General features: G+C 63.6%; 201 protein-coding genes, 6 tRNA genes, 1 other RNA gene and 1 riboswitch (1 of these 209 running past the window's edge). Of the genes, 123 read left to right on the top strand and 85 right to left on the bottom strand.

From position 1 onward, the window contains the following. Positions 1–94: 94 nt before the first annotated feature. The 10 genes from BLT65_RS03895 (at position 95) to BLT65_RS03850 (ending at position 9,674) form a co-directional block, all read left to right on the top strand. Entirely contained in the window at positions 95–1,576 is a 1,482-nt protein-coding gene (locus BLT65_RS03895) for an efflux transporter outer membrane subunit (RefSeq protein ID WP_091774814.1), read from the top strand. Further along, positions 1,573–2,919 carry a paraquat-inducible protein A gene (locus BLT65_RS03890; protein ID WP_091774811.1) on the top strand — a complete coding sequence of 449 codons (1,347 nt, stop codon included), beginning with the start codon at positions 1,573–1,575 and terminating at the stop codon, positions 2,917–2,919. The genes BLT65_RS03895 and BLT65_RS03890 overlap by 4 nt, the downstream gene beginning before the upstream one ends. Continuing rightward, on the top strand, positions 2,916–4,517 hold the full coding sequence (locus tag BLT65_RS03885) for a PqiB family protein (protein WP_091774808.1): 1,602 nt from the start codon (positions 2,916–2,918) through the stop codon (positions 4,515–4,517). Before BLT65_RS03890 ends, BLT65_RS03885 begins: the two co-directional genes overlap by 4 nt. After that, positions 4,514–5,113 (top strand): PqiC family protein, encoded by a 600-nt coding sequence (locus tag BLT65_RS03880; protein ID WP_042313308.1) that lies wholly within the window; start codon positions 4,514–4,516, stop codon positions 5,111–5,113. Before BLT65_RS03885 ends, BLT65_RS03880 begins: the two co-directional genes overlap by 4 nt. A gap of 217 nt (positions 5,114–5,330) precedes the next feature. After that, positions 5,331–6,116 (top strand): type I methionyl aminopeptidase, encoded by a 786-nt coding sequence (gene map, locus BLT65_RS03875; protein WP_042313305.1) that lies wholly within the window; start codon positions 5,331–5,333, stop codon positions 6,114–6,116. Between the two features lie 264 nt (positions 6,117–6,380). Beyond that, entirely contained in the window at positions 6,381–6,932 is a 552-nt protein-coding gene (locus tag BLT65_RS03870; protein ID WP_091774805.1) for a GNAT family N-acetyltransferase, read from the top strand. Positions 6,933–7,132: 200 nt separating this feature from the next. Then, positions 7,133–7,942: a septum site-determining protein MinC gene (gene minC, locus BLT65_RS03865; protein WP_091774802.1), complete on the top strand. Its 810-nt coding sequence runs from the start codon at positions 7,133–7,135 to the stop codon at positions 7,940–7,942. A 90-nt stretch (positions 7,943–8,032) separates the two neighbouring features. Then, positions 8,033–8,848: a septum site-determining protein MinD gene (gene minD, locus BLT65_RS03860; RefSeq protein WP_007583340.1), complete on the top strand. Its 816-nt coding sequence runs from the start codon at positions 8,033–8,035 to the stop codon at positions 8,846–8,848. Between the two features lie 14 nt (positions 8,849–8,862). Then, a complete protein-coding gene (gene minE, locus BLT65_RS03855) occupies positions 8,863–9,117 on the top strand; it encodes a cell division topological specificity factor MinE (RefSeq protein WP_007583338.1) in 255 nt (84 codons plus the stop codon). A 245-nt stretch (positions 9,118–9,362) separates the two neighbouring features. Continuing rightward, entirely contained in the window at positions 9,363–9,674 is a 312-nt protein-coding gene (locus BLT65_RS03850; RefSeq protein ID WP_091774799.1) for a YXWGXW repeat-containing protein, read from the top strand. 317 nt (positions 9,675–9,991) lie between these two features. On the opposite strand, the gene BLT65_RS03845 is transcribed toward BLT65_RS03850, so the two are convergent. Next, the gene (locus BLT65_RS03845) at positions 9,992–11,368 is read right to left on the bottom strand and encodes a chloride channel protein (protein WP_091774796.1); all 1,377 of its coding nucleotides are present in this window, start codon (positions 11,366–11,368) and stop codon (positions 9,992–9,994) included. 249 nt (positions 11,369–11,617) lie between these two features. On the opposite strand from BLT65_RS03845, the gene waaC reads away from it, so the two are divergent. Beyond that, positions 11,618–12,625 carry a lipopolysaccharide heptosyltransferase I gene (gene waaC, locus BLT65_RS03840; protein ID WP_091774793.1) on the top strand — a complete coding sequence of 336 codons (1,008 nt, stop codon included), beginning with the start codon at positions 11,618–11,620 and terminating at the stop codon, positions 12,623–12,625. A 780-nt stretch (positions 12,626–13,405) separates the two neighbouring features. On the opposite strand, the gene BLT65_RS03830 is transcribed toward waaC, so the two are convergent. Together BLT65_RS03830 and BLT65_RS03825 are read right to left on the bottom strand one after the other, a co-directional pair. Further along, entirely contained in the window at positions 13,406–13,585 is a 180-nt protein-coding gene (locus tag BLT65_RS03830; RefSeq protein ID WP_091774790.1) for a hypothetical protein, read from the bottom strand. A 208-nt stretch (positions 13,586–13,793) separates the two neighbouring features. Beyond that, positions 13,794–15,101, bottom strand: a complete 1,308-nt coding sequence (locus tag BLT65_RS03825) for an MFS transporter (RefSeq protein ID WP_042313292.1) — start codon at positions 15,099–15,101, stop codon at positions 13,794–13,796. A gap of 177 nt (positions 15,102–15,278) precedes the next feature. Here BLT65_RS03825 and BLT65_RS47140 point away from each other — a divergent pair, with 177 nt between their 5' ends. Then, on the top strand, positions 15,279–15,425 hold the full coding sequence (locus tag BLT65_RS47140; RefSeq protein ID WP_167306446.1) for a hypothetical protein: 147 nt from the start codon (positions 15,279–15,281) through the stop codon (positions 15,423–15,425). A 256-nt stretch (positions 15,426–15,681) separates the two neighbouring features. Here BLT65_RS47140 and BLT65_RS03815 read toward each other — a convergent pair whose 3' ends face one another. Continuing rightward, on the bottom strand, positions 15,682–16,188 hold the full coding sequence (locus BLT65_RS03815) for an energy transducer TonB (RefSeq protein ID WP_042313287.1): 507 nt from the start codon (positions 16,186–16,188) through the stop codon (positions 15,682–15,684). A 238-nt stretch (positions 16,189–16,426) separates the two neighbouring features. Between BLT65_RS03815 and BLT65_RS03810 the strand changes: the two genes are divergently transcribed. Then, a complete protein-coding gene (locus tag BLT65_RS03810) occupies positions 16,427–16,741 on the top strand; it encodes a hypothetical protein (protein ID WP_244186404.1) in 315 nt (104 codons plus the stop codon). Positions 16,742–16,751: 10 nt separating this feature from the next. Here BLT65_RS03810 and BLT65_RS03805 read toward each other — a convergent pair. From BLT65_RS03805 to rph, 4 genes are all read right to left on the bottom strand, one after another. Next, a tRNA-Ser gene (locus BLT65_RS03805) sits at positions 16,752–16,841 on the bottom strand. Positions 16,842–16,898: 57 nt separating this feature from the next. Next, positions 16,899–18,113, bottom strand: a complete 1,215-nt coding sequence (gene hemW, locus BLT65_RS03800) for a radical SAM family heme chaperone HemW (RefSeq protein WP_042313283.1) — start codon at positions 18,111–18,113, stop codon at positions 16,899–16,901. After that, a complete protein-coding gene (gene rdgB / locus BLT65_RS03795) occupies positions 18,110–18,733 on the bottom strand; it encodes an RdgB/HAM1 family non-canonical purine NTP pyrophosphatase (protein ID WP_091774782.1) in 624 nt (207 codons plus the stop codon). The genes hemW and rdgB overlap by 4 nt, the downstream gene beginning before the upstream one ends. Beyond that, positions 18,726–19,466: a ribonuclease PH gene (rph, locus tag BLT65_RS03790; protein ID WP_042313277.1), complete on the bottom strand. Its 741-nt coding sequence runs from the start codon at positions 19,464–19,466 to the stop codon at positions 18,726–18,728. The genes rdgB and rph overlap by 8 nt, the downstream gene beginning before the upstream one ends. A 308-nt stretch (positions 19,467–19,774) precedes the next feature. On the opposite strand from rph, the gene BLT65_RS03780 reads away from it, so the two are divergent. The 5 genes from BLT65_RS03780 to BLT65_RS03760 all read left to right on the top strand — a co-directional run bounded on the left by BLT65_RS03780 (position 19,775) and on the right by BLT65_RS03760 (position 24,693). After that, positions 19,775–20,698, top strand: coding sequence for a YicC/YloC family endoribonuclease (locus BLT65_RS03780; protein WP_042313274.1), 924 nt, complete (start codon positions 19,775–19,777; stop codon positions 20,696–20,698). A 16-nt stretch (positions 20,699–20,714) separates the two neighbouring features. Continuing rightward, complete coding sequence (gene gmk, locus BLT65_RS03775) at positions 20,715–21,395, top strand: guanylate kinase (RefSeq protein ID WP_091774776.1); 681 nt, start codon at positions 20,715–20,717, stop codon at positions 21,393–21,395. A gap of 62 nt (positions 21,396–21,457) precedes the next feature. Next, complete coding sequence (gene rpoZ / locus BLT65_RS03770; protein WP_006025620.1) at positions 21,458–21,661, top strand: DNA-directed RNA polymerase subunit omega; 204 nt, start codon at positions 21,458–21,460, stop codon at positions 21,659–21,661. Between the two features lie 74 nt (positions 21,662–21,735). Next, the gene (locus tag BLT65_RS03765; RefSeq protein WP_042313329.1) at positions 21,736–24,117 is read left to right on the top strand and encodes a RelA/SpoT family protein; all 2,382 of its coding nucleotides are present in this window, start codon (positions 21,736–21,738) and stop codon (positions 24,115–24,117) included. A gap of 84 nt (positions 24,118–24,201) precedes the next feature. Next, positions 24,202–24,693, top strand: a complete 492-nt coding sequence (locus BLT65_RS03760) for a phage protein NinX family protein (RefSeq protein WP_091774773.1) — start codon at positions 24,202–24,204, stop codon at positions 24,691–24,693. A gap of 100 nt (positions 24,694–24,793) precedes the next feature. On the opposite strand, the gene BLT65_RS03755 is transcribed toward BLT65_RS03760, so the two are convergent. Then, positions 24,794–24,870 (bottom strand) — tRNA-Arg (locus tag BLT65_RS03755). A 95-nt stretch (positions 24,871–24,965) separates the two neighbouring features. Then, positions 24,966–25,042, bottom strand: a tRNA-Arg gene (locus BLT65_RS03750). Positions 25,043–25,162: 120 nt separating this feature from the next. On the opposite strand from BLT65_RS03750, the gene greB reads away from it, so the two are divergent. Continuing rightward, a complete protein-coding gene (gene greB / locus BLT65_RS03745) occupies positions 25,163–25,735 on the top strand; it encodes a transcription elongation factor GreB (protein WP_042313268.1) in 573 nt (190 codons plus the stop codon). Positions 25,736–25,861: 126 nt separating this feature from the next. Here greB and BLT65_RS03740 read toward each other — a convergent pair whose 3' ends face one another. Together BLT65_RS03740 and BLT65_RS03735 are read right to left on the bottom strand one after the other, a co-directional pair. Further along, positions 25,862–27,025 carry a porin gene (locus tag BLT65_RS03740; RefSeq protein WP_091774770.1) on the bottom strand — a complete coding sequence of 388 codons (1,164 nt, stop codon included), beginning with the start codon at positions 27,023–27,025 and terminating at the stop codon, positions 25,862–25,864. Between the two features lie 534 nt (positions 27,026–27,559). Then, positions 27,560–27,802 carry a hypothetical protein gene (locus BLT65_RS03735; RefSeq protein WP_090838070.1) on the bottom strand — a complete coding sequence of 81 codons (243 nt, stop codon included), beginning with the start codon at positions 27,800–27,802 and terminating at the stop codon, positions 27,560–27,562. Between the two features lie 407 nt (positions 27,803–28,209). Between BLT65_RS03735 and BLT65_RS03730 the strand changes: the two genes are divergently transcribed. After that, positions 28,210–28,413 carry a cold-shock protein gene (locus BLT65_RS03730; RefSeq protein WP_007578158.1) on the top strand — a complete coding sequence of 68 codons (204 nt, stop codon included), beginning with the start codon at positions 28,210–28,212 and terminating at the stop codon, positions 28,411–28,413. 326 nt (positions 28,414–28,739) lie between these two features. Then, the gene (locus BLT65_RS03725; protein WP_091774767.1) at positions 28,740–29,918 is read left to right on the top strand and encodes an exonuclease domain-containing protein; all 1,179 of its coding nucleotides are present in this window, start codon (positions 28,740–28,742) and stop codon (positions 29,916–29,918) included. On the opposite strand, the gene BLT65_RS03720 is transcribed toward BLT65_RS03725, so the two are convergent. Both BLT65_RS03720 and BLT65_RS47135 read right to left on the bottom strand, forming a co-directional pair. After that, positions 29,915–30,511 carry a chorismate mutase gene (locus tag BLT65_RS03720; protein WP_091774954.1) on the bottom strand — a complete coding sequence of 199 codons (597 nt, stop codon included), beginning with the start codon at positions 30,509–30,511 and terminating at the stop codon, positions 29,915–29,917. The two genes, BLT65_RS03725 and BLT65_RS03720, sit on opposite strands and share 4 nt — an antisense overlap. Before the next feature lie 330 nt (positions 30,512–30,841). Then, entirely contained in the window at positions 30,842–30,991 is a 150-nt protein-coding gene (locus BLT65_RS47135; RefSeq protein ID WP_042313253.1) for a hypothetical protein, read from the bottom strand. A gap of 226 nt (positions 30,992–31,217) precedes the next feature. Between BLT65_RS47135 and BLT65_RS03715 the strand changes: the two genes are divergently transcribed. The 4 genes from BLT65_RS03715 to BLT65_RS03700 all read left to right on the top strand — a co-directional run bounded on the left by BLT65_RS03715 (position 31,218) and on the right by BLT65_RS03700 (position 35,922). Beyond that, complete coding sequence (locus tag BLT65_RS03715; protein WP_091774765.1) at positions 31,218–31,598, top strand: DUF2946 domain-containing protein; 381 nt, start codon at positions 31,218–31,220, stop codon at positions 31,596–31,598. Between the two features lie 179 nt (positions 31,599–31,777). Next, positions 31,778–34,159, top strand: a complete 2,382-nt coding sequence (locus BLT65_RS03710; RefSeq protein WP_091774763.1) for a TonB-dependent receptor — start codon at positions 31,778–31,780, stop codon at positions 34,157–34,159. A gap of 50 nt (positions 34,160–34,209) precedes the next feature. Then, positions 34,210–35,454, top strand: a complete 1,245-nt coding sequence (locus BLT65_RS03705) for a sialidase family protein (protein ID WP_425273099.1) — start codon at positions 34,210–34,212, stop codon at positions 35,452–35,454. Beyond that, positions 35,455–35,922 carry a thioredoxin domain-containing protein gene (locus tag BLT65_RS03700; RefSeq protein ID WP_091774759.1) on the top strand — a complete coding sequence of 156 codons (468 nt, stop codon included), beginning with the start codon at positions 35,455–35,457 and terminating at the stop codon, positions 35,920–35,922. Positions 35,923–35,935: 13 nt separating this feature from the next. Here the strand turns inward: BLT65_RS03700 and BLT65_RS03695 are convergent, their stop codons facing one another. Continuing rightward, complete coding sequence (locus BLT65_RS03695) at positions 35,936–36,889, bottom strand: LysR family transcriptional regulator (protein WP_091774757.1); 954 nt, start codon at positions 36,887–36,889, stop codon at positions 35,936–35,938. A 93-nt stretch (positions 36,890–36,982) separates the two neighbouring features. Between BLT65_RS03695 and BLT65_RS03690 the strand changes: the two genes are divergently transcribed. Both BLT65_RS03690 and BLT65_RS03685 read left to right on the top strand, forming a co-directional pair. Continuing rightward, positions 36,983–38,236, top strand: a complete 1,254-nt coding sequence (locus BLT65_RS03690) for a CaiB/BaiF CoA transferase family protein (RefSeq protein ID WP_091774755.1) — start codon at positions 36,983–36,985, stop codon at positions 38,234–38,236. Further along, the gene (locus tag BLT65_RS03685; protein WP_091774753.1) at positions 38,229–39,368 is read left to right on the top strand and encodes an acyl-CoA dehydrogenase family protein; all 1,140 of its coding nucleotides are present in this window, start codon (positions 38,229–38,231) and stop codon (positions 39,366–39,368) included. Before BLT65_RS03690 ends, BLT65_RS03685 begins: the two co-directional genes overlap by 8 nt. Before the next feature lie 84 nt (positions 39,369–39,452). Here BLT65_RS03685 and BLT65_RS03680 read toward each other — a convergent pair. From BLT65_RS03680 to pepN, 5 genes are all read right to left on the bottom strand, one after another. Next, a tRNA-Thr gene (locus BLT65_RS03680) sits at positions 39,453–39,528 on the bottom strand. A gap of 82 nt (positions 39,529–39,610) precedes the next feature. Then, a complete protein-coding gene (locus BLT65_RS03675; RefSeq protein ID WP_091774751.1) occupies positions 39,611–40,627 on the bottom strand; it encodes a class 1 fructose-bisphosphatase in 1,017 nt (338 codons plus the stop codon). 124 nt (positions 40,628–40,751) lie between these two features. Then, complete coding sequence (locus tag BLT65_RS03670; protein ID WP_091774749.1) at positions 40,752–41,192, bottom strand: HigA family addiction module antitoxin; 441 nt, start codon at positions 41,190–41,192, stop codon at positions 40,752–40,754. A gap of 16 nt (positions 41,193–41,208) precedes the next feature. Then, positions 41,209–41,511: a type II toxin-antitoxin system RelE/ParE family toxin gene (locus tag BLT65_RS03665; protein WP_042313229.1), complete on the bottom strand. Its 303-nt coding sequence runs from the start codon at positions 41,509–41,511 to the stop codon at positions 41,209–41,211. A 158-nt stretch (positions 41,512–41,669) separates the two neighbouring features. After that, complete coding sequence (gene pepN / locus BLT65_RS03660) at positions 41,670–44,372, bottom strand: aminopeptidase N (RefSeq protein WP_091774746.1); 2,703 nt, start codon at positions 44,370–44,372, stop codon at positions 41,670–41,672. Between the two features lie 191 nt (positions 44,373–44,563). Between pepN and BLT65_RS03655 the strand changes: the two genes are divergently transcribed. Beyond that, positions 44,564–45,268 (top strand): DUF4136 domain-containing protein, encoded by a 705-nt coding sequence (locus BLT65_RS03655; protein WP_091774744.1) that lies wholly within the window; start codon positions 44,564–44,566, stop codon positions 45,266–45,268. 117 nt (positions 45,269–45,385) lie between these two features. On the opposite strand, the gene BLT65_RS03650 is transcribed toward BLT65_RS03655, so the two are convergent. Continuing rightward, complete coding sequence (locus tag BLT65_RS03650) at positions 45,386–45,958, bottom strand: TMEM165/GDT1 family protein (RefSeq protein ID WP_042313223.1); 573 nt, start codon at positions 45,956–45,958, stop codon at positions 45,386–45,388. Between the two features lie 8 nt (positions 45,959–45,966). After that, positions 45,967–46,201: riboswitch (yybP-ykoY riboswitch) on the bottom strand. Positions 46,202–46,719: 518 nt separating this feature from the next. On the opposite strand from BLT65_RS03650, the gene BLT65_RS03645 reads away from it, so the two are divergent. The 18 genes from BLT65_RS03645 to BLT65_RS03560 all read left to right on the top strand — a co-directional run bounded on the left by BLT65_RS03645 (position 46,720) and on the right by BLT65_RS03560 (position 63,814). Continuing rightward, positions 46,720–47,424 carry a beta-ketoacyl synthase chain length factor gene (locus BLT65_RS03645; RefSeq protein WP_042313220.1) on the top strand — a complete coding sequence of 235 codons (705 nt, stop codon included), beginning with the start codon at positions 46,720–46,722 and terminating at the stop codon, positions 47,422–47,424. Next, entirely contained in the window at positions 47,408–48,202 is a 795-nt protein-coding gene (locus BLT65_RS03640; RefSeq protein ID WP_042313218.1) for a lysophospholipid acyltransferase family protein, read from the top strand. Before BLT65_RS03645 ends, BLT65_RS03640 begins: the two co-directional genes overlap by 17 nt. Then, positions 48,183–48,482 (top strand): phosphopantetheine-binding protein, encoded by a 300-nt coding sequence (locus BLT65_RS03635; RefSeq protein ID WP_007744145.1) that lies wholly within the window; start codon positions 48,183–48,185, stop codon positions 48,480–48,482. The genes BLT65_RS03640 and BLT65_RS03635 overlap by 20 nt, the downstream gene beginning before the upstream one ends. Positions 48,483–48,484: 2 nt before the next feature. Next, positions 48,485–48,736 (top strand): acyl carrier protein, encoded by a 252-nt coding sequence (locus BLT65_RS03630; RefSeq protein ID WP_007578129.1) that lies wholly within the window; start codon positions 48,485–48,487, stop codon positions 48,734–48,736. After that, a complete protein-coding gene (locus BLT65_RS03625; protein WP_091774742.1) occupies positions 48,736–49,443 on the top strand; it encodes a COG4648 family protein in 708 nt (235 codons plus the stop codon). Before BLT65_RS03630 ends, BLT65_RS03625 begins: the two co-directional genes overlap by 1 nt. Beyond that, positions 49,440–51,128 carry an ApeI family dehydratase gene (locus tag BLT65_RS03620; protein ID WP_091774740.1) on the top strand — a complete coding sequence of 563 codons (1,689 nt, stop codon included), beginning with the start codon at positions 49,440–49,442 and terminating at the stop codon, positions 51,126–51,128. The genes BLT65_RS03625 and BLT65_RS03620 overlap by 4 nt, the downstream gene beginning before the upstream one ends. Beyond that, positions 51,125–52,894 (top strand): glycosyltransferase family 2 protein, encoded by a 1,770-nt coding sequence (locus BLT65_RS03615; protein ID WP_091774738.1) that lies wholly within the window; start codon positions 51,125–51,127, stop codon positions 52,892–52,894. The genes BLT65_RS03620 and BLT65_RS03615 overlap by 4 nt, the downstream gene beginning before the upstream one ends. Then, positions 52,881–54,476: an HAL/PAL/TAL family ammonia-lyase gene (locus BLT65_RS03610; RefSeq protein ID WP_091774735.1), complete on the top strand. Its 1,596-nt coding sequence runs from the start codon at positions 52,881–52,883 to the stop codon at positions 54,474–54,476. Before BLT65_RS03615 ends, BLT65_RS03610 begins: the two co-directional genes overlap by 14 nt. Beyond that, positions 54,469–54,906: an acyl-CoA thioesterase gene (locus tag BLT65_RS03605; protein ID WP_035989949.1), complete on the top strand. Its 438-nt coding sequence runs from the start codon at positions 54,469–54,471 to the stop codon at positions 54,904–54,906. Before BLT65_RS03610 ends, BLT65_RS03605 begins: the two co-directional genes overlap by 8 nt. Further along, positions 54,894–55,559 (top strand): LolA family protein, encoded by a 666-nt coding sequence (locus tag BLT65_RS03600; RefSeq protein WP_091774733.1) that lies wholly within the window; start codon positions 54,894–54,896, stop codon positions 55,557–55,559. Before BLT65_RS03605 ends, BLT65_RS03600 begins: the two co-directional genes overlap by 13 nt. After that, on the top strand, positions 55,559–57,964 hold the full coding sequence (locus BLT65_RS03595) for an MMPL family transporter (RefSeq protein ID WP_091774731.1): 2,406 nt from the start codon (positions 55,559–55,561) through the stop codon (positions 57,962–57,964). Before BLT65_RS03600 ends, BLT65_RS03595 begins: the two co-directional genes overlap by 1 nt. Next, positions 57,961–59,142 (top strand): beta-ketoacyl-[acyl-carrier-protein] synthase family protein, encoded by a 1,182-nt coding sequence (locus tag BLT65_RS03590; protein WP_091774728.1) that lies wholly within the window; start codon positions 57,961–57,963, stop codon positions 59,140–59,142. Before BLT65_RS03595 ends, BLT65_RS03590 begins: the two co-directional genes overlap by 4 nt. A gap of 35 nt (positions 59,143–59,177) precedes the next feature. Beyond that, on the top strand, positions 59,178–59,660 hold the full coding sequence (locus BLT65_RS03585; protein ID WP_091774726.1) for a hotdog family protein: 483 nt from the start codon (positions 59,178–59,180) through the stop codon (positions 59,658–59,660). Beyond that, the gene (locus tag BLT65_RS03580) at positions 59,657–60,382 is read left to right on the top strand and encodes a 3-ketoacyl-ACP reductase FabG2 (protein ID WP_091774724.1); all 726 of its coding nucleotides are present in this window, start codon (positions 59,657–59,659) and stop codon (positions 60,380–60,382) included. Before BLT65_RS03585 ends, BLT65_RS03580 begins: the two co-directional genes overlap by 4 nt. Then, positions 60,382–61,608, top strand: a complete 1,227-nt coding sequence (locus BLT65_RS03575; RefSeq protein ID WP_091774722.1) for a beta-ketoacyl-ACP synthase — start codon at positions 60,382–60,384, stop codon at positions 61,606–61,608. The genes BLT65_RS03580 and BLT65_RS03575 overlap by 1 nt, the downstream gene beginning before the upstream one ends. After that, positions 61,605–62,837, top strand: a complete 1,233-nt coding sequence (locus tag BLT65_RS03570) for a beta-ketoacyl-[acyl-carrier-protein] synthase family protein (protein ID WP_091774720.1) — start codon at positions 61,605–61,607, stop codon at positions 62,835–62,837. Before BLT65_RS03575 ends, BLT65_RS03570 begins: the two co-directional genes overlap by 4 nt. Before the next feature lie 90 nt (positions 62,838–62,927). After that, entirely contained in the window at positions 62,928–63,356 is a 429-nt protein-coding gene (locus tag BLT65_RS03565) for a hypothetical protein (protein ID WP_091774718.1), read from the top strand. 26 nt (positions 63,357–63,382) lie between these two features. Then, entirely contained in the window at positions 63,383–63,814 is a 432-nt protein-coding gene (locus BLT65_RS03560) for an excinuclease ABC subunit A (protein ID WP_091774716.1), read from the top strand. 60 nt (positions 63,815–63,874) lie between these two features. Here the strand turns inward: BLT65_RS03560 and BLT65_RS03555 are convergent, their stop codons facing one another. Continuing rightward, entirely contained in the window at positions 63,875–64,627 is a 753-nt protein-coding gene (locus tag BLT65_RS03555; RefSeq protein WP_091774714.1) for a class I SAM-dependent methyltransferase, read from the bottom strand. A 145-nt stretch (positions 64,628–64,772) separates the two neighbouring features. Between BLT65_RS03555 and BLT65_RS03550 the strand changes: the two genes are divergently transcribed. Then, complete coding sequence (locus BLT65_RS03550; RefSeq protein ID WP_091774712.1) at positions 64,773–66,014, top strand: NAD(P)/FAD-dependent oxidoreductase; 1,242 nt, start codon at positions 64,773–64,775, stop codon at positions 66,012–66,014. An 819-nt stretch (positions 66,015–66,833) separates the two neighbouring features. Here the strand turns inward: BLT65_RS03550 and guaD are convergent. The 7 genes from guaD to BLT65_RS03510 all read right to left on the bottom strand — a co-directional run bounded on the left by guaD (position 66,834) and on the right by BLT65_RS03510 (position 77,718). Next, positions 66,834–68,171, bottom strand: a complete 1,338-nt coding sequence (guaD, locus tag BLT65_RS03540) for a guanine deaminase (RefSeq protein ID WP_091774708.1) — start codon at positions 68,169–68,171, stop codon at positions 66,834–66,836. 37 nt (positions 68,172–68,208) lie between these two features. Continuing rightward, positions 68,209–69,249: an adenosine deaminase gene (locus tag BLT65_RS03535; RefSeq protein ID WP_091774706.1), complete on the bottom strand. Its 1,041-nt coding sequence runs from the start codon at positions 69,247–69,249 to the stop codon at positions 68,209–68,211. Positions 69,250–69,340: 91 nt separating this feature from the next. Beyond that, entirely contained in the window at positions 69,341–70,351 is a 1,011-nt protein-coding gene (gene xdhC / locus BLT65_RS03530) for a xanthine dehydrogenase accessory protein XdhC (RefSeq protein WP_042317200.1), read from the bottom strand. A gap of 100 nt (positions 70,352–70,451) precedes the next feature. Further along, the gene (gene xdhB, locus BLT65_RS03525; RefSeq protein WP_091774704.1) at positions 70,452–72,881 is read right to left on the bottom strand and encodes a xanthine dehydrogenase molybdopterin binding subunit; all 2,430 of its coding nucleotides are present in this window, start codon (positions 72,879–72,881) and stop codon (positions 70,452–70,454) included. Then, positions 72,878–74,413, bottom strand: coding sequence for a xanthine dehydrogenase small subunit (xdhA, locus tag BLT65_RS03520; RefSeq protein ID WP_091774951.1), 1,536 nt, complete (start codon positions 74,411–74,413; stop codon positions 72,878–72,880). The genes xdhB and xdhA overlap by 4 nt, the downstream gene beginning before the upstream one ends. A 1,304-nt stretch (positions 74,414–75,717) precedes the next feature. Further along, positions 75,718–76,224 carry a disulfide bond formation protein B gene (locus BLT65_RS03515; protein WP_042316358.1) on the bottom strand — a complete coding sequence of 169 codons (507 nt, stop codon included), beginning with the start codon at positions 76,222–76,224 and terminating at the stop codon, positions 75,718–75,720. Positions 76,225–76,329: 105 nt separating this feature from the next. Further along, positions 76,330–77,718 carry an amidase gene (locus tag BLT65_RS03510; protein ID WP_091774702.1) on the bottom strand — a complete coding sequence of 463 codons (1,389 nt, stop codon included), beginning with the start codon at positions 77,716–77,718 and terminating at the stop codon, positions 76,330–76,332. A gap of 204 nt (positions 77,719–77,922) precedes the next feature. Here BLT65_RS03510 and BLT65_RS03505 point away from each other — a divergent pair, with 204 nt between their 5' ends. The 3 genes from BLT65_RS03505 (at position 77,923) to BLT65_RS03495 (ending at position 82,301) form a co-directional block, all read left to right on the top strand. Next, a complete protein-coding gene (locus BLT65_RS03505) occupies positions 77,923–79,680 on the top strand; it encodes a cation:proton antiporter (protein ID WP_091774700.1) in 1,758 nt (585 codons plus the stop codon). A 161-nt stretch (positions 79,681–79,841) separates the two neighbouring features. Next, on the top strand, positions 79,842–81,266 hold the full coding sequence (locus tag BLT65_RS03500; protein WP_091774698.1) for a gamma-glutamyl-gamma-aminobutyrate hydrolase family protein: 1,425 nt from the start codon (positions 79,842–79,844) through the stop codon (positions 81,264–81,266). Between the two features lie 276 nt (positions 81,267–81,542). After that, positions 81,543–82,301, top strand: coding sequence for a DUF2968 domain-containing protein (locus BLT65_RS03495; protein WP_091774696.1), 759 nt, complete (start codon positions 81,543–81,545; stop codon positions 82,299–82,301). Between the two features lie 160 nt (positions 82,302–82,461). Here BLT65_RS03495 and BLT65_RS03490 read toward each other — a convergent pair whose 3' ends face one another. Together BLT65_RS03490 and BLT65_RS03485 are read right to left on the bottom strand one after the other, a co-directional pair. Continuing rightward, positions 82,462–83,640 (bottom strand): hypothetical protein, encoded by a 1,179-nt coding sequence (locus tag BLT65_RS03490; protein ID WP_244186403.1) that lies wholly within the window; start codon positions 83,638–83,640, stop codon positions 82,462–82,464. A gap of 162 nt (positions 83,641–83,802) precedes the next feature. After that, complete coding sequence (locus BLT65_RS03485; protein ID WP_091774692.1) at positions 83,803–84,360, bottom strand: GNAT family N-acetyltransferase; 558 nt, start codon at positions 84,358–84,360, stop codon at positions 83,803–83,805. Between the two features lie 424 nt (positions 84,361–84,784). Here BLT65_RS03485 and tcuC point away from each other — a divergent pair, with 424 nt between their 5' ends. Then, on the top strand, positions 84,785–86,086 hold the full coding sequence (gene tcuC, locus BLT65_RS03480; protein WP_091774690.1) for an MFS transporter: 1,302 nt from the start codon (positions 84,785–84,787) through the stop codon (positions 86,084–86,086). A 110-nt stretch (positions 86,087–86,196) separates the two neighbouring features. Here the strand turns inward: tcuC and BLT65_RS03475 are convergent, their stop codons facing one another. After that, positions 86,197–88,044 carry a tetratricopeptide repeat protein gene (locus tag BLT65_RS03475; protein WP_091774688.1) on the bottom strand — a complete coding sequence of 616 codons (1,848 nt, stop codon included), beginning with the start codon at positions 88,042–88,044 and terminating at the stop codon, positions 86,197–86,199. Between the two features lie 147 nt (positions 88,045–88,191). Here BLT65_RS03475 and BLT65_RS03470 point away from each other — a divergent pair, with 147 nt between their 5' ends. The 3 genes from BLT65_RS03470 to BLT65_RS03460 all read left to right on the top strand — a co-directional run bounded on the left by BLT65_RS03470 (position 88,192) and on the right by BLT65_RS03460 (position 91,448). Continuing rightward, the gene (locus BLT65_RS03470; RefSeq protein WP_007576505.1) at positions 88,192–88,536 is read left to right on the top strand and encodes an ArsR/SmtB family transcription factor; all 345 of its coding nucleotides are present in this window, start codon (positions 88,192–88,194) and stop codon (positions 88,534–88,536) included. Then, positions 88,533–89,609: a cation diffusion facilitator family transporter gene (locus BLT65_RS03465; RefSeq protein WP_091774686.1), complete on the top strand. Its 1,077-nt coding sequence runs from the start codon at positions 88,533–88,535 to the stop codon at positions 89,607–89,609. Before BLT65_RS03470 ends, BLT65_RS03465 begins: the two co-directional genes overlap by 4 nt. A 111-nt stretch (positions 89,610–89,720) precedes the next feature. Beyond that, a complete protein-coding gene (locus BLT65_RS03460; protein WP_091774684.1) occupies positions 89,721–91,448 on the top strand; it encodes an FAD-dependent monooxygenase in 1,728 nt (575 codons plus the stop codon). A gap of 802 nt (positions 91,449–92,250) precedes the next feature. On the opposite strand, the gene BLT65_RS03455 is transcribed toward BLT65_RS03460, so the two are convergent. Genes BLT65_RS03455 through BLT65_RS03440 form a run of 4 tightly spaced genes read right to left on the bottom strand, consistent with a single transcriptional unit; the run spans position 92,251 to position 97,582 of the window. Further along, on the bottom strand, positions 92,251–92,505 hold the full coding sequence (locus tag BLT65_RS03455; RefSeq protein WP_042314494.1) for a formate dehydrogenase subunit delta: 255 nt from the start codon (positions 92,503–92,505) through the stop codon (positions 92,251–92,253). Positions 92,506–92,514: 9 nt separating this feature from the next. Beyond that, positions 92,515–95,454: a formate dehydrogenase subunit alpha gene (fdhF, locus tag BLT65_RS03450; RefSeq protein WP_042314495.1), complete on the bottom strand. Its 2,940-nt coding sequence runs from the start codon at positions 95,452–95,454 to the stop codon at positions 92,515–92,517. Between the two features lie 14 nt (positions 95,455–95,468). Further along, positions 95,469–97,028 (bottom strand): formate dehydrogenase beta subunit, encoded by a 1,560-nt coding sequence (locus tag BLT65_RS03445; protein WP_091774682.1) that lies wholly within the window; start codon positions 97,026–97,028, stop codon positions 95,469–95,471. Then, positions 97,025–97,582, bottom strand: a complete 558-nt coding sequence (locus BLT65_RS03440; protein ID WP_425273093.1) for an NAD(P)H-dependent oxidoreductase subunit E — start codon at positions 97,580–97,582, stop codon at positions 97,025–97,027. Before BLT65_RS03440 ends, BLT65_RS03445 begins: the two co-directional genes overlap by 4 nt. 92 nt (positions 97,583–97,674) lie before the next feature. On the opposite strand from BLT65_RS03440, the gene BLT65_RS03435 reads away from it, so the two are divergent. Together BLT65_RS03435 and BLT65_RS03430 are read left to right on the top strand one after the other, a co-directional pair. Next, on the top strand, positions 97,675–98,754 hold the full coding sequence (locus BLT65_RS03435) for a substrate-binding domain-containing protein (RefSeq protein ID WP_007745725.1): 1,080 nt from the start codon (positions 97,675–97,677) through the stop codon (positions 98,752–98,754). Between the two features lie 157 nt (positions 98,755–98,911). Beyond that, positions 98,912–99,178, top strand: a complete 267-nt coding sequence (locus tag BLT65_RS03430; protein ID WP_091774677.1) for a hypothetical protein — start codon at positions 98,912–98,914, stop codon at positions 99,176–99,178. A gap of 60 nt (positions 99,179–99,238) precedes the next feature. Here the strand turns inward: BLT65_RS03430 and BLT65_RS03425 are convergent, their stop codons facing one another. Further along, positions 99,239–99,598, bottom strand: a complete 360-nt coding sequence (locus tag BLT65_RS03425; protein WP_091774675.1) for a COG4315 family predicted lipoprotein — start codon at positions 99,596–99,598, stop codon at positions 99,239–99,241. Between the two features lie 374 nt (positions 99,599–99,972). On the opposite strand from BLT65_RS03425, the gene BLT65_RS03420 reads away from it, so the two are divergent. Next, positions 99,973–101,100, top strand: a complete 1,128-nt coding sequence (locus BLT65_RS03420; protein WP_091774673.1) for a glycosyltransferase family 4 protein — start codon at positions 99,973–99,975, stop codon at positions 101,098–101,100. A 101-nt stretch (positions 101,101–101,201) separates the two neighbouring features. Here the strand turns inward: BLT65_RS03420 and BLT65_RS03415 are convergent, their stop codons facing one another. The 5 genes from BLT65_RS03415 to ompA form a co-directional block, all read right to left on the bottom strand. Beyond that, entirely contained in the window at positions 101,202–101,453 is a 252-nt protein-coding gene (locus BLT65_RS03415; RefSeq protein WP_091774671.1) for a PAAR domain-containing protein, read from the bottom strand. Between the two features lie 289 nt (positions 101,454–101,742). Continuing rightward, positions 101,743–102,112: a transfer-messenger RNA gene (gene ssrA, locus BLT65_RS03410) on the bottom strand. 108 nt (positions 102,113–102,220) lie between these two features. Beyond that, positions 102,221–102,934: an HAD family hydrolase gene (locus BLT65_RS03405; protein WP_042314500.1), complete on the bottom strand. Its 714-nt coding sequence runs from the start codon at positions 102,932–102,934 to the stop codon at positions 102,221–102,223. A 16-nt stretch (positions 102,935–102,950) separates the two neighbouring features. Continuing rightward, a complete protein-coding gene (ubiG, locus tag BLT65_RS03400; protein ID WP_091774669.1) occupies positions 102,951–103,649 on the bottom strand; it encodes a bifunctional 2-polyprenyl-6-hydroxyphenol methylase/3-demethylubiquinol 3-O-methyltransferase UbiG in 699 nt (232 codons plus the stop codon). A 195-nt stretch (positions 103,650–103,844) separates the two neighbouring features. Next, positions 103,845–104,495 carry an outer membrane protein OmpA gene (gene ompA / locus BLT65_RS03395; RefSeq protein WP_007576432.1) on the bottom strand — a complete coding sequence of 217 codons (651 nt, stop codon included), beginning with the start codon at positions 104,493–104,495 and terminating at the stop codon, positions 103,845–103,847. A gap of 502 nt (positions 104,496–104,997) precedes the next feature. On the opposite strand from ompA, the gene gyrA reads away from it, so the two are divergent. The 10 genes from gyrA to BLT65_RS03350 all read left to right on the top strand — a co-directional run bounded on the left by gyrA (position 104,998) and on the right by BLT65_RS03350 (position 117,279). Then, complete coding sequence (gene gyrA, locus BLT65_RS03390; protein WP_081921369.1) at positions 104,998–107,625, top strand: DNA gyrase subunit A; 2,628 nt, start codon at positions 104,998–105,000, stop codon at positions 107,623–107,625. A gap of 116 nt (positions 107,626–107,741) precedes the next feature. Continuing rightward, on the top strand, positions 107,742–108,347 hold the full coding sequence (locus BLT65_RS03385; RefSeq protein ID WP_007576434.1) for a DUF2059 domain-containing protein: 606 nt from the start codon (positions 107,742–107,744) through the stop codon (positions 108,345–108,347). A gap of 212 nt (positions 108,348–108,559) precedes the next feature. Further along, the gene (gene serC, locus BLT65_RS03380; protein ID WP_091774948.1) at positions 108,560–109,642 is read left to right on the top strand and encodes a 3-phosphoserine/phosphohydroxythreonine transaminase; all 1,083 of its coding nucleotides are present in this window, start codon (positions 108,560–108,562) and stop codon (positions 109,640–109,642) included. 72 nt (positions 109,643–109,714) lie between these two features. After that, entirely contained in the window at positions 109,715–110,797 is a 1,083-nt protein-coding gene (pheA, locus tag BLT65_RS03375; RefSeq protein WP_007576436.1) for a prephenate dehydratase, read from the top strand. Positions 110,798–110,868: 71 nt separating this feature from the next. Next, entirely contained in the window at positions 110,869–111,981 is a 1,113-nt protein-coding gene (hisC, locus tag BLT65_RS03370) for a histidinol-phosphate transaminase (RefSeq protein ID WP_091774667.1), read from the top strand. 51 nt (positions 111,982–112,032) lie between these two features. Next, a complete protein-coding gene (locus BLT65_RS47780; RefSeq protein WP_167306445.1) occupies positions 112,033–112,995 on the top strand; it encodes a prephenate dehydrogenase in 963 nt (320 codons plus the stop codon). 18 nt (positions 112,996–113,013) lie between these two features. Continuing rightward, positions 113,014–114,318 (top strand): 3-phosphoshikimate 1-carboxyvinyltransferase, encoded by a 1,305-nt coding sequence (aroA, locus tag BLT65_RS47775; RefSeq protein ID WP_167306444.1) that lies wholly within the window; start codon positions 113,014–113,016, stop codon positions 114,316–114,318. A 47-nt stretch (positions 114,319–114,365) separates the two neighbouring features. Next, complete coding sequence (gene cmk, locus BLT65_RS03360; protein ID WP_091774665.1) at positions 114,366–115,052, top strand: (d)CMP kinase; 687 nt, start codon at positions 114,366–114,368, stop codon at positions 115,050–115,052. A gap of 150 nt (positions 115,053–115,202) precedes the next feature. Then, positions 115,203–116,933 carry a 30S ribosomal protein S1 gene (gene rpsA, locus BLT65_RS03355; RefSeq protein ID WP_035990054.1) on the top strand — a complete coding sequence of 577 codons (1,731 nt, stop codon included), beginning with the start codon at positions 115,203–115,205 and terminating at the stop codon, positions 116,931–116,933. 22 nt (positions 116,934–116,955) lie between these two features. Continuing rightward, positions 116,956–117,279, top strand: a complete 324-nt coding sequence (locus tag BLT65_RS03350; protein ID WP_042314507.1) for an integration host factor subunit beta — start codon at positions 116,956–116,958, stop codon at positions 117,277–117,279. A 195-nt stretch (positions 117,280–117,474) separates the two neighbouring features. Here BLT65_RS03350 and BLT65_RS47120 read toward each other — a convergent pair whose 3' ends face one another. After that, positions 117,475–117,642 carry a hypothetical protein gene (locus tag BLT65_RS47120; RefSeq protein WP_167306443.1) on the bottom strand — a complete coding sequence of 56 codons (168 nt, stop codon included), beginning with the start codon at positions 117,640–117,642 and terminating at the stop codon, positions 117,475–117,477. Between the two features lie 39 nt (positions 117,643–117,681). Between BLT65_RS47120 and BLT65_RS03345 the strand changes: the two genes are divergently transcribed. The 7 genes from BLT65_RS03345 (at position 117,682) to cysM (ending at position 124,391) form a co-directional block, all read left to right on the top strand. Further along, positions 117,682–117,975, top strand: coding sequence for a LapA family protein (locus tag BLT65_RS03345; protein ID WP_007576449.1), 294 nt, complete (start codon positions 117,682–117,684; stop codon positions 117,973–117,975). Between the two features lie 54 nt (positions 117,976–118,029). After that, positions 118,030–119,205 (top strand): lipopolysaccharide assembly protein LapB, encoded by a 1,176-nt coding sequence (lapB, locus tag BLT65_RS03340; protein ID WP_042314508.1) that lies wholly within the window; start codon positions 118,030–118,032, stop codon positions 119,203–119,205. 90 nt (positions 119,206–119,295) lie between these two features. Further along, entirely contained in the window at positions 119,296–120,708 is a 1,413-nt protein-coding gene (locus BLT65_RS03335) for a UDP-glucose dehydrogenase family protein (protein WP_091774663.1), read from the top strand. After that, positions 120,665–121,666, top strand: a complete 1,002-nt coding sequence (gene rfaE1, locus BLT65_RS03330) for a D-glycero-beta-D-manno-heptose-7-phosphate kinase (protein WP_091774662.1) — start codon at positions 120,665–120,667, stop codon at positions 121,664–121,666. Before BLT65_RS03335 ends, rfaE1 begins: the two co-directional genes overlap by 44 nt. 77 nt (positions 121,667–121,743) lie before the next feature. Then, on the top strand, positions 121,744–122,736 hold the full coding sequence (gene rfaD / locus BLT65_RS03325; protein ID WP_090838114.1) for an ADP-glyceromanno-heptose 6-epimerase: 993 nt from the start codon (positions 121,744–121,746) through the stop codon (positions 122,734–122,736). Between the two features lie 76 nt (positions 122,737–122,812). After that, a complete protein-coding gene (locus tag BLT65_RS03320; RefSeq protein ID WP_091774659.1) occupies positions 122,813–123,181 on the top strand; it encodes a ComEA family DNA-binding protein in 369 nt (122 codons plus the stop codon). A 307-nt stretch (positions 123,182–123,488) separates the two neighbouring features. Further along, entirely contained in the window at positions 123,489–124,391 is a 903-nt protein-coding gene (gene cysM / locus BLT65_RS03315) for a cysteine synthase CysM (RefSeq protein WP_042314511.1), read from the top strand. Positions 124,392–124,475: 84 nt separating this feature from the next. On the opposite strand, the gene mltB is transcribed toward cysM, so the two are convergent. Beyond that, on the bottom strand, positions 124,476–125,684 hold the full coding sequence (gene mltB, locus BLT65_RS03310; RefSeq protein ID WP_091774657.1) for a lytic murein transglycosylase B: 1,209 nt from the start codon (positions 125,682–125,684) through the stop codon (positions 124,476–124,478). Between the two features lie 206 nt (positions 125,685–125,890). Between mltB and BLT65_RS03305 the strand changes: the two genes are divergently transcribed. Together BLT65_RS03305 and BLT65_RS03300 are read left to right on the top strand one after the other, a co-directional pair. Then, a complete protein-coding gene (locus BLT65_RS03305; RefSeq protein ID WP_091774655.1) occupies positions 125,891–126,814 on the top strand; it encodes a histone deacetylase family protein in 924 nt (307 codons plus the stop codon). A 38-nt stretch (positions 126,815–126,852) separates the two neighbouring features. Beyond that, complete coding sequence (locus tag BLT65_RS03300) at positions 126,853–127,662, top strand: enoyl-CoA hydratase (protein WP_091774653.1); 810 nt, start codon at positions 126,853–126,855, stop codon at positions 127,660–127,662. Between the two features lie 6 nt (positions 127,663–127,668). Here the strand turns inward: BLT65_RS03300 and BLT65_RS03295 are convergent, their stop codons facing one another. Continuing rightward, complete coding sequence (locus BLT65_RS03295) at positions 127,669–128,544, bottom strand: alpha/beta hydrolase (RefSeq protein ID WP_091774651.1); 876 nt, start codon at positions 128,542–128,544, stop codon at positions 127,669–127,671. Positions 128,545–128,781: 237 nt separating this feature from the next. Here BLT65_RS03295 and BLT65_RS03290 point away from each other — a divergent pair, with 237 nt between their 5' ends. From BLT65_RS03290 to BLT65_RS03265, 6 genes are all read left to right on the top strand, one after another. Next, entirely contained in the window at positions 128,782–129,816 is a 1,035-nt protein-coding gene (locus BLT65_RS03290; protein WP_042314534.1) for a methionine ABC transporter ATP-binding protein, read from the top strand. Next, positions 129,806–130,459 carry a methionine ABC transporter permease gene (locus tag BLT65_RS03285; protein ID WP_042314535.1) on the top strand — a complete coding sequence of 218 codons (654 nt, stop codon included), beginning with the start codon at positions 129,806–129,808 and terminating at the stop codon, positions 130,457–130,459. The genes BLT65_RS03290 and BLT65_RS03285 overlap by 11 nt, the downstream gene beginning before the upstream one ends. A gap of 28 nt (positions 130,460–130,487) precedes the next feature. Continuing rightward, positions 130,488–131,288 (top strand): MetQ/NlpA family ABC transporter substrate-binding protein, encoded by an 801-nt coding sequence (locus BLT65_RS03280; protein WP_091774944.1) that lies wholly within the window; start codon positions 130,488–130,490, stop codon positions 131,286–131,288. 244 nt (positions 131,289–131,532) lie between these two features. Beyond that, positions 131,533–132,282: an electron transfer flavoprotein subunit beta/FixA family protein gene (locus BLT65_RS03275; RefSeq protein ID WP_042314517.1), complete on the top strand. Its 750-nt coding sequence runs from the start codon at positions 131,533–131,535 to the stop codon at positions 132,280–132,282. 26 nt (positions 132,283–132,308) lie between these two features. After that, on the top strand, positions 132,309–133,244 hold the full coding sequence (locus BLT65_RS03270; protein WP_042314518.1) for an electron transfer flavoprotein subunit alpha/FixB family protein: 936 nt from the start codon (positions 132,309–132,311) through the stop codon (positions 133,242–133,244). 103 nt (positions 133,245–133,347) lie between these two features. Beyond that, positions 133,348–135,138 (top strand): acyl-CoA dehydrogenase, encoded by a 1,791-nt coding sequence (locus BLT65_RS03265; protein WP_091774649.1) that lies wholly within the window; start codon positions 133,348–133,350, stop codon positions 135,136–135,138. A gap of 87 nt (positions 135,139–135,225) precedes the next feature. Here the strand turns inward: BLT65_RS03265 and BLT65_RS03260 are convergent, their stop codons facing one another. After that, the gene (locus BLT65_RS03260) at positions 135,226–136,548 is read right to left on the bottom strand and encodes a D-amino acid dehydrogenase (RefSeq protein WP_341865822.1); all 1,323 of its coding nucleotides are present in this window, start codon (positions 136,546–136,548) and stop codon (positions 135,226–135,228) included. Between the two features lie 130 nt (positions 136,549–136,678). On the opposite strand from BLT65_RS03260, the gene BLT65_RS03255 reads away from it, so the two are divergent. Both BLT65_RS03255 and BLT65_RS03250 read left to right on the top strand, forming a co-directional pair. Then, positions 136,679–137,167 carry an Lrp/AsnC ligand binding domain-containing protein gene (locus BLT65_RS03255; RefSeq protein WP_042314521.1) on the top strand — a complete coding sequence of 163 codons (489 nt, stop codon included), beginning with the start codon at positions 136,679–136,681 and terminating at the stop codon, positions 137,165–137,167. 99 nt (positions 137,168–137,266) lie between these two features. Then, positions 137,267–138,412, top strand: coding sequence for a PA0069 family radical SAM protein (locus BLT65_RS03250; RefSeq protein WP_091774941.1), 1,146 nt, complete (start codon positions 137,267–137,269; stop codon positions 138,410–138,412). Between the two features lie 8 nt (positions 138,413–138,420). Here the strand turns inward: BLT65_RS03250 and BLT65_RS03245 are convergent, their stop codons facing one another. Then, positions 138,421–138,888 carry an NINE protein gene (locus tag BLT65_RS03245; RefSeq protein WP_091774938.1) on the bottom strand — a complete coding sequence of 156 codons (468 nt, stop codon included), beginning with the start codon at positions 138,886–138,888 and terminating at the stop codon, positions 138,421–138,423. Between the two features lie 400 nt (positions 138,889–139,288). Between BLT65_RS03245 and rpsP the strand changes: the two genes are divergently transcribed. The 6 genes from rpsP to BLT65_RS03215 all read left to right on the top strand — a co-directional run bounded on the left by rpsP (position 139,289) and on the right by BLT65_RS03215 (position 143,566). After that, positions 139,289–139,543: a 30S ribosomal protein S16 gene (rpsP, locus tag BLT65_RS03240; protein WP_006476550.1), complete on the top strand. Its 255-nt coding sequence runs from the start codon at positions 139,289–139,291 to the stop codon at positions 139,541–139,543. Positions 139,544–139,638: 95 nt separating this feature from the next. After that, a complete protein-coding gene (rimM, locus tag BLT65_RS03235) occupies positions 139,639–140,343 on the top strand; it encodes a ribosome maturation factor RimM (RefSeq protein ID WP_091774645.1) in 705 nt (234 codons plus the stop codon). Between the two features lie 25 nt (positions 140,344–140,368). Further along, the gene (trmD, locus tag BLT65_RS03230; RefSeq protein WP_091774643.1) at positions 140,369–141,136 is read left to right on the top strand and encodes a tRNA (guanosine(37)-N1)-methyltransferase TrmD; all 768 of its coding nucleotides are present in this window, start codon (positions 140,369–140,371) and stop codon (positions 141,134–141,136) included. A 146-nt stretch (positions 141,137–141,282) separates the two neighbouring features. Next, positions 141,283–141,672 carry a 50S ribosomal protein L19 gene (gene rplS / locus BLT65_RS03225; RefSeq protein WP_035990096.1) on the top strand — a complete coding sequence of 130 codons (390 nt, stop codon included), beginning with the start codon at positions 141,283–141,285 and terminating at the stop codon, positions 141,670–141,672. 93 nt (positions 141,673–141,765) lie between these two features. Next, complete coding sequence (locus tag BLT65_RS03220) at positions 141,766–142,464, top strand: CoA pyrophosphatase (protein ID WP_007748311.1); 699 nt, start codon at positions 141,766–141,768, stop codon at positions 142,462–142,464. A gap of 163 nt (positions 142,465–142,627) precedes the next feature. After that, the gene (locus BLT65_RS03215; RefSeq protein ID WP_042314525.1) at positions 142,628–143,566 is read left to right on the top strand and encodes a CobD/CbiB family protein; all 939 of its coding nucleotides are present in this window, start codon (positions 142,628–142,630) and stop codon (positions 143,564–143,566) included. A gap of 27 nt (positions 143,567–143,593) precedes the next feature. Here the strand turns inward: BLT65_RS03215 and BLT65_RS03210 are convergent, their stop codons facing one another. From BLT65_RS03210 to BLT65_RS03200, 3 genes are read right to left on the bottom strand one after another with little or no spacing between them, the layout of a single operon-like run. Further along, entirely contained in the window at positions 143,594–143,914 is a 321-nt protein-coding gene (locus tag BLT65_RS03210) for a putative signal transducing protein (protein ID WP_091774640.1), read from the bottom strand. 12 nt (positions 143,915–143,926) lie between these two features. Further along, positions 143,927–144,880, bottom strand: coding sequence for a ribosome small subunit-dependent GTPase A (gene rsgA / locus BLT65_RS03205; protein WP_091774638.1), 954 nt, complete (start codon positions 144,878–144,880; stop codon positions 143,927–143,929). Beyond that, positions 144,877–146,136 (bottom strand): M48 family metallopeptidase, encoded by a 1,260-nt coding sequence (locus BLT65_RS03200; protein WP_042314528.1) that lies wholly within the window; start codon positions 146,134–146,136, stop codon positions 144,877–144,879. The genes rsgA and BLT65_RS03200 overlap by 4 nt, the downstream gene beginning before the upstream one ends. A gap of 130 nt (positions 146,137–146,266) precedes the next feature. Between BLT65_RS03200 and orn the strand changes: the two genes are divergently transcribed. Beyond that, positions 146,267–146,893 carry an oligoribonuclease gene (gene orn / locus BLT65_RS03195; protein WP_091774636.1) on the top strand — a complete coding sequence of 209 codons (627 nt, stop codon included), beginning with the start codon at positions 146,267–146,269 and terminating at the stop codon, positions 146,891–146,893. A 3-nt stretch (positions 146,894–146,896) separates the two neighbouring features. Here orn and mog read toward each other — a convergent pair whose 3' ends face one another. Together mog and yjgA are read right to left on the bottom strand one after the other, a co-directional pair. After that, positions 146,897–147,523 (bottom strand): molybdopterin adenylyltransferase, encoded by a 627-nt coding sequence (mog, locus tag BLT65_RS03190; RefSeq protein ID WP_091774935.1) that lies wholly within the window; start codon positions 147,521–147,523, stop codon positions 146,897–146,899. After that, positions 147,504–148,115 (bottom strand): ribosome biogenesis factor YjgA, encoded by a 612-nt coding sequence (yjgA, locus tag BLT65_RS03185; protein ID WP_042314530.1) that lies wholly within the window; start codon positions 148,113–148,115, stop codon positions 147,504–147,506. The genes mog and yjgA overlap by 20 nt, the downstream gene beginning before the upstream one ends. A gap of 219 nt (positions 148,116–148,334) precedes the next feature. Between yjgA and pmbA the strand changes: the two genes are divergently transcribed. Beyond that, positions 148,335–149,705 carry a metalloprotease PmbA gene (gene pmbA, locus BLT65_RS03180; RefSeq protein ID WP_007580226.1) on the top strand — a complete coding sequence of 457 codons (1,371 nt, stop codon included), beginning with the start codon at positions 148,335–148,337 and terminating at the stop codon, positions 149,703–149,705. Positions 149,706–150,561: 856 nt separating this feature from the next. Here pmbA and BLT65_RS03175 read toward each other — a convergent pair. The 9 genes from BLT65_RS03175 to BLT65_RS03135 form a co-directional block, all read right to left on the bottom strand. After that, positions 150,562–151,062, bottom strand: coding sequence for a dihydrofolate reductase (locus tag BLT65_RS03175; protein ID WP_091774634.1), 501 nt, complete (start codon positions 151,060–151,062; stop codon positions 150,562–150,564). A 137-nt stretch (positions 151,063–151,199) separates the two neighbouring features. Beyond that, complete coding sequence (locus tag BLT65_RS03170; protein ID WP_091774632.1) at positions 151,200–152,750, bottom strand: sigma-54 dependent transcriptional regulator; 1,551 nt, start codon at positions 152,748–152,750, stop codon at positions 151,200–151,202. A gap of 24 nt (positions 152,751–152,774) precedes the next feature. Continuing rightward, positions 152,775–154,241 (bottom strand): hypothetical protein, encoded by a 1,467-nt coding sequence (locus BLT65_RS03165; protein WP_042306807.1) that lies wholly within the window; start codon positions 154,239–154,241, stop codon positions 152,775–152,777. 113 nt (positions 154,242–154,354) lie between these two features. Next, complete coding sequence (locus BLT65_RS03160; protein ID WP_091774630.1) at positions 154,355–155,161, bottom strand: peptidase C39; 807 nt, start codon at positions 155,159–155,161, stop codon at positions 154,355–154,357. A gap of 7 nt (positions 155,162–155,168) precedes the next feature. After that, complete coding sequence (locus BLT65_RS03155) at positions 155,169–155,888, bottom strand: C39 family peptidase (RefSeq protein ID WP_042306811.1); 720 nt, start codon at positions 155,886–155,888, stop codon at positions 155,169–155,171. Positions 155,889–155,981: 93 nt separating this feature from the next. Then, positions 155,982–157,379 carry a hypothetical protein gene (locus BLT65_RS03150; protein WP_091774628.1) on the bottom strand — a complete coding sequence of 466 codons (1,398 nt, stop codon included), beginning with the start codon at positions 157,377–157,379 and terminating at the stop codon, positions 155,982–155,984. 29 nt (positions 157,380–157,408) lie between these two features. Then, positions 157,409–158,026: a hypothetical protein gene (locus tag BLT65_RS03145; protein WP_091774626.1), complete on the bottom strand. Its 618-nt coding sequence runs from the start codon at positions 158,024–158,026 to the stop codon at positions 157,409–157,411. Beyond that, positions 158,023–158,556 (bottom strand): hypothetical protein, encoded by a 534-nt coding sequence (locus tag BLT65_RS03140; RefSeq protein WP_091774623.1) that lies wholly within the window; start codon positions 158,554–158,556, stop codon positions 158,023–158,025. Before BLT65_RS03140 ends, BLT65_RS03145 begins: the two co-directional genes overlap by 4 nt. Positions 158,557–158,637: 81 nt before the next feature. Beyond that, a complete protein-coding gene (locus BLT65_RS03135; protein ID WP_042306819.1) occupies positions 158,638–159,141 on the bottom strand; it encodes a hypothetical protein in 504 nt (167 codons plus the stop codon). 549 nt (positions 159,142–159,690) lie between these two features. Between BLT65_RS03135 and BLT65_RS03130 the strand changes: the two genes are divergently transcribed. Together BLT65_RS03130 and BLT65_RS03125 are read left to right on the top strand one after the other, a co-directional pair. After that, positions 159,691–161,085, top strand: a complete 1,395-nt coding sequence (locus BLT65_RS03130; RefSeq protein WP_007585822.1) for a sigma-54 dependent transcriptional regulator — start codon at positions 159,691–159,693, stop codon at positions 161,083–161,085. Positions 161,086–161,340: 255 nt separating this feature from the next. Further along, entirely contained in the window at positions 161,341–162,312 is a 972-nt protein-coding gene (locus tag BLT65_RS03125; protein ID WP_091774621.1) for a thymidylate synthase, read from the top strand. An 86-nt stretch (positions 162,313–162,398) separates the two neighbouring features. On the opposite strand, the gene BLT65_RS03120 is transcribed toward BLT65_RS03125, so the two are convergent. Beyond that, positions 162,399–165,119: a DUF6600 domain-containing protein gene (locus BLT65_RS03120; RefSeq protein WP_091774619.1), complete on the bottom strand. Its 2,721-nt coding sequence runs from the start codon at positions 165,117–165,119 to the stop codon at positions 162,399–162,401. A gap of 153 nt (positions 165,120–165,272) precedes the next feature. Continuing rightward, positions 165,273–165,986: an ArsR/SmtB family transcription factor gene (locus tag BLT65_RS03115; protein WP_091774616.1), complete on the bottom strand. Its 714-nt coding sequence runs from the start codon at positions 165,984–165,986 to the stop codon at positions 165,273–165,275. A gap of 189 nt (positions 165,987–166,175) precedes the next feature. Here BLT65_RS03115 and BLT65_RS47115 point away from each other — a divergent pair, with 189 nt between their 5' ends. From BLT65_RS47115 to BLT65_RS03100, 4 genes are all read left to right on the top strand, one after another. After that, a complete protein-coding gene (locus tag BLT65_RS47115) occupies positions 166,176–166,316 on the top strand; it encodes a hypothetical protein (RefSeq protein ID WP_007588226.1) in 141 nt (46 codons plus the stop codon). A gap of 133 nt (positions 166,317–166,449) precedes the next feature. Continuing rightward, positions 166,450–167,706, top strand: coding sequence for an MFS transporter (locus BLT65_RS03110; protein WP_091774614.1), 1,257 nt, complete (start codon positions 166,450–166,452; stop codon positions 167,704–167,706). Positions 167,707–167,738: 32 nt separating this feature from the next. Further along, positions 167,739–168,821, top strand: coding sequence for a GlxA family transcriptional regulator (locus tag BLT65_RS03105; protein WP_091774932.1), 1,083 nt, complete (start codon positions 167,739–167,741; stop codon positions 168,819–168,821). Between the two features lie 132 nt (positions 168,822–168,953). Then, on the top strand, positions 168,954–169,460 hold the full coding sequence (locus tag BLT65_RS03100) for an acyl-CoA thioesterase (protein ID WP_042306829.1): 507 nt from the start codon (positions 168,954–168,956) through the stop codon (positions 169,458–169,460). A 64-nt stretch (positions 169,461–169,524) separates the two neighbouring features. On the opposite strand, the gene fumC is transcribed toward BLT65_RS03100, so the two are convergent. The 4 genes from fumC to BLT65_RS03080 form a co-directional block, all read right to left on the bottom strand. After that, positions 169,525–170,925, bottom strand: coding sequence for a class II fumarate hydratase (gene fumC / locus BLT65_RS03095; protein WP_042306831.1), 1,401 nt, complete (start codon positions 170,923–170,925; stop codon positions 169,525–169,527). A gap of 95 nt (positions 170,926–171,020) precedes the next feature. Then, entirely contained in the window at positions 171,021–172,709 is a 1,689-nt protein-coding gene (locus BLT65_RS03090; RefSeq protein ID WP_091774612.1) for a phospholipase D family protein, read from the bottom strand. 242 nt (positions 172,710–172,951) lie between these two features. Then, positions 172,952–173,911, bottom strand: a complete 960-nt coding sequence (gene panS / locus BLT65_RS03085; RefSeq protein ID WP_091774609.1) for a ketopantoate/pantoate/pantothenate transporter PanS — start codon at positions 173,909–173,911, stop codon at positions 172,952–172,954. A gap of 798 nt (positions 173,912–174,709) precedes the next feature. Then, on the bottom strand, positions 174,710–176,113 hold the full coding sequence (locus BLT65_RS03080; protein ID WP_091774928.1) for an MATE family efflux transporter: 1,404 nt from the start codon (positions 176,111–176,113) through the stop codon (positions 174,710–174,712). On the opposite strand from BLT65_RS03080, the gene BLT65_RS47110 reads away from it, so the two are divergent. After that, positions 176,112–176,270 carry a hypothetical protein gene (locus BLT65_RS47110; RefSeq protein ID WP_167306442.1) on the top strand — a complete coding sequence of 53 codons (159 nt, stop codon included), beginning with the start codon at positions 176,112–176,114 and terminating at the stop codon, positions 176,268–176,270. The genes BLT65_RS03080 and BLT65_RS47110 overlap by 2 nt on opposite strands. A 59-nt stretch (positions 176,271–176,329) precedes the next feature. Here the strand turns inward: BLT65_RS47110 and BLT65_RS03075 are convergent, their stop codons facing one another. Both BLT65_RS03075 and BLT65_RS46310 read right to left on the bottom strand, forming a co-directional pair. Beyond that, positions 176,330–176,548 (bottom strand): RNA-binding S4 domain-containing protein, encoded by a 219-nt coding sequence (locus BLT65_RS03075; RefSeq protein ID WP_054934124.1) that lies wholly within the window; start codon positions 176,546–176,548, stop codon positions 176,330–176,332. A gap of 126 nt (positions 176,549–176,674) precedes the next feature. Beyond that, entirely contained in the window at positions 176,675–176,869 is a 195-nt protein-coding gene (locus tag BLT65_RS46310; protein ID WP_143036476.1) for a hypothetical protein, read from the bottom strand. Between BLT65_RS46310 and BLT65_RS03070 the strand changes: the two genes are divergently transcribed. The 3 genes from BLT65_RS03070 to BLT65_RS03060 all read left to right on the top strand — a co-directional run bounded on the left by BLT65_RS03070 (position 176,868) and on the right by BLT65_RS03060 (position 180,030). Continuing rightward, on the top strand, positions 176,868–177,314 hold the full coding sequence (locus tag BLT65_RS03070; RefSeq protein WP_042306842.1) for a hypothetical protein: 447 nt from the start codon (positions 176,868–176,870) through the stop codon (positions 177,312–177,314). The genes BLT65_RS46310 and BLT65_RS03070 overlap by 2 nt on opposite strands. A 79-nt stretch (positions 177,315–177,393) precedes the next feature. Next, positions 177,394–177,660, top strand: coding sequence for a hypothetical protein (locus BLT65_RS03065; protein ID WP_091774607.1), 267 nt, complete (start codon positions 177,394–177,396; stop codon positions 177,658–177,660). A gap of 123 nt (positions 177,661–177,783) precedes the next feature. Next, positions 177,784–180,030: an ATP-dependent helicase gene (locus BLT65_RS03060; protein ID WP_091774605.1), complete on the top strand. Its 2,247-nt coding sequence runs from the start codon at positions 177,784–177,786 to the stop codon at positions 180,028–180,030. Between the two features lie 54 nt (positions 180,031–180,084). Here the strand turns inward: BLT65_RS03060 and BLT65_RS03055 are convergent, their stop codons facing one another. From BLT65_RS03055 to fdxA, 8 genes are all read right to left on the bottom strand, one after another. Next, positions 180,085–180,849, bottom strand: coding sequence for a DUF4088 family protein (locus tag BLT65_RS03055; protein WP_035990141.1), 765 nt, complete (start codon positions 180,847–180,849; stop codon positions 180,085–180,087). 231 nt (positions 180,850–181,080) lie between these two features. Then, positions 181,081–181,404, bottom strand: a complete 324-nt coding sequence (locus tag BLT65_RS03050) for an AzlD domain-containing protein (RefSeq protein WP_007741806.1) — start codon at positions 181,402–181,404, stop codon at positions 181,081–181,083. Continuing rightward, positions 181,401–182,156, bottom strand: a complete 756-nt coding sequence (locus BLT65_RS03045; RefSeq protein ID WP_425273098.1) for an AzlC family ABC transporter permease — start codon at positions 182,154–182,156, stop codon at positions 181,401–181,403. Before BLT65_RS03045 ends, BLT65_RS03050 begins: the two co-directional genes overlap by 4 nt. Before the next feature lie 122 nt (positions 182,157–182,278). Next, positions 182,279–183,106 (bottom strand): AraC family transcriptional regulator, encoded by an 828-nt coding sequence (locus BLT65_RS03040; RefSeq protein ID WP_091774599.1) that lies wholly within the window; start codon positions 183,104–183,106, stop codon positions 182,279–182,281. Positions 183,107–183,182: 76 nt separating this feature from the next. Continuing rightward, positions 183,183–183,683, bottom strand: a complete 501-nt coding sequence (locus BLT65_RS03035; protein WP_091774598.1) for a CreA family protein — start codon at positions 183,681–183,683, stop codon at positions 183,183–183,185. A 206-nt stretch (positions 183,684–183,889) separates the two neighbouring features. Then, a tRNA-Asn gene (locus tag BLT65_RS03030) sits at positions 183,890–183,965 on the bottom strand. 64 nt (positions 183,966–184,029) lie between these two features. Then, positions 184,030–184,105: transfer RNA gene (locus BLT65_RS03025), tRNA-Asn, on the bottom strand. Positions 184,106–184,217: 112 nt separating this feature from the next. After that, positions 184,218–184,541 carry a ferredoxin FdxA gene (gene fdxA / locus BLT65_RS03020; RefSeq protein WP_007741795.1) on the bottom strand — a complete coding sequence of 108 codons (324 nt, stop codon included), beginning with the start codon at positions 184,539–184,541 and terminating at the stop codon, positions 184,218–184,220. A gap of 361 nt (positions 184,542–184,902) precedes the next feature. Between fdxA and pncB the strand changes: the two genes are divergently transcribed. The 5 genes from pncB (at position 184,903) to BLT65_RS02990 (ending at position 190,952) form a co-directional block, all read left to right on the top strand. Continuing rightward, positions 184,903–186,102, top strand: coding sequence for a nicotinate phosphoribosyltransferase (pncB, locus tag BLT65_RS03010; RefSeq protein ID WP_091774596.1), 1,200 nt, complete (start codon positions 184,903–184,905; stop codon positions 186,100–186,102). A 206-nt stretch (positions 186,103–186,308) separates the two neighbouring features. After that, complete coding sequence (locus BLT65_RS03005; protein ID WP_091774925.1) at positions 186,309–186,971, top strand: LutC/YkgG family protein; 663 nt, start codon at positions 186,309–186,311, stop codon at positions 186,969–186,971. 55 nt (positions 186,972–187,026) lie between these two features. Continuing rightward, complete coding sequence (locus tag BLT65_RS03000) at positions 187,027–188,427, top strand: sodium:proton antiporter (protein ID WP_091774594.1); 1,401 nt, start codon at positions 187,027–187,029, stop codon at positions 188,425–188,427. Positions 188,428–188,481: 54 nt separating this feature from the next. Continuing rightward, on the top strand, positions 188,482–189,471 hold the full coding sequence (locus BLT65_RS02995; protein ID WP_091774592.1) for a 2-hydroxyacid dehydrogenase: 990 nt from the start codon (positions 188,482–188,484) through the stop codon (positions 189,469–189,471). Continuing rightward, positions 189,468–190,952, top strand: coding sequence for a DNA recombination protein RmuC (locus BLT65_RS02990; RefSeq protein WP_091774590.1), 1,485 nt, complete (start codon positions 189,468–189,470; stop codon positions 190,950–190,952). The genes BLT65_RS02995 and BLT65_RS02990 overlap by 4 nt, the downstream gene beginning before the upstream one ends. Before the next feature lie 113 nt (positions 190,953–191,065). Here BLT65_RS02990 and BLT65_RS02985 read toward each other — a convergent pair whose 3' ends face one another. The 6 genes from BLT65_RS02985 to BLT65_RS02960 form a co-directional block, all read right to left on the bottom strand. Then, a complete protein-coding gene (locus BLT65_RS02985) occupies positions 191,066–191,551 on the bottom strand; it encodes a GNAT family N-acetyltransferase (protein WP_091774587.1) in 486 nt (161 codons plus the stop codon). After that, positions 191,551–191,826 (bottom strand): hypothetical protein, encoded by a 276-nt coding sequence (locus BLT65_RS02980; RefSeq protein ID WP_007741774.1) that lies wholly within the window; start codon positions 191,824–191,826, stop codon positions 191,551–191,553. Before BLT65_RS02980 ends, BLT65_RS02985 begins: the two co-directional genes overlap by 1 nt. 57 nt (positions 191,827–191,883) lie before the next feature. After that, the gene (gene moeA, locus BLT65_RS02975) at positions 191,884–193,197 is read right to left on the bottom strand and encodes a molybdopterin molybdotransferase MoeA (RefSeq protein ID WP_091774585.1); all 1,314 of its coding nucleotides are present in this window, start codon (positions 193,195–193,197) and stop codon (positions 191,884–191,886) included. 84 nt (positions 193,198–193,281) lie between these two features. Continuing rightward, complete coding sequence (gene mobA, locus BLT65_RS02970) at positions 193,282–193,896, bottom strand: molybdenum cofactor guanylyltransferase MobA (protein WP_091774583.1); 615 nt, start codon at positions 193,894–193,896, stop codon at positions 193,282–193,284. Positions 193,897–193,909: 13 nt separating this feature from the next. After that, positions 193,910–195,022, bottom strand: coding sequence for a GTP 3',8-cyclase MoaA (moaA, locus tag BLT65_RS02965; RefSeq protein WP_091774581.1), 1,113 nt, complete (start codon positions 195,020–195,022; stop codon positions 193,910–193,912). Between the two features lie 162 nt (positions 195,023–195,184). After that, positions 195,185–198,499, bottom strand: a complete 3,315-nt coding sequence (locus BLT65_RS02960) for an Rne/Rng family ribonuclease (RefSeq protein WP_091774579.1) — start codon at positions 198,497–198,499, stop codon at positions 195,185–195,187. Between the two features lie 753 nt (positions 198,500–199,252). Between BLT65_RS02960 and BLT65_RS02955 the strand changes: the two genes are divergently transcribed. Genes BLT65_RS02955 through BLT65_RS02940 form a run of 4 tightly spaced genes read left to right on the top strand, consistent with a single transcriptional unit; the run spans position 199,253 to position 202,404 of the window. Next, complete coding sequence (locus tag BLT65_RS02955) at positions 199,253–200,302, top strand: RluA family pseudouridine synthase (RefSeq protein WP_091774577.1); 1,050 nt, start codon at positions 199,253–199,255, stop codon at positions 200,300–200,302. Continuing rightward, the gene (locus tag BLT65_RS02950; protein WP_091774575.1) at positions 200,295–200,954 is read left to right on the top strand and encodes an HAD-IA family hydrolase; all 660 of its coding nucleotides are present in this window, start codon (positions 200,295–200,297) and stop codon (positions 200,952–200,954) included. The genes BLT65_RS02955 and BLT65_RS02950 overlap by 8 nt, the downstream gene beginning before the upstream one ends. After that, positions 200,951–201,343 carry a Rieske (2Fe-2S) protein gene (locus BLT65_RS02945; RefSeq protein ID WP_091774573.1) on the top strand — a complete coding sequence of 131 codons (393 nt, stop codon included), beginning with the start codon at positions 200,951–200,953 and terminating at the stop codon, positions 201,341–201,343. The genes BLT65_RS02950 and BLT65_RS02945 overlap by 4 nt, the downstream gene beginning before the upstream one ends. A 47-nt stretch (positions 201,344–201,390) precedes the next feature. Continuing rightward, a complete protein-coding gene (locus BLT65_RS02940; RefSeq protein WP_042306873.1) occupies positions 201,391–202,404 on the top strand; it encodes a S49 family peptidase in 1,014 nt (337 codons plus the stop codon). Positions 202,405–202,454: 50 nt separating this feature from the next. Here the strand turns inward: BLT65_RS02940 and BLT65_RS02935 are convergent, their stop codons facing one another. Both BLT65_RS02935 and BLT65_RS02930 read right to left on the bottom strand, forming a co-directional pair. Then, a complete protein-coding gene (locus BLT65_RS02935) occupies positions 202,455–203,174 on the bottom strand; it encodes an SAM-dependent methyltransferase (protein WP_042306874.1) in 720 nt (239 codons plus the stop codon). Next, complete coding sequence (locus BLT65_RS02930; RefSeq protein WP_091774571.1) at positions 203,171–203,788, bottom strand: Maf-like protein; 618 nt, start codon at positions 203,786–203,788, stop codon at positions 203,171–203,173. Before BLT65_RS02930 ends, BLT65_RS02935 begins: the two co-directional genes overlap by 4 nt. A gap of 240 nt (positions 203,789–204,028) precedes the next feature. Here BLT65_RS02930 and BLT65_RS02925 point away from each other — a divergent pair, with 240 nt between their 5' ends. The 12 genes from BLT65_RS02925 to BLT65_RS02870 form a co-directional block, all read left to right on the top strand. Further along, a complete protein-coding gene (locus tag BLT65_RS02925; protein WP_091774569.1) occupies positions 204,029–204,667 on the top strand; it encodes a DUF177 domain-containing protein in 639 nt (212 codons plus the stop codon). A gap of 113 nt (positions 204,668–204,780) precedes the next feature. Next, the gene (rpmF, locus tag BLT65_RS02920; RefSeq protein WP_007741736.1) at positions 204,781–204,960 is read left to right on the top strand and encodes a 50S ribosomal protein L32; all 180 of its coding nucleotides are present in this window, start codon (positions 204,781–204,783) and stop codon (positions 204,958–204,960) included. A gap of 136 nt (positions 204,961–205,096) precedes the next feature. After that, entirely contained in the window at positions 205,097–206,227 is a 1,131-nt protein-coding gene (gene plsX / locus BLT65_RS02915; RefSeq protein ID WP_079484735.1) for a phosphate acyltransferase PlsX, read from the top strand. Further along, entirely contained in the window at positions 206,227–207,216 is a 990-nt protein-coding gene (locus tag BLT65_RS02910; protein ID WP_007741733.1) for a beta-ketoacyl-ACP synthase III, read from the top strand. The genes plsX and BLT65_RS02910 overlap by 1 nt, the downstream gene beginning before the upstream one ends. Before the next feature lie 95 nt (positions 207,217–207,311). Then, positions 207,312–208,244: an ACP S-malonyltransferase gene (gene fabD, locus BLT65_RS02905; RefSeq protein WP_042306880.1), complete on the top strand. Its 933-nt coding sequence runs from the start codon at positions 207,312–207,314 to the stop codon at positions 208,242–208,244. A 66-nt stretch (positions 208,245–208,310) separates the two neighbouring features. Continuing rightward, positions 208,311–209,060 (top strand): 3-oxoacyl-ACP reductase FabG, encoded by a 750-nt coding sequence (gene fabG / locus BLT65_RS02900; protein WP_009770780.1) that lies wholly within the window; start codon positions 208,311–208,313, stop codon positions 209,058–209,060. 149 nt (positions 209,061–209,209) lie between these two features. Beyond that, positions 209,210–209,449 (top strand): acyl carrier protein, encoded by a 240-nt coding sequence (gene acpP, locus BLT65_RS02895; RefSeq protein ID WP_004197638.1) that lies wholly within the window; start codon positions 209,210–209,212, stop codon positions 209,447–209,449. A 304-nt stretch (positions 209,450–209,753) separates the two neighbouring features. Next, complete coding sequence (gene fabF / locus BLT65_RS02890) at positions 209,754–210,992, top strand: beta-ketoacyl-ACP synthase II (protein ID WP_042306883.1); 1,239 nt, start codon at positions 209,754–209,756, stop codon at positions 210,990–210,992. Between the two features lie 58 nt (positions 210,993–211,050). Further along, positions 211,051–211,482, top strand: a complete 432-nt coding sequence (locus BLT65_RS02885) for a protein YgfX (RefSeq protein WP_248555545.1) — start codon at positions 211,051–211,053, stop codon at positions 211,480–211,482. Positions 211,483–211,615: 133 nt separating this feature from the next. Continuing rightward, positions 211,616–212,215: an RNA polymerase sigma factor RpoE gene (rpoE, locus tag BLT65_RS02880; protein ID WP_007734577.1), complete on the top strand. Its 600-nt coding sequence runs from the start codon at positions 211,616–211,618 to the stop codon at positions 212,213–212,215. Between the two features lie 100 nt (positions 212,216–212,315). After that, a complete protein-coding gene (locus tag BLT65_RS02875) occupies positions 212,316–212,957 on the top strand; it encodes a sigma-E factor negative regulatory protein (protein WP_042306885.1) in 642 nt (213 codons plus the stop codon). Positions 212,958–212,961: 4 nt separating this feature from the next. Next, positions 212,962–213,464: the 5' portion of a MucB/RseB C-terminal domain-containing protein gene (locus BLT65_RS02870; protein WP_091774567.1), read on the top strand. It continues 538 nt past the right edge of the window; 503 of the gene's 1,041 nt are visible here — the first part of the coding sequence; its start codon is at positions 212,962–212,964; the stop codon falls past the right edge of the window.

The following is a 213,464-nucleotide window of genomic DNA, read 5'->3' as shown; positions in this document are numbered from 1 at the left end:
GGGTCGGGATCAGCGCCAGGCGAGCCGCCAAGGGTGCCGCCGTCAGCGGGTGGACCGACGACCAATCCGTCCGCACCGCGCGAGGGTGACTGACATGCGCCGCGCTCCGCTGACCACTCCGCTCGCCACCGGCCTTGTGTCCGCGCTATGCGTCCTCGCCCTGAGCGGCTGCCTGCTCGGGCCGAACTACTCACGTCCTCCGCTCGACGTGCCCGCGACGTACCGCTTCCCCGACAACTACGCGGCGGACATCGCGAACACCGAATGGTGGAAGCAGTTCGACGACCCGGTGCTCGATGAACTGATCACGACCGCGCTCGCGAACAACAACGACGTGAAGATCGCCGCCGCGCGCGTCGACCAGTTCCTCGGCCAGTTCGTGACGACGCGCGCGGCGCTGTTTCCGCAGGTCGGCGCGGGTTTCGATGCCGAACGCCAGCGTATCTCGACGTCTTCGTCGCCGCTGCTCGCGAACGTGCAGAACCCCGTGTTCAACACCTACCAGCTAGCGCTCTCGGCATCGTGGGAAATCGACCTGTTCGGCCACAACCGGCGTCTGACGGAATCGGCGCGTGCGAGCCTGCTGTCGACGGAAGAAGCGAAGCGCGGCACGGTGCTGACGCTGGTGTCGTCGGTGGCAGCGTCGTATATCAACCTGCGCAGTCTCGACCGGCAACTGGAGATCGCGAAGGCCACCACGGCGAGCCGCGCCGAATCCGTACACGTGTTCGATCTGCGCTTCAAGGGCGGCGAAGTCTCGCAGATGGAACTCGCGCAGAGCCAGTCGGAATACGAGGCGTCGCGCGCGGTGATTCCGCAGATCGAGGCGCAGATCGCGCAGCAGGAAGACGCGCTGTCGGTGCTGCTCGGGCGCAATCCGGGCGATATCCTGCGCGGGCGCGCGCTGGCCGACCTCGCGGCGCCCGCCGTGCCGGCCGGGCTGCCGTCGGATCTGCTGGAACGCCGTCCCGATCTGCGTCAGGCTGAGCAGGACCTCGTCGCGGCGAATGCGCAGATCGGTGCGGCCAAAGCGCTGTATTTCCCGCAGATTTCGCTGACGGGGCTGCTGGGCACGCAAAGCGGGCAGTTCTCGAAGCTCTTTACGGGGCCGGCGCGCGTGTGGTCGTTTGCGGGTTCGATCGCGCAGCCGATCTTCGAAGGCGGCGCGATCGTCGGTCAGGTCAAGCAGGCCGAGGCGGTGCAGCAGCAGGCGCTGTACTCGTACCGCAAGGCGATCCAGGTCGCGTTCCAGGAAGTCGACGATGCACTGATCTCGTCGCAGAAGGTGCGCGAACAGTTCGACGTGCAGGTACGGCAGGTCGAGGCGCTGGCGACCTATGCGCATCTGGCGCGGCTGCGGTACGAAGGCGGCTACACCAGCTATATCGAGGTGCTCGATGCCGAGCGCAGTCTCTTCAACGCGCAGTTGAACCAGACGCAGACCCAGGCGGGCGTGCTGGTGTCGTATGTGAACCTGTACAAGGCGATGGGCGGCGGCTGGGTCATCACGGCCGAAGGGCTGACGACCCAGGCAGCGCAGCACAGCGGCGATGCGGCCGCGCAGAGCGCGAAATGAGCGAGACGTCGTCCGCGTATCTAGGCCACGCGACGCGCACGCCGGTGATCGCCTGTCACGAATGCGATCTGCTCCAGCGCGAAAGCGCCGTGCCGACCGAAGGCGCGCTGCGTTGCTGCCGCTGCCGCGCGACGCTGTACCGGCGTCATGCGAACAGCCTCGATCGCACGCTCGCCTATGCGCTTGCCGCCTGCGTGCTGTGGATCGTGTCGAACGCGTTTCCGATCGTCGGTCTGTCGGTGAACGGCGATGTCGTCGAAACGACGATGTTCGGCGCGGTGCGCGTGCTATACCGGGATGGCATGTGGCCGCTGTCGGCGCTGATCTTCATCACGACGATGCTGATGCCCGCGTGCCAGGCACTCGGCCTCGTGTGGCTGCTGTTGCCGTTGCGGCTCGGGCGCACGCCGTATCGTGCGGATGCCGTGTTCCGCTCGCTGCGTGTCGCGCAGGAGTGGGGCATGACGGAGGTGCTGATCCTCGGTCTGCTGGTCGCGCTGGTGAAGCTCGCGCATATCGCGGCGGTGGTGACGGGGCCTGCGTTGTGGTCGTTCGGCGCGCTGATGTTGTTGCTCGCGGCAGCCGCCTCCGCGTTCGATGCGCGCGACCTGTGGTCGCGGCTCCAGGGCGTGCCCGATGCCGGCCCCGCGTTCGACAGCGACACGCCGTTTGCCGGCGAAACAGCCGCAGCGTGTGGCCTGTGCGTGTGTCACGACTGCGGCTTGCTGACTCGCGCCGCGCCCGCGCAAGCGCGTGACGAAGGCGACTACGCGAACGTGCATGCCGCCGTCCACGTGCCGGCGCATGCCGCGCATTGCCCGCGCTGCGGCGCGCATCTGCATCCGCGCAAGCCCGACAGCCTCGCGCGAACCTGGGCCTGTCTGATCGCGGCCGTCATCCTCTACATCCCGGCGAACGTGCTGCCCGTGATGGACACGAGCTCGCTGTTCGGCGCGCAGAAGGACACGATCATGAGCGGCGTCGTGTATCTGTGGACCTCGGGTTCGTGGCCGCTTGCGGTGCTGGTCTTCATCGCGAGCATCGCGGTGCCGATGCTGAAGATTCTCGCGATCGGCTTTCTCGCGACCTCGGCCAATTTACGCTCCACCTGGCAGCCGGACCAGCGCGCGCGCATCTACCGGCTCGTCGAACTGGTCGGGCGCTGGTCGATGCTCGATATCTACGTGATCGCCGTGCTCACGGCGCTCGTGCAGTTCAACGCGCTCGCCACCGTGCGCGCCGGTCCTGCCGCGATCGCGTTCGGCGCGGTCGTCGTGCTGACGATGTTCGCCGCGATGTCGTTCGATCCGCGGCTCATCTGGGATGCGAGGAAAACGGAATGAGCCGGCCGCCCGACCTGCCCGACGCCGTCGCCGTGCCGCGCAAGCGCTGGCGCATCCAGTGGATCTGGCTGGTGCCCGTCGTCGCCGTGCTGGTCGGCGTCTGGCTCGCGGTGCAGGCCGTGCTCTCGCAAGGGCCGACCATCACGATCAGCTTCAAGACAGGCGAAGGGCTCGAAGCGGGCAAGACCAAGATCAAGTTCAAGGACGTCGACATCGGCGTCGTGAAGAAAGTCGCGCTGTCGAAGGACTATAAAAACGTCATCGCGACTGCCGAACTCACGCGCGACGCCACCGACATGCTCGTCGACGACACCCGCTTCTGGGTCGTGCGGCCGCGCGTGACGGGCGGCAACGTGTCGGGTATCAGCACATTGTTGTCAGGCGCGTTCATCGGGATGGACATTGGCCGTGCAAAGAATGAGCGGCGCGACTACACCGGGCTGGAAGTGCCGCCCGTGTTCGCGAGCGACGTGCCGGGCCGCGAGTTCGTGCTGAACGCGTCGAACCTGGCTTCGCTCGATGTCGGCTCGCCTGTCTATTTCCGCCGCCTGCGCGTCGGGCAGGTGACGTCGTACGAACTCGACAAGAACGGCGGCGGCATCACCATGCATATCTTCGTGAACGCACCGTACGACCGCTACGTGAAGAGTGATTCGCGCTTCTGGGAAGCCGGCGGCATCGATGTCACGCTCGGCACGGAAGGCGTGAAGATCAACACGCAGTCGCTGGTGTCGATCCTGATCGGCGGTCTGGCCTTCGAAACGCCCGCAGAGTCGCTGGCGCAGCCCGAAGCGCCGGCGCGCACGCCGTTCACGCTGTTCGCGACGCGCGTCGACGCAATGAAGGTGCAGGACCGCATCGTCGATACCTATGTGCTCAATTTCAAGGAATCGGTGCGCGGCCTGACGGTGGGCGCGCCCGTCGATTTTCGCGGCATCGTGCTCGGCGAAGTGGCGGCAATCTATACGCGCTTCGATCCCGTCACGAAACAGATCAGCATTCCTGTCGAGATCAAGTTCTATCCGGAGCGATTCACCTCGCGCTACGCGGGCGAACCCGGAGAAGGGCGCGTGGTGCGCGATCCAAAGGAGATCGCCAATTTCCTCGTGTCGCGCGGCTTCCGTGGGCAGCTGAAAACGGGCAGCCTGCTGACAGGCCAGCTGTACGTCTCATTCGATTTCTTCCCGCATGCGCAGAAGGCGAGCATCGACTGGAGCCGCACGCCCGCCGAGCTGCCGACCGAGCCGAGCGGCCTGCAATCGCTGCAGGAGTCGATCAACCGGATCGTCGCGCGCATCGACAAACTGCCGATCGAGGAGATCGGCAAGAACACCCAGCAGGCGCTCGCCGATGCGGGTACGCTGATGCAGAGCCTCAATACCCAGGTGGTGCCGCAGGCGAAGAGCACGCTGTCGGCGGCGCAGGCCACGCTCAATTCGGCGAATAGCGCGCTTGCGCCCGATTCGACGCTGCAGCAGGACACGAGCGACGCGATCCGCGAGCTCGCGCGTACGGCGGCGTCGTTCCGCGCGCTCTCGGATTATCTGCAACGCCATCCCGAAGCGCTGCTGCGAGGCAAACAGGAGGACGCAAAGTGAAGCGATCGATGCTCCCGCCCGGCGCATGCGTTTGCGTCGCCGCCGCCATTACCTTGCTGGCAGCGTGCAGCTCGCCGCGCTCGAACTTCTATACGCTGAGTCCCGACACGACGCTCGAAAGCGCGGGCGCGCCGCTGTCGGTGTCGGTCGTGGTCGGGCCCGTGACGGTGCCCGATCTGGTCGACCGGCCGCAGCTCGTGACACGCGTGTCGGGCAACGAAGTGAAGCTCAATGAGTTCGCGCGCTGGGGCGAGCCGCTCAAGAGCGGCGTTGCCGATGTGATCGCCGCCGACCTGACGCGGCTGCTCGGCTCGCAGCGCGTGTCGGTGTCGTCGCAGATGGTGGCGGGCACGGAAGCGTGCCGCGTGCGCGTCGATATCCTGCAATTCGATTCGATGCCCGGCGAGGCGGTCGCCGTCGACGCGCTGTGGACCGTGCGCGTGACGGGTCGCACGGCCTTGCTGACGGGCCGCTCGACGATACGCGAGCCGGTGCAGGGCGCGGACGACGCCGCGCTCGTCGCCGCGCACAGCCGGGCGCTTGCCGCCGTGAGCCGCGACATCGCCGCGGCGATCCGGAGCGCGCCGCCGGGTTGAGTTGCGGATGCGCTCCGGGCGGGGTCTGAAGCGGCCGCGCGGGCAGACTCTGTACAATGGCCTGATCGACAACCGCACACATGGCTGCATGGCTTGCGTTGCGGGTCATCCCGTGCCAGGCGAACTGCGCCAGATGCGCGCGATGCCCGCCTGACCGCCCGTCGCACGATGACGCTGAACGCGCCGTGCCATGCATGCCGCCAACGCTTTACACGACATGGCCATCACCTACAAGACTCCCGAAGACATCGCGCGCTTGCGCATCTCAGGCCGGCTCGCCGCCGACGTGCTCGCCATGATCGGCGAGCATGTGAAGCCCGGCATCTCCACGGGCGAACTCGACGCGATCTGCCACGACTACATCGTCGACACGCAGAAGGCGATTGCCGCCAACGTCGGCTACATGGGTTTTCCGAAGACGGTATGTACGTCGGTGAATTCCGTCGTCTGTCACGGCATTCCTGACCGCGCCGAGATTCTCAAGGACGGCGACATCATCAACATCGACGTGGCTGTCATCAAGGACGGCTATTTCGGCGACACGAGCCGCATGTACACGGTCGGCGAGCCGAGCACGGTCGCACAGCAGCTGATCGACACGACGTATGAGGCGATGCTCGCGGGCATCCGCCAGGTCAAGCCGGGCGCGACGCTCGGCGACGTCGGTCATGCGATCCAGCAGATCGCGCAGCGCGAGGGCTTTTCGATCGTGCGCGACTACTGCGGGCACGGCATCGGCAAGGTGTATCACGAGGACCCGCAGGTGCTGCACTACGGCCAGCCGGGGCAGGGCGTGCGCCTGAAGCCGGGCATGGTGTTCACGATCGAGCCGATGATCAACGCGGGCCGCGCCGGCACGTCGGTGATGCGCGACGGCTGGACGGTCGTCACCAAAGACCGCTCGCTGTCCGCGCAATGGGAGCACATGGTCGCCGTCACCGACGACGGCTACGAGTTGCTCACGCCGTGGCCCGACGGCACGGGGCGCTACGAGGCGCCCTGATGCGCCCTGATGCGCCACGAAGCGCGGCGGCGTGCCCGAGCGGCCTGCAAGCTGACGACGCTGAAAGCGTTCGTGGCCGCTCCCGCACGATGCGACGCAAAACGCCTGGCCTCGCGTGTGCCGGTTTTGTAGCCGCGTGTCAACCCATGCGCGCTGGGTCGCACTGCGCCGAATTAAAGATTTGACTCACGCGTCGGTTCGGTTAAAGCTACGCGCTAGCGCTTTACCCGGATGACACAAGGGATTTAAGGGATTTTCGAACGCATGAGTCCTTCACTGACCGTTCGCCGTATCGCAGCCAATCAGGGCGTCGTCTTCCGCGAGCTTCGTACCGCTTCGCTGCGCGAAGCGCCTTACGCATTTGGCGAGACGCTGGAAGAAGCGCTGTCGGCCGATGCGTCCACGTTCGAAGAAACGGCCGCGCGGCACGCTGCGTCGGCCACGTCGACATCGTTCATCCTGTACACGGAAGGGCATCCAGCCGGTCTGATCGGCGCCTGCTTCGAGGACGCGCCATCGCATCGCGCGTTCGTCAGCGAGTTGTGGGTCGCGCCCGCCGTGCGGCATCTGCGCGGTGGCGAACTGCTCGTCAACACGGCAAGCGGGTGGCTAGCGGGGGCGGGCGCCACCGAAATCTACGCATGGATCGCCGACGAGAACCGCAACGCCATGCGCTTCTACGAGCGCCTCGGCTTCGGCCCGACGGGCGAACACGAGCGTATTGCGCGTGCGCCGGACCAGTTCCAGACGCTGCTCGTGCGGCACGTGCCGCAAGAAACGGCATCCGACGATCCCGCGCACGGGCACGCAGGTTAAGCGCTTCCCAGCCCCTTTCGCCGCTTTCGATCGTTTCCCCGCGCGCGTGTTTCGCGCGCTTTCTTCCCAGTTTTTGTCGATCCGTCCGTCCCGGACCAGCACGCACGCGGCATTTTCCTGTCGCGTGAAGACTTATTGGCAAAAATGCTCACCGTTCGCCAGGACGCCTGTAAAATACGCAAAATTTTTTGCCGAACGCTATGTCGCCGAAGAAATCGCCATTTTTTGAACTGCGCAGTGGCGCGGTCGACACATTGCTGTTTGTCGTCAAGACGACCAACCTCGATGAGATGCGTGCCGAGCTGACCCGGCGCTTCGAGGCGACACCCGAATTCTTCGCGAACGACACCGTCGCGATCGACGTGCGCCGTCTTGCGGAAAACGAGCGCGTGCCGCTTGCGGACATCGCGAAGCTGCTGGACAGCGTACGCATGCGTCCCATCGGCGTCGTAGCCGACAGCACGCAGCACGTGTGGGCGAACGAGGCAGGTCTGCCGCTGCTCGATGCGCGCGACGCTCGGGACGCTCGCGTCAGCAAGAGCAATACGGATGCAGGCGGCGACGAAGCAAAGGCTGCAGCGAAAACAGACACGCCGCCCGCTGCGGACGCCGCCGCGCGCGAGCCGGAGCAGGCCGAGTCGGCTGCCGCGGAACCCGTGCGCATCGGCACCTCGTCGCAGACGATGGTGGTCGACAAGCCGCTGCGTTCAGGCCAGCGCATCTACGCGAAGGGCGATCTCGTCGTGCTCGGCATGGTGAGCAACGGCGCCGAAGTGATCGCGGAAGGCAACATCCATATTTACGCGCCGTTGCGCGGCCGTGCTTTGGCGGGCGTGCATGGCAATCACGACGCGCGCATTTTCTGCACGTGTCTCGAACCGGAATTGATCTCGATCGCGGGCATCTACCGGACGACCGAGAACCCGCTGCCTGCCGACGTGCATGGCAAGCCGGTGCAGATCTGGCTCGAAGATGAAAAGCTGATGATCGAACCGCTGCGGCTCACCTGACGCGTGCGCCGCGCATGCAGTTGCGCGCGCTGCGCGATGGAACTCCCGCCGGACTCAATAGACGAATAGACGAACACAAGGTAAAGGGTAATGGCAAAAATCATTGTGGTGACTTCGGGCAAGGGTGGCGTAGGCAAGACGACCACGAGCGCGAGTTTCGCATCCGCGCTTGCATTGCGTGGCGCGAAAACGGCAGTGATCGATTTCGACGTGGGCCTGCGCAATCTCGATCTCATCATGGGTTGCGAACGTCGCGTGGTGTACGACCTGATCAACGTGATCCAGGGCGAAGCCAACCTGAACCAGGCGATGATCAAGGACAAGAAGTGCGAGAACCTGTTCATCCTGCCCGCGTCGCAGACGCGCGATAAAGATGCGCTGACGATGGAAGGTGTCGAGAAGGTCATCAACGACCTGATCGCGATGGACTTCGAATACATCGTGTGCGATTCGCCGGCGGGTATCGAGTCGGGCGCGTTGCTCGCCATGCACTTCGCCGACGAAGCACTGATCGTGACGAACCCGGAAGTGTCGTCGGTGCGCGATTCGGACCGCATTCTCGGCATCCTGTCGTCGAAGACCAAGCGCGCGATCGACGGCAAGGAGCCCATCAAGGAGCATCTGCTGATCACGCGCTACAACCCGAAGCGCGTGAGCGAAGGCGAAATGCTGTCGCTCACGGATATTCAGGAAATCCTGCGCATCGACCTGATCGGCGTGATTCCGGAATCGGAAGCCGTGCTGCATGCGTCGAACCAGGGCTTGCCTGCTGTACACCTCGACGGCACCGATGTCGCCGAAGCGTACAAGGATGTCGTGTCGCGTTTCCTCGGCGAGCAGAAGTCGCTTCGCTTTACCGATTACCAGAAGCCGGGCCTGCTGCAGCGCCTCTTCGGCACCAAGTAAGGGGAGCGCACGTGATGTCCATTCTTTCGTTTTTGCTGGGCGAGAAGAAGAAGTCTGCGTCGATAGCGAAGGAACGCCTGCAGCTGATCATCGCGCATGAGCGCGTAGGCGGCAAAGCGCCCGCCGATTATCTGCCCGCGTTGCAACGTGAACTCGTCGCCGTGATCTCGAAGTACGTGAAGATTTCGGACGACGATATCCGCGTCAATCTCGAACGACACGACGACCTCGAAGTGCTCGAAGTCAAGATCGAGATTCCGCAGGCTTGAGCCGTCTGTAGCTTCTTTATCGCTTGATGCGCGTCACCGTCATTGGGTGGCGCGCTTTGCTGTGCCAGCGTTTTTCGTGCGCACATTCGCTGCGCACGCTCTCCCGTCGATTCCCCCAAACACTCCCCCGAAATAATCCGTTGCACTTCAGGGCACGCGGTAACACGTCCGCTGTCAGCCCTTTCGTCACCTCGCGCATTGAACGGACAACGCCGTCATTCGGTGCTGACACAAGAGGTGAAAACATGAAAAAGTCGATTCGTCTGCTCGCAGTTTCCGCTGTGCTCGTGATGTCCGGTTTGTCTGCCGCTGCGTCGGCGTCGGCTGCGGAAGTGATCGTCGTGGCACCGTCCGCGCCGCCCGTCGAGCGCTTCGAAGCCGTGCCCGCGCCGCGCACGGGCTATGTGTGGGACAAGGGCCACTGGCGCTGGGACCACGGCCGCTACGTGTGGGTGGGGGGTCACTGGCAGGCCGAGCGCGTCGGCTATCACTGGGTGCCGGGCCACTGGGTCGCGCATGGTCCGAACTGGCACTGGGTGCAAGGCCACTGGGCGTGATGCCCGGGTGAATCCAACGGGCTCCGATGGCGCGTGTTGACGGCATCGCGCGTGGCCATCCGCCCGTTCTCCGAACGCGCCCGAGAGCGCGCTTAATCGCAACCATCAAGGGAGTCGTCAAATGAGAAAAAGGACCTTGCTCGCGATCGCCGTGCTGGCGGTCACGTTGGCCGGTTGCGTCGTCGTGCCGGCACGCCCGGTGTATTACCATCCGGTCGGCATCGTCGTGTACTGACGATTGTGGGGAGGTCGGGCGCATCTCTGCGGGATGCGCCCGATTTTTTAGCGGCAATGGCGAAAGCCAAACTGCCGCAAGCTCATTCTTTTGCTTCGCTGCGTGTTGTCGGTTGCGCTTCGCTACGGCTTTCTTCTTCGACTGGAGGCGCCGCAGCAGAAGCGGCAGGCGTCATATACCGGTTCGCCAGCGCCTCGTACAACGGCGGCGCAAACACGCTCGAAATCCGGCTCGACACGAGTGCCGTCGCCATCAGCGAAATGACGAGCGCGTGGCCGTTGATCATCTCCATCACGATCACGAACGACGTGATCGGCGACTGCGTAACAGCCGCGAGATAGCCGACCATGGCGAGTGCGATCAGCATCGGCAACTGCATGTCGCTGAAGGCCATGTGCAGCACGTTGCCGAAGCCCGCGCCGATCGACAGCGACGGCGCGAAGATGCCGCCCGGAATCCCCGGCAGATACGAGCCAATCATCGACGCCATCTTCAGCAGCGGATAGAACACCGACAGATGCTCGGTGCCATACAGCAGTCCGCGCGCTTCCGCGTAGCCGCTGCCGAAGGTCGTACCGCCCGACACGAGACCGATCACCGCAATGGCCAGACCGCACAGAGCGGCGAACGCGACGGGCCGCTCGTTGTTCAGGCTGAGCAACGGCGCGGGCATCCAGCGCCTGGTGTTCAGCAGCAGCCAGCCGAACACGCCGCCCGCGATGCCCGTCACGATGCCCGTGATGATGACGGCCACCGCAAGCGAATCGGGGAAATGCGTGCCGATGTCGATCGTGCCGAAGTACGTGTAATTGCCGTTCACGCCGAGCGCGATGATCCCGGCGATGATGATGGCCGTGATCAGCACGCCGCTGGCGCGCGCCTCGAAGCTGCGCGTGAGTTCCTCGATGGCGAAGACGATGCCCGCGAGCGGTGTGTTGAAGGCCGCCGACAGGCCGGCCGCCGCGCCCGCCAGCACCAGTTGCCGTTCGATCAGCGCGTTCGAGCGCGGGTAGAGGCGGCGCAGGTTGAACATCAGCGCCGCGCCGACCTGCACGGTCGGCCCTTCGCGCCCGATCGTGAAGCCGCCGAGTATCGCGAGAAACGACACGAGAATCTTGCCGAGCAGAATCGGGAATGTGAGTAGCCGCATGCCGGCGGCGCTGGTGTTCGAATGCAGCGTCGCGATGACCTGTGGGATGCCGCTGCCTTCGGCGCCGCGAAAGAAGCGTCGCGTGAGCCAGACCGATGCCGCCGCGACGGCGGGCGTCAAAAACAGCGTGAGCCAGCGATGCTCGTTCTGCAGATGGAGAAAAGCGTTGTAACCGAAGTCGATCAGCCGCGCATAGAAAACGGCCGTGAGACCGACGGCGATCGCGCCCAGCCAGAAAATGCCGTACTGACGCCACAGACGCCGTAGGCGCCGGCCGATGTTCGAGGACAGCAGGGGTGTCCGTGACATGGGGAGTCGGGCTGGGAAATGGGAAAATTATAGTCGCCTCGCGGGCGGCGGCGCGGCGAAAGCGGGCCGGATGGTTGCCCGAATGACCCGGCAGCGGGCGGCGGCCTGTCAAGGAAAGTAACGTCTGGTAACGACGCGGCAGATCCGGCAAGATTCGCTGCTGCCCATTTTGCGGGCAATTGTCGGGATGGTCAGCTAAAATTGCAGATTGCTAGCGAGCATCTAAAGCAGCCACAACACGGGCCATCAATGAAGCGAATTCTCATCGTCAAAGTCACCTCCATGGGCGACGTGATACAGGCTCAGCCGATCGTATCGGATCTGAAGCGCGCGTTTCCCGGCGTCGAGGTCGACTGGGCAGTCGACGAATCGTTCGCCGAGATTGCCCGCTGGAATCCCGGCACCGATCGTGTGCTGGCCGCACCGCTGCGCCGCTTCAAGAAGGCGCGCCGCTGGTCGGATTTCAGGGCGATCTGGCAGTCCATCGCCGAACTGCGCGCGTATCGCTACGACGTCGCGCTGGATATTCACGGCGTCTACAAGAGCGCGATCATCTCGTTCCTGTCGCGTTCGCGAAAGCGCCTCGGTTATGGCAACGAGCATCTCGGCGAGCGCGGCGCCGCATTCGCCTATACGGGGCGGTTCGTGCCGCCGCGCGATCGCAATGCCTGGAGCGGCATGCGCGAGACCGTCAGCACGGCGCTCGGCTATCCGCTCGACAATCCCCCTGACTACAACCTGCATATTCCCGCGCCGGCCAAGCCGCTCGTCGATACGGGCGGGCGCCCGCTGGCGATGCTGTTCCACGCGGCATCCAAAGACGACAAGAAGTGGCCGGCGGCACACTGGATCGCGATCGCGCGGGACCTCGTGCGGCGGGGCTTCCATGTAGTGGTGCCGTGGGGGTCGCAGGCTGAGCGCAGCGAGGGGCTCGCGATCGTCGATCAGGTGGAAGGCGCGGAACTGCTGCCGCAACTGAGCGTGACCGAAATCGCCCAGGTGCTCGCGGCGTCGGACTTCGTGATCGGCGTGGATACGGGCTTCGTCCATCTGGCGCACGCGCTCGGCAAGCGCACCGTGATGATCTTCATCGCGACGTCGCGGGAAACGTTTGAGAATAACGTGCCGTTCCGGTCGGTTTCGATTGGGGATGGCAATTCGGTGCCGCCCGTCGCCGAGGCGCTGGCCGCCATCGATCACGTGCATGCCGACCCGCTCGGTCTCGGCGGACAGGGCAAATCGGTCGCCGCGGCCTGAGGTCGACTGGGGAAGCGGGCGGGGCGCGAGAAAAAAGAAAAGAGGCGCACGCGCAATCGCCCAATTTCGGACGCCGTCGCGAGGCGCCTCTGAAAAGCCCGCGCCTGAAGCGCGCGGACCGAGAGGAAACCTGCAGAACAAACCTGTACAACATCCGTAATGACCACGCGGATGTGAACAAGTTCAACCATTTTTGATTTTTTTCGATTTTTGCGGCGACGCTTCGTGCGGGGCTGGCGGCTATCGTTTCCTTTTGGCATGTGGCGATAGATTCGCTTGATGCGCTCGCAATCGTCATTGCATCCATTACACGTCTGTTAAAACTGTCGCTTTTCTTTTGGCTTTCGGCGGCGCGTTCCGCGCGTTTCGTCGACGCTCGCGACGCATCCTGCTCCCATTCTCACGACGCCGCGCCCGCAAAGGCTTTCCAGACGGCCTTCATGCGCTTTGATTAATGTCCTGCTGTGCCGAGCGCCTTTCATCGCGATGGTTTGCCACGCCGCGCGGCGCTCGCCGTCTGTAACACAAGCTCAGTCGATGCTTACAAATTGCAACGGTCGCCCCTGTCAGGTTCGTGTTCAATCGAGGTCATTCGGGGTTCGCTCGAATAAAACGATACTGACTCGAAAGGGAGAAAAAACGTGAAACGCTTGATCCTGGCTTTGGTGACGGGCGCGCTGCTGGCGGCATCGCTGAGCGGCTGTATCGTGGTGCCGGACGGTGGCTACCATCATCACGGCTACTACTACCGCTGATCGGGCAATGGATGCTGATGGCCGCTCAGGCCATCAGCATTTCGAAAGCGACGACGGCGGCGATCGCGGCCAGATTGGCGGCGACGGCTTCGACGACGATCCCTTTCCAGCTCGCCGGTTTGAAGCGCAGCGCGAGCAGCAGCGAGCCAAGCAGCGCCAGCGCGATGATGACGACGATATCCGCGTTGCTTAAATGAAAGTTCATCGATTCCTCCCCGTTCAGAATGACGACATAACCGCTTGCTTTGATTCGAGTATAGGCACGTCAAAAGCGGCGGCGAGCAGGGGAGTTTCCCGGTTCTCGTTCGTACGGACTCAAGCTTCTTTGACAGGCTTACAAAACAAAAACGGCCCCGGCGCAATGCATCGCGCCGGGGCCGCTTCGCTTTCGACTTACGCCGATAGCCGATGAGTTACATCAACCGCGTATCGCGTGTTTCGCGCATGCACAGGACGCCGACCAGGCTCACCACGGCTGCCGTCGACACGTACAGTCCCACCCACGACAGCCCGCCCTTCGCCGCCAGCATCTGCGCGATGTACGGCGCCACCGATGCGCCCAGAATCCCGCCCAGGTTGTACGCGACGCCTGCGCCCGTGTAACGCACGTTGGTCGGGAACAGCTCGGGCAGCAGCGCGCCCATCGGCGCGAACGTGACGCCCATCAGGAACAGCTCGATGATGAGGAACAGCTGCACGAGCGTCATCGAGCCGCTGCCGAGCAACGGCGCCATCGTGAAGCCCGACAGGATCGCGGCGATGCAGCCGACGATCAGCACCGGCCTGCGGCCGAAGCGGTCGCTGGCCCATGCGGACAGCGGCGTCGCGAGCGCCATGAAGACGACGGCGACGCACAGCATGCCGAGGAAGCTCTGACGCGAGATGTGCAGCGCGGACACGCCGTACGACAGCGAGAACACCGTCGAGATATAGAACAGCGTGTAGCAGACGACCATCGCGAACGCGCCGAGCAGCACCGGCCCCAGATGGCGGCTGAGCAGCGTCGCGACGGGCACGCGCACGCGCTCCTGGCGGTCGATCGCGGCCTGGAACGCCGGCGTTTCCGCAATCTTCAGGCGCACGTAGAGGCCGAGCGCGACCAGCACAGCGCTGACGATGAACGGCACGCGCCAGCCCCAACTACGGAACTGCTCATCGGACAGCGACAGCGCGAGGCCGAAGAACAGCCCGTTGGAGGCGAGAAAGCCGATCGACGGTCCGAGTTGCGGGAACATGCCGAACCAGCCGCGCTTGCCGGCGGGCGCGTTCTCGGTTGCGAGCAGGGCGGCGCCGCCCCATTCGCCGCCGAGGCCGATGCCCTGGCCGAAGCGCAACACGCACAGCAGGATCGGCGCGAGGCTGCCGATCGAGTCGTAGCCGGGGACGAAGCCGATCAGCGTCGTCGACAGACCCATAACCAGCAGCGACGCGACGAGCGTCGACTTGCGGCCGATGCGGTCGCCGAAGTGGCCGAACAGGAACGAGCCGATCGGCCGCGCGATGAACGCGATGCCGAACGTGACGAACGCCGACAGCGCCTGCGCGGTCGCCGAGCCGTGCGGGAAGAACACCGGGCCGATGACGAGCGCGGCGGCCGTCGCGTAGACGTAGAAGTCGTAGAACTCGATCGCGGTGCCGATGAAACTCGCGAAGATCACGCGCGAAGCGCTGCTCTTTCGGTCTGCGCCGGGCTGGGCGCTAGAAAGGGGCGATGTGGACATGCAGGGTCTCCAAATGTCGTGACGCAGCCGCGGGGCGAGCGGCGCGCGATTTGTGTATCTGTGTGCGGCTAAGTGTGGAGCGTAGCGAGTGCGCGCGCAATTGTGCCCACATCGTGGCGAACAGCGGTGCGGGCGAACCTGCTACGCGAGACGTCGCATGTGCAACGAGTCGACAGCTTGCAACGTGCTGACGGGATTGCGCGCGTTGCGTTGCCGTGGGAACGGCTGAAGCGGCGCGAAAGCGAAGCACGATGCAAACCGGGCGGACGCGCGCGCGGGTGGCGCGGCAACGTGACGGTCGCGCTGCGTGCGGCGGGCGGGTGAGCTTGCGGCACGCAACGATGGCCGGAGATTCCGGCAGATGTTTAAAAAATTATAGCGAGGGCGGGCGGGGCGCAGCAAGGCGGGCGCTGTGGGCCGTTGTTTGAGGCTTCGTTGGAGCGGCCTGGCTTGCGGTCGTGTCCGCTTCGCTTTCGTTTCGATGCGCTTCGGTTCGCTTCGATGCGCGTTCGCTGCAGGCAGCCGAACGACGGCGTCGAGCCGCTGTGTTCGCGGAAACCTCAGCGCATCGAGGGCGGTTTCAATCGATCGTTTGTGCCTGCGGCGACGCGAACGTGCGCAACTGGAACTTGCCGTTGTCGTTGAAGAGCCAGTCTTCGAACATTTCCACCTGGCCTTTCGCGTTCAGCAGTTTCGGCGGCGGCAGAGGTAAGGGCGCCGAGCGTCGCAAGGTCGCGAGCGCCGTGCTCTCCGCTTCGTCATCGCCGTTCGTGCGAAATACGCTCGATGCGACGATCTGTCCATTTCGATCCACGACGAACGACACGACGACGAGCGAGCGCAGCATCGCCTGCGGAGTGCCGCGCAGTACGTAAGACGGGTTGCGTTCGAGGATGCGTTGCGCAACGACCGAACGGTACTGATCGAGTGTCAGGCTGTTGATCGCCGCGGGTGGTGGCGTGACGACCGCGGGTCGCTGCGGCGGCGTGACGGTGAAGTTGCAGCCTGCGCAGAGCAGCGTGAAGGCGAGTGCCGCTGTTCGCCTGAATGTCGGGTTGATGCGGCCGGGAAGCGAGAGGGTAGACATCGCAATAACTCGCATGCGAGATGTATCTTCATCGTAGACGATGCGTGTTGCGATTCAATGAGCGTTGGTACGGATGTGAGGGGTGGCGCGCATGCGCGTGGCATAGGGTGGCGGTTGGCTTGGCTTGACGATGTTTTGCAAAAGGGGCTGTGGTAATGCGCGATCCTGTTTCGATTCTCGCTTCGTAAATCTCCACATGGACGACCTGAGTGCCTTCAACCATTTTCACGATTGGTACATGGACACAATCCAAGTATCGAAAGAGCGAGAGACGCTGACGCTAGGCCTGTACCTGCAAGATCAACGAGCATCCGTGTCGTTCGTTGGGATGAATCGATGCGTGCTCGAAAATCTAGGGCTTCAGAATATCGTCTATGCGATCGAGATCGTTGAGCCAGGAACGTCGCGATTTGGGAAAGCGCAGCAGATAGTCGCGAAGGCTGAACGATGGACCGATAACCAGCTGGGAACGGTGGCTTACGCTTTCTCAACGTGCGGGGCAGAACTTGTCGTTGAGGTTGACTCTTTGGAGATCGAGTCGCAGGCAAGCTGAAGAAAGAAACTGGCGGAGGGTGTGGGATTCGAACCCACGGAGGCCGTAAAGCCTCGCCGGTTTTCAAGACCGGTGCATTCAACCGCTCTGCCAACCCTCCGAGCCCGAAATTGTAACCTGGAACGCCACGCCCTCGGGCAACAAACCACGACCGCGCTCACGAATCCTTCAAAAACAGCCCTTGAAGATCGTTGAGGAATGCCTGGCCGAGCGGCGTCGGCGCGATCTTTTCGTAGTCGCGCGTGATCAGCCCGCGACGCTCCGCTTCCTGCAAAGCTGGCTCGATCGATGTCATCGGCAGACCTGTGCGCTCAATGAACCGATGCACCGGAAACCCTTCCACCAGCCGCAGCGCGTTCAGCATGAATTCGAACGGCAGATCGCGCGCGCCGACTTCATGTTCTTCCTGCACGGCATTGCCCGAACGCGCCTCTTCGATGAACGTCGCGGGATGCTTGTAGCGCATCTGCCGCAGGATGCGGTTCGGAAACGACAGCTTCGTATGCGCGCCCGCGCCGATGCCGAGATAGTCGCCGAAGCGCCAATAATTCAGGTTGTGCTTGCTCTGCCGATGCGGCTTCGCATACGCCGACACCTCATACCGCTCATAGCCCGCTTCGCGCGTGCGTTCGTGAATCCAGTCCTGCATGTCGGCGGACGAATCGTCGTCGGGCAGCGGCGGCGGAAACTTCGCGAACAGCGTGTTCGGTTCAAGCGTCAGGTGATACAGCGACAGATGTGGCGGCGCGAACGACAACGCCGTTTCGATATCGGCCTGACACTCCGCCAAAGTCTGCTTCGGCAGCGCGAACATCAGGTCGAGATTGAAGTTATCGAACGTCGTCGCGGCGACCTCGACGGCATGGCGCGCCTGCGTTGCATCGTGAATGCGGCCGAGCGCCTTCAGATGCGTCTCGTTGAAGCTCTGGATGCCGACCGACAACCGGTTCACACCGCTCGCGCGAAACTGCGCGAACTTGTCGGCTTCGAACGTGCCGGGATTCGCTTCGAGCGTGATTTCGGCATCGGCATCGAGCGGCAGCAGCGCGCGCACGTCGGACAAGAGGCGATCGAGCCCCTTCGCCGACATCAGACTCGGCGTCCCGCCGCCGATGAACACCGTATGCACCTGCCGTCCCCACACCAGCGGCAGCGCCTGTTCGAGATCGCTGCGCAGCGCGTCGAGATAATCGTCCTCGGGAAACGCGCCGCCTTTCGATTCGTGCGAGTTGAAGTCGCAGTACGGACACTTGCGTACGCACCACGGAAAATGCACATAGAGCGCCAGCGGCGGCAGCGATGTCAAACGGATGCTGCCGGGCGACGTGAACGCCTTGATCACGCCGGCTCCCGTCGTCGATGCGTGGCTCACGCTTCCTCCTTCAGCCGCGCGAACAGCTGTTGCAACGCAATCGCGCGATGGCTGCTCGCGTTCTTCACGGCAGGCTCCAGTTCGGCCGCCGTCGCATTCAGCGCGGGCAAAAAGAAGAACGGATCGTAGCCGAAGCCGTTCGCGCCGCGCGGCGCATCGAGCATCTCGCCGTGCCAGCGGCCTTCCGCGATTAGCGGTTCCGGGTCGTCGGCATGGCGCACGAGCGCGAGCACGCAGAAGTAGTACGCGCGCCGGTCGCTTACGTACTTCAGCTGCTCGACGAGGCGCGCGTTGTTCGCCGCGTCGCTTTTCTCGCCGCCCGCGAGTTGCGCGTAACGCGCCGAATAAACGCCAGGCGCGCCGCGCAATGCGCGCACGCACAGGCCGGAATCGTCGGCGATGGCGGGCAGGCCTGTCAGCTTCGATGCATGACGCGCCTTCGTCAGCGCGTTCTCGACGAAGGTCGGATGCGGCTCTTCCGCCTCCGGCACGTTCAGCGCGCCTTGCGGAATCAGCTCGATGCCCGCCGTGCCGAACAGCGCCGCAAACTCGCGCAGCTTGCCCGCGTTGTTCGACGCGAGCACGATCCTGCCCAGCGCGTTGTCCTGTCGATCACTCACCCTTCAACTCCAATGCTTCCTTTTGCTTCTCGATCAGCGTCCTGATGCCGCTTTGCGCGAGATCGAGCAGCTTGTTCATTTCGTCGCGCGAAAACGGCACGCCTTCCGCCGTGCCCTGGATTTCGACGAAGCCGCCGTCGCCCGTCATCACGACGTTCATGTCGGTGTCGCACTGGGAGTCTTCGTCGTAGTCGAGATCGAGCACGGGCAGGCCGTCGAACACGCCGACGGAAATCGCTGCGACGTAATCGTTGATCGGCGACGCTTCGATGCGGCCCGTCGCGAGCAGCTTCGCGACGGCGTCGTGCGCGGCGACGAACGCGCCCGTGATGCTAGCCGTGCGTGTGCCGCCGTCGGCCTGGATCACGTCGCAATCGATATTGATCGTGCGCGCGCCGAGCCGTTCGAGATCGAACACCGAGCGCAGCGCGCGGCCAATCAGGCGCTGGATTTCCTGCGTGCGGCCCGTCTGCTTGCCGCGCGCGGCTTCGCGGTCGCTGCGCGTGTGCGTCGCGCGCGGCAGCATGCCGTATTCGGCCGTCAGCCATCCCTGGCCGCGGTCGCGCAGAAACGCGGGCACGCTTTCAGCGACGCTCGCCGTGCAGATCACCTTGGTGTCGCCGAATTCGACCAGCACGGAGCCTTCCGCGTGCTTCGTGTAGTGGCGCGTGATGCGCACGTCGCGCAGCTGATCGGCGGCGCGGCCGCTGGGGCGTTTCGTGATGTCGTTCATCGTCGGAATTGAAGGGAATGAAGGGGAAGAGAGGGCGGAAGGAAACCGCAATTTTACCGCCGATCGCGTCGCCGCCGCCCGCGCGCTTCAACCCGATGCGCCGCGCCGGGAGCGCTGCCTGGCAGCGCGCCGGCCAACGCGTCGTGAAAGCCGTCTGCCCGGGGTTACCCGAAGGCCGCTTCCGGCGGGTGTCGCCGGCAAAAATGGGATAATGCGCGTTCCCCGCCCCGCGTCTCGTAAACGCCGGGCGACTCGAATCCCTGGTCGTGCGATGTGATGTTCGCGCGACCACAATCGCGAGACCCATCATGATCTACAGTATGACTGGCTATGCGAGCGCCACGCGCGAACTCGCAGCGGCAACGGGCAACGGCGGCATCAGCGTGTCCGTCGAATTGCGCACGGTGAACTCGCGCTTTCTCGATCTCAACTTCCGGATGCCGGAAGACGTGCGCGTCTGCGAGCCGACGCTGCGCGAAATGCTGATGAACAAGCTGTCGCGCGGCAAGGTCGATATCCGTATCAACCTGCAGCGCAGCGAGCAGTCGGCGAACGCAGGCGCGGTCAATCGCGACGCGCTGCAACAGCTTGCCTTGCTCGAGCGGTCGGTGCTCGCAGCGTTTCCTGAAGCGGGCCGTCTGCGCACGGGCGAAATCCTGCGCTGGCCGGGCGTGCTGGCCGAGAGCGGCGTGTCGCCCGAAGTGCTGCGCGATGCCGTGCTCGAATGCGGCAAGCAGGCAATCGGCGATCTGATCGACGTGCGCGGCCGCGAAGGCGCGCAACTCGCGACGATGCTACTGAACAACGTCAGCGAGATGGAAGCCATCGTCACGAAGATCACGCCGCTCGTGCCGGAGTTGATCGCAAAGCATCAGCAGAAGATCGTCGAGCGTTTGCAGGAAGCGCTTGGCATCGCGGCGCCGGACCAGTCGGCGACGATCGTGTCGCGCGAAGAGATCGCCGAGCGCATCCGTCAGGAAGTGACGATGTACGGCATTCGCATCGACATCGCGGAAGAACTGTCGCGCCTCACCGCGCATCTGAACGAAACGCGCCACGTGATTCAAAAGGGCGGCAAGGTCGGCAAGCGTCTGGACTTCATGATGCAGGAGCTGAACCGCGAAGCGAACACGCTGGGCTCGAAGGCGGCCGCGAAGGAACTCGCGGATTCGTCGATGACGCTCAAGCTGCTCATCGAACAGATGCGCGAACAAGTACAAAACCTGGAGTAACGGGAGTCTGACCAGCATGACCGAAACCAAACGCGAAAGCAGCGCGCCGCGCAATCCGTACGCAGGCGTCTATCCCGGCAACCTGTTCATGGTTGTCGCGCCGTCGGGCGCCGGCAAGTCGACGCTCGTCAACGCGCTGCTCGCGCGCGATGCGGCGATCCGTCTGTCGATTTCGTACACTACGCGCCCGCCGCGTCCGAAGGAGCAGGACGGCGAGCACTATCACTTCACGACGGTCGAAGACTTCCTGCTGCGTCACGACGCGGGCGAGTTTCTCGAAAGCGCGGAAGTGCATGGCAACTACTACGCGACGTCGCGCGTGTGGATCGAGGAGCAGATGAAAAGCGGCCATGACGTGCTGCTCGAAATCGACTGGCAGGGCGCGCAGCAGGTGAAGAAGCAGTTTCGTAATGCCGTCGAGATTTTCATTTTGCCGCCGTCGCTCGAAGCGCTCGAAGAGCGCCTTAAGAAGCGCGGCCAGGACGAGCCGAACGTGATCACGCGACGTCTTCTCGCAGCGGGCAGCGAGATGGCGCACGCGGCGGAAGCGGAGTATGTCGTGATCAACGAAAACTTCGATCGCGCGCTGGCTGAACTGCAATGCCTCGTGTCGGCGACGCGCTCGCGCTTCGCATCGCAATACGCGCGCCACACGGACCTCTTCATGCAGCTCGGCATTCACTTGCCGCACGCGTGATACGGGCGAGGTCGGAAGGACATAAGGTAGAATAACCAACATACAGAGAAGGAATTTTCAACATGGCCCGCATTACCGTCGAAGACTGTCTGAAACAGATCCCGAATCGCTTCGAACTGGCGCTTGCCGCGACCTATCGCGCACGTCAGCTCGCTCAAGGCCACACGCCGAAAATCGAAAGCCGCGACAAGCCCACCGTGGTCGCGTTGCGTGAGATTGCGGCCGGCCAGGTTGGCGTCGAAATGCTGAAGAAGGTGCCCGTCTAAGGCACGCTTCAACGTTTGACGTCATGTAACTCAACCCAATGCGTGCAGACGGCACTATCGACACGGAGGCGACCATGAGCACCGACCCCTCGCCATCCGCAACGGAAGTGGACCACGCTGCCCACGAACACGATAGCGACTCGCCATCGTCTGCACGCAAGTACATCGACGCGGTCCTCGAACAATCGTTTCGCCATCTGTTCGGACCGACCGCCACGCCGGAGCAGCCGCGCCGGCATGACGTCGTCTCCATCGCCAAGCTGACCACTGCGCTTTCGGACTACCTGAGCCCGGAAGAGATCAAAGAGGTCAAGGCGGCATTCCACTTCAGCGACGAAGCCCACCTCGGGCAATATCGTCAAAGCGGCGAACCCTACATCACGCACCCTGTTGCCGTCGCGGAAACGTGCGCGGCCTGGAAGCTCGACGCGCAGTCGATCATGGCTGCGCTGCTGCACGACGTGATGGAAGATCAGGGTGTGACCAAGACCGAACTCGCGGAGCGGTTCGGCCCGAAGGTCGCGGAACTGGTCGACGGGTTGTCGAAGCTGGACAAGATGGAGTTTCGCAGCCGCGAGGAAGCGCAGGCGGAAAACTTCCGCAAGATGCTGCTCGCGATGGCGCGCGACGTGCGCGTGATTCTCGTGAAGCTCGCGGACCGGCTTCACAACATGCGTACGCTCGGCGCCGTGCCGCCGGAAAAGCGCCGCCGCGTTGCGCGCGAAACGCTCGATATCTACGCGCCGATCGCGCACCGGCTCGGCCTGAACAATACCTATCGCGAGCTGCAGGACCTGAGCTTCGCGAACTTCAATCCGCACCGCTACGCGACGCTGGAAAAAGCGGTGAAGGCTGCGCGCGGTAATCGCCGCGAAGTGGTCGGCAAGATTCTCGAATCCGTCCAGCGTGCCATCTCGGACGCGAAGCTCGACGCCGAAGTGACGGGCCGCGAGAAAACCATCTTCAGCATCTACAAGAAGATGCGCGACAAGCAGTTGTCGTTCTCGCAGGTGCTCGACGTGTACGGCTTCCGTGTGGTCGTCGAGAACCCGCTCGAATGCTATACGTGCCTCGGCGCGCTGCATGCGCTCTACAAGCCGGTGCCGGGCAAGTTCAAGGACTACATCGCGATTCCGAAGGTCAACGGCTATCAGTCGCTGCACACCACCTTGGTTGGCCCGTTCGGCGCGCCAATCGAGTTCCAGGTGCGCACGCGCAAGATGCACGAGATCGCCGAAGCGGGCGTCGCTGCGCACTGGCTGTACAAGAACGGCGGCGCCGATCTGAACGACGTGCAGAAGCGCGCGCATCAGTGGCTCAAGTCGCTGCTCGACATTCAGAGCGAAGTCGGCGATTCGAGCGAATTCCTCGAACACGTGAAGATCGACCTGTTCCCGGATGCCGTCTACGTGTTTACGCCGAAGTCGAAGATCATGGCGCTGCCGCGCGGCGCCACGGCGCTCGACTTCGCGTATTCGATCCACAGCGACCTGGGGAACCAGTGCGTCGCCGTGAAGATCAACAATGAACTGCTGCCGCTGCGCACCGAGTTGAAGAGCGGCGATATCGTCGAAGTGATCACGGCGCCGTATTCGAAGCCGAACCCCGCGTGGCTCGGCTTCGTTCGCACCGGCAAGGCGCGCACCGCGATCCGCCACTATCTGAAGACGATGCGCCTGAACGAGTCGGTGCAGCTGGGCGAACGTCTCGTCGATCAGTCGCTCAAGGGCTATGGGCTCGCGCTCTCCGACGTGACGCCGGAAGTGTGGGACAAGCTCGTGCTCTGGACAGGCAACAAGAATCGCCAGGAAATCTTCGCGGATATCGGTCTTGGCAGGCGTGTGGCGGCCGTGATGGCCAAGCGAATCGAAGTCCTGATGAACGGCCGCGAAGGCCACGACGGCGACGACGATCACCCGCGCGAGCATGGCACGTCGACTGCGCCGCCCGTGGTCATCACGGGCACGGAGGGGATGTCGGTGCAACTGTCCGCGTGCTGCCGCCCGATTCCCGGCGACGACATCATGGGCTACATCGGCATCGGCCTTGGCATGGCGATCCACACCACCGATTGCCGCGTCGCGCAGCGCATTCACCGGCGTGATCCGGGCCGCTGGATCGACGTCGCATGGGCGCCGCAGCCGGGCCGCCTGTTCGATGTCGCGATCAAGGTGCTGGTCAAGAATACGAAGGGCGTGTTCGCACGCGTTGCCGCGGATATCACGTCCGCCGACGCAAACATCGTTCACATTGCGATGGACGAAGATCAGTCGCAGGAATCGACGGTGTTGCGCTTCGTCATCCAGGTCAGCGACCGCGTACACCTGGCCAACGTGATGCGCCGCGTGCGGACCAATCTCGACGTGATGCGCATCGCGCGCGAACGGCCGAGCGAAGAAGGGCATCGTCATCACGACGGCGGCATGCGGATCGACCGCGAGCGCGCCGATTACTGAAATCGAAGTTGGGAGGCGGGCGCGTCGCTTGCACTTGTTTTGCACGATGACGCTCCGCCTTTGCCTGTCCACAGGAACAACGCGATGAACGTAGCTGATCTCTCCGATCTGGCGCTCGACTACTGGGTCGCCCGCAGCCTGCACGACTTCGTGCGCGAAATCTACTTTACCGACAGCGGGCGTGTGGTCTCGATACGCGGCAACGATCGCGGCCGTCCGTGGGATGGGCGCTTTACGCCGTCGACGTCATGGGAAGCGGCGGCCGTCGTGCTCGAGCGCGCGCAGCGGCTCGAAGTGCGCGAGCGCACGCGCGATGGCGCGGCACATTGCGTCGCGGACTTCGAGGGTGGCCACCGCACGGTGTCCGCGCATGGCGAATCGCTGCGTATCGCGCTTCTGAGGGCGTTCGTGAGCAGCCAGTTCGGCGATACCGTCGACGACGTTCTCCGCCAGCCGCAGTCGCTGTTTGGCACGCGGGCGACGCCGATCGGCGAGCAGACGGCGGCGCTGGGCATCGAGAACGAGCTGCCGAAACCGGATGGCGAGATCGGCGATATCAAGTCGGCGCCGCGCTGAAGCAACGGACCGTTCGTGGTTGCCAGGAAAGTTGCCGCGGAGAGAGAAAAGCAGGAAGGGAAAAGACAAAGGGCCTTCCGGATGGAAGGCCCTTCATGGGTGGCGCGGCTGGCAGGATTCGAACCCACGACCCCTTGGTTCGTAGCCAAGTACTCTATCCAACTGAGCTACAGCCGCACGCTAAACTTGAACTGCTTGGGCAACGCATGCTGCTTTGCGTACACCCCGGTGAAACGAAAGGGCCTTCCCGGAGGAAGGCCCTCGTAAAAAAGTGGCGCGGCTGGCAGGATTCGAACCCACGACCCCTTGGTTCGTAGCCAAGTACTCTATCCAACTGAGCTACAGCCGCACGCAGAAATGAGATTATAGCAAGGTATCGGAAAAAGGGAAGGGGCGCCCGGGAAATTTGTGACAGCAGCCGTATCATGTAGGCTAGAGATGCGGATGTCCGCTTCAATGCTGAACCACCATGAATAAAGCCTTTGTCAAAGAATCGACTGACGAGAACGACGACGATCTCGAAGCCGCGCAACCCGAGATGCCCGCGGGCGCGAAGAACTACATCACGCCCGCCGGCTACCGGCGTTTGCGCGACGAGTTGCTGCACCTGATCGACGAGGCGCGGCCGGAAGTGGTGAAGCTGGTGTCGTGGGCGGCGTCGAACGGCGACCGCTCGGAAAATGGCGATTACATCTACGGCAAGCGGAGGCTGCGCGAAATCGACCGGCGTATCCGCTTTCTCACCAAGCGTATCGATCTGGCCGAAGTCGTGAATAGCAGCCGCCAGGAAAACACGGATCAGGTGTTTTTCGGCGCGACCGTCGAATACGCGACGGAAGACGGCGAGACGCATACGGTGAGGATCGTGGGCATCGACGAGGTGAATCTGGATGAAGGGCACGTCAGCTGGATTTCGCCCATCGCGCGGGCGCTGCTGAAGGCGAAGGTCGGCGATCAGGTGACGCTGCATACGCCTGCCGGGCCGCAGCCGATCGACGTGCTCGACGTGGCGTATCCGACGCGTGAAGAAGAGGAGGCTTGAGTCCTCGCCCGTCTGAGAACGCGTAGGCCAATGCCGCGGGAAGCGGGTTCGACCGAGCGCCGAAGCCCGGACGAAAAAAAGGCGCCGCAAGCGGCGCCTTTTTCATGCTGCAAGTACTGCTGATGCTTAGAAGCGGTGACGCAGACCAGCCGTCACAGCAACTTGCTTCTCGTTCGCCGAAGCGTTCAGGCCATTGATGTTGGCGTTGACGAGCGTGTTTTCGCTGACTTGCTGGTATTCGCCCTGCAGGTACACGTCGGTACGCTTCGACAGCGCGTAAGCCGTTTGCAGGTTGAACTGGTTCCAGTGCGGGTGCTCGCCAGCCAGGCTTGCCTTCGTGTACGTGTACGAGCCAGCGATGCTGATTGCCGGCGTCAGAGCGTAGCGTGCGTTCGCTTCGAAGTTCTGGAAGTGACCGCTGTCGCCGCCGAAGCGGTTCTGCAGACCCTGGTTGCCCGATGCGCCCTGGTTGATGCCAGCCATCTTCGACAGGTTCGTCTGCGAGTACACGAGGCCGACCGTTGCCGGGCCGAACGTGTAGTTGCCGCCTGCGCCCCACGTTTGCTGACGGCCAGCGAAGAACGTGTTGTCGCCGTTGACTGCGCCGCCGGTGTTGAACGCAGCAGCCGAGCCCGTCGAGCCGTTGCTGTTCAGTTGCAGGTAAGCAGCAGCGAAGTTGAAGCCGGCGAAGCTGTACGACGCACCCGCGCTGTATGCACGGTTGTTCGAGAAGCCGTCAGCCTGGTTCGAGAAGCCGTACAACGCGCCGAACTTGAAGCCCGCGTAGTTCGCGCTCTGGTATTTGACCGAGTTGTTGACGCGGAACGAGTTGTTCAGGTTGTCGTTGTCGAACGGGTGGGCGAACTGCGTGCCACCGTATTGCGTGCCCGTCAGCGACAGCGGACCAACGTAGTCGACCATGCTGTCATATTGACGGCCGAGGGTCACAGCGCCGAACTGGTCGCTTGCCAGACCAACGAACGCCTGACGGCCGAACAGACGGCTTTGCTGCTTGAGCGTGCCGTCATTGATGCCGAAGCCGTTTTCCAACGTGAAGATAGCCTTCAGGCCGCCGCCGAGGTCTTCAGCGCCACGCAGGCCGAAACGGCTGCCGTTCACCGAGCCGCTCGTCATCTGGACGTTGCTGTGACCTTGGCCCGGAGCGGTTGCCTGGTTGTTGGTATACGTGATGCCGGCGTCGATCAGGCCGTACAGCGTGACGCTGCTTTGAGCGTGCGCAGCGGTTGCGAAAACGCCCGAGAGGGCCGCGACCATGAGAGTCTTTTTCATCTTTGTAACTCCGAGAACAGGATGGGTTTTGGAAACCCAGGCTTGAAGGAAACTTCACGCGAATGCTGCGAGAGGCAAGGTCGCGTGAACAACGCACGGTGACCGGCGTGCGTTCGTTTCCGGGTAGGCAAAGTGTAGAGACGTGACCCGCCCGATGGCCGTTCCGAAATCAGCAATAAAGTATTACGTGATAGGAAATTATCGAGATGGAGGCTTAAAGCCTTATTGATAAAGGCTTTGCGGCCGATTGGCTCGTGCCAGCCCCAGGTGTCAACCTTTGCGCGTTGTTCAATTACGACATGAAATGACGTGCAAAAACAACGCAAAAATCGCTGAATAGCGATTGTTGTCAGCTCTGCAATAGTTGATTGCGAGAGTCGAAGCTAATCAAATCCACCACGAGCGCTATACTGAAATCTCTGCTTTTCGAAGCAGACTTTTTCGTTGACGAAAAAGATCTCCAAACCTTTGTCGGCGCGACTTCTCAAGAGTCGCGCTTTTTTTTGCTTTTTTGCCTCCGGCGATTGCGTTGACTTATTGACGCTTTCCATCCGGGCTAACCGGGGCGAATTCGAGTCCCGGCGTCAGCGTCCAATCTTCGATCACGTAATGACGCGCGTCCATTGGGGATGACAGCAGGTTCTGCCAGTGGTCGCCGTGCCACATCGGGTCGAACTCCAGCAGGGACGGGCGTTGCGAAGCTGTTTCGGAGAGCGGTGCGCCCTTCGTGGATGGCAACAGTTGTGCGGCGATGCGGCGAAGGGTATCGAACAACATGGCATTTCTCCGATTGCAAACTGCTGGCTGAAATCTTGCGTTTGACAGTTCACCTTAACAAGTCGTGAAAACACTTACGAATGACACGTTTTGTTACATACCGGAAAAGTTTTCTGACATCTAATTGTTAGACAAGTCAGATCGGCAATTCAGACCGGTTGGAATTATGAGCCAGCTGAATAATTCCTGACTTTATGTTCGCTTTAACAGCGTATTTGACGTGCATCCAGTTTTCGATTTGAAACCGCTTGACGCTCATATCCGCTTCGCCTTATAAATGCTTTGCTGGATTTCCGATGGCGAAACCTTGATTGTGCATCGCGCATATATTCACGGTTTACGGAATCGTGAATCGTAATCGGCATTAACGGCATTGCCTGTCTTATCAAATTGAGGAAAAGTGGAACATGGAAACGGGTATCGTCAAATGGTTCAACGATGCTAAGGGCTTCGGCTTCATCACGTCCGATGCGGGCGGCGAGGACCTCTTCGCGCACTTCTCGGAAATCCGCGCGGACGGCTTCAAGTCGCTGAAGGAGAACCAGCGCGTGTCGTTCGAGGTGAAGGCTGGACCCAAGGGCAAGCAGGCTGCGAACATCCAGCCGCTGTAATACACGGCTGAGCCGCTGGCTCTCAGGATAAACCCTCGCTTGCGAGGGTTTTTTATTGGCTGCAATCCAGAATTAATCCTCTCAGGTCAGTCCGAAGGAGAATGCTTCGAAAACTTCCGACAGGTTCTTTCGACTGCACATCAATATGTCATATTCGTGTAATCCCTGATTGATGATTTATTTATGGTCAATCAGCCGAATAAATATATTCCCGCCGACCTCTTTGCCGATCGTGCCTTGTTTCCCGCTGTTCGAGATTGCCCGCGCAACGGCCGCCGCCGATAGGGCATACTTGTGCAAAGTTATGCATTGCACAGTTTCCTCACATGTCTGAATTGCTTCTGTCTGAACCGGCCCTCGATGTGCCGATTGTTTTTGTCGACCTGGAAACGACGGGCGGTTCCGTCGGCGATCACCGGATCACTGAAATCGGCGTTGTCGAACTGGGGCCGGATGGTGCGTCCACCTGGACCACGCTCGTCGACCCCGGCCAGCCGATCCCGCCTTTCATCCAGCAGTTGACGGGCATCACCAACGCCATGGTGCGCGGCGCGCCCACCTTCGAGTCGATTGCAGCGGATCTTTTCGCGCGGCTCGACGGCAAGCTTTTCATCGCGCACAACGCGAATTTCGACCGCGGATTTTTGCGCAGCGAGTTCCAGCGCGTGGGCTTCACGTTCAATCCCGACATGTTGTGTACCGTGCGGCTGTCGCGCGCGCTTTTTCCTGCTGAAAAGCGTCATGGCCTCGACGCGCTCGTGGAACGGCATGCGCTCGTGCCATCGGACCGGCACCGCGCACTCGCCGATGCCGATCTGCTCTGGCAGTTCTGGCAGCGGTTGCACGGCCTCGTTCCCGTCGAGGTGCTACGTGCGCAAATCGACAAGACCATGCGCCGGTTCCGGATCGCGGGCGATATCACGGAAGATCTGCTCGATACCGCGCCCGCCGGCTGCGGCGTCTATGCGTTCTATGGCGAGAACGACGCGCCGCTATACGTCGGACGAAGCGTGCGCGTGCGTCAGCGTCTGCGCACGCACCTGACGGGCGAGCGCCGTTCGTCGAAAGAATTGAAGCTCGCGCAGCAGGTGCGCCGCGTCGAGTGGCGCGGCACAGGCGGAGAAATCGGCGCGCTGCTCGCCGAAGCGCAAATGATCGCCGCGCTTCGCCCGCCGCATAACCGCGTGCCGCGTGTGAGCCGCGCCGATCCCGTCGACGCCCCCTGGCCTTACGACGGCGCGATCGCATTCGAGGAGCGGGACGCGGCCGAGGGCTCGCGTGTTTTCCATGTCGTGGATCAGTGGCGCTATCTCGGACACGCGCCGTCGCTGGCCGAGGCATCGACGCTGCTCGCCGGGAGCGTGCTTGGCGCGTTCGAACTGTCGACGTGGCGCGTTCTGCAGTCGCATCTCACGCGCGGCCTGAGTGTGCTGCCGCTCAGCCGTCCGGCCGTGGAGCCCGCCGCAGGCGCCATCCTCGCAGCGGCGCCCGCCGACGCAGCCTAACCCGTCGCTCCGACGCCGCCCGATTCGCACACGTGCCCGAGCGCGCGCGTCAGCGCTGCGTTGCGGGTGTTGTCGTAGCGAGTGAGCGACTTCCAGTTGTCGATGCCGCGCGCGACGCGCGTCGGGCAATCGTCCTGCGCGTGCAGTGTCTGAACGCGCGCGAGCGCGGTGATCAGCGATTGCGTCAATTTATCCAGCTGTGGCCTGAGGCTCGTCGCGAGATCCGGTGCCGCGCCTTCGGGCGGGCGGCTTGCACGCCACGTGTCGAAGAGCGCGTTCTGCACTTCCTTGCTCGCATCGATCTGATCCTGGAAGAACTCATGCGCAAACGCTGGGTCGACGCCCGCGCGCGCTGCACGCTTTTCGACGTCGGCGAGCAAGGCCTGCTCGCGCGGCGTATCGGTGATCGGCTGATGATGCGCCCACTTGTAACGCGCGACAGGCTCGGCAAGCGACAGTCGCTGCGACACGAGTGCAATCAGATTCGTCAGCGCGGTGTCGTCGCCGTCGGCGCGGGCGGACACCGGCGTGAAGGCGAGGGCGGAAGCGAACAGGATCGCGCCAAGCGCGCCGATGAGATTCGGACGGGTCATGAGCTTGATGCAGCACGCGGCCGCAGAAGAGATAAAGGAAAAGACAGAAGAATAGACGAAGCGCGGGAAGATGCGCCATGCATGCGCAACACGCGAAGGCAAAGCGAAGGAGAGTGAGAGGTGAGTGTCGAACTCGAACGGGCGTGCGCACCCGCGACACAATGACGCGTCGTCAGCGGCGCTCAGCAGAACGAAATCAGCGTTGAGCCAGGCCGGAACATCGGCGCGCGCCAACGCCACGCCTCAATCGATGAAGCGTATATACGCGCATCAGCACTACGCGCATGCATCAGCTGCGCGACCCCGATGCTGCAATGCACAGGTCGACCGTTACTTCGACTCGCACAACTTGCGTTGTTCGTCAAAGAACGCGCGAACATGCTCGGGCAGTTCGGCGACCAGAAACTCAACGCCTGCAGGTTCCGGATCCGGGCTGAGCACCTTGTCGGGGGTCGGAATCTTTGGCGGTCTGCTATCCATGATGGTTCTCCTTTACGAATTCATTATGTCCCTCAGCGCGTATGGCGTACCAGCGCTGCCGCATACAGCCGATGTTTTGGCGCGCTCTTTGTTGCTTTAACGGCACACGCTCCCAGGGATTGAAGCGCCTTGTTTAAAATTTGACGATTGTCGGTATTGCAGTACGTCTAAAGACTGTCTCGCGGCCGCTTGCTATACTGCGCGCGCTCACTTTTTCCAAGTCGCGATGACACGTTCGACACGCTGGATCGGCCTCGTATGGCTGGCGCTGGTACTCAATGTACTGTCGCCTGTCATCGGCTATGCGCGTGCTCCGGGCGCTCAAGGCCCGCTGTCTGTCGAGCTTTGTCACGCAGCCGGTGCGCAGAACGTCGTCATCGATCTCGATGGTTCGCACGACAACACGTCGAAGACGCACCTCGTCGTTCCCCACTGTGTCTACTGTCCGGGCTTTGCCGCCAACTTCGCGCTTGGCGGCAGCGTCCCGTTCGTTGTGCCTTCCGTTCGCGCGCTTGCTTACTCGCAAGCCATCGAGCCGGAGGCCATTTTTGTGCGCCGCAGCGTACGCGTCGCACAGCCTCGCGCACCACCTGTCCCGTCGATCTGAAGCTAGCTGTCTCAGCCAGTCCGCTTGCCCGCGCCTGACGTCGTTATGACGTAGCGGGCGGCGGGCCGCCATGCGCGCCTCTTTGTCCCGAGTGCTCCGTCCGCCCGTGTTCTTCACACGGCGCAGCGCGGCGACATCCGGGTCGGCATGGCGCCTTCGATCACGTCCACAGGACTCATATGCGCATCGTTTCCGCTGCGCTGTCCGCACGCACGCGGCTATCGCTCGCGTGCGCGGCAGTGTTCGCCGTTCAACCCGCCTGGGCCGACGAAAGTACGACCGATCGTGCCGTCATCGACCGTTCCGCGTCCGATACTTCGGTCTCCCATCCTTCTGTAACGAACAGCTCCGCGAATTCGTTGACGGAACCCGCCAACACATTGCAGGCCGTCAGCGTGACAGCCGCGCGCGCCGCGCCGGCGTTCGCGCCCGATACGCCCGGCGTCGTCGAGACCGTCACGCGCGAGCAGATCGACGCGCGCAACATCGTCAACACGGAAGACGCGCTCAAGTACGCGCCGAACGTGATGGTGCGCAAGCGCTTCACGGGCGATCGCAACTCGGTATTCGCCGGGCGCGACTTCAACGAGTTGCAGAGCGCGCGGGGTCTCGTCTATGCCGACGGGTTGCTGCTGTCGAATCTACTGGGCTCGAGCTACGCCTATCCGCCGCGCTGGTCGTTGATCGCGCCCGACGACATCGCGCAGGTCGAAGTGCTGTACGGCCCGTTCTCGGCGCTGTATCCGGGCAACTCGATCGGCTCGACGGTGCAGATCACGACGCGCAAGCCGGAGAAGCTGGAGGCGTCGCTGGATACGCAGCTTTTCACCCAGCATTACGACGACGCGTACGGTTTCTCGAAGAACTTCGGCGGCAATCACGAGACGGCGCATATCGCCGATCGCGTCGGCCGTTTCTGGTATTCCCTGACGCTCGACCGTCTCGAGAACAACAGCCAGCCGCTGCAGTATGCGAGTCCGAGCAGCACGTACAACGCGAAGCTCGGCACGCCCGTCGCGGTGACGGGCGCGGCCACCGACATCGGCCCGAACGGCCAGCCGCGGGTGATCGTCGGTCCGCAGATGATGGAGCGCACCGAGCAGATCAACGAAAGCGTGCGCATGGGCTACGCGATCACCGATCACGTCGACGCGACGCTCACGCTCGGCCATTGGGAAAACCACTATAAGGACCGCGCGCAGACGTTTCTGACGGACGCCGCCGGCAACCCCGTCTATGCGGGCAACGTGACGATCGGCGGGAAGAACTACACGATCTCGCCGACGGCGTTTTCGCCCGCGAACGGCGACCAGGAGAACTGGCTCTACGCGTTCGGCCTGAACGGACGGCTCGATTCGGGCTGGAAGCTGTCGGGCATCGTGTCTGCGTACGACGTGTCACGCGACACGCTGCGCTCGTCGACGACGGCGCCGCCCGCCGCATATGGCGGCGGCCCCGGCACGATTTTCTACGGCGACGGCACCGGCTGGCGCACCTTCGACCTGAAAGCGGAATCGCCATCGTACGCGGGCCATGCGCTGACGGTCGGCTATCACTTCGACAACTACTTCCTGCGCAACAAGACGTACAACACGCCCGACTGGCTGAACGGCTCGCCGTCGACGCTCGCCAGCACCTATCGCGGCGACACGCGCACCCAGGGGCTGTACGGCCAGGATGCCTGGCGTTTCGCGCCCGGCTGGCTCGCCACGCTTGGCCTGCGCTACGAGCGCTGGGACGCGTACGACGGCGCGCTCGGCAACGGCTCGTCGACCTTCGGCTACGCGGACCGCAGCGCGAACGCGCTGTCGCCGAAAGCGTCGGTGCAATGGCAGGCGACACAGGACTGGCTGTTTCGTCTGTCGTTTGCGACGGGCACGCGCTTTCCGAGCGTCGCCGAGCTGTTCCAGGGGACGATCTCGAACAACGCGATCGTCAACAACAATCCTGGGCTGAAGCCGGAAAAGGCGATCGACTGGGACTTCACGGCGGAACGCGACGTCGGCGTGGGTGTCGTGCGGGCGAGCGTGTTCCAGAGCGACTTGCGCGACTCGATCTACAGCCAGACGACCGTCAGCGGTTCGACGACCGTCACGAACATCTCGAACGTCGACCGCGTGCGTGTGCGCGGCGTAGAACTCGCCTTCTCAGGACAAAACGTGCTGCTGCACGGGCTCGATCTCGACGCGAACGTGACGGCGACCCACTCGAAGATTCTCGCCGACGCGGCGAACCCATCCTATGTCGGCAAGCGCTTTCCGCGCATTCCCGTGGTGCGGGCCAACCTGCTCGCGAACTACCACTTCACGCAGCAGTGGCAGGGCAGCGTGGGGCTCCGCTACTCGGGCCGCCAGTACAACACGCTCGACAACAGCGACATCAATTCCGACGTCTACGGCGGCACCAGTTCGTTCTTCGTGATCGATCTGAAGGCGCGCTATCAGGTTGGCAAGCACTGGCTCGCGTCGGTTGGCATCGACAACCTGACCGACCGCCGCTACTACGTCTTTCACCCGTATCCGGGCCGCACGTTCTACGGAGAACTCAAATGGATGCTTTAAGAAAATGGGCGGCCGTGTGGGCCGTTGGCTTCTCATTGACGCAGCCGCTGATGGCGCATGACGCATCGGGCGACCCGCACGCCGCGCATGGCATGCAGATGGACATGGCGGGCAGTAAGGGCGGTAAGGACGGCATGGGCGGCATGAACATGGGCGCCGCCGCCGCGAAGCCCGCGAAAACGCCGCTTGCGACTGGCGCCGCGTTTGATGCGAAGCATCGTCTGTGGGTTGCGTGGGTCGAGGGACAACACGTCGTGGTTGCGCATTCGGACGATCGGGGCCACACGCTGTCGCCGCCCGTCACGGTCAACGCGATGCCGGAGCCGATCTACACGAGCGCCGAGAATCGTCCGAAGATCGCCGCGAGCCCCGACGCGAAGACGATCTACGTGACCTGGTCGATGCCGCTCGACGCGCCGTACACGGGCATGGTCCGCTTCTCGCGCTCGACGGACGGTGGCGCGACGTGGAGCGTGCCCGCCACCGTGCATGGCGACCGGCAGCCGATCACCCATCGCTTCGATTCGCTGATCGTCGACGGGCAAGGGCGCGTCTTCGTTACGTGGATCGACAAGCGCGATCTGACGCTGGCGAAAAAGGCGGGCAAACCGTACGACGGCGCGGCCGTCTACTTCGCGGTATCGACGGACGGCGGGCAGACGTTCCAGCCCGAACGCAAGGTCGCCGACCATACGTGCGAGTGCTGCCGCATTGCTCTCGCGCTCGACAGCGAAGGCCGCGTGCAGGCCATGTGGCGCAACGTGTTCGAAGGCCAGATCCGCGATCACGCGCTCGCCGTGCTGCCCGTCGACGCGCAGCAGCCCGTTGTGCCAGTGCGCGCGACGTTCTCCGGCTGGCATATGGAGGCGTGCCCCGAGCACGGTCCGGCGCTCGCGATTACGCCGGACGGCGTGCGCCACATGGCGTGGTTCAGCGTCGTCAATGGACGCGCCGATGTCTACTATTCGCGCCTTTCCGCCGACGGCAAGCCGATTGGCGAGCCGTGGGCGTTCGGCGATACGGGCAAGCCGGACGAGCAGGCATCGCACGCGGCGTTGATCGGTCAAGGCAAGACGCTGTGGCTTGCGTGGAAGGATTTCGACGGCGACACGGTGCGCCTGATGCTGCGCCGCTCCGACGACGAAGGCTCGCACTGGAGCGCGCCGCGCACGCTCGCGCAGACGGCGGGCGGCAGCGACAACCCGCAGTTGCTCGACGACGCAGGCCGCGTCTATCTGTCGTGGCGTACGCAGAACGACGGCTACATGCTCGTGCCTGTCGAGGAGGCGAAGTAAATGAAGCGCATCTTGCTGTCGCTCGCGGCGTTCGTTGTCGCCCTGAATGCGCAGGCCGTCGATCTCAAGCCGCTGCGCGCGCCCGACGTCGACGTGGTGCTCGCCGCTTCACAAGGCAGGCCGCAGATCGTCGAAATCTGGTCGCTCGATTGCAGCTATTGCCGCGAGAACACGGCGCGCATCGTCGAATGGCAGAAGAAGCATCGCGACGTGCGCCTGACGATGATCGCGATGGATTCCATCGACGACAACGCGGCGGCGCTGTCGCAAGTGCTCGCGACACTGCCGCTGCCGCCGCGGACCGCGCTCTACGCGAATGCCGAGGCGATTCCCGAGAAGCTGCGCCGTGCGCTCGATCCGAATTGGCGGGGAGAGATGCCGCGCACGCTGCTGATCGACATGCACGGCGGGCGGCAGGCGTCGAGCGGGTTGTTACAGCCCGCGACGCTCGACGCGTGGCATCGCTAGCGTGCTATGTACGCTATGTGGATGGCGCAGTGCGGCGGCGCGTGTCCACCGCCTTGTTCGTTTGTCCCGTGCGTTTTGCCAACGCCTGGTTGACCGCGTCGCGCATGCATTGCGCGACGAGTTCGGATGCTTTCGTGCGCGACGCGCGAGCGGGCCGCGCAATCACGAGCGGCTGGCGAATCGTCTCTTCGCGGATGGGCCGCTCGATCGCGCCTGACGTTGCGGCCTGATCGCCTTGCGTAATCAGCAGCGACACGCCGAGCCCGTTCGCGACCATCCCGCGCACGAGTGCCAGCGATGTCGCCCGATAACGCACTTCGGGCGCCAGCCCGCACTGCCAGAACGGCGCCATCAGAAACTCGCGGCTGTGCGGCAGATCGATCAGGATCAGTGGCTCTTTCGCGAGGTCGTGCAGCGACAGCCTGCCCGCTTTCTTCGCGAGCTTCGAGTCCACCGGCACGAGCGCGTAGGGACGAAGTTCCGCGAGACATTCGCGTTCGATATCGGCGGGCAAGCCGACGTCGTACATCAGCGCAAGTTCGATACGGCTGCTGCGCAACGCATCTTCGAGTTGCATGAGATCGCCTTCGATAAAGCGTATCGACAGATCCGGGAAGCGTGCGCGCGCGATGCGCAGCAATTCGGGTAGGTAAACAGGCGCGATCGTGCTGAATACGCCAATCTGCACTTCGCCCGCTGCGGCGTCGCCGCTGTCATCGGCTTCGAACGACGCAGCGGCGTTCAGCAGTTGATGCGCCTCCGCCAGCTTGCGCACGCCGAAGCGCGTCAACGTCATCTTCGCGCCCGACTCGCGGGTGAACAGCGTGTCGTCGAACAGCGCTTCGAGTTCGCGAATGGCCACAGAAATGGACGGCTGCGACACGTTCAGCAGTTTTGCGGCCGCTGTCGTGCTGCCCGTTTCGGCCGCCGCCGTGAAATAACGAAGAAGCCGCAACGAGACACGCATCAGAAAATCCTATAGGTGCTAGTTTGATTCCATATTTTACTTGATAGCCTGTGCGGCCGAGAATCATTGCATCCCTGCTGAAAGGAGCATTCGATGCAACGTTCGAATCTGCCGCTGGAAGGCCTGCGCGTGATCGATTTCTCGCGCGTGCTGGCCGGCCCGTATTGCGCCGCGCTGCTCGGCGATCTGGGCGCCGATGTGATCAAGATCGAGCCGCCTTCGGGCGACGACTATCGCGCCGTCGGCCCGTTTGCGGCAGACGGCGAGAGCGGTCTGTTCTCCGCGATGAACCGCAACAAGCGCAGCATCGTGCTCGATCTGAAAACGCAAGCGGGCCGTGAACTCGCGCGCGCGTTGTGCGCTGATGCCGATGTCGTCGTCGAGAATTTCCGGCCGGGCGTCGCGGACAGGCTGGGCATCGGCTACGCGGATTTGAGCGCCGCGAATCCGTCGCTCGTGTATGCGAGCGTGTCGGGCTTCGGGCAGACGGGTCCCGAATCGCGTCGCCCTGCGTACGACATCATCTTGCAGGCGATGTGCGGCCTGATGGACGCAACCGGTTCGCCCGACGGGCCACCGACGATGATCGGCGAGTCGGTGTCGGACGTCGTCAGCGGGCTGTTCGCGTCGTGGGGCGTGCTTGCCGCGTTGCTGGGCTGCGAGAAGAACGGCAAGGGCACGCATGTCGATGTGTCGATGTTCGACGCGACGCTCGGCCTGAGTGCGACGCTCGTCGCACGCTACGCCGCGACGGGGATTGCGCCGCGCCGCGTGGGCAACCGGCATCCGTCGTCGGCGCCGTTCGGCGCGTATCGCGCAGCCGACGGCTTCTATGTCGTCGCGGTGCTGAATAACAAGCTATTCACGGCATTCGCGCATGCGATCGGCGCGTCGCATCTCGCCGACGATCCGCATTTTGCCAGCGATGCATCGCGCTGCCGTCACGAAGCCGATTTGCGCGCGACGATCGAGACGTGGTCGTCGGCGCTGACCGTTGATGAGGTCAATCGCATTCTCGGCGCAGCGGGCATTCCCGTCGCGCCGATTCGCAATCTTCAGGAGGCGCTGGAAAGCGATCACGCTGCGCATCGTGCTTTACTGACCGAGGTGCAGCGAGACGGAGGACATACCAAGCGCGTGCCGTCGCAGCCGGTGAAGTTCTCCGCGTACGGGGCCAATTGCGTGTCGCCTGCGCCGGCGCTCGGCGAACACGCCGACGCGCTGTTGCAGCAACTCGGCTATGACCCCGACGACATCGCGTCGTTGCGCGAGCGCGGTGCGTTTGGCGTTCCCGCAGCAGCCCACGCGAGTGATGTGAATCGCAACGAGGAGAGAGATCATGCATAAGCGGCTGGGCATCGAAGACAGTGACCTGGAGATCGCCGATGCGATTTCGCGTTTCGCACAAAGCGAACTTGCGCCGCGCGCCGCGCAAGTCGATCGAGAGGAGCTTTCGACGACGCGTTACGTCGCGCAACTCGCCGAACTGGGTGTAATGGGCATGAACCTGCCGGAGCGATGGGGCGGGGTGGAGGCATCGCCGGTGGCGCTCGTGCTCTCGCTGGTGGAGATCGCGAAGGCATGCGCGTCGACTTCGTCGATGATCGGCGCGCACTACCTCGCAACCGATTCGATCCTGATCGGCGGCGACGATGCGTTACGTGATCGCTATTTGCCCGACGCGGCCAGCGGCAAAAAGCTCGGCGCGTTTGCGCTGACCGAGCCGCGCGCGGGCTCCAATCCCGCCGACATGGCGACGCGCGCCACGCGCGAAGGCGACGGCTACCGGCTCACGGGCGTAAAGCACTTCATCTCGAACGCCGATGCGGCCGGTTTTATCGTCGTGTATGCGAAGACCAATCCCGAGGCGGGCACGCGCGGAATCAGCGCTTTCGTGGTCGACCGGCATATGCCGGGCGTCGATGTCGCCCCAGCCGAAAAACTGATGGGCATTCGCGGCGCGCCCGCGCACGAAGTCGCGCTCGATTGCTTCGTCCCCGCCGTGAACCGACTCGGCGCGGAAGGCAGCGGCTTTCGCACGGCGATGAAAGTGCTCGACAACAGCCGGCTCGATGTGGCCGCAACGTCTATCGGGATTGCGGAAGCGGCGTTGTCAGCGGCGATTGGCTGGCTGAAAGAGCGGCGGGTGGGCGGCGAGCCGCTGTCGAACCGGCAAGGTCTGCAATGGACGATCGCCGACATGAAGACGCGGCTCGAAGCTGCATGGCTGCTAACCTTGCAGGCGGCCGCAAAGCGCGCGGCGGGGGAGCCGTTCACACAGAGTGCGTCGATGGCGAAGCTGTATGCATCGGAGATGGTTGCGTTCGCTACCGATGCAGCGTTGCAGATGCATGGCGGCTACGGCTTCACGCGCGAGATGCCACTGGAGCGCTATGTGCGCGATGCGCGGATCTTGCGCATCTACGAAGGGTCGTCGGAGATTCAACGGACCGTGATTGCGCGGTCGGTGTTGGGATGAACGGCGCTACGCACGCAGGACACACGTGAGCGGTAGAGAAAAGCAAAAAGCCCAGTCACGAGGACTGGGCTTTTTTTAATCTGCTGGTGCCGGAAAGAGGAATCGAACCCCCGACCTTCGCATTACGAATGCGCTGCTCTACCGTCTGAGCTATTCCGGCGCCTTTGTCGCTTTCGTTTAGTTCGTCAGCAACGAAGAAGCAAGATTATAGAGTGCTCTGTATCGGCACGCAAGTGCTTTTCTCAACTTTTCTTTTCGAGATGATAGCGGGTCACGCGATCGACTTCGTTCTTCGAGCCGAGGAACACCGCGACGCGCTCATGCAGGCTCTTCGGCTGGATGTCGAGAATGCGCTTCTCGCCGTTGGTCGCTGCACCGCCAGCCTGCTCGACGATGAACGCCATCGGGTTCGCTTCGTACATCAGGCGCAGCTTGCCGGGCTTCGACGGATCGCGCTTGTCGGCCGGATACATGAAGATGCCGCCGCGGTTCAGGATACGGTGGACGTCCGCGACCATCGATGCGATCCAGCGCATGTTGAAGTCCGACTGGCGCGGACCGTCCTTGCCTGCGTTCAGTTCGCCGATGTACTGCTGCACGGGCTCAAGCCAGTGGCGCTGGTTCGACGCGTTGATCGCGTACTCGCGCGTCTCGACAGGAATACGCATGTCGCTTTGCGTGAGTACCCAGGAGCCCAGCTCGCGGTCGAGCGTGAAGCAGTTGACGCCGTTGCCCGTGGTCAGCACCAGCACGGTTTGCGGGCCGTAGACTGCATAGCCCGCCGCGACCTGTTGCGTGCCTTGTTGCAGGAACGACTGTTCCGTCGGCTGCTGGCCGTCAGGGCAGCGCAGCACCGAGAAGATCGTGCCGATCGAAACGTTGACGTCGATGTTCGACGAGCCGTCGAGCGGGTCGAACACGAGCAGGTATTCGCCCTTCGGATAGTTCGCGGGAATCGGGAAGAACTGTTCCATCTCTTCCGATGCCATGCCGGCCAGGTTGCCGCCCCATTCGTTGGCTTCGAGCAGAATTTCGTTCGACAGGATGTCGAGCTTCTTCTGCACTTCGCCCTGCACGTTCTCGCTGCCGGCCGTGCCCAGCGCATCACCGAGCGCGCCCTTGCTGACGTGATAGCTGATGGCCTTGCACGCGCGCGCAACGACTTCGATCAGCAGGCGCAGATCGGCAGGCAGATTGTTGTTCTCGCGCTGCTGCTCGATCAGGTACTTCGTAAGGGTGGTACGACGTTGCAAAGACATTGCAGTACTCCGGAGAGGCTTGGGAATTCCCTGATTTTAACCTTTCGATGTGCGGGTTCCGTGACTTTAAAAAATCGCCGCCCGAAGTCGCGCTCCCGTCGTGCTTTTTGACGGGATGAATGCGTCAACGCGAGGCAGCGACCCTGCGCGTCGCGGCTGCTGCGTCTTCGGCGGCTTTTAGCTGCTCGCGCGACAACTGCGGATGCTTTGGCCGGCGCGACGGCGGCAGCGGCTCGATCTCGCGCTTGATCTGCTCGCCCGATTCCGCAATTGCGACACGCAGGTCGTAGGCGATCTGAAGATTGAGCCAGAAGAGCGGGCTATTGTTGAAAAAGCACGACAGACGCAAGGCGGTTTCCGACGAAATGGCCCGCTTGCCGCGCACGATGTCATTGACGCGCGGCGCGGGCACGCGCAGCGCAATGGACAGCGCGTGGGCCGACATGCCGAGCGGTTCGAGAAATTCGCTGCGCAGGATGTCGCCAGGCGTTGCTTCAGGCATGCGCTCGCCGGTGGAAACGTCGGAGAAGTCGAGGTTTTCGAGTTCAGAGCGTTTGATGACCATGATGATTTCCCATGATTCAGTGATAGTCGACGATCTCGACATTGAGCGCGTCGCCGTCGATGTACTGGAAACAGATGCGCCACTGCGCGTTGATACGGATGCTCCATTGCCCGCTGCGCGCGCCTTGCAGCAGTTCGAGCCGGTTGCCGGGTGGCACGAACATGTCCTCGATGCACTCTGCGGCATCGATCAACAGGAGCTTGCGGCGCGCGGCGAGCTGTACTTCGCGCGGCAGCGACCGCACGAATACGCCGTTGAAGACGGCTGCGGTTTCTTTGTCATTAAAAGTAGAGATCACGGGAAGTGTATAACGTGTCATGTTAAACGTAAACCATCAAATGAACACGTTCAGTGTGATCGCAACAACGACGCGCAACCAGTCAGCAGAATGGCGTAGGCAAAATCGCATTCCGCGAAACAGATGAAAAAAAGCCGGCACATGTGCCGGCTTTTGCATACAGCAGAACCGTCAGAAAATCAGGCCAAAGCCTTCTCGACGATTTCGCGCACGTCGCGCGATTTCGCCTGCGCGGCGACCTTTTCCAGTGCCGCGCGCATCTGGTCGCGCAACGCCGGCGTGAAGCGCCGCCACAGTTCCAGCGCGCGGGCGAGGCGCGCCGCGACTTGCGGATTCAACGCGTCGAGCGCGATCACCTGTTCGGCCCAGAATGCATAGCCCGAGCCGTCCGCCGCATGGAACTGCGCCGGGTTCGCCGAGCAGAAACTGAAGATCAGCGAGCGCGCGCGGTTCGGGTTCTTCAGCGTGAACGCAGGGTGCGCCATCAGCTTGCGCACGATCTCGATCACGGGCCGCGCTTTCGTGCCGCGCTGCATTGCCTGCAGCGCGAACCATTTGTCGATCACGAGCGGCTCGTTCTCGAAGCGGCGATAGAAGTCGTCGAGTGCGTCGGTGGCTGCCGCGCCGCCGTTCGATGCAGCCGCCGTCAGCAACGCGGATAGCGCCGACGCCCGATCCGTCATGTTGTTCGCCGCGTCGTACTGCGCTTTCGCTAGGCGCACGGCGTCGGCGGGATCGTCGAGTTCGGCGAGATAGGCGAGCGCCAGATTCTTCAGCGCGCGATGCCCGCCCGCTTCGGGCGTCGGTTCGTAGGCGCCCGGCGTCTGATGCCGTTCGAAAACTGCGAGCCAGTCGCCTTTGAGCGCCGACGCGAGACGCTTGCGCACGAACTGCCGCGCGCTGTGTACGGCGGCGGGATTCGACTCGTCCATCTGCTCGGCGAGATACGCTTCCGACGGCAGCATCAGCGCGAGTTCGCGGAACGCGGGCGACAGCGTCTCGTCGTTCAGCACGCGGCCAAACGCGGCGACGACGGTATCGTCCAGTTCCAGCGCCTTGCCCGTTGCCGCGAGCTCGGCGAGCGTCAGCAGCTCGCGCGTCGCGAGACGCTGGCCAGCTTCCCAGCGGTTGAACGGATCGCTATCGTGCGCGAGCAGGAACGCGAGTTCATCCGCCGTGTAGTCGTATTCGACGACGACAGGCGCCGAGAAATTGCGCAGCAGCGACGGCAGCGGTTTTTCGGCCACATCGACGAACGTGAAGCTCTGTTCCTTCTCCGTGAATTCGAGCACGCGCGTGGTGTGCGGCGACGCCGATGCCTCGCCTTCGAGGCGCAGCGGCATGTCGTTGCCGTCATCGCCGATCAGGCCGATCGCGAACGGAATCAGCAACGGACCCTTCTGCGTGTCGCGCGCAGCCGCCGCGGCATCGCCGTAGCCCTGCGTGAGCGTCACCGTGTAGCGCTTTTGCGAAGCGTCATAGTGCGTGTCGACCGTGATGCGCGGCGTGCCCGCCTGGCTGTACCAGCGTTCGTACTGGGCGAGGTCGCGGCCGTTCGCGTCGGCCATCGCGTGACGGAAGTCGTCGCAGGTGACGGCCTGGCCGTCGTGGCGCTTGAAGTACAGGTCCATGCCGCGCCGGAAGCCTTCGCGTCCGAACAACGTCTGATACATCCGCACGACTTCCGATCCTTTCTCGTAGACGGTCATCGTGTAGAAGTTGTTGATCTCGACGTAGCTCTCCGGACGCACCGGGTGCGCCATCGGACCGGCATCTTCGGCGAACTGCATCTGACGCAGCACGCGCACGTCTTCGATACGCTTGGTCGCGCGCGCCGCCTGATTCTCGACCGTGCTGCCGCCGCTTGCCATATCCGCGGAAAACTCCTGGTCGCGGAACACGGTCAGCCCTTCCTTCAGACTCAGCTGGAACCAGTCGCGGCAGGTGACGCGGTTGCCCGTCCAGTTATGGAAGTACTCGTGGCCGACCACGGCTTCGATGTTCGAGAAGTCGGTGTCCGTCGCGGTTTCGGGATTGGCCAGCACGTACTTCGTGTTGAAGATATTGAGGCCTTTGTTTTCCATCGCGCCCATGTTGAAGTCGCTCACGGCGACGATCATGAAGCGGTCGAGATCGAGTTCCAGGCCGAAACGCTCTTCGTCCCAGCGGATCGAGTGAATCAGCGAATCCATTGCGTGACGGGTCTTGTCGAGATCGTGCGGCTCGACCCAGACCTGCAGCAGTTTTTCCTTGCCCGAGCCCGACTTCACACGCTCTTCCAGCGCGACGAGCTTGCCCGCGACCAGCGCGAACAGATAGCTCGGTTTCCTGAACGGATCTTCCCAGCGCGCGAAGTGGCGGCCCTCGGGCAGGTCGCCCTGTTCGAGCAGGTTGCCGTTGGACAGCAGCACCGGATACGCGGCCTTGTCGGCGCGCAGCGTGACCGTGTAGGTCGCCATCACATCCGGGCGGTCGAGGAACCACGTGATGCGCCGGAAACCTTCGGCCTCGCATTGGGTGAAGAAGTTGCCACTCGACACATACAGGCCCGACAGCGTCGTGTTCGCCGCTGCATTGCAGATGCCCGTCAGCGTCAGCTCGAACGAATCGGGCACGTTGTCGACAGTGAGGCCGTGCTCGTGCGCGTGAACGTTGGCATACGGCTTGCCGTCGATCGATGCCTCGACGAACTGCAGTGCCTCGCCCATCAGTTCGAGATGCGTGGCGCGCACCGCGTCGGGATTGCGGCGGATGCGCATCGTATTCCTGACGACCGTACGCTCGGGCACGAGATCGAACTCGAGCGCGACGGTATCGATGAGAAAAGCGGGCGGCGCGTAGTCGGCGCGGCGGATCACTTGAGGCGTTTCGGTATCGGCCATGGTGTCGTGTCGGGAATAAGCTCGAAGCCGGCGCGTTATATCCATACTGGTAGATGCGCGCCGGGTGATCGGACCATTGTACAAAGCCTCGGCCGATCGTGCGGACAGAACTTTTTACCGTCTTGTCCGGTCAGCGTATTATCGGGCCGCTCGCGCGGCAGGCGCGAGCGACGATACCAATGAGGACGACCATGAAGCTCGACCGATTGACCCGCCAGGCCGCATTCGTGCTTGCGGCATTCGCCACGCTGCTGGCTGGCTGCACGACCTATGTGACGTCGCAGGTGACGGCCTTTTCCGACTGGAGCGGCAGTGATGCGACGCGCACTTACGCGTTCGCGCGCACGGCTGATCAGAAGAACAGTCTCGAGCAGGCCACCTACGAACAGATCGTCGCAAACGAACTCGCGCTGCATGCGTTCCGACAGACCGACGAGCGCGAAGCGCACTATCTGGTCGCACTCGCGTATGGCATGCGCTCGGATACCGTGACGGTGTCGCAGCCCGCCTATTACTACAGCGCGTGGCCCGGTCCGTACTACTGGGGCCGTCCGTTCGACCCGTGGGGACCATGGGGTCCGTGGGGCCCGTATTCGGGGGGCTATGTGAATCAGAGTTATCCCGTGTACACGCATCTGCTCGGCATCCGCATCACGGATCGCGCTACGGGCAAGGAACTCTATAACGTGACGGCGCGCAACACGGACGAGCAGTCTTCGCTGATCGCTGCGATCCCATATCTCGCGCGCAGCGCGATGTCCGATTTCCCGCTGGGCAACGGCGTGGTACGCACCGTCAAGCTGCCCGTCGACGGGAAGGGCGGGATTTCGAACGAAGTGACCGCGGACAATGCTGCGCCGCCGGTGCCAGCCTCGGGTGCAAAGACGGTTCAATAAGCAGCGCGGTTCAGGAAGCGGTTCATTACGCGCTGTCCACAAGAAAACGGCCGCATCGTGTGAGCGATGCGGCCGTTGCTTTTTACCGGAGCGATTGCCAGATGGCCCGGCAGGCGGTCAGACGCCGATGCCCATCAACGCCATCGCGCCGAGCACGACGAACATGACTGCAGCGATTCCGTGTACGAGTTTGGTCGGCAGCTTGTGCGCGAAGCGGTCGCCGAGCAGGATCGCCGGCACGTTCGCGAGCATCATGCCGAGCGTCGTGCCCGCAACGACACCGAAGAAATCATGGAAGCGCGCGGCCAGCGCGACCGTCGCGATCTGCGTCTTGTCACCCATTTCGGCGAGAAAGAACGTGACCACGGTTGCGCCGAACACGCCGAAGTGCGTGCGATTGGTGTTCGCCTCGGCGTCGTCGAGCTTGTCGGGCACGAGAATCCACAAGCCCATGCCAATGAACGATGCCGCCAGCGCCCAGCGCATCACGGTCGGCGTGACGAGCGAGCCGAGCCACGCGCCGAGCGCGCCGGCGCCCGCATGGTTGATCAGCGTTGCGACGAGCACGCCGAGAATGATGGGCAGCGGCTTGCGGTAGCGGGCAGCGAGGACGAGCGACAGCAGTTGGGTCTTGTCGCCAATTTCAGCCAGCGCGACCGCGCCCGTCGAGATCAGAAAGGCTTGTTCCACGTTTTGATAGATTCCCCGGGCCGAGATATGTGCGAGCGACGACCCACAACGCGCCGGGCCCTAAAGCGGCGGTGGTGGATCATCGGTCTCGCCAGGCCAGAGGCTGCGTCTGCCATGGCCATACGGCCAAGTCTGTTGACAGGCGCCCCCGCAAATCACGCACGCTGCGCTCGGGGCCAGAAGCTGGGCCGTTGCGCGGACATGAAGCGGGGCGGCTACTCCCCAATGAGGGGCGCAGTATAGCACGGCAGCTTGCGCAAAGGCGACGACTCAGCGCTATTTAGTCTCGCCTTTAGTTCGCTTACAGCAAGTCCATTGCAAAATCGGGCGCGATTATCGTTTTTTCTACGGATTCGTCGCGCGCTGCCAGCGCGAATGGAAACGTTACAAGCGGCGTGAATGTCTGGCGTGCTGGCGCGCAGCCAGGCCGGGAGAAAGGCTGCATGGACGGGCTGCGCAAGGCTTGGGAACGCTTCCGTCGCGCGCAAGAGACGGATACAGATAGATACGTCTTTTCTGGCTGATTTCGGCCAGAATGCTCTGTATCATTTCGGGCGGTCTACGTAATGACCAGACAAAAACCTGTTTTGGCGTCCCGCCCCTAAATAATCACCGCTGCGTGCCGTTATTTGGGTGACTCCTTAAAATAAAAGTGGACTCACCGAACTGGCGCAGCGCCTCGCCCCGGAGTAGCGCGCTTCACGTGCTGTCGATGGCGAGCGCGCCTCTGGCGTCAGCAGCCTTCACGCGCGAACACCGATATGCCCGATCTGCACTGGACTATTCCGGTTGCTCGCTGGTCTTCCTGGCCTGCCGTCGCAGCCGCCGCACCCGATATTGGCTTTATCGAGCCGATGGTGCGGCGTCGCCTGAGCACGCTGTCGCGTATCGCGCTGAAAGTCGCGCATGATTGCGCCGCCGACCGGCCGAACGTGCGCATCGTATTCGCGTCGCGCCACGGCGAGCTGCGCCGCACCACTGATATCCTGCGCAACATCAGCGCAGGCGAGCCGGTGTCGCCAACGGCCTTCAGTCTTTCCGTGCTCAACGCGATGACGGGTGTGTTCGGCATTTCGCGCGGCGACCGTACGGCTGCGAGCGCGCTGTCCGCCGGTGCGGAGACGCTCGGCTACGCGCTGCTCGAAGCGCACGCGCAATACGCCACGGACACCTCGACCCCCGTGTTGCTCGTCTACGCCGACGAACCGGCCGATCCCGGCTACGGCACGATCGACGAAGAGGTGCAGGGCGGCGCGGTCGCAATCCTGCTGGATGAAGCCCCGGCGGGCCGCCTGTCCTGTTCGCGCACGGCCGTCGCCGACGCCAATGCATCGCCCGAAGGCGCGGGCACTCTCTTTGCAACTCAGAGTCAGGCTGTGCATCACTGCCTCGACACGCACGCAGCTGCGCAATGGCGCGGCGAATATGCGGTCTGGGAATGGAGCTGGGATGAAGGCGTGGCTTGACTACCACTGGCGCCTCGTCGCGACGGCGCTCGCATTCACGGCGTTCGGCATCTGCGGACTCGGCTTTTCGCTGATCCTGTTTCCGATCGCGTGGATCTGGCCGCATCGCGCGTCGAAGCAGCGCGCGATCACCGCGATCATTCACGCGTTCTTTCGCGCGCTGGTCGCCGTGCTGAAGTGGGCCGGCGTGATGGAACTCGACGCGCATGGCGTCGCTGCGCTGCGTCGCAAGGACAACGAGCCGGCCATCGTGGTCGCGAATCATCCGACGTGGCTCGACGTGATGGTGCTGCTGTCGCTGACGCCGCGCGCGTGCTGCGTCGTCAAGAGCGCGCATTGGGGCAACCCGTTTTTCTGGGGCGTGGTGCGCGCGGCCGAATACGTGAGCAACGCCGATCCGCTTGAGCTCGTCGAAGCGGGCGCGCGGCAACTGGAGCGTGGCTACACGATGATCATTTTTCCGGAAGGCACGCGCAGCCCGGCGCGCAACCGGATGCATGCGTTTTCGCGCGGTTTCGCGCACATGGCGCTCAAGTCCGGCGCGCCGATCCTGCCGGTACTGATGGATTGCGATCCACCCGCTTTTACGAAGGGCATGCGCTGGTACAACGTGCCCGAGCGTGCGTTCCGCATGCGCGTCAACGTGCTCGAGCCTCTCGGCGCAGACGCGCTCGCGGCGCACGACGAACCGCCCGCGCTGGCCGCTCGCACGGTGACGAGCGCCATCGAAGCACATATCACCCAGCACCTGTTCGACTATGGATTCTTTAAAGCTTGAAATCAAACAGCTTCTGATCGAAGCACTCGATCTGGAAGACCTGACGCCCGCCGACATCGACGACGATGCGCCGCTCTTCGATACCGACGGGATCGGTCTCGATTCGATCGACGCACTCGAAATCGGCATCGTGCTGCGCAAACACTATCAATTGACGATCGCGGCGAATGACGAACGCACGCGAGAGCACTTCCGCTCGATCAATTCACTTGCGGCGCTGGTGGCGAGCCAGCGCGAGCTTGCGCATGAATCGGGCGATACCACAAAGAAAGGGGAATGACCGTGACCGACACCGAGATCCTTGAGCGCATCCGCGCCATCTTCAAAGAGAACTTCGCCATCGAGCCCGAACGCGTGACGCCCGAAGCGCACCTGTTCGAAGAGCTCGATCTGGACAGCATCGACGCCGTCGATCTCGCGATCAAGTTGCAGGAGATGACGGGCCGCCGGATCAAGCCCGAGGAGTTCAAGTCGGTGCGCACGGTTGGCGACGTGATCGCGGCGGTCGAGTCGCTGCTCGCGGCGCAGGGCTGATGCACACGCAACGTTCGCACGCGCAGGGCGCCTCGGACGATAGTCAGGCGCCGGGCGCAACGCAAGCCGCAACGCCAGCAGCCGTGCAGGCAACGAACGACAGCGAGCGCCCGCGTAGCTGGGCGGGCTTCGCGCTGGGTGTGCTCGCAAAGCTCGCATATCCCGCTGTCATTCTGTGCGCATGGTTCTGGGACGCGCCGCGCTTTGTCGGCTGCCTGCTGTTCGCGCTGTTGTGGCTGCAGCGCTGCGCGGGCACGGGCGCGTTCGGCGCGTCGCTGCGCAAGCTCTCGCGGGTCGACTGGGCGGTGGCGTTGATGCTGAGCATCGCTTCCGCCGCCATCGTGTGGACCAATAGCGAACTGTTGCTGCGCATTTATCCGTCGTTGGTGAATCTCGGTTTGCTGATCGCGTTCGGCGCAACGCTCGTGCGCGGCCCGACGATGATCGAAAAATTCGCACGCATCGGCACGCCCAATCTGAGCGAGCCGGCGATCCGCCACACGCGCCGCGTGACGCAGATCTGGTGCGCGTTCTTCCTCGCGAATGGCGTGTTCTCTCTCTACACGGCGCTCTACTGGCCGCGCGAAGCGTGGTCGCTGTATAACGGCGCGATCGCGTACGGTCTTATCGGCCTGCTGCTGGCCGGCGAAATTGCGTGGCGGTATCTCGTGATCCTGCCGCGCGTGCGACGCTCGGAGGCGGCATGATCGCGCTGCACGATCTGCTGTCGTGCGAGCGCGCTGGGCACGTGCCCGTCTGTCGTGACGACGAAGCAAACCAGACAATCGATTTCGCAGCGTTTCGCGCGCGGGTCTTCGCCATCGCTTTGCAACTGCGTGAAACGCGGGCGCACCGCTACGCGCTATGCATCGACGATCCCTTCGATTTCGCGTGCGCGCTGTTCGCGCTCTTCGCCTGCGGCAAGACGCCCGTGATTCCGGCGAACGCGACGCCCGGCTATCTCGCCGATCTCGCCGATGCCTACGACGCCGTGCTCACGGACGCCGACGTCCGCGCGCATGTCGCAACGCAGGCATGCGCCGAAACGCCGCTAAGAATAGATCCGAACGCGCCGCTCACGCTCTACACATCGGGTAGCAGCGGCACGCCGAAGCCGATTCACAAGACGCTCGCGCAGTTCAACGCCGAAGTACACACGCTGGAGCGCGAGTGGGGCGAACTCGTCGGCGATGCGACGATGCTCGCGAGCGTCCCGCATCACCACATCTACGGTTTGCTGTTTCGCGTCATGTGGCCGCTCGCCGCCGGACGCGCGTTCGATCGCGCCGTCTGCATCGAGCCGCAGCAAGTGCAGTCGCGCATCGGGCAATGCGGCGCGGCCGTGGTCGTGTCGTCGCCCGCGCAACTGTCGCGCTGGCCCGCGATGCCCGGCTTCGCGGCATTGACGCCCGTGCCGTGCGCGTTCTTCTCGTCGGGGGGACCGCTTTCCGCCGAAGCCGCTGCTGAATATGCCGCCGCTTTCGGCAGCGCACCGATCGAAATCTACGGCAGTACGGAAACGGGCGGTATCGCGTGGCGACGTCAGAACGAGACGTCGGCGTGGCGGCCCGTCAACGGCGTCGAGGTGCAGCGCGGTGAAGACGGCGCGCTGAATGTGCGCTCACCGCATCTGGGCCATGACGACTGGCATCGCACCGACGACGCCATCGTGTTCGACGACGACGGCCGCTTCCGTCTGCAAGGACGCCTCGACCGCGTGATCAAGCTCGACGGCAAGCGTGTGTCGCTGCCCGAAGTCGAAGCGCGTCTCGCGTTGCATCCGTATGTCGCGCAGTCGGCGGTGGTGCGGCTCGCGGGAGCGTCGCGCGAACGTCTCGGCGCGGTGGTCGCGCTCAACGATGCGGGCAGCGCGGCGCTGCGCAATGAAGGGCGCGTCGCGCTCGCGAAGACCTTGCGCCGCCATCTCGCCGCCTATTTCGACGTGGTCGTGCTGCCGCGTCACTGGCGCTTTCGCATTGCGTTGCCGTTCGACGCCCGCGGCAAGCTGCCCGCTGCCGCCGTGGCCGCCGCTTTCGAGCCGCGCGACGACGGCTTCGAACTGCTGTCCGAAGCGCGCAACGGTGACGATGTCCATTACGAACTGCGCGTGCCGCCGACGCTCGACCATTTCGCGGGCCACTTTCCCGGCCTGCCTATCCTTCCCGGCGTCGTGCAGCTCGACTGGGCGATTCGCCTCGCCGCAGCGCACGTGACGGGCGTGCGCGAGATCGAATCCGTCGATCGTCTGAAGTTCACCGCGCCCGTGATGCCAGGCGCCGTGCTCGACCTGAAGCTGTCGCACGATGCCGCGCGGCGGCGCGTGCAGTTCGCGTATCGCGTCGATGGCCGCGACAGTGCGTCGGGCGTGATCGTGTATCGGGAGCGCGCATGAGCGACGCAGGTTTCAACGCGTGCATCGTCATTCCGATCTACAACCACAAGGACGCGATCGGCGGCACGGTCGAGCGTCTTGCCGTGCATGGATTGCCGATCTTCGTGGTCGACGACGGCAGCGATGAACCGACGCAAGCGGTGCTCGCGAAGCTTGCTTGCCAGCATCGCGAGCAGATGACGCTGCTGCGCCTGCCCGTGAACGGCGGCAAGGGCGCGGCCGTGATGGCGGGACTGCGCGCGGCGAAGCGAGCGGGCCATACGCACGCCTTGCAGATCGACGCGGACGGCCAGCACGACGCGAACGATGTGCCGCTGTTTCTCGCTGCCGCGCGCGCCGAGCCGGGCGCCGTGATTCTCGGTCGGCCTGTCTACGATGAGAGCGTGCCGAAATCGCGTCTTTATGGCCGCTATCTGACGCATGTGTGGGTATGGATCGAAACGCTGTCGCTGACGATCCGCGATTCGATGTGCGGCTTTCGTCTGTATCCGCTCGACGCCGCGTGCGCGCTGATCGACAGCGTGGACCTGCCGACGCGAATGGACTTCGACATCGAGATTCTCGTGCGGCTGTACTGGCGGCGCCTCGCGTTCCGCGCGATTCCAACGCGCGTCACGTACGCGATGGACGGCGTGTCGCACTTCGACGTGTTGTGGGACAACGTGCGCATCAGCGCGAGTCATACGCGCCTTGTGTGCGGGATGCTGTTGCGTCTGCCGCTGTTGCTCGCGCACAAGTTCATGCCGCGTAAGTCCGCCGCTTCGAATTCGAATGGCGACAACGCGAAATGGTGGCGCATGGCCGAGCGCGGCAGCCGCCTCGGCATGACGCTGCTCGCACTCAGTTGCAAGCTGTTCGGCATGCGCTTCACCGCGCTGTGGCTGCATCCCATCGTCGCGTATTTTCTGATGACGGGCCGCGCTGCGCGCTCTGCGTCGCGCACGTACTTCACGCATCTCGAACAGGCTGCGCAAGGCGAGCGCACGCCGCGCCCTGGCTGGCGTTCCGCGTACCGACAGATGCTCGCGTTCGCGCAATCGGGCCTCGACAAACTCGCCGCCTGGTCGGGCCGCATCGATTCGAACGACGTGATCTTCGACGATTCGTCCGCATTCGACGCGCTCGTCGCGAGCGGGCGCGGCGCGCTCGTGATCGGCGCGCATCTCGGCAACCTCGAAATGACGCGCGCGCTTGCCGTGAACGGCGGCCACGCGAAGGTCACAGCCATCGTCTACACCGAGCACGCGAAGCGCTTCAACAGCGTGCTGTCGACGGCGAACAGCGAGTTCGCGAAGCGGCTCATGCAAGTCAGCGACTTCGGACCCGAGACGTCGATGATGATGCAAGAGCGCATCGACGCGGGCGAGCTGCTGGTGATCGTCGGCGACCGTGTGCCCGCGCGCGAATCGGGCCGAACTACCGACGCGCAATTTCTCGGCGCGACAGCGCCGTTCGCGCAAGGGCCGTATGTGCTCGCGCATGCGCTCGGCTGCCCGGTGTATCTGTTCTTCTGCCTGAAAGAGCGCGACGAGCGAAATCGTGAGCGCTACCGGCTGTACTTCGAGCCGTTCGCCGAGCGCATCGACCTGCCGCGCCGCGAACGCGCGCAGCATATCGCCGCCTGGGCGCAGCGCTATGCGTCGCGCCTCGAGCACTATTGCCGCAAGGCACCTTATCAATGGTTCAATTTCTTCGATTTCTGGGCGCGTCCCCGAAAGACGATAACGGGTGGCATCCCACACGGAGACGCGAATGTCGGATCATGATCTGATCGACGATGCGCACGCACGTGCCGCGCACACGGCAACGCCGCGTGCGGTGGTGATCGGCGGACGCAAGCTGTCGATCGAAGAGGTCGTCGCGATTGCGAAGGGACGCGCGAGTGTCGCGCTGAGCGGTGATCCCGCGTGGCGTTCGCGCATCCAGCGTGGCGCAGATTTTCTGCGCCGTCATCTCGCCGCGGGCGAAACGGTGTACGGCGTGAACACGGGCTATGGCGACGCATGCGTCGTCGATGTGCCGATGGAACTCGTCGAAGCGTTGCCGCTGCAACTGACGCGCTATCACGGCTGCGGCATGGGCGCTTATCTCGACGATGCGCAGGCGCTCGCCGTGATCGCCGCGCGTCTGAACTCGCTCGCGTACGGCTTTTCCGGCGTGCGCCCCGTGCTGCTCGAACGGCTCGCCGATCTGATCAATCATCGTGTGCTGCCGCGTATTCCGTCGGAAGGCTCGGTCGGCGCGAGCGGCGATCTGACGCCGCTGTCGTACGTGGCGGCGGCGCTCGTCGGCGAACGCGACGTGATGTTTGATGGCACGCTGCGCGATGCCGCCGGCGTGTGGGCGCAACTCGGCCATGCGCCGCTGACGCTCGCGCCGAAGGAAGGTCTCGCGCTGATGAACGGCACGGCCGTGATGACGGGCCTCGCGTGTCTCGCGTTTGCGCGTGCCGGACATCTCGCGCGTTTGGCCTCGCGTTTGACGGCGCTGTCGACGGTTGCGCTCGATGGCCGCGCCGCGCACTTCGACGCGATGATCTTCGAAGCAAAACCGCACGCAGGGCAGGCCGAAGCCGCCGCGTGGATTCGCGCGGACCTCGCGGGCCGCGACGATACGCCGGGTCATCGCTTGCAGGATCGGTATTCGATCCGCTGCGCGCCGCATGTGATCGGCGTCGCCGTCGATGCATTGTCGTGGGTTCGGCGCGACGTAGAGAACGAACTGAACAGCGCAAACGACAATCCGCTGATCGACCCGGACGGCGAACGCGTGCTGCACGGCGGCAACTTCTACGGCGGCCATATTGCGTTCGCGATGGACGCGTTGAAGACGGCCGTCGCGAATCTCGCGGATTTGATGGACCGGCAACTTGCGCTGATCGTCGACGACAAATTCAACAACGGCTTGCCGCGCAACCTGACGGGTGCGAGCCCGGCGCGCGCGCCGATCAATCACGGTTTCAAGGCGGTGCAGATTTCGTCGTCGGCGTGGACGGCGGAAGCGCTGAAGCACACGATGCCCGCAAGCGTGTTCTCGCGTTCGACGGAAGCGCACAACCAGGACAAGGTCAGCATGGGCACGATCGCCGCGCGCGATTGCCTGCGCGTGCTCGAACTGACGGAGCAGGTTGCAGCCGCGCATACGCTCGCCACCGTGCAGGCGCTGAAGCTGCGCGTGCGCATCAACGGTGAGACGACCGTCCCCGCGCCGCTGCGTGCATTCGCTCAGGAGGTGGCCGCGATGTCGCCGTTCGTCGAGGAAGACCGCGCGCTCGAAAGCGATCTGCGCGCGTTGACGGCGCGCATTGCCGAATGCGCGCTGGTTGAAGGAGGCGCGCATCATGAATGAGCGCCACCAAGGCAAGACGTTGAAGGCGAGCGCGATCGTCGAAGTGCCGTTTCATGACGTCGACGCGATGAACGTCTGCTGGCATGGCCATTACCTGAAGTACTTCGAGATCGGCCGCGCCGCGCTGTTGCGTGCGTTCGACTACGACTACCGCGAGATGCAGGCGTCGGGCTATCTGTGGCCGATCGTCGAGGCGCATCTGAAGTACGTGCGGCCCGCGACTTACGGCCAGCGGATCGACGTGCGCACGGAGCTGCTCGAATTCGAAAACCGCTTGAAAATAGGCTATGAAATCGTCGATTGCGCGACGGGCACGCGGCTGACAAAGGGCTACACGATCCAGGTCGCGATCGATGCCGCCACGCAGGAAACGCAATTCGTGTCGCCGCCGGTCGTGTTCGAAAAGCTGGAGCGCGCATGGTCACGCTGACATTACGAGCCGCGTTGGTCGCTGCGTTGCTTGCTGTGGCGAGCGTGAGTTCATACGCGGCGACACAGCAGACGCAGTCTCAAGCGCAAAACGGCAACCCCGCGCTCGTCTCGCAGGTCGCGTCACGTCTTGCGCAGGCGAAGGGCGTGCGCGCGCAGTTCACCCAGACGCAGACGCTGTCCGCAATGAAGCAGCCTTTGGTGAGCACGGGCACGCTGGTGTTTTTCCGTGAGCGCGGCGTGATCTGGCGTGTCGATACGCCGTACAAGGCGATCTATGTCATCACCGACGCAGGCGTCAGCGAAGTCGATGCGAACGGCAAGCGCGTCAATACGAAAAGCGCGCAGGGCGTGCGCGGTGTCGCGCAGGTCTCGAAGATGATGCGCGCGATGCTCGGCGGCGATCTGTCCGCGCTGTATTCGCAGTTCGATGTCGACGCGCAAGGCACGCCGTCGCAATGGAAACTCGAACTGAAGCCGAATCAGCCGCAACTCGCGCAGTCGATCAAGGGCTTGCAGATGACGGGCGGCGAGTTCCTGCAGACGCTGCGTATCACGCTGGCGAACGGCGACGTCACGCAGATCGAGTTCGCGAAGAGCGAAGCGATCAACGATCTCGCGCCCGGCGAGCGCACGTTGCTTGGAGCACAATGATGCTGATGGCGCGACAGTGGACCAAGACGCAGTTGTGGGGCATCCGGGCCGCATGGCTCGTGCTCGCGCTCGTCGCTTCGCTGTACTGCGTCTTTCGTTTCATGGGCCCGTCGCCGCTGGAGACGAATCTGCTCGCGCTGCTGCCCGCGACGGAAGCCGATCCCGTCGCTGAAAAAGCCGTCGATACGCTCGCCAACGCTCTCGGCGACCGCACGGTGTTTCTGGTGACGAGCAAGGACGACGCGCGCGCGAAAGCCGCGGCGAAACAATTCGGCGCGGCGTTGCAGAAAAGCGGCGCGTTCGCGTCGGTGACGGCGGAGTTGCCGCCGTTCGACATGTCGCAGATCGGCGGGTTGTACATGCCATATCGCTTCGGCCTGTTGACGCGTGACGACCGCGACGCCGTTGCAAACAACACGGCATCGCTGCACGACGCGCTGATGCAGCGCATCTACAACCCGGTGCGCGGCCCACTAACCACGCAACTCGCCGACGATCCGTTCGGCTGGCTCGAACACTTCCTGAGCGGCTTGCCGCTCGCCACCTCGAATCTCGATCTCGAAGACAACATGCTCGTCGCGCATCGCGGGGACCTGACGAGCGTGCTCGTGGTCACGACGCTGCCCGGTTCCGCGTACGAATCGCAGACGCAGCGCGCGGTGCTGTCAGCCGTTGCGCAGGCGCAAGCAGCGCTGAAGTCGAGCTATCCCGATGCGAGCGTCGCGCGCACGGGCGCCGTGTTCTATGCGGAATCGGCGCGCAGCGCGTCGGAACGCGAAGTACATCTGATCGGCGTCGCGTCCGCGTGCGGCATCGCGCTGCTGATGCTGTGGGTGTTCCGTTCGCCGCGTCTGTTGCTGTTCGGCTTCGTGTCGACGACGCTCGGCATTGTTTGCGCGCTCGCCGTCACGATGCTCGTGTTCGGCAAGCTGCATCTGTTGACGCTCGTGTTCGGCGCGAGCCTGATCGGCGAGGCCGTCGATTATTCGATTCAATATTTCGTCGTCTATCTCGGCGCGCAGCGTGGCTGGAACGCACGGCAGGGCGCGCGCTCGGTGCGGCCTGCGCTGACTGTTGCGCTCGCGACGAGCCTGCTCGGCTACGCGATCCTCGCGTGGGTGCCGTTCCCGGCGCTCAAGCAGATTGCGTGCTTTGCGATCGCCGGGATCTGCACCGCGTTCGCGTCGGTGTTGTGGCTGCTGCCCGTGCTGCTCGTCAAGGGGCCGAAGCACGCCCAGCGGCGTCTCTTCCTGCGCGCCGCGACGCTGCTTGAACGTTGGCACGCGGCTATCGGCGGGCGGCGCGCGTGGATCGTCGCGGGCGTGCTCGTGCTGCTCGCGATACCCGGCTGGCTGCGCCTCACCAGCGACGACGATATCCATCTGCTGATCCAGCGCGATCCCGCGCTCGTCGCGCAGGAAGATCAGGTGCGCAATGCGATCGGCGTCGATAACACCGCGCAGTTCTTCGTCGTGCGCGGGCCGTCGGCGGAAACCGTGTTGCAGCGCGCGGAAGCGCTCGGCGCGAAGCTCAATGCATTGAGCGGCACGCAAGCGGTGAATGGCTGGCAATCGGTGACGCAGTTCGTGCCGTCGGCGCAACGCCAGGCCGACACGCGCAACGTGCTCGCGCAACAGGTGTTCAACGATCCCGCCGCGCTTCGTTCGATGCTGCTGCAAGCGGGCTTTCGCGACGAAGTCGCCGATGCATGGCTCGCTTCCTACGCGAAGTCGAACGCTGCGCCTTTGACGGTCGAGCGCTGGCTCGCTGCGCCCTGGTCGCAACCTTATCGTCATCTATGGCTGGGCGCTGTGGACGCGCGCGGTGAGCACGGCTACGCAGCCATTGTGATTCCACAACGCGTGACGCCGCAAAACGTCGCCGCGTTGATCGGCGCCGCGCATTCCGTCGATGGCGTCGTATCCGTCGACAAGGCCGCGAGCGTGTCGAAGCTGTTCGGCGCCTATCGCATAGACAGCGGCATCTGGCTTGGGGGCGCGCTGCTGCTCGTGCTGATTCTGCTGATGGTGCGCTACACGCCGCGCGGCGGCATCGCGACGACGCTGCCCGTGCTGCTCGCCATCGGCGTGACGCTCGCCGCCTTCGGCTACGCGCGCGTGCCGCTCAATCTGTTCAACTGCCTCGCGCTGATGCTCGTGCTCGGCGTCGGCGCAAACTATGCGGTATTCCTGCGCGAAGGCTGTCTGCGTGACCACGCCGATCTCGGCGCGGTGTGGACGGGCGTGCTGCTGTCGGCGGCGACTACGCTGCTGTCATTCGGCATGCTGGCCTTAAGCGCAATGCCCGCATTGAAGAGTTTTGGCGCCACGCTGGCGCTCGGCATCCTCGTGTCGGTGCTGCTTGCGCCGATCGGCATGCCGCCTGGAAGAAGGAGAGTCGCATGACGCTGCCACCTGTTTATCTGCATGCGCTCGGCATGGTCAACGCGCTCGGCGGCGACGTCGCTTCGATCGTGCCCGCGCTCGAAGCCGCGCAATCGCCCGGCATGGGATTGATGCACACGGGCATCGGCGATGCGTACGTCGGCCGCGTGTCGACGCCGCTCGACATCGCGTTGCCCGCGACGCTCAAGCGCTTCGATTGCCGCAACAACCGCATGTTGCTCGCGGCGCTCGAACAGATTCGCCCCGAGATCGAGGCGGCGCGCGAGCGCTACGGCTCGCACCGGATCGGCGTCGTACTCGGCACGAGCACATCGGGCATCGACGCGGCTGAGGTCGCCTTCGTCCACCAGGCGCAAGCGGGTGAGTTGCCCGACGACTTCAACTACCGGCAGATGGAGATCGGCACCGCCGCGCCGTTCGCGGCCGCCGCGCTGAATGTGCAGGGGCCCGCGTTCACGATTTCGACGGCTTGCACGTCGAGCGCTAAAGCATTCGTGTCGGCGCGCCGTTTACTGCAACTGGGCGTGTGCGACGCGATGATCGTTGGCGGTGTCGATTCGCTGTGCGAGCTGACGGTGCAGGGCTTTGCGTCGCTCGAATCGACGAGCGTGACGCGCACCAATCCGATGAGCCGCAACCGCAGCGGCATCAACGTCGGCGAGGGCGCCAGCGTGTTCCTGATGACGCGCGACGAAGACGAAGTGCGCCTCGCGGGCGCGGGTGAATCGAGCGACGCGCATCATGTGTCGGCGCCGGACCCGCAGGGTATCGGCGGCGAGCTTGCGTTGCGCGCGGCGCTGAAGGACGCGGGCATCGAGGCGTCGGCGATCGCATATGTGAATCTGCACGCGACGGCTACGCGCAAGAACGACGACATGGAAGCGCATCTGATGTCGCGCGTATTCGCGCACGGCGTGCCCGCGAGCGGCACGAAGCCGCTCACGGGGCACCAGCTCGGCGCGGCGGGCGCGACGGAGCTGGGCTTCGCGTGGCTCACGCTCGCGCGCGGTGACGTGGCGATGCCGCGCCATCGATGGGATGGCGAAGCGGACCCGGCGTTGCCCGAACTCGATCTCGTGCAGGACGAGCGGCGCATTCCGCGCGACCGCGCGCAATACGTGATGAGCAATTCGTTCGCGTTCGGCGGCAGCAACGTCAGCCTGATACTGGCGCGCTGAACGGCGCGAACGCACGCAGCAAAAAACATAACGACATGACGGCCACACCTGAGACCAGCGAAGCCTTTCCGCCCATCGACACGATCCTGCCGCATCGCGGCACGATGCTGCTCGTCGATGGCGTGAGCGCATTCGGCGACGAATCACTGACCGCGTACGCAACCGTGCGCGGCGACGCGTGGTACGCGGACGAAAACGGCGCGATGCCCGCGTGGATCGGCATCGAACTGATGGCGCAGGGCGTGGCTGCGCATGTCGCGCTGCTCGCGATGCGTGCGGGTGGCCGCGCGCGTCCCGGCGTGCTGCTCGGCACGCGCAGCTACAAGGCGCACGTGAGCGCGTTTGCGTGTGACGCGCGGCTGACGATCAGCGTGCAGGAAGTGCTGCGCAGCGACGCAGGCCACAGCGCCTACGAATGCACGATCGATCACGACGGCGCGCGTTGCGCGGATGCCGTCATCAAGGTCTTTCAACCGGGCGATTTTCAGACGTTCATCGAAGGGAGTATCAGTTCATGAGCCGGCGAGTTCTGGTTACGGGCGCCAGCCGCGGCATTGGCCGCGCGATTGCATATCAACTGGCAGCGGACGGTTTTGCGGTGTCCGTGCATTGCCGCACGGGCCGCACGGAAGCCGAGGCCGTCACGGCGGGTATATCCGCGCAAGGCGGCTCGGCGCGCGTGCTGCAGTTCGACGTGCGCGAGCGCGCCGTCTGCCGCGAAGTGCTCGAAGCGGATGTCGCTGCGCACGGCCCGTACTACGGCATCGTGTGCAGCGCGGGCGTGACGCGCGACGCGGCCTTTCCCGCGCTCACCGACGAAGACTGGGACGTCGTGATCGAAACGGGTCTCGACGCGTTCTATAACGTGGTGCATCCGCTGACGATGCCAATGGTCCGCGCGAAGAAGGGCGGCCGCATCGTGACGATCGCGTCGGTGTCGGGCGTGATCGGCAACCGTGGGCAGGTCAACTACAGCGCGGCAAAAGCGGGGCTGATCGGCGCGTCGAAGGCGCTCGCCGTCGAACTCGCGTCGCGCAGCATCACGGTCAACTGCGTGGCGCCGGGGCTGATCGAAACAGGCATGCTCGATGACATGCCGCTCGAACACGCGCTGAAGACCGTGCCGATGAACCGTGTCGGTCAACCGGCCGAAGTCGCGGCGGTGGTCAGCTTCCTGATGTCGGATGCGGCCTCGTACGTGACGCGCCAGGTGATCGGCGTCAATGGCGGGATGATCTGATGAAGCGCGTCGTCATTACGGGCATGGGCGGCGTCACGGCGCTCGGCAGCCGCTGGGACGAAATCGAAGCCGCGTTGAAGGCGGGCCGCAACGCGGTGCGGCGCATGCCGGAGTGGGACTACTTCGAGTCGCTGCATACGCGCCTCGCGGCGCCGCTGCCCGCGTTCGCTCAACCCGCTGACTGGCCGCGCAAGAAGACGCGTTCGATGGGCGCGGTGTCGATGTACGCGGTGCGCGCGAGCGAGCTGGCGCTCGCCGACGCGGGCCTCGCGAACGATGAATCGATCAAGGACGGCCGCATGGGCGTCGCGTACGGTTCGTCGTCGGGTTCCGTCGAACCGATCCGCGCATTCGGCACGATGCTCGAAACGGGATCGATGGCCAACGTCACGTCGAACAGCTATGTGCAGATGATGCCGCACACGACAGCCGTCAACGTCAGCCTGTTCTGGGACCTGAAAGGCCGCATCGTGCCGACCTCGTCGGCGTGCGCGTCGGGCAGCCAGGCGATCGGCTACGCGTATGAAGCGATCGCGACGGGCAAGCAGACATTGATGCTCGCGGGCGGCGCGGAAGAATTGTCCGGGCCCGCCGTCGCCGTGTTCGACACGCTGTATGCGACCAGCACGCGCAACGACGAGCCGCATCTGACGCCGCGTCCGTTTGACGCGAAGCGCGACGGTCTCGTGGTCGGCGAGGGCGCGGCCACACTCGTGCTCGAAGAATACGAACATGCGAAGGCGCGCGGCGCGACGATTCATGCGGAGATCGTCGGCTTCGGCTGCAATTCGGACGGCGCGCACATGACGCAGCCGACGGCGGCCACGATGGCGCGCGCGATGCAACTCGCGCTGGAAGACGCGAAGCTCGACGCGAACGCGATTGCGTATGTGAACGCGCATGGCACGTCGACGGATCGCGGCGACATCGCGGAAAGCCAGGCGACGGCGCAGACCTTCGGCGAGCGCATGCCGATTTCCTCGCTGAAGAGCTACGTTGGCCATACGCTCGGCGCATGCGGCGCGCTCGAAGCGTGGTGGACGATCGAGATGATGAAGCGCAACTGGTACGCGCCGACGCTCAATCTCACGGAAGTCGATTCCGCGTGCGCGCCGCTCGATTACATCATGGCCGAAGCGCGCAGCATCGACGCCGACTTTGTGATGAGCAACAACTTCGCGTTTGGCGGCATCAATACGTCGCTGATTTTCAGGCGCATTCGATGAGCCGTAGCCGTTCGCAAGGCTTGCAGCGTGTCGTCGTCACGGGCATGGGCATCGTGTCGTGCATCGGCAATACGCTCGACGACGTGAGCGACGCGTTGCGCGCCGGGTGCAGTGGTATCACGCGCGTCGACGCGTGGCGCGAGCGCGGCTTCGGCACGCAGGTCGCGGGCGTGGCGTCAGTGGCCGGCGAGCCGCCGTTCGAACGCAAGCTCGAACGCTTCATGGGCGACACCGCGCGCTTTGCCTGTCACGCGGCGCGCAAGGCGATCGACGATGCGGGCCTCGACCTCGCGTCGCTGCGCTCGCCTGACGTCGGCGCCGTGATCGGTTCGGGCGTCGGCACGATGTCGGCATACGACGACGCGATGACTATTGCGAATGTGCGCGGCGTCGAAAAAACGCCGCCGTACACGGTGCCGCAGGCGATGAGCAGCACGGCGTCGGCGAATGTTGCGCAGGTATTTGGCATTGAAGGCGTGACGTATTCGCCGTCGTCAGCTTGCACGACGTCGGCGCTCGCGATCGGCCAGGCGATGCAGTTGATTCAGACGGGGCGTCAACAGGTCGTGCTCGCGGGTGGCAGCGAATGCCTGCACGACAACATGACGCTGATGTTCGACGCGATGCATGCGTTGTCGCGCCATTTCAACGACACGCCCGTGCGCGCGTCGCGTCCGTACGATACCGCGCGCGATGGCTTCGTGATCGCGTCGGGCGGCGGCGTGCTCGTGCTCGAAGCGCTCGACCATGCGCTCGCGCGCGGCGCGCGCATCTACGCGGAGGTGACGGGCTTTGGCCACAGCACCGACGGCGCGGGCATGGTGACGCCGCACGCGCAGGGCATCGCCCGCGCGATGCAGGCTGCGCTCGACGAAGCGGGCGTGCGCCCGGACTACGTGAACGCGCACGCGCCATCGACGCCGCTTGGCGACATCGAAGAACTGCGCGCGCTGCAAACGGTGTTCGGTAACGACGTGCCGCCGTTTTCGTCGACGAAGGGTTTGACGGGGCATCCGCTCGGCGCATGCGGCGCGCACGAAGCGATCTACACGCTGCTGATGATGCGTGACGGTTTTATCGCGGGGACGGCGGGCATCGAACATCTCGAACCGCTCGCGCAGTCCATGCCGCTCGTGCAGGCCACGCGCGAAGCGCAGATGAATAGCGCGCTGTCGGTGTCGTTCGGCTTTGGCGGCAGTTGCGCGAGCCTGATGTTCGCAAGGATTTGACCGCCGCCTGTCGGGCTCAATCACAGGCAAGCAGGCAAGCGAAGCAAGCAGCAGTACGCAGAATAAACAACTAAAAGGGAAGTCGAAACAATGAAAACGAAAATCGCACTGGGGTTGGTGGCTGCCGTCGTGCTGACGCAGGCGGGTTGCACGACCAAAATCAAATCGCTGCCGATGCCGGCTGCGGTTCAGACGCAGAACGGGCAAGACGTCGCGCTTTACTTCGGCAACCAGACGCATGCGCCCGTCAAGCAGTCGTACGGCAACAAGGAATTTGCCGTACGCGTGCTGCGCAAGGTGGAGAACAGCCCGGAGGCCAACTGCAGTATCGCGCTGGAAAAGGCGGTGCAGGAACTGCGCGACTATGCGCGCGCGCAGCACGCGAACGCCGTCGTCGACGTCAGGACGCGCTTCCAGCATAACGAATCGGCTTCTTCGACCGAGTTCACCTGCGGCGCGAGCCTGAATGGATCGACGCTCGCGGTGCGCGGCGATGTCGTGATGCTCGAAACGCAATAACAATTCCAACCACGAGGGTCATAACCATGAAGCGTCACCTGATCTGTGCAGTTGCCGTCGCATGCCTCGCCTCGCACGCCTTCGCGCGCGACAGCGTCGAGAGCTATCCCGTCGCCGCCGCGCTCGCGAGCGAGCCGGGCAAAGTCGGCGACGATATCCCGCTGTATTTCGCGGGGCAGAAGCATCCGGGCGTCGTGAAGAGCTACGGCGAGTTCGCAACGAACAAGAAGACCAACGCGTTCGGCAAGAGCGACGAGACGGCGTGCCAGCACGTGTTCCTGTCGGCCGTGATCGAGTTGCAGGATCGCGCGCGCAAGGAAGGCGGCAACGCCGTCATCAACATCAAGAGCAACTACAAGAACGAAGTGCGCGAGAGCGCAACGGAGTTCACCTGCGGTGCGGGCGCGGTGATTGCTGGTGTCGCGTTGAAGGGTGATGTGGTGACGCTGAAGAAGTAACGGTTTTGATGCTTTGGGCGGCTGCAGCGCCAATTTGCTATGCAGCCGCTCGATGTGTCGTCAGTCTGTCTTGATTGCCGCGACGTTGACGAGCGTCTCGCGCCGCTTGCCGGGCTTCGGCGTGTAGATGCGCAGACGTTCGAGCAGGCCGAAGTCCTTGGCGCGGCTCCACCACAAATACGGCAGCGAGACGTTGTGCGCGCCGAATGTGAAGCCTCCGCGACGGATCATGTCGAGGTAACCGTCCGCGCTTTTTTGCACATGCATCGGATGACGGAACAGCAGGCGGATCACCCACGACTTGATGTAGGCATCCGTCGATTCGGCGAACAGCAGCACGCCGCCCGGTTTCAGCACACGGCGGAACTCGGCGAGCGCGCGTTCCTGCTCGACGAGATGATGGAAGGTTTGATGGCAGAACACGATGTCGGCGCTCGCATCGGGCAGCGGCAGGTTTGCGCAGTCGCCGTGCAGTACGTCGATTCCGGTTTCGCGGGTGTCGGCGTGCTGGAGGCAAACTTGCGCGGACTGTTTGGCAAGTGCGAGCGACGGCTCATGAAAATCGATGCCGATGATGTGTTGCGGCTTGAACGCCTGCGCGAGCAGCCGGAACGAAATGCCCTGTCCGCAGCCGACGTCGACGATCACGGGTGCAGCGGGCAGCGGCGTATCGATCAGGCGCTTGAGGTCGTTGATTGCGACGCGCAGCACATGGTGTTCCCACGTATGGGTGCGCAGGAACCAGACGCCGAATGCTGTTTCCGGTACGAAGGGTACGTCGTCCGGCACGTCGTTCGGTACGCGGTCCGTCATGCTGGATGATTCGGTGGACTGCACGTTATTCCCCGGTCGGTGATGGTCTTTAGGTTGTTTTTGATCTCGATGATTGTGCGACATTGTAATCGCTGGTAAGGATGGAAAGCGTTGCGTGCGCAATACGTTATGTGAAGGAAGATCAATGAATATGGATTCGTCGATGAATGCGTCGGTAGACGTGGCCATCATCGGAGCGGGCCCGTCGGGTGCCGTTGCGGCGGCGCTGTTGCGCAAGGCAGGGCATTCCGTGCTCGTGCTCGAGCGCCAGCATTTTCCGCGCTTCTCGATTGGCGAAAGCCTGTTGCCGCAGAGCATGGCTTACCTCGAAGAGGCGGGCATGCTGCAGGCGGTCGTCGAAGCGGGCTTTCAGTACAAGAACGGTGCGCACTTCGTGTATCGCGACCAGTCGTGCGCTTACGACTTTCGCGACAAGCATTCGGATGGCTGGGGCACCACGTACCAGGTCGAGCGTGCGACGTTCGACGATCTGCTGATTCGCTGCGCGGCGAAGCAGGGCGCCGACGTGCGCTTTGGCCACACGGTACACGCGATGAAGACGGGCGATGCGCCCGTGCTGGATGTATCGGACGAAGCGGGCAACGCGTATCAGGTGCATGCGCGTTTCGTGCTCGACGCGAGCGGTTTTGGTCGCGTGCTGCCGCGGCTGCTGAATCTCGAAGCGCCGACGCGCATGCCGACGCGTGCCGCTATTTTTACGCATGTGCGCGATGGTATTCCGGTCGACGCGCACGATCGCAACAAGATTACGGTTGCTGTGCATCCTGAGCATCGGGATGTGTGGTACTGGATGATTCCGTTGGCGAACGGGCGTTCATCGGTGGGATGTGTAGCGGAGGCTGCGTTTCTTGATGTGCCCGAGGCTGAGCGTGAGGCGAAGTTGCGGGCGCTGATTCAGAGTGAGCCGACGCTGAACCGTCTGATTGGCAATGCGCCGTTCTTGATGCCCGTGCGGCATATTGGCGGGTATTCGGCGAATGTCGAACGACTGCATGGGCCTGGGTTTGCATTGCTCGGGAATGCGGGTGAGTTTCTTGATCCGGTGTTTTCGTCGGGCGTGACTATTGCTCTGCGCTCCGCGCATCTCGCTGTTGGGACGCTTGAGCGTCAGTTTGCTGGTGAGAGTGTTGACTGGCAGTCTGCTTTTGATGTGCCGCTGCGCAAGGGGATCGATACGTTTCGTGCTTTCGTCGAGCGCTGGTATACCGGCGAGTTGCAGGACATCATCTTTTATCCCGAACAGACGCCAGGGATTCGGCGCATGATCAGCGCCGTGCTCGCCGGTTATGCGTGGGATGAGACGAATCCTTTTGTTGCGGATCCGGTGCGCAGGTTGAATGCGCTTTTTGAAGTGTGTAAGGGATAGGGTTTGGGGTTGGGTTTAGGCTTGTCTGCGACGCTGGGGTGGTTTGCTGGTTCTGCTGCTGGCATCCGCGTGATGTTATTGGTTTGCTAGCGTTGCCCCTGTGCGGGGCGGCACCTACTTTTCTTTGCCGCCGCAAAGAAAAGTAGGCAAAAGAAAGCGGCTAACACCGCCAGCCCGTGTTCTTATCCACGGGCCCCCAACGTCCCCACACTTCACACGGCAACGTCTCTGTTGGCGTGCGTTGCCAACGCTTTGAATGAACGCCTCACCCGCTTCGAATACCTGTACCCGGGCAAGCGGCAGCGAATGGTATGTGCCGCCCAGGTGGCAAACTGTGTGTAGGTTGTCGCGTCATATAGGGCAGCGCTCTTACGGGGTGGGACGCGTGCGCTATCGGTCCGGAGTGAGGTGCGTGCAGTACTACGGCCTACACACAGTTTGCCACCTGGGCGGCGGTGGACTATCTGGCACGGCATGCTGCGACGCGGGTGTGTGAAGCGGGTGATGCGCTGGCTTGGAGCGTTGGCAACGAACGCGAGCAGGAAGGTTGCCGTGTGAAGTGAGGGACCGGTTGGGGGCCCTCAGGCAGGAAGAAGAGTTGGCGGTGTTAGCCGCTTTCTTTTGCCTACTTTTCTTTGCGGCGGCAAAGAAAAGTAGGTGCCGCCCCGCACAGGGGCGACGCTTGAAGCAGGCTAACAAATCGCGGATGCCAGCGAAAAGGCAAACGTATAAGTACGACGCGTGAAGCACGAAGGCATAGCGCGGATGCCAGCGCAAACCCACGCAACGCGCACCCAAACGCGTCGCAGACAAAAAACCTCAAGCAGCGATCCGCGCACTCCCGGCAACACTTTGCCGGCCATCATCACGCCGATGCACCCGCTGCCCAGCAGCATAAGTCTCAAACACAGCCCGATCATCCCCAAGCAGCGCAAACGCAAACAACAGCTCCTCGAGCGTCTCAGTCCGCTCAGTCCGCCGTGCCAACAACGGCGTAGCCTTAGGATCAAGCACCACAAAATCCGCCTCAGCCCGAGGCCTTAACGTCCCAACCCGATCGGCAAGATCAAGCGCCTCAGCCGCGCCAGCAGTAGCCAGCCAGAACATCCGCGTAGCGGTCAAATGATGCCCACCGAGCCGCGCAACCTTATGCGCTTCATTCATGGTCTGCAGCATCGAGAATGACGTACCGCCACCGACGTCAGTCGCCAGCGCAACAGGCATCCCCGATTCCCCAGCCTTGTCGAAATCAAACAGACCACTGCCGAGAAACAGATTCGACGTCGGGCAATGCGCAGCAACGGCGCGCGTTTCAGCCATGCGTCGACGATCTTCAGCATCGAGATGAATACAGTGCCCATACACAGCCCGCGGCCTCAACAACCCATAGTGATCGTAGATGTCGAGATAACTGCGATGACCAGGAAAAAGACCCGCGACCCACTTCACCTCATCATGATTCTCGGCGACGTGACTCTGAATGAACACATCAGGATGCAGCTTCGCCAGCGCGCCCGTCGCTTCGAGTTGGGCCTCCGTCGAAGTCGGCGCAAAACGCGGCGTCAGCGCGTACATCTGACGTCCCTTGTTGTGCCAGCGTGCAATCAGCTCGGCGCTGTCGTCGTAGCCCGATTGCGCGGTGTCGCGCAGAAACTCGGGGCAGTTGCGATCCATCAGCACCTTGCCGCCGATCATCCGCACATTGCGCCGCTGCGCTTCAATAAACAAAGCATCCGCCGATTGCTTATGCACCGTGCAGTAAACGAGTGCCGTCGTCGTACCACACGCAAGCAACTCGTCGATGAAAAAGCGCGCCGTGTCCTGCGCAACAGCAGCGTCGCTGAAGCCGCGCTCGGTCGGGAACGTGTACGTGTCGAGCCAAGGCAACAGTCCCGGCGCGGGCGACGCAATCATGTCCGTCTGCGGATAATGAATGTGCGTGTCGATGAAACCGGGGACGATCAGCTTGTCGCGCATCTCGACCACCTGCGTAGCGGGCGCGAGCTGCGCAGCGACAGACGCATACGCGCCCGCCGCGACGACATGTCCGTCTTCGACGATCAGAAGGCCGTCTTCGTTGAAGACTGCAGCATTGGACGATTGCGCAGGATCGCCGTTGAACGTCAGCAGTTGCGCGCGATAAGCTGTTTGAGTCATGGTGAAACCGTCTCCGAACTATAAGATCAAGCGGGGATCAAGCAGATGCGCGCCAGTGCGCATCGAGTTTGGCGATCATCGCGTCGCGCTCCGCAGGCGTCACGAACGACGCTTCAAAGCTATTGCGGATGATCGTGTACACCTCGTCGTCGTCGAGCTTGAGGGCGTCGATCGTCGCAAGGTAGTTTTCGTTGACGTAGCCGCCAAAGTAGGCGGGATCGTCGGAATTCACGGTGACGGCGACGCCCTTGTCGAGCAGTGCCTTCAACGTGTGTTTGGTCAGATCGTCGAACACGCACAGCTTCAGGTTCGACAGCGGACACACCGTCAGCGCGACGCGCGTATCGGCCAGCCGCGTGACGAGCGCCGGGTCTTCGATGCTGCGCACGCCATGATCCACACGGTCCACTTTCAGGAGATCGAGCGCTTCGTAGATGTACGACGGCGGGCCTTCTTCGCCCGCGTGCGCGACCAGCTTCAGGCCCTTGTCGCGAGCCTTGGCGAATACGCGCTCGAACTTCGACGGCGGATGGCCGCGCTCCGACGAATCGAGACCGACGCCGATTAGCCGGTGTTTGTACTGGTCGAACAACGGCAGCGCTTCGTCGAAGGTTGAGAGCGCATCTTCTTCGGACAGGTGCCGCAGGAAGCACAGAATCAGCTTGCTCGTGAGGCCGCGCGTTTCCGCTTCGGCCAGCGCACGCTCGATGCCCGCGACCACGGTCGCAATCGGCACGCCACGTTCGGTATGCGTCTGCGGATCGAAGAAGATTTCCGTATGCACGACGTTGTCCGCGAGTGCGCGCTCGACGTAGGCCATCGTCATGTCGTAGAAGTCCTCTTCCTTCAGCAGCACGCTGGCGCCCGCATAGTAGATGTCGAGGAACGACTGCAGATCGGTGAACGCGTACGCAGCGCGCAGCGCGTCGATCGAGTCGTACGCGAGCGTCACGCCGTTGCGTTCGGCAAGCTTGAAGATCAGCTCAGGTTCGAGCGAGCCTTCGATATGAATATGCAGCTCGGCCTTCGGTGCGCCGTTCGTCTTGAGAGCTAGCGGGGAAAGTGTGGTTGTCGTCATGGTCGGTCAATGATTCGGGTTATCGGTTGATTTATTCAACGCCCGATGGCTGGTCGGACGTCCCCCAATGCGTTCGATGCATGTTCGATGTTCAGGCTGTCTGCGCCGCATGTGCCGCATTGGCCTCGACGGCTTGCAGCAGTTGCGCCGCCGCCGAAATCGCGATGATTTCCGGCGACTTGTCGACGATGCCGTCCACGCCGAGCGGACATTTCATCCGCGCAATCGCGGCTGGATCGAAACCCCGTGCCGCAAGCCGGTGCTCGAACTGCTTGCGCTTCGTATGCGAGCCGATCATGCCGAAGAACGCGAAGTCGCCGCGCCGCAGGATGCGCTCGGCGAGATCGAGATCGAGCGCGTGGTTGTGCGTCATCACGATGAAGTACGTGTGCGGCGTGGCCTTGTCGATGGCTTCGTCGGGTGCGTCGTTCGCTTCGATCGTCACGTTCGTCGCGCCCAGTGTGTCGGGTGCAGGGAACTGCGCGTCGCGTTCGTCGACCCAGTGGACGTGGCAGGGCAACGTCGCGAGTACGCGCACGAGCGCGGCGCCCACGTGCCCCGCGCCGAACAGCACGACGGGGAAGTCGCGCGGCGCGATGGTCTCGGTGAGCAGCGCGCTGCTGTCGTCGAAACCCGCGCCGTCCCACAGCAGGCAGTCGGCGCTTTCGACGCCCGGTTCCGGATCGGACAGCATCACCGCATCGGGTGCGGGCCCGAATGATACGCTACGCACCATCGAATGGCCCGCCGCCACGCGCTTGGCCAGCGACGTCACCCAACCCAGGTCGCCGATATCGAGCCGCTCGAACGCGAGCACGACAGCGCCGCCGCAGCATTGGCCAAGACTCGGTCCGAGCGCGAAGCGTTCGAGCCGCCGCATGTTCGGCGCGCGCATGCCGTCGCGCAACACGCGGCGCGCGCTTTCGATCGCTTTCCATTCGAGATGCCCGCCGCCGATCGTATGGCGCGCGGAATCGCGTGTGACGATCATCTTCGTGCCGGCGTCGCGCGGCGCCGAGCCTTCGGCGCGGGCGACGGTCACGAGCACGACGGCGTCGCCGTGCGCGAGCAGTTGCTGCAGATCGGTGAGCCAGGCATGCATCCGGCGGTTCTCCATACGAAGCCGCGCGGGTTGGCCGCGCAGCCGGTTGATCTTCTGTGCGTTGCGGTCGTGTCGCGCGGCACGTTGTGCGTGTGTGTTGCTATGCCGTCGTGCCCGCGCCCGCAGGCTCTTGCGACGTTGGACTGGCCGCTGCGGCGATTGTTGCAACAGGCGTGCTTGCGTTCAGCGCATCGATCGCATCGAGGATGGCTTCGGGCGTCGCGGGCGCGCGCAGCGGTGGCGCGTGCGGTGCATCGGGCGCGGTGGCCGCGACAGCATCGCGGATCGCGAGGAACACCGAGAACGGCAGCAACAGCGGCGGCTCGCCGACGGCCTTCGAGCGGAACACGGTCGGCTCCGCATTCGGGTTGTGGTACAGCTTCACATTGAACGCGGCGGGCGTATCGCTGACGGCGGGAATCTTGTACGTCGACGGCGCGTGCGTCATCAACCGGCCGTCGCGGTTCCACCAGAGTTCTTCCGTCGTGAGCCAGCCCATGCCCTGAATGAACGCGCCTTCCACCTGGCCGAGATCGATGGCGGGATTGATCGACTGGCCGGCGTCGTGCAGCGCGTCGGCGCGTACGAGTTTCCATTCGCCCGTCAACGTATCGATCACGACTTCGGATACCGCCGCGCCATACGCGAAGTAGTAGAACGGATGGCCCGTCAGCGTCTTCGCGTCCCAATGCACTTTCGGCGTCGCATAGAAGCCGTCGGACCACAACTGGATGCGCGCGAGATACGCCGCACCGACCAGTTGCGCAAACGGCATCGCCGCGCCGTTCGCGCGTACTTCGCCGTTTTCGAAGGTCACGTCTTTCGCTTCGCCGCCGAGTTCCTTTGCCGCCAGCACCGCGAGGCGTTCACGGATCGCGTGCGCGGCCGCTTCGGCGGCCTTGCCGTTCAGGTCGCTGCCCGTCGATGCCGCCGTCGCCGATGTGTTTGCCACTTTCGATGTATCGGTGGCCGTCACGCGCACGCGCGAGAGCGGCAGGCCGAATGCGTTCGCGACGACTTGCGCGACTTTCGTATTCAGCCCCTGGCCCATCTCGGTGCCGCCGTGATTCACGAGCGCTGAGCCGTCCTTGTAGACATGCACGAGCGCGCCCGCCTGATTCAGGAACGGCACGTTGAACGAGATGCCGAACTTCACAGGCGTATACGCGATGCCGCGCTTGAGCACGGGGCTCGACGCGTTGAACGCGGCAATCGCTGCGCGCCGGGCTGTGTAGTCGCTCGATTCGATCAGTTCATCCGTCAGCGGCGCGATTACGTTGTCTTCGACGGTCTGGCCGTACGGCGTCACATTGCGGTCTTCGATGCCATAGAAGTTCGCGCGGCGCACGTCGAGGGGATCGCGCTTCAACTCGCGCGCGATGCCGTCCATCATCACTTCCATCACGAGCGCACCCTGCGGGCCGCCGAAGCCGCGAAACGCGGTGTTCGATTGTGTGTTCGTCCTGCACGGTAGCGCGACGATATCGACGTCCGACAGGTAGTACGCGTTGTCGAAGTGGCACACGGCGCGAGTCGCGACGGCGCCCGACAGATCCGCCGAAAACCCCGCCCGCAACGCAATCTCGACGCGCGCGCCGAGAATGCGGCCGTCGTCGTCGAAGCCGGCTTCGTATTCGTAGATCGCGTCGTGACGCTTGCCCGTAATCATGAAGTCGTCGTCGCGATCGGCGCGCAGTTTCACGGGGCGGCGCAACCGGTGCGCCGCCAGCGACGCCGCACACGCAAACAGCGCCGACTGCGACTCCTTGCCGCCGAAGCCGCCGCCCATGCGCCGGCATTCGCACATCACACTATGCGTCGGCCAGCCGAACATATGCGCGACGACGTGCTGCATTTCGCTCGGATGCTGCGTCGAGCTATAGACGAGCATGCCGTCCATTTCCTTTGGCACGGCATACGCGACCTGGCCTTCCAGATAGAACTGCTCCTGGCCGCCGACTTCGAAGGTGCCCACGAGCCGGTGCGGCGCTTGCGCGATCTTCTCCGCGGGCGTACCGCGCTTCAGGTGCAGCGGCGGCAGCACATATTGCTTCTTCGCTTTCGCTTCGGCGGCAGTGAGCACGGCTTCGAGCGGCTCGTAGCGCACGACGTCGTCGCTCTTCGCGAGCGCCGCCGCGCGCCGCGCCAACTCATGGCTCTGTGCGACGACGATGAAGACGGGCTGGCCGAGATACAGCACTTCGCCGTCGGCGAGAATCGGGTCGTCGTGCAGCACGGGGCCGCAGTTGTTTTCACCGGGGATGTCGTCGACGGTCAGCACGGCGACGACGCCGGGCGCCGCGCGCACGGCATCGAGATCGAGCGACACGATGCGCGCATGCGCATGCCGCGACAAACCGAGCGCCGCGTGCAGCGTTTGAGCAAGCTCGGGGATGTCGTCGGTGTAGGTGGCTTCGCCGCTCACGTGCAGCGTCGCCGATTCATGCGGCAGCGGCACGCCGATGGCGGCTTGCGCGTCGTGTGCGGCAAGCGATGCGTGATGCACGAAGGCTTCCGTCTGCTTGTTCATGGCCTCTGCTCCTGCGCGCTCGCGGCTGCATCGAATGCGAACGCGTTGACGTCGCACAGCGCGAGCGGATTGGCGTCGCGTGTTTCCAGATGGAAGCGCCACAGCAGATTGCGCGCGACTTTCAGCCGATAGGCGCTGGTCGCGCGCATGTCGGTGAGCGGCTGATAGTCGGCGGCGAGCGTGTCCATTGCGCGTTGCGTGGTGGCGGCGTCCCACGGCGCGCCTTTGAGCGCGGCCTCGGCGTGCTGCGCGCGCTTAGGCGTCGCGGCCACGCCGCCGAACGCGATGCGCGCATCGGCGATCACGCCATCGGCGATGCGCAGCGCAAACGCGCCGCACACGGCCGAGATGTCCTGGTCGTAGCGCTTCGCGACCTTGTACGTGCGAAAGCGCAAATCCGGCGCGGGACGCGGCACGCGGATCGCCGCGACGAACTCGCCGGGTTCGAGCGCTGTCTTCTGGTAGCCGACGTAGAACGTATCGAGCGGCAGCGTGCGCGTCTTGCGCTCGCGCTGCAGCACGACAAGCGCATTGAGCGCGATCAGCGCCGGCATCGAATCGCCGATGGGCGAGCCGTTCGCGACGTTGCCGCCGAGCGTGCCCGCATTGCGGATCGGCAGCGACGCGAAGCGCGTCCACAGTTCGGCGAGTTCCGGATAGTCGGCTGTCAGCGCGGCATACGCGTCTTCCAGCGACACGGCCGCGCCGATCGTCAGCGTCTGCGCATCGCGTTCGATTGTCTTCAGTTCGGCGACGTTGCCGATATACAGGATGTCGCCGAGATCTCGGAACTGCTTCGTGACCCACAGGCCGACGTCGGTGCTGCCTGCCAGCAGCCGCGCATGCGGATGCTGCGCGCGCAGCGCGGCGAACGCGTCGAGCGTGACGGGGGCGAAGAAAGCTGGCGTGCCGTAGTCGGTGCCGCGCGTGTCGGGCGCGCGGTATTCGAAGGTGTCGTTGCGCTGGATCGATTGCAGTGCCTTGACGACAGCGGCCCGGTCGAGCGCGACGCGCGGATACTGCTGCTCGTCGAACATTTTCTGCGACGCTTCGACGATCGGCCGGTAGCCGGTGCAGCGGCACAGGTTGCCGGAAAGGGCGGTGTTGATTTCGTCGCGTGTCGGCAGGCCGGCGCCCGCGGGCTGGTTCTCGTACAGCGCCCACATCGACATCGCGAAGCCCGGCGTGCAGAACCCGCACTGCGAGCCGTGGCAGTCGACCAGCGCTTCCTGAACCGGGTGCAGGGCGCCGCTCGCGGTGCGCAGGTCTTCGACTGTGAAGAGCGCCTTGCCGTCGAGGGTCGGCAGGAACTGGATGCACGCGTTGACGGCTTTGAGCATCAGTTGCCCGCGCGAGTCCAGTTCACCGACGACGACCGTGCAAGCGCCGCAATCGCCTTCCGCGCAACCTTCCTTGGTGCCCGTGCAGTACAGGTCTTCACGCAGGTGCTGGAGCACGGTGCGCGATGCGGGCGCGCCGCTGATCTCGCGGACGGTCCCCTGGTGATAGAAGCGGATGGTTTGCGTTGTCACGGCGAATCCTGAAGACATTGCGGACCGGGCGCGCGTTACGCATGGGGTCGAGCCGTAGCCGGCCTCGCGCACGTAGATCGCCATCCATGCTCGAACATAACACCACTTTGTCCCAAAAATATTTCCTCGTTCGAATGGGGGTTATTCGGTGGCGGTCATGAGGGAGGCGGGCTTGGTGCGCTTCGAGCGCGCGGATTCCGCGCGGAGCCTTATGGGGCGGTGCTTCGATGTGTACAGGTGTTGATGCCTGACAGGCGGGGGTGTGGCGGTATGCATACAGCGTCGACCTTTGCAGGTAGCCGGGATTTGGTTTTTGCAGCGCAAGATGCTGGTGGATTTTTGGTTTTTTGCTGGCATCCCGCGTTGTGGTGTTTGCTGCGCATGGCGTTTGGTGCTTTTAGCCTTTGCGCCGGCATCCGCGTTTTGCCTTCGTGCTTCAAGCGTCGCCCCTGTGCGGGGCGGCACCTACTTTTCTTTGCCGCCGCAAAGAAAAGTAGGCAAAAGAAAGCGGCTAACACCGCCAACATTTCTTCCTGCCTGAGGGCCCCCAACCGGTCTTACGCTTCACACGGCAATCACGTGACGCAGGTTAGTTGCCAACGCTGTGAATAAACGCCTCACCCACGCCACACACCCGTACACGTGTTAGCGGCAGCGAATGGTATGTGCCGCCCAGGTGGCAAACTGTGTGTAGGTTGTCGCGGCGTATAACTCGGCGCTCTTACAGGGTGGGACGCTTGCCCTGTCGGTCCGGAGTGAGGCGTGCGGAGCACCTAGGCCTACACACAGTTTGCCACCTGGGCGGCGGTGGACTATCTGGTACGGCATGCTGCGACGCGGGTGCGTGAAGCGGGTGCTGCGCAGCGCAGGAGCGTTGGCAACGAACGCGAACAGGAAGGTTGCCGTGTGAAGTGAGGGACCGGTTGGGGGCCCTCAGGCGGGGAGAAGTGTTGGCGGTGTTAGCCGCTTTCTTTTGCCTACTTTTCTTTGCGGCGGCAAAGAAAAGTAGGTGCCGCCCCGCACAGGGGCGACGCTTGAAGCACGAAGGCAAAGCGCGGATGCTGCCGCAAAGGCCAAAAACACCAAACGGCAACGCGTGAAGCACGCTAACAAATCGCGGATGCCGCCGCAAAGGCCAAAAACACCAACCGGCAACGCGTGAAGCACGAAGGCAAATCGCGGATGCCAGCGAAGAAAAGGCAAGCCGCGAATACCGGCAAAAAGGCAACCCGCGGGCCAACACACCAACGAAACCGTTGACGACTTGAACCCGCGTTCCCCAGAAAATCCTAGGCAACCCCTTCTTACCGCGCGCGGCGATTCCGCCACAGACTAAACGCCAGCGCGACAAACGCAACAACGAACCCGATCAGCGACCAGCCAGGCAGGGAAATACCGAGAATCGGCGGATACGGTGTTTCGCACAGACCAGCGACCTTGAACACGCTCGGCAGCCAATGAGCGGGCGGCAGGCCGTCGACGATCGGCTGCAACGCATCGAACCCGCAGCTGAAGTTCGGATGCGACTGCACATACACGTGCCGGGCGGCCGTCAGCAACCCGCCGAGCGCCGACAAAAGCGCGAGCAGCTCGAGCAGCCTGACGCCCGTCCAGCCGCGCAGCCGCGCGCCAAGAAACGCGAAGATCGCGATCAGCAGATAGAAATAGCGCTGGATGATGCACAACGGGCAAGGATCTTCGTGCTCGACGAACTGCAGGTACAGCGCGCCCCCCACGAGCGCGAGACAGACGAGACCGAGTAAAACGAGCAGACTGCGCTCGCGGCGCAATGTAACGTTATCGATAATCATGATCCTGCTAGCGGTGGAAGTTCGGTAAAAGGTGCGGCGATTCTAGCCGAAGCACACGGCACATGCCGGGGCCTCCGCAAGCGACGCCGCCCATGGCAACAAATCTCAGCGAATCGTATTCAGTACCGCTTCGACGGCCCGTCCTATTCCCAGCAGCGCGTCATCCGCGTGCGGCGCGGCGGCCAGCATCAGCCCGACAGGCGCGCCGCCACGCGGATGACAGGGCAGCGAAATCGCGCACGCATCGAGGAAATTGAACGCGCTCGGGTTGCGCAGCACGAGGCCGTTGGCGCGGAAGAACGCCTCGTCGTCGTCGACCAGGCCGGCTACGCGCGGCGGCACGATCGGCACCGTCGGCGCGACGACGGCGTCGAAGCGCTGCCACATCGTGCGCGCCTCGGCAAGCACGGCGGCGCGTTCGGCGAGCAGGTCGAGATAGTCGGCGGCTGTCGCCGGCTGGCCCTTCAGGATGCGCGTGAGCACGCGCGGATCGTACGCGTCGCGTTGCGTTTCGAGCAGCGGCCGGTGCCACGCGTAGGCTTCGATCGGCGAAAAGCCGAAGCGGTTGATCGTGACGAGCCGGTCGAGCGGCGCAAAGCGCACGTCGCTGACGATCGCGCCCGCCGCCTCCAGATGCTTGAGCGCAGCGTCGTAGGCCTGCGCGACTTCCGGCTCGATATCGTCCGTGACATAGTGATTCAGTACGCCCAGCCGCACGCCTTCCAGCGGACGGGTGGCGGGAACGACGGGTTCCAGCCCGGCGAGAATCCGGTCGACCAGCGCGCAGCACGCGACCGTCGCGCCGATCGGGCCGAAGGCGTCGAGCGTCGGCGAAAGCGGCACGCCGCCTTGCTTGGGCACGCGGTCGGCGGTCGGCTTGAAGCCTGTCAGGCCGCATAGCGCGGCAGGAATGCGCAGCGAGCCGCCCGTGTCGCTGCCGAGCGCGACGGCCGCCATGCCGTCCGCCACCGAAGCCGCCGCGCCCGACGACGATCCGCCCGACACCCGCTCGTCGCCCTTCGCGCCGCGCCGGTAGGGCGACAGCGGATTGCCGTAGTGCGGGTTGAGGCCGAGGCCGGAGAACGCGAATTCGCTCATGTTCGTGCGTCCGACGATCACCGCGCCCGCGCGCTTGAGCCGCGCGACGGCAGGAGCGTCGGACGTGGCGGGCGCGGCGTTCGCCAACACCTTCGAGCCGGCGCGCGTCACTTGGCCTTCGATGTCGAACAGGTCCTTCACCGACACGGGAATGCCCGCGAGCGGCGACAGCACGGTCCCCGCCGCGCGTAGCCGGTCGTGCGCGTCGGCCGTGGCGCGGGCGTTGTCGGCGTCGACCCGCATGAAGACGGCCTCGCCCTGGCCGGCGGGATCGGCGATGCGTTCGAGCGCTGCTTCGACGAGCGCGCGGCTTGTGGTGCGGCCGGCGGCGAGATCGGCGGCAAGCTGGGCGAGCGGCGGGAAGGGCGTGGATTCAGGTGACGTGGCGGTGGTCATGGCGTGAGATCGAAGGTCGGCAGTCGAGAACCGTATTGTGACGCGTCGTGCGCGATCGGCGCGAATGCATCAAGACCGCGGAACGCCGCGTGAGTTTCGCCGAAAGCCGCTGTTTGTATCCTTTCTTCGTGCTGCGCTAAATGGTTTTTAACCGTTCGTGCGTTACCATCGCGTTCTGGATTACTTTTTGTAAGGAACAAGACTATGCACCACGGTATCGGCTTCATTCAGGATCTGGCAGTCGTAATGGCGCTCGCCGGCGTTGTTACCGTGCTGTTCCATCGCCTGAAACAGCCGGTGGTGCTCGGCTATATCGCGGCGGGCGTGATCATCGGGCCGTACACGCCGCCGTTCCAGCTGATTCACGACGAGCAGACCATCCAGACGCTCGGCGAACTCGGCGTCGTGTTCCTGATGTTCTCACTCGGGCTCGAGTTCAGCTTGCGCAAGCTGTTCAAGGTCGGCGCGACGGCCATCGTCGCCGCGCTGTCGGAGATCGTGCTGATGCTGTGGATCGGCTACGAGATCGGCAGCGCGTTCGGCTGGAATTCGATGGATTCGCTGTTTCTCGGCGCGATCCTCGCTATTTCGTCGACCACCATCATCGTCAAGGCGCTCTCCGAACTCGGCCTCAAGCGTGAGAGCTTCGCGCAACTGGTGTTCGGCATTCTGATCGTCGAGGACATTCTCGCCATTGCGATGCTGGTGCTGCTGTCGGGCATCGCGCAGACGGGCGAGCTGTCGGCGGGCGTCGCGTTCGTCACGCTCGGCAAGCTGCTGCTGTTCATGACGGTGTCGCTGGTGGTCGGTATTCTCGTCGTGCCGCGCGCGCTCAACTACGTCGCGAAGTCGCAGAGCGACGAGATGCTGCTGGTCTCCGTGCTCGGCTTCTGCTTCGCGTTCTGCCTGCTGGTCGTCAAGCTCGATTACAGCATCGCGCTCGGCGCGTTCCTGATCGGCGCGATCATGGCCGAGTCGCGTCACCTGCACCGTATCGAGCATCTGATCGCGCCGCTGCGCGACGCGTTTTCGGCGATCTTCTTCGTGACGATCGGGCTGATGCTCAACCCGGCCGTGCTGGTCGACTACGCGTGGCCGATCGCCGTCATCACGGTTGCCGTGATTCTCGGCAAGATCGTCTCGTGCGGGCTCGGCACCTTCCTCGCGGGCAAGGACGGGCGCACGGCGATGCGCGTCGGCATGACGGTGTCGCAGATCGGCGAGTTCTCGTTCATCATCGCGTCGCTCGGTCTCACGCTGAAGGTGACGAGCGCGTTCCTCTATCCGATTGCCGTCGCCGTCTCCGCGCTGACGACGCTCTTCACGCCGTACCTGATCCGCGCGGCCGACCCGCTCACGCAGCGCCTCGGCCGCGCGATGCCGCGCACGGTCGCCAACGTGTTCGGTATGTACGGGCAGTGGCTCGGCAGTTTGCGGCCAGCTTCCGGCGAGCCGACCGTGTTCGGCCTGACGCGTCGGATCATTCTGCAGATCGCGGTCAATCTCGCGATCGTCGCGGCGATTTTTCTGGGTGCGTCTTATGGGGCGCCTTACGGGAGTGGATTCATTGAGAAATGGCTGCCTTCCGAGCCGATGCAGCGCGTCGTGCTGTGGAGCGCTGCGCTGCTCGTCTCGCTGCCGTTTCTTGTCGCCGTCTACCGGAAGACCAAGTCGCTTGCGCTGCTGCTGGCCGAAATCAGCGTTCAGCCGGCGAAGGCAGGGCGCTTCACGAGCGCGATCCGCTACGCCATTTCGGACCTCGTGCCTGTCGTGTCGATGCTAGGCGTGTTTCTGCTCGTCGCCGCGCTGTCGAGCACGATCCTGCCGCCGACGGGCCTGCTCGTCGCCGTGCTGGTCGTCGCCGCGCTGCTGCTGACGCTGTTGTGGCGCTGGTGCGTGCGAATTCACGCGACGATGCAGATCGCGCTGCGCGAAACCTTCGACGAGCAGCCCGATCCATGATGCGGTACGCCTGTGTCGCGCCGATTGAGACACGTTCGCGCGAGGTTGCATGTTGTGTCCTGATGTGACGAATTGTGTGCTGGTTTGCCCCGGTGGGGCGCGAGGCGGATAATGAGACATGTCTAATCGTTCGCGCGCGAAGACGCGTCTGTCAAACAGTCATGAGCGAGAACAACTCCGATAACGCCGGCACACCCGGCACACCTTCTCCTTCGACGAGCCAATCCGGCGCAGCCGGGTCGCCATCGTCACCGGCCCCTTCGTCGACTCCCTCGGCCCCAACGCCCACGCCCACTCCCGCACGGGAAGCCAAAGAAGCGGCTTCCACCGATTCCCCCGAAAGCGCCTCCAACGTGACGCCCGAGAACGCCGCCGCCGCGCAGCGACGCGACGCCGAACAGGCACGCGCGAGCGCCGCGCAGGCGAGCGCGCAGCAGGAAGCGGCGGCGCGGGTGCAATCGGTCGTGTCGAACGCGGAACGGGCGGCGGCGACGGCGGCGTCGGCGAACCCACCAGCCGCGAGCGCTGCGTCAGGCGCGACGTCTGGTGCAGCGGACGCGGCGGCTAAGGCGCCTGCGGGCGGCGAGCCGGACGGCACGCTCGGCGCGTCGGCCAAAAAAGACGGCGCTCCGCCGCCGGGCTTCGGCTCGGCACCGGATTTCAGCGCATCCAATCCGCCACCCGCGAGCGCCTATCCGCCGGGACCGCCTGCCTATCTGAAGCACAACGATTCGGCGTGGTCCGTGTTCGGACGGATCATTGCGGCGCACGCGCGGCAGATTTTCGACCGCGCGGGCCGCAGGATCACACAGCGGACGTTGCGCATTGGCGTGTCGGCGCGGATCTTCCACCCGGAGCCGGGCGCGAGAGGGTTGCGCGGGAAGACGCTGCAGTATCTGGAAGAGTCGATCGCGCACTGGGTGATGTCGCGCGACGTGCTCGTCTTCATGATTCCGACCGTCGGCCATCAGGGGATGCTGCACCCGAGCAATATCCGCCTGCGCGACTACGCGAAGCATCTGGACGGTCTGCTGCTGCAAGGCGGCGCCGACGTGTCGCCGCAGTCGTACGCTGAGGTGGCGACGCGTCCCGAATGGCCCGGCGATCGCGTGCGCGACATGTACGAACTCGAGCTGCTGCACGAGTTCGTCGAGTCAGGCAAGCCCGTGCTCGGCGTGTGCCGTGGTTGCCAGCTGATCAACGTCGCGTTCGGCGGCACGCTCTATCAGGACATCGCGACGGATGTGCCGACTGCGGGCGTCCACGTCAACGAGCATTACGACCAGCATCGGCATTCGATTCATTTCCCCGAAGGCTCGACGCTCGTCAACATGTTCCCCGGCCGGCGCGAGGCGATCGTCAACTCGATTCACCACCAGGCGGTCAACCAGCTGGGACGCGATCTCAACATCGAGGCGGTGTCGGGGACGGACGGCATCATCGAAGCCGTGCGTTACCGGCGTGCGCCGTTCGTGATGGGCGTGCAGTGGCACCCTGAGTTTCACCGCGCGGGCGGTCCCGAACTGCTCGATTGCACGCCGTTGCTCGATACGTTCCTGCGGGTCGCGCGCGAAACGCGTTTCTGATTGCTGCGTTTTCTGAGTCTTTCGATTTGACGCGAGCGGGCCGCTGATGGCTCGCTCGCGTTTTTCATTTCTATCTGTCGAACGTCTGCGCGACTCCTGTCGCAAACTCATTAGTTTGAGAAAACAACCGTCGTTTTTACGATCTTTTGCGTTTGCGCATCGAATTGCTTAGTTGTCCGTTCATCTCGATTTAAAGTCCTGTCACAGCGCGTCAGAAAGGGCATATTCCTTGCGATAATCCGAGGCTGTTTCTGGATACGCATGGAGTATCGACGTATGAAGTACCCCTTGGATCTGCGCCGCATGGTATTGCTCACGCTTGCTTGCGCGCTCATGCATGGCGGCGTCGCGCTGGCGGCCGGCAAGTCGGCGGCAGGCGTGGGCGTCGTGCGCGCGGGCTCGGGCGCGGCGAAAGGCGCACAAGTCGACGCGCCGGACACTCAAAGCGATGCCGGCTCCGCCGACGATACGGGCAGTGCGGGCAGTGCCCCCGGTCTCGACGCGAATGTCGACGCAAGCGGCAGCGTACAAGGCGAAGTCGCCGATCTGATGCAACTGATCCACGACGGCGGCCTGACGGAAATGCGCACCACGTATAACGGCCGTTATGGCGCTTCGCTGTTCTTCCACGCGCAGAGCATGACGTACTACGTCGCGCTGTTTCAGGACAAGCACTTCTGGCGCGTTATCAGGACATCCGACGAGGCGCGGGCCGAATCCATCTATACCGGCTTCGCGCGGCAAACGGCGCAACTCGCTGACGTCGAGATCCGCCGAGCTCAGTTGCAGGCCCAGAAGGCATCGATCGAGCGGGTGATCGGCGAGTCGCAGGCGCGCGCGCAGCGGCTGCAAGCGGATATCGAAGTGGCGCGCGCCCAGGAAGCGAAGGTCGCCGATTATCAGCGGCAAACGCAGGACGAAACGCTCGCGCTGCGTGACGAAAAGGACAAGGCTCAGGCGCAATTGCGTCAGTTGCAGCAGCAGGTGCTGCAGTTGCAGCGTCAGACGGAGGCCGGGCTGCCGGGGAACCGGTGACGGCGTTTGCTGCGTGCAAGCTTGCAGACGCCGGCACTGCCTGTTGGCAGCAAAACGCAGCATGGTGTCGTGACAGAAGAAGCGAAGGGCTGAGTACAGAATTTATCTGGACTCAGCCCTTTTTTTTGAGACTGATTCGGATGGGTCGCCGCTCGCGGACTTACTTCGAAAAGCTATCGGGGACTTCGGTGACGCGCCGTTGTGACATGTGGTTCATCCACTCGGTGCTGTTGGTGTTCACGCGGTCCTGGCGGATCGTGACCGGCGCGACATTCCGTACATGCGTGCTCGCCGACATCGTGACGGAATCATAGTCGCCATTCAGGCGCGCCGACGGCGCGAGAGGGGAGTAGTCGCCAGCCACAGATGGCAAGTGACGCGCGCGATGTCCCGTCGAAAGCCGTGCTTCCGCCGATGCCTGCAAGTCGTGACGCGGCGTGATGTCCAGCGTGCGGGCCGCTGCATGAGGCACGCGACGCGCGCTCGTATTCGCAAACTGGTTGCGCTCGCGCTTCGTCGAGTTAACTTTGCGTACATCTCGCGCCGAACGATCGATGCCCGACGGCTTAGCGCTCCTTGGCGGAACGCTTGCATGGGCATCGACAGTGCGCGTAGCGACGGACGACGTACGATCCGCGGTGATTCTCGACGCTTTAGGAGCAGGCGTTTCGTAACCAGTAGCGGGCGAAGCGGACGCATGTGTCGTTGCAGACGCGGTACGCGTGGAGGGAACATGTCCGGCGTCACTGCCCGACGTGTTGATCGTCGTGCGCTCGTCCAGTTTGCGCGCCGTCAGATCACCGCGCGTGCGATTCCCCGCGACGGGAGCATCCGCCGGGCGCTCGATATTCCCGGAACGGCTATGCACGTATTCAGCCTGATTCGCAGCGGCATTGAGCGTCACCTTGGGCGCTGCGGCGAGCGTCGGCGACGCAGTCTGTCGCGGATGGTTCGCCATCAGCCACGCAATCGCGGCCACGCCACCGATTGCGCATGCGCCGCCCGCAAGCGTGTTCCATTGACGGCTCTCACGAGCCGGCGCGCGCATCGGATGACGCATGCCCAGTGGAATCGGGCTGGGCATCGCGGCAGGTGCCAGCGTGGCGGAGGGCTTTCGCAGACTGTCCGGATCCCAACGGCACATGGCGCGGATAGCGTCGGCACTCAGGCAAAAGGTGCGCAGCATCGCGGCGTACAGCGCCTTCAGTTCCGTGCGGAAGCTGACATTGGGCGGCAGCAGCGCCCATTCGCGGCCGAGCGAGCGCGATACCAGCTCAAGAGGGCGAAGGCGCGGCATTCTGATTTCGCCGACTACTAGTGTGAGTGGGGATGTCGACACGTCTTCGCCTCGTTCTTGTTCGTTTGTTTGGCCTCGAAGCGGCGGACGACAGCAGATGTGAACGCAACGCACGTTCACGGCCCGGTCGAGGCGTTGGGTCGCGGTATCGTGGCAGACGGTTGTCGATTCAACGATCGGAGAACTCTTAAATACTTAGTTATCTTAATAATGTGTCGATTCGCGATTCAGCCGGTAGACATATCTCAATGCCGTGATATCGACTCCGCCCATATGATCGGGCTCGGCGCCCGAAAACTGCCAGCCTTGCCGTTCGTAGAACGCGATCGCGGACGCATTGCCTTCCAGCACATAGAGATACAACTGCGCCTCGCCTTGCTCGCGTGCCCAGTCCTGCGCGGCGCGCATCAGCAGCTTGCCTGCGCCGATTCCCTGGTGCGCGGGTAGCGCGTGCAGATTGTCGAGCAGCACGCCCAACGGCGAATCCGGCTGGCGCTCGACGCATACGAAGCCGATCGGCTCGCCCGCACGCTCCGCGACCAGCACGGTCCGCCGTTCGGCGCCTGGCGCCGACATCCGCGCGCGCCAGTACGACGCTCGCTCCAGCGTGACCTCGCCGTCGAGAAATGCATCCGGCAGCAGCCCGCGATAGGTCGCCTGCCAGCTCGCGCTATGGATGGCGGCGATGAGATCGGCGTCGGCCTCGGTCGCGGGGCGCAGCGTGAGGGACGAAAGAGCGGGAAGCGAAGCGGAATCGGACATTGCGGCGGTAGTGCGCGGTAGAAAGGAGCGGATTGGCCACCAGCAGGCGGCAAGAGAGTCACAGAGAGTCACGATACGGCGCATGTCGCCCGGCGTCACCTGGCGCGGCTTGCCGGTCGAAAGCCGTATCGGAAGAATTTTCTTGGAAGTGCGTGTTTGTAAGCAAATTGTATTAAATGCACGTCCTTCAGAGTAACGTTATTATCACGTCAGGCCCATGTCGTAAGCGAAATATCACGTTTACCCTGATATCTCGACAGCATTTGCCGCATGAGAATACCGCGCCCACGCAAAGCGCCGCGCCCCGACGGGCGCAGACGCGACCCGGCCGAGCCGGACTGGGCATCCGCGCTGTTCCGGCGGACCGTTTGAACTGCCCAACGCTGTCTGTTCCTGCAGGCAGCGGGCTCATTTCGAGAAAGTCATGGCAACTGCATCCCATGCTCAAGTAGCGACGGACGAATCCAAGGTCCGTACCGTATTCCGCGTCGTCAGCGGCAACTTCCTGGAAATGTACGACTTCATGGTCTACGGCTACTACGCCGCTGCGATCGCGAAGACGTATTTTCCGAGCGGCAATGAATTCGCATCGCTGATGCTATCGCTGTCGGTGTTCGGCGCGGGCTTCCTGATGCGTCCGCTCGGCGCGATCGTGCTCGGCGCGTACATCGACCATCACGGCCGCCGCAAGGGCCTGATCCTGACGCTCGCGCTGATGGCGCTCGGCACGCTCACCGTCGCGTCGATCCCGGGCTACGCGACGATCGGCGTGCTCGCGCCCGTGCTCGTGCTGATCGGGCGGCTGCTGCAAGGCTTCTCGGCGGGTGTGGAACTGGGCGGCGTGTCGGTGTATCTGTCGGAGATCGCGACCAAGGGCAACAAGGGCTTCTATTGTTCGTGGCAATCGGGCAGCCAGCAGGTGGCCGTCGTGTTCGCCGCGCTGATCGGCGTGATCCTGAACCGCATGCTGCCCGCCGACCAGATGACGTCATGGGGCTGGCGCGTGCCGTTCCTGATCGGCTGCCTGATCGTGCCGTTCCTGTTCATCATTCGCCGCTCGCTGAAGGAGACGGACGAGTTCCTTGCGAAGAAGCACCGTCCCTCCGTCAGCGAGATTTTTGCGTCGATGCTGCAGAACTGGGGCGTCGTGCTGGGCGGCATGGGCATGGTCATCATGACGACGGTGTCGTTCTACATGATCACCGCGTACACGCCGACCTTCGGCAAGGAAGTGCTGAAACTTTCGTCGATCGACACGCTGATCGTGACCGTCTGCATCGGCGTATCGAACCTGGTCTGGCTGCCTGTGTCGGGCGCGATCTCGGACCGCATCGGCCGCCGTCCCGTGCTGCTGACGTTCACGATCCTCACGATCCTGACGTCGTATCCGGCTGTGCAATGGCTCGTCGCCGATCCGTCGTTCGCGCGCCTTTTGATGGTCGAGCTGTGGCTGTCGTTCCTGTACGGCTGCTACAACGGCGGCATGGTCGTCGCGCTGACGGAAGTGATGCCGGTCGACGTGCGCACGGCGGGCTTCTCGCTGGCGTACAGCCTGGCGACGACGATCGGCGGCTTCACACCCGCCATCGCGACATACCTGATTCACTCGACGGGCAACAAGGCGGCGCCCGGCCTGTGGATGAGCGTAGCGGCCGTCTGCGGCCTGATCGCGACGCTCGTGCTGTATCGCACGCCGGAAGCGCGCAACCAGTATCGGACGGCGTAAGCGTTCGTTGCGCGGGGCGTGAGTCCCGCCTGGTTCTGAAGCTGCAAAGCAAAACCCCCGCATGCGTGCGGGGGTTTTTTATTTGATCGAAGGCTTCGGCAAAGCAGCGCTCAACTGCGTAGCGCCGCCGCCACCTCGTCGACGACCTCGCCCCACGCGCCAGGTCGCGGCTGCCGCACAAGCCTCGCGGACGGATACCACGGGCTGCGGGTATCGCGCGTGAACCAGCGCCAGTCGGCGGCGAACGGCAGCATCAGCCAGAGCGGCTTGTCGAGCGCGCCCGCCAGGTGCGCGATTGCCGTGTCGACCGATACCACGCCGTCTAGCCTCTCGATGATCGCCGCCGTATCGGCGAAGTCGCGGATACGCTCATCGAAGCGATGAATGTTTTTCGCATGCGGATGCGCGTCTAGCGCGGCGCGTTCGTCATCGCTGAGCGCGGGCTGCAGCACGATCCAGTCGATACCGTCGAGCGCGAACAGCGGTTCGAGCGCGACCAGCGGCAGCGAGCGGTTTTCCTGACGCTGCGCGCGTCCCGACCACGCAAGGCCGATCTTGCGCTTCGCCTGTCCGCCGAGCGAGCCTCGCCACGCGCGGCGCGAGGCGGCGGGCGCATTCAGATAGGGCGTGCGCGCCGGAATCGTGTCCAGCTCGGTGCCGAGCGCGAGCGGCAGGCTCAACAGCGGGCATTGCAAGTCGGCGCGAGGCCGCGGCGCGCCTTGCGCGATCAGCGTGACACGCCATTGCTGCGCCGTCGGCTCGAGCAGCGACAGCAGCTGCGGCTGCACTTCGAGCACGACACGCGTGGCGCGCTGCGCCACTACTTCGACGAAGCGCACGAATTGCAGCGTGTCGCCGAAACCCTGTTCGGCATGCACAAGCAGCGTGCGCCCGGCAATCGGCTCGCCGTTCCAGCGCGGCAGCGGCGCCGCGTCGGGCGGAACCGCCGCGTTTTCCAGCCGCCATTCGTATTCGGGCAGGCCGCGCTTGAAATCGCCTAGCGTGAGCAGCGTTACGCCGCGATTCATGTGCGCGATGGCTTGATCGGGCCGCAGGCGCAGCGCCTGCTCGAAAGCGCGCAGGGCGGCGTCGTACGCGCCGAGCGCGTGATGCGCGGCGCCGAGACTCAGCCAGGCGAGCGCGAAGTTCGGGTCGAGACCCACGGCGCGCTCGAAGCGCGGCCGGGCTTCTTCGTGACGGCCGAGCGAGGCGAGCGCGTTGCCGAGGCCGAACAGCGCGGGCGGCAGGTTCGTCTGCAGCGCGAGGACGGCTTCGAATTCGGCGACGGCCTCGTGATGCTGCCCCGTCGCGTCGAGCGTATTGCCCAGGTTGAAGCGCGCGGCGACGAAGCGCGGCTCGATCTTGAACGCCGCGCGAAAATGCGCGATGGCCTCCTTGGCCGAGCCGAGCGCATTGAGCGCCATGCCGATGTTGTTGTGCGCGCCCGCATGGCCGGGCCGCAGTTCGAGCGCGCGGCGGAACGAATCGACGGCTTCGCGGTGCCGGCCGAGCGCGTGCAGCGCATTGCCGAGATTGACGTGCGACGACGCGTCCATCGGCTGCAGGCGCAGCGACTTCTCGAACGCGTCGACGGCGTCTTCGTGGCGCCCGGCGAGCGCGTACGCATTGCCGAGGTTGTAATGCGCCATCGGAAACGTCGGCGCGAGCGTCAGCGCATTACGAAAGCGTTCGATTGCCTGGTCGAGCCGGCCGAGCGCCTTCAGCGCGTTGCCGAGGTTCAGTTGCAGCGCGGCGTCCTGCGGGCGCAAATCCGCGGCGCGGCGCACGAGGTCGGCCGCTTCTTCGTGCTGGCCTTGCTGATGGCGCAGCACGCCAAGCAGATGCAGCGCATCGACGTGGACGGGATCGAGTTCAAGCGTGGCGCGATAGTCGCGCTCGGCGTCGTCGAGCCGTCCGTCGCGATGCGCGCTGTAGGCGCGGTCGAATACTGGATGCATGACGCAGGCGAGGGTGTGAGGCAGGAAAACGCGCATTTTCCCATACTCGGCGCACGCCCCCCGACTTGACGCGGACAGTGTTGCTCAATAACATATGAACATCTGTTCAAATGTATGTATCGACTCTGTGTCGATACGGTGCTCTCTATGTCTACCGTGCTCTCTCTGAATACCGACGACCGTGTCGTGCAGATCGCCGATCTGTTCCGCCTGCTGGGCGACCCGACGCGCCTGCGCATCGTGCTCGCTTGTGTCGACGAGCGGCGCGCGGTGGGCGCGATCGCCGAATCGCTGAATCTGTCGCCTTCGCTCGTCAGCCATCATCTGCGGCTGTTGCGGGCGGCGCGCATCGTGCGCGCGGAGCGGCAGGGCAAGCAGGTTTTCTACGTCGCCGCCGACGGCCACATCAGCGGCATGCTGACCGACATGCTCGAGCACGTCGCCGAACCCGTCAGCGAATCCGCCGCCGACCTCACGCAGGATCACGCATGAAATACACCGCTCATCAGATCAACGGCACGACGGCGCAGCATCAGCCGAAGTCAGACGCGCACGTGCATACGGACGCATGCGATCATGCGGCGCACGATCACCCGCATGATCATGACCACGCGCCCGAGGCGGGCCGCAAGGCGTCGCACGATCATCATGGGCATGGTCACCATCACCACCATCACGCGCCCGCGTCAGGCCACGGACGCGCGTTCGCGCTCGCCGTCGCGCTGAACATCACGATCGTCGTCGTGCAGGCGATCTACGGCGTGCTCGCCAATTCGACCGCGCTGCTCGCCGACGCCGGACACAATCTCTCCGACGTACTCGGCCTGCTGCTCGCCTGGGGCGCGACCTGGCTCGCGACGCGCCGGCCGTCCGCGCGCTACACGTTCGGTCTCGGCGGCTCGTCGATTCTCGCGAGCCTGCTCAATGCGGGCCTGCTGCTGTTCGCATGCGGCGTGATCGTCGCGGAAGCGGTCGGCAGGCTGTTTCATCCGGCGCCCGTCGCGGGGCTCGACGTGTTTATCGTCGCGCTCGTCGGCATGGTCGTGAACGGCTTCTCGGCATGGCTCTTCATGCGCGGCCAGGAAGACGACCTGAACATTCGCGGCGCGTTTCTGCATATGGTCGCCGACGCGGCCGTGTCGGCCGCCGTTGCCGTCAGCGGCCTCGCCATTCTTTTTAGCGGCTGGACATGGCTCGACCCGGTGATGAGCATCGTCGTGGTCGCGGTGATCGTGTACGGCACGTGGGGCCTGCTGCGCGATTCCATCAAGCTCGCGCTCAACGGCGTGCCGCCCGGCGTCGACCTGCAGAAGATTCGCGCGTATCTCGCCGCGCAACCCGGCGTCACCGACGTGCATGACCTGCACGTGTGGGCGCTGTCGACGACGGGCAACGCGTTGTCCGCGCATCTCGTGATTCCGGACGGCCATCCGGGCGACATGGTGATCGACGGGATCGTCGGCACGCTGCGCGCCGAGTTCGACATGCACCACGCCACGCTGCAGGTCGACATGGGCACGACGCAGCACCGCTGTTCGCTCGATCGCGCGCCGCACGCGCACTGACCGATATGTCGCACGGTTGATGCGGGTTTGATGCGCCGCGTCGTCGGCCACACGGCAGCGAGCGGAACGCTCGGCGTACACTAACGAGCATGTCCGACTGCGGAGGTCTGCATGACGGGTGCTTCCTTCGACGTACCGCCCGTGCTGATCGTCGGCGCGGGGCCGACGGGGCTGGCGGCAGCCATGAGTCTTGCGCGTGCCCAGGTGCCCGTGCGGCTCATCGACAAGGCGCAGCAAGCAGATCCGCATTCGCGCGCGATCGGCATTCAGGCGCGCACGCTCGAACTGCTGGAGCAACATCGCCTCGTCGAACGGTTTCTCGAACTCGGTCATCGCGCGCGCACCGCGAATCTGTATTCGAACGGGCATCGGCTGACGCGGCTCGATTTCGATCCGCTGCAAACGCGCTATCCGTATCTGCTGTTTCTCGATCAGTCCGTCACCGAGCGCCTGCTGACGGAGCATCTTGCGACGTTCGGCGTGCAGGTCGAACGCGGCGTCGAGCTGACGATGTTCGCGCAGGGCTCGGCGGGCATCAACGCGACGCTGCAACGCGCGGACGGCCGTATCGAGACGCTGCACCCGTCGTACATGATCGCGGCCGACGGCGCGCACAGCGCGATCCGTCACCGCCTCGGCATGAGCTTCGCGGGCAAGACCTTCGAGCAGACCTTCCTGCTCGCCGACGTCGAAGCGGATACCGGCTGGTCCGACGACGAGTTTCATATCTTCGCGTCGGGCGCGGGGCTGGCGGCGCTCTTTCCGATGGGCAAGGGCCGGCATCGGCTGATTGCCGATCATCCCGCGATGCCGGCGCGAGAGCCGGCCGAAGTAGCGTCGGGCGGCGACCCGGCGCCGCTTGAGTCGATTCCCGCGCCCACGCTCGACGAATGCCGGCTGATCGCGAAGAGCCGTATTCATCATCCCGTCGAACTGAGCGACATGTCGTGGTCCGGCTACTTTCATCTGAATAGCCGGATGGTCGAGCAACTGCGCGCGCAGCGCGTGTTTCTTGCGGGCGATGCGGCGCATGTACACAGCCCTGCGGGCGCGCAGGGGATGAATACGGGCATCCAGGAAGCGTTCAATCTCGGCTGGAAAATCGCGCGTGTGCTGAAGGGCGACGCGCCCGACCGGCTGCTCGATACGTACCATCTCGAGCGCCATCCGATCGAACGCGACGTGCTGCGGCAGACGAGCTTCGTCACGCACATGGCGGAAGCGGACCACGGGCCGCTCAAGCTGCTGCGCGAGCGCGTGATGCCTGTGCTAGCCGCGCTGGGGCCGTTGCGCGATGCCGCGCGTCTGACCGTCAGCGAACTGTCGATTCAATACCGGCGCTCGCCGCTGACGCTCGAACGCATACTCGACGGCGGGCCGCGTGCGGGAGAACGTGCGCCCGATGCGCTCGTGCATGTCGTCGATGGGCCGTTGGGACGGGCGCCCGGTATTGGCTGCATTTTCGATCTGCATGATCCGGCGTTTTTCTCGCTGTTTCTGCTCGTCGATCCGCCGGAGGAGCCGGGAATGGGCAATGGCAAGATACTGTCGTTGCATCGCAAGCCCGTGCGTGCTGCTGATCTGGACCGCTTCGCGGCCGCGGTTGAAGATCTGCTGCCGGGGGCGGTGCGCGTGTGGCGGGTGTCGGATGTGAACGGCGAGGGCGGCGGGCCGTCGCTTAGTGAATCGTTTGGGCGCACGCGGCCTTCGTTCTATCTGGTGCGGCCTGATGGTTATGTGTGCGCGCGCGGGCGGCCGGGCTCAGATCTGAACGGGCTGTTGCGGCATTGCGAGGCGTGGTTCGCGAAAGGTGTGCCGAGCGAGCCGGCGTCGTCGTGACGCTGGAGTTTGCGCTGGCATCCGCGATTTGTTAGCGTGCTTCATGCGTCGCCCCTGTGCGGGGCGGCACCTACTTTTCTTTGCCGCCGCAAAGAAAAGTAGGCAAAAGAAAGCGGCTAACACCGCCAGTTCTTCTTCTTGCCTGAGGGCCCCCAAAGGTTCTTACGCCTCACACGGCAATCACGTGACTCACGTTAGTTGCCAACGCTTTGAATGAACGCCTCACCCGCTTCACACACCCGTACAGGTGTTAGTGGCAGCGAATGGTATGTGCCGCCCAGGTGGCAAACTGTGTGTAGGTTGTCGCGTCGTATAGGGTAGCGCTGTTACGGGGTGGGACGCGTGCTCTATCGGTCCGGAGTGAGGTGCGTGCAGGACTACGGCCTACACACAGTTTGCCACCTGGGCGGCGGTGGGCTATCTGGCACGGCATGCAGTAATGCGGGGGCGTGAAGCGGGTGATGCGCACCGCAAGAGCGTTGGCAACGAACGCGAACAGGAAGGTTGCCGTGTGAAGTGAGGGACCGGTTGGGGGCCCTCAGGCAGGGAGAAATGTTGGCGGTGTGAGCCGCTTTCTTTTGCCTACTTTTCTTTGCGGCGGCAAAGAAAAGTAGGTGCCGCCCCGCACAGGGGCGACGCGTGAAGCACGCTAACAAATCGCGGATGCCAGCGCAAAAACAAGCAGACCACCCCACACGTCGCAGACAACCAAAAAAAAAGCGTCCGCATCGCTTCCGATACGAACGCCCAAGTGCTGTTGCTATTGCGTGAACCCCGGCCGAAGCCCGGCAAACAAAGCGCCTTAAGCCGGCGCGGCTTCCTTCGGCGTCAAATCCTGGCGATGCCTGACCAGCGCCTCACGCACCATCTCGTGCAGTTCCAGCTCGACGCCCTCAGGATTCGCATGCAGCGTAGCCAGAATCGAGCGCCGCATACGCGGTTCCCAGAACCGCCGGATATGATCGGCAATATTGTCGATCGCCTCATCGCGGTCCGGCATCGACTCGAAGAAATCGCCGATGCGGTTCGCCATGTCGACCAGGTTATGTGCGTCCATTGCGTTGCCTCATTTGCCTGACGTGGTGGCCATCTCACGCTTGCTGAGATGCTCGAGCTGCTCGTTGTTGAAGCGCGAGTAATCCTTCTGCCATTGTGACGGCTGCTCGACAGGCATCACCTGCACGGCCGTCACCTTGTACTCGGGGCAGTTGGTCGCCCAGTCCGAACTGTCCGTCGTAATCACGTTGGCGCCGGATTCGGGGAAGTGGAACGTCGTGTAGACGACGCCCGGCTGCATCCGGTCCGCTACCTTCGCGCGCAGCACGGTGTAGCCCGCGCGCGACTCGATGCCGACCCAGTCGTCATCCTTGATACCACGGTCTTCGGCGTCGTGCGGATGAATCTCCAGACGATCCTCGTCGTGCCAGAGCGAGTTCTCCGTGCGGCGCGTCTGTGCGCCGACGTTGTACTGCGACAGAATACGGCCCGTCGTCAGGATCAGCGGGAACTTCTGATTGACCTTTTCCGGCGTCGCGACGTACTTCGTGATCACGAACTTGCCCTTGCCGCGCACGAACTCGTCGATGTGCATCGTCGGCGTGCCTTCCGGCGCGTTCTCGTTGCACGGCCACTGGATGCTGCCCAGCTTGTCGAGCTTCGCATACGACACGCCGTGGAAAGTCGGCGTGAGGCGCGCGATCTCGTCCATGATCTGCGACGGATGCGTGTAGTTCATCTCGTAGCCGAGCGCGCGAGCGAGCAGGATCGTCACTTCCCAGTCCGAGTAACCGGCCAGCGGCGGCATCACCTTGCGCACGCGCGAGATGCGGCGCTCGGCGTTGGTGAACGTGCCGTCCTTCTCGAGGAAGGTCGAGCCCGGCAGCAGCACGTGTGCGTACTTCGCAGTTTCGTTCAGGAAGATGTCCTGCACGACGATACATTCCATCGACGACAGCGCCGCGCCTACATGCTGCGTGTTCGGGTCGGACTGCACGATGTCTTCGCCCTGGCAATACAGGCCCATGAAGCTGCCGTGCAGTGCCGCGTCGAACATGTTCGGAATGCGCAGGCCAGGTTCCGGCTGCAGCGTCACGCCCCATTCGCCTTCGAACAGCGTGCGCGTCACCGTATCGCTGATATGGCGATAGCCCGGCAGTTCGTGCGGGAACGAGCCCATGTCGCACGAACCCTGCACGTTGTTCTGGCCGCGCAGCGGATTCACGCCGACGCCTTCGCGGCCGATGTTGCCCGTTGCCATCGCAAGGTTCGCGATTCCCATCACAGTCGTCGAGCCTTGCGCATGTTCCGTCACGCCGAGGCCGTAGTAGATCGCCGCGTTGCCGCCCGTCGCATACAGGCGCGCGGCTTCGCGCACCTGTTGCGCCGGCACGCCCGTCACGCTTTCCATCATTTCCGGCGAGTTCTCCGGCAGCGCGACGAAATCGCGCCAGTGCTGGAACGCGCGCGTCTCGCAGCGCTCAGCGATGAACGCCTCATTGAGCAGGCCTTCCGACACGAGCACGTGCGCAAGCGACGTGACCATCGCGACGTTGGTGCCCGGACGCAGTTGCAGGTGATGCGTGGCCTTCACGTGTGCCGTATCGACGATATCGATGCGGCGCGGATCGACGACGATCAGTTTTGCGCCTTCACGTACACGCCGCTTCAGACGCGAGCCGAACACCGGGTGGCCGTCGGTCGGATTCGCGCCGATCACGATGATCACATCGGATTTATCGACGGAAGCGAAGGTCTGCGTGCCCGCCGATTCGCCGAGCGTCGTCTTCAGGCCGTAGCCCGTCGGCGAGTGGCAGACACGTGCGCAGGTGTCGACGTTGTTGTTGCCGAACGCGGCGCGCACCAGCTTCTGCACCAGATACGTTTCTTCGTTCGTGCAGCGCGACGACGTGATGCCGCCGATCGAATCGCGGCCGTACTTTTCCTGGATGCGGCGGAACTCCGACGCCGCGTAGCTCAGCGCTTCTTCCCAGCTGACTTCGCGCCACGGATCGGTGATCTTCGCGCGGATCATCGGCTTCTTGATGCGGTCCTTGTGCGTCGCGTAGCCCCATGCGAAGCGGCCCTTCACGCACGCATGGCCTTCGTTCGCCTGGCCGTTCTTGTGCGGCACCATCCTCACGACGGTGTTGCCCTTCATCTCGGCCTTGAACGAGCAACCGACGCCACAGTACGCGCAGGTCGTCACGACGGAATGCTCCGCCTGGCCCAGCATCACGATGCTCTTTTCCGACAGCGTCGCCGTCGGGCAAGCTGCGACACACGCGCCGCACGACACGCACTCCGAATCCATGAACGGCTGGCTTTCGCTCGCGGCGACGCGCGATTCGAAGCCGCGGCCGGTGATGGTCAGCGCGAATGTGCCTTGCGTCTCTTCACAGGCGCGCACGCAGCGGTTGCAGACGATGCACTTCGACGGGTCGTACGTGAAGTACGGGTTCGACTCGTCTTTCTTGTCCTTCAGGTGATTCGCGCCGTCGAAGCCATAGCGCACTTCGCGCAGACCCGTGACGCCCGCCATGTCCTGCAGTTCGCAATTGCCGTTGGCGGGGCAGGTGAGGCAGTCGAGCGGGTGATCGGAGATGTAGAGCTCCATCACGTTGCGGCGCAGTCCTTGCAGACGGTCCGTTTGCGTGCGGACCTTCATGCCCGCTTCGACGGGCGTCGTGCATGACGCCGGATAACCGCGCCGTCCTTCGATCTCGACGAGACACAGACGGCACGAGCCGAACGGTTCGAGCGAATCGGTTGCGCACAGCTTCGGGATGTTGACGCCTGCCTCGGCGGCGGCGCGCATCACCGACGTGCCCGCCGGCACCGAGATCATCTGGCCGTCGATTTCGAGCGTCACGTCGACGTCGGAATGACGCAGCGGCGTGCCGTAATCGGTATCGTCCATCGGGCCGCGTTCGTTGCGCAGCGCGCCCGCCTTGCAGGCGCAGTTGCCGGAGCCGCAGCCGCCGGATTTGAAGGTGATCGGATCGGACATGTTGGGCTCCTTGGTCAGGCTGCCGCTTTCGGAATGGCGGTTTCGAGACCGAAGTCTTCGGGGAAATGGTCGAGGGCGGAGACGACAGGGAACGGCGTCATGCCGCCCATCGCACACAGCGAACCCGACACCATCGTGTCGCACAGATCGCGCAGCAATTGCACCTGCTTCGTCGACGTGTCGCCGTTGCGAATGCGCTGGATCACTTCGACGCCGCGCGTCGAGCCGATCCGGCACGGCGTGCATTTGCCGCACGATTCGAGTGCGCAGAAGTGCATCGCGTATTGCGCGAGATCGGCGAGGTTCGACGTGTCGTCGTGAATCACCAGGCCACCGTGACCGACGACGGCGCCGACCTTCGCGTATTCCTCATAGTCGAGCGGGATGTCCCACTGGCTCTCGGGCAGATACGTGCCGAGCGGGCCGCCCACCTGCACCGCGCGCGCCGGACGGCCGCTTGCCGTACCGCCACCGTAATCGAACATCAGTTCGCGCAATGTGCAGCCGAACGCGAGTTCGACGAGACCGCCGCGCTTCACGTTGCCTGCGACCTGGAACGGCAGCGTGCCGCGCGAACGGCCCATGCCGAAGTCCTTATAGAACGCCGCGCCCTTCGCGAAGATGATCGGCACGGTGGCGAGCGTGATCACGTTGTTGATCACGGTCGGCTTGCCGAACAGGCCTTCGAGCGCAGGCAGCGGCGGCTTCGCGCGCACGATGCCGCGCTTGCCTTCGAGCGATTCGAGCAGCGCCGTTTCCTCGCCGCATACGTACGCGCCCGCGCCCTTTGCGACGAACAGCTCGAAGCGGTGTTCCGATCCGAGCACGCTGTCGCCGAGCCACCCGGCGGCACGCGCCTTGACGATCGCGGCTTCGAGCGTGGCGATCGAATGCGGATACTCGCTGCGCACGTAGATATGGCCAACCGTCGCACCCGCCACGATGCCAGCGATGATCATCCCTTCGATCAGCACGAACGGATCGCTTTCCATCACCAGGCGGTCGGAGAACGTGCCCGAATCGCCTTCGTCCGCGTTGCAGACGATGTACTTCTGATTGGCCTTCGCGGCACGCACCGTGCGCCACTTGATACCGGCCGGGAACGCCGCGCCGCCACGGCCGCGCAGGCCGGATTCGATCAGCGCGTCGACGGCTGCGTCGCCGGACATCGCGAGCGCGTTATACAGGCCGACGATGCCGCCATTGGCGACGTAGTCGTCGGTCGAAAGCGGGTCGGTGATGCCGATGCGCGCGAACGTCAGGCGCTGCTGCTTCTTCAGATACGGAATCTCGTCGACGACGCCGACGTGCTTCGCGTGCGTCGCCTTGCCTTCGATAAAGCCCGCGTCGAACAGCGATGCGACCTCTTCCGCTTCGACGTTCGCATAGCCGATGCGGCCTTCGGACGTCTGCACTTCGACGAGCGGTTCCAGGTACAGCAGACCGCGCGAGCCATTGCGCACGAGTTCGATATCGATGCCGCGCGCTTTCGCTTCATCGACGATTGCCGTGGCGAGCGCGTCCGCGCCGAGCGCCAGCGCCGAGGAATCGCGGGGAACGTAGATGCGCGTCATACCGTTTCCTCCACACGTTTCATTGCCGCTGCGAGCAGTGCGTCAAACTTCTGCGGCGTTACTTTGGCGTGCAGCTCGCCGTTGATCATCATCGCGGGCGACAGCGCGCATTGACCGAGGCAATACACCGATTCGAGACCGACAGCGCCGTCGCAGGCGTGGTCATGGTCGTGGTTGTGTGCGTCGTGCTTGTGCGCGTCGAAGCGGCAACCCGTGCGCGCCTCGATATGCTGCGCGAGCGCTTCCGTACCCATGCTGCGGCATGCTTCCGCGCGGCACAGCTGCACCGTGACGGGCGCGGCAGGCGACTGGCGGAAGTGATGGTAATAAGTGATGACGCCATGGACTTCCGCCCGTGACAGGTTCATCGTCCGCGCGAGCGGCGCGACGGTGTCGGGCGGCACGAAGCCGACGTCGTCCTGAATGGCGTGCAGTAGCGCAACCAGCGACATGCCGGGTCGTGCGTGACGTTGCACGAGTTCGTCTGGCGCAATGGCGTTCGGTCGATTCACAGTGGGGCTCCTCCAAAGTCGATATATGCACTTGTTATTCATAACCCGCGCATCTATGCTTTGCTTGTTTGATATATCAATGCGAACGATAGGCGGGTGGATCGGCTTTCGCAATAGGAACTGCTAGAACATATATGATTCGAATCGAATGCCAGGCACAGCTCATTGTGCGGGACAGCAACGGCCAAACGTCCAGCCTGACTGACGCTATGCCGCTACTGTCCCTTGTGAACCAGACAGGCAGCATCGCGCAGGCTGCTGCGCTTAAGGGTTTGTCCTACCGTCATGCGTGGGGTTTGCTGCGCGCCATCGAGACTCAGCTGGGCGGCGCGCTAATCGAGAAAGAGCGTGGCCGCGGCTCGGCACTCTCGGAACTCGGGCGGGCAGTGTTGCGCGCGCAACGACTTTGCGGCGAGCGTCTGGATGGCAACATGCAGGCGCTGGCGAGCGAAGTCGCCGCCGATTTGAACCGCTGGCTCGCGCCGCCCGCCGAAGACGTGCGCATTCATGCATCGCATGGCTATGCGGTGGCGGCGCTCGTGACGGCGCTCGTCGCCGACGAAGTCCCCCTCGACATCAAATACCGCGACAGCGCCGAAGCGATCACGGCGCTCGCGCGCGGCGAGTGCGATCTGGCGGGCTTCCATCTGCCGCGCGGCGAGTTTCGCGCGGTGTGCGCGGATAAGTATCGCCAGTGGCTCGATCCGCAGCGACATGTGCTCGTGCATCTGACACGGCGCAAGCAGGGGCTCTTTCTCGCGAAGGGCAATCCGAAGGGGATAGGCGGTTTGACCGACCTCGCACGCGACGACATCCGGTTCGTCAACCGCCAGCATGGTTCCGGCACGCGGATGTTGATCGATCTTGCGTTGCGGCGCGTCGGTGTCGATCCGGATCGCGTCAACGGCTATGCGTCGACTGAACTCACCCATTCGGCGATCGCGGCTTTCGTCGCGAGCGGGATGGCGGACGTCGGCTTCGGCGTCGAGCCGGCGGCGCATCACTTCGGGCTCGACTTCATCCCGGTTGTCGACGAGGACTATTACTTCGCATGCGATCGCGCGCGCTTGGAGCGCGAGCCGCTGACAACGGTGATGTCGGTGATGCGCGGCAATGCGTTCCGGCAGAGCGTTGCGCATCTGGAAGGCTACGATCCCGGCGATTGCGGGAAACTGCTCGAACTGGAGGCGGGTTTGGAGGAGAGCGGGGCTTGAGACGAAGGGCCGGCGCGGGCCGTCGAAGGGTGGAGGGTAAGCGCCTGTAACAACGAATACGCCTGCCGACGCTGCGCTGCACGGCGCTTTGCGATAATCTCTACGCTTTCGTGATCCTGCCTTAATTGCGCGGCGTCGTCTGCCGCATCGATTCGATATGAAATATTTCGTTCCCGCTTGTGCTGCCGCCCTCACGGCCGGCGCGTTGTTTGCCACGATGTCCGTTGCTTTTGCGCAGAATTCGCCGGGCGTGCCGGGCGGTATCCTGACCGAAGAGTTCAAGTTGAACGAGCATCCGCAGATGCCGTTCGGTGCATCGGCACCGTCGAAGAAATATCAGAGCGACAAGCCTACGAAGCTGCGCAAGCGCGGCGACAACGGCGATCCGAACGGCTGCAACCTCAAGTGCCCTGAGGATCAGTAAACGACACAACGCACGCGTCGCCTTGCGGCGTCGCGTGCGTCATTGGAACGGCTGGCTGGATTACGGCTTCGCTGTGTGCCACACGTCCTTGAAGCCGTCCCCCTTCATGTCGCCGGGCTTCTCGTCCTTCGCGAAGCGGTAGAGCGGCTTGCCTTTGTACGCCCACTGCCGCTGGCCGTCCGCACCGTCGATCACGGTCCAGTCGCCCGAGGGCTTGTCGCTGGCTTCGGCGGCGGCGGCGGGCCATGCCGCCGCGCAACCGCCCGAGCAGGCGCTCTTGCCCGGTGTCGTGTCCTTGTCGAAGGTGTAGAGCGTGCGTCCCTGTGCGTCGACGAAACGTCCGTCCATGGTTTTCGGCGGCGCGGCGAAGGCGGCCTGTTGCACGGCGAGCGCGGCGATGAGAAGGAGAGTCTTGCGCATGATGCGGCTCCTGTTCTGACGTGTTGTGTATGGAGTGTATGCAATCGTTCGGTGGGTGCGCGCCTTAAATGCTTTGAATGTGCGCGCATCGAATAAACGGCTGGCGCGCCTTGTTATTCCATCTGTTGTTCGTCGAAAAACACCCGTCGCATGCGTTCAGGAAGGCACGTCTCGTTCGAGAGCGGGCCTTTTCATATCTGTTCGCACTGATCTGACCACGCTTTGGCTATCCCGGAAGCCTAAAAGGGGCGCGACCCGGACGGTATAATTCCCCTGATCTATCACGAGGCAATGCAAATTGCATTGCGCCGGCCTGCACTGTTGGACGCGGGCCGAGCGGCGAATTCAAGCCCTCGAATACGGGGAAGCCGAGTATGAAAATACTATTGACCAACTTCCATAAAGGTCGCGGAGGCGGTCACGACACATACGTCGTTTCTATTGCGCGGGCTCTGGCCGAGCGCCACGAAGTCTTCGTCGGTGCGCCAAAATCCAGCAGGCTGTTGCAGCATGCAAGCTGCGTTGCCAATATCCGCGCGCTGCCGATGGAGTTTCCCGCCAAGCTCGAGGAATTCGGGCGCTTTGTCGGCGCGATCCGCGAACTGCGCGCGCTGCTTAAGCGCGAGCGCTTCGACGTGGTTCATGTGAACGGCTCGCCCGATCATCGGCTCGTGATGTTGGCGACGCTATTCGCCTCGTTCAAGCGGCCGTATTGCGTCTACACCAAGCACAACACGATCCGCGTCAAGCGCGACTTCATGACGAAGCTCAAGGCGCGGCGCGCGACGCATCACGTGATCGCCGTGTCGAAGCCGGCGGCGCAATTGCTCGAAGGGTCGGTGTATGCGGATTGCGGGTTATCGGTGATTCCGAATGGCGTCGACATCCATTTCTATGCGCCTTTCGACGACGCAGCAGCCGCGCGCAGGCGCGATGCGCTGCTAGGCGTCGGGCACGCAGGAAAGCTGGTGATTGGGACCATTACGGGGTTCGACTGGTACAAGGGGACGATGGACATGGTGGCGGCCGTCGCCGCGTTGCCCGACGATCTGCGCAGACAGGTCGTGCTGGTCGTTGTCGGGACGGAGCCGAATGACGAGCAGCGCAAGGTCATCGACGTGCTGAATATGAACGAGCATCTGCTGATCAGCGGCTTCACGGACGACGTCCGCGACTACATCGCGACGTTCGATGTCGGCTTCATGGTGTCGTACGCGGTGGAAAGCAGTTCGTTCGCGTGCCGGGAGATGATGGCGATGGGGCGGCCGGTGCTCGTCACGCGGTACGCGAGCTTGCCTGAGAACGTCGACGATGGCGTCGACGGCTGGATCGTCGAGCCGCGCGACACGCAGGCGATGACCGGGCGCCTGCGCGCGATCCTCGCGAACCGCGGCGACTTACCCGCGATGGGACGACATGCGCGGGCGAAAGCCGAGCGGGAGTTCTGCAACAGCAAGTTCATTCAGGAAACGGAAGAGGTGTACGTGCGCGCCGCAGCGTGACGGTTCTGGCTCTGCCGACGTGGTGCGACTGGCGCGTGGCCCGCGCAGCGTGATGCTGCCGCGGGCTTTATTTTTGCGGGGAAGGGGCGTATCGCGCGTGGTTATGCGCGGACGAGCGTCGCGCCACAGGTCGTGATGTCGCCGATGTAGGCGATGCGCTTGCCGTTGTGCCGGCGTCGCCCGCTAGCGATGATCGGATATTTGCCGCCGCAGCGCGGACATGCGACCAGGTGACCGTCGAGCGCGATGGCGATACCTTCATCCGTCAGATCCTGTGTCGCCTCGACGATCTTGCCGCCGTGGTCGGTGGCGTCACCGAGGCGGGCCATAATGGGGTCGTCTATATTGGTCATTTTGTGCATCTCCCGTTTGGTTAGTTGTACTGGGCGGATAGGGCGTGCCGTCGGACTTGGAGACGGCCGTTCATTTGACGTCAGGTCAGCCGCAGTGACTATCAGAAAAGGTTGAAAACGGGGCGCGAACGAATGTCAAATGCGCGAAAGCGCGCGCCCGGGAGACGCGGTATAGGGTGGCCGAGCCGGCGCCCGTCGTACTCGCGTGCGGACGACGGCAACAAAAAACCCGCAGAGCGCTTCGCTGTGCGGGTTTTCGTACTGCGGCGTACTGCACCGTATTGAATATTGGTGGAGGCGGCGGGAATCGAACCCGCGTCCAGAAGTCCTCTACGACTAGTTCTACATGTTTAGTTCTGTCTTTTGATTTAACCGGAGCGACGCGGACGAACACGCTGCGCTACAGCGATTCACTAGATTTTCGACCCGGACGTCGTGACGCCGCCAAGGCTTAACTGACGTATATGACCTCTGTCGGTATTGCTACCGGTCTTGCGACACTAGCCCGTCAGTGAACTAGGCAGAGGACGGCGGCCCTTAGGCTGCCAGTGCGAACGTTTCGTCGTTTGCAGTTACGTTTTTCCCGCTGATTTACGAGGTTACGGGGCCTCGACATGCCCTAGCCGCTTCGCAACCCCTGTCGAAACCAGGTCGCCCCCGCAGAAGGAATGAGCCACGCAGGTGGCTCACATCATCATTTTACAGTAGCGGCGCTCGCGAGTCACGGCGAAACGAACGCGCCCTCCCGTACGCAGTGGATGCGTCCATTAACTGATGTCGCGCAGCAGGTTATGCAGTTCGCCCGTCGTCTTGACGACATGCTGGGCGTGCCATTGCGTAGGCGGAATGTCGTTGCCGCAATAACCGTACGCCGCCGCGACCGTCACCATGCCGGCCGCAAAGCCCGCTTGCACGTCGCGCAGATCGTCGCCGACATAGACGATCCGCTCCGGCTGCAGGTCCAGCTCCTTCGCGGCGTGCAGCAGCGGCGCGGGATGGGGCTTCGAATGCGGCGTCGTGTCGCCGCTAACGACGCAGCCCGCACGCGCGCCCAGCCCAAGCTGGGCGACGAGCGGTTCTGTCAGCCGCGCGACCTTGTTCGTCACGATGCCCCAGCGCACGCCGCGCGCGTCGAGGTCATCGAGAATGTCACCAATGCCTGGGAACAGCAGCGTTTCGATGCATAGATCCGCTTCGTAGTTCGCCAGGAACTCGTCGCGCATGGACGCGTAGTCGTGATGGTCCGGGCCAATGCCGAACGCGCCGCCGAGCAGGCCGCGCGCGCCCGCTGACGCGAGCGGGCGCAACTTCTCCAGCGGCACCATATCGAGGCCGCGCTCATGGCGCATCTTGTTGACGGCTGCGGCAAGGTCGGGCGCGGTGTCGGCAAGCGTGCCGTCGAGGTCGAACAGAATGCCCTGGCAAAGACCGATCGATGCTTCGTCGTCTTCGCGCTGTGGCAGGGGCGTGGGATCGCTCATTGAAGTAGGCGCTGGATCAGGCTTCGCGACGGCACGCGAGCATGTAGTTGACGTCGGTATCGTTCGACACGCCGAAATGGCGCGTGAGCGGGTTGTAGGTGATGCCCTTGATTTCGACGGTGTGCAGATCCGCCGCGCGCGCGAAGCCGGCAAGCTCCGAGGGACGGATGAAGCGGGCGTAGTCATGCGTGCCCTTTGGCAGCATGCGCGCGATGTACTCCGCGCCGACCACCGCAAGCAGGTACGACTTCACATTGCGATTGAGCGTCGAAAAGAACACCCAGCCGCCCGGCTTGACGAGCGTCTTGCACGCTTCGACGACCTTCGACGGGTCGGGCACGTGCTCGAGCATTTCCATGCAGGTAACGACATCGAACGACGCAGGTTCGCGGGCCGCCAGCGCCTCCGCAGCGATCTCCTCGTAACTTACCGTTACACCACTTTCAAGGCTGTGAAGATCCGCGACGCCCAGAGCTTCATTGGAAAGGTCGATTCCCTTCACATCGGCGCCCAAAGTCGCCATCGACTCCGACAAAATCCCGCCGCCGCAGCCGATATCGAGCACGCGCTTGCCCGCGAGATGCGCGTGCGAGTCGATCCAGTTGAGACGCACCGGATTCAGTTCGTGCAGCGGTTTGAACTCGGCGTTCGGGTCCCACCAGCGATGCGCGAGATCGCTGAATTTCTGCAGTTCGTGGGGATCGGCATTGGTCATGACGGATGCGGCCTCGAGGGCGGGAAAGCGGGTGGATCGGAGAAACCCTGAGTATATAGGGCTGCGCATGGGGCGGCAAAAAGCGCCCGGTCGCGCTTGTTGGGTGTCGTCTCGTGCGGTGGTTGACGCCGCGCAGACGGAGCATAAAAAAAGCCCCGCCGAAGCGGGGCTTTGGATACTGCGTTTTTTTGCAGCTTACTGCTTCGAAGTACCGACAACTTCGACTTCCACGCGACGATCCGGTGCGAGGCAGGCGATCAGTTGCTTGCGGTTCTTCTGGTTGCAGCCCGTCGTAACCGGGTTGCGCTTGCCCTTGCCTTCCGTGTAGATACGGTTGGCTTCGATGCCCTTGCTGACCAGGTATGCCTTGACAGCTTGAGCACGACGCAGCGACAGACGGTCGTTGTACTTGTCCGAACCGATGCGGTCGGTGTAGCCAGTGGCCACGACGACTTCCAGGTTCAGGCCTTGAATCTTCGATGCGAGATCGTCCAGCTTTTCCTTGCCAGCCGGCTTCAGAATTGCCTTGTCGAAGTCGAACAGCGTGTCAGCTTGATACGTGATCTTCTGGCTGGTGATAGCCGGAGCGACCGGTGCCGGAGGTGCCGGCGGCGTCGGTGCTTGTGCGACCAGTGCGCCATCGCACTTTGCGTTAGCCGTTGCCGGCGTCCAGAACGCGTCGCGCCAGCAAAGCTCATTCGTGCCGTTCATCCACACGTATTCGCCGGTGCCGTTCACCCAGTTGTCGTTGGTGGCTTGTCGCGACGCCGGCACCGACTGTGCCATAGCGGATGCAGCCATAACTGCGGTAGCTGCAATGAACGCGAGCTTTGAAAGTTTATTCATATTTCTCCTCTCGAAATTGAGATTACCGCAGGTTTACTGCGAGCCTGTTGACAAAGACCAGTCATACATTGCTCGAAGTATAACATCGGTGCGGAACAAAAGACGCTGTGCGTAGACTTCGAGCAGTGTCTAACTTTGTGCGTTGGCATTTTGCCATATCGTTCCCTTCCGACGATAAAAAAATCCGCCCCCTATTCATACGCCCGGTCGAATGTGGTGCATGCGCAACAGAAGGTGGCAAGTTCGTCAAGAGCCCGCCGGAGGCCGTTTCGGGCGGCTTGACAGGCAGCATTTTCCGGGCCCGGTCACCACGCTCGCGAGGCGCTTCCAGGTGCCGTTTTCGCGCGTCCCACTAATAGGTATACGCATGTCGCCGGGAGCGGATGCGGCGCATGGTAGAATCGCGTGATGCGCTGCGCTCGCAGATGCATAGGGGTAGGCCCAAGCGGTGAGGTGAAGAACGCGTTTCCCTCATCGTCTTCGCGCGTAAACGATACGGACAATGGATCAATTCGCCAAAGAGACTCTACCAATCTCCCTAGAGGAGGAAATGCGCCGCTCGTATATCGAGTACGCGATGAGCGTGATTGTAGGGCGCGCGCTTCCCGATGTCCGCGATGGTCTGAAGCCGGTTCACCGGCGCGTGCTGTACGCCATGCACGAACTGAACAACGACTGGAACCGGGCGTACAAGAAATCGGCGCGTATCGTCGGCGATGTGATCGGTAAGTACCATCCGCACGGCGACTCGGCTGTATACGACACGATCGTCCGCATGGCGCAGGACTTTTCGCTGCGCTACATGCTCGTCGACGGACAAGGCAATTTCGGGTCAGTCGACGGCGACAACGCCGCGGCGATGCGTTACACCGAAATCCGCATGGCGAAGATCGGCCACGAGCTGCTCGCCGACATCGACAAGGAAACGGTCGACTTCCAGCCGAACTACGACGGCAGCGAAAACGAGCCGACCATTCTGCCCGCGCGCATCCCGAACCTGCTGATCAACGGCTCGTCGGGCATTGCCGTCGGCATGGCGACGAACATTCCGCCGCACAATCTGACCGAAATCGTCGACGCCTGTCATCACCTGCTGAAGAACCCGGAAGCGACGATCGACGAGCTGATCGAGATCGTGCCGGCGCCGGATTTCCCGACGGCCGGCATCATCTACGGTGTCGCCGGCGTGCGCGACGGTTACCGCACGGGGCGCGGGCGCGTCGTGATGCGCGCGACCACGCACTTCGAAGAGATCGATCGCGGCCAGCGCATGGCGATCATCGTCGACGAACTGCCTTATCAGGTGAACAAGCGTTCGCTGCTCGAGCGGATCGCCGAGCTCGTGAATGAGAAAAAGCTGGAAGGCATCTCGGACATTCGCGACGAATCCGACAAGAGCGGCATGCGCGTCGTGATCGAACTGAAGCGCGGCGAAGTGCCTGAGGTCATTCTCAACAATCTGTACAAGGCGACGCAGCTTCAGGACACGTTCGGCATGAACATGGTCGCGCTGGTCGATGGCCAGCCGAAGCTGCTGAACCTGAAGGAAATGCTGTCGCATTTCCTGTCGCACCGTCGCGAAGTGTTGACGCGGCGCACTGTATACGAACTGCGCAAGGCGCGCGAACGTGGCCACGTGCTCGAAGGCCTCGCCGTCGCGCTTGCCAACATCGACGATTTCATCGCGATCATCAAGGCCGCGCCGACGCCGCCCATCGCGAAGCAGGAGTTGATGGACCGCCCGTGGGATTCGTCGATCGTGCGCGAAATGCTGCAGCGCGCGGAGACGGACAATGCTTCGTCGGGCGGCCGCGCCGCGTACCGTCCGGAAGGGCTGAACCCGGCGTATGGCATGCAGGCCGACGGACTCTACCGTCTGTCGGACACGCAGGCGCAGGAAATTCTGCAGATGCGCCTGCAACGCCTGACGGGCCTCGAGCAGGACAAGATCCTCAGCGAGTACCGTGACGTCATGGCGCAGATCGCCGATTTGCTGGATATCCTCGCGCGCCCCGAGCGCATAACTTCGATCATCTTCGACGAACTGGTCTCGATCAAGAGCGAATTTGGTGACGAACGCCGCTCGCGCATCGAGATGAACGCGACCGAACTGAACACGGAAGACCTCATCACACCGCAGGACATGGTCGTGACGATGTCGCACTCCGGTTACGTGAAATCGCAGCCGTTGTCCGAATATCGCGCCCAGAAGCGCGGAGGTCGCGGCAAGCAGGCGACGCAGATGAAGGAAGACGACTGGATCGACACGCTCTTCATCGCGAACACGCATGACCACATCCTGTGCTTCTCGAACCGCGGCCGCGTTTACTGGCTGAAGGTTTACGAAGTGCCGCAAGGGTCGCGCAATTCGCGCGGCCGTCCGATCGTCAACATGTTCCCGCTGCTGGAAGGCGAGAAGATCACGGTCGTGCTGCCCGTCAAGGAATTCTCGGCCGACAAGTTCATCTTCATGGCGACGGCGCTCGGCACGGTCAAGAAGACGCCGCTCGAAGCATTCAGCCGTCCGCTGAAGAAGGGCATCATCGCGGTCGGTCTGGATGACGGTGATTACCTGATCGGCGCGGCGATCACCGACGGCGAGCATGACGTGATGCTGTTCTCGGATTCGGGCAAGGCAGTCCGCTTCGACGAGAACGACGTTCGTCCGATGGGCCGTGAAGCGCGCGGCGTGCGCGGCATGCAGCTCGAAGACGGCCAGCAGGTGATTGCGCTGCTCGTCGCGGGCGATGAACAGGAGTCGGTGCTGACGGCAACGGAGAACGGCTACGGCAAGCGCACCCCGATCACGGAGTACACGCGCCACGGCCGCGGCACAAAGGGCATGATCGCGATCCAGACGTCCGAGCGTAACGGCAAGGTGGTCGCCGCGACGCTGGTCGACGCCGAAGCGCAGATCATGCTGATCACCAATACAGGCGTGCTGATCCGCACGCGTGTGTCGGAAATTCGAGAAATGGGCCGCGCTACGCAAGGTGTTACACTCATCAGCCTTGATGAAGGCACCAAGCTTTCCGGTCTGCAGCAGGTTGCTGAAGCGGAAGCAGACGTGGACGGCGATGCCGACGCGCCTGCGGACGAAGCGGGCGGGGACGAAAGCGAAGCGTCGTGATCCGCAGCGAAGCTTCTCAAGTAATGCGTAAAGCCACGCGGGCATGTTGAGCGCATCGGGCCGATGCGCCGCCTGCGCGGCGAAGCAGTTAGGTTAATTTCTCTTAGGGAGTAGTGATGCAAAAACGTTTCAAGCAGTTGATGGTTCTGGCCGCTTTCGTCCCGACCCTCGCGATGGCGCAAGCGCTGCAAACCCAGCAGCCGGCTCCGGCTGCTCCGGCTGCCGCTGCCCCCGTCGACCCGGCGAAGCAGGCTGCCATCAAGAATCTGCTCGACGCGATCGACGCACAGAAGCTGGTCGGCGCAATCGGCAACAGCGCGCAGATGCAGGCAAAGCAGCTCGTCCCGGCCATCCTGTCGGACGCGCTGTCCGAAAACAAGACGATGACGGACAAGCAAAAGCAGGCTTCCGTCCCGTCGCTGCAGAAGAATGCTGTGCCGAAGCTGGTGGACTCGGCAGGCCAGGTCTTCGCTACGGATTCGTTCAAGCAGGACGCGATGCAAGCTCAGTACGACGCCTACGCGAAGTACTACAGCACGCAGGAAATCAACGATCTGACGGCGTTCTACAAGAGCCCGACGGGCCGCAAGTTCATCCAGGTGCAAGACCAGGTTGGCCGCGACGTTGTGAACGGTCTGATGCAGAAGTACATGCCGCAATCGATCAAGGCAACGCGCGACCAGGCTGACAAGGAAGTCGCTTCCGTCAAGCCGGCGAAGTAAGCAGGTCGAACGAGGCTGAACGGCGTTCGAGGCGCCTGTCACGGGTGGCGTGAGAGGGAGTGCGACAATTCCCTTGAAACGCCGGGGTTTGGCGGGTTTCGAGCGTCAATGCGATAATGGCCGTTTGCGCTTGCGCGCAGACGGCCATTTTCTTTCAGGCGCGGTTTTCGGCTCTTTTCCATGCCGCGTGCCTGCTTCCCAGGGTTCTCACGATGCGCGTCTTCAATTTCTCCGCCGGTCCTGCGGCCATGCCCGAAGAAGTGCTGCGCCAGGCAGCCGACGAAATGCTCGATTGGCGCGGCAGCGGCATGAGCGTGATGGAAATGAGCCATCGCGGCAAAGAGTTCATGGCGATTCATGAAGAGGCGCTGACCGACCTGCGCGAATTGCTGCACGTGCCCGCGAGCCATCAGATTCTCTTCCTGCAAGGCGGCGGGCTCGGCGAAAACGCAATCGTGCCGATGAACCTGATGGGCCGCAAGGCGCGCGCGGACTTCGTCGTGACGGGCTCCTGGTCGCAGAAATCGTTCAAGGAAGCGCAGAAGTACGGCGCGGCGCACATTGCCGCAAGCGGTGAAACGGTCGACGGTTTCACGCGCGCTCCGGCGCGCGCCGAGTGGAACCTGTCCGACGATCCCGCCTACGTGCATCTATGCACGAACGAAACGATCCACGGCGTCGAGACCTTCGAGATCCCCGATCTCGGCGACATTCCGCTCGTCGCCGACGCGTCGTCGCACATCCTGTCGCGCCCGATGGACATCGCCAAATATGGCGTGCTGTTTGGTGGCGCGCAGAAGAATATCGGCATGGCGGGCGTGACTGTCGTGATCGTGCGCGAGGATCTGCTCGACCGTTCGATGGCCGTGTGTCCGTCGGCATTCGAATGGAAGACCGTCGCGCTGAACAATTCGATGTACAACACGCCGCCCACGTACGCGATCTACATCGCCGGGCTGGTGTTCAAGTGGTTGAAGAAGCAGGGTGGGTTGACGGCGATCGAGGCACGCAACGTCGAGAAGGCGAAGCTGCTGTACGACACCATCGATTCATCGAGCTTCTATCTGAACAAGGTGGAGCGCAACGCGCGGTCGCGGATGAACGTACCGTTCTTCCTCGCCGACGAGTCGCGCAATGAAGATTTCCTGGCCGGCGCGAAAGCGCGCGGGCTGGTGCAGCTGAAGGGCCACAAGTCCGTCGGCGGCATGCGGGCGTCGATTTACAACGCGGTGCCGCTCGAAGGCGTCAAAGCGCTTGTCGAGTACATGAGGGAATTCGAACAGCGCAGCGCGTGATCCTTCCGGTCGCTGCGCGCGCATCCTCTCCGAACTGGCCCTATACAGGACTCGAAGCGGTCCTTTAGAAGCATGGACGACGAACTCAATTCTCAACTCAAACCGCTGCGCGAACGCATCGACGCGATCGACGCGCAGCTCATCGCGCTGCTGAATCAGCGCGCGGCGGTCGCACTCGAAGTCGGCGAGGTCAAGAAGCACTTCAACGCGCCCGTGTTTCGTCCGGAGCGCGAGCAGCAGGTGATCGCGCGTCTGCAGGACATGAGCGCAGGCCCGCTCGCCGGCGAACACATCAGCGCGATCTGGCGCGAAATCATGGCCGCGAGCCGCGCGCTCGAAAAGAACATCACGGCCGCGTACCTTGGGCCAGCCGGCACGTATAGCGAACAGGCCATGCACGAGTACTTCGGTCAGTCGATCGAAGGGCTGCCTTGTTCGTCGATCGACGAAGTGTTTCGCTCAGTCGAAGCGGGTGGCGCGGAATTCGGCGTCGTGCCCATCGAAAACTCGACGGAAGGCGCGGTGTCGCGCACGCTCGATCTGCTGCTGCAAACGCAACTGCTGATTGGCGGCGAACTCGCGTTGCCGATCCATCACAATCTGCTCACGCTCAACGGCGGGCTGGCCGGTGTGACGCGCGTGTGCGCGCATGCGCAGGCGCTTGCACAGTGCCAGCGCTGGCTGGCCACGCACGCGCCGCATGTCGAGCGCCAGGCTGTGTCGAGCAATGCCGAAGCCGCGCGCATGGCGGCGGAAGATCCGACCATCGCGGCCATCGCGGGCGACCGCGCGGCAACGCAATACGGTCTTCAAGTCGCTTACGCGCTGATCCAGGACGACCCGCACAACCGCACGCGCTTTGTGATGATCGGCAAGCAGCCGACGGGCGCAAGCGGCTACGACAAGACGTCGCTGATCGTGTCCGTCGCGAACGAGCCGGGCGCGATGTTCAAGCTGCTCGAACCGCTCGCGCGCCACGGCGTGTCGATGACGCGTTTCGAGTCGCGTCCGGCTCGCGTCGGCACGTGGGAGTATTACTTCTACATCGACGTCGAAGGCCATCGCGACGACGCGTCCGTTACAGCCGCGCTCGCCGATCTAGGCCAGAAAGCAGACTTCCTGAAGATTCTCGGCTCGTATCCGCGGGCCCGCTGATACGTCCGACATCTCGTTTCGCAAACATTTCGCAACCAATAAGCAAGTCCAGGAATTATCCGGAGATACACATGACAACGTCTTTCGGTCCGTCCTACGTTCGCGCGATCGCGCCTTATGTGGCTGGCAAGCCGATTTCGGAAGTCGCGCGCGAATTTGGGCTGGACGAAGCGCGTATCGTGAAGCTCGCATCGAACGAGAATCCGCTCGGCATGCCGGAGTCCGCGAAAACGGCGATGGCGCAGGCGGCGAGTGAACTCGGCCGCTATCCGGACGCGAACGCGTTCGAACTGAAGGCCGCGCTTTCGGCGCAATACGACGTGCCCGCCGACTGGATCACGCTCGGCAACGGCAGCAACGACATTCTCGAACTGGCCGCGCATGCGTTCGTCGAGAAAAACCAGTCGGTTGTCTACGCGCAATACTCGTTCGCCGTATACGCGCTGGCGACGCAAGGCCTCGGCGCGCGCGCGATCGTCGTGCCCGCCGTGAAGTACGGCCACGATCTCGACGCGATGCTCGCCGCGATCAGCGACGACACGCGCCTCGTTTTCGTCGCGAACCCGAACAATCCGACGGGCACGTTCATCGACGGCGCGACGATCGAAGCCTTCCTGTCGAAGGTGCCGCGCCACGTCGCCGTGGTGCTCGACGAGGCGTACACGGAATATCTGAGCGCGGACAAGCGCTATGACTCGATCGCGTGGGTGCGCCGCTATCCGAACCTGCTGGTGTCGCGCACGTTCTCGAAGGCGTTCGGCCTCGCCGGTCTGCGTGTCGGCTTTGCCATCGCGCAGCCGGAACTCACCGATCTGATGAACCGTCTGCGTCAGCCGTTCAATGTGAACACGCTCGCGCAAGCGGCCGCGATCGCCGCGCTGAACGACAAGCCGTTCCTGCAAAAGAGCGCCGAATTGAATGCGCAAGGCTATCTCCGCCTGACGCAAGCGTTCGACAAGCTCGGTCTCGAATACGTGCCGTCGCACGGCAACTTCGTGCTGGTGCGCGTCGGTAACGACGACGGCGCGGGTAACCGCGTGAATCTCGAACTGCTGAAGCAGGGCGTGATCGTGCGGCCGGTGGGCAGCTACGGCCTGCCGCAGTGGCTGCGCGTGACGATCGGCCTGCCGGAAGAAAACGAGGCGTTCATCGCGGCGCTCGGAAAGACGCTGGCGACGGCCTGAGCGTTTCAATGCAATCCACGCGCCTCGAAAATAGCGAGGCGCGTTTTTTCTGTGACTGACGTGGCAGCGTTCTCTTTCGACAAACTGGTGATTTTCGGCGTCGGGCTGATCGGCGGATCGCTTGCGCGCGCGCTGCGCGAACGCGGCGACGTGGGCGGCGAGCGGCGGGTGATTGGCGTGGGACGGTCGGCTGCATCGACGGAGCGCGCGCTCGAGCTGGGCGTGATCGACGCGAGCGCCTCGCTCGCCGACGACGCTGCGCTGCGCGCTGCGCTGAAAGGCGCCGACGTAGTGCTGCTCGCGGCACCCGTCGCGCAGACGCAGCCCTTGCTGGAACGCATTGCGCCGTTTCTCGACCCGTCGACGATCGTCACCGACGCTGGCAGCACGAAGTCGGACGTCGTTGCTGCGGCGCGCGCGGCGCTGGGCGAGCGCATCGGCCAGTTCGTGCCCGGTCATCCGATCGCGGGCCGGGAATCGAGCGGCGTCGACGCCGCGTTGCCCGATCTGTACGTGAACCGCAACGTCGTGTTGTGTGCGTTGCCGGAGAACCAGCAGGCTTGCGTCGACCGTATTGCCGCGATGTGGCGCGCCACGGGCGCCAGCGTACACGCGATGCCGGCGGATCAGCATGACCGCGTGTTCGCGTCAGTCAGCCATTTGCCGCACGTGTTGTCGTTCGCGCTCGTTGAGCAAATTCTCAATTCATCCGATGCCGCGCTGAAGTTCTCCTTCGCGGCGGGCGGTTTCCGCGACTTCACGCGGATTGCCGCGTCGAGCCCGGAAATGTGGCGCGACGTCTGCGTGGCGAACCGCTCGGCGCTGCTCGATGAGATCGACGGCTACACGGCGGTGCTGGCGCGTCTACGCAGCGCGATCGAAGCCGGCGACGGCGCGACGCTCGAAGCCGTGTTCGCCCGCTCGCGCGCGGCGCGCAGCGAATGGCAGGAACGCGCAACGCCAACGCAAAAAGCGTCGCCCGAACGCTCAGCAACCGACGACGCGTCGAAATAACTGGACACTGGAATTCACATGGAACATCTCGATCTCGGACCATTTTCCCGTGCGTCCGGCACCGTCCGTCTGCCCGGCTCGAAGAGCATCTCGAACCGTGTGCTGCTGCTCGCGGCTTTGTCCGAGGGCGAGACGACGATCACCAATCTGCTCGATTCCGACGACACGCGCGTGATGCTCGACGCGCTCGAAAAGCTCGGCGTGAAGGTCAAGCGTGACGGTGACACCTGCGTCGTGACGGGCACGCGCGGTGCGCTCCCCGCGGCGCGCGCGGATCTGTTCCTCGGCAACGCGGGCACGGCGGTTCGGCCGCTGACGGCTGCGCTTGCCGTGAACGGCGGCGACTACCGGATTCACGGCGTGCCGCGCATGCACGAACGGCCAATCGGCGATCTGGTCGACGGGCTGCGGCAGATCGGCGCGAAGATCGATTACGAAGAGAACGAAGGCTTTCCGCCGCTGCGCATCCGTCCCGCGCAGATTTCCTTCGATGCACCCATCCGTGTGCGCGGCGACGTGTCGAGCCAGTTCCTGACGGCGCTCCTGATGACGCTGCCGCTCGTGAAAACGGAAAGCGGCGAGACGATCGTCGAAGTGGCGGGTGAGCTGATCTCGAAGCCGTATATCGAGATCACGATCGCGCTGATGGCGCGCTTTGGTATCAAGGTCGAGCGGCTCGGCTGGGAGCGCTTCACGATTCCGAACGGCGTGCGTTACCAGTCGCCGGGCAAGATCATGGTCGAAGGCGACGCGTCGTCGGCCTCGTATTTCCTCGCGGCTGGCGCGCTGGGCGGCGGACCGCTGCGCGTCGAAGGCGTGGGACGCGCGAGCATCCAGGGCGATGTCGGTTTCGCGACGGCGCTAATGAAGATGGGCGCGAACGTCACGATGGGCGACGACTGGATCGAAGTGCGCGGCGTCGGCAACGACCACGGCAAGCTCGATCCCATCGACATGGACTTCAACCTGATTCCCGACGCAGCGATGACGATCGCCGTCGCCGCGCTGTTCGCCGACGGCACGTCGACGCTGCGCAACATCGCGAGCTGGCGGGTGAAGGAAACCGACCGCATCGCCGCGATGGCGACCGAGCTGCGCAAAGTGGGCGCCAAGGTGCAGGAGGGTGACGATTTCCTCGTCGTCACGCCACCTGAAAAGCTGACGCCGAACGCCGCAATCGACACTTACGACGATCACCGCATGGCGATGTGCTTCTCGCTGGTGAGCCTCGGCGGCGTGCCCGTGCGGATCAACGACCCGAAATGCGTCGGCAAGACGTTCCCCGACTATTTCGAGCGCTTCCTCGCGCTCGCCCAACCCTGACCCGTCTTGACAACATTCGCTGCCTGTTCCCACGGGCGACTTTCTCGATGAAACCGACCCGTCCCTTTCACCAGACGCCCGTCATCACGATCGACGGCCCGACCGCATCCGGCAAAGGCACCGTGGCCGCCGTGGTGGCCGCCGAACTCGGCTTCCACCTGCTGGACAGCGGCGCGCTGTACCGGCTCGCCGCGCTCGCCAGCGTGCGCTACGACATCGCCGCCGACGACGCCGACGCCCTTGCAAACCTGATCGGCGAGCTCCATATCACCTTCCGCGAGGGCATTGCGCAGCTGGACGGCGTCGACGTATCGACCGACATCCGCGCTGAGAAAGTCGGCAACCGGGCGTCGGCAATCGCCGTTCATGCGCCCGTTAGAGCCGCTCTGGTGGCCCGTCAGCGGGCCTTTCGCAAGCAGCCGGGCCTGGTCGCAGACGGCCGCGACATGGGCACGGTGATCTTTCCGGACGCCGTTCTGAAGGTGTTTTTGACGGCCAGCGTCGAGGCTCGCGCGGCCCGTCGGCATAAGCAATTGATCCAAAAAGGATTTTCTGCTAATATGGATGACTTGCTCCGGGATTTGCGTGAACGCGACGAGCGCGACAGCAAGCGCACAGCCGCGCCGCTCAAGCCCGCAGCGGATGCACAGCTCCTCGATACCTCGGCATTGTCGATCGACCAGGCGGTCGAGCAGGTGACGCAGTGGTACAAGGCGCTGGTTCCGCAAAGCTGACCGCGGAATCTTGCATCGAAGTGTTTTTTTGTTGTTGTGTAGGTGCCTCGTGAGCAACACGAAGCGATCGTTTAACCCTTAACCCCGTATGGCTTTCGCTCCTTTGCCGTAGTGATGAACCGTGATGGTTCACCTGACGCTGCGAAAACCATGCAAATTCAGATTTTTATGTCCGACCTGCAAACCTCTACCCCGAATACCGAATCTTTTGCGGCTCTGTTCGAAGAGTCGCTGACCAAGCAAGACATGCGCGCTGGCGAAGTGATCTCCGCCGAAGTCGTGCGTGTAGACCACAACTTCGTGGTCGTCAACGCTGGTCTCAAGTCCGAAGCCTACATCCCGCTCGAAGAGTTCCTGAATGACGCGGGCGAGGTAGAAGTGCAGGCGGGCGACTTCGTTTCCGTCGCGATCGACGCGCTGGAAAACGGCTACGGCGACACCATCCTGTCGCGCGACAAGGCGAAGCGTCTGGCTTCGTGGCTGTCGCTGGAAAAGGCCCTCGACAACAACGAACTCGTGACGGGCACCATCACGGGCAAGGTCAAGGGCGGCATGACCGTCATGGTCAACGGCATTCGCGCATTCCTGCCGGGCTCGCTGGTCGACACGCGCCCTGTCAAGGATACGACGCCGTACGAAGGCAAGACGCTGGAATTCCGCGTCATCAAGCTGGACCGCAAGCGTAACAACGTGGTGCTGTCGCGCCGCGCTGTGATTGAAGCGACGCAAGGCGAAGAGCGCGCAAAGCTGCTCGAGACGCTGAAGGAAGGCGCGATCGTCGAAGGCGTGGTCAAGAACATCACCGACTACGGCGCGTTCGTGGATCTGGGCGGCATCGACGGCCTGCTGCACATCACCGACATCGCATGGCGTCGCGTGCGTCACCCGTCGGAAGTTCTGTCGGTTGGCCAGGAAGTCACGGCAAAGATCCTCAAGTTCGATCAAGAGAAGAACCGCGTTTCGCTCGGTATCAAGCAACTGGGCGACGATCCGTGGGAAGGCATTTCGCGCCGTTACCCGTCGGGCACGCGCCTGTTCGGCAAGGTCACGAACATCACCGACTACGGCGCATTCGTTGAAGTCGAGTCGGGCATCGAAGGCCTGGTTCACGTGTCGGAAATGGACTGGACGAACAAGAACGTTGCACCGTCGAAGGTTGTTCAGCTCGGCGACGAAGTCGAAGTCATGGTTCTCGAAATCGACGAAGACCGCCGCCGTATCAGCCTAGGCATGAAGCAATGCAAGCCGAACCCGTGGGACGACTTCAGCCGCAACTTCAAGAAGGGCGACAAGCTGCAAGGCGCAATCAAGTCGATCACCGACTTCGGCGTCTTCATCGGTCTGCCTGGCGGCATCGACGGTCTGGTTCACCTGTCGGACCTGTCGTGGAGCGAAACGGGCGAAGAAGCTGTCCGCAAGTACAAGAAGGGCGACGAAGTGGAAGCGATCGTTCTCGGCATCGACGTCGAGAAGGAACGTATTTCGCTGGGTATCAAGCAGCTCGAAGGCGACCCGTTCAGCAACTTCGTTGCAATGAACGACAAGGGTTCGATCGTTGACGGCGTGGTCAAGACGGTTGACGCGAAGGGTGCAGTGGTTCAGCTGACGGCTGACGTCGAAGGCTACCTGCGCGCTTCGGAAATCGCACAAGACCGCGTGGAAGACGCTCGCAATGTGCTGAAGGAAGGCGACAAGGTCAATGCGATGATCATCAACATCGACCGCAAGTCGCGTGGCATCAACCTGTCGATCAAGGCCAAGGATTCGGCTGAGCAACAGGAAGCGATTCGCGGCCTGGCAGCTGACACCAGCTCGGCAGCCAGCGGCACGACGAACCTGGGCGCGCTGCTGAAGGCCAAGCTCGACGGCCAGAACCAGTAAGCCTTAAGGGGTCTGCTGCAGTATGACCAAATCAGAATTGGTCGCCCAGCTGGCTACGCGATTTCCGCAACTTGTCCTCAAGGATGCGGATTTCGCGGTGAAGACGATGCTCGATGCGATGTCGGACGCTCTGGCGAACGGCCATCGCATCGAAATTCGCGGCTTCGGCAGCTTTGGCCTGAACCGCCGTCCATCCCGCGTCGGGCGCAACCCGAAGTCGGGCGAAAAGGTGTTGGTGCCGGAGAAATTCGTGCCGCACTTCAAGCCTGGCAAGGAATTGCGTGAGCGCGTCGATCGTCGTGCGGGCGAGCCTTTGAAAGCTGAATCCGCGGACGACGATCTTTAAGCTGGCTCTGTGTTGTATTCGCAGTCCAGGTCGAAGCTCGCCGTGGCTACGTCAGTCAGACGGCATTGACCAGAAAAAGCGCCTTAGGGCGCTTTTTTTTCGTCCGTTGCCGGGACCTTGGACGCTGCAACTGAGCGTACGAGGACATAGTTGACACTTCCCCCGGCCGCGCTCGAATCAGCCTTGTGCGTTCCATCAATGCGCGCAAGGCAACGCATTAACCCGTCGATTGCGCTCCATTTTCAAGCGGATAAACGACAGTAAGGCATCGTGATCCGCACGGCTGTGCCAGTCGACATAGGCTTCATTTACAATACGGGTCACTTCGGCGCGGGCAAACACCGTGGCGCGACGCGTCATCAAGCCGGCGTCATCCCGCAACCGCCGTCAAGAGATCAATACATGAAATTTATCGTCTGGCTGATTCGCGTGCTGGTGTTCGTGCTGCTGCTGGTGCTTGCACTGTCCAATACGCAAAGCGCTACGCTGAATTTCCTAGCCGGGTATTCGTGGCAGGCGCCGTTGATTCTGATCGGCCTCGCGTTCTTCGTCGTGGGTCTGCTGGCCGGTCTGGTGTCGTCGCTGCCGGCGATGTTCCGGCTGCGGATGGAAAACGGCCGGCTCAAGCGCGAACTGCGCGTGGCGCGCGAAACGCCCGCTGTCGTCGAAGAGCCGCCTATGCCGCCGCTCATCTAGCCCTTTCACGCCGCGCGCCACTCGCGCGGCCTCTTTCGCACTCCGCACATTCGCATGGATCTAGACCTCTGGTGGCTGCTCGTCATACCCGTCGCGTTCGCGTTCGGCTGGGTGGCTGCGCGTTACGACCTCAAGGCGCTGTTGTCCGAAAGCGCCAACCTGCCGCGTTCTTATTTTCGCGGACTAAACTTTCTGTTGAACGAGCAGCCCGACCAGGCCATCGACGCCTTCATCGAAGTCGTCAAGCTCGATCCGGAAACGATTGAGCTGCACTTTGCGCTCGGCAACCTGTTCCGCCGCCGCGGTGAAACGGATCGCGCAATCCGCGTGCATCAGAACCTGCTGAGCCGCGCGGACTTGCCTGTCAACGAGCGCGATCACGCGTTGTACGAACTCGGGCAGGACTTCCTGAAGGCGGGCCTGCTGGACCGCGCGGAAGAGACGTTCAAGGCGCTGCAATCGGGCGACTACGCACTCGGCGCGCAGCGCTCACTGCTCACGATCTATCAGATCGAGAAGGACTGGAACAAGTCGATCGACACCGCGCGCCGGCTTGAAACGATGGGCGCCGCATCGCTCGATAAAGAAATCGGCCACTTCCATTGCGAACTTGCACAGGAAGCGCTGCAGCAGAAGAAGCCGGACGAAGCCCGCCGTCAGCTGGATCTCGCATTGAAGGCGTATCCGCAGAACGTGCGCGCGACGATCCTGTTCGGCGACGTCGACGCAGCGGCCGGCGAGCACGAAAAGGCGATCGCGCAGTGGCTGCACGTGGAGCAACAGAATGCGGCGTATCTGCCGCTCGTCGCTGAAAAGCTGATGAAGGCCTACGAAGCGCTTGGCCGTCAGGAAGCGGGCGCCGACCTGCTGACGTCGTGGGTGGACCGTTATCCGTCGAACGATCTGCTCGACGTCGCGTATCAGCACGTGTCGGCGCTGCGCGGTCCCGAAGCGGCGCACGCACTCGCGCGCACGCAGATGCAGAAGTCACCGAATCTCGCCGGCATGACGCGCCTGCTCGAAGCGCAGCAGGCGGTGGCCGAAGAACCGCGCCGCAGCGAACTGGAGCTGATGCGCACGCTGATCCGTCAGCGCACCAAAAATCTGCCACGGTACACGTGCCAGAATTGCGGCTTCCGGGCGCGCCTGTTCTATTGGCAGTGTCCGGGCTGCAGCGGTTGGGAAAGCTACGCGCCGCGCCGCGTCGAGCCGATCACGGCGTCGAGCTGAGGTCAGGCATCCGCATGAACGCAGGCAGCAAAGCCGTCACGCAGCATCGAAACGCCGAACATTGAACCGGCACCATCTACCGGGAAGCGTATGAAAATCACCATTATCGGCACGGGTTACGTAGGTCTCGTCACGGGCGCGTGTCTTGCCGAAGTCGGCAACGACGTTTTCTGTCTGGACGTCGATCCGCGCAAGATCGACATTCTCAACAACGGCGGCATGCCGATCCACGAGCCGGGCCTGCGGGAGATCATCGCGCGTTCGCGCGCGGCGGGGCGCATCACGTTTTCGACCGATGTCGAAGCGAGTGTCGCGCACGGTGAAATCCAGTTCATCGCCGTTGGCACGCCGCCCGACGAAGACGGTTCCGCCGACCTGCAATACGTGCTCGAAGCGGCCCGCAACATCGGCCGCACGATGAACGGCTTCAAGGTGATCGTCGACAAGTCGACGGTGCCCGTCGGCACCGCGCAGCGCGTGCGCGCGGTGATCGCGGAAGAACTGGAGAAGCGCGGTCTCGCGGATAGCGCGCAGCATCGCTTTTCGATCGTGTCGAATCCGGAGTTCCTGAAGGAAGGCGCAGCTGTCGACGACTTCATGCGTCCCGATCGCATCGTCGTCGGCGTCGACAATGACGAAGACGGCGACAAGGCGCGCGAGAAGATCCGCCGCCTGTACGCGCCGTTCAACCGCAATCACGAACGCACGCTTTACATGGACGTGCGCTCGGCCGAATTCACGAAATACGCGGCTAACGCGATGCTTGCCACGCGCATCTCGTTTATGAACGAGATGGCGAATCTGGCCGATACGGTCGGTGCGGACATCGAAGCCGTGCGCCGCGGGATCGGCTCGGACCCGCGCATCGGCTATCACTTCCTGTACGCGGGCGTCGGTTACGGCGGCTCGTGCTTTCCGAAGGACGTGCAGGCGCTGATCCGCACGGGCAGCGAGATGGGCCACAACCTGCGCATTCTCGAAGCCGTCGAAGAAGTGAACCACGAGCAGAAGGAAGTGCTGGTGCGCAAGATCACGGACGCGCTCGGCGACGATCTCAGCAGCCGCACGTTCGCTGTGTGGGGTCTGTCGTTCAAGCCAAACACCGACGACATGCGCGAGGCGCCCAGCCGCCGCGTGATCGCGCAACTGCTCGCGCGCGGCGCGACGGTGCGCGCGTACGATCCTGTCGCGACGTCGGAGGCAAAGCGCGTGTTCGCACTCGATCTGGCCAGCGCGCCCGACCACCAGGCGCGCCTGCACTTCACGAGCACGCAGGACGAGACGCTCGCGGGTGCCGATGCGCTCGTCATCGTGACCGAATGGAAGGAATTCAAGAGCCCGGACTTCACCCATCTGAAGGCCGAGCTGAAAACGCCGTTGATTTTCGACGGCCGCAATCTGTATGAGCCCGAGGCGATGTCCGAACTCGGCATCGACTATCACTCGATTGGACGTCCGTATGCACGACCCGCTGAACATTCATCTGACTCCGACCGTGCCTGAAGGCGCGACGCTCGCGCCCGAAGTGGGCGTCATCGCGCGCGAGCGGCTGGCGGCGGCCCGTGTGCTGGTCGTCGGCGACGTGATGCTGGACCGTTACTGGTTCGGCGACGTCAATCGCATTTCACCGGAAGCGCCCGTGCCCGTCGTGCTGGTGCAAAAGCAGGAAGACCGGCTGGGTGGCGCGGCGAACGTCGCGCGCAACGCTGCGGCGCTCGGCGCGCAGGCGGGCTTGCTATGCGTCGTCGGACACGACGAGCCGGGCGAGCGCGTCGTGCAACTGCTCGGCGATAGCGGCGTCGCGCCGTATCTCGAGCGCGACCCGGAACTACCGACGACGATCAAGCTGCGCGTGCTGTCGCGTCAGCAACAGCTGCTGCGCGTCGACTTCGAAAAAGCGCCCGCGCACGAAGCGCTGCTCGCGGGCCTCGCGCGTTACGACTCGCTATTGCCGACCCATGACGTTATCCTGATGTCGGACTACGCGAAGGGCGGCCTCACGCACGTCACGCAGATGATCGCGAAGGCGCGCGCGGCGGGCAAGCCGGTGCTGGTCGATCCGAAGGGCGACGACTGGGAGCGCTATCGCGGCGCGACGCTGATCACGCCGAACCGCGCGGAATTGCGCGAAGTGGTCGGGCAGTGGAAATCCGAAGCCGATTTGCACGCGCGCGTGGCGAAGCTGCGCGCCGAGCTCGACCTGAAAGCGCTGCTTCTCACGCGCTCGGAAGAGGGCATGACGCTCTTCTCCGACGAGGGCGTGCTGCACGCGGCGGCTGTAGCTCGCGAAGTGTATGATGTGTCCGGCGCAGGCGACACCGTGATCGCGACGCTCGCCGTGATGCTCGGCGCGGGCCTGCCGCTCGACGAAGCCGTGTCGCTCGCGAATCGCGCAGCGGGAATCGTGGTCGCCAAGCTCGGCACGGCCACCGTCGACTACGACGAACTCTTTCATCATTGATGCCGCGCGCGCCAGCTTGATCGCGCGGCGCGCGGTTCATCTCCGCATCCGTTGACTCTCTTCACAGCAGGACGATCATGACACTCATCGTCACCGGCGCGGCTGGTTTTATCGGCAGCAATATCGTCAAGGCGCTCAACGAGCGCGGCGAAGACCGCATCATCGCCGTCGACAATCTGACGCGGGCCGACAAATTCAAGAATCTCGTCGACTGCGAAATCGACGACTATCTCGACAAGACCGAATTCGTCGAACGCTTTGCGCGCGGCGACTTCGGCAAGGTGCGCGCGATTTTCCACGAAGGCGCCTGTTCGGACACGATGGAAACCGACGGCCGCTACATGATGGACAACAACTTCCGCTATAGCCGCGCGGTGCTCGATGCGTGTCTCGCGCAAGGCGTGCAGTTTCTGTACGCGTCGTCGGCGGCGACGTACGGTGGATCGACGCGCTTCGTCGAAGAGCGCGAAGTCGAAGCGCCGCTCAACGTATATGGCTACTCGAAGTTCCTGTTCGACCAGGTGATCCGCCGCGTGCTGCCCACGGCGAAGAGCCAGATCGCGGGCTTTCGCTACTTCAACGTGTACGGGCAGCGCGAAGCGCACAAGGGGCGCATGGCGTCGGTCGCGTTCCACAACTTCAACCAGTTCCGCGCCGAAGGCAAGGTGAAGCTATTCGGCGAGTACAACGGTTACGCAGCGGGCGAGCAGACGCGCGATTTCGTCTCCGTCGAAGACGTGGCGAAGGTCAACCTGTATTTCTTCGATCACCCGGAGAAGTCGGGCATCTTCAATCTGGGCAGCGGACGCGCGCAGCCGTTCAACGATATCGCATCGACGGTCGTCAACACGCTGCGCGTACTCGACGGTGAAGTCGCGTTGTCGCTGCCGGAACTGGTGCAGCGCGGGCTGATCGAATACGTCCCGTTCCCCGATGCACTGCGCGGCAAGTATCAGTGCTTCACGCAGGCCGATCAGACGAAGCTGCGCGCAGCGGGCTACGACGCGCCGTTCCTGACCGTGCAGGAAGGCGTCGACCGCTACGTGCGTTGGCTATTCGGCCAGGTGTAAATCGTTCGTACACCTCTCTACACTGGAGTCTCCCGGTTGGTGATCGTCACCGACCGGTGTTTCAGGGAGATTCCACATGTTCAGAAAAATCCTCGTTACGGCGGCCATGCTCGCCGCTTTCGGCCAGGCGTTTGCGTCGGTCGACGTCAATTCCGCTAACGAATCCGCGCTGCGCGGCATCAAGGGCATTGGTCCCGCGAAGGCCAAGGCCATTCTCGACGAACGCGCGGCGCACGGTCCGTTCAAGGACGCGGCGGATCTCAGCAAGCGGGTCAAGGGTCTGGGCGGTCATACCGTGGAGCGTCTGCAGGCTGAGGGCCTCGCTGTCGGCACGTCGGGCGCTGGTGCGACGGCTGTCGCTGCTGCTGGCGCACAGGCTGCGGGGCCGAACACGAAAGCCGCGCCCGCTGCGAAGAACGACACGGCAGTGGTGGTCAAGAAGTAGCCTATTGATCTGACCGCATTAAGCGGGCGCCCGATGCGGGCCTCCGCGTGCGGAGGGCGTTCGTTCTGAGCTTCGACTCTTCATGGGCGGGGTTGCCACAAACCTCCCTTCAGCCGTCATTCAGATGACTGGCTCCCGCGGCAGATCCAGCCTGCCGCGGTTTTTTGCGTTTCTGCGGGCGCCTCGCAAGACGACAAAGCGGCCCGATGGCATCCATGCGCGCATCAGGGGCTGCCGGCAGCACGACGCCCGGTAGTTTAGAATCGATAGATTCAAGACTTCGCGCACCGTCACAGCACGCACCGATATGGCTTACAAAACGATTGAAGACACGATCGGCAATACGCCCCTCATTCAGCTCGTCCGTCTCGTGGACGACGACATCCGCGCCCGCAACAACGTCGTGCTGGGCAAGCTGGAGGGCAACAATCCGGCCGGTTCGGTGAAAGACCGCCCGGCGCTTTCGATGATCAAGAAAGCGGAGCAGCGCGGACGCATCAAGCCGGGCGACACGCTGGTCGAAGCGACGAGCGGCAACACGGGCATCGCGCTCGCGATGGCGGCGGCGATCAAGGGCTACAAGATGATCCTGATCATGCCCGAGGACCTGTCGCTGGAGCGTCGTCAGAGCATGGCCGCATATGGCGCGCAGATCCTGCTGACGCCCGTCACGGGCGGCATGGAGTACGCGCGCGATCTCGCCGAGCAGATGCAGCGCGAAGGCAAGGGTATCATCCTCGACCAGTTTGCCAATCCCGACAATCCGCTCGCGCATTACGAAGCGACGGGCCCCGAGATCTGGCGCGACACGGAAGGCCGCATTACACACTTCGTGTCGGCGATGGGCACGACGGGCACGATCATGGGCGTGTCGCAGTATCTGAAAGAACAGAATCCGGGAATCGAAATTATCGGTGCGCAGCCGGAAGAGGGCTCGCGCATTCCGGGCATCCGCAAATGGCCGGAAGCGTATCTGCCGAAGATTTTCGACCGTAGCCGTGTCGATCGCGTCGAGAACGTGAGCCAGGCAGCGTCAGAGGCGATGGCGCGCCGGATGGCGGCTGTCGAAGGCGTGTTCTGCGGTATTTCGTCGGCGGGCGCATGCGAAGTGGCGCTGCGCATCGCGCGCCAGGTCGAGAACGCGACGATCGTGTTCATCGTCTGCGATCGCGGCGACCGTTATCTGTCGACGGGTGTGTTCCCTGCCTGACGCGACTCGCCGCGTGCGGCGATGTCCGCAAAGGAAAACGCCGGCGGAAGCCGGCGTTTTCGCATGGATTGAAAACGTGCGCGACTATTGCGACTCTGCGGGCGTCGACGCATTGCCGGCTTCCGTCGCGGCCATCTGCGCCTTCACGCGCTCGCCGAGCTGATACACGGCCAGCGCATAGAAAAAGCTGCGGTTATAGCGCGTGAGCACGTAGAAGTTCTTCAGGCCCAGCGTGTACTCCGTCGGCCGGCCTGGCGAAGGCAGATCGACCACGGTAACGGGCGTGCCCGCTTCCGCCGTCGTATCGAGCCCAGGCTGATTCATCAGCATGCCCGCCTTCAGCAGTTGCTGCAGCGACCAGCGCGGCTCCGGCGCGCCCGTCGCGGCCGCTTGCGCGATGCCGAGGCTGCCCGTATCGGTGGCGATATTCCACACGACGGGGCGGCCCGTTTCCCAGCCATTCTTGTTCAGATAATTCGCGACGCTGCCGATCGCATCGGCTTGGCTCGTGCGCAGATCGATCCGCTTGTTGCCGTCGTAATCGACCGCGTATTGAACGATGCTGCTCGGCAGAAACTGCGGGATGCCGATCGCGCCCGTGTACGAACCGAGCACGGTAGTCGGATCGATTTGAGAATCGCGCGTCCACACCAAGTAGTCTTCGAGATTCTTGCGGAACGTCATCATCCGGTCCGCGCGATTCGGCGTGTTCGGGTAATCGAACGAGAGCGTGGTCAGCGCGTCGAGCACGCGGAAGTTGCCCATGTAGCGCCCATAGATCGTCTCGACGCCGATAATCCCGACGATCACCTCAGGCGGCACGCCATATTGCTCGTACGCGCGTTGCAGCGTCGCCTGATTCGCGCGCCAGAATTTCACGCCCGCGTTGATGCGTACCGGATCGAGAAAGCGCCCCTGATACACGCGCCAGTTCTTGACCGACGGCGTCGGCGACGGCGTCACGAGCTTCACGGCCGTCGCCGAATAGCTGACGCGCGCGAACAGCGCGTGCAGTGCGGCCGGATCGAAGCCCTGACGCGCGGCCATGTCGTTGATGAACGAATCGACATCGGCGTTGTTCGCGTAGCGCTGCGGAACGATCTCTTCTTCGAACGTCTGTCCTTGCGCCGGTTGCTCGGGCTGAGCCTGCGCGAGCTGCACGCGCGGCTTGCTGACGGTCTGCGCCGAAGCCGGGCCGACTCCCGCGAACGCGCACCATGCGATGGACAGTGCGGCGGCTACAGTCGTTGCGCGTAGCCGAAGTAGTGCGGACGGAGCAAGCTTGACGGTCATGGTGAACTGGGATGTGGGCGGGCAAAAAAAGTTACGGGGCAGTATACCCGACGGGGTTCGCGAAACTGTGCAGAAGCGTTGCGGCATCACGGTCTCGGCGCATCGTGTGGTAACTTCGTAGTATTCGCGCAACCTGCTTGCGTCAATGGACGGAGACATGCAATGCGCTTTCGCACTTGGCGAGGCGCGCTGCCCGAAATCAACACATGGCAACCGGTTTCTTTTCACACCCAGACTGTCTGCAACATGAGATGGGTCAATGGCATCCCGAATGCCCCGCCCGGCTGCAGGCAATCGAAGACCAGCTGATCGCGAGCCGCATCGGCGAGCTGATCGAGCGCGAGTCCGCGCCGCTTGCCGACGAAGCCGCGCTGTTGCGCGTGCATACGAAGGCACACGTCGACTACCTCCGCGAGCGCGCGCCGAGCGAGGGCTACGCGGAAATCGATCCCGACACGTCGATGAACCCGCATACGTGGAACGCCGCGTTGCGCGCAGCGGGCGCGGCTGTCGCGGCGACGGATGCCGTGATCGAAGGCCGTTACGACAATGCGTTTTGCAGCGTGCGGCCGCCAGGTCATCACGCGGAGCCGGCACGCGCGATGGGCTTCTGCTTTTTCAACAACGTCGCGATTGCCGCGCGGCACGCGCTCGAAGTGCATGGCCTCGAACGCGTCGCGATCATCGATTTCGACGTGCATCACGGCAACGGCACCGAGGCCGCTTTTTCCAACGACCCGCGCGTGCTGATGTGCAGCATCTTCCAGCATCCGTTTTATCCGTTCACGGGCGCCGACAATCAGTCGCCGAACATGTGCAATGTGCCGATCGCCGCGCGCTCGAAGGGCATGGTCGTGCGCGAGGCCGTCGACATGATCTGGCTGCCGCGTCTCGACGCATTCAAGCCGCAGATGCTGTTCGTATCGGCGGGTTTCGATGCGCATCGCGAGGACGATCTCGGCAACATGGCGCTCGTCGAGGACGACTATGCGTGGATCACGGAGCAGATTCGCCAGGTTGCGGCGAAGCACGCGAAAGGGCGCATCGTCAGCTGTCTGGAAGGCGGCTACAACCTGTCGGCGCTGGGGCGCAGCGTCGTCGCCCATGTGCGGGCGCTCGCCGATATCTGAAGGCAGGCGGCGCGTATCGGAAGAGGGACCATCACATCATGAGTGCAGACGCAGCGGCTCCACTGATCGAAGTCACGCAAGACGCTTATGACCTGCGCGGCGTCGTGCGTCTCACGCTGAACCGTCCGGATGCGTTCAATGCGCTTTCCGAGGCGCTGCTCGACGACATGCAGACGCATCTCGCCGATATCGCGAAGAGCGACGCGCGCGTCGTCGTGATCGCGGGCGCGGGCCGTGCGTTTTGCGCCGGGCACGATCTGAAGGAAATGCGCGCGGCGCCGTCGCTCGACTATTACCAGTCGCTGTTCGCGCGCTGCACGAAGATGATGCTCGCGATCCAGCGCATGCCGCAGCCGGTGATCGCGCGCGTGCATGGCACGGCGACGGCGGCGGGCTGTCAGCTCGTGGCGATGTGCGATCTCGCCGTTGCGGCCGATACCGCGCGCTTCGCCGTGTCGGGTGTCAATCTCGGGCTGTTTTGCGCGACGCCGTCGGTGCCGCTGTCGCGCAACCTGTCGCGCAAGGCCGCGCTCGAAATGCTGCTGACGGGCGACTTCATCGACGCAATGGCAGCGAAGCAGCAAGGCCTCGTGAATCGCGTGGTGCCGCTCGACATGCTCGATGCCGAAGTCGCCGCGCTCGCGAAGAGCATTTGCGCGAAGCCGCGCGCGGCGGTCGAAGCAGGCAAGGGCCTGTTCTACCGGCAGCTCGAAATGGGCATCGAAGCCGCGTATCAACTGGCCGGGCAGACGATGGCCTGCAACATGATGGACGAGTCGGCGCTCGAAGGCGTGCAGGCGTTCATCGACAAACGGCCGCCCAACTGGCCGCACACGTCGGGCCGTTAGGCCAGCTTATTCCGACCGCTTCAAAATCCACGCGATGAGCGCGCCGATCACGCGCTCGCGGTCGAGATCGTTCATCGTCTCGTGATAGCTGCCTTCGTAGAGCGTCAGCGTCTTGTCGGGCGAACCGGCATGCGCGCCAAAATCGCGGCTGCCGTCAGGTTCCGTGAGTTTGTCTTTCGTGCCGTGCCAGATCAGAAGCGGCGTGCGCAGGCCCACGCGTCCGCGTTCGATGCGCTGCATCGCCAGCAGCAGTTCGGCGCCCGTGCGCGCGGGAATCGCGCCGTGATGCACGAGGGGATCGTTGCGGTTCGCATCGACCACGCTCGGGTCGCGCGACAGCAGCGCCGCGTCGATTTTCATGGCCGGGAAGCTGGGCCACGCGCGGCTGATCTTCTGGCTCAGCGCCAGCATCCAGCGCGGCACGTCGCGACCCGGCGCGAGCGCGGGGCTGGACAGAATCAGTCCGTTCAAATGGCGTCGTTGCGCCGCCGGCTTTTCGATCGCGTATAGCGCCGCGATTGCGCCGCCCATGCTGTGGCCCATCAGGAACAGCGGGCCGTCGTTGCGGGCGGCCTCGGTGACGAGTGCGTCGGCATCGAGCAGATACTCGTCGAAGCGTTCGATCCACGCACGCCGGCCCGGCGCATCGCCATGTCCGCGCAGATCGATAGCGATCAGTTCGATCCCATTCGCATTGAGTGCCTGCGCGAGCGGCGCGTACCGTCCCGCATGCTCGGCGAGACCGTGGATCAGCGCGACCGTCGCGCAGCGCAGCCCCGCCGCGCGCCAGCGATAGAGCGGCAGTTCGAGGCCGTCGCGCGCGAGGGTCACCGTGCGTTCAGGGTTCCGCGCGGCGGAAGCGGCGGCTTGGGAGGTCTCCATGAGCATTCGTCCGATGTTTTTAGGTTGCGCTCGATCATAGCGGCATGCGCATGACCGTTCGCACCCGATGAAACGGAGCCATCCTCTAATTCCGCTGTGTTATGAAAGATGACGAATTGATTATTAAAGGATATGACGCGACTGCGGTAAAATTGCCGGCTCAAATCCCAATAAAAGTCACGGCGGCCGGTGCCCGGGGCGTACACGCTCGATGGCAAGTCCGCCGTTTCGTTTTTCATGATCGAACTACGCAACCTATCGCAGCGTTTTCCGGGGCCACGGGGCTGGATCGAAGCGCTGCACAACGTCAATCTGTCGATTCCTCGCGGTGAGGTGTTCGGCATCATCGGACGCAGCGGTGCGGGCAAGAGCACGCTGGTCCGCACGATCAACCTGCTGACGCGCCCGACAGAAGGCAATGTCGTCATCGACGACCGCGATCTCACGACCATGCCCGCCGCGCAGCTGCGCGAGGCGCGCCGCGAGATCGGCATGATCTTCCAGCACTTCAATTTGCTTTCGTCACGCACGGTGTACGACAACGTCGCGCTGCCGCTCGAACTGGCCGGCATGAAGCGCGCGGAAATCGAGGCGCATGTGCTGCCGCTGCTCGATCTGGTCGGCTTGTCGGCGCAGAAGGATCGCTATCCGTCGCAGATCAGCGGCGGGCAGAAGCAGCGCGTCGGCATTGCCCGCGCGCTCGCGAGCAAGCCAAAGGTCCTGCTCTCCGACGAAGCAACGTCCGCGCTCGACCCCGAAACGACGCGCGCGATTCTCGATCTGCTCAAGCGTATCAATCGCGAATTGAAGCTGACCATCGTGCTGATTACGCACCAGATGGAAGTCATCAAGCAGGTGTGCGACCGCGTCGCGGTGCTCGACAACGGCCGCGTGGTCGAAGAGGGCAAGGTCATCGACGTGTTCCTGCAACCCCACCACGAAGTCACGCGCGCGCTGATCGGCGACGTGATCGCCCAGGAGTTGCCGCCTGCGATGAAGGCGCGCGTCGCCGAGCGTCTGAAGACGGGCAGCGGCCATTTGTTGCGCCTCGCGTTCACGGGCTCGGGTGTAGATCAGCCGATTCTCTCGGAGACGATTCGCCGCTACGAACTGGACTTCAACATCCTGCACGGCCAGATCGACGAGATCCAGGGGCAGGCGTTCGGCTCGCTTGCGGTCCTCGCGGGCGGCGAGCCGACGAAGGTGGCGCAGGCGCTGACGTATCTGCGCGAACAGGGCGTGGTGGTCGAGGAGTTGTCGTATGTTGAGTGAAATGTTCGATATGTTCGTGCAGTCGTTCTGGGAGACGCTGATCATGGTCGGCATCTCGGGATTGATCGGCGCGGCCGTCGGCCTGCCGCTCGGCGTGCTGCTCTATCTGACCGACCGCCAGGGCGTGCTGCAGAACATCGCCGCCAATCGCGTGATGGGCGTGGTCGTCAATGCCGTGCGCTCGACGCCGTTCATCATTCTGCTCGTCGCGGTGATTCCGTTTACGCGGCTGGTCGTCGGTTCGTCGATCGGTACGGCGGCGGCTGTCGTGCCGCTGACGATCGCCGCCGCGCCGTTCATCGCGCGGCTCGTCGAGACGGCGCTGCGTGAAGTCGATCGCGGGCTGATCGAGGCTGCGCAGGCAATGGGCGCGACCACCTCGCAAATTGTGTTCAAGGTGCTGTTGCCGGAGTCGCTGCCGGGCATCATCGCGGGTCTGACGATCACGTTTGTCTCGCTGGTCGGTTATTCGGCGATGGCGGGCGCGATCGGCGGCGGCGGTCTGGGCGACCTCGGCATCCGCTACGGGTATCAACGTTTTCTGCCGGAAGTGATGGTGACGGTCGTCGTGATCCTGATCGTCTTCGTGCAACTGGTGCAGTCGTTCGGGGATTGGCTCGTGCGTCGTTTGAGCCACAAATAAACACATTCAATAAGACAAAGGTTTGGTCATGCAACGTCGTTTCATTCTGAAGGCAGCAGCCGTGCTGGGTGCCGCATCGCTCATCGGTACGTCGTCGCTTGCATTCGCCGACGAATCGATCAAGGTCGGCGTGACGGGTGGCCCGCACGCGCAAATCATGGACGTCGTGAAGACGGTCGCCGCGAAGAACGGCCTGAACATCAAGGTCATCGAGTTCTCGGATTACGTGCAGCCGAATGCGGCGCTCGCGGGCGGCGATCTCGACGCGAACAGCTACCAGCACGACCCGTATCTGCAGGCGCAGGTGAAGGACCGCGGCTACAAGCTGATCAAGATCGCCGACACCGTGACCTACCCGATGGGCATCTATTCGAAGAAGGTGAAGACGCTGGCCGAACTGCCGGCGGGCGCGAAGATCGCCGTGCCGAACGATCCGACCAACGGTGGCCGCGCGCTGCTGTTGCTGCAGAAGCAGGGCTTGCTCAAGCTGCGCGCCGACGCGGGCCTGAAGGCGACACCGCTCGATATCGCCGAGAACCCGAAGAAGCTGAAGATCGTCGAACTCGATGCCGCGCAGATTCCGCGCTCGCTCGGCGACGTCGATGCCGCCGCGATCAACACGAACTTCGCGATGGAAGCCGGTCTGAAGCCGAAGCAGGACGCCATCGCGATCGAAGATCCGAAGGGTCCGTACGTGAACGTCATCGCGATCCGCGAGGCGGACCGCAACAAGCCGTGGGTGGCGAAGCTGATCGCGGCTTACCACTCGCCGGAAGTGAAGCAGTTCATCGAAAGCAAGTTTGGCGGCGCGGTGATCGCGTCCTGGTGATCCGGAGTGGCGCCGCGTTATGTGTGATGGATGGCGCGCCGGACCGCTTTGTCTGAAGAATCGGTAGGAACCCGGGCTTGGCGTCCGGGTTTTTTTAGATATAGAATAGCACGACCGTTCGCTATTTCCGTCATCCCGTCGGGGAGCGATATCCTCAACACCAAGCAATCCCGGAGCGGCTGCCGCAGACGCTGTCGCTATAATGTCCGTCGGGTTGACGTATTCGTAACTTTGGAGCGTGTGCATGAAAATCCTGGTGCCAGTCAAGAGAGTGGTTGACTACAACGTGAAGGTCCGCGTGAAGTCGGACAACACAGGCGTCGACATTGCGAATGTAAAGATGTCGATGAATCCGTTCGACGAAATCGCCGTCGAAGAAGCCGTGCGTCTGCGCGAAGCGGGCGTGGCGACGGAAGTGATCGCCGTGTCGGCAGGCGTGACGCAATGTCAGGAAACGCTGCGCACGGCGCTGGCGATCGGCGCGGACCGCGCGATCCTGATCGAATCGGGTGAAGATCTGCAACCGCTGGCCGTGGCGAAGCTTTTGAAGGCGCTGGTCGACAAGGAACAGCCGCAACTGGTGATCCTCGGCAAGCAGGCCATCGACGACGATTCCAACCAGACGGGCCAGATGCTCGCTGCGCTGGCCAATCTGCCGCAGGCGACGTTTGCATCGAAAGTTGTCGTGGCGGATGGCAAGGCGACGGTGTCGCGTGAAGTGGATGGCGGCGCGGAAACGTTGTCGCTGACGTTGCCCGCAGTCATCACGACCGATCTGCGCCTGAACGAGCCGCGCTACGTGACGCTGCCGAACATCATGAAGGCGAAGAAGAAGCCGCTGGAAGTCGTGAAGCCCGAAGATCTGGGCGTCGATGTCACGCCGCGTCTGAAGACGCTGAAGGTCAGCGAGCCGCCGAAGCGCTCGGCTGGTGTGAAGGTGGCCGATGTGAAGACGCTGGTCGAGAAGCTGAAGACCGAAGCCAAAGTGCTTTGATCTACGGACACGCGGAGACGAATGAAATGACGATTCTGGTAATTGCTGAACACGACAACGCGGCGCTGAAGGCAGCGACGCTCAATACGGTTGCTGCCGCGCAGAAGATCGGTGGCGACGTTCATGTGCTGGTGGCGGGTCACAACGCGCAAGGCGCGGCGGATGCGGCTGCGAAGGTGGCGGGCGTGGCGAAGGTGCTGCTCGCCGACGCGCCGCAACTGGCGGCAGGCCTCGCGGAAAACGTCGAGGCGACGGTGCTGAATATCGCGAAGGACTATTCGCACATCCTCGCGCCGGCTACGGCCTACGGCAAGAACATCGCCCCGCGTATCGCCGCGAAGCTCGACGTCGCGCAGATCAGCGACATCACGGCTGTTGATTCGGCCGACACGTTCGAGCGTCCGATCTACGCTGGCAACGCCATCGCGATCGTGCAATCTCAAGATCCCATCAAGGTCATCACGGTGCGTTCGACGGGCTTTGACCCGGTTGCAGCGGAAGGCGGCAGCGCATCGGTCGAGAAGATCGAAGCGGCGGCCGATACGGGCATCTCGCAGTTCGTGAGCCGTGAAGTGACGAAGCTGGATCGTCCGGAACTGACGTCGGCGCACGTCATCGTGTCGGGTGGCCGTGGTCTGGGCAGCGGCGAGAACTACACGAAAGTGCTGGAGCCGCTGGCCGACAAACTCGGCGCAGCAATGGGCGCATCGCGCGCAGCCGTCGATGCTGGCTACGTGCCGAACGACTATCAGGTCGGTCAAACCGGCAAGATCGTCGCGCCGCAGTTGTATATCGCGGTCGGTATCTCGGGCGCGATCCAGCATCTGGCAGGTATGAAAGATTCGAAGGTGATCGTGGCGATCAACAAGGACGAAGAAGCGCCGATTTTCAGCGTCGCGGATTATGGCCTCGTCGGCGATCTGTTCACCGTCGTGCCGGAGCTGGTGAAGGAACTCGGCTGATAGATCGACACGCCGCCTGACGGCGCACGACAGCAAAGCGAAGAGGCGCGAGGATGTTGAATCCAGCGCCTCTTTTTTCATCGGAGTCAGGGAGGAGACACTCATGAGCTACACGGCACCCATCAAGGACATGATGTTCGCGATGCAGGAACTGGCCGGACTGGATGACATCGCAGCGCTGCCCGGCTTCGAGGACGCGAACGCTGAAACCGCGCAAGCCGTGCTCGAAGAATCCGCAAAGCTGTGCGGCGAAGTGCTGGCGCCGCTGAACGTCGAAGGCGACCGGAACCCGAGCAGCTGGAAAGACGGTCACGTCACGGCGACGCCCGGTTTCGCCGATGCGTTCCGCCAGTTCGCCGCAGGCGGCTGGCAGGGCGTGCAGCATCCCGTCGAGTACGAAGGCCAGGGCCTGCCGAAGCTGATCGCGACGGCGTGTATCGAGATGCTGAACGCGTCGAACCTGTCGTTCGCGCTGTGCCCGCTGCTGACGGATGGCGCGATCGAGGCGCTGCTCACCGCGGGCAGCGAAGCGCAAAAGCAGACCTATGTGCCGAAGCTCATCTCGGGCGAATGGACGGGCACGATGAACCTCACCGAGCCGCAGGCGGGCTCCGATCTCGCACTGGTGCGCACGCGCGCCGAGCCGCAGGGCGATGGTTCTTTCAAGCTGTTCGGCACGAAGATTTTCATCACGTGGGGCGAGCACGACATGGCGGACAACATCGTCCATCTGGTACTCGCGCGCACGCCGGATGCGCCCGAAGGCGTGAAGGGCATTTCGCTGTTCGTCGTGCCGAAGTTCCTCGTCAATGAGGATGGATCGCTGGGTGAGCGCAACGACGTGCATTGCGTGTCGATCGAACACAAGCTCGGGATCAAGGCGAGCCCGACGGCCGTGCTGCAGTTCGGCGATCACGGTGGCGCAATCGGTCATCTGATCGGCGAAGAAAATCGCGGCCTCGAATACATGTTCATCATGATGAACGCGGCGCGTTTTGCGGTCGGCATGCAGGGCGTGGCCATATCGGATCGTGCGTACCAGAAAGCGGTGGCGTACGCGAAGGACCGCGTGCAGAGCCGGCCAGTGGACGGCTCCGCGAAACAGGCGGTATCGATCATTCAGCACCCCGACGTGCGTCGCATGCTGTCGACGATGCGCGCGCTCACGGAAGGTTCACGCGCATTGGCGTACGTCGCGGCGTCGCACAGCGATCTCGCGCATCGCCACCCCGACGAAGCGAAGCGTGCGGAACATCAGGCGATCTATGAATACCTGGTGCCGATCGTGAAGGGCTGGAGCACGGAACTGTCGGTGGACGTGGCGAGCCTTGGCGTGCAGGTGCATGGCGGTATGGGCTTCATCGAAGAAACGGGCGCGGCGCAGTACTATCGCGACGCGCGCATCCTGCCGATCTACGAAGGCACGACGGCTATCCAGGCGAACGATCTCGTCGGTCGCAAGACGGTGCGCGATGGCGGCGCGGTCGCAAAAGCACTGCTTGCGCAGATTGCGCAGACGGTCGAAGCGCTGAAGCAGCATAAGGGCGCAGCGTTCGATTCGATGCAAAAGCATTTGTCGCTTGGACATGATGCGTTGCAATCGGTCGTGGCGTATGTCGTCGCGAATACGAAGAGCGATCCGAATGCGGTATTCGCAGGCAGCGTGCCGTATCTGAAGCTCGGAGGTATCGTGCTGGGCGGCTGGCAGATGGCGCGCGCGATGCTGGCAGCGCAAGAGAAGCAAGCGCAAGACCCATCGTTCTACGGCGCGAAAATCGCGACCGCGCAGTTCTTCGCGGAACATCTGCTGCCGCAGGCAGTGGCGCTAGAAGCGTCGATCACCAGCGCGAAGGGCGGCGAGGGCATCCTCGCGTTGTCCGAAGACCAGTTCTGACGACGCTCGATGCGCGTCGCGTAGAAAACCAAAGCACAAAAAACAACGGCGCCCAGAGGCGCCGTTGTTGCATCAGGAAGAACCGGATCAGGCGTAAGCCGGACGCGTCTGACCTGTCGTTTCGCCGAGATAGCGATGCACCGACAGATCGCCCGACTGGATCGCCGGACGCTTGCCCGAGATCAGGTCGGCGAGCAGTTGGCCCGAGCCGCACGACATCGTCCAGCCGAGCGTGCCGTGTCCCGTGTTCAGGAACAGGTTCGACACGGGCGTCCGGCCAACGATCGGCGTGCCGTCCGGCGTCATCGGACGCAGGCCCGTCCAGAACGTCGCTTTCGACGTATCACCGCCGCCCGGGAACAGATCGTTGACGCACATTTCCAGCGTCTCGCGACGCGCCTGCTTCAGCTTCTTGTCGAAGCCCACAATCTCCGCCATCCCGCCGACGCGAATCCGGTCGTCGAAACGCGTAATCGCGATCTTGTACGTCTCGTCGAGCACCGTTGACACGGGCGCCGATTTTGCATCGACGATCGGCGCGGTGATCGAGTAGCCCTTCAGCGGATACACGGGAATCTTGACGATGTCCGACAGGAACTTCGTCGAGTACGAACCGAGTGCGACGACGAAGCTCTCCGCACGCACCATCTCGCTGCCGCACTTCACGCCAGCGATACGCTCGCCTTCCATCGCGAGCGCGTCGATCGGCGTGTTGTAGCGGAACTTGACGCCCAACTGTTCGGCGAGCGCGGCGAGGCGCGTCGTGAACAACTGGCAGTCGCCCGTTTCGTCGCCCGGCAGGCGCAGGCCGCCCGTCAGCTTGTGTGCCGTCGCGGCGAGTGCCGGTTCGGCGCGCGCGAGGTCGCCCGGCATCAGCAGTTCGTACGGCACGTTCGCTTCCTCGAGCACCGCGATGTCCTTCGCCGCGCCATCGAGTTGCTGTTGCGTGCGGAACAGTTGCAGCGTGCCGCCCGTACGGCCTTCGTACTGGATGCCCGTTTCGGCGCGAAGCGCCTGCAGGCAATCGCGGCTGTATTCGGCGAGACGCACCATGCGGCCCTTGTTGACGGCATAGCGCTCGGACGTGCAGTTCTGCAGCATCTGCCACATCCATTGAAGCTGGAATTGCGTGCCGTCGAGCCGGATTGCGAGCGGCGCGTGCTTCTGGAACATCCATTTGACGGCCTTCAGCGGCACGCCCGGCGCAGCCCACGGCGCGGCGTAGCCCGGCGAAATCTGGCCGGCGTTGGCAAAGCTCGTTTCGAGCGCAGGACCCGCTTCGCGATCGATCACCGTGACTTCATGACCCGCGCGCGCAAGATAATAGGCGGTCGTTACCCCAACGACGCCACTGCCCAGAACGACAACTCGCATAGCTGCTCCATAAAGGTCGGAAGGCCGCGGCGTGATGGAAAACCTCGTTTTTTCGTGCTTTTGTTCGATTGACGAGGTGATTTGCCGAATGCCTAGTGTTAACCGCTATACTATTTGCGTCGATGTAGGTTTTGTTATCGTATTTTTTAGATTTTCAGTAAAAACCATGCGTACACAGCGTCAACCGATTCGAGCGCTCGACAAGCTCGATCACAAGATCCTGAAAATCCTCCAGCAGGACGGCCGGATCGCGATGAAGGAACTGGCCGAACAGGTGGGTCTTTCGGTGACGCCGTGCATCGAGCGCGTCAAGCGCATGGAGCGCGACGGCGTCATCACGGGCTATCACGCGCGCGTGAATCCGGCAGAGTTGGGTGCGGCGCTGCTGGTGTTCGTCGAGATCACGCTCGATCACAAGAGCGGCAACATGTTCGACCAGTTCCGGCGCGAAGTGCAGAAGATTCCCGAGGTGCTCGAATGCCATCTGGTGTCGGGCGACTTCGACTATCTGATCAAGGCGCGCATCGGCGAAATGGCGGACTACCGGAAGCTGCTCGGCGACATCCTGTTGCAACTGCCGGGCGCGGTGCAGTCGAAGAGCTATGTCGTGATGGAAGAAATCAAGGAAACGCTGAACATTGCTGTAGGCGAATGAAGCTCGCGGGCGGTTGACCCGGCCCCGAAAGTCACGCTCGACAAAAGCGGCAAACACTGTATATTTGTACAGTATTCAGCGTTGCTTTTGCCGTGTGCCGTGACAGACTACGACCGAGACATTCCGGAATTTCCAATCGCGCCACCTGCTCCGCGCAAGGGGCGGGGCGCGGTCACGAACCTGCAGGGCCGCTATGAAGTGGACCAGCGCGAGGCCGTCGACGATGGCTGGATCGCGCCGTCGGAAGAGGAAAGTGGGCGTCCCGCGTTGCGCACGCAGATATTCGAGGAGCGCGCGAAAAGCATCCTCACGCACAACCAGTCGCCGGATATTCCGTTCAGCGTGTCGCTGAATCCGTATCGCGGGTGCGAGCACGGCTGTATCTATTGCTTCGCGCGGCCTACGCACAGCTATCTTGGCCTGTCGCCGGGACTCGACTTCGAAAGCCGGATCTACGCGAAGGTCAACGCGCCGGAACTGCTCGCGCGTGAAATGGCGAAGAAATCCTACGTGCCGGAGCCGATCGCGCTGGGCGTGAACACGGATGCATGGCAGCCCGTCGAGCGGGACCTTCAGCTCACTCGGCGCGTGATCAAGGTCATGAGCGAGCACAACCAGGCCTTCGCTGCGATCACCAAGAACTCGCTGATCGAGCGCGATATCGATCTGCTTGCGCCGATGGCCGAGAAGGGACTAATGATGGCGGCCATCACCATCACAACGCTCGATGCCGATATCGCCCGCACGCTGGAGCCGCGCGCCGCCACGCCCGCGCGGCGGCTCAGGACGATCCGCGCGTTGAGCGAGGCGGGCATACCGGTGGGTGTGAGCATTGCGCCCGTGATTCCGTTCGTCACCGATCAGGATATGGAGCGCGTGCTGGAGGCTTGCGCCGAAGCGGGCGCGACGAGCGCGAGCTATATCGTGTTGCGTTTGCCTTGGGAAGTTGCGCCGCTCTTCAAGGGCTGGCTGGAAGCGCATTTCCCCGACCGCGCCGAGCGCGTGATGAACCGCGTGCGCGACATGCGCGGGGGCAAAGACTACGACTCGTCGTTTTCGACGCGCATGAAGGGCGAGGGGCTATGGGCTGATCTGCTCAAGCAGCGCTTTGCGAATGCGGTGCGGCGGCTTGGTTTGAATGCGCGCAATCACGGCATTCTCGATATGTCGCATTTCAAGCGTGTCGAGTTGCTTAAACCGCTTAAACCGGCTGCGCCCGACACGCCTCAATTGAGTCTTTTCTGAGTGCAACCTTATTGCGAGATCGCTTTTGCGGCCTCGACCTGAGATTCAAAGTAGGTCTGGAACGACAGCGCGAGTCCCGTCATCAGCAGGAATGCGCCGATTAGCAGCGAAAAGATCACGACGAAGATGACGGTCCAGCCGGAACGACTCTGCTGGTCGCTGTGCGCGTTGAACTGGGCGTCCCATTTTTCGTCTGGGCGCAGACCATAGACGATCGCCGCGAGGAAGGCCGCCAGCATCGACACGGCGCCGGGAAAGGCGAGCACCCAGCCCATGATCGCGGCGCGCTCGGTAGCGGCGAGCAGCATGAAGCCAGGAATGCCGATGATCGTTCCGACGAGATGCGCCCAACCCCACACGTCGCGCAAACCGTACAGATAGAAGCGGTGCGCGCCGAGCGTGCCGAAGAAGAACGCGAGCGCGGCGGTAAGGGTCTTGGAGCGAAAGCGCGAGTTATGCGTAGCGACGGTGGCCATGAGCGTGAGCGACAGGGTGACGGACGGCTTCTGAGGCTGCGGATCCCGCGCACAGCCGTCGCGCATTCTACGCTGGCCGCATAGCGCGCGGCACTTGTGGAGACTTATGCCGGCATTCCGCGGCGGTCCGGCGCGAAGTGGATGTGACACGGAAACGGCGGCGCAGCGTGGCATCCGCGCGACGGTACACTGAGAAACAGGTAAAACCGCCGTCAGCAAGCGCCGCATGGCGCTTCCACACGGCTTGTACGGACTAATCTGGAGCTGGCAAGCACGGCGTTGAGTCTCGGCTACGGCCCCGCGGCTCAGTTTATCCCGCTAAGTGTTTGTTGTGCTTTCGGTTTCCGGCTATAATCGCACGTTTCAGTAGTTTCGAACCCCGGTTTTCAAGGATTCCAGTATGGTCATCATCCGCTTGGCTCGTGGCGGCTCGAAGAAGCGCCCTTTCTACAACATCGTCGCAACCGATTCGCGTAACCGTCGTGACGGCCGCTTCATCGAGCGCGTTGGTTTCTACAACCCGGTCGCTACGAAGGGCGAGTCGCTGCGTATCGCTCAAGACCGCCTGACGTACTGGCAAGGCGTTGGCGCGCAACTGTCGCCGACCGTCCAGCGTCTGGTGAAGGAAGCGCAAAAGGCGCAACCGGCTGCTTAAGTGCAGTTTTACGGTACATCGACGGCTCGTGCGGCACTGGTTCTGCGCGAGTCCGAGGTGTGCAGGTTTGTCGTATGCAGGCTTGAGGTTCGCTGATGTCGGAGCGTGATTCGGATAGTTCAGGACGCGCGAAGGCGAAAACACAGCCTGGCGCGCGGGCGTCGTTTGGCGCGTTTGTTCGCAAGCCGGTCGAACGGCCTGCGGCGAATGTCGCAACGGCCGAGGCCGCGCAGGACATGCAGCCTGAATCGGCCGAAAGCTGGCCCGACGACGCTGTCGAAGTCGGCGCAATCGTCGATGCATACGGTCTTAAAGGTTGGGTAAAGGTGGCCGCGCACGCGGACGCCGGTCAAGGCGGCGACGCCTTGCTCAGTGCCAAACGCTGGTGGCTCGAGAAGGGCCGCGAGCGCAAGTCGGCGCCCCGCCTGCAGTCAAAGGTTCATGGCGACAGTATCGTTGCGCAACTCGGCGGCCTGGCCGACCGGGATGCGGCATTCGCGATGCGTGGTCATCGCGTCTACGTGCGTCGCAGCGATTTCCCTGCGCTCGGAACCGACGAATTTTACTGGGTCGACCTGCTGGGCCTCGATGTGGTCAACGAGGCGGGCGTCGAACTCGGCAAGGTCGCAGATCTGATCGACAACGGTGCGCAGTCGGTGTTGCGCATCGAGTATCCGGCTACTGGCAAAGACGGCGAGCCGGTCACCGGCGAGCGCTTGATCCCGTTCGTCGGCGTCTTCATCAAAACGGTGGATCAGGCGGCGAAGAAGATCATCGTCGACTGGGAAGCCGATTACTAAAACATTTCGCTTCACGGAGAGAGCGATGCAGTTCGATATCGTTACGCTCTTTCCTGACATGTTTCGCGCGCTGACCGACTGGGGTATTACGAGCCGCGCGGCGAAGCAGGAGCGATATGGGTTGCGCACGTGGAATCCGCGTGATTTCACAACCGACAACTACCGCACAATCGACGATCGCCCGTACGGCGGCGGCCCCGGCATGGTGATGCTGGCCAAACCGCTGGAAGATGCGATCGGTGCCGCGAAAGCGGCGCAGGCGGAGCAGGGCATTGGCGGCGCGCGCGTCGTGATGATGTCGCCGCAAGGCACCACGCTCAATCACGACAAGGTCATGCGCTTTGCCGCTGAGCCTGGTCTGATTTTGCTGTGTGGGCGCTACGAAGCGATCGATCAACGTCTGATTGACCGCGTCGTCGACGAAGAAGTCAGCCTCGGCGACTTCGTGCTGTCGGGTGGCGAGTTGCCGGCCATGGCGTTGATCGATGCCGTCGTGCGTCATTTGCCGGGTGTGCTGAACGACGCGCAATCGGCGGTGCAGGACAGTTTCGTCGATGGCTTGCTAGATTGCCCGCACTACACACGTCCCGAGGAATACAACGGCGTGCGTGTGCCCGATGTGCTGCTCGGCGGCCATCATGCGGAAATCGAGCTGTGGCGGCGGCGCGAAGCGTTGCGCAATACGCTGGTCAAGCGGCCCGATCTGATCGTTCAGGCCAGAAAGAACAAGTTGTTGAGCCGTGCCGACGAGGCGTGGCTCACAAATCTCGCCAAGGAAGCGTCGAAGCATTGAGCTTCGTGCGACAAAGCGGGATCAAGGCGGAACCGTCCATGCGTGGCCGGCTCCAGATGTGAACCCATCCTCTATCGGGGCCGTAGCCGAACGCGCGATGCGCGAGGCAGGTACGAACGCCGACAAGATGGCAACAGGAGTCAGTAATGAATCTGATTGCAAAACTCGAGCAGGAAGAAATCGAGCGCGCGCTCGCAGGCAAAACCATCCCCGAATTCGCTCCTGGCGATACGGTGATCGTCAGCGTCAACGTGGTTGAAGGTAACCGCAAGCGCGTTCAGGCTTACGAAGGCGTCGTGATCGCGAAGCGTAATCGTGGCCTCAACTCGTCGTTCATCGTCCGCAAGATTTCGTCGGGCGAAGGCGTCGAGCGTACGTTCCAGACGTATTCGCCGCTGCTGGCAAGCATCGTCGTCAAGCGTCGTGGCGATGTACGTCGTGCAAAGCTGTACTACCTGCGCGAACGTTCGGGCAAGTCGGCTCGGATCAAAGAAAAGCTGGTGTCGAAAGACCGCGCTGCAGCTGCTCAAGAGTAAAAGCTGTAAGAAAAAGCACCCTCCACGGGTGCTTTTTTGTTTGCCAGGTCAAAATAGCGTCGTGTCCCACCAGCGCTCGTTTCGAGACTTCCATTGACCGCGCCTTCCCGTCCCTCTCGTCCCGTCTTTGATCCCGAAAGCTTGCCTGTCGAACCGGCCGATGTCGATCTGCCCGCTGTCGCGCCTGAGCGTCTGACGCCGGACAGCCTGCGCGCACGTTTCGAGCAAAACGTGCCGTGGGAGCAGGAGACGCGCGAAGTGCGGTGGCGCGAAACCGGCGATCCGCGTGTCGCCGCCGTGCTAGTGGCGCTCGTCGTGCGCGACGGGGGACTGACCGTGCTGCTCACGCAGCGCACCGCGCATCTGAACGATCACGCGGGGCAGGTCAGCTTTCCCGGCGGCCGTCACGAGCCTCATGACGCCACCACGACGGCAACCGCCTTGCGCGAAGCGCAGGAAGAGGTCGGCCTGGATCCTTCGCGCGTCGAAGTGCTGGGCGCGCTTCCCGAGTATCTGACGGGAACGGGTTTTCGCGTGACGCCCGTCGTCGGTCTCGTGCATCCGCCGTTCACGGTTCAGGCAGACACGTTCGAGGTCGCGGAAATTTTCGAGGTCCCACTAAGCTTTTTGATGGACCCGAAGAATCACGAAGTGCGTGTGCTGAACTGGGAAGGCGGCGAGCGTCGTTTTTTTGCAATGCCGTATCCGCGCGGCGAAGTAGGCGGCGATTACTTCATCTGGGGCGCAACGGCGGGCATGTTGCGCAATTTCTATCGCTTCCTCGCTGCATGATGCATAGCCGCGCGATCGGCATGCAGTCTCGCTGCATTACGTTTGTATTGCAGCCGCTCAGCCTCATCCGACCCTGTGCTATCGTAGTGACCAATTCCGCTCATCGGACCGGATCGGCCGGCAAGAACCGCCCGGTAAGAACTCGAATAGCACGGCGTCTCGCATGACTTTTTTCTCCGTATTGCTGGCCCTCATCATCGAACAGATGCGCGCGCTGTCGCCGAACAATCCGGTGTCGGCACTCCTTCAATACCACGCGGAATCGACGGCGCATGGCTTCGACGCCGGTAAGGAGAAGCACGGCATCCTCGCATGGCTGGTCGTCGTGCTGCCGTGGACGCTCGTCACCGGCCTGATCTATTTCGTGCTGTACGAGATTCACTTTGTGCTCGCGTTCCTGTGGAACGTCGCGGTGCTGTACTTCACGCTCGGCTTTCGCCAGTTCAGCCATTACTTCACGGACATCCATCTGTCGTTGAACAACGACGACGTGCCGCGCGCGCGTGAGATCCTCAATGAATGGACGGGCCTCGATACCGTCGACATGCCCGTCAGCGAGATCGTCCGTCACACGCTGATTCATGCCGTCGTCGCATCGCATCGGCATGTGTTCGGCGTGTTCTTCTGGTTCCTGATTCCCGTCGGGCCGGCGGGCGCGGTGCTGTATCGCACGGCTGAGTATCTGGCGCGCACCTGGTCGAAGCCTGTCGACGACCGGACGGCTGCGTTCTCCACCTTCGCGCAACGCGCGTTCTTCGTGATCGACTGGATTCCGTCGCGTTTGACGTCGATGGGTTTTGCGATCGTCGGCAACTTCGAAGACGCGATCTATGCGTGGCGCAATCATGCGCGTCAATGGCCTGACCCGAACGACGGCGTGCTGCTCGCCGCGGGCAGCGGCGCATTGGGCGCGCGTCTCGCGGGCCCGCTCGCCGAGGTATCGAGCCTCGACGCGCTGGCAACGGGCGACGGTGGCCCGATGCCCGTCGGCGACGACTGCACGCCGCGCACGCTGCAATCGGCTGTGGGCCTCGTGTGGCGGGCCGTTATCCTGTGGATGATCCTGTTGCTGATGCTGACGATCGCCGTCTGGCTCGCCTGAAAGCCGCGCTACGCACCAAAGCGTGATTCAGCCGTCCAGCGGATCGCGCGCCGTTCCGCAATTCCAGCACACGGTGAACTGCGCTTCGAGCACTTCACCGCAATGCGCGCAGCGCCAGCCGGGCGCGCCGACGGCCGGCCCGCTGCGCGCTGCATCGATCAACTTCCTCGCCAACACTTCGTCGCGCTCGTCCATGAGCCACAACTCCGGCGCGCACTGATCCGCCGGAATCTCGCCGATCGCGCCGCTCAGATAGCGGTTATGCAATTCGCACGCGATACCCGCCGCCGCCAGCACGTTGATCCAATGCTGCCCGATCACGACGTTGGGCGCGCGCATGAGCTTCATCATGATTGCCTGTCAGCGGACGATCTGGCTCGCCTCGTGTACGAGCTGCGCGTAGAGCGCATGCCGTTCTTTCGCGATGCGGCCATCGGCGACGGCTTCGAGAATCGCGCAGCCGGGTTCGTGCAGATGATGACAGTTGTAGAACCGGCAGTTGGGCAGCAGCGGCCTGAACTCGGGAAACGCGCGTTCGAGCTTGCCTTCCGTCAGATGATGCAGGCCGAATTCCTGAAAGCCCGGCGAATCAATCAACGCGCCATCGCCACCAGGAAGCGGGTAGAGGCGCGTGAACGTGGTCGTGTGACGGCCGCTGTTGAGTGCCGTCGAGATTTCGCGCGTCGCCACTTCGGCATCGGGAATCAGCAGATTGACGAGCGTCGACTTGCCCATGCCCGACTGACCGAGCAGCAACGTCGAGTGGCCGTTCAGATGGGCTTCGAGCGTTTCGCGCGCGGCGTCCGGCTGTGCTTTGATCGACACTTCGAGTACCGTGTAGCCAAGCCCGCGATACCGGTCGAGCCGTTTGCGCGCGAGCGGCAGCGCGGCTTCGACGTCGATCTTGTTCAGCAGGATCAGCGGCTTGAGCTCGTTCTCTTCCGCGGAGACCAGCGCGCGGCCGAGCAGGTCTTCGCTGAAATGCGGCTCGGTGGCGAGCACGATCAGCAACTGATCGAGATTCGCGGCGAAGAGCTTCGACTTGTACTGATCCGAGCGATACAGCAGATTGCGCCGTTCACCGATCTCGACGATCACGCCCTGATCGGCTGAGGTCGACTCGTACAGCACCTGATCGCCGACGGCGATCTCGCTGCGCTTGCCGCGTGGGAAGCATTGCAGAATCGCGCTGCCGTCCTCGGGCGCGACGATGTAGTGACGTCCATGCGCCGCGATCACGAGGCCGCGCACGCGCTCCTGCGCGCGATCGCTGGCAGTGGCGGCGCGCAGCGCTTTCGGCGAGCGGCCGCTCATGCGTGACGCAGCAGACGGTCGATCCGCTGCGAGGCAGGCGGATGCGAGTAGTAGAACGCGGTGTAGAGCGGGTCGGGCGTGAGCGTCGACGCGTTGTCTTCATACAGCTTGACGAGCGCGTTGACGAGATCCTTGGCGTCGGCCTGCGTCGCGGCGAATGCGTCCGCCTCGAATTCATGCTTGCGCGAACTGAGGCTGCCCAGCGGCGTCACGAAGAACAGGAACACGGGAACGGCGAGGAAGAACAGCACGAGCGCGAGGCCGTCGTTGCTGCCCGTCATCGACGGACGCACGCCGAGGCCCTCGAAGAACCACGTACGCTGCGTGAGCCAGCCGAGCAGCGCGAGCATCGCGAGGCTGATCAGGAACGTGACGACCATCCGCTTGATCACATGACGGCGCTTGAAGTGGCCGAGCTCATGCGCGAGCACCGCTTCGATCTCGCTGCCCGACAGACGCGAGAGCAGCGTGTCGAAGAAGACGATGCGCTTGGACGAACCAAAGCCCGTGAAATACGCGTTGCCATGTGCCGAACGGCGGCTGCCGTCCATCACGAACAGGCCCTTGGCCGCGAAGCCGCAGCGCTTCATCAGCGCATCGATGCGCTGCACCAGCGCTTCGTCTTTCAGCGGCTCGAACTTGTTGAACATCGGCGCGATGAAGCTCGGATAGAGGATCAGCACGAGCATCTGGAACACCACCCAGACGACCCACGTCCACCACCACCAGTACGTGCCCGCCTGATTCATCAGCCACAGCACGACGAACAGCAGCGGCAGGCCGAACGCGGCGCCGAGCAGCACGCCTTTGATGCGGTCGACGAAAAAGATGCGTTTCGTCATCCGGTTGAAGCCGAAGCGCTGCTCGATACCGAACTGGCGGTAATAATCGAACGGCAGGTCGATCGCGCTCGTGATCGCGATCACGGCCGCCACCAGCAGAATCTGGCCGATATAGCCCTGGCCCGCGAGATCGCCGATGGCGAAATCGAGTGCCTGCACGCCGCCCAGCAGCGTGAGCGCGATCAGCACAGCCGCGCCGACGACGATCTCGATCATCGTGAGCCGCGTGCGCTCGACTGTGTAATCGGCGGCGCGCTGGTGCGCGGACAGGGCGATCGTGCCCGCGAACTGCTGCGGCACGCTCTCACGGTGCGCCGCAACGAAGCGGATCTGGCGCGACGCTAGCCAGAGCTTCGTGCCGACCATCGCCAGCACGGCGATCACGAACAGAACGGTGAAGTAGAGAGGAGGCATCCGGGGAATCCGTAGGTTCTATGCGAGAATTATATGTTTGTTCCCGCTTGTGGGCGGGAGCGCGCCATCTTCGGCGGGCGGCGGTTGTAGCGTGATCCGCTCGCGCGGTCTCAAATCAAGGTTGCCTTCAATGACTGACATTATCGAATCCGTCAATCAGCCGCTCGTGCGCAGCGACATGAATCTCGTCTGGCTGGACATGGAAATGACGGGGCTCGATCCCGACAACGACCGCATCATCGAAATCGCCGTGGTCGTCACGAATTCGACGCTCGACAGGCTGGTTGAAGGCCCCGTGCTCGCCATTCATCAGAGCGATGAAACGCTCGGCAAGATGGACGACTGGAACAAGAACACGCATGGCCGTTCCGGGCTGATCGACCGCGTGCGCGCGTCGACGGTGACGGAAGCCGACGCTACTGAACAGATCCGCGCGTTCCTTGGCCAGCACGTGCCGCCCGGCAAGTCGCCGATGTGCGGCAACTCGATCTGCCAGGATCGCCGTTTCATGGCGCGCTGGATGCCCGAACTGGAGACGTTCTTCCATTACCGCAACCTCGACGTCAGCACGCTGAAGGAACTGTGCCGCCGCTGGCAGCCTGCGATCTACAAAGGCTTCCAGAAGCGCGCGATGCACACCGCGCTCGCCGACATCCACGAATCGATCGACGAACTGCGCTACTACCGCGAGCATTTCCTGATCCCGGCCGCGAGCGCACCTGTCGACGCGCCGTCGAGCGACGCGCCCGCGAAATAACGTTCAGCCTTGCCGCGGAGCGCGCACCGCGCTCTTCGGCCGGAACGCCGTCACGACGGCGGCGTTCGTCTCGATGTACGGGCCGCCGATCAGGTCGATGCAATACGGCACGGCGGCGAAAATGCCCGGCACCTTCACTTTCCCCGTTTCATCGCGCAAGCCTTCCAGCGTTTCCCTGATCGACTTCGGCTGCCCCGGCAGGTTGATGATCAGCGCAGCGTGCTCAGCCGTCTCGCGGATCACCGCCACCTGACGCGACAGGATCGCCGTCGGCACGAAGTTCAGGCTGATCTGCCGCATCTGTTCGCCGAACCCCGGCATTTCCTTTGTCCCGGCCGCGAGCGTCGCCTCGGGCGTCACGTCGCGGCGCGCGGGGCCCGTGCCCCCTGTCGTCAGCACGAGATCGCAGCCGGCTTCGTCGACCAGTTCGATCAGCGTCTTCGTGATGGTCGGCGCGTCGTCCTGGATCAGCCGCGTTTCCGTGCGAAACGGCGAGGTGAGCGCGCCGCCGAGCCATTCCTGCAGCGACGGAATGCCCTTGTCTTCATAGACGCCCGTGCTGGCGCGGTCGCTGATCGACACGAGGCCGACGATCAGCTCGTCGGGATGACTACGCACGGGATTCGTCATCGTCGTCGTCCAGATCGTCGGAATCGTTGCTGTCGGCATCGTCGTTGCCGGCGCCGTCGGCGTTCTTGATCCACTGGAACAGATCACGGAAGTAGCGCGGCGGCTTGCCTTGCTGCGCTTCCCTGCGCGCGTTGCGGATCAGCGTGCGGCCTTCCTGCGGGTCGACGGCAGGATGCTGGCGGATGAATTCGGTCAGCGCGGCGTCGTCGGCGAGCAGTTTTTCACGGGTGCGTTCGATCCAGTGCAGGCGCGCCGTTTCGGCTTTGTTGACGCCCTTGTACTTGTCGAGTGCTTCGCGCAGCGCGGCCGTTTCTTCGTCCAGCAGGCCGCGCATCACCTTGCCGACGTACTGCATCTGGCGGCGCTTGCCTTCATGATCGGTGATGCGGCGTGCTGCGCGCACGGCGTCATCGAGCGATTCGGGCATCGGCATGCGCTTCAATGCGTCTTTCGGCAGCGCGACGAGTTCTACGCCCAGCTCCTGCAACGCGTGCATTTCGCGCTTCAGTTGCGACTTGCTGGGACGGTCATACCCGTTGTCGTCGACGACGGCAGCGGGTTCCATGGGTTGAATGCGGGTTTTGCGTGTCATGCGCGATATTGTAGCGTGCCGGGCCGCGCTGGCTGGGCGAGGTGCGGTCCGCGAAGCACATGCGCGGGAGGCACATGCGAATGCCAGGTACGCTAGCGTAGAGCTTGCTATGATCGCGGGATACGTCGGCGCACAGGCCGGCTGAATACAGCGCTGGCAACGACGAACTCTCGCGGGCTTCGGCCCGGACGGCACCGCAACTCAGGACGGCAAACGACAATGGCAGCAGACACGGAAGCCCGGCAACGATTTTTCCCGCATACGCAGGATGAACTGAAGGAAATCGCCTCCGACATTCTTCGTCACGCAAAGTCGCTCGGCGCAAGCGACGCGGCAACCGAGATTTCGGAAGGCGACGGCCTGTCCGTCTCAGTGCGTCGCGGCGAAGTCGAAACGATCGAGCACAACCGCGACAAGATGGTCGGCGTGACGGTGTTCATCGGCAACAAGCGCGGCAATGCGAGTACCTCTGACTTTTCGTCCGAAGCGCTGAAGGACACGGTGATGGCCGCGTACAACATCGCGCGCTTCACGGCCGAGGACGACTGTGCGGGCCTCGCGGAAGAAGAGCTGCTTGAAAAGGACCCGCGCGATCTCGACCTGTATCACCCGTGGAATCTGGACGCGGACGAAGCGGTCGAGCTGGCGCGCCGCGCGGAAGACGCGGCCTTCGCCGTGAGCCCGCAGATCAAGAACTCGGAAGGCGCGAGTGTGTCGGCGCAGCATTCGCAGTTCGTGCTCGGCACGTCGCGCGGCTTTCTTTCGGGCTATCCGTATTCGCGTCATTACGTGGCGTGCGCGCCGATCGCGGGCAGTGCGCGCAACATGCAGCGCGACGACTGGTACACGTCGAAGCGCAGCGCAGGCGAGCTTGCCGATCCCGAGGCCGTCGGCCGCTATGCAGCCGAGCGGGCGCTGGCTCGCATGGGCGCGCGTGGGCTCGATACGCGCAAGGTGCCTGTACTGTTCGAAGCGCCGCTCGCGGCGGGACTGCTCGGCGCGTTCGTGCAGGCGACGAGCGGCGGCGCGCTGTATCGCAAGACGACGTTCCTGGTTGATAGCCTTGGCAAGCCGGTATTTGCGCCGCATGTGCAGGTTGTCGAAGATCCGCATGTGCCGCGCGCCATGGGCAGTGCGCCGTTCGATGAAGAGGGCGTGCGGACGAAGCAGCGTTCTGTGGTGAAAGATGGCGTCGTCGAAGGGTATTTTCTGTCGACGTATTCGGCGCGCAAGCTCGGTATGCCGACCACGGGGAATGCGGGTGGTTCGCATAACTTGTCACTGCGGAGTTCGTTGACGCAGGCGTCTGATGACTTCGAGGAGATGCTTCGCAAGCTTGGGACGGGGTTGTTGCTCACCGAGTTGATGGGGCAGGGCGTCAACTACGTGACGGGCGATTATTCGCGCGGCGCGTCAGGGTTCTGGGTCGAGAATGGGAAGATTCAGTATCCCGTTGAAGAGATCACTGTCGCCAGTACGCTGCAGGAAATGTTCCGGCATGTCGTGGCGATTGGGGCGGACACGATTGTCCGCGGGACTAAGCAGACTGGCTCTGTTTTGATTGAGCGGATGACTGTTGCAGGGCAGTGATGGTTTTTTTGGCCTGCGGCCGGCTGGGTTTTTGATTGGCTTGTCGCTGGGTTTTGTGATTTTTTTGCGTTTGCGCTGGCATCCGCGTTTTGCCTTCGCGCTTCAAGCGTCGCCCCTGTGCGGGGCGGCACCTACTTTTCTTTGCCGCCGCAAAGAAAAGTAGGCAAAAGAAAGCGGCTAACACCGCCAGTCCTAGTTTTTGCCTGAGGGCCCCCAACCGGTCCCTTACTTCACACGGCAATCTGCTTGTTCCGCGCGCGTTGCCAACGCTCCAAGCCTGCGCATCACCCGCTTCACGCACCCGCATTCGGGCATGCCGTACGGGATAGTCCACCGCCGCCCAGGCGGCAAACTGTGTGTAGGCCGTAGTACCACACACGCATCACTCCGGACCAATAGCGCACGCATGCCACCTTGTAAGAGCGCTACCCTATACGCCGCGACAACCTACACACAGTTTGCCACCTGGGCGGCACATACCATTGGCTGCCGCTTGCCCGAGTACGGGTGTTTGAGGTGGGTGAGTCGCTCATTCGAAGCGTTGGCAACGAACGCGAACAGAAATGCTGCCGTGTGAGGTGTAAGACCCTTTGGGGGCCCTCAGGCAGGAACAAGAATTGGCGGTGTTAGCCGCTTTCTTTTGCCTACTTTTCTTTGCGGCGGCAAAGAAAAGTAGGTGCCGCCCCGCACAGGGGCGACGCGTGAAGCACGAAGGCATAGCGCGGATGCCAGCGAAAACCAAACCAAACCGCCCGCGCCGCAAAGGCGCCACAGCGGCTGCGAGCGAAGAGACAAGAAATTCAACCGCTAACGCAGCGAATACGCCTCAACCAAACAGCGTCGCAGACGAAAAAACCTACCGCGCTACGCGCTGATAAGTCACAAACGCATACTCAAAATCATTCGGCTCTTTAGCCCGATGCGTCTCGCGAGATACCTCGCGCCAAGTATCCGGATCAGGCGCCGGAAAGCTGGCATCGCCATCAAAGTCGGCATGAATCTCAGTAACGATCATCTTATCCGCGCGCCGCGCACCTTCCTCATACAACTGCGCGCCGCCGATCAAGAACGCCTCAGCGGCCCCATCACGTTCAGCGAGCGCCAACGCATCATCGAGATTAGTAACGGTATCGCACCCATCGAAGCGCCGCTGCGCGTCCCGCGTCACAACAATATTGCGCCGCCCAGGCAGCACCCGCCCAATCGATTCATGCGTCTTGCGCCCCATGACAATAGGCGCGCCCATCGTCGTGCGTTTGAAGAACGCGAGATCTTCGGGCAGCCGCCAGGGCAACTGGTTATCACGGCCGATCACGCCATTGCGGGCGCGAGCGACGATCAGGGTCAGCGTCGTCATGCGGGAAGTGAAGCGGATAGAAAGCGGAAGCCGATTCTACCCGACCGCGCGCCGTCCGCCAGCACGCGCGTCACTCAAGCACACCGGCGTCTGCCGACGCGAACCGCGAAGCCACACCGGCAAACAGACAAAAACCGTCACTCGCGCGATTCTTGATCGCCCGCAAACGCGCCCTTGCCATCTCCCTTCTCGTCGCCCTTGAAACCCGCCTTCTCGTCGGTCGACGCATCCCGCAACCCATGCGTGCCCATCAGCCGATACAGCGTCACACGCGAAATCCCAAGATCCGTGGCCGCCTCGTTGAGCCGGTGCCGGTGCCGCAGCAACGCGACTTCGATCGCACGCTTCTCGGCGGCCTCACGCGCCTGCGCCAGACTCATCGTCTGCTGCTCGCTGAAGTGCGCGAGGTCGAGATCCTCGGCGGAAATCAGCTTGTTCTCCGCCATCACGATCGCGCGGCGCACCCGGTTGATCAGCTCGCGTACGTTGCCCGGCCAGTGGTAGTTGTACATCGCCTCGATCGCAGAGGGCGTGAAGCCGCGAATCTTGCGCGCGTTGTCCGTCTTGAACTTGCCGAGTATGTGATGCGCAAGCAACTCGATATCCTTGCCCCGCGAGCGCAGCGGCGGCTCGTCGACGCGCAGCACGCAAAGCCGGTGAAACAGATCCTGACGGAAGCGCCCGTCACCCATCGCGCCTTCCAGATCGACGTGCGTCGCCGAAATGATGCGCACGTCGACGGAAATCGATTCGTGGCCGCCCAGCCGCTCGATCTTGCCTTCCTGAAGGAAGCGCAACATGCTCGCCTGGCTCTCCATCGGCAGATCGCCGATTTCATCGAGAAACAGCGTGCCGCCGTTGGCCGATTCGACGCGTCCGATCTTGCGCTGGTTCGCGCCCGTGAACGCGCCGCGCTCGTAACCAAACAATTCCGACTGCAGCAGATGATGCGGAATTGCACCGCAATTGATCGGCACGAACGGCGCCTTGCGGCGCGGCGAGCGCTCGTGGATCGCCAGCGCCGTCAGTTCCTTGCCCGTGCCCGATTCGCCCGAGATGAACACGCTCGCGTCGGTGTTCGCGACCTTGCGGATCGTGCGGAACAACTGCTGCATCGCTTCGCAGGTGCCAACCATCTCGTCGTCGCTCGCGCCCGTCGTGTCGGGCGGAAAATCGGCGTCGCACAGATTGACCATGCCGTACGCGTGGCCGACCAGATAGTCGATCGTCGCGTTCGCCACGGGAATCTTCACGTAGTCGAAGCAGTAGTGGCGGATCAGCCGCCGCACGGCCGGGTCCGCAAGCCTTTCGGGATTCGCCAGCGCGATCCAGCCGACCTGCTGCGCGCGCAAGCTCGCCTCCAGGCCGGGCAGATCGCGCACGGAAAAGCTCGCCATGTCGACGATTCCCGCGCACATCGTCGCGGGCTTCACGAGCCGCCCGATCTCGTGCGCCGAGCGCGCGACGAGCACGCTCCAGCCGCGGCTCTTCAGATGCTCGACGAGCGCGTCGTCGGGCGTGCGCGCGGCGTACAGCAGGATCCGCGAGCCGGGATCGGGCGCGGCGCCACGCGGCGCGTCGACGGCCACGGGATGCGCCGCGGGCGTGTCGCTCCCGCGTGACACGGCAAGACGCAACCCGGATCCGGCGAGCGGGGGAACGGAGCTCAGATGAGAAGTTTCGCGCACGATCTGCCTCGTATCGGTGTCACGTCAAAAGGTATAGGGGAAGCGCATGCCGATCACATAGTTCGGCGCGTCGGGCGTCATGCCGATCGATACCGAACCGTTGATCGTCAGATGCTTGTTCACTACATGGTTCAGGCCAAAATTCATCACGGCTGCCGTCGTCTCGCTGCCCGGCACCTTCACGTAATCGCCGCCGGGCGCCTTGGTTTTCGACGCGGGCTGCAGCGCGAGCGTGTACGAGATGCTGGCGGAGTCCTTGTCGGAGAACGCAAGCGCGACGCCCGCGCCGAGCTGGAAGATATCGCCGAGCTTCACGGTCGCGGGCTGCGTCTGCCCGGCGATCGATGAGATATCCGAGAATGAGCGCGCGATGTTATACGTGTAAGACAGGCTGCCGAACAGTACGACTGGGTCGTAGGTCTTCAGCACCGACAGGCCCGCCGTCAGGTTCCAGAAGCCCGTGCCCGTGGGCAGCTTCGACGGCGCGACGAGGTTCGTGTTGTCCGGCTCGAGCTGCACGACCTTGATGCCGAACGGCGACGTGCCCGTCGGCGCTTTCACGCGCAGGCTGCCGACCACGTCGGGGATGCTGTTGGTCTCCTTCAGGATCTGGTAGTAGAACCCGAAGTTCATGTCACCTATCGCGTGCGAGTTGACGGACGCGTCCGACAACGTATTCGCCGCGCCGCCCGCGCCGCCGACGATGAACTGGCTGTGCCGGTAGACATACGGCACGTCGACATCGACGCTGATACGGTCTGTGAGGCCGTAGCGCACGTCGAGATCAGCCATCACCTGGTGCGACTTGGTCTGCCCCAGGTTGATGTTGCCGAGAAAGATCGCGTCGAGCGCGAGGAAGCCCGACAGCTGCAGCTGACGGCGGTCGTAGTAGGTATCGCTGATACCCCAGTCCAGCGTCAGCTTGTGATCGAAGAGCGGCGCGTGCTCGCGTTGCACGACGGCTTCCTCGGCCTGCGTGCGCACCGGCTCGGCGGCCTTCTGCGTCTGGCCGACGGCGCCTTCCGGCATGCCGGGGCCGCTCGCCTGCGCGTTGGGATTGCTGGTGCCAGGCGAGCCCGCCGACGTCGAACCTTCCGGCGCGGGCGGATTGACGGGCACGCCCGTCGCGGTGCCCGTCGCGTTGCCCGGCGCGGGCGCGCCCGGCGTCACCTGGGCGAGCGGCGGCAACGGCATCGGCAGGCCGTCCGCGCCCGGCTGCTCGGCAACGGCCTCGCTGCCGGCGGGCGCGCCATAGCCAGGCGCACCGCGGCCGCGCTGCGACATTTCCAGGTTCGTCACCTGCCGTTCGAGCGAGTGAATCTGCCGCTGCTGCTCATCGACGACGCGCATCAGCGTGTTGAGCCGCTCTTCGAGCGACTGGTTGTTGATGGCTTGTGCGGAAACCCCCTGCGACAGTGCGAACAGCATCGCAGCAGCAGGAATAGCCGCGAGTCGGACTCGCGGCTTCCTGCGTGTTGTGTCAATCATCATTATTCTTCCCCCGGTAAATCCGGCAGCACTTGGCTGGTTCTTATGCTTTGTGCCGCCGCTTTCTGTACGACTTTTCCTCCTGATGACGCCTGTTCGACGGGTGGCGGCCCGTCCTATCTCCTTGCATTCACCGCGTTTTGCAGGGCTTGTAGTACGCCGGCCTGGCGCAGCATCGAGGACGACATGGGCGTCGTCTGCAACGAGAGCTGCAACTGGTTGGCGACTTGCTGGTTATTGCCTGCAATCTGCAGTAGTTGGGCAATCGCGCCGGCCTGTTGCGCGTTGCTGGGTGCAATGGTTTGCGATGCGATGCCGGCAGGCGTCTGCAGCGCGACGGTCACGCCGCCGTTGCCGAACGAGATGCCCGCCTTGACGTTGCCCGCCGGGTTCGATGCCGCGGCGCTCTGCGCATTCGTGCCGCCTGCCAGCAGTTGCGGATTGTTGTTGAAGTCGATCGTCGCCGTGTTGAAGCCGGCGTTGCGATCGCCCGCCACCTGCGTGACCTGCGATACGCCGTTGACCGCGATGCGTTGTCCGCCGATCGTCTGGGCATTCGGGTCTGCGCCCGGATTGCCGCGGCCGTCGGTGACGCGCGCGAGCGTGTTGACGTTGGCCGTCAGCGCGTTCGACGCATCGCGTGCAACGGAGAGGCTGCCTTGCGCGAGTGCGTTCGCGCCGTTCGGCAACTGCCATTGCGACAGTACGTTCAATACGAAACCGGAGATCATTTGTCCGCCCGCGCCTTTTCCGGTCTGCTGGGCGAGCACATCATCCCCGACGCTTTGCCACTGGATCGCCGCCGGCGCCACGTCGCGGGACGTCGAAACGTCTGCGGCGAAAGCGCTGCTTGCGAGGCCGCAAGCCGTCGCGATCAATGTCGCGAGACAGGTGCGGCCGGGCTGGTTGAGGTAGTGCTTCATGGGTGAGTCAGAACAGGTCTGCCTTGATCAAGCCGTATTCGACAAAGGGAGTCGCGGCCGTGCCGTTGGCGAGCGCGCGCTCGCGCAGGCGCAAGGCCAGCGATTCGTTGTCCTGCAACAGCGGGGAATCCTCCCTGAAAGGTTTCCCGACGACTGCGAATACGAGGCCATTCCATGTCTTCGCGAAGTCTTCCTCGAGCAATATCCGGTTGCCGAGAGCGGGGTCCGCGATGAAGATGCGACCGTCCTGCGCGTGCTTGACGATCACGAAATGCTCATAGCCGTCGAGGTTCATCAGAACCATGACGGGCACCTGGAGGTGATACAGCGCGTCCGTGTTTACGCGGAATCCGCGGCCCCGCAGCCCGATCGTCTCGACGAACTTCTTCATGTCGAGCATCGAAAAGCCGTTCTTGACCACTACCTCCGGCGTCGAGAAAACCATCATCCGGCGGATCAGATCCGTCTCGGGGATGTCGATGCCGTAGCCGTACTTGAGGAGGGTTGCGAGCGCCGCCGCACCGCAGCTGTAATCGAACTGCTGGCTGACGATATGGCGGTAACGCAGGTCCCTCATCGAGTGCACCGTTTTGGTAAGCGGAATACCTGCGAGGGTAGACGTGTCGACGCTCGCCTGTGCGTTCACTCGCGCACACAACGTGCAAGTAACGAGCGCAACGACAGTCGCGGCGGGTCGTAACGCCGGGAACCGGTCAAACCCGGACATGCTGGTCTCCTGCCAAGTCGCGCCGGCGGCTGCATTGGCCGCCGGCGCATCCCGTATGGCTGCTTGTTTCGCTGCCTGTTTCAGCTGCCTTTTTTAGCGGCTGGTGTTCATCGAAGCGATCGCGAGCCCGTTGTGCTGCACGTTGCCCGCGCCGCCCGCGATGTTCACGCCGATGTTGCCCGTCGCGTGGCTGAGCGCGCCTGTGCCGAGCGTCGCCGTGCCTTCGAACGAGCCACGGAAGTCCACGCCCGCCGTTTGCGACGATTCATCCGTCGCCACCATCGCTGCGCTGCCGTGGCTGCGCGAGACCGTCGACGTCGAGGCAGCCATGCTGTTGTTCTGCACGTTGCTGATACCCGACGCGACGTTCACGCCGACATTGCCCGATGCGTACTGCAGTGAGCCGTCGCCGACCGAGGCGTTCACGTTGAAGTTGTTGATGCTGGCCTTGCCTCCCGAGCTCTGGTTGTTGAAGACCTGGGCGTTGCCGAACACGTTGCCGGCATCGACGGAAGCGAGCGCTGCGTCGTTGCTCTGCGCGTTGTTGATGCCTTCCGCGATGTTGACGCCGATGTTGCCGCTCACGTTCTGCGCGGCGTTGCTGCCCGTCGTCGCCGTCAGGTTGCCCGCCTTTTGCGTGTTGATGTGCTGCGTGACCGAGCCATACACTTCCACGTCTGTCTTCGCGGTCGACGAGTTGAAGCCCCACTGCGCGGCGAAGCTGTCGTGCGTCTTGGACTTCTCGGCTTCATAGCCGCTCGACTGCTCTCCGTGGGCCGCGTAGCCGGAGCCCTGGTTCGCCTTGTAGCCCCACACCTTGCCCTGACCGGAGCCTTCGACTGCGCCGAACGAGCCGCCGATCTGCTCGCTGTTGCGATAGCTCGATTCCTTGTAGCCAGCCGACAGGCCACCCGAAATGCTGGCATGGCCCGAGGAAACGCCCGTCCACGGGTTGTAGTCGGAAGCCGATTCGTAGCTGACGCCTGCATGTCCGCCCGCCGAGATGTGGCCGCCGGAGTTCTGGCTTTCATGGCTGAAGCTGCCGTCAATGGCCGCTGCCTGCGCGCTGAACTCGAAGCCGCCGCCCTTGACCGAGCTGCTCTGGTTGCCATACGCGTAGCCCGACGAAGACTGATAGCCCTGCGCGTGAGACGACTCGGACGAGTGCGAGGTCGACAGCGAAGCCCATGCGCTGCCGCCGCTGTTGATCGATTTGTAGCTGTTGTCGATCCGCGTCGTGATGGAGCCGGACGTGTATGACTGCGCGTTCGGGCTGAGCGATGCGTGCGCGTACGCGCGCTGCGTGTTGTTGACGACGGCGCCCGCCGTGCTGGAGACGCTGACGCAGCCGAACAGCGTGACGAATCCTTCGATCCCGACGGCTTCTCCGACCAGCGTCGCATTGAAGATGAACGGGTTCTTCAGCGGACTCGCGAAGGCGCTGGTGGAAGCGGCTGCGAGGACGGCTGCTGCAATGAGTGTGCGCTTCATGGTTTCGCTCCGATACTAGTTGTGGTCAGTTAGAAAAGAGTGCCCGCCGGGGGACGGAGCACAAAACTGTTCGCCGTGGCGTTACCGGCTCCGGCAGTCTGGTTGATCTGCACGATTCCATTGACGTTCTTGAAGGCGTCGCTGGAAATGCTGGCCTCGCGGACGCCTTGTGGTGCGACCGCCCGACTCTGACCGCCGTTATTCGCGGCCGTCGCGGACAGCACCCCATCCGAGACGGTCTCGACCCCAGGCGCCGCGGTGCCGAGCAGCACACTGTTGCGCTGGAGATTCCCTGCGCCCGCAGACTGGTTCACCATCACCGCTCCGGACGAATTCGAAAATGCGTTGCCTTCGATCGACGCGCGCGCGCTCGGCACCCGCGCCCGCGCGGTGGCGCTCTGCATGCTCGCGTTGTCGTTCCCGACGGCGTCGCCGTTGGTGATCGTCAGCTGGTTGACCTGCGCGTTGTTCAGGCCCGCGGCCTGGTTCACCGCGATCGCACCCGTCGCGCTGACGGCGGCGCCCGTGGCGATGCTCGCGTCGCCGCTCACGCGTCCCACCTGCTGCGCGTACGACGGTTGCGTGGCGACCAGGGCGAGCGCTGCAAGGAGCGGAGTCAGCGGAATCGGGCGAAGTAGCGTGTTCATTTGCCGAGGCCTCCGAGCGCGCCGCCGAGTGCGGTCGACAGCGGCGCAAGCGCGCCCGTCACCGACGCCGAAATGTTGCCGCCGACGCCCGGCGCCGGCTGGCCGATGCCGCCCGAGTTGAGCGCGACGTTGTTGTTCGTGGTGTTGCCCGTGAGGATGCGGGTGACGGCCTGCAGGCCGGCGCCGCCCGCGACGTTTCTGTCGAGGCCCGTCGAGCCGTGCGCGTTGGTCAGGTCGGCATCCGACGCGACTTGCGCCATCGTCGGGTTGAAGGTGGTGGCGGGGAAGGTCGAGACGCGCGCGCTGACGGGGTCCTGATCTTTCGGCACGGGCGCATAGGCGATGCGCGGGGTGATTTCGCGCTGCACGATGATGTCGCCCGGGTTCGCGGCCTGTGCGAAGGCCGCGCCCGCGAAGCCGCCAGCGCACAGACCGGCGATGACGGCCAGCCGTGTCGCGAGCCGTGGCGCGCCAGTCGTGCGAGCTGCACCCATTGCGCGGCGGCACAGCATCCCCCATGAAGCGATCATTTTGTATGTCCCCGACTATCCAGTTTGGAGTGCGAAACAGTCTGCACTGGTCTCTTTTGCGTGCGACGTCGTGTTGCCGTGTTACTTCCGCTGGTAGTTCGCTACGTTTCCTTGCGCGGTGCGCGCGGCATCGATGGGAATGGGCAGCGGCGACGGTGGCGCGATTTCGTCCCACAGCGTCACGGCCGAGCCGCGCATCAGCTGCGGCGTCGCCGCGACCATCACCATGCCCGCCGCGCCGCCGCGCTGGCGCGCCAGCACCTGGTCGTCCAGCGCGAAGTCGCTCATCGCCGCGCTGTCGGCCGGTACGTTCGTGAACTGCGCGCCAGTCGAGTCGACGCCGCCAGCAATATCTACGCCGGTCGTTGTGTCCGCGGTCGCGTTCGATGTTTCATTCGCGGCGACTTCCGTTGTCTGTTGCGCGGATGCCGCCGTCGTCACGTTTGTCGCATCCGTGAAGGATTCCTGCGCGTATACACCGGCTGCACCGGCTGACATTGACGACAGCGCAAGCGCAACGCACACGGCGACGCCGGCGGGCAGCAGTGAAATGTGGTTCGAGTCGATGCGGAAAACGAGTCGCATGATGTCTCTCCTTGGTGCGGGACATTTAGCGAAACGTGTGCCATCTGTCGCAATCCATTGGTGCAATTGGACGTGGCGAAATGGTGCGGGTCTCCGTCGAGTAAAATCGGACGTAAACGTTTCAGGTCTGAAACCTGGACCAGAAAACACGCGGATTTCAAATCTATGCGTTAAGCGCGAGCCATGCGTAGTACGTTGATAAAAAAGTATGGTGAATGCGCTTCCACCGTTTTAATCGGTCCCCAATGAGCATGCTGATGAACCGCAAACCCTTACCGGACAAGGCTGAACGATTTAATTCGCATATTTGTTTTCGACGGCTCGCGCGTATAGTAAGCTCTCAACCACAGCACACGTTTTTAAAAAAGCCCACTACTGGGCCGTTTCAATACACGCGCCGTTTTTCGGGGATCAGCTGTCCGTACGGAATGGAATGGCCGTTCGGTTTTCGCTGTTTGCGAATCCCGTGCGAATAGGCGTGCCTCTAAGCTAAATCCAGATCAGCACATGCCGTCATCCTTAACGTTCGTTGACGAGAGGATCTGAATAATGGAATCCGCCACGCGGCAACTGATTTACGTATCAAGAGATCCCAGCGCGGAGTTGAACACGCGTTTTCATGAGCGCGGGTGGCATGTCGAGGTTGTCGGTTCGGCACGCGATGCCCGCCGCGCCGTACGCTCGGGGATGGCGGCGGGTGGTCTGCTCGATCTGTCGAGCTGTTTTCAGCAGCATGAAATCGCGGCGTTTGAATCGTGTTTGACCATGCCGAATGTCGGCTGGGTTGCCACCACGATGGCCGGCCAGTTGCAGGACGCCGCATTGCGCCGGCTCGTGCGCGACTATTGTTTCGATTACGTTACCGTGCCTTATTCGGGCGACCGGATCGTCGATTCGGTGGGTCATGCATATGGCATGGTTTCGCTTGGCGAACCGGCGTCCAATGACGCGTCGCAAGGCGGCACGGAAGGCGAAATGGTCGGCTCGTGCGACGCGATGCTCGCGCTGTTCCGCTCGATCCGCAAGGTCGCGATGACCGACGCGCCCGTCTTCATTTCGGGCGAATCGGGCACCGGCAAGGAACTCACGGCCGTTGCCATTCACGAGCGCTCGTCGCGCCGCAACGCGCCGTTCATCCCCATCAACTGCGGTGCGATTCCGCCGCATCTCCTGCAATCGGAGCTGTTCGGCTACGAGCGCGGCGCGTTCACGGGGGCGAACCAGCGCAAGATCGGGCGCGTCGAAGCGGCGAACGGCGGCACGCTGTTCCTCGATGAAATCGGCGACCTGCCGCTCGAAAGCCAGGCGAGCCTGCTGCGCTTCCTGCAGGAGCGCAAGGTCGAGCGGCTCGGCGGACATGGCTCGATCGAAGTGGACGTGCGGATCATTTCCGCGACGCACGTCGACATGAACACGGCGATGATCGAAGGGCGGTTCCGCTCGGACCTGTATCACCGGCTGTGCGTGCTGCAGATCGACGAGCCGCCGCTGCGCGCGCGCGGCAAGGACATCGAGCTGCTCGCGCGGCATATGCTCGAACGTTTCAGGAAAGATGCGAGCCGCCGGCTGCGCGGCTTCGCGCCCGATGCGATCGCGGCGCTCCACAACTACAGCTGGCCGGGCAACGTGCGCGAGCTGATCAACCGCGTACGGCGCGCGATCGTGATGTCGGAAGGGCGGGCGATCACGGCGCGCGATCTCGAACTGGCCGAGTACGTCGAAATCGTTCCTGTGTCCCTTGCGCAGGCGCGCGAGGCCGCCGAGCGGCAGGCGATCGAACTGGCGCTGTTGCGTCATCGCGGCCGTCTGGGCGATGCCGCGCAGGAGCTGGGCATTTCGCGCGTCACGCTGTACCGGTTGTTGTGCTCGCACGGCATGCGGCATATGGAAAGCGAGCCGCTTGCGCCGCACGCGGAGATGCCGTCGACGATGCCGCATCTTTAAGCGCCGGCCTCGCGGATAACTGGTTGGTGTAAGGGCAAAAAGCCCGGTCGATAGACCGGGCTTTTTTGTTTGCTAAGCGCCGGTTCCTGAATGCCGCGTTCTGCGGTGCATGAAGCGTTCAGACTTGCGATCGTTGCATTTGCGACCGTTCCGCCCGGCGCTACCTGCGCGTTCACGTGCGTTCGCCCGGCTTGCTAGAATCGGGGTTTTCCCAGAAACGGTCCGGCGCACCCACGTCCTGCCGAAGGAACCCGCATGAAACAGTACCTCGACCTCGTCCGCACGATCCTCGATACCGGCAGCTGGCAGGAAAACCGCACCGGCATCCGCACGATCAGCATGCCGGGGGCGATGTTGCGCTTCGATCTGCAGCAGGGTTTCCCCGCCGTGACGACGAAGAAGCTCGCGTTCAAGTCGGCGATCGGCGAGCTGATCGGCTTTCTGCGCGCATCGCGCAGTGCCGCCGATTTCCGCGCGCTCGGCTGCAAGGTCTGGGACGGGAACGCGAACGAAAACGCCCAGTGGCTCGCCAATCCTTACCGGCAAGGTCCGGACGACCTCGGCGACGTGTACGGCGTGCAGTGGCGCAAGTGGCCCGCCTACAAGGTGCTCGACGCGACGGCGAGCGCGCAGCTGGAAGATGCGGCATCGCGCGGCTATGCGCCCGTCACCGAGTTCCAGGAAGACGGCGTGCAGAAGGTGTTGCTGTACAAGGCGATCGACCAGATTCGCCAGTGTCTCGACACGATCATGAAAAACCCGTCCGATCGTCGAATTTTGTTTCATGCGTGGAATCCGGCCGTGCTCGAGGAAATCGCGCTGCCGGCTTGCCATCTGCTTTATCAGTTCCTGCCGAACGCCGCGAAGCGGGAGATTTCGCTGTGCCTGTATATCCGCAGTAACGACGTCGGGCTCGGCACGCCGTTCAACCTGACGGAAGGGGCGGCGCTGCTGCACCTCGTCGGCCGCCTGACGGGCTATACGCCGCGCTGGTTCACGTACTTCATCGGCGATGCGCACATCTACGAGAATCAGCTCGACATGTTGCAGCAGCAACTGATGCGCGATCCGTACGAAAGCCCGCAGCTCGCCATTTCGGAGCGGGTGCCCGAGTATGCAAAGACAGGCGTCTATGAGCCGGAGTGGCTGGAGAGGATCGAGCCGTCTGATTTCTCGCTGGTCGGCTACCGCCACCATGAACCGCTGACGGCGCCGATGGCGATCTGATCGGTAGACGGGATTCTTCGAGTTGAACGAGAAACGCCCGCCGCGAATCGCGGCGGGCGTTTCTGTTTGTGGCGTGATGCTGGTTCTTACCCGCGATGATGCTCGTCGTGTCCGCCACCCGTCGTGCGCTGGTCCTGATGCGGCTGAGGCTGGGGTTGAGGTTGCGGATGCGGCTGTTGCACCTGCTGCGGCGCCGGACGAGGCTGCGGCTGGGGCTGAGGCTGCGGACGCGGCTGAGCTTGCGGCTGCGGATGGAATTCCTGGCGAGCCTGCTGCTGTGGCTGCGGCTGCGGATGAAACTCCGGACGTGGCTGAGGTTGCGGCTGCGGCCGGACTTCCTGACGCGCCTGCTGCTGCGGTTGCTGCGGCTGCGGACGAACCTCCGGACGCGGCTGAGGTTGGGCCTGCGGATGGAATTCCTGACGGGCCTGCTGTTGCGGATGCATGTCGGCCCGCGGTTGCTGTTGGACCTGCGGTTGCTGGACCTGCGGCTGAGGATGCATCTCCGGACGCGGTTGCGCCTGAGCCTGCTGCATCGGCGCGGGTTGCCCGCGCTGATCCTGGCCATGCGGCTGTTGCCCTTGTACGACGCCGCCGCCGAAACTATTCCCCGGTCTCTGCGTTGGCTCACGCTGCTGCTGCGCGACCTGACCAGGCTGTGGCGTAGGCGGACGCTGTCCAGGCGTCTGCGCCGCGCCGGGCTGCTGCGGATTGCCATGCTGCTGCGCCATCGGCGCATGTTGCTGTGTCCACGCGGGCTCACGCTGCTGACCCGTGGCCATATCGGGCCGTTGCGCGCTTCCGGGCTGACCCGGCTGTTGCGGCATGCCGTTCATCGGGCGGCCACCCGCAAATTGCGGCGGACGCGGTATGCCATTCCCCGTCTGTGCTGGCATGGCGTGCGGCTGGCCATTGCCCCGTACCTCGCCGCCACCTGGCCGCTGGCCATTGGGCGCGCCCGCCATCTGTCCAGGTACGAAGCCGTGTCCCGGCACGCCTTGCGGTTGCCCATTGCCCTGTGGTGCGCTGCCGCCGGGCCGCTGAGCGCGCGGACCACCTGCACCACCCGCCATCGGCGCACCCGGCATGGCGCCGGGCATCTGCCCCGGCGCATGCGAGCGCACGACGCGAACATTCGCAACAGGCGCATTCCCGCCGATCGTCTGCGCGCCGAAGCGCGCCGGCACCGACGTATGAACGATCGGCTCGCCCGCGCCCGGCACGCGTCCATGACCACCTTGCGCGAAGTTCTGCGCGAGCCGGTCATGAAACGCAGCGGGAACCCCCGGATTACGCGTACCGACGACAGGCCGCGCCATCACATTCGCAGGCGGCCGATAAGCGGCGTTGCGGGTGCCCGGCCCGAAGCTCTGCCTGACGGGCGCGATGCCCGGCGCGCCCGCGTTGAAGCGCGCGTTGCGCCATTGCGCGGGATCGGCGCGATGCGCGAAGCGGTTGGTCGGCTGTCCATGGACGAACGCCGTCGCGGGCATCGCCGTCACGGCGCCCGGCGCCCGATAGTTGATGTACGTGTTGTGGATGTTGTTATGGATATCCACGCGGTTGTTGACGATGACCGTGTTGTTCACTCGCTCGTAATAGCGCGGGCTCCAGTCATGGTCGCGGCCCCAGTGCGGATGCCACGGCTCGCCGGGTCCGAGCGCAAACCACGCGAGACCCGCCGCCGCCACACCGCCGACAGCGAGGTTCACGCCCCAGTCGCTGCCGCCGCCATCGCCATCGCCGACAAAGGCGACGAGGGCCGGCGCATACACGGGTGGCTCGCTGACGGCGGCCTGTCCCGGCACCCACGCCCACGAATCGTCGACATAGGCCCAACGGCCATAGTGATACGGCGCGAAGCCCCACGGCGCGTCATCGACCCATGTCCAGCCCCATGGCGCCTGCCAGGCCCAATGGCCGTCGCGATACGGCGCCCAGCCGGCGGGCTCCTGATTCGGTGTCCACACCTGCCCGTACTGCGGCGTGTTCCGCCACGTGCCGTTCGCATCGAGATCCTGATAGCCGGGCATCTCGCGCGACACATAGCGCGCCGACACCGAGCGCTCCTCGGCGGCATCGCGGCTCGCTGCCCACTGATCGAATGGATCGGCTCCGGGCGCGCCGCTCCCGGCCGCCTGCTGCAGGCTCGTACCCGTGAACGTGACCTGCTGCCCGGCGCCGACGGGCACCTGGCCGTTGTCGCCGTACACGGTCGCGCTGCCGCTGCGCACTGTGACGGTGGTGCTGCTGCCGTCGGGCGCGACGTCGACGCGGTAATCGCCGGGGCTGTTCACGCCCAACGCGAGGTTCGGTGTGTCGATCTCATACGATGAGCCCGGCGCGATCGCGCGCACGCGCGTCGACAGCGTGCCTTGCGCGACTTTCAACTGCGCGCTGTTGTCGTCGAGGTTCAGGATGTCGAGGCTGGTTTGCGCGCCCATGCGCACGGCTGTCGATCCGATGTGCAGTTCCGAGCGCGCATTCTTGTCGTTCCACAACTGGTCGCCCGTCGTGAGCGGGCGGTTGACCTGCGCGTACGACCAGTCGGATGCGCCCGCTGGTTCGGTCGTGACCGTGCCCGCCATGTAGTTCAGGCGCGCGATACGTCCGGGCGGATCGCTATCCGGTGCGGTTTGCGCGTAGTTCGCGGGCGGCGGCGCGTCCTGCGCCGCGGCGCTCTGCAACGCAAGCGAAGTCAGCGCGCTCGCGACGGCGAGCGCCACGAGCGAGCCTCGACGCGCGTCGCGTCGAAGGGCAGGGTTAGCGGGTCGGGATGTCGTGCCGGGTGTGGCGAGTGATTTCATGGTTGTCGCTCCATCGGGCGCCGCGTCGGGCGGCGCCGTGTGAAATCACTGTACCTTCGGCCCCTGTTTCAAGGCGCTCTCATTTGTAAGCCACCCAGACGGCGCTGTAACAAAAGTTGTCGCGTGGATCGCTTTAGTCGGACGAATCGTTCGTCAGTGGGCGAGAAAGGCGTCGAACTGACGATGGCCGACGGGCGTCACGCGCAGGATACGCGGCCGGTCAGTACGCTCGACCCAGCCCTGCGACGACCACGAGTCGAGCAGCGCCGCGCCAAGCGCGCCGCCGAGATGCGGGCGGCGCTCGCTCCAGTCCGGGCAGGTGCAGGCGAAGCGCCGGCGGCGTCCACGTTGCTGCGACACGTCGATGCCCCATTGCGCGAGCAGCGCTTTGCCGTCAGACGTCGCTTCGAGCGCGTCTCCATGGACCGTCAACAGGCCGCCGTCGATGAGCCGCTCGTAGACCCGCACGGCCACTTCGCCCGCCATGTGGTCGTAACAGGTGCGCGCGTAGCGCATGTCGACGGGCACGGTGCGCGCGGGGCGCGGTACGGCGCGTTGCGGGGCCGTGGCTTGCGCGACGTTGGCGAGCGCCTCGATGGTCGACGCGATTTCCGCCGACGCGATCCGGAAATAGCGATGCCGGCCACGCACTTCGAGCGCGAGCAGCCCGCCGTCCGTCAGCCGCGCGAGATGGGCGCTCGCCGCCGAAGGCGACAGGCCCGCGATCAGCGTCAGTTCGCCCGCGGGACGCGCGGTGCCGTCCATCAGCGCCCACAGCATCGCGGCGCGGCCAGGATCGGCGAGCAGCGCGCCGATGCGGCTCAGGCCGGGAAAGTGATTCGGTTCGGAGTGAAGTGCGGCGGCCATCAGGGTCTCCTGTTTCCGGGTTCGCTTGTCATGGCTCCACTCTAGGCGCATCGTGCATTCGATGTTTCAGGTTGTCGTGAAGCGTCGGATGCATTCTCGCGTGCGCCGCGGGGCGAGGCAATCTGCGGTCGTCAAAGCCGCCAGGCTAGAATCAAAAGGGCATCCTTCCGTTAGCGAAACAACGCAGTTATGAAAATCCTGTTTGCCGTGGTCATCGCCGTCGTCCTTTGCAGCGCGTGTGCGCAGGGCGGCTCGGGCTCGTCGTCGGCCGGGTCGGGCAGCATCACGATGTACGGCACGATCGACGAAGGTGTCACCTTCCGCAAGTGATACGCGCGCGGCACCCGGCGTATCCGCGCGAATCGCGTGTGCGCATCTGGCAGAAATTGATGCATCATTGGCCTTTCTGCCAGTGCGATCGATGTGACGATGCCGACATCGTCACCCAGCCTCGAGGCCACCGATGCCGCCGTCTCCTTCCACCGCTTCCGCCGTCCGCAGCGACGTGCCGGGCCACGCCGATCCGCACGGCCGGCGCGCCGCGCGCGTGCTCGCCGTCTGTCAGGCGCTCTACACATCGTCGGTATCGATCGATCTGACGCTCACGGGTCTCGTCGGCTACACGCTCGCCGCCGACAAGTCGCTCGCCACGCTGCCGTTTTCGCTGATCACCGTCGCCGCCGCGCTGACGACGGTTTTTGCGTCGTTCCTGATGGCGCGGATCGGCCGTCGCGCGGGCTTCCTGCTCGGCGCGGCCATCGGCGCGGCGGGCGGCGCGATCTCCGTGTACGCGATTTTTCAGCAGAGCTTCTGGGCGTTTTGCGCGGGCACGGCGACCGTCGGCGTGTTTCAGGCCTTCGCGCAGTACTACCGGCTCGCCGCCGCCGACGCCGTTCCCGCCGATGCCAAGAGCCGCGCGATCTCGACGGTTCTGACGGGCGGCGTCGTTGCAGCCGTGCTCGGCCCGGCGCTGGCGGCCTGGAGCAAGGACTGGCTCGCGCCCGTCGCGTTCGCCGGTTCTTATGCGCTCGTGACGGGTCTCGGCCTGCTGTCGATGGCGCTGCTGGCGAGCCTCTACCGCGATGCCGCGCCGCACATGGACGCCGCCGCGCACCGAGAACCCGCGCGGCCCTGGCGCGCGATCGTCCGGCAGCCGATCTTCGTGGCCGCGCTCGCGAACAATGCGCTCGGTTACGCCGTGATGATGTTCGTGATGACGGCGACGCCGATCGCCGCCGTCGCGTGCGGGCACTCTATCGGCGATGGCGCGCAGATCATCCAGTGGCATCTGGTCGGCATGTTCGCGCCGTCGTTTTTCTCGGCGCGTCTGATCGCGCGGTTCGGCGTGCTGCGCGTGATCGGCGCGGGCATCGTGCTGTCGGCGCTGTGCGGCGTGCTCGCGCTGCGCTCGACCGACCTGCCGCATTTCTATGCGGCGCTCGCGTGTCTCGGCGTCGGCTGGAACCTGATGTTCGTCGGCGGCACGACGCTGCTCGCGCAATCGTACCGGCCGTCCGAGCGCGCGAAGACGCAGGCGACGAGCGAATTCACCACCTTTGCGTTCTCCGCGCTCGGCTCGCTGTGCGCGGGGCAGATGCTCGCGCATCTCGGTTGGGCCGCGATCAACGTGGCGATTTTTCCGTTCCTCGTGCTCGCCGCGCTGGCAACGATCGCGTTTGCGTGGTCGCGCAGACGCGTGGTTGCGGCATCGGGCATGTGAACGGTCCAGCCATGCCGTTTAAGGATCCATTGATGTCCCACGCTTCCGACTACACCTTCGACACGCCCGCGCCGCAGGTTCGCCACATAGTGTTCGCCGTCGCGCCCGAACTCGTACTGCTCGACGCATGTGGTCCGCTCGAAGCGTTTCATCGCGCCGAGCTGACCATGCGGGACGCGCGCCGCGTGTCGCCGGTATCTGGCGAACGTGTTTCACCCGTTGCATATCGAACGACGGTAGCGTCGATTGACGGCGGCGTGCTCGACACGTTTCCCGGCCTGCCCGTTGTCACGCAGCGTCTCGATGCACTCGACGACGAGCCGATCGACACGCTGATCGTCCCCGGCATCCCCGTCGACGATCCGCGCACGCTGCAGCCCGCTTTGATCGACTGGATCGCGCGGCGCGCGCCGCACGTTCGGCGCGTCTGTTCGGTATGCACGGGCGCGTTTTATCTGGCGGCGGCGGGCGTGCTCGACGGACGTCGCGCGACGACGCACTGGCGCGACGCGCATCGCCTTGCCGAGCGTTTCCCGCGCGTGCATGTGGATGCCGAGCCGATCTTTATCCGCGAGCCCATGAACGGCGTCGGTGTGGAGGACGATTCGCGCGCCGTTTGGACGTCGGCGGGCGTGACGGCGGGCATCGATCTCGCGCTCGCGCTGATCCAGGAGGATTACGGGCATCCCGTCGCGATGCAGGTCGCGCGGCGGCTCGTCGTGTTCGTCAAGCGGCCGGGCGGGCAGTCGCAATTCAGCGCGGCGCTCGCGGCGCAGGCATCGGCGGGCGGTGCGTTCGACGGCCTGCACGGCTGGATGGCGTCGAACCTGAACGGCGACCTGTCCGTCGAGCGGCTTGCCGAAGAAGCGAGCATGAGTCCGCGCACGTTCGCGCGCCGCTACGTTGACGAAGTGGGCCGTACTCCCGCGAAGACCGTGTCGGCGATGCGGCTGGAGGCGGCCTCGCGGGCGCTGGCCGAGTCGCGCCGCCCGTTGAAGCGGATTGCGCTCGATTGCGGCTTCGGCAGCGAGCAGAACTTGCGGCGCGCGTTCATGCGCAGCTTCGGCGTGTTGCCGCTGGATTACCGCGAGCGCTTTGCGTCCGCGCTGCGCTGAATCTAAAGCCGCTCGGGCGTCGCTTCACGACATCTCGCGCGCGTCAAATGTGGCTCAAAGCCCGATAGCACAGCGGCCGCCTTATTGCGCTCGTATAATCGGCTCCTTTCGATTTGTTTGACCGGAGTCAAGATGAGCACGCCAACCGCTGCGCCGCTGGATCGTTCAGAAACCACGTTCCGCTTCCTCGCCGAACCGACCTCGGTCAATTTCGGCGGCAAGGTGCATGGCGGCGCGCTGATGAAATGGATCGACGAAACCGCGTACGCGTGCGCGGCCGTCTGGTCGAGCCGCTACTGCGTGACGGTCAGCGTCGGCAATATCCGTTTTCGCCGGCCGATTCACGTCGGCAATCTGGTCGAACTGCGCGCACGCGTCGTCGCGACGGGGCGGACCAGCATGCACATCCATGTGTCCGTCTATGCCGGCGATCCGAAAGGCGGCGAACTGCTGCAAACCACCGACTGCCTCGTCGTGATGGTCGCCGTCAACGAGAACGGCAGCCCCGTGCCCGTGCCGTCGTTCGAGCCGCAAACGGAAGAACACAAGGCGCTCGCGAAGTACGCGATGGACGTGAAGGCCGCGCTCGATGCGATCGTCGACCTGAAGCCCGAGGAAGTCGCACAGGGCAAGGTGTAAAGCAAGCCTGCACGCCGAGGCTCTCTGCACGCTCGCAAAGAGAGCCTCGCGGGAGGGAAGGGTTTTAGGGCTTTGCGTTGCCGACCATGTCGTGCGGACGCACCCATTCGTCGAACTGCTGTTCCGTCACATAGCCGAGCGCCAGCGCCGAGGCCTTCAGCGTCGTGCCTTCCTTGTGCGCCTTCTTGGCGATCTTCGCGGCCTTGTCGTAGCCGATGTGCGGATTGAGCGCCGTCACGAGCATCAGCGATTCATTGAGCAGCTGATCGACACGCTCGCGGTTCGGCTCGATGCCGACTGCGCAGTTGTCGTTGAAGCTGTGCATGCCGTCGGCGAGCAGGCGCACCGACTGCAGCACGTTGTGCGCGATCATCGGCCGGAACACGTTCAATTCGAAGTTGCCGCTCGCGCCACCGATGTTGACGGCCACGTCGTTGCCGAACACCTGACAGCACAGCATCGTCACCGCTTCGGATTGCGTCGGGTTCACCTTGCCCGGCATGATCGAGCTGCCTGGCTCGTTTTCGGGAATCGACAGCTCGCCGAGGCCGCAGCGCGGACCGCTCGCCAGCCAGCGGACGTCGTTGGCGATCTTCATCATGCTCGCCGCGAGTGTCTTCAACGCGCCGTGCGCGAACACCAGCGCGTCGGCGGCTGCCATCACTTCGAACTTGTTCGGCGCGGACACGAAGGGCAGGCCCGTCAGACGGCCGATCGCAGCGGCCACTTCGTCGGCGAACTTCGGATGCGCGTTGAGCCCCGTGCCGACGGCCGTGCCACCTTGCGCCAGTTCATACAGATGCGCCAGCGCCGATTCGACATGCTTCGCGCCGTGATCGAGCTGCGCGACATAGCCGGAGAATTCCTGGCCGAGCGTGAGCGGCGTCGCGTCCTGCAAGTGCGTGCGGCCGATCTTCACGATATCGGCGAATGCCTTCGACTTTTTATCGAGCGTCTCGCGCAGCGCCTTCAGCGCCGGCTGCAGATGCTTCACGATGCCAACGGCCGCCGCCACGTGCATCGCTGTCGGGAACACGTCGTTCGACGATTGCCCGCGATTCACGTCGTCGTTCGGATGCACCAGGCGCGCTTCGCCGCGCTCGCCGCCCATCAGCTCGCTCGCGCGGTTGGCGATCACCTCGTTGAGGTTCATGTTGGTCTGCGTGCCGGAGCCCGTCTGCCAGACCGCGAGCGGAAATTCGTCGGGATGCTTGCCTTCGATGATCTCGTCGGCGGCGGCCATGATCGCCTTCGCCTTGGTCGCGTCGAGCACACCCAGGCTCAGGTTCACTTCGGCGGCGGCTCGCTTGATGATGGCGAGCGCGGTGACCAGTTCGGGCGACTGCTTTTCCGTCGAGATCTTGAAGTTCTGCAGCGAACGCTGCGTTTGCGCCCCCCACAATTTCGCGTTCGGCACGGCGATTTCGCCGAACGTATCGCGTTCCATGCGTACATCTTCGGTCATGTTCTACTCCGCTTGACTAGGTGATCGGAAGGCTTCCGGGAAAGTGGCGCACTCTGCACTCAGTTTGCAATCTGTCTGCACGTGAGACTGCGCCGTTATAACTGCTCGTCGACTGGCAGCAACAAGAATAGACCCGTCAGCGCGTTACGGTAAAAGCCCGCGCCGGGATCGAGGTTGTAGTGGCGCAGCTGGCCGTTTTCCTCGTCGGTCCAGACGAGCTTCGCCTGCGGCGTCGCGGAGTAGCGCAGCACGGCCAGCTCGGACGGCGTCGCGAGCGTCACGTGATAGCTGACGGCGGGCGCCGTTGCCTGATCGAACAGTCTGGCGACCTGGTCGGCGAGCGGTGCGCTGTGGATCACGAGCGCAAGCTCCGTGTTCAGGTGTGCGGAGCGCGGATCGAGATTCATCGAACCGATCACGAGCGTCTTGCGGTCGATCACATAGGTTTTCGCGTGCAGACTCGCTTTCGATTGCGAGCCGAACAGGCCTGCCCTCGGCGCCGCGTCGCCGGGCGTGGGCTTGAATTCATAGAGTTGCACGCCGCGTTCGAGCAGCGGCACGCGATACGGGCCGTAGCCTGCCTGCACGGCGACGGCGTCCGTCGCGGCGAGCGAATTGGTCAGCACCTTGACGGCCACGCCGCGCTTCACGAGCTGGCCGAGCGCATCGACGCCCGCCTGGTGCGGCACGAAATAGGGCGACGTGATGAGGAATTCCTGCTGTGCGCCGTGCATCAGTTCGACGAGCCGTTGCATCGGCGGACTCTTGTACTGATCGGCGGGCAGCTTCATTTTTTCGGGCGAATCGACCTTGAACTCGGCGCTCGCCCACACGAGGCCCAGTTCCTCTTTCGCGATCTGCGCGGCGAGCGGCGTCGCGTTCAGCGGCTTCGCGTTGTACGGGTCGGCGTTCTTGCGCCAGTGCGCGCGCAGTTCGTCGCGCATGTCGTCGAGTTCGTGCGGATCGAACTTCTGTTTGTTCAGCGCACGTAACGGGTACGCGTTGCTGTCGTTCCAGTACGCGTCGAAGCTTGCGGAAATGTCGGAAGTGATCGGGCCAGCCGCGAGCACGTCGATATCGCGGAACTGCAGCGTCGGGCTCGCGCTGAAGTATTCGTCGCCGAGATTACGGCCGCCGACGATCGCGATCTGGTTATCCGCGATCATCGCCTTGTTGTGCATGCGCCGCGTGAACGCGCCGATCTGCGTGAAGAAGTTCTGGCTGCGCTGATAGAAGCTCGTTTCCGAACTGCCGAACGGGTTGAACACGCGGATCTCGATCTTGTCGTGCGAGTTCAGCGCGGCCATCACGCGGTCGATGTCCTTGAAGTTCAGATCGTCGACCAGCATCCGCACGCGCACGCCGTGATCGGCCGCGTACAGGGCGGCCGCTAGCAGCAGCTTGCCTGTCGTGTCTTCCTCGGCGATGTAGTACTGCATGTCGAGGGTCTTCGTCGCCGCGCGCGCCAGCGCAATGCGCATCTGCAGCGCTTCCGTGCCGTCCGACAGCACGCGAAAGCCCGACTGGTCCGGATGTGCGCGCTCGGGCGCGGCGAGCGCGGTGGCGAGCGGCGTGGTGTCGGTGGCGGGGAGCGCGTGCGTGACGGGGCGGTCGAACGCGGTGGCAGGGGGGCGCGTCGCGCATGCCGCCAGCAGCATCGCCGACACGATGAGCGCGAACGCGCGCATCAACATTGGGCATGGCGCGTGACGCGAGATGCGGGTGCTGCGTTGTTCATGCTGATGCTGCGATGCGGTGGCGCCGTTCGTGTTATGAGCCGACACGCTTGTTCCTCCACTTGAGCGGCACGGATGGTCGTCGTGGCGTCGTCCATCGACCGGACCATTCTACGGGCAATCGTTAATGCGGGTCGGATAGCGACGCAATCTGGCTCTGCAACGCGCGTGCCTGGATTCGATGAGCGGGGACGGCTTCTGGCGGGGAAATGCGGCCGTGACACGCGGCGCGGCGTGAAAAGCGCGCCCGCGTGTCAGGAAGAAACGGAAAGGGAAGCGTTAGACAGGCTTTAGACGCGTTCGCGGGCAAGCGCGTTTGCGTCCTGATCGGCGGTCGAGCCTTTGGCCGGGCGGCCGGCCCAGTAGCCTGCGAGCATCGAGCCCGACAGGTTGTGCCACACGGAGAACAGCGCACCCGGCAGCGCGGCGATCGGCGTGAAGTAGAGCTTGCCGAGTGTCGCGGCGAGGCCCGAGTTCTGCATGCCGACTTCGATCGCGAGCGTGCGGCAGACGGCCTCATCGAAGCCGAGCAGACGTCCGCCCCAATAGCCGCCGAGCAGGCCGATGCCGTTGTGCAGCACCACGCCCAGCGCGACGACGAGCCCGACGGACGCAATGCTTTTCTGCGTGCCACCTACTACGGCTGCGATGATCAGCAGGATCGAGACCATCGAGACCAGCGGCAGCACGGGTTCGATCTTGCGCACGAGCTTGCCAGCGAGATGATTGACGACGAGGCCGACGACGATCGGCAGTGCGACGATTTGCAGGATGCTCATGAGCATGCCATGCACGTCGACGGCGATCGAGGCGTCGACATACAGGCGAGTGAGCAGCGGCGTCGCGAACACGCCGACGAGGGTCGACAGTGCGCTGATCGTGACGGACAGCGCGACGTCGCCGCGCGCGAGATAGATCATTACGTTCGATGCTGTGCCGCTTGCGACGCTGCCTACCAGCACCATGCCCGCTGTCAGGTCGGGCGGCATGTGCAGCGCTTTTGCTATCACCCACGCGGCTAGTGGCATCACGAGGTAATGCAGCACGATGCCCGCGACGACGGGGGCGGGGCGCGTGAAGACGCGGCGGAAATCGTTGATGGACAGCGTGACGCCCATCGACAGCATGATGATCGTGAGGAGCGTGGTGACGTGAGGGGCGATGCCGGTTACGGAAGACGGCGAGAAGTACGCGGTTACTGAGGCCAATACGGCCCACAGCGGGAAAAGACGGGTGATGCGGGCAAGCATTGATGTGGTCCTTGGGGTTTGTTTTTCGCCTGGATGCGGCGGGCATTTTACCTGTCGCGGTCGAGGCGTTTCTGGTTTGGGTTTTTTGCTTTTGCGCTGGCATTCGCGCTTTGCCTTCGCGCTTCACGCGTCGCCCCTGTGCGGGGCGGCACCTACTTTTCTTTGCCGCCGCAAAGAAAAGTAGGCAAAAGAAAGCGGCTAACACCGCCAGTTCTAGTATTTGCCTGAGGGCCCCCAACGGCTCTTACGCTTCATACGGCGGCGTCTCCGTTCAGCGCATGTTGTTAACGCTTCGAATGAACGCCTCACCCGCTTCGAATGCCCGTACTCGGGCCAGCGGCAGCGAATGGCATGTGCCGCCTAGGTGGCAAACTGTGTGTAGGTTGTCGCGTCGTATAACTCGGCGCTCTTACATCGAGGCGTGCGCTATCGGTCCGAAGTGATGCGTGTGGAGCACAAGGGGCCGACACACAGTTTGCCACCTGGGCGGCCGTGGACTATCTGGCGCGGCATGCTGGATTGCGGTTGCGTGAAGCGGGTGAGGCGTACCGCAAGAGCGCTGGCAACGAGCATGAATGACGTGATTGCCGTGTGAAGCGTAGGAACCTTTGGGGGCCCTCAGGCAAAACACAACTGCTGGCGGTGTTAGCCGCTTTCTTTTGCCTACTTTTCTTTGCGGCGGCAAAGAAAAGTAGGTGCCGCCCCGCACAGGGGCGACGCTTGAAGCGCGAAGGCATGGCGCGGATGCCAGCGCAAACACAAGCAAACCAAACCACCCGCGCCGCGAAGCCAAAAAAATCACTCCCCTGCGGCAACGCCGCCCACCCCCACACTCCGCAAACTCTTGCGATGAAACCGCAACGTCATCAACACCGCGACACTCGCGAGCCCAGCAGCGAGCCCCCACCATAACCCCCGCGCTCCGAGCCCAAAATGAAATGCGAGCGTATAGCCAGTCGGAAACCCAATCCCCCAATACCCAAACGCAGCAGCAATCATCGGAACCCGCGTGTCCTTCAGCCCACGCAAGCACCCAGACCCAACCGTCTGCATTCCATCGACGATCTGAAAAATCGCCGCCACGCCCAGCAACGAACTGGCCAGCGCCACAGTCGGCGCATTAGCGGGATCATCGAGATGCAAATACAGCCCGACAATGAACCGCGGCGCCGTAATCAAAAACAGCCCCGACAGACACATAAACCCGACCCCCAGCCCCAGCGCGACGAACCCCGCATGCCGCGCGGCCAGCGGCTGCCCCGCACCTGACCAGAACCCGACGCGCACGTTCGCCGCCTGACCAATCGCAAGCGGCACCATAAACGCCACCGATGCCACATTCAACGCGATCTGATGCGCCGCCAGCTGCGATTCGCCAAGCAGCCCAACCATCAGCCCCGTGGCAAGAAACAGCATCGATTCGACGCCATAAGTGATCGCCACCGGCCAGCCGATACCGAACAACTCGCCCATCAACGGCACGTTCGGCCGCGTGGCCGTGACGAAATGCCGGAAGCGCGGCCGCAGATGCAAAAGACCCATCAGCGTGAGCGCCGTGAGCCAGACGGTGATCGTCGTCGCGACGGCCGACCCGAGGAACCCGATTCGTGGCAAGCCGTACGCGCCATGGATCAACCCATAGTTCAGGAACCCGTTGACGAACACGCCGCCAATCGACACCCATAGCAGCCGTCGCGCCGCGCCGATCGCCGGCAGGAACGAGCGCATCAGGCCAATCCCGATCAGGCTGGCAGGCGCGCCCCAGCGCAGCGCCGCGCAGTATTCGCCGACGTTGTGCGCGAGCAGCGCCGGCTCGCCGAACGCCATCATGATGGGCGCCGCGAACGACAGCAGCACGAACGCCGGCACGGCCAGCAACAACGACAGCAAAAAGCCCGTCCAGTAGATATGCGGCACGCGATCTTCGGCCTGCGCGCCGCGCGCATGCGACACGCTCACGCTGACGGACGTCAACACGCCTTGCAACAGCGTCACGACGACGAAGAACAGATTCGCGCCGAGGCCGCCCGCCGCGAGCGCGTCGGGGCCGAGCGAACCGAGCAGCACGGTGTCGGTGACGCTCATCGCCATCTGCGACAGCTGCGCGATGGCAAGCGGGGCGGCGAGACGCGCCGTATCGGCGGCGTGACGCGAAAGAGTGGGCGGCCCGCTGAGCGCGCGGGACATTCCGGTTGGATTCATGTTCGAAGCGCTGTTGCGCGAAAGGGCGACGCGCTCGGCAAGTGTGCCGCGCGCCATTTGTTTTTCTGTCCAGACGGACAGCTTATTGCGGGAACGCGGCGCTGTCGATGAACAGGCACATTTTTGGTGCGGGTTTGCGGCGGCGAAATTCTGGTGACTGATGCCAGCCGCATCTCTCGCGGCCTTGCGGCACAGTCCGGGCGGCTCGGTCGAACTTCAGCCCTCGTGGACGGCGATCCGCGTGTCGCCTAGCAGCACGACCTGCCCCGCGCGGATTTTGCACGTTTTACGCGTTTCGACCCGGCCGTCGACGGTCACGGCACCCGACGCAACGATCACTTTCGCCGATCCCCCGCTGTCCGCAAGGCCCGTAATCTTCAGCAGATTGTGGAGTTCGACGTAGTCGCCGGTCAGGGTGAAATCGAGGTTGGGCATGGCAGTTGCGATCGACAGGTGGCCGGCAGGGTCGTTGAAAAGCGACTCGCATGATAAGCCATCGCGCGGCGCCCGACGTCCGGGTGCGAGTGAATGGCTACGCGCCGGAGCATTTGCAAGCAGATGTTATTCAGTTGTCAGGAAATGAAACGTTGAGTAACAGACGTCTTTCATGGCGAACTTCACTCGCAAAAGCCCGGTCTGTGGAATGGCCTGCTGAATTTTTTCGGCAGGCTGAAAACGCAGGCACGGCATCGGCCGATTCAAGCCGACCGCACCGCCCGCGTGCCGATATCGACAAACTTCAGAGAGGATTGCCATGACCCAGCTCCGTACGCTCCTGATCGGTACCGCCCTCACTGCGATGGCGTCGACTGCCGCATTCGCCCAGACGGCGGCCCAGCCTTCCGCGGACCTGTCCACCCAGGCTCAGGTCCAGCAGGCGCCCGCCGCCGCACCCGCCGCCCAAGGCGTCCAGATGCCGACGCCCGCGCCGCAGAACCTGGCGGCACCCGGCTCGACCGACCCGCTCGTCCAGAAACGCAACGCGGACGCTCAGGCGAACGCCGAGTACAGCGCGCAGAAAAAGATGTCGAAGCAGCAGATGAAGGATCAGCAGAAGGCCGCGAAGGCTGCCTACAAGGACCAGGTCAGCAACGCGAAGATCAACAAGAAGGCCGACAAGGCGGCTGCGTCGAACGAACTGAAGGCCGAGATGCAGGGCCAGCCGACCGGCGCGGCGGCATCGGGCGAAGCGCATAACTGATGAGTGGCTTCCGGCGCCTGTGACGCGACAGGCGCTGTGACCGCCTGCAAGCTTTTGAGGTTGGAAAGAGGGAGACAAGATGAAAAAGACTAGCAAGACGATGAGCGCGCTGTGCGCGGCCCTGATCGCCGGCAGCATGACGACGCTCGCGGTCGCGCAGACGACGCACGATCCCGCCACCGAGCCGATGACGCATGCCGACAACAAGGCCGCCAAGGAACAGGCGAAGGCCAACAAGAAGGCGGATGTCGCGCAGGCTAAGGCCGACAAGAAGAAGGCTGACGCGCAGGCCGACGCTGACAAGGCGAACGCTGACGCGAAGGTGAAGGACGCAAAATCGCAGTAAGCGGTGCTTTTGCTACACGTGCTGGGTGGCGGGTTCACGCCGCCTGGCGAAGCCCGGTCTCGCGCCGGGCTTTTTGTTGGCCGCGAGCGCGTGAAAAATGGGGCGCTTGTCGGCGTGGGTTGTATGGATATACAGTATGCGTCGCCCTCACTATCCGACCCGCCAATCGTGCTTTCCGTCGCCGATTCTCCGTCCTCGTCATCCTCTGCCGCGACGGATTCGCCCGCAGCGGCGGCCATCGCCGCCACGACCGACTGGCTCGCGAAGCTCAACGACGCCCAGCGCGAAGCCGTCGAATACGGCGCCGACGACGTCGCGCATCCGTCCGGCGCGCTGCTGGTTATCGCGGGCGCGGGCTCCGGCAAGACGAACACGCTTGCGCACCGCGTCGCGAATCTGGTCGTCAAGGGCGTCGATCCGCGCCGCATTCTGCTGCTGACATTCTCGCGCCGCGCCGCGCTCGAAATGACCCGGCGTGTCACGCGCATCGCGGGCGCGGCACTCGGCACGCGCGCGGCGCTTGCGCAGGGGCTGACGTGGTCGGGCACGTTCCACGGCGTCGGCGCGCGCCTGTTGCGCGAGTACGCGGATCTGATCGGCCTCGCGCCGACCTTCACGATCAACGACCGCGAAGATTCCGCCGACCTGATGAATCTCGTGCGTCACGATCTCGGCTTGTCCGCGAAGGAAAAGCGCTTTCCGTCGAAATCGGCGTGTTTTGCGATTTACTCGCGCGTCGTGAATACGGGCGCGTCGCTGGCCGACGTGCTCAACAGCGCGTTCCCGTGGTGCCGTGAATGGGAAGCCGATCTGCGCATGCTGTTTGCCGCCTATGTCGACGCGAAGCAGAAGCAAAGCGTGCTCGACTACGACGACTTGCTGCTCTACTGGTCGCACATGGCGGCCGAACCCGACATTGCCGCCGATTTGTCCGGCCGTTTCGATCATGTGCTGGTCGACGAGTATCAGGACACCAACCGCCTGCAGGCGTCGATCCTTCTCGCGCTGAAGCCCGACGGGCGCGGGCTGACCGTGGTCGGCGACGACGCGCAATCGATCTATTCGTTTCGCGGCGCGACCGTGCGCAACATCCTCGACTTCCCGGCGCATTTCGATCCGCCCGCGAAGCAGGTCACACTGGAGCGCAACTATCGCTCGACGCAGCCGATCCTCGAAGCATCGAACGCGGTGATCGGCCTTGCGTCCGAGCGTTACACGAAGAACCTGTGGACCGACAAAGCGTCGGCGCAACGCCCGCATCTCGTCACCGTCGCCGACGACGCGGACCAGGCGCGCTACATCGTCGAGCAGGTGCTCGCCGCGCGCGAGGCGGGCATGAAGCTGAAGGCGCAGGCGGTGCTGTTCCGCGCCGCGCATCACAGCGCCGCGCTCGAAATCGAGCTGACGCGGCGCAATATTCCGTTCGTGAAGTTCGGCGGCCTGAAGTTTCTTGATTCCGTCCATGTGAAGGACGTGCTAGCCGTGCTGCGCTGGGCGGAGAATCCGCGCGATCGCGTCGCGGGTTTTCGCGTCGTGCAGTTGCTGCCGGGCGTTGGCCCTGCGACGGCCGCGCGCGTGCTCGACGACATCGCCGCGCGGGCCGACGCTCTACAGTCAGGCGGCGCGCCGGATGCCGCGCATACAGTTGCGGGCTGCACGGCGCATGCGCTTGCCGCCTTCGCGCCGCCGGCGCGCGCGCTCGAAGACTGGCATCCGTTCGTGGCGATGATGGCGTCCGCATGCGGACGGCAGACGCCCTGGCCGGCCGAGTTCGAAATGGTGCGGCGCTGGTATGAGCCGCATCTCGAGCGCAATCACGAGGACGCGTCGATTCGCCAGGCCGATCTTGCGCAGATGGAGAGCATCGCGGGCACGTACGCGTCGCGCGAGCGCTTCCTGACGGAACTGACGCTCGATCCGCCCGACGCGACCAGCGACGAATCCGGCGTCCCGCTGATCGACGAAGACTATCTGATCCTGTCGACGATCCATTCGGCGAAAGGGCAGGAGTGGCGCAACGTGTTCGTGCTCAACGGCGTCGACGGCTGCATTCCGTCCGATCTCGGCACGGGCAGCGAGGAGGAAATCGACGAGGAGCGGCGTCTACTATACGTGGCGATGACGCGCGCGAAAGAGGACCTGCATATCGTGATGCCGCAGCGGTTCTACGTGCATAACCAGACGCATCTCGCCGACCGGCATGTGTGGGCGTCGCGCACACGCTTCATTCCGGCGCATCTGCTGCCGCTGTTCGATTCGCATGCGTGGCCGCCCGCGCCCGTTGTGTCGGCGCCGACGCGAGCGGGGCTGGCCGCTGCCGCGCAAGCCAAAATAGAAATCGCGGCGAAGCTCAGAAAAATGTGGGACTGAGCTTGCCGCGATGTGTCGGCGTCCGGTTCGACGCGCTGTGTCGCGGGACGAGGTTTAGCGCGACTGCCGTTGCTGCTGCTGCGGGCGCGGCGGCGGCATGAAGAAGTTGCGCAGCCAGGCGGCGAGCCGCGTGAACACGTCATACGGCTCTTCGACGAAAATCTCCGGCTTCAGGAGCCGCAGATACTCCATGATCTGCTGCGCTTCCTGCTTCTGGAACGAGCCGTGCGAAATGCCCAGGCGCAACAGGCCGCGCAATTCGCCGAGCTTTTCGCGCGCGGCGCTGCCCACGCTGGTTTCGCATGCGACCTTCGCCTCGTACACACGCTGACGCAACGATTCCGCCAGACGCCACGCGGGCGTCTGCATGACTTCTTCGAGCGTCTGGATATCCTGCGCCGCCGACTTGATCTGCGCGGCGAGCGGGTCCACCAGCGAAGGCGCGCCTTCCGCTTCCTTGACGATCGCCGCGGCCCACTCGCGGCTCTGCTTCGCGAGTTCCTCAGGCGTCCATTCCGTGCGCGCGGCAAAGCCGAAGCCGAACTCGTTCGCCTGCTTCATCAGAATCGCGACGACGTCCGGAAACTCCTTGTCCAGCGTGCGCTTCGCCCATGCGTACTGGCCGCCCTGCAGCATCCGCTGCACGGCGTGCTCCGTCAGCGGCACCATGTTGTCGAGGAGCTTTGCACGCAGAAAATCCTCGAACGACGGCGTCGCGAACTGAGGGTCCAGTTTCACTGAGACCCGCACGAACGCCTCGAAATCCTTTCGCAAGGATGCGAGCGTTTCGTCCTTGATGTTAAGGGTAATCTGACCCATGTCTTATCCCGTTTCGTCGACCGCGCGACACCGTCGAGGCATTCGCCTCGTGCCGTGCATCCCCGTGCGCTGGCGGCACCGATATCCGGCGCGGTTCTGTCCGGCTTGCCGGCATGCCGTCGATAGACGCTGCCGGGTTCACGGACCACGAGTGTTTATCGGCGGATTGAAAGGGAACTTGAGGGCGGCGCGCCGTCCGGTCGAACGGCGCGCGAGGGCATGGGCCCGGCGTTACTTCAGCACGACGCCTTGCCAGAGAAAGAACACGGCGAGGCCGACGGCGATGGTGAGCAGCGGCCGGCGCGTGAGGGCGCTGACGGCAACGGCGGCCAGCGCGCCGACTAGCTGCGGGTTGCGCCACGTGAGTTCGGCGTCCGTGCCGTGCGGCGACACGGTCATCGGCACGATGATCGCCGTCAGCACGGTGACGGGCACGAAGCCGAGCGCCGTGCGCACAAGCGGCGGAAACACGATGCGGTCGCCGAGCACGAACACGGCGGCGCGGATCAGCCACGTGATGACGGCCATGCCGAGAATCAGGAGCACGTAGTTCATCGCGATGCCTCCGCTGCGCGGGTGCGCTGGAACGCCGGCAAGGACAGCAGCACGCCGACCGTCACGCCGACGAACACGGCGCCCAGCAGGCCGAGCTTGTACGGCCAGTCTTGCCAGAAGAACGCCAGCGCGCCGGCCGTGGCCGCCGCCGCCAGATAGCGCACGGCGACGAGCTGCGGCACGACGATCGCGATGAAGGTCGCGGCCATCGCGAAGTCGAGCCCCAGCGATTGCAGGCCGGGGAAGGCCGCGCCGAACAGCAGGCCGATCAGCGTCCAGACCTGCCAGTTGAGGTACATCGACAGGCCCGAGCCGAGAAAGTAGTACGGTCCGACGGAACCCGGCGGATGCAGCCGGTAGTGCGCCCATGCGACGGCGAACACTTCGTCGGTGAGCAGGCCGCCGAGCGCCCAGCGCCAGCGCGACGGCAGGTGCGATACGTACGGCGCGAGCGTCGCGCTGTAGAGCACGTGACGGACATTGACGACGAAAGTCGTCGCCCAGATGACGGCATAGCTCGCGTGGCCCGCAATCAGGCCGAGCGCGATGAATTGGGCCGATCCGGCAAACACGACCAGCGACATCAGCTGGCCGTGCCACAGGTGCAGCGGACCGGACGCGACGAGCGTGCCGTAGATCACACCGAACGGCGAAGCGCCGATGATCATTGGGAGCGTGTCGCGTGCGCCGGCCGTGAGCTCCTTGAGACGGTGAGCGGGTTGTGCAGGGTGAGTCAATCTTTTCTCCTCGATGAGGCCGAGGATAGCCGGGCGAAGGGCGCCGCGGCTTGTACGTTCTTGCGCCTTGGGCTTTATTGATGCGGGGAGATTGCGGCGGCGCGCGCCCGGTGCCCTGTTGCTCGCGCGCGGCCCGTTCAGGCCGATTGCCAGCGCCCCGGCGGCACGCCGAACATGCGCCGGAAATGCCGCGTGAAGTGGCTTTGATCGGTGAACCCGCCTGCCGCCGCCACATCGGCCACCGACGCGCCCGCACGCAACGGCGCGAGCGAGCGCTGCAGACGGACCTGATTGCGCCACGCGTGCGGCGGCAATCCCGTCGCGCGCGTGAAAAGCCGTGCGGCGTGAAACTGCGACAGGCCGACGGTATCGGCGAGATCCGCGAGCTTGAGCGGCGCGGCCAGATCGCCGGCCAGTTGCTCTTTCATCGTGATCACGCGCGTATCGTCGGTGGCGAGTTGCGGCGTGTCGGGACGCGTGCGGCCATAGCGCACGAGCAGCGTCGACAGCGCGTCGAGCATCGCCGTTTCCGCGACGAGCGGATCGCCGTTCGCCTCCAGCAACTGATGCGCGCGCGACAGCCGCACGGCAAGGTCGGCATCGCGGATCACGTCTGCGTCGAACCACGGCAGCGGCTGCGCGCGGCCCGCGATGTCTTCGGCGAGCGCGTGAATGAAATCGACGGGCGCGTACATCACGCGGTAGCGCCAGCCTTCGTCCATGGCGCGCGAGCCGGTATGCACTTCGCCGGGATTGATGATGGGCACGCTGCCTGCCTCGGCGACGTGGCGCGAGCCCTGATACCGATACGTTTCCGCGCCCGCCTCGATCACGGGAATCGTATACGCGTCGTGCCAGTGCGGCGTGAACTCGTGATCGTGATATTCGGCCGTGAGCAGATCCGCGCCGGGCAGAAGCGGCGTGCGCCAGTAACGGGCGTTATCGCGGAAGCGGGTCGAAGTCATGAGCGAAGTCCGGGTGGACCGGTCAGTTTAGCGCGCCTTGTTCGGCTTGTTTGCCTCGGCCTGCTCAGAAGCGCGTTCAGCGAACGGGAATCGTCGTGCCGGCGGGCATCGGCACGGCCGTGACGCTGTTCTTCGCGCTGCCCGTCGCGACGCGATCGCTGTAGGTCAGGTACACGAGCGTATTGCGCTTCGAATCGACGACGCGTACCACGTGCAGCGTCTTGAAGATCAGCGACATCCGTTCCGTGAATACGTCGGACTGCTGGCGCAGCGGCTCGGGAATCTTGATGGCCGCGACCTGGCGGCACGCGATCGACGCCTCGGTCGGATCTTCGGCGATCCCGAGCGTACCCTTGATGCCGCCCGTGCGCGCCCGCGACACGTAGCAGGTGACGCCCTGCACGGCGGGATCGTCGTACGCTTCGACGACCACGCGATCCGAGCCAGTGATATGAAAGTTCGTGTTGACGCTGGCGACTTCCTCGGCCTGCGCGAGCGGCGCGCAGGCGAGCGCTGCCGAAGCGGCGAGGAAGGCGGCGACGCGCGCGATGCACGCACAGGGCAGGGCGAGTTTCATCAGGTGACCGGAAGAATGGGCGTTTGAAGAACAGGACGGGCAGACGGTTGCCAGTCAGAACGCCATCGTAACCTGGTTGCCCGCGCCGGCTGCTAACGTGCGATACGCTTGCGGCGCTTCTCTTCGGTCGACGGTCGATGAAGCCGCGTGCCGATAAGCGGCGGCAGAAAAAGAAAAGGCCCGCACGAATGCGGGCCTTCGAATTTTGGCTCCCCGACCTGGGCTCGAACCAGGGACCTACGGATTAACAGTCCGGCGCTCTACCGACTGAGCTATCGGGGAACAGCAATACAACTTGTCGTTACATAAAAAAGCCCGCTGTGGTTAACGGGCTCTTGCAATTCTTTGGCTCCCCGACCTGGGCTCGAACCAGGGACCTACGGATTAACAGTCCGGCGCTCTACCGACTGAGCTATCGGGGAACAACAAAAGCAGAGAAGCGGAATTGTAGGAGGTGTTGCAGAAGCTGTCAATACCCTCGAATCATCTCAATTTAATTCGACTGATTCGCGCCAGGGCGACAGCTTGCAGCGCTCAACGCTCGAGCAGCGCCAGTTTTTCCTTCACGTCCTTGAATTCGTCGGCTTCGGCCAGCGGCGCCTTGGTCTTGGTGATGCTCGGCCATGCCTTCGCGAGCTCGGCGTTGAGCTCCGTGAAGTGCTGCTGGTCGCCGGGCACGTCTTCCTCGGCATAGATGGCGTTCACCGGGCATTCCGCAACGCACACCGCGCAGTCGATGCATTCATCCGGGTCGATCGCGAGGAAGTTGGGACCTTCGCGAAAGCAGTCCACCGGGCACACATCGACGCAGTCGGTATAGCGGCACTTGATGCAGCTTTCGGTCACAACGTGAGTCATTCAGGCAACTCCTGCAAACGATATCTTTTAGGTAATGGGGGATGGCGAGACGCCAAAAGCGGTATTGTAGCGTAACGTCAAGTAGTGCATACGCCATCGTCCCAAGCCTTTTATATCGTTTGGTGATTAGTTTATGGCGAGCGGTTTGCGCCGCGGGCGCCCGCCGGCCTTGACGCATTCAAACAACCGCCGGCGCGCATTCGGGTAACATGCGACAGCATCTTCGCGGGACCCGTGTTGAGCGGTTCTGCGCGAAGCCCGAAGCGCGCATGTGAACATGGCGCATACGGCGAACACGAAAGGGCGAGGGCGCACGAGGCCTGACGTCTTCCGATTTCATGCAGTCCCGGTTTGCAAGATCATGATCATTTCTTCGCTGCTCGACACTGACCTGTACAAGTTCACGATGATGCAGGTGGTGCTGCATTATTTCCCGGCTGCCAACGTCGAATACAAGTTCCGCTGCCGCACGCCGAACGTCAACCTCGTGCCGTACATCGACGAGATTCGCAGCGAAGTGCATAAGCTCTGCAAGCTGCGCTTCAGCGAAGGCGATCTCGACTATCTGCGCCGGATGCGCTTCATCAAGGGCGACTTCATCGACTTCCTCGCGCTCTTCCATCTGAACGAAAAGTACATCTCGATCACGCCTTCGGCGAAGGGTAACGGGGAGATCGAAATCGACATCAAGGGACCGTGGCTGCACACGATCCTGTTCGAAATCCCCGTGCTTGCCATCGTCAACGAAGTGTATTTCCGCAACACGCAGCAGCAGCCCGATTACAGCGAAGGACGTGAGCGCCTGCGCGACAAGATCCAGCTGCTCGGCGCGCGCCCCGAGTTCGCCGACTGCAAGATCGCCGACTACGGCACGCGTCGCCGCTTCTCCGGACGTTGGCACGAAGAGGTGATTCTCACGCTCAAGGACGGCCTGCGCGACCAGTTCACGGGTACGAGCAACGTGTTCTACGCGATGAAGCATGGCCTGACGCCCCTCGGCACGATGGCGCACGAATATCTGCAGGCGTGCCAGGCGCTCGGCCCGCGTCTGCGCGACTCGCAGATCTTCGGCTTCGAAATGTGGGCGAAGGAGTATCGCGGTGACCTGGGTATCGCGTTGTCGGACGTGTACGGCATGCAGGCATTCCTCCGTGATTTCGACATGTACTTCTGCAAGCTCTTCGACGGCGCGCGCCATGATTCCGGCGACCCGTTCGACTGGGGCGAACGTCTTCTCGCGCACTACGAAGCGAACCGCTGCGACCCGCGCACGAAAGTGCTCGTTTTCTCCGACGCGCTCGACATCCCGAAGGTGCTGCAGCTGTACGAGCGCTTCCGGGGCCGCTGCAAGCTCGCGTTCGGCGTCGGCACGAACCTCACGAACGACCTCGGCTACAACCCGTTGCAGATCGTCATCAAGATGGTCAAGTGCAATGGCCAGCCCGTCGCGAAGCTGTCCGATTCGCCGGGCAAGAACATGTGCGAAGACAAGGCGTACCTTGCCTATCTGCGCCAGGTGTTCGGCATCGAACAGCCTGAGGAAGAAGCCTCGGGCAAGTGACGCGCGGCCGCGCTTTGGCGTTGCAGCCGGAGAGCATGTGAGGGCATTGTCGGCGCTTTGCACACGTGTCGCTATATGCCGTTCGGCCAGGTGTTGGCATGAAGGGCGGCCGGTATAATTCGACCGTCAATGTGCGCAATGAGCAGGCGCATTTCGCACGCGTATGTCCCACGTTCAGCACGACCACCGGCACGAGGATATTGCACATGGATACATCGACGGCCCGCCGCAACATCCTGGCGCGCATCCGCGCGGGGCAAGGGCGCGAGCCCGAGCCGGCCGCGTCCGAACGCGAGGCGGCGCAGGCGTATCTCGCAAGCCATCCGCAAGGTCCGCGTCCGCCCATGCCGGCCGATCTCGTCGCGCATTTCATCGAGCAGGCAAAGAAGATGGCGACCACGGTCGATACCGTCGAGTCGCTTGCCGACGCGCCCGCTGCCGCGCACCGTTACCTTTCCGAACTGAATCTTCCGACTCAGGCCATCGCATGGCAGACGCTCGAAGCGCTGCCTTGGGGTGGCTCAGGCATCGACGTCGAGTTTCGCAAACCGCGCGACGAAGACCGCGTCGGCATCACGGGCTGCTTCTGCGCGACGGCTGAAACGGGCACGCTGGTGCTGCTGTCCGGACCAGAGACGTATGCGTCGGCGGGCTTGCTGCCGGAGACGCATATCGCGATCGTGCCGGCCTCGCGCATCGTCGCCGGTCATGAGGAAGCGTTCAACCTGATCCGCAGCGAACGCGGCGAACTGCCGCGCGCCGTCAACTTCGTCTCAGGCCCGTCGCGTACGGGCGATATCGAACAAACCATCGTGCTGGGCGCGCACGGTCCTTATCGCGTGCATGCGATCGTCGTGCGTGGCGCGTAACGCTGTGTCGTTGCAGGGACGTGTTGAGCGTGCGTGTTCTCGCGCATGTTCTCAAATGGGCGGCGTCGCGTTGTTGTTCGTGCTGTCATGCTGGCCGCTTGCGGCATCGGCTGCGAGTCTCGACGGCGCTTCGCTCTCCGCATGGTGGGCCATGCCGTTCGCGGGCGTTCTGCTGTCGATTGCCGTGTTCCCGCTTGTCGCTCCCAAGCTTTGGCATCACCACTTCGGCAAGATCTCCGCGACGTGGGCCGTCGTGTTCCTCGTTCCGTTCGCGTTCGCGTTCGGCGCATCGATAGCGTTCGGCACGCTGATTCATGCGCTGCTCGAAGAGTATGTGCCGTTCATCGTGCTGCTGACCGTGCTCTATACCGTCGCGGGCGGTATCTGCGTGACGGGCAATCTGCGCGGCTCGCCGCGCCTGAATACGGCGCTGCTCGCGCTCGGCACCGCGCTCGCGAGCATCATGGGCACGACGGGCGCGGCGATGCTGCTGATCCGGCCGCTCTTGCGTGCGAACGACAACCGCAGGCACGTCGTGCATGTCGTCGTGTTTTTTATCTTTCTGGTCGCGAACGCGGGCGGTTCGCTGTCGCCGCTCGGCGATCCGCCGTTGTTCCTCGGTTTTCTGAATGGCGTCGGCTTCTTCTGGACGACCGTGCATCTCGCGCTGCCGATGCTGTTCATCTGCATCGTGCTGCTAGCCATTTTCTACGCGCTCGATACGTACTATTTCCGGCATCGCGAAGAAACGCTTCCTGTCGATCCATCGCCTGATACGCTTGCCGTTGGCGTCGTCGGCAAGATCAACTTCGTGCTACTTGCGGCGGTGATCGCGCTGGTGCTGATGAGCGGCATCTGGAAACCCGGCATCACGTTCGATGTGGCGGGCACGCACGTCGAACTGCAGAATGTCGTGCGCGACGCGGGGCTGATCGCGGTGACGCTGCTGTCGCTCGCTATTACGCCGCGTGCCGCGCGAGAGGGCAATGCGTTCAACTGGGCGCCCATCGAAGAGGTCGCGAAACTGTTCGCGGGAATCTTCGTGACGATCGCGCCTGTCATCATGATGTTGCGCGCGGGCGAGGCGGGTGCATTCAGCGGCATCGTGCATCTCGTCAACGACGCGGCCGGCCAGCCGCGCGACGAGATGTATTTCTGGGCGACGGGCCTGTTGTCGTCGTTCCTCGATAATGCTCCCACGTACCTCGTGTTCTTCAACCTCGCGGGCGGCGACGCGCAGACGTTGACGACCACGGGCGCATCGACGCTCGCGGCGATTTCGGCGGGCGCAGTGTTCATGGGCGCGAACAGCTACATCGGCAATGCGCCGAATTTCATGGTCAAGGCGATCGCCGAATCGCGCGGCGTGAAGATGCCCAGTTTTTTCGGGTATCTCGCGTGGTCGGGCGTCGTGCTGATACCGTTGTTCATCGCGACATCGTTGATTTTCTTTTGATGCCGTGCGCGCGCAGCGACGCGTGCGCTACGGCCTGATACTCGGAGAATGGCAATGCAAAAGGTTCTGGTTGCGCGTCCCATCTTTCCGGATGTGATCGAGCGCCTCAAGCAGCATTTCGAAGTGGACTGGCATAACGGCGACGTGCTGCCCGCCGATGAACTCAAGCGCCGCCTCGCCGACAAGGACGGTGCGCTGACGGCTGGCGACACGATCGACGCGTCCGTGCTGTCCGCCGCGCCGCGCCTGCGCGTGGTGTCGAACATGGCAGTCGGTTACAACAATTTCGACATGGCGGCGTTCAACGCGGCGAACGTGCTCGGCACGAACACGCCGGACGTGCTCAACGAATCGACAGCGGATTTCGGCTGGGCGCTGATGATGGCGGCTGCGCGCCGCATCGCGGAATCGGAGCACTGGCTGCGGGCGGGCAAATGGGAAAAGTGGTCGTACGACGGTTTTCTCGGCTCGGACCTGTATGGCTCGACGCTCGGCGTGATCGGCATGGGCCGCATCGGGCAGGCGCTCGCGCGTCGCGCGCGCGGCTTCAACATGAACGTGATCTATCACAACCGCTCGCGTGTCGCGCCTGAGATCGAGGCCGAGCTGAACGCGGAGTACGCGTCGAAGCAGGACTTGCTGCGACGTGCCGATCACGTCGTGCTCGTGCTTCCGTACACGGCTGAGAACCATCACACCATCGGCGCCGCCGAACTCGCGCTGATGAAGCCGACGGCGACGCTCACGAATATCGCGCGCGGAGGCATCGTCGACGACGCGGCGCTTGCCGAGGCTTTGCGCGAGAAGCGTATCGCCGCGGCGGGCCTCGACGTGTTCGAGGGCGAGCCGAAGCTCAATCCGGCGCTGCTCACCGTGCCGAATGTCGTGCTGACGCCGCATATCGCGAGCGCGACGGAAGCGACGCGCCGCGCGATGGCTAATCTCGCCGCCGACAATCTGATCGCTGGCCTGGGCGAGGGTCCGCGCGCCGGGCGTCCGCCGAACCCTATCAACCCTGATGTGATCGGGAAGGCGCGTTCATGACGATGGTTTTAATCGCGGCCGTTGCCATCCTGGCCGTTGCGCTGGTGATTGCGCTGTTCATGCTGATGCGCGGCAATAGCGGCGCGCAACAGCAGATGCAATTCGACGAACTGGGCGAGCGCCTCGATGCCGCGGCGCTTGCGCAGACGCGCGAGTACGAGCGGCTCGAACGCGAGCTGCGTGGCGAGATTTCCGAAACGGCGCGCGTATCGCGCACGGAATTGAGTGGCGGCTTCTCGCAGTTCCAGCAGACGCTCGCTTCCCAGTTCACGAGCATGACGACCGTGCAGGCCGCGAAGATCGACGGCTTTGCGCAGCAACTCGTCAAGCTGACGGATACGAATACGCAACAGCTCGACGCCGTGCGCCACAGCCTGCAACAGCAGGCGCAACAGGCGCGCGACGAACAGGGCATCACGCTGAAGCGTTTCGGCGAAACGTTGCAGCAGCAACTGGCGCAGGTGACGGAGGCAAACGACCGGCGCTTCGCGGAAGTGCGCGCGACCATCGAGCAGCGGCTGAAAGACATCGAGGCGAACAACTCGACGAAGCTCGAAGAAATGCGTCGCACCGTCGACGAAAAACTGCACGCGACACTCGAACAGCGGCTTGGCGAATCGTTCAAGCTCGTGTCCGATCGTCTCGAGCAGGTGCATCGCGGTCTCGGCGAAATGCAGACTTTGGCCGCGGGCGTCGGCGATCTGAAGAAGGTTCTGACGAACGTTAAGACGCGCGGTACATGGGGCGAAGTACAGCTCGAAGCGTTGCTTGAACAGGTGCTGACGTCCGATCAGTACGCAAAGAACGTGGCGACGATTCCGAAGAGCAACGATCGCGTTGAGTTCGCGATCAAGCTGCCGGGACGTCAGCCGACTCCCGATGCGGCCGCAACGCCCGTATGGCTGCCCATCGATGCGAAATTTCCGCGTGAAGACTATGAACGTCTGATCGAAGCGCAGGAGCGTGCCGACCCAGTCGCAGTCGAAGACGCGTCGCGCGCGCTCGAAGGGCGGATTCGCGCGGAAGCGAAGACGATTGCGGAAAAGTACGTGTCGCCGCCGCATACCACGGACTTCGCGCTGCTGTTCCTGCCGACGGAAGGCTTGTACGCCGAGATTCTGCGTCGTCCGGGTCTCACGGATCTTCTGCAGCGCGACTATCGCGTGACGATTGCCGGGCCGACGACGTTGACGGCCTTGCTCAACAGTCTGCAGATGGGTTTCCGCACGCTCGCCATCGAAAAGCGTTCGAGCGAAGTGTGGCAGGTGCTGGGCGCGGTGAAGACCGAGTTCGGCAAATTCGGCGACGTGCTGGCGAAGACCAAGTCGCAACTCGAAACCGTCACGCGTTCGATCGAAGCAGCGGAAGTGCGTACGCGTCAGATGAACAAAAAGCTGCGCGACGTCGAGGCGTTGCCCGAAGAACGGGCGGCGGGTTTGCTTGGGGACTCGCTGTCCGGAGTCGATGCGGAAGAGTCTTGATGCAGGGAAGGCTGGCAACGCTTGACCGCGATGGTTGAGCGTCTCGCCAGCCCGCAGGGCAGCTTCGAACTTCGAATGGAAGCGAAGCTGCGCCCGCCGGGCGTGCGCGCAAGTCAGTCCGCGCTTGCCGCGAGTTGATCGAGCGCGTCGCCCGTTATGCGCACGACGCGCCAGTCCGGCAACACGGTCGCCCCCATCTTCTGATAAAAATCGATGGCAGGCTGATTCCAGTCCAGCACCGACCATTCGAAACGGCCGCATTGCCGCTCGACAGCCAACGCTGCCAGATAGCGCAGCATCTTCGACCCGAGCCCCGTGCCGCGCTCGGTCGGCTGCACGTACAGGTCTTCGAGATACAGGCCGCGCCGTCCGAGGAACGTCGAGTAGTTGTGGAAGAACAGCGCGTAGCTGATCATCTTGCCGTCGCGCTCCGCGACGATCGCTTCCGCCGAAGGGCGCGCGCCGAACAGCGCGTCGCGCAGGCCGTCTTCCGTCGCGATGAACAGATGCGTGAGCTTTTCGAACTCGGCCAGCTCGTACATCAGCGCGAGCATCGTGCCGACGTCGTCAGGCGTGGCTGCGCGGATCGTCGCCGGCATTACGCTTCCTCCGGCACGTCGCTCAACTGGATTTCGATGCCGCCAAAGCGCGACGCCACCCAGTTGTATGCGTGGCATGCAATCCACAGCAAAATGAAGCCCAGAATCGCGTTAAGCAGCAGCGCGCTGAATACGGTGCTCAGTTCCACCGAACCGTAACGGATGAAGGCGACCAGCACGCCGAGCAGCACGATAGGCACACTGAACGTCAGATACACGAGGATCAATGCCTTTGCCGTTTGCCCCGGTGCAATGAACGAGATCTGTTTTTTCATGTAAGTCAAACCCGTATGTCGTAGTGGATTGCGTAAAAACCTGCCAGCCTCGTGCGCTCAGATGAGGCCGTCGAACAGCATGATATCGACGGCGTCGCCCGGATCGAGATCGCCCTGGTCGTGGGCGAGCACGATGAAGCAATTTGCTTCGCTCATCGAACTGAGCACGCCGGAGCCTTGCGAGCCCGTCGGCGTGACGCGCCATGCGCCTTGCGCGTCGCGCTGCGCGATGCCGCGCTGGAATTCGGTGCGGCCCGGCCGTTTGCGGATCGTGTCGACGCACGCTGCGCGGATCAGCGGCACGGGATGCGTCGTCGCGCCGGACATCCGCAGCAGCACTTCGCGCACGATCTGGTAGAACGCCGCCATCACCGCGACGGGGTTGCCCGGCAGACCGAAAAAGATTGCCGGTTTGCCCGCGCCGGGCTTGCCGCCCGACCAGATACGCCCGAACGCCAGCGGCCGGCCCGGGCGCATCGCGAGACTCCAGTGCGCGACGTCGCCGAGCATGCGCAGCATTTGCTTCGTCAGATCGGCTTCGCCCACGGAAACGCCGCCGGAGGTTATCACGACATCCGCGCTCGATGCAGCCGTTCGCAGTGCTTCTTCAAGCGCGGCGGGTTCGTCGCGGACCACGCCGAGGTCGATGGGATCGACGTCGAGTCGCTTGAGCATCGCGAACAGCGTATAGCGGTTGCTGTCATAGACGCAGCCCGGATCGAGCGGCTGGCCGATCGAGCGCAGCTCGTCGCCCGTCGAAAAGAATGCGACACGCAGACGGCGGCGCACGGACACCTCGCCAATGCCCAGCGACGCGAGCAGTCCGAGGTCCGACGCGCGCACGATTCGGCCCGCCTTCAGCGCGACCGCGCCCTGCGCAAGGTCTTCGCCCGCGAGGCGCCGGTTCGCGCCCGTGCGTAATTGCGACGCCGGAAAGCGGATGGTGTCGCCGTCGCGCGTGACGGCTTCCTGCGGCACGACGGTGTCGCAGCCAGCGGGCATCGTCGCGCCCGTCATCACGCGAACGCATTGCGTGCGCTCGATGCTTCCCGCGAACGGATGCCCCGCGAAGGCCTTGCCCGCCACGCTCAGCGCGAGCTCGCTCTTTTCACCCGGTACGCCTGTTTGAACTGCGAGCGCCGCGCCTGCAAACGCGTAGCCGTCCATCGCTGAGTTGTCGTGCGCGGGTACGTCGATGGGCGACACGATGTCCTGCGCCAGCACGCGGTTCAGCGCGTCACGCAGATGGACGCGCTCGACGGTCGTCACGGGTGTCGCCCACTCGCGCACGATTGCCTGTACGGCGGACACCGGCATGGCTTGAGCGTCGTACTGTGCGACGCAACTCGAAGTTTCGTTCAGCGTGGTCATGAAAGGGGAGCGTCGCGACGGGATGCGGTGCGGCGGCGGCCGGGCGGCAATCGCGGCAAATGGCGCTGCTAATGTTAAACCCGGTCAACCGCGTTCGAGGTCGGCGAGTTCCTGCAGTGAATTGATATTGTAAAACGTGCGCTCGTCCGGAAAGGCGACTTCGACCGCCCTGTGGCGTGCGTACCACGTGCGAACCTTGCGCTCGCCCGCCTGCAGAAAGCCTTCGAGATCGTCGGCCAGCGACGTGCGCACGAGCGCGAAAACGGGGTGGATGGACGTGTCGCCCTGGGCGTCCGTGGTCGTGACGGTCGCGATGCCGGAGTCACGCGCATCGAGCGCGGTTGCGAGGCGCTCGGCGAGATCAGCCGGAAAGCCGGGCGTGTCGCAGGGTGCCGACAGCACGAACGGTGTGCGCGCCGCGCGCAAACCAGAGAGGAGGCCTGCGAGCGGACCGGGGAAATCGGGAAGCGTGTCGGAGATGACGGTTGCTTGAAACGGCTCGCCCAGTTCCGCGTAGCGCGCCGTGTGCCGGTTCGCGCTGATCAGAAGCGGCCCGGCCTGCGGCGCGAGATGCCGCATCACGTGGAGCGCGAGCGGTTCGCCGTGCAACATCTGCAGGCCTTTGTCGACGCCGCCCATGCGCATGCCGCGTCCGCCTGCGAGCAGCAGGCCGGTGATCTCGTCGCGCGTGATGCTCATTGGAAAGACCGGCTCAGCCGCCGATGTACGACATCTCGACGCGCCGCTCTTCGCGCGTCGTCGTCGATGCCGCGTTCGCGCTGCCACGCAGTTGCGAGTAGCGGTCGCCGCGGGCGTGCCAGATGTTGGCGATCGCGGTGGCGATGCCTGCGTCGCTCGTGCCGTTGCGTACTAGCGCGCGCAGATCGTGGCCCGACGAAGCGAACAGACACAGATACACCTTGCCTTCCGTCGATAGCCGCGCGCGCGTGCAGTCGCCGCAGAACGCGCGCGTCACGCTGGAAATCACGCCAATCTCGCCGCTGCCATCCGCGTAGCCCCAGCGCTGCGCGGTTTCGGCGGCGCTGTGCGCTTCGAGCGGCAGCAGCGGAAAGTGCTCGCTTATGCGCGCGACCACGTCCGCCGACGGCAGCACTTCCGTCATGTTCCAGCCGTTCGACGTGCCGACGTCCATGTATTCGATGAAGCGCAGCACCACGCCCGAGTCGCGGAAATGCTGCGCCATCGGCACGATTTCGCTGTCGTTCGTGCCGCGCTTGACGACCATGTTGACCTTAAGCGGCGCAAGTCCGACCGACTGCGCAACTTCGATGCCGTCGAGCACGTCGCGCACCGCGAAATCGGCGTCGTTCATGCGGCGAAACAACGCATCGTCGAGCGCGTCGAGGCTGACGGTCACGCGGCTCAGGCCGGCGTCTTTCAGGCTGCGCGCCTTGCGCGCGAGCAGCGAACCGTTGGTGGTGAGGGTCAGGTCGAGCGGCTTGCCCGCAGCGGTCGTCATTCGCGCGAGCCGTTCGATCAGGAATTCGAGGTTCTTGCGCAAGAGCGGTTCGCCGCCCGTCAGACGGATTTTCTCGACGCCATGCGCGACGAAAATCGTCGCGATTCGCTCGATTTCCTCAAAAGTCAGCAGCGCGCTGTGCGGCAGGAACGAATAGTCCTTGTCGAACACTGCGCGTGGCATGCAGTAGACGCACCGGAAGTTGCAACGGTCGGTGACCGAAATGCGCAGGTCGCGCAGCGGGCGCGACAGCGTATCGGTCAGCTCGCCGCGCGGGGTCCGGATGGGACCGGCGACGTCGGGAATGGCGCTGACGTCGGCAACAGGAATGATGCGTCGGGACATGATGACATATTTGGGATATCAGACTTCATTCTAGCGGAAGGCCCTGTCCGTCACAGTAGGGCGAACGCGTGGTGCTGTCAGGTGAGGGACAACAAAAAGCCCGCCATGAAGGCGGGCTTTTCGGGTTGCCCGGCGTTGCCGCCGGGCAAAGTTAGCGACCGCTTACTGCGGCTGCTTTGCCGTTTCGACCTGTTGCATGGGTGTCGTGTCGGCGGCCGGAAGCGGCTTGCGCTCGCGCGGCGCGCGTGCGGGCTTCACCGCTTGCGCGGCGGCTTCCTGCGCGGCCCGCAGCTTGTCCGAGTCGGTCTTGACCCAGACGAGGCCGGCGCTTTCCAGCATCGTCTCGAGGCCTTGCGTCGACTGGCGGCCGGCCGATGCGCCGTTCGTGCGAACGGGTTGCGGTTCGGCTGCTGCGGCGATCGGTGCGGCTTGCGTTGCGGGTTCCGTTACGGCTTCCGTTACGGCCGGTTCCGCTGCGGGTTGCGCTTGCGCGACATCCGCGACGGGTTCCGCGACCGGCTGAACGACCGGCTCGGCGGCGGCTTGAACCATCGGCTCGACGACGGGCTGGGTTGCAACGGGCGCTTCGACAACCGGCTGCGCTGCTTCCGCAGGCGCTGCCGGGGCCGGAGCCGCTGCAACCGGCTCGGCTACAGGCTCGGCGACGACAGGCGCTTCGGCGACGGGTGCTGCCGCTACCGTCTCAACCGGCGCGGGCACTTCAACGGGAGCTTGCACCGTTGCGACAGGCGCAACCGCTTGCGGCTCGACAGCGGCCGGCTGTTCGACGGCTGCTTCCGTGTAGATCGCAACAGGCGCTTCGTCGGCGGGCACGACGGCTTCCGCCTTCGCAGCCTTTTCGACAGCCAGCGCCGGCGTTTCAGCCGATGCATGCAACTCGCTGACCACGGCGGCGCCCGTCGCGACGGCTGCCACGACGACCTCGACCGGCCTCACTTCCTGTGCCGGCTGTTGCTGAACAGCTTCGACCGCTTGCGGCTGCGCTTCATGACGGCCCGTGTGTTCCGGCGCGCGCACGGGCGTTTCCGCCGATGCCGCCACAGCCGTTTCACCTTCCGCTTCCGCGACATCGGCGGCCGTGTTCACGTTCACGCCTTCCTCGTCACGCTCGCGACGGCCACCACGGCGGCCGCGACGGCGACGACGACGTTCTTCGCCATCACGCGCGTCGTCGATGGGAGCAGCGCCGCCCATCAGATTCGCTTGCGCCTGTGCGGCGACATCGGCCTGAGCGTCGTTCTGGCTCAGCGCGTCGGCTGCTTCGGGCTGCTGCTTGCGACGCTCGCCACGTTCGGCGCGTTCGCCACGCTCACGGCGCTCGCCACGGTCCGCCCGATCCTGGCGCTCGCCGCGCGTTGCCTCAGCGGTTTCTGCGCGTTCCGCACGCTCCTGACCGCGTTCGACGCGCTCCGGACGTGCCTCGCGCGGTTCGCGTGCCTCACGAGGCTCGCGGCCTTCGCGCGGCTCGCGGCCGCCACGCGGTTCACGTGCTTCACGCGGTTCGCGTTCCTGACGTTCGCCGCGCTGCGACGGTTGACCCTGACGGCCTTGCGTTGCCGCGCCTTCGCCACGGCCTGCCGCATCGCGGCCACCTGCGCCGTTGCGACGGTTGCGGTTGCGATCGCCGCCGCGCTCGCCCGTGCGCTCACCACGCTCGGTGCGTTCGCCGCGTGCGGGCTTCGCCGTCTTCTCGACTGGAGCGGGCGCGGGAGCGGGAGCCGCCGGTTGCACACCGAACAGACCCTTCAGCCAGCCGATGAAGCCGCCCGTGGCGGGCTTGACTTCGACCGTGGCGGCAACGGGGGCCGGCGTGCGCACGGGCGCGCTCGGCGCCGGCTTTTCAGGCGTGATGCCCTTCACGGCCGCTTCCTGCTTCGGCTTCACTTCTTCGGTGCGCTTGCTGTAACCCGTTTCCGATTCCAGTTCGCGGGCCGCTTCTTCGGCCATCTTCCACGACGCGCGCGGATCGTCGAGGCGCGCGTCGTCGTGACGCAGACGCTCGAGCTTGTAGTGCGGCGTGTCGAGGTGCTTGTTCGGCACCAGCACGACGTTGACCTTGAAGCGCGACTCGATCTTGTTGATTTCCGAGCGCTTTTCGTTGAGCAGGAAGGCCGTGACTTCGACGGGCACCTGGCAGTGGATCGCCGCGGTGTTTTCCTTCATCGCTTCTTCCTGAATGATCCGCAGCACTTGCAGCGCGGACGATTCGGTATCGCGGATGTGGCCCGTGCCGTTACAGCGCGGGCAGGTCACGTGGCTGCCTTCCGACAGCGCCGGACGCAGACGCTGGCGCGACAGTTCCATCAGGCCGAAGCGCGAGATCTTGCCCATCTGGACGCGCGCGCGGTCGTGCTTGAGCGCGTCTTTCAGGCGCTGCTCGACTTCGCGCTGGCTCTTGGCCGACTCCATGTCGATGAAGTCGATCACGATCAGGCCGCCCAGGTCGCGCAGACGCAGCTGGCGCGCGACTTCGTCGGCCGCTTCGAGGTTCGTGCGCGTGGCCGTTTCCTCGATGTCGGCGCCCTTGGTGGCGCGCGCCGAGTTCACGTCGATCGCGACGAGCGCTTCCGTGTGGTCGATCACGATCGCGCCGCCCGACGGCAGCGGCACCGTGCGCGAGTACGCCGTTTCGATCTGGTGTTCGATCTGGAAACGCGAGAAAAGCGGCACGTCGTCGTGATACCGCTTCACCTTGTTGACATTGTCCGGCATCACGATGTCCATGAAGGCGCGTGCCTGGTCGTGGATTTCCGTGGTGTCGATCAGAATTTCGCCGATGTCCGGCTGGAAGTAGTCGCGAATCGCGCGGATGACGAGGCTCGATTCGAGATAGATCAGCATCGGCTGACCTTGCGAGCCGCTTTGCGACGCGGCTTCGATCGCGCGCCACAGCTGCATCAGGTAGTTCAGGTCCCACTGCAGCTCTTCCGCGCTACGGCCGATACCCGCCGTGCGCGCGATGATGCTCATGCCTTCGGGCAGTTGCAGTTGGGACATCGTTTCGCGCAGTTCCTGGCGGTCGTCGCCTTCGATCCGGCGCGACACACCGCCGCCGCGCGGATTGTTCGGCATCAGCACGAGGTAACGGCCGGCGAGCGAGATGAACGTGGTGAGGGCTGCGCCCTTGTTGCCGCGTTCTTCCTTCTCGACCTGAACGATCAGTTCCTGTCCTTCTTTCAGGGCATCCTGGATGCGCGCCGAGCGCATGTCGATGCCTTCGCGGAAGTACTGGCGGGCGACTTCCTTGAACGGGAGAAAACCATGGCGGTCTTCGCCGTAGTTGACGAAACAGGCTTCGAGCGACGGCTCGATACGGGTAATGATGCCCTTGTAGATATTGCCTTTGCGCTGTTCGCGGCCGGCGGTTTCGATGTCGATATCGATGAGTTTTTGCCCATCGACGATGGCGACGCGCAGTTCTTCCTGCTGCGTCGCATTAAACAACATGCGTTTCATTGAACGGCTCCAGAGCGGCTCTGCCTGTCCAACCGACGGCGCACGGGAACGAACCCGGCCGACGGCTTGGGCAGCGGCATGCCGCGCCTTATTGTGTTTTCACAAGCACGCTGGAGCGGGAAAGATGGCGGGAGAATTGCCTGATATGGGCGCCGTCTCCAATAAATGGACGCGCAGCCGCAGGGCACATGCGAACACGGCTTCAAATAATGGCCCGACACGCCGCGGGTCCTGGCAGCCGACTAGCATAAGCCTTCGTCCACGTGCGCCGGCGCGCCAGTTGGGCGCGCGTCCGGACACGTTCGAAGGCTGCGGTCTTGCCGCAGCGGGCAGGCTCGCTCACTGCGCGTGCCTGTCCCGCTCGGGGTGTCTCGCCTCATTTTGACGTCGCCATGTCCTGCACTCTCCGCAGGACGACTCGGGCGCACGCCGTATTTTCGCCACCGGCCGCTTCGCGCTTAAGGGACATGAAAGCAGCCCTTGCCGAAGCTCGCCAGTCAAATTCTTTTTGACCAAAATTCCGTTACCGACGGTGCCAACTGTGACCGAACGTGCCTGTGGGCGCCGTCCCTGCCGTGTCGTGCATCGTGCGTGCAACTTGTTGCATCTCATTTTCAGGGCGAGCAACCAGCCCCCGGCGCAAGTAAAATGACGTTTTATCGCTTGCACCTGCGCAATCCACCCGCGATTCGGTTTAAGGCGCCGATCCTATATAGTCGGCCACCGCAGACTGCTGGGCAAATTATATTCAGAATGAAAGAGTTAGGCAAAATATCCCAGAAATCGGTGACGAGCCCCGTTGCGAGCGATCAGGTGTCGATGATCGAAATCGACGACAGCGCGGCCGGTCAGCGGATCGACAACTTCCTGTTGCGCGTCTGTAAGGGCGTGCCGAAAAGTCATATTTATCGGATTCTGCGCAGCGGCGAGGTGCGCGTGAACAAGGGCCGCGTGGACGCGCAGTACCGTCTCGCGTTCGGCGATCTGGTGCGCGTGCCGCCCATTCGCGTCGCGAAGGCGGACGAGGCGGTGCATGCGCCCGTGCCGTCCGCGCATTTCGAGATCCTGTTCGAAGACGAGCATATGCTCGTGATCGACAAACCGGCCGGCGTCGCCGTGCATGGCGGCAGCGGGGTCGCGTTCGGCGTGATCGAGCAGTTGCGGGCCGCGCGTCCGCAGGCGAAGTTTCTGGAACTGGTGCATCGATTGGACCGCGAGACGTCGGGCGTGCTGATGCTCGCGAAAAAGCGCGCGGCGCTCGTGAATCTGCACGAGCAGATCCGTGAAAACCGGATGGACAAGCGTTACTACGCGTGCGTGCATGGCGAATGGGCGAGCGACTGGGGCCGCCGGAGGGCCGTGAAGGAGCCGCTGCACAAATATCTGCTGCCGGATGGCGAGCGGCGTGTGCGCGTGCAGCCGGACGGGCTGCCATCGCACACTATTTTCAATCTCGTCGATCGCTGGCCTGGTTACGCGCTGCTCGAAGCGGAACTGAAAACGGGTCGGACCCATCAGATTCGTGTCCATCTGGCGCATCTGGGGCTGCCGATCATCGGCGACGCCAAATACGGCGATTTCGCGCTGAATAAGGCGCTTGCGCGCGCAAATGCGCAGCCGGGGCTCAAACGGATGTTTTTGCACGCTTACCGGCTTAAGCTGACGCATCCGGCGACGGGCGACACGTTACAGTTCGAAGCGCCGTTGCCGGCAGACTGCAAGCGGTTCATCGCGCAACTTGCGGGGACGGCGGGCGCAGGAACGCACGAACAATCACATACCGAGACGAAAACGCATGGCTAGAGAGCAATTTGACCTGATCGTCTTCGATTGGGACGGCACGTTGATGGACTCGACCGTCCACATCACGCGCAGCATCCAGGCGGCCTGCCGCGACCTCGGGCTGCCCGTGCCGGCTGACGAGGCCGCGAGCTTCGTGATCGGCCTGGGTTTGCGCGACGCGCTGCAGATCGCCGCGCCGACGCTCGATCCATCCGACTACCCGCGCCTCGCCGAGCGCTATCGTTTCCACTATCTGGTGAAGGATCAGACGACCGAGCTGTTTTCGGGTGTGCGCGAGATGCTCGCGGATCTGCGTGATCAAGGCTATCTGCTCGCGATCGCGACGGGGAAGAGCCGTGTCGGGCTGAACCGTGCGCTCGATCAGGTTCGGCTCACGAGTCTTTTCGACGGCACGCGCTGCGCCGATGAAACGTTCTCGAAACCGCATCCGGCTATGCTGCAGGAACTGACACGCGAACTGGGGCAGGATCCCGTGCGCACGGTGATGATCGGCGACACCACACACGATCTTCAAATGGCGATCAATGCCGGCGTGTCGGGCATCGGCGTCACATACGGCGCGCATCCCGCGGATTCGCTGACGGCGCTGGAGCCGAAATTCGTCGCGGACAGCATCGCGTCGCTATCGGGCTGGTTGCGGGTGTACGCATGACGGACGTCGCGCAGGAGGCGGTGCGCATTTGCGCGTCCGAAGAACTCGTCGACGGCGGCGCGGGCGTGCGCCGCGACGCGACATTCGCGGGCGGCGACGCCGTCGTGTTCTTCGTCCGCTATGACGGCGTGGCGTATGGCTATCTGAACCGCTGCGCGCACGTGCCAATGGAGCTGGACTGGAACGAAGGACAGTTCTTCGAATCGTCCGGCTTATACTTGATGTGCGCGACGCATGGCGCGATTTACGCGCCGGCTACGGGCAAATGCGTCGGCGGTCCGTGCCGCGGCGGCAGGCTTCGCCCGGTACGCGTCGACGAGCGCGACACGCCCGAAGGGCGCACAGTGTTCTGGCTTCCGGACGCCGATCTTCGTCCAGCATCTGCCTGATTTCCCAGCATCTTTTCCCGAAACCTCGTTTTCTCCGGCGGCAACGCATGTCCGATAATTTGACTCCCGATCCGAACGAACCGGCCGCAACGAGCCGAGAGCCGCGCCGGGTGCCCGCCGACGAGCCGAACTGGGAGCGCGCCGCGCTCGAACGGATTGCGCTGGCGGCCGTCAACGAGCAACGCGCGGCGCGACGCTGGCGCATCTTTTTTCGTTTCCTGTTCCTCGGCGTGCTGGTCCTGGTTGCGTGGGCTGTGCTGGATCTCAGCGGAGAGAAGGTCGCGACCACCACTGGCCGCCATACGGCACTCGTGACACTTGAAGGCGAGATCTCATCCGATACGAACGCGAACGCGGAAGATGTCGACGCGGCGCTAGCGAGTGCATTCGACGACGCGGGCACGGCGGGCGTGGTCCTGCGTTGCAACAGCCCGGGCGGCAGTCCTGTTCAGGCTGGGATCATCTACCGCGAAATCCGTCGATTGCGCGCGAAATATCCGTCTATTCCGCTTTACGTCGTTGTGAGCGATATGTGCGCGTCGGGTGGTTATTACGCCGCGGCTGCCGCCGACAAGATTTATGTGGACAAGGCGAGCATCGTCGGCTCGATTGGCGTGCTGATGGACGGCTTCGGTTTCACTGGCTTGATGGACAAGCTGGGCATTCAACGCAGGATGCGCACTTCGGGTGAGAACAAGGGCTTTTACGATCCGTTCTCACCTGATACTCCGAAGATGGATCAACATGCGCAGGCGATGCTGGATGAGATCCACGCGCAGTTCATTGACGCCGTCAAGCAGGGGCGCGGCAAGCGCCTTCAGGACTCGCCGGATATCTTCTCCGGTCTGTTCTGGACGGGCGAAAAAAGCGTCGAGCTGGGCCTCGCGGACGGCTTCGGCGACACAGATTACGTCGCGCGCGAAATCATCAAGGCGCCCGATGTGGTCGACTATACGGTGAAGGAAAGCATCACCGACCGCGTTGCTCGCAAGTTCGGCGCGGCCGTCGGTAACGGCGCCGTGCATGCGATGGCGGCGATCGGCAGGTTGAATCTGCGATAAGGCGTCATCCGGCGGTGGCCCGGGACTTGGTAGGCCACCGCTTTCCCAGCTCAGGCCGCCAGAATTAGAAAGATCGCTGGGCGCTTGTGGAGATCCAGCCCCGGCTTCTTCTTCCAGTCGGCAACCGTCCGGCTCACGATAGTTTCACTTTCCAGCGTCAGATCGACGGCGACGCACACCAGCGTCGACGGCGCACAGGTCGCGATCAGCGTGTCGAGCAAGGCGCGATTCCGGTAGGGCGTCTCGATGAAAATCTGCGTCTGCTTGCCTTTGCGCGACTGCTGCTCGAGGTCCCGCAGGCGTTTCGCGCGCTCGTTCGCGTCGACGGGCAGATAGCCGTGAAACGCAAAACTCTGGCCGTTCAATCCCGACGCCATCAGCGCGAGCAGGATCGAACTCGGCCCGACGAACGGCACAACCTTCACGCCGCGCTCATGCGCGCGCCGCACGAGCAGCGCGCCCGGATCGGCGACGGCCGGGCAGCCCGCCTCGGACACGAGCCCGGCATCCGTCCCCGCAAGGACGGGCGCCAGCAATTTGTCAATTTCGCCCGCCGGCGTATTGACGTTCAGTTCGCGAATCTCGATTTCCTGGATGGGCCGTTCCGTGCCGACTTTCTTCAGGAATGCGCGCGTGGTTTTGGCGTTTTCGCCTATGTAATAGTGCAGGGCGGCCGCGCGAGCGCGAACGGGCGCGGGCAGGACATCGTCTAGCGCGGCGGCGTCACCGTCGCCGAGCGTGTTCGGGATCAGATAGAGAACGCCGCTCATCGCACCTCCAGAAGCGGATAGCCGGCAGCGAGCAGCATGCGCGTGAGCGCGATCAGTGGCAGGCCGATCAGCGCCGTCGGATCGCCGGATTCGATCGCGTCCAATAGTGCAATACCGAGGCCTTCCGCTTTTGCGCTGCCCGCGCAGTCGTATGGTGTCTCGGCGCGCAGGTAGGCGTCGAGCGTGGCGTCGGGCAGATTGCGAAAGCGCACGCGCGTGACCACGTCGACGGTTTGCGCATCGCCCGAACGGCTGTCGAACAGGCACAGCGCGCTGTGAAAAAGCACCTCGCGGCCGCGCATGCCTTGCAGTTGCGCCAGCGCTTTTTCGTGCGTACCGGGCTTGCCGATCTGATGGCCATCGTAGGTCGCGACCTGATCCGAGCCGATCACGAGCGCTTGCTCACCGGAGGTAAGCCCGGAAGCGACGGCGCGCGCTTTCGCCTGCGCGAGGCGCAATGCGGTCGCTTCCGGCGATTCGCCCGCGAGCGGTGTTTCGTCGATGGCGGGCACGGCGACGTCGAACGGAATGCGCAACCGCTCGAGCAGTTCGCGCCGATACGGCGAACTCGACGCCAGAATCAGGCGGGGCGGGCGTTTGGAGGAATCCGGCATGCTAGAAAAGAACCTTGATCTGTGGGTAAAACTGAAGGTGAAAAGGCGGGGCGCGAACGCGTTCGCGCGAGTGGCCTTAAGTGTTTGACTCGAAAAGACAAAACGGATATGATTTTGGGCTTTTCATCGGTATGCTTTGCCGAATGGCGCACCGGATGGGCCTTCCAGCCGTCTTCCTCGCCAGCAAATCAACGCATAACGACTTACCCGGCTGAAATCCTTGCCGACGCAGGAGCGCACATGACTCAACATCCTGGCAAACCTGCTGGTCTCGTCGACCCGCGCGCACGCGACCTGTTCGAATTTGCCCGCAGTGGACGTCAGGCCGCGGGTACCGTGCGCGTCTCGCAACTGCCGCGCATGTTAAACGAAGTCCCGCAGGAAGCGCCAGACCGCGACACCGCGTTCACCTGGCAAGCCGAAGGGGCGACGCAGCCGGAATTGCAGGACGACGGCACCGAGGGTCCGCAGCCGTATCTGAGGCTCGCGATTCACGGCGCCGCATGGCTCGAATGTCAGCGTTGCCTGTCTCCGTACGAGCAGGCATTCAACGTCGATGCGACTTACCGGATCGTCAATACGGAAGAGGAAGCTGAAGAGTTTCCTCTGGACGAGGATGAAGTCGATGTGATCGTTGGGTCACGGCAGTTCGATCTTGTCGACTTGATCGAAGAGGAATTGCTGCTTTCGTTGCCGCTCGTGCCGAAGCACGATGCCTGTCCCGAAGTGCATGAGAGTCTCAGCTCGGGCGCTAGCGGGCTGGAAGGCGAAGAGACCGTCGAGGGCGAAGCTGAAGAGGGTGAAGAACCCAAGCGGCCGAATCCTTTTGCGGCGCTCGAAGGCATGAAATCGGGCGAATCCGGCGACAAGAAGCACTGAACAGTTGCATGGGAGCGCGACAGGGCGCGCCGGGCACGATGGTTTAGCCACGTGGCCTATGGCGGTTGCCGTGCCGGGCTGTGTTAGAATTCGGAAAATTTTCAGGAGTTATCATGGCAGTTCAACAAAACAAGAAGTCGCCGTCGAAGCGCGGCATGCACCGCTCGCACGATTTCCTCAACGCAGCGCCGCTGGCTGTTGAGCCGAGCACGGGTGAAGTGCATCTGCGTCACCACGTCAGCCCGAACGGCTACTATCGCGGCAAGAAAGTCGTCAAGACGAAGAACGACTAATCGTCCAGCATCGCGCTCCTTTGGGTCTGACCCATTGGTATTTCGCGTGGCGATCGGCTCGCTTGACATTTTCCCGGTTCATCAAAAAGGCGGCATTCAACTGCCGCTTTTTTGTGCCTGAAATTCGTCGCATTCCATGACTGTAAAGCTCACGATAGATTGCATGGGAGGCGACCACGGCCCGTCCGTGACCGTTCCCGCTGCCGTCAACTTCGTTCGCTCGCACCCCGATGCGCACCTGATGCTCGTCGGCATCGAAAGCGCGATTCGTGCTCAGTTGAAGAAGCTGAAGGCGTCCGATAATCCGGCACTCACGGTCGTACCCGCGTCCGAGATCGTCGCCATGGACGATCCCGTCGAAGTCGCGCTTCGCAAGAAGAAAGACTCGTCGATGCGCGTGGCGCTCAACCGCGTCAAGGACGACGAGGCGCAGGCCTGCGTCTCCGCCGGCAACACGGGCGCGCTGATGGCCGTTTCCCGCTATGTCCTTAAAACGCTCCCGGGCATCGAACGTCCGGCGATCGCGTTTGCCTTGCCCAATCCCACCGGCTACACGACGATGCTCGACCTCGGCGCGAACGTCGATTGCGAGCCGCAGCATCTGCTGCAGTTCGCGGAGATGGGGCACGCGCTGGTTTCAGCCGTCGAAGGCAAGGAGCGTCCGAGCATCGGGCTCCTGAATATCGGCGAAGAGGTCATCAAGGGCAACGAAACGATCAAACGTGCGGGCGAACTGCTGCGTAGCAGTACGCTTAATTTCCGCGGCAACGTGGAAGGCAACGATATCTACAAAGGCACCGTCGACGTGATCGTCTGCGATGGCTTTGTGGGTAACGTTGCGCTGAAGACGTCCGAAGGGCTCGCGCAGATGCTGTCCGACATCATCAAGGAAGAATTCGGCCGTTCGTGGCTGACCAAGGTGATGGCGGTGCTGGCGCTGCCCGTGCTGCTGCGTTTCAAGAAACGCGTCGATCACAGGCAATACAACGGCGCAGCGCTGCTCGGCCTGCGCGGGCTCGTGATCAAGAGCCACGGCTCGGCTGACGCCTACGCGTTTGAGTGGGCCATCAAACGCGGGTATGATGCGGTCAAAAATGGCGTTCTCGAACGTCTTGCCCGCGCGATGGAGGAGAACGCGGGTTCCCTCGAACAGGCGAAGCACGAGGCCGGGGGCGCGGGTTCCGCGAGCCAGATGGCGAGCCCGATCGCGGGTCCGGTGTCCGGACAGCCGGCCGAGCCCTACAGCGCACAATCCTCGAAGACATAATGGCTCAATCCACTACCTATTCCCGCGTGCTGGGCACGGGCAGCTATCTGCCGCCCAACCGCGTTTCCAATCAGGAACTGGCTGATCGTCTCGCCAAGCAAGGCGTCGAGACGAGCGACGAATGGATCGTGGCCCGCACGGGCATCCACGCGCGTCATTTCGCCGAACCTGATGTCACTACCAGCGACCTCGCGCTGTTCGCGTCGCAACGCGCGATCGAAGCGGCCGACGTCGATCCGCAATCCATCGACCTCATCATCGTCGCCACGTCGACGCCGGACTTCGTGTTTCCGAGCACGGCATGTCTGCTGCAGAACAAGCTGGGCATCAAGAATCATGGCGCTGCCTTTGATGTGCAGGCCGTGTGCTCAGGTTTTGCCTATGCCGTTGCGACGGCTGACAGTTTCATCCGAAGCGGGCAACATCGTACTGCGCTGGTGGTCGGTGCTGAAACGTTCTCGCGCATCCTCGATTTCAACGACCGCACCACCTGCGTGCTGTTCGGCGACGGCGCGGGCGCAGTCGTGCTGCAGGCGTCGGACGAGCCGGGCGTGCTGTCGAACGCGCTGCACGCTGACGGCAGCCATTCGAACATCCTTTGCACGCCGGGCAATGTGAACGGCGGCATCGTGCAAGGCAGTGCGTTCCTGCACATGGATGGTCAGGCGGTCTTCAAGCTCGCCGTCAACGTGCTCGAGAAAGTCGCGGTCGAAGCGCTGCAGAAGGCGGATCTCAAGCCCGAGCAGGTGGACTGGCTGATTCCGCACCAGGCCAATATCCGCATCATGCAGAGCACGTGCCGCAAGCTCGGCCTGCCGCAGGAGCGGATGGTCGTCACCGTGCATGAGCACGGCAATACGTCGGCAGCGTCGATTCCGCTCGCGCTCGACGTTGCCGTTCGCGACGGACGCATCCAGCGCGGTCATAACGTGCTGATCGAAGGCGTCGGCGGCGGCTTTACATGGGGCGCGTCGGTCATCCGTTTCTGACGACCGCGCGCGGCGGCGCCTGGAGCGCCGCTTCAAGTGGCAGCGCACGTCGTGTGCGCGTCACGCACATTTGAACTCATCGAATTGGGGACGATATGAAATTTGCGTTCGTTTTTCCAGGGCAGGGCTCGCAGTCGGTCGGCATGCTCAACGCGTTCGCCGACAATGCGATCGTGCGCGAAACCCTCCAGGAAGCGTCCGACGCGCTCGACCAGGACCTCGGCAAGCTGATCGCCGAAGGCCCGGCCGAAGACCTGAACCTCACCACCAATACCCAACCCGTGATGCTGACGGCTGCTTACGCGATCTTTCGCGCATGGCAGGCGGCGGGCGGTCCTGCGCCTACAATCGTGGCCGGCCACAGCCTGGGCGAATACACGGCGCTGGTCGCCGCTGGCGCGCTGAAGTTCCGCGACGCCGTGCCGCTCGTGCGTTTCCGCGCGCAAGCCATGCAGAACGCGGTGCCCGTCGGGCAGGGCGGCATGGCCGCGATTCTCGGCCTCGACGACGACACCGTGCGCGAAGTGTGCAAGGAAGCATCGGTGGCGGGTGTCGTGGAAGCCGTCAACTTCAATGCGCCCGCGCAGGTCGTGATCGCCGGTCATAAAGCGGCCGTCGAGAAGGCGTGCGAAGTAGCCAAGGCGAAGGGCGCTAAGCGCGCGTTGCCGCTGCCCGTGTCCGCGCCGTTCCATTCGTCGCTGCTCAAGCCCGCTTCGGATCAGCTGCGCGAGTACCTGGCGAGCGTCGACGTGCAGGTGCCGTCCATTCCCGTCGTCAATAACGTCGATGTGGCCATCGTCAACGAGCCGGCTGGCATCAAAGATGCACTGGTACGTCAGGCGGCCGGCGCGGTGCGCTGGGTCGAATGCGTGCAGTCGATTGGCAAGCATGGCGTCACGCACGTGATCGAATGCGGTCCGGGCAAGGTGCTAGCAGGGTTGACCAAGCGTATCGACGGCAATCTGGTCGGCGCGTCGATCATCGATCCGGCCTCGCTCGACGAAGTGCTAAAAGTCGTCGCAGCCTGAACGTCTGGTTGAAGACAGCAAAGAATCGAACAGCCCTGCATGTGCAGGGCACTGTGGAAAGCAACGATGGAAAAGACTCTCGATAAACAGATTGCGATCGTAACGGGCGCTTCGCGTGGCATCGGCCGCGCAATCGCGATCGAACTCGCGCGTCAGGGCGCGACCGTGATCGGCACGGCAACGAGTGAAAGCGGCGCGAACGCGATCACGGAAGCGTTCAAGGCCGAGGGTCTGAACGGCCGCGGCGCAGTGCTCAACGTCAACGACGCGGCCGCGGCCGAAGCGCTGATCGACGGCACAGTGAAGGAATTCGGCGTGCTCAACGTGCTGGTGAACAACGCGGGCATCACGCAAGACCAACTCGCGATGCGCATGAAGGACGACGACTGGGACGCAGTCATCGACACGAACCTGAAGTCCGTGTTCCGTCTGTCGCGCGCAGTGCTGCGCCCAATGATGAAGGCGCGCGGCGGCCGCATCATCAACATCACGTCGGTGGTCGGTTCGGCGGGCAATCCCGGGCAGGTGAACTACGCCGCAGCAAAAGCGGGCGTGGCGGGCATGACGCGCGCGCTCGCTCGTGAAATTGGCAGCCGCGGCATCACGGTGAACTGCGTCGCGCCGGGTTTCATCGACACCGACATGACCAAGACGCTGCCCGAAGAACAGCAAACCGCGCTGAAGGCGCAGATTCCGCTCGGCCGTCTCGGCAGCCCGGAAGATATCGCACACGCCGTGACGTTCCTCGCATCGCCGCAGGCCGGTTATATCACCGGCACGACGTTGCACGTGAACGGCGGCATGTATATGTCGTAATCGAATTCGGTTACTATCCGCGCCTTGAAGCCATTCGAAGTGCGGATTTAAACGGCTCTACAGCAACCTTGTGCGTCGCTTTTTTACAGATGCAAACCTGATAAAATGCGCGCACCTGTATTTATGAACTTTTTTCCCTTGGAGGGGTAATGGACAATATCGAACAGCGCGTCAAGAAGATCGTTGCAGAACAACTCGGTGTTGCCGAAGCGGAAATCAAGAACGAAGCATCGTTCGTGAACGACCTCGGCGCTGACTCGCTCGACACGGTCGAGCTGGTGATGGCTCTCGAAGACGAATTCGGCATGGAAATTCCGGATGAAGAAGCCGAGAAGATCACGACGGTTCAGCAAGCGATCGACTACGCTCGCGCGAACGTCAAGGCTTAAGGCCATTCGCGCCTGGCCGGTTGCCCGTCCGTCGGTGCAACGAGGGCAGGCGTCAATACCGATGCGCATGCGCGCAAGCCTGACGGCGTCGTTCAAGGCGCACTGGCCGATGCAGCAAAGGTCGGCTCTTTCGCCATTGCGCTTACTGGTGCAGGTTCTGGCGTCGACGCCAGTGTACCGGTCAGCGTATTCGTCAGCGCCCTGGTCAGCGCGATCGTCAGGTTAAACAGCCACAGGGCTCACAGGGCACTTTCCTGTGCGCTGCTGTGGCTTTTGTTTTGTCATCTATGGAAAAGGGGTTACCGTGAGCCGTCGTCGTGTTGTTGTTACAGGCCTGGGGCTTATTTCGCCTGTTGGCAATAATGTTGCCGACGGCTGGGCCAATCTGGTCGCCGGCAAGTCTGGCATCGCCAACGTCACGAAGTTCGACGCGTCGAACTTCTCTACGCGTTTTGCCGGCGAGGTGAAGGGCTTCAATATCGAAGACTACATCCCCGCCAAGGAAGCGCGCCACATGGATACGTTCATCCATTACGGCGTGGCTGCAGGCTTCCAGGCGATGAAGGACAGTGGCCTCGAAATCACCGAAGAGAACGCGGAGCGTGTCGGCGTGGTGGTCGGCTCGGGCATCGGCGGCCTGCCGATGATCGAAGTCACGCAAACGGAACTGCTGAACCGCGGCCCGCGCCGTATTTCGCCGTTCTTCGTGCCTGCGTCGATTATCAACATGATCTCCGGCCATCTGTCGATCAAATTCGGTCTCAAGGGCCCGAACCTGTCGATGGTGACGGCATGCACGACGGGTCTGCATTGCATCGGCGAGGCCTCGCGCCTGATCGAATACGGCGACGCCGACGTGATGATCGCGGGCGGCGCAGAATCAACCGTTTCGCCGCTGGGTATCGGCGGCTTTGCGGCGGCGCGCGCGCTGTCGCAGCGTAACGATGATCCGGCGACGGCGAGCCGTCCGTGGGACAAGGACCGCGACGGTTTCGTGCTCGGCGAGGGCGCGGGCGTGATGGTGCTCGAAGAATACGAACACGCGAAGGCGCGCGGCGCGAAGATCTACGCGGAAGTCAGCGGCTACGGCATGAGCGGCGACGCGTATCACATGACGGCGCCGTTGGAAGACGGCGACGGCGCACGCCGCTGCATGCTCGCGGCGATGAAAAACGCGGGCGTTAACCCTGACTCGGTGAACTACCTGAACGCGCACGGCACGTCGACGCCGCTTGGCGACCTGGCTGAAACCACGGGCATCAAGCGCGCATTCGGCGATCACTCGAAGAAGATCGTCGTGAATTCGACGAAGTCGATGACGGGTCACCTGTTGGGTGGCGCGGGTGGCCTGGAGTCAGTGTTCACGGTGCTGGCCGTGCATCATCAGGTGTCGCCGCCGACCATCAACATCTTCAACCAGGACCCGGAATGCGATCTCGACTACTGCGCGAACACCGCGCGGGAGATGAAGATCGATGTCGCGCTGAAGAACTCGTTCGGGTTCGGCGGCACGAACGGCACGCTGGTTTTCAAGCGCTTCTAAGCATTTGACGGCGATAGCGTCGCTGCCGGCTACGTCGGCGCATGCTTCCGATACCGCAGTGAACGGCGGACCCTCGCAGCGCATAGCGTTGCGGCGGTCCGCCGCGTTGTATCTGGCGACGGCACTTTTCATCGCTTTTGCCGTGGCGGCTGTCTGCATGACGATTACGCCTCGCTTCGGCGTTGCCTGGACGGTTGTGGATGCCGCGGCCGTGTTCGCGATTCTGGCGGCGTCGGCGGCCCGTCATGCGCGCAATCAGCCGGGTGCCCTTAAAATCGGGCCGGAAGGACTGTCTGTCTGGAATCGGGCGGGAATATTACGCGCTCAGGGCCGTATCGTTGGATGCAGCCAGTGGAGCGACAGCCTGCTGATGCTGTGGCTCGAGGAAGATGGCGGCAAGCTGCATCGGCTTCTCATCGCGGCGGACATGGCCGAACGCGGCGCTTTTCGCGAGATCGCCGTGCTGGCGAGGCACAGCGCGCGCGTCTGAGCGGGTTTCGCGGCGCGGGCCGGGCGCCTTGGCTGTAAAGACTGTAACGGCTGTTACGGGCGTAACGTGCCGCGGTGGAGGGGACGCTACAATGGTGCCCCGCTACACGCGCAAAAGTTAACGGATTTATCAGGTGAGCGAAAAAGAAATAGATCAGGTGCTGGTTGAGCGCGTCCAGAATGGCGACAAGGCCGCGTTCGAGCTGCTGGTCGCCAAGTACCACCGCAAGATCATCCGCCTGATCTCGCGCCTCGTGCGGGATCCCGCCGAGGTCGAGGATGTGGCCCAGGATGCCTTCATCAAGGCATACCGGGCGCTGCCCCAATTCCGCGGCGAGTCCGCGTTCTATACGTGGTTGTACCGGATTGCCGTCAACACGGCCAAGAATTACCTTGCGACCCAGGGCCGGCGAGCGCCCACTTCGACGGAAGCAGATGCAGAAGAAGCTGAAACTTTCTCGGATGCCGACCAACTAAGGGATATCAACACGCCCGAGTCGATGTTGATGAGCAAACAGATCGCTGAGACTGTCAATGCTGCGATGGCGGTTTTACCGGAAGAACTGCGCACTGCCATCACTCTTCGTGAAATTGAAGGTCTGAGCTACGAGGAAATCGCTGAAATGATGGGTTGCCCGATCGGCACCGTCAGATCAAGAATTTTCCGCGCTCGCGAGGCCATTGCGGCAAAATTGCGTCCGCTGCTTGACACACCCGAAGGCAAGCGCTGGTAGGAGCTGTTCAACACAGCAGCCAGCCGGTCCTCGCGGACAGCGGCGCAGTCTCTGGGTTAAGTGGTGTCACTACGGGGTGTCTGTAAAGATGGGGAGCATCATGGGGTCGGTTTCGATGCCAATGCAATCGAATGCACAAGCGAACTCGCAAGGCGAGCGTCTGTCTGCTTTTGTCGACGGCGAACTGCTCGACGGCGAGCATCCAAACACAATTCTGGCCGCGCTGGGTCGTGAAGACCGCGCGACCTGGTCGTGCTATCACCTGATCGGCGACGCACTGCGTTCCGACGATCTGGCCGTCAGCCCGGCAACGAGCAGCGCGTTTCTGAACGGTTTCGCAGCCCGCTTCGAAAGCGAGGTGCATGTGCTGGCGCCGGTTTCCGTGCCAGCCACGCGCCGTCTGCTGGCGCTGCGCCGCCGGGTCATTCCGGCGTTCGCAGTGGCCGCTGCCGCGGCGACGCTGACGTGGATCGTGATGCCGCAGCTTTCGGGCGTGAGCACGGTCGCGGGCGTGACGCAGGTTGCATCGGTCGCGCCGCAGGGCGATTCGGTGCAGCGCGTGGCGATGGCTTCGATGCCCGCCGCGACCACCGCTCAAGCCAATGTATCGGATGGCAACATCATCCGTGACGCGAGCCTCGATCAATATCTGGAAGCGCATCAACAGTTCGGCCTTCAGCCCGTCGTATCGGGTTCTATGCCGTTGCTCCGCGCGGCTTCTCTGACCACGCAGGGCCACTAGTCTGATGCAGAGTCTGCGGTTGAAAAAAACGACTATCTGGGGGCGGCTGCCGGCATTTCTGTTCTGTGCAGCCGTGATGTTGTCCGCCACGTCGCGCACCTACGCGCAAACCGACGACTCTGCCACCCGGCACAGCGCGGCGGAACTGTTGAACCGCGTTCATCAGGCTGCGCAGCAGCAGAACTACGAAGGCACGTTCCTCTATCAGCGCGGCAACTTCGTGCAGTCGTCGCGCATTGCCCATTACGCGACGCGTAACGACGGCGAGTTCGAATCGCTCGAAAGCCTCGACGGCGCGCCGCGCAAGATCTTGCGCCACAACGACGAGCTGTACACGTTCGTGCCGGAGCGGCATCTGTGCGTCGTCGAAAAACGGCAAAACAAGGACTCGTTCCCGGCGCTGATGTCGGCGAGCGGCGAGCAGGTCCTGTCCGTCTACGAGCCGAAGATGCTGGGCGCGGACCGCGTGGCGGGCGTCGACAGCCAGGTCATCGAGCTCGATCCGAA

It is taken from the genome of Paraburkholderia steynii, assembly GCF_900100565.1.
Taxonomy (GTDB): domain Bacteria; phylum Pseudomonadota; class Gammaproteobacteria; order Burkholderiales; family Burkholderiaceae; genus Paraburkholderia; species Paraburkholderia terrae.
The sequence above is the reverse complement of the archived record's forward strand: the minus strand, read 5'-3'. Positions and strand labels throughout refer to the sequence as shown.

Bases quoted from the DNA above. Each gene is read 5' to 3' on its own strand.
- BLT65_RS03895 (WP_091774814.1), top strand. From the start codon at position 95: ATGCGCCGCGCTCCGCTGACCACTCCGCTCGCCACCGGCCTTGTGTCC.
- BLT65_RS03890 (WP_091774811.1), top strand. From the start codon at position 1,573: ATGAGCGAGACGTCGTCCGCGTATCTAGGCCACGCGACGCGCACGCCG.
- BLT65_RS03885 (WP_091774808.1), top strand. From the start codon at position 2,916: ATGAGCCGGCCGCCCGACCTGCCCGACGCCGTCGCCGTGCCGCGCAAG.
- map (WP_042313305.1), top strand. From the start codon at position 5,331: ATGGCCATCACCTACAAGACTCCCGAAGACATCGCGCGCTTGCGCATC.
- BLT65_RS03870 (WP_091774805.1), top strand. From the start codon at position 6,381: ATGAGTCCTTCACTGACCGTTCGCCGTATCGCAGCCAATCAGGGCGTC.
- minC (WP_091774802.1), top strand. From the start codon at position 7,133: ATGTCGCCGAAGAAATCGCCATTTTTTGAACTGCGCAGTGGCGCGGTC.
- minD (WP_007583340.1), top strand. From the start codon at position 8,033: ATGGCAAAAATCATTGTGGTGACTTCGGGCAAGGGTGGCGTAGGCAAG.
- minE (WP_007583338.1), top strand. From the start codon at position 8,863: ATGTCCATTCTTTCGTTTTTGCTGGGCGAGAAGAAGAAGTCTGCGTCG.
- BLT65_RS03850 (WP_091774799.1), top strand. From the start codon at position 9,363: ATGAAAAAGTCGATTCGTCTGCTCGCAGTTTCCGCTGTGCTCGTGATG.
- BLT65_RS03845 (WP_091774796.1), bottom strand. From the start codon at position 11,368: ATGTCACGGACACCCCTGCTGTCCTCGAACATCGGCCGGCGCCTACGG.
- waaC (WP_091774793.1), top strand. From the start codon at position 11,618: ATGAAGCGAATTCTCATCGTCAAAGTCACCTCCATGGGCGACGTGATA.
- BLT65_RS03830 (WP_091774790.1), bottom strand. From the start codon at position 13,585: ATGAACTTTCATTTAAGCAACGCGGATATCGTCGTCATCATCGCGCTG.
- BLT65_RS03825 (WP_042313292.1), bottom strand. From the start codon at position 15,101: ATGTCCACATCGCCCCTTTCTAGCGCCCAGCCCGGCGCAGACCGAAAG.
- BLT65_RS03815 (WP_042313287.1), bottom strand. From the start codon at position 16,188: ATGTCTACCCTCTCGCTTCCCGGCCGCATCAACCCGACATTCAGGCGA.
- BLT65_RS03810 (WP_244186404.1), top strand. From the start codon at position 16,427: ATGGACACAATCCAAGTATCGAAAGAGCGAGAGACGCTGACGCTAGGC.
- rph (WP_042313277.1), bottom strand. From the start codon at position 19,466: ATGAACGACATCACGAAACGCCCCAGCGGCCGCGCCGCCGATCAGCTG.
- BLT65_RS03780 (WP_042313274.1), top strand. From the start codon at position 19,775: ATGATCTACAGTATGACTGGCTATGCGAGCGCCACGCGCGAACTCGCA.
- gmk (WP_091774776.1), top strand. From the start codon at position 20,715: ATGACCGAAACCAAACGCGAAAGCAGCGCGCCGCGCAATCCGTACGCA.
- rpoZ (WP_006025620.1), top strand. From the start codon at position 21,458: ATGGCCCGCATTACCGTCGAAGACTGTCTGAAACAGATCCCGAATCGC.
- BLT65_RS03765 (WP_042313329.1), top strand. From the start codon at position 21,736: ATGAGCACCGACCCCTCGCCATCCGCAACGGAAGTGGACCACGCTGCC.
- BLT65_RS03760 (WP_091774773.1), top strand. From the start codon at position 24,202: ATGAACGTAGCTGATCTCTCCGATCTGGCGCTCGACTACTGGGTCGCC.
- greB (WP_042313268.1), top strand. From the start codon at position 25,163: ATGAATAAAGCCTTTGTCAAAGAATCGACTGACGAGAACGACGACGAT.
- BLT65_RS03740 (WP_091774770.1), bottom strand. From the start codon at position 27,025: ATGAAAAAGACTCTCATGGTCGCGGCCCTCTCGGGCGTTTTCGCAACC.
- BLT65_RS03735 (WP_090838070.1), bottom strand. From the start codon at position 27,802: ATGTTGTTCGATACCCTTCGCCGCATCGCCGCACAACTGTTGCCATCC.
- BLT65_RS03730 (WP_007578158.1), top strand. From the start codon at position 28,210: ATGGAAACGGGTATCGTCAAATGGTTCAACGATGCTAAGGGCTTCGGC.
- BLT65_RS03725 (WP_091774767.1), top strand. From the start codon at position 28,740: ATGTCTGAATTGCTTCTGTCTGAACCGGCCCTCGATGTGCCGATTGTT.
- BLT65_RS03720 (WP_091774954.1), bottom strand. From the start codon at position 30,511: ATGACCCGTCCGAATCTCATCGGCGCGCTTGGCGCGATCCTGTTCGCT.
- BLT65_RS47135 (WP_042313253.1), bottom strand. From the start codon at position 30,991: ATGGATAGCAGACCGCCAAAGATTCCGACCCCCGACAAGGTGCTCAGC.
- BLT65_RS03715 (WP_091774765.1), top strand. From the start codon at position 31,218: ATGACACGTTCGACACGCTGGATCGGCCTCGTATGGCTGGCGCTGGTA.
- BLT65_RS03710 (WP_091774763.1), top strand. From the start codon at position 31,778: ATGCGCATCGTTTCCGCTGCGCTGTCCGCACGCACGCGGCTATCGCTC.
- BLT65_RS03705 (WP_425273099.1), top strand. From the start codon at position 34,210: ATGGCGCATGACGCATCGGGCGACCCGCACGCCGCGCATGGCATGCAG.
- BLT65_RS03700 (WP_091774759.1), top strand. From the start codon at position 35,455: ATGAAGCGCATCTTGCTGTCGCTCGCGGCGTTCGTTGTCGCCCTGAAT.
- BLT65_RS03695 (WP_091774757.1), bottom strand. From the start codon at position 36,889: ATGCGTGTCTCGTTGCGGCTTCTTCGTTATTTCACGGCGGCGGCCGAA.
- BLT65_RS03690 (WP_091774755.1), top strand. From the start codon at position 36,983: ATGCAACGTTCGAATCTGCCGCTGGAAGGCCTGCGCGTGATCGATTTC.
- BLT65_RS03685 (WP_091774753.1), top strand. From the start codon at position 38,229: ATGCATAAGCGGCTGGGCATCGAAGACAGTGACCTGGAGATCGCCGAT.
- BLT65_RS03675 (WP_091774751.1), bottom strand. From the start codon at position 40,627: ATGTCTTTGCAACGTCGTACCACCCTTACGAAGTACCTGATCGAGCAG.
- BLT65_RS03670 (WP_091774749.1), bottom strand. From the start codon at position 41,192: ATGGTCATCAAACGCTCTGAACTCGAAAACCTCGACTTCTCCGACGTT.
- BLT65_RS03665 (WP_042313229.1), bottom strand. From the start codon at position 41,511: ATGACACGTTATACACTTCCCGTGATCTCTACTTTTAATGACAAAGAA.
- pepN (WP_091774746.1), bottom strand. From the start codon at position 44,372: ATGGCCGATACCGAAACGCCTCAAGTGATCCGCCGCGCCGACTACGCG.
- BLT65_RS03655 (WP_091774744.1), top strand. From the start codon at position 44,564: ATGAAGCTCGACCGATTGACCCGCCAGGCCGCATTCGTGCTTGCGGCA.
- BLT65_RS03645 (WP_042313220.1), top strand. From the start codon at position 46,720: ATGCCCGATCTGCACTGGACTATTCCGGTTGCTCGCTGGTCTTCCTGG.
- BLT65_RS03640 (WP_042313218.1), top strand. From the start codon at position 47,408: ATGAAGGCGTGGCTTGACTACCACTGGCGCCTCGTCGCGACGGCGCTC.
- BLT65_RS03635 (WP_007744145.1), top strand. From the start codon at position 48,183: ATGGATTCTTTAAAGCTTGAAATCAAACAGCTTCTGATCGAAGCACTC.
- BLT65_RS03625 (WP_091774742.1), top strand. From the start codon at position 48,736: ATGCACACGCAACGTTCGCACGCGCAGGGCGCCTCGGACGATAGTCAG.
- BLT65_RS03620 (WP_091774740.1), top strand. From the start codon at position 49,440: ATGATCGCGCTGCACGATCTGCTGTCGTGCGAGCGCGCTGGGCACGTG.
- BLT65_RS03615 (WP_091774738.1), top strand. From the start codon at position 51,125: ATGAGCGACGCAGGTTTCAACGCGTGCATCGTCATTCCGATCTACAAC.
- BLT65_RS03610 (WP_091774735.1), top strand. From the start codon at position 52,881: ATGTCGGATCATGATCTGATCGACGATGCGCACGCACGTGCCGCGCAC.
- BLT65_RS03605 (WP_035989949.1), top strand. From the start codon at position 54,469: ATGAATGAGCGCCACCAAGGCAAGACGTTGAAGGCGAGCGCGATCGTC.
- BLT65_RS03600 (WP_091774733.1), top strand. From the start codon at position 54,894: ATGGTCACGCTGACATTACGAGCCGCGTTGGTCGCTGCGTTGCTTGCT.
- BLT65_RS03595 (WP_091774731.1), top strand. From the start codon at position 55,559: ATGCTGATGGCGCGACAGTGGACCAAGACGCAGTTGTGGGGCATCCGG.
- BLT65_RS03590 (WP_091774728.1), top strand. From the start codon at position 57,961: ATGACGCTGCCACCTGTTTATCTGCATGCGCTCGGCATGGTCAACGCG.
- BLT65_RS03585 (WP_091774726.1), top strand. From the start codon at position 59,178: ATGACGGCCACACCTGAGACCAGCGAAGCCTTTCCGCCCATCGACACG.
- BLT65_RS03580 (WP_091774724.1), top strand. From the start codon at position 59,657: ATGAGCCGGCGAGTTCTGGTTACGGGCGCCAGCCGCGGCATTGGCCGC.
- BLT65_RS03575 (WP_091774722.1), top strand. From the start codon at position 60,382: ATGAAGCGCGTCGTCATTACGGGCATGGGCGGCGTCACGGCGCTCGGC.
- BLT65_RS03570 (WP_091774720.1), top strand. From the start codon at position 61,605: ATGAGCCGTAGCCGTTCGCAAGGCTTGCAGCGTGTCGTCGTCACGGGC.
- BLT65_RS03565 (WP_091774718.1), top strand. From the start codon at position 62,928: ATGAAAACGAAAATCGCACTGGGGTTGGTGGCTGCCGTCGTGCTGACG.
- BLT65_RS03560 (WP_091774716.1), top strand. From the start codon at position 63,383: ATGAAGCGTCACCTGATCTGTGCAGTTGCCGTCGCATGCCTCGCCTCG.
- BLT65_RS03555 (WP_091774714.1), bottom strand. From the start codon at position 64,627: ATGACGGACCGCGTACCGAACGACGTGCCGGACGACGTACCCTTCGTA.
- BLT65_RS03550 (WP_091774712.1), top strand. From the start codon at position 64,773: ATGAATATGGATTCGTCGATGAATGCGTCGGTAGACGTGGCCATCATC.
- guaD (WP_091774708.1), bottom strand. From the start codon at position 68,171: ATGACTCAAACAGCTTATCGCGCGCAACTGCTGACGTTCAACGGCGAT.
- BLT65_RS03535 (WP_091774706.1), bottom strand. From the start codon at position 69,249: ATGACGACAACCACACTTTCCCCGCTAGCTCTCAAGACGAACGGCGCA.
- xdhC (WP_042317200.1), bottom strand. From the start codon at position 70,351: ATGCATGCCTGGCTCACCGATCTGCAGCAACTGCTCGCGCACGGCGAC.
- xdhB (WP_091774704.1), bottom strand. From the start codon at position 72,881: ATGAACAAGCAGACGGAAGCCTTCGTGCATCACGCATCGCTTGCCGCA.
- BLT65_RS03515 (WP_042316358.1), bottom strand. From the start codon at position 76,224: ATGATTATCGATAACGTTACATTGCGCCGCGAGCGCAGTCTGCTCGTT.
- BLT65_RS03510 (WP_091774702.1), bottom strand. From the start codon at position 77,718: ATGACCACCGCCACGTCACCTGAATCCACGCCCTTCCCGCCGCTCGCC.
- BLT65_RS03505 (WP_091774700.1), top strand. From the start codon at position 77,923: ATGCACCACGGTATCGGCTTCATTCAGGATCTGGCAGTCGTAATGGCG.
- BLT65_RS03500 (WP_091774698.1), top strand. From the start codon at position 79,842: ATGAGCGAGAACAACTCCGATAACGCCGGCACACCCGGCACACCTTCT.
- BLT65_RS03495 (WP_091774696.1), top strand. From the start codon at position 81,543: ATGAAGTACCCCTTGGATCTGCGCCGCATGGTATTGCTCACGCTTGCT.
- BLT65_RS03485 (WP_091774692.1), bottom strand. From the start codon at position 84,360: ATGTCCGATTCCGCTTCGCTTCCCGCTCTTTCGTCCCTCACGCTGCGC.
- tcuC (WP_091774690.1), top strand. From the start codon at position 84,785: ATGGCAACTGCATCCCATGCTCAAGTAGCGACGGACGAATCCAAGGTC.
- BLT65_RS03475 (WP_091774688.1), bottom strand. From the start codon at position 88,044: ATGCATCCAGTATTCGACCGCGCCTACAGCGCGCATCGCGACGGACGG.
- BLT65_RS03470 (WP_007576505.1), top strand. From the start codon at position 88,192: ATGTCTACCGTGCTCTCTCTGAATACCGACGACCGTGTCGTGCAGATC.
- BLT65_RS03465 (WP_091774686.1), top strand. From the start codon at position 88,533: ATGAAATACACCGCTCATCAGATCAACGGCACGACGGCGCAGCATCAG.
- BLT65_RS03460 (WP_091774684.1), top strand. From the start codon at position 89,721: ATGACGGGTGCTTCCTTCGACGTACCGCCCGTGCTGATCGTCGGCGCG.
- BLT65_RS03455 (WP_042314494.1), bottom strand. From the start codon at position 92,505: ATGGACGCACATAACCTGGTCGACATGGCGAACCGCATCGGCGATTTC.
- fdhF (WP_042314495.1), bottom strand. From the start codon at position 95,454: ATGTCCGATCCGATCACCTTCAAATCCGGCGGCTGCGGCTCCGGCAAC.
- BLT65_RS03445 (WP_091774682.1), bottom strand. From the start codon at position 97,028: ATGACGCGCATCTACGTTCCCCGCGATTCCTCGGCGCTGGCGCTCGGC.
- BLT65_RS03440 (WP_425273093.1), bottom strand. From the start codon at position 97,582: ATGAATAACAAGTGCATATATCGACTTTGGAGGAGCCCCACTGTGAAT.
- BLT65_RS03435 (WP_007745725.1), top strand. From the start codon at position 97,675: ATGATTCGAATCGAATGCCAGGCACAGCTCATTGTGCGGGACAGCAAC.
- BLT65_RS03430 (WP_091774677.1), top strand. From the start codon at position 98,912: ATGAAATATTTCGTTCCCGCTTGTGCTGCCGCCCTCACGGCCGGCGCG.
- BLT65_RS03425 (WP_091774675.1), bottom strand. From the start codon at position 99,598: ATGCGCAAGACTCTCCTTCTCATCGCCGCGCTCGCCGTGCAACAGGCC.
- BLT65_RS03420 (WP_091774673.1), top strand. From the start codon at position 99,973: ATGAAAATACTATTGACCAACTTCCATAAAGGTCGCGGAGGCGGTCAC.
- BLT65_RS03415 (WP_091774671.1), bottom strand. From the start codon at position 101,453: ATGACCAATATAGACGACCCCATTATGGCCCGCCTCGGTGACGCCACC.
- BLT65_RS03405 (WP_042314500.1), bottom strand. From the start codon at position 102,934: ATGAGCGATCCCACGCCCCTGCCACAGCGCGAAGACGACGAAGCATCG.
- ubiG (WP_091774669.1), bottom strand. From the start codon at position 103,649: ATGACCAATGCCGATCCCCACGAACTGCAGAAATTCAGCGATCTCGCG.
- ompA (WP_007576432.1), bottom strand. From the start codon at position 104,495: ATGAATAAACTTTCAAAGCTCGCGTTCATTGCAGCTACCGCAGTTATG.
- gyrA (WP_081921369.1), top strand. From the start codon at position 104,998: ATGGATCAATTCGCCAAAGAGACTCTACCAATCTCCCTAGAGGAGGAA.
- BLT65_RS03385 (WP_007576434.1), top strand. From the start codon at position 107,742: ATGCAAAAACGTTTCAAGCAGTTGATGGTTCTGGCCGCTTTCGTCCCG.
- serC (WP_091774948.1), top strand. From the start codon at position 108,560: ATGCGCGTCTTCAATTTCTCCGCCGGTCCTGCGGCCATGCCCGAAGAA.
- pheA (WP_007576436.1), top strand. From the start codon at position 109,715: ATGGACGACGAACTCAATTCTCAACTCAAACCGCTGCGCGAACGCATC.
- hisC (WP_091774667.1), top strand. From the start codon at position 110,869: ATGACAACGTCTTTCGGTCCGTCCTACGTTCGCGCGATCGCGCCTTAT.
- aroA (WP_167306444.1), top strand. From the start codon at position 113,014: ATGGAACATCTCGATCTCGGACCATTTTCCCGTGCGTCCGGCACCGTC.
- cmk (WP_091774665.1), top strand. From the start codon at position 114,366: ATGAAACCGACCCGTCCCTTTCACCAGACGCCCGTCATCACGATCGAC.
- rpsA (WP_035990054.1), top strand. From the start codon at position 115,203: ATGCAAATTCAGATTTTTATGTCCGACCTGCAAACCTCTACCCCGAAT.
- BLT65_RS03350 (WP_042314507.1), top strand. From the start codon at position 116,956: ATGACCAAATCAGAATTGGTCGCCCAGCTGGCTACGCGATTTCCGCAA.
- BLT65_RS03345 (WP_007576449.1), top strand. From the start codon at position 117,682: ATGAAATTTATCGTCTGGCTGATTCGCGTGCTGGTGTTCGTGCTGCTG.
- lapB (WP_042314508.1), top strand. From the start codon at position 118,030: ATGGATCTAGACCTCTGGTGGCTGCTCGTCATACCCGTCGCGTTCGCG.
- BLT65_RS03335 (WP_091774663.1), top strand. From the start codon at position 119,296: ATGAAAATCACCATTATCGGCACGGGTTACGTAGGTCTCGTCACGGGC.
- rfaE1 (WP_091774662.1), top strand. From the start codon at position 120,665: ATGCACGACCCGCTGAACATTCATCTGACTCCGACCGTGCCTGAAGGC.
- rfaD (WP_090838114.1), top strand. From the start codon at position 121,744: ATGACACTCATCGTCACCGGCGCGGCTGGTTTTATCGGCAGCAATATC.
- BLT65_RS03320 (WP_091774659.1), top strand. From the start codon at position 122,813: ATGTTCAGAAAAATCCTCGTTACGGCGGCCATGCTCGCCGCTTTCGGC.
- cysM (WP_042314511.1), top strand. From the start codon at position 123,489: ATGGCTTACAAAACGATTGAAGACACGATCGGCAATACGCCCCTCATT.
- mltB (WP_091774657.1), bottom strand. From the start codon at position 125,684: ATGACCGTCAAGCTTGCTCCGTCCGCACTACTTCGGCTACGCGCAACG.
- BLT65_RS03305 (WP_091774655.1), top strand. From the start codon at position 125,891: ATGGCAACCGGTTTCTTTTCACACCCAGACTGTCTGCAACATGAGATG.
- BLT65_RS03300 (WP_091774653.1), top strand. From the start codon at position 126,853: ATGAGTGCAGACGCAGCGGCTCCACTGATCGAAGTCACGCAAGACGCT.
- BLT65_RS03295 (WP_091774651.1), bottom strand. From the start codon at position 128,544: ATGGAGACCTCCCAAGCCGCCGCTTCCGCCGCGCGGAACCCTGAACGC.
- BLT65_RS03290 (WP_042314534.1), top strand. From the start codon at position 128,782: ATGATCGAACTACGCAACCTATCGCAGCGTTTTCCGGGGCCACGGGGC.
- BLT65_RS03285 (WP_042314535.1), top strand. From the start codon at position 129,806: ATGTTGAGTGAAATGTTCGATATGTTCGTGCAGTCGTTCTGGGAGACG.
- BLT65_RS03280 (WP_091774944.1), top strand. From the start codon at position 130,488: ATGCAACGTCGTTTCATTCTGAAGGCAGCAGCCGTGCTGGGTGCCGCA.
- BLT65_RS03275 (WP_042314517.1), top strand. From the start codon at position 131,533: ATGAAAATCCTGGTGCCAGTCAAGAGAGTGGTTGACTACAACGTGAAG.
- BLT65_RS03270 (WP_042314518.1), top strand. From the start codon at position 132,309: ATGACGATTCTGGTAATTGCTGAACACGACAACGCGGCGCTGAAGGCA.
- BLT65_RS03265 (WP_091774649.1), top strand. From the start codon at position 133,348: ATGAGCTACACGGCACCCATCAAGGACATGATGTTCGCGATGCAGGAA.
- BLT65_RS03255 (WP_042314521.1), top strand. From the start codon at position 136,679: ATGCGTACACAGCGTCAACCGATTCGAGCGCTCGACAAGCTCGATCAC.
- BLT65_RS03245 (WP_091774938.1), bottom strand. From the start codon at position 138,888: ATGGCCACCGTCGCTACGCATAACTCGCGCTTTCGCTCCAAGACCCTT.
- rpsP (WP_006476550.1), top strand. From the start codon at position 139,289: ATGGTCATCATCCGCTTGGCTCGTGGCGGCTCGAAGAAGCGCCCTTTC.
- rimM (WP_091774645.1), top strand. From the start codon at position 139,639: ATGTCGGAGCGTGATTCGGATAGTTCAGGACGCGCGAAGGCGAAAACA.
- trmD (WP_091774643.1), top strand. From the start codon at position 140,369: ATGCAGTTCGATATCGTTACGCTCTTTCCTGACATGTTTCGCGCGCTG.
- rplS (WP_035990096.1), top strand. From the start codon at position 141,283: ATGAATCTGATTGCAAAACTCGAGCAGGAAGAAATCGAGCGCGCGCTC.
- BLT65_RS03215 (WP_042314525.1), top strand. From the start codon at position 142,628: ATGACTTTTTTCTCCGTATTGCTGGCCCTCATCATCGAACAGATGCGC.
- BLT65_RS03210 (WP_091774640.1), bottom strand. From the start codon at position 143,914: ATGAAGCTCATGCGCGCGCCCAACGTCGTGATCGGGCAGCATTGGATC.
- rsgA (WP_091774638.1), bottom strand. From the start codon at position 144,880: ATGAGCGGCCGCTCGCCGAAAGCGCTGCGCGCCGCCACTGCCAGCGAT.
- BLT65_RS03200 (WP_042314528.1), bottom strand. From the start codon at position 146,136: ATGCCTCCTCTCTACTTCACCGTTCTGTTCGTGATCGCCGTGCTGGCG.
- orn (WP_091774636.1), top strand. From the start codon at position 146,267: ATGACTGACATTATCGAATCCGTCAATCAGCCGCTCGTGCGCAGCGAC.
- mog (WP_091774935.1), bottom strand. From the start codon at position 147,523: ATGACGAATCCCGTGCGTAGTCATCCCGACGAGCTGATCGTCGGCCTC.
- yjgA (WP_042314530.1), bottom strand. From the start codon at position 148,115: ATGACACGCAAAACCCGCATTCAACCCATGGAACCCGCTGCCGTCGTC.
- pmbA (WP_007580226.1), top strand. From the start codon at position 148,335: ATGGCAGCAGACACGGAAGCCCGGCAACGATTTTTCCCGCATACGCAG.
- BLT65_RS03175 (WP_091774634.1), bottom strand. From the start codon at position 151,062: ATGACGACGCTGACCCTGATCGTCGCTCGCGCCCGCAATGGCGTGATC.
- BLT65_RS03165 (WP_042306807.1), bottom strand. From the start codon at position 154,241: ATGATGATTGACACAACACGCAGGAAGCCGCGAGTCCGACTCGCGGCT.
- BLT65_RS03160 (WP_091774630.1), bottom strand. From the start codon at position 155,161: ATGAAGCACTACCTCAACCAGCCCGGCCGCACCTGTCTCGCGACATTG.
- BLT65_RS03155 (WP_042306811.1), bottom strand. From the start codon at position 155,888: ATGTCCGGGTTTGACCGGTTCCCGGCGTTACGACCCGCCGCGACTGTC.
- BLT65_RS03150 (WP_091774628.1), bottom strand. From the start codon at position 157,379: ATGAAGCGCACACTCATTGCAGCAGCCGTCCTCGCAGCCGCTTCCACC.
- BLT65_RS03145 (WP_091774626.1), bottom strand. From the start codon at position 158,026: ATGAACACGCTACTTCGCCCGATTCCGCTGACTCCGCTCCTTGCAGCG.
- BLT65_RS03140 (WP_091774623.1), bottom strand. From the start codon at position 158,556: ATGATCGCTTCATGGGGGATGCTGTGCCGCCGCGCAATGGGTGCAGCT.
- BLT65_RS03135 (WP_042306819.1), bottom strand. From the start codon at position 159,141: ATGCGACTCGTTTTCCGCATCGACTCGAACCACATTTCACTGCTGCCC.
- BLT65_RS03130 (WP_007585822.1), top strand. From the start codon at position 159,691: ATGGAATCCGCCACGCGGCAACTGATTTACGTATCAAGAGATCCCAGC.
- BLT65_RS03125 (WP_091774621.1), top strand. From the start codon at position 161,341: ATGAAACAGTACCTCGACCTCGTCCGCACGATCCTCGATACCGGCAGC.
- BLT65_RS03120 (WP_091774619.1), bottom strand. From the start codon at position 165,119: ATGAAATCACTCGCCACACCCGGCACGACATCCCGACCCGCTAACCCT.
- BLT65_RS03115 (WP_091774616.1), bottom strand. From the start codon at position 165,986: ATGGCCGCCGCACTTCACTCCGAACCGAATCACTTTCCCGGCCTGAGC.
- BLT65_RS47115 (WP_007588226.1), top strand. From the start codon at position 166,176: ATGAAAATCCTGTTTGCCGTGGTCATCGCCGTCGTCCTTTGCAGCGCG.
- BLT65_RS03110 (WP_091774614.1), top strand. From the start codon at position 166,450: ATGCCGCCGTCTCCTTCCACCGCTTCCGCCGTCCGCAGCGACGTGCCG.
- BLT65_RS03105 (WP_091774932.1), top strand. From the start codon at position 167,739: ATGTCCCACGCTTCCGACTACACCTTCGACACGCCCGCGCCGCAGGTT.
- BLT65_RS03100 (WP_042306829.1), top strand. From the start codon at position 168,954: ATGAGCACGCCAACCGCTGCGCCGCTGGATCGTTCAGAAACCACGTTC.
- fumC (WP_042306831.1), bottom strand. From the start codon at position 170,925: ATGACCGAAGATGTACGCATGGAACGCGATACGTTCGGCGAAATCGCC.
- panS (WP_091774609.1), bottom strand. From the start codon at position 173,911: ATGCTTGCCCGCATCACCCGTCTTTTCCCGCTGTGGGCCGTATTGGCC.
- BLT65_RS47110 (WP_167306442.1), top strand. From the start codon at position 176,112: ATGTTCGAAGCGCTGTTGCGCGAAAGGGCGACGCGCTCGGCAAGTGTG.
- BLT65_RS03080 (WP_091774928.1), bottom strand. From the start codon at position 176,113: ATGAATCCAACCGGAATGTCCCGCGCGCTCAGCGGGCCGCCCACTCTT.
- BLT65_RS03075 (WP_054934124.1), bottom strand. From the start codon at position 176,548: ATGCCCAACCTCGATTTCACCCTGACCGGCGACTACGTCGAACTCCAC.
- BLT65_RS03070 (WP_042306842.1), top strand. From the start codon at position 176,868: ATGACCCAGCTCCGTACGCTCCTGATCGGTACCGCCCTCACTGCGATG.
- BLT65_RS46310 (WP_143036476.1), bottom strand. From the start codon at position 176,869: ATGGCAATCCTCTCTGAAGTTTGTCGATATCGGCACGCGGGCGGTGCG.
- BLT65_RS03065 (WP_091774607.1), top strand. From the start codon at position 177,394: ATGAAAAAGACTAGCAAGACGATGAGCGCGCTGTGCGCGGCCCTGATC.
- BLT65_RS03060 (WP_091774605.1), top strand. From the start codon at position 177,784: ATGGATATACAGTATGCGTCGCCCTCACTATCCGACCCGCCAATCGTG.
- BLT65_RS03055 (WP_035990141.1), bottom strand. From the start codon at position 180,849: ATGGGTCAGATTACCCTTAACATCAAGGACGAAACGCTCGCATCCTTG.
- BLT65_RS03050 (WP_007741806.1), bottom strand. From the start codon at position 181,404: ATGAACTACGTGCTCCTGATTCTCGGCATGGCCGTCATCACGTGGCTG.
- BLT65_RS03040 (WP_091774599.1), bottom strand. From the start codon at position 183,106: ATGACTTCGACCCGCTTCCGCGATAACGCCCGTTACTGGCGCACGCCG.
- BLT65_RS03035 (WP_091774598.1), bottom strand. From the start codon at position 183,683: ATGAAACTCGCCCTGCCCTGTGCGTGCATCGCGCGCGTCGCCGCCTTC.
- fdxA (WP_007741795.1), bottom strand. From the start codon at position 184,541: ATGACTCACGTTGTGACCGAAAGCTGCATCAAGTGCCGCTATACCGAC.
- pncB (WP_091774596.1), top strand. From the start codon at position 184,903: ATGATCATTTCTTCGCTGCTCGACACTGACCTGTACAAGTTCACGATG.
- BLT65_RS03005 (WP_091774925.1), top strand. From the start codon at position 186,309: ATGGATACATCGACGGCCCGCCGCAACATCCTGGCGCGCATCCGCGCG.
- BLT65_RS03000 (WP_091774594.1), top strand. From the start codon at position 187,027: ATGGGCGGCGTCGCGTTGTTGTTCGTGCTGTCATGCTGGCCGCTTGCG.
- BLT65_RS02995 (WP_091774592.1), top strand. From the start codon at position 188,482: ATGCAAAAGGTTCTGGTTGCGCGTCCCATCTTTCCGGATGTGATCGAG.
- BLT65_RS02990 (WP_091774590.1), top strand. From the start codon at position 189,468: ATGACGATGGTTTTAATCGCGGCCGTTGCCATCCTGGCCGTTGCGCTG.
- BLT65_RS02985 (WP_091774587.1), bottom strand. From the start codon at position 191,551: ATGCCGGCGACGATCCGCGCAGCCACGCCTGACGACGTCGGCACGATG.
- BLT65_RS02980 (WP_007741774.1), bottom strand. From the start codon at position 191,826: ATGAAAAAACAGATCTCGTTCATTGCACCGGGGCAAACGGCAAAGGCA.
- moeA (WP_091774585.1), bottom strand. From the start codon at position 193,197: ATGACCACGCTGAACGAAACTTCGAGTTGCGTCGCACAGTACGACGCT.
- mobA (WP_091774583.1), bottom strand. From the start codon at position 193,896: ATGAGCATCACGCGCGACGAGATCACCGGCCTGCTGCTCGCAGGCGGA.
- moaA (WP_091774581.1), bottom strand. From the start codon at position 195,022: ATGTCCCGACGCATCATTCCTGTTGCCGACGTCAGCGCCATTCCCGAC.
- BLT65_RS02960 (WP_091774579.1), bottom strand. From the start codon at position 198,499: ATGAAACGCATGTTGTTTAATGCGACGCAGCAGGAAGAACTGCGCGTC.
- BLT65_RS02955 (WP_091774577.1), top strand. From the start codon at position 199,253: ATGAAAGAGTTAGGCAAAATATCCCAGAAATCGGTGACGAGCCCCGTT.
- BLT65_RS02950 (WP_091774575.1), top strand. From the start codon at position 200,295: ATGGCTAGAGAGCAATTTGACCTGATCGTCTTCGATTGGGACGGCACG.
- BLT65_RS02945 (WP_091774573.1), top strand. From the start codon at position 200,951: ATGACGGACGTCGCGCAGGAGGCGGTGCGCATTTGCGCGTCCGAAGAA.
- BLT65_RS02940 (WP_042306873.1), top strand. From the start codon at position 201,391: ATGTCCGATAATTTGACTCCCGATCCGAACGAACCGGCCGCAACGAGC.
- BLT65_RS02935 (WP_042306874.1), bottom strand. From the start codon at position 203,174: ATGAGCGGCGTTCTCTATCTGATCCCGAACACGCTCGGCGACGGTGAC.
- BLT65_RS02930 (WP_091774571.1), bottom strand. From the start codon at position 203,788: ATGCCGGATTCCTCCAAACGCCCGCCCCGCCTGATTCTGGCGTCGAGT.
- BLT65_RS02925 (WP_091774569.1), top strand. From the start codon at position 204,029: ATGACTCAACATCCTGGCAAACCTGCTGGTCTCGTCGACCCGCGCGCA.
- rpmF (WP_007741736.1), top strand. From the start codon at position 204,781: ATGGCAGTTCAACAAAACAAGAAGTCGCCGTCGAAGCGCGGCATGCAC.
- plsX (WP_079484735.1), top strand. From the start codon at position 205,097: ATGACTGTAAAGCTCACGATAGATTGCATGGGAGGCGACCACGGCCCG.
- BLT65_RS02910 (WP_007741733.1), top strand. From the start codon at position 206,227: ATGGCTCAATCCACTACCTATTCCCGCGTGCTGGGCACGGGCAGCTAT.
- fabD (WP_042306880.1), top strand. From the start codon at position 207,312: ATGAAATTTGCGTTCGTTTTTCCAGGGCAGGGCTCGCAGTCGGTCGGC.
- fabG (WP_009770780.1), top strand. From the start codon at position 208,311: ATGGAAAAGACTCTCGATAAACAGATTGCGATCGTAACGGGCGCTTCG.
- acpP (WP_004197638.1), top strand. From the start codon at position 209,210: ATGGACAATATCGAACAGCGCGTCAAGAAGATCGTTGCAGAACAACTC.
- BLT65_RS02875 (WP_042306885.1), top strand. From the start codon at position 212,316: ATGGGGTCGGTTTCGATGCCAATGCAATCGAATGCACAAGCGAACTCG.